The organism is Halobacillus dabanensis (genome assembly GCF_900114165.1).
Taxonomy (GTDB): domain Bacteria; phylum Bacillota; class Bacilli; order Bacillales; family Halobacillaceae; genus Halobacillus; species Halobacillus dabanensis.
This window is the reverse complement of the sequence record NZ_FOSB01000003.1, coordinates 1-230,686: the sequence shown is the minus strand read 5'-3', so window position 1 is coordinate 230,686 and position 230,686 is coordinate 1. Positions and strand designations below refer to the sequence as shown.

The 230,686-nt window shown below is 40.9% G+C and carries 231 protein-coding genes, 18 tRNA genes, 2 rRNA genes, 1 pseudogene, 3 riboswitches and 1 other annotated feature (1 of these 256 cut by a window edge); of the genes and pseudogenes, 82 read left to right on the top strand and 170 right to left on the bottom strand.

From position 1 onward, the window contains the following. Window positions 1-115 carry the 5' end (the start) of a CoA-acylating methylmalonate-semialdehyde dehydrogenase gene (locus BMZ58_RS07135; protein ID WP_075036004.1) on the bottom strand. The gene continues 1,358 nt to the left of window position 1, outside the view, so 115 of the gene's 1,473 nt are visible here — the first part of the coding sequence; its start codon is at window positions 113-115; the stop codon falls past the left edge of the window. Window positions 116-345: 230 nt separating this feature from the next. On the opposite strand from BMZ58_RS07135, the gene BMZ58_RS07130 reads away from it, so the two are divergent. The 3 genes from BMZ58_RS07130 (at window position 346) to BMZ58_RS07120 (ending at window position 2,716) form a co-directional block, all read left to right on the top strand. Then, window positions 346-1,209, top strand: a complete 864-nt coding sequence (locus tag BMZ58_RS07130; RefSeq protein WP_075035858.1) for an SDR family oxidoreductase — start codon at window positions 346-348, stop codon at window positions 1,207-1,209. 135 nt (window positions 1,210-1,344) lie between these two features. Further along, the gene (locus tag BMZ58_RS07125; RefSeq protein WP_075035857.1) at window positions 1,345-1,833 is read left to right on the top strand and encodes a hypothetical protein; all 489 of its coding nucleotides are present in this window, start codon (window positions 1,345-1,347) and stop codon (window positions 1,831-1,833) included. Between the two features lie 217 nt (window positions 1,834-2,050). Then, on the top strand, window positions 2,051-2,716 hold the full coding sequence (locus tag BMZ58_RS07120; RefSeq protein ID WP_075035856.1) for a DUF3889 domain-containing protein: 666 nt from the start codon (window positions 2,051-2,053) through the stop codon (window positions 2,714-2,716). Between the two features lie 292 nt (window positions 2,717-3,008). Here BMZ58_RS07120 and BMZ58_RS07115 read toward each other — a convergent pair whose 3' ends face one another. From BMZ58_RS07115 to BMZ58_RS07105, 3 genes are all read right to left on the bottom strand, one after another. Beyond that, the gene (locus tag BMZ58_RS07115) at window positions 3,009-4,574 is read right to left on the bottom strand and encodes a BCCT family transporter (RefSeq protein WP_075035855.1); all 1,566 of its coding nucleotides are present in this window, start codon (window positions 4,572-4,574) and stop codon (window positions 3,009-3,011) included. 637 nt (window positions 4,575-5,211) lie between these two features. Further along, a tRNA-Val gene (locus BMZ58_RS07110) sits at window positions 5,212-5,284 on the bottom strand. Between the two features lie 392 nt (window positions 5,285-5,676). Next, window positions 5,677-5,749 (bottom strand) — tRNA-Val (locus BMZ58_RS07105). A 219-nt stretch (window positions 5,750-5,968) separates the two neighbouring features. On the opposite strand from BMZ58_RS07105, the gene BMZ58_RS07100 reads away from it, so the two are divergent. From BMZ58_RS07100 to BMZ58_RS07085, 4 genes are all read left to right on the top strand, one after another. Beyond that, entirely contained in the window at window positions 5,969-6,697 is a 729-nt protein-coding gene (locus BMZ58_RS07100) for an alpha/beta hydrolase (RefSeq protein WP_075035854.1), read from the top strand. A 34-nt stretch (window positions 6,698-6,731) separates the two neighbouring features. After that, window positions 6,732-7,247 carry a YjcG family protein gene (locus BMZ58_RS07095; protein ID WP_075035853.1) on the top strand — a complete coding sequence of 172 codons (516 nt, stop codon included), beginning with the start codon at window positions 6,732-6,734 and terminating at the stop codon, window positions 7,245-7,247. Window positions 7,248-7,253: 6 nt separating this feature from the next. Further along, entirely contained in the window at window positions 7,254-7,679 is a 426-nt protein-coding gene (locus BMZ58_RS07090; RefSeq protein ID WP_075035852.1) for a GNAT family N-acetyltransferase, read from the top strand. 141 nt (window positions 7,680-7,820) lie between these two features. Further along, window positions 7,821-8,498: a DUF421 domain-containing protein gene (locus BMZ58_RS07085; RefSeq protein ID WP_075035851.1), complete on the top strand. Its 678-nt coding sequence runs from the start codon at window positions 7,821-7,823 to the stop codon at window positions 8,496-8,498. On the opposite strand, the gene BMZ58_RS07080 is transcribed toward BMZ58_RS07085, so the two are convergent. The 5 genes from BMZ58_RS07080 to BMZ58_RS07060 form a co-directional block, all read right to left on the bottom strand. Next, window positions 8,485-9,384 (bottom strand): MBL fold metallo-hydrolase, encoded by a 900-nt coding sequence (locus BMZ58_RS07080; RefSeq protein WP_075035850.1) that lies wholly within the window; start codon window positions 9,382-9,384, stop codon window positions 8,485-8,487. The genes BMZ58_RS07085 and BMZ58_RS07080 overlap by 14 nt on opposite strands. Before the next feature lie 22 nt (window positions 9,385-9,406). After that, window positions 9,407-9,706, bottom strand: a complete 300-nt coding sequence (locus BMZ58_RS07075; RefSeq protein ID WP_075035849.1) for a hypothetical protein — start codon at window positions 9,704-9,706, stop codon at window positions 9,407-9,409. A gap of 36 nt (window positions 9,707-9,742) precedes the next feature. After that, entirely contained in the window at window positions 9,743-9,958 is a 216-nt protein-coding gene (locus BMZ58_RS07070) for a hypothetical protein (protein WP_075035848.1), read from the bottom strand. Then, window positions 9,955-10,281 carry a DUF1360 domain-containing protein gene (locus BMZ58_RS07065; RefSeq protein WP_075035847.1) on the bottom strand — a complete coding sequence of 109 codons (327 nt, stop codon included), beginning with the start codon at window positions 10,279-10,281 and terminating at the stop codon, window positions 9,955-9,957. Before BMZ58_RS07065 ends, BMZ58_RS07070 begins: the two co-directional genes overlap by 4 nt. Window positions 10,282-10,347: 66 nt before the next feature. Next, window positions 10,348-10,569, bottom strand: a complete 222-nt coding sequence (locus BMZ58_RS07060; RefSeq protein WP_075035846.1) for a hypothetical protein — start codon at window positions 10,567-10,569, stop codon at window positions 10,348-10,350. Window positions 10,570-10,760: 191 nt separating this feature from the next. On the opposite strand from BMZ58_RS07060, the gene BMZ58_RS07055 reads away from it, so the two are divergent. Then, window positions 10,761-11,258, top strand: coding sequence for a CotY/CotZ family spore coat protein (locus tag BMZ58_RS07055; protein WP_075035845.1), 498 nt, complete (start codon window positions 10,761-10,763; stop codon window positions 11,256-11,258). A 53-nt stretch (window positions 11,259-11,311) separates the two neighbouring features. Here the strand turns inward: BMZ58_RS07055 and BMZ58_RS07050 are convergent, their stop codons facing one another. Further along, complete coding sequence (locus BMZ58_RS07050; protein WP_075035844.1) at window positions 11,312-11,866, bottom strand: CotO family spore coat protein; 555 nt, start codon at window positions 11,864-11,866, stop codon at window positions 11,312-11,314. 287 nt (window positions 11,867-12,153) lie between these two features. After that, window positions 12,154-12,933, bottom strand: coding sequence for an enoyl-ACP reductase FabI (gene fabI / locus BMZ58_RS07045; protein ID WP_075035843.1), 780 nt, complete (start codon window positions 12,931-12,933; stop codon window positions 12,154-12,156). A 439-nt stretch (window positions 12,934-13,372) separates the two neighbouring features. On the opposite strand from fabI, the gene BMZ58_RS20780 reads away from it, so the two are divergent. Continuing rightward, window positions 13,373-13,615 carry a hypothetical protein gene (locus tag BMZ58_RS20780; RefSeq protein ID WP_139207306.1) on the top strand — a complete coding sequence of 81 codons (243 nt, stop codon included), beginning with the start codon at window positions 13,373-13,375 and terminating at the stop codon, window positions 13,613-13,615. A 451-nt stretch (window positions 13,616-14,066) separates the two neighbouring features. Here BMZ58_RS20780 and BMZ58_RS07040 read toward each other — a convergent pair whose 3' ends face one another. Together BMZ58_RS07040 and mgtE are read right to left on the bottom strand one after the other, a co-directional pair. After that, complete coding sequence (locus BMZ58_RS07040; RefSeq protein WP_075035842.1) at window positions 14,067-15,929, bottom strand: monovalent cation:proton antiporter family protein; 1,863 nt, start codon at window positions 15,927-15,929, stop codon at window positions 14,067-14,069. Window positions 15,930-15,945: 16 nt separating this feature from the next. Continuing rightward, a complete protein-coding gene (mgtE, locus tag BMZ58_RS07035; protein WP_075035841.1) occupies window positions 15,946-17,310 on the bottom strand; it encodes a magnesium transporter in 1,365 nt (454 codons plus the stop codon). Between the two features lie 355 nt (window positions 17,311-17,665). Here mgtE and prpE point away from each other — a divergent pair, with 355 nt between their 5' ends. After that, window positions 17,666-18,397 carry a bis(5'-nucleosyl)-tetraphosphatase PrpE gene (prpE, locus tag BMZ58_RS07030; protein ID WP_075035840.1) on the top strand — a complete coding sequence of 244 codons (732 nt, stop codon included), beginning with the start codon at window positions 17,666-17,668 and terminating at the stop codon, window positions 18,395-18,397. A gap of 241 nt (window positions 18,398-18,638) precedes the next feature. Here prpE and BMZ58_RS07025 read toward each other — a convergent pair whose 3' ends face one another. The 3 genes from BMZ58_RS07025 to yjbM are packed head-to-tail and all read right to left on the bottom strand — an operon-like array spanning window position 18,639 to window position 20,969. Then, window positions 18,639-19,526, bottom strand: a complete 888-nt coding sequence (locus tag BMZ58_RS07025; protein WP_075036003.1) for an RluA family pseudouridine synthase — start codon at window positions 19,524-19,526, stop codon at window positions 18,639-18,641. Next, window positions 19,510-20,316: an NAD kinase gene (locus BMZ58_RS07020; protein ID WP_075035839.1), complete on the bottom strand. Its 807-nt coding sequence runs from the start codon at window positions 20,314-20,316 to the stop codon at window positions 19,510-19,512. The genes BMZ58_RS07025 and BMZ58_RS07020 overlap by 17 nt, the downstream gene beginning before the upstream one ends. Window positions 20,317-20,330: 14 nt before the next feature. Then, the gene (gene yjbM, locus BMZ58_RS07015) at window positions 20,331-20,969 is read right to left on the bottom strand and encodes a GTP diphosphokinase (RefSeq protein WP_075035838.1); all 639 of its coding nucleotides are present in this window, start codon (window positions 20,967-20,969) and stop codon (window positions 20,331-20,333) included. 132 nt (window positions 20,970-21,101) lie between these two features. On the opposite strand from yjbM, the gene BMZ58_RS07010 reads away from it, so the two are divergent. The 4 genes from BMZ58_RS07010 to BMZ58_RS06990 all read left to right on the top strand — a co-directional run bounded on the left by BMZ58_RS07010 (window position 21,102) and on the right by BMZ58_RS06990 (window position 24,097). After that, a complete protein-coding gene (locus BMZ58_RS07010; RefSeq protein ID WP_075035837.1) occupies window positions 21,102-21,683 on the top strand; it encodes a CYTH domain-containing protein in 582 nt (193 codons plus the stop codon). A 54-nt stretch (window positions 21,684-21,737) separates the two neighbouring features. After that, a complete protein-coding gene (locus BMZ58_RS07005; RefSeq protein ID WP_075035836.1) occupies window positions 21,738-22,133 on the top strand; it encodes a globin domain-containing protein in 396 nt (131 codons plus the stop codon). Next, on the top strand, window positions 22,130-23,017 hold the full coding sequence (locus BMZ58_RS07000; protein ID WP_075035835.1) for a ClpXP adapter SpxH family protein: 888 nt from the start codon (window positions 22,130-22,132) through the stop codon (window positions 23,015-23,017). Before BMZ58_RS07005 ends, BMZ58_RS07000 begins: the two co-directional genes overlap by 4 nt. 69 nt (window positions 23,018-23,086) lie before the next feature. Continuing rightward, a complete protein-coding gene (locus BMZ58_RS06990) occupies window positions 23,087-24,097 on the top strand; it encodes an IS3 family transposase (RefSeq protein WP_139207305.1) in 1,011 nt (336 codons plus the stop codon). Window positions 24,098-24,549: 452 nt separating this feature from the next. Here the strand turns inward: BMZ58_RS06990 and pepF are convergent, their stop codons facing one another. The 3 genes from pepF to mecA form a co-directional block, all read right to left on the bottom strand. Beyond that, window positions 24,550-26,358, bottom strand: coding sequence for an oligoendopeptidase F (gene pepF / locus BMZ58_RS06985; RefSeq protein ID WP_075035834.1), 1,809 nt, complete (start codon window positions 26,356-26,358; stop codon window positions 24,550-24,552). Window positions 26,359-26,423: 65 nt separating this feature from the next. After that, window positions 26,424-27,578 (bottom strand): competence protein CoiA, encoded by a 1,155-nt coding sequence (locus BMZ58_RS06980; RefSeq protein WP_075035833.1) that lies wholly within the window; start codon window positions 27,576-27,578, stop codon window positions 26,424-26,426. Between the two features lie 94 nt (window positions 27,579-27,672). Beyond that, entirely contained in the window at window positions 27,673-28,368 is a 696-nt protein-coding gene (mecA, locus tag BMZ58_RS06975) for an adaptor protein MecA (RefSeq protein ID WP_075035832.1), read from the bottom strand. Between the two features lie 295 nt (window positions 28,369-28,663). Between mecA and BMZ58_RS06970 the strand changes: the two genes are divergently transcribed. Next, window positions 28,664-29,329 carry a TerC family protein gene (locus BMZ58_RS06970; protein ID WP_075035831.1) on the top strand — a complete coding sequence of 222 codons (666 nt, stop codon included), beginning with the start codon at window positions 28,664-28,666 and terminating at the stop codon, window positions 29,327-29,329. Window positions 29,330-29,483: 154 nt separating this feature from the next. On the opposite strand, the gene spxA is transcribed toward BMZ58_RS06970, so the two are convergent. From spxA to BMZ58_RS06930, 8 genes are all read right to left on the bottom strand, one after another. Then, window positions 29,484-29,879, bottom strand: a complete 396-nt coding sequence (spxA, locus tag BMZ58_RS06965; RefSeq protein WP_075035830.1) for a transcriptional regulator SpxA — start codon at window positions 29,877-29,879, stop codon at window positions 29,484-29,486. A 285-nt stretch (window positions 29,880-30,164) separates the two neighbouring features. Beyond that, window positions 30,165-30,755, bottom strand: a complete 591-nt coding sequence (locus tag BMZ58_RS06960; protein ID WP_075035829.1) for a GNAT family N-acetyltransferase — start codon at window positions 30,753-30,755, stop codon at window positions 30,165-30,167. A 173-nt stretch (window positions 30,756-30,928) separates the two neighbouring features. Then, on the bottom strand, window positions 30,929-32,149 hold the full coding sequence (locus BMZ58_RS06955; protein ID WP_075035828.1) for a putative glycoside hydrolase: 1,221 nt from the start codon (window positions 32,147-32,149) through the stop codon (window positions 30,929-30,931). Window positions 32,150-32,552: 403 nt separating this feature from the next. Continuing rightward, window positions 32,553-33,491 carry an ABC transporter ATP-binding protein gene (locus BMZ58_RS06950; RefSeq protein ID WP_075035827.1) on the bottom strand — a complete coding sequence of 313 codons (939 nt, stop codon included), beginning with the start codon at window positions 33,489-33,491 and terminating at the stop codon, window positions 32,553-32,555. Next, window positions 33,488-34,546 (bottom strand): ABC transporter ATP-binding protein, encoded by a 1,059-nt coding sequence (locus BMZ58_RS06945; RefSeq protein ID WP_075035826.1) that lies wholly within the window; start codon window positions 34,544-34,546, stop codon window positions 33,488-33,490. The genes BMZ58_RS06950 and BMZ58_RS06945 overlap by 4 nt, the downstream gene beginning before the upstream one ends. 16 nt (window positions 34,547-34,562) lie before the next feature. Continuing rightward, window positions 34,563-35,693, bottom strand: coding sequence for an oligopeptide ABC transporter permease (opp3C, locus tag BMZ58_RS06940; RefSeq protein ID WP_075035825.1), 1,131 nt, complete (start codon window positions 35,691-35,693; stop codon window positions 34,563-34,565). 6 nt (window positions 35,694-35,699) lie between these two features. Continuing rightward, on the bottom strand, window positions 35,700-36,626 hold the full coding sequence (gene opp3b / locus BMZ58_RS06935; RefSeq protein ID WP_075035824.1) for an oligopeptide ABC transporter permease: 927 nt from the start codon (window positions 36,624-36,626) through the stop codon (window positions 35,700-35,702). A 171-nt stretch (window positions 36,627-36,797) separates the two neighbouring features. After that, window positions 36,798-38,504, bottom strand: a complete 1,707-nt coding sequence (locus BMZ58_RS06930) for a peptide ABC transporter substrate-binding protein (RefSeq protein ID WP_075035823.1) — start codon at window positions 38,502-38,504, stop codon at window positions 36,798-36,800. Between the two features lie 408 nt (window positions 38,505-38,912). Between BMZ58_RS06930 and BMZ58_RS06925 the strand changes: the two genes are divergently transcribed. Next, window positions 38,913-39,284 (top strand): DUF3899 domain-containing protein, encoded by a 372-nt coding sequence (locus BMZ58_RS06925; RefSeq protein WP_075035822.1) that lies wholly within the window; start codon window positions 38,913-38,915, stop codon window positions 39,282-39,284. 52 nt (window positions 39,285-39,336) lie between these two features. Then, window positions 39,337-39,533: a binding site (T-box leader), on the top strand. A gap of 58 nt (window positions 39,534-39,591) precedes the next feature. Beyond that, the gene (gene trpS / locus BMZ58_RS06920) at window positions 39,592-40,590 is read left to right on the top strand and encodes a tryptophan--tRNA ligase (RefSeq protein WP_075035821.1); all 999 of its coding nucleotides are present in this window, start codon (window positions 39,592-39,594) and stop codon (window positions 40,588-40,590) included. A gap of 205 nt (window positions 40,591-40,795) precedes the next feature. Here the strand turns inward: trpS and BMZ58_RS06915 are convergent, their stop codons facing one another. Both BMZ58_RS06915 and BMZ58_RS06910 read right to left on the bottom strand, forming a co-directional pair. Then, a complete protein-coding gene (locus BMZ58_RS06915; RefSeq protein ID WP_075035820.1) occupies window positions 40,796-41,557 on the bottom strand; it encodes a YjbA family protein in 762 nt (253 codons plus the stop codon). Window positions 41,558-41,647: 90 nt separating this feature from the next. After that, window positions 41,648-41,848, bottom strand: coding sequence for a YuzI family membrane protein (locus tag BMZ58_RS06910; protein ID WP_075035819.1), 201 nt, complete (start codon window positions 41,846-41,848; stop codon window positions 41,648-41,650). A gap of 155 nt (window positions 41,849-42,003) precedes the next feature. On the opposite strand from BMZ58_RS06910, the gene BMZ58_RS06905 reads away from it, so the two are divergent. After that, window positions 42,004-42,999, top strand: coding sequence for an LCP family protein (locus BMZ58_RS06905; protein ID WP_075035818.1), 996 nt, complete (start codon window positions 42,004-42,006; stop codon window positions 42,997-42,999). A gap of 47 nt (window positions 43,000-43,046) precedes the next feature. On the opposite strand, the gene fabF is transcribed toward BMZ58_RS06905, so the two are convergent. Continuing rightward, window positions 43,047-44,288, bottom strand: coding sequence for a beta-ketoacyl-ACP synthase II (fabF, locus tag BMZ58_RS06900; RefSeq protein WP_075036001.1), 1,242 nt, complete (start codon window positions 44,286-44,288; stop codon window positions 43,047-43,049). Window positions 44,289-44,306: 18 nt separating this feature from the next. Then, the gene (locus BMZ58_RS06895) at window positions 44,307-45,245 is read right to left on the bottom strand and encodes a beta-ketoacyl-ACP synthase III (protein WP_075035817.1); all 939 of its coding nucleotides are present in this window, start codon (window positions 45,243-45,245) and stop codon (window positions 44,307-44,309) included. A gap of 343 nt (window positions 45,246-45,588) precedes the next feature. On the opposite strand from BMZ58_RS06895, the gene BMZ58_RS06890 reads away from it, so the two are divergent. After that, on the top strand, window positions 45,589-45,774 hold the full coding sequence (locus BMZ58_RS06890) for a hypothetical protein (RefSeq protein WP_075035816.1): 186 nt from the start codon (window positions 45,589-45,591) through the stop codon (window positions 45,772-45,774). A gap of 112 nt (window positions 45,775-45,886) precedes the next feature. On the opposite strand, the gene BMZ58_RS06885 is transcribed toward BMZ58_RS06890, so the two are convergent. Both BMZ58_RS06885 and BMZ58_RS06880 read right to left on the bottom strand, forming a co-directional pair. Further along, window positions 45,887-46,831: a BMP family ABC transporter substrate-binding protein gene (locus BMZ58_RS06885; protein WP_083412592.1), complete on the bottom strand. Its 945-nt coding sequence runs from the start codon at window positions 46,829-46,831 to the stop codon at window positions 45,887-45,889. A gap of 157 nt (window positions 46,832-46,988) precedes the next feature. Next, window positions 46,989-47,444: a hypothetical protein gene (locus BMZ58_RS06880; RefSeq protein WP_075035815.1), complete on the bottom strand. Its 456-nt coding sequence runs from the start codon at window positions 47,442-47,444 to the stop codon at window positions 46,989-46,991. A 137-nt stretch (window positions 47,445-47,581) separates the two neighbouring features. Between BMZ58_RS06880 and BMZ58_RS06875 the strand changes: the two genes are divergently transcribed. Both BMZ58_RS06875 and BMZ58_RS06870 read left to right on the top strand, forming a co-directional pair. Beyond that, complete coding sequence (locus tag BMZ58_RS06875) at window positions 47,582-47,755, top strand: YjzD family protein (RefSeq protein ID WP_075035814.1); 174 nt, start codon at window positions 47,582-47,584, stop codon at window positions 47,753-47,755. 395 nt (window positions 47,756-48,150) lie between these two features. Continuing rightward, entirely contained in the window at window positions 48,151-48,960 is an 810-nt protein-coding gene (locus BMZ58_RS06870; RefSeq protein ID WP_075035813.1) for an undecaprenyl-diphosphate phosphatase, read from the top strand. A 58-nt stretch (window positions 48,961-49,018) separates the two neighbouring features. On the opposite strand, the gene mobB is transcribed toward BMZ58_RS06870, so the two are convergent. The 3 genes from mobB to BMZ58_RS06855 form a co-directional block, all read right to left on the bottom strand. Continuing rightward, on the bottom strand, window positions 49,019-49,537 hold the full coding sequence (mobB, locus tag BMZ58_RS06865) for a molybdopterin-guanine dinucleotide biosynthesis protein B (RefSeq protein ID WP_075035812.1): 519 nt from the start codon (window positions 49,535-49,537) through the stop codon (window positions 49,019-49,021). Between the two features lie 282 nt (window positions 49,538-49,819). Further along, window positions 49,820-50,104: a metal-sulfur cluster assembly factor gene (locus BMZ58_RS06860; protein ID WP_075035999.1), complete on the bottom strand. Its 285-nt coding sequence runs from the start codon at window positions 50,102-50,104 to the stop codon at window positions 49,820-49,822. 104 nt (window positions 50,105-50,208) lie between these two features. Continuing rightward, window positions 50,209-50,973 carry an alpha/beta fold hydrolase gene (locus BMZ58_RS06855; protein ID WP_075035811.1) on the bottom strand — a complete coding sequence of 255 codons (765 nt, stop codon included), beginning with the start codon at window positions 50,971-50,973 and terminating at the stop codon, window positions 50,209-50,211. Window positions 50,974-51,162: 189 nt separating this feature from the next. On the opposite strand from BMZ58_RS06855, the gene BMZ58_RS06850 reads away from it, so the two are divergent. The 4 genes from BMZ58_RS06850 (at window position 51,163) to BMZ58_RS06840 (ending at window position 53,365) form a co-directional block, all read left to right on the top strand. Continuing rightward, entirely contained in the window at window positions 51,163-51,981 is an 819-nt protein-coding gene (locus BMZ58_RS06850) for a Cof-type HAD-IIB family hydrolase (protein WP_075035810.1), read from the top strand. 95 nt (window positions 51,982-52,076) lie between these two features. Continuing rightward, window positions 52,077-52,223, top strand: a complete 147-nt coding sequence (locus BMZ58_RS21025) for a hypothetical protein (protein ID WP_167360041.1) — start codon at window positions 52,077-52,079, stop codon at window positions 52,221-52,223. A 2-nt stretch (window positions 52,224-52,225) separates the two neighbouring features. Then, a complete protein-coding gene (locus tag BMZ58_RS06845; RefSeq protein ID WP_075035809.1) occupies window positions 52,226-52,435 on the top strand; it encodes a DUF3813 domain-containing protein in 210 nt (69 codons plus the stop codon). Between the two features lie 393 nt (window positions 52,436-52,828). Beyond that, the gene (locus BMZ58_RS06840) at window positions 52,829-53,365 is read left to right on the top strand and encodes a DUF6944 family repetitive protein (protein WP_075035808.1); all 537 of its coding nucleotides are present in this window, start codon (window positions 52,829-52,831) and stop codon (window positions 53,363-53,365) included. A 55-nt stretch (window positions 53,366-53,420) separates the two neighbouring features. Here the strand turns inward: BMZ58_RS06840 and BMZ58_RS06835 are convergent, their stop codons facing one another. Continuing rightward, window positions 53,421-53,846 (bottom strand): hypothetical protein, encoded by a 426-nt coding sequence (locus BMZ58_RS06835; protein WP_075035807.1) that lies wholly within the window; start codon window positions 53,844-53,846, stop codon window positions 53,421-53,423. Between the two features lie 20 nt (window positions 53,847-53,866). Then, entirely contained in the window at window positions 53,867-54,694 is an 828-nt protein-coding gene (locus BMZ58_RS06830; protein WP_075035806.1) for a DUF2785 domain-containing protein, read from the bottom strand. Between the two features lie 133 nt (window positions 54,695-54,827). On the opposite strand from BMZ58_RS06830, the gene BMZ58_RS06825 reads away from it, so the two are divergent. Continuing rightward, entirely contained in the window at window positions 54,828-55,091 is a 264-nt protein-coding gene (locus tag BMZ58_RS06825) for a NifU N-terminal domain-containing protein (protein WP_075035805.1), read from the top strand. Window positions 55,092-55,207: 116 nt separating this feature from the next. On the opposite strand, the gene BMZ58_RS06820 is transcribed toward BMZ58_RS06825, so the two are convergent. Beyond that, the gene (locus BMZ58_RS06820; protein ID WP_075035804.1) at window positions 55,208-56,116 is read right to left on the bottom strand and encodes a BsuPI-related putative proteinase inhibitor; all 909 of its coding nucleotides are present in this window, start codon (window positions 56,114-56,116) and stop codon (window positions 55,208-55,210) included. Between the two features lie 62 nt (window positions 56,117-56,178). Further along, entirely contained in the window at window positions 56,179-57,024 is an 846-nt protein-coding gene (locus BMZ58_RS06815; RefSeq protein WP_075035803.1) for a YitT family protein, read from the bottom strand. A 176-nt stretch (window positions 57,025-57,200) separates the two neighbouring features. Between BMZ58_RS06815 and BMZ58_RS06810 the strand changes: the two genes are divergently transcribed. Both BMZ58_RS06810 and BMZ58_RS06805 read left to right on the top strand, forming a co-directional pair. Next, complete coding sequence (locus tag BMZ58_RS06810) at window positions 57,201-58,061, top strand: DegV family protein (protein WP_075035802.1); 861 nt, start codon at window positions 57,201-57,203, stop codon at window positions 58,059-58,061. A 207-nt stretch (window positions 58,062-58,268) separates the two neighbouring features. Continuing rightward, window positions 58,269-59,168, top strand: coding sequence for a DUF4349 domain-containing protein (locus BMZ58_RS06805; protein ID WP_075035801.1), 900 nt, complete (start codon window positions 58,269-58,271; stop codon window positions 59,166-59,168). Between the two features lie 83 nt (window positions 59,169-59,251). Here the strand turns inward: BMZ58_RS06805 and BMZ58_RS06800 are convergent, their stop codons facing one another. From BMZ58_RS06800 to BMZ58_RS06790, 3 genes are all read right to left on the bottom strand, one after another. Beyond that, window positions 59,252-60,664, bottom strand: a complete 1,413-nt coding sequence (locus BMZ58_RS06800; protein ID WP_075035800.1) for an alpha-amylase family glycosyl hydrolase — start codon at window positions 60,662-60,664, stop codon at window positions 59,252-59,254. Window positions 60,665-61,391: 727 nt separating this feature from the next. After that, window positions 61,392-63,233 carry an asparagine synthase (glutamine-hydrolyzing) gene (asnB, locus tag BMZ58_RS06795; RefSeq protein WP_075035799.1) on the bottom strand — a complete coding sequence of 614 codons (1,842 nt, stop codon included), beginning with the start codon at window positions 63,231-63,233 and terminating at the stop codon, window positions 61,392-61,394. A gap of 520 nt (window positions 63,234-63,753) precedes the next feature. Beyond that, complete coding sequence (locus BMZ58_RS06790; RefSeq protein WP_075035798.1) at window positions 63,754-64,113, bottom strand: YisL family protein; 360 nt, start codon at window positions 64,111-64,113, stop codon at window positions 63,754-63,756. A gap of 159 nt (window positions 64,114-64,272) precedes the next feature. On the opposite strand from BMZ58_RS06790, the gene BMZ58_RS06785 reads away from it, so the two are divergent. Then, a complete protein-coding gene (locus BMZ58_RS06785; RefSeq protein WP_075035797.1) occupies window positions 64,273-65,469 on the top strand; it encodes an ornithine--oxo-acid transaminase in 1,197 nt (398 codons plus the stop codon). 43 nt (window positions 65,470-65,512) lie between these two features. On the opposite strand, the gene BMZ58_RS06780 is transcribed toward BMZ58_RS06785, so the two are convergent. The 3 genes from BMZ58_RS06780 to BMZ58_RS06770 are packed head-to-tail and all read right to left on the bottom strand — an operon-like array spanning window position 65,513 to window position 68,421. Further along, window positions 65,513-66,016 carry a GDYXXLXY domain-containing protein gene (locus tag BMZ58_RS06780; protein ID WP_075035796.1) on the bottom strand — a complete coding sequence of 168 codons (504 nt, stop codon included), beginning with the start codon at window positions 66,014-66,016 and terminating at the stop codon, window positions 65,513-65,515. After that, on the bottom strand, window positions 66,013-67,212 hold the full coding sequence (locus tag BMZ58_RS06775; RefSeq protein WP_075035795.1) for a DUF2157 domain-containing protein: 1,200 nt from the start codon (window positions 67,210-67,212) through the stop codon (window positions 66,013-66,015). The genes BMZ58_RS06780 and BMZ58_RS06775 overlap by 4 nt, the downstream gene beginning before the upstream one ends. A gap of 18 nt (window positions 67,213-67,230) precedes the next feature. Continuing rightward, a complete protein-coding gene (locus BMZ58_RS06770; RefSeq protein ID WP_208601405.1) occupies window positions 67,231-68,421 on the bottom strand; it encodes a DUF418 domain-containing protein in 1,191 nt (396 codons plus the stop codon). Between the two features lie 86 nt (window positions 68,422-68,507). Here BMZ58_RS06770 and BMZ58_RS06765 point away from each other — a divergent pair, with 86 nt between their 5' ends. From BMZ58_RS06765 to BMZ58_RS06740, 6 genes are all read left to right on the top strand, one after another. Continuing rightward, on the top strand, window positions 68,508-68,729 hold the full coding sequence (locus tag BMZ58_RS06765) for a spore germination protein (protein WP_075035794.1): 222 nt from the start codon (window positions 68,508-68,510) through the stop codon (window positions 68,727-68,729). Between the two features lie 11 nt (window positions 68,730-68,740). Continuing rightward, a complete protein-coding gene (locus BMZ58_RS06760; protein WP_075035793.1) occupies window positions 68,741-68,968 on the top strand; it encodes a spore germination protein GerPB in 228 nt (75 codons plus the stop codon). Between the two features lie 44 nt (window positions 68,969-69,012). Then, on the top strand, window positions 69,013-69,567 hold the full coding sequence (gene gerPC / locus BMZ58_RS06755; RefSeq protein WP_075035792.1) for a spore germination protein GerPC: 555 nt from the start codon (window positions 69,013-69,015) through the stop codon (window positions 69,565-69,567). Next, window positions 69,564-69,791 carry a spore gernimation protein GerPD gene (locus BMZ58_RS06750; protein WP_075035791.1) on the top strand — a complete coding sequence of 76 codons (228 nt, stop codon included), beginning with the start codon at window positions 69,564-69,566 and terminating at the stop codon, window positions 69,789-69,791. Before gerPC ends, BMZ58_RS06750 begins: the two co-directional genes overlap by 4 nt. Next, entirely contained in the window at window positions 69,784-70,149 is a 366-nt protein-coding gene (locus BMZ58_RS06745) for a spore germination protein GerPE (RefSeq protein WP_075035790.1), read from the top strand. Before BMZ58_RS06750 ends, BMZ58_RS06745 begins: the two co-directional genes overlap by 8 nt. Window positions 70,150-70,211: 62 nt before the next feature. Next, window positions 70,212-70,430, top strand: a complete 219-nt coding sequence (locus tag BMZ58_RS06740) for a spore germination protein (protein WP_035510121.1) — start codon at window positions 70,212-70,214, stop codon at window positions 70,428-70,430. A 237-nt stretch (window positions 70,431-70,667) separates the two neighbouring features. On the opposite strand, the gene BMZ58_RS06735 is transcribed toward BMZ58_RS06740, so the two are convergent. The 5 genes from BMZ58_RS06735 to BMZ58_RS06715 all read right to left on the bottom strand — a co-directional run bounded on the left by BMZ58_RS06735 (window position 70,668) and on the right by BMZ58_RS06715 (window position 79,732). After that, entirely contained in the window at window positions 70,668-70,955 is a 288-nt protein-coding gene (locus BMZ58_RS06735; protein WP_075035789.1) for an HNH endonuclease, read from the bottom strand. Next, entirely contained in the window at window positions 70,939-74,658 is a 3,720-nt protein-coding gene (gene addA / locus BMZ58_RS06730; RefSeq protein WP_075035788.1) for a helicase-exonuclease AddAB subunit AddA, read from the bottom strand. Before addA ends, BMZ58_RS06735 begins: the two co-directional genes overlap by 17 nt. Next, a complete protein-coding gene (gene addB / locus BMZ58_RS06725; protein WP_075035787.1) occupies window positions 74,652-78,158 on the bottom strand; it encodes a helicase-exonuclease AddAB subunit AddB in 3,507 nt (1,168 codons plus the stop codon). The genes addA and addB overlap by 7 nt, the downstream gene beginning before the upstream one ends. Before the next feature lie 335 nt (window positions 78,159-78,493). Further along, entirely contained in the window at window positions 78,494-79,030 is a 537-nt protein-coding gene (gene lepB / locus BMZ58_RS06720) for a signal peptidase I (RefSeq protein ID WP_075035786.1), read from the bottom strand. A gap of 54 nt (window positions 79,031-79,084) precedes the next feature. Continuing rightward, entirely contained in the window at window positions 79,085-79,732 is a 648-nt protein-coding gene (locus BMZ58_RS06715) for a TVP38/TMEM64 family protein (RefSeq protein ID WP_075035785.1), read from the bottom strand. 208 nt (window positions 79,733-79,940) lie between these two features. Here BMZ58_RS06715 and BMZ58_RS06710 point away from each other — a divergent pair, with 208 nt between their 5' ends. Further along, the gene (locus BMZ58_RS06710) at window positions 79,941-80,357 is read left to right on the top strand and encodes a YhjD family protein (protein ID WP_075035784.1); all 417 of its coding nucleotides are present in this window, start codon (window positions 79,941-79,943) and stop codon (window positions 80,355-80,357) included. Here BMZ58_RS06710 and BMZ58_RS06705 read toward each other — a convergent pair. Beyond that, complete coding sequence (locus tag BMZ58_RS06705) at window positions 80,278-80,805, bottom strand: competence protein ComK (RefSeq protein ID WP_083412586.1); 528 nt, start codon at window positions 80,803-80,805, stop codon at window positions 80,278-80,280. The genes BMZ58_RS06710 and BMZ58_RS06705 overlap by 80 nt on opposite strands. A 354-nt stretch (window positions 80,806-81,159) precedes the next feature. Here BMZ58_RS06705 and BMZ58_RS06700 point away from each other — a divergent pair, with 354 nt between their 5' ends. Next, a complete protein-coding gene (locus tag BMZ58_RS06700) occupies window positions 81,160-81,618 on the top strand; it encodes a DUF3939 domain-containing protein (protein ID WP_075035782.1) in 459 nt (152 codons plus the stop codon). A gap of 99 nt (window positions 81,619-81,717) precedes the next feature. On the opposite strand, the gene BMZ58_RS06695 is transcribed toward BMZ58_RS06700, so the two are convergent. The 4 genes from BMZ58_RS06695 to BMZ58_RS06680 all read right to left on the bottom strand — a co-directional run bounded on the left by BMZ58_RS06695 (window position 81,718) and on the right by BMZ58_RS06680 (window position 86,666). Beyond that, entirely contained in the window at window positions 81,718-82,464 is a 747-nt protein-coding gene (locus BMZ58_RS06695) for an SDR family NAD(P)-dependent oxidoreductase (RefSeq protein WP_075035781.1), read from the bottom strand. Between the two features lie 715 nt (window positions 82,465-83,179). Beyond that, a complete protein-coding gene (locus BMZ58_RS06690; RefSeq protein WP_075035780.1) occupies window positions 83,180-84,718 on the bottom strand; it encodes a fatty acid--CoA ligase family protein in 1,539 nt (512 codons plus the stop codon). A gap of 148 nt (window positions 84,719-84,866) precedes the next feature. Continuing rightward, window positions 84,867-85,868 carry a lipoate--protein ligase gene (gene lplA / locus BMZ58_RS06685; protein WP_075035779.1) on the bottom strand — a complete coding sequence of 334 codons (1,002 nt, stop codon included), beginning with the start codon at window positions 85,866-85,868 and terminating at the stop codon, window positions 84,867-84,869. Between the two features lie 66 nt (window positions 85,869-85,934). Next, window positions 85,935-86,666, bottom strand: coding sequence for an MBL fold metallo-hydrolase (locus tag BMZ58_RS06680; RefSeq protein WP_075035778.1), 732 nt, complete (start codon window positions 86,664-86,666; stop codon window positions 85,935-85,937). A 119-nt stretch (window positions 86,667-86,785) separates the two neighbouring features. On the opposite strand from BMZ58_RS06680, the gene yhfH reads away from it, so the two are divergent. Next, window positions 86,786-86,914, top strand: coding sequence for a protein YhfH (gene yhfH, locus BMZ58_RS06675; protein WP_075035777.1), 129 nt, complete (start codon window positions 86,786-86,788; stop codon window positions 86,912-86,914). Window positions 86,915-87,123: 209 nt separating this feature from the next. On the opposite strand, the gene BMZ58_RS06670 is transcribed toward yhfH, so the two are convergent. Then, a complete protein-coding gene (locus BMZ58_RS06670; RefSeq protein WP_075035776.1) occupies window positions 87,124-88,137 on the bottom strand; it encodes a LacI family DNA-binding transcriptional regulator in 1,014 nt (337 codons plus the stop codon). A 190-nt stretch (window positions 88,138-88,327) separates the two neighbouring features. On the opposite strand from BMZ58_RS06670, the gene BMZ58_RS06665 reads away from it, so the two are divergent. Together BMZ58_RS06665 and BMZ58_RS21020 are read left to right on the top strand one after the other, a co-directional pair. Beyond that, a complete protein-coding gene (locus tag BMZ58_RS06665) occupies window positions 88,328-89,050 on the top strand; it encodes a nucleoside hydrolase (RefSeq protein WP_167360040.1) in 723 nt (240 codons plus the stop codon). A gap of 46 nt (window positions 89,051-89,096) precedes the next feature. Further along, window positions 89,097-89,264: a hypothetical protein gene (locus tag BMZ58_RS21020; RefSeq protein WP_167360039.1), complete on the top strand. Its 168-nt coding sequence runs from the start codon at window positions 89,097-89,099 to the stop codon at window positions 89,262-89,264. Between the two features lie 94 nt (window positions 89,265-89,358). On the opposite strand, the gene hemY is transcribed toward BMZ58_RS21020, so the two are convergent. The 4 genes from hemY to BMZ58_RS06645 all read right to left on the bottom strand — a co-directional run bounded on the left by hemY (window position 89,359) and on the right by BMZ58_RS06645 (window position 94,990). Beyond that, the gene (hemY, locus tag BMZ58_RS06660) at window positions 89,359-90,762 is read right to left on the bottom strand and encodes a protoporphyrinogen oxidase (RefSeq protein WP_075035775.1); all 1,404 of its coding nucleotides are present in this window, start codon (window positions 90,760-90,762) and stop codon (window positions 89,359-89,361) included. 7 nt (window positions 90,763-90,769) lie between these two features. Continuing rightward, window positions 90,770-91,699 carry a ferrochelatase gene (gene hemH / locus BMZ58_RS06655; protein ID WP_075035774.1) on the bottom strand — a complete coding sequence of 310 codons (930 nt, stop codon included), beginning with the start codon at window positions 91,697-91,699 and terminating at the stop codon, window positions 90,770-90,772. A 13-nt stretch (window positions 91,700-91,712) separates the two neighbouring features. After that, complete coding sequence (hemE, locus tag BMZ58_RS06650) at window positions 91,713-92,750, bottom strand: uroporphyrinogen decarboxylase (RefSeq protein ID WP_075035773.1); 1,038 nt, start codon at window positions 92,748-92,750, stop codon at window positions 91,713-91,715. A 107-nt stretch (window positions 92,751-92,857) separates the two neighbouring features. Beyond that, window positions 92,858-94,990 carry a transglycosylase domain-containing protein gene (locus BMZ58_RS06645; protein WP_075035997.1) on the bottom strand — a complete coding sequence of 711 codons (2,133 nt, stop codon included), beginning with the start codon at window positions 94,988-94,990 and terminating at the stop codon, window positions 92,858-92,860. 112 nt (window positions 94,991-95,102) lie between these two features. On the opposite strand from BMZ58_RS06645, the gene BMZ58_RS06640 reads away from it, so the two are divergent. Beyond that, entirely contained in the window at window positions 95,103-95,609 is a 507-nt protein-coding gene (locus BMZ58_RS06640; RefSeq protein WP_075035772.1) for an antibiotic biosynthesis monooxygenase family protein, read from the top strand. A gap of 35 nt (window positions 95,610-95,644) precedes the next feature. Here the strand turns inward: BMZ58_RS06640 and BMZ58_RS06635 are convergent, their stop codons facing one another. The 5 genes from BMZ58_RS06635 to liaF all read right to left on the bottom strand — a co-directional run bounded on the left by BMZ58_RS06635 (window position 95,645) and on the right by liaF (window position 99,335). Further along, on the bottom strand, window positions 95,645-96,142 hold the full coding sequence (locus BMZ58_RS06635) for a thioredoxin family protein (RefSeq protein ID WP_075035771.1): 498 nt from the start codon (window positions 96,140-96,142) through the stop codon (window positions 95,645-95,647). Next, entirely contained in the window at window positions 96,139-96,564 is a 426-nt protein-coding gene (locus tag BMZ58_RS06630) for a disulfide oxidoreductase (RefSeq protein WP_075035770.1), read from the bottom strand. Before BMZ58_RS06630 ends, BMZ58_RS06635 begins: the two co-directional genes overlap by 4 nt. A 266-nt stretch (window positions 96,565-96,830) precedes the next feature. Next, window positions 96,831-97,463 (bottom strand): response regulator, encoded by a 633-nt coding sequence (locus BMZ58_RS06625; RefSeq protein ID WP_075035769.1) that lies wholly within the window; start codon window positions 97,461-97,463, stop codon window positions 96,831-96,833. Then, window positions 97,460-98,524: a sensor histidine kinase gene (locus tag BMZ58_RS06620; protein ID WP_075035768.1), complete on the bottom strand. Its 1,065-nt coding sequence runs from the start codon at window positions 98,522-98,524 to the stop codon at window positions 97,460-97,462. The genes BMZ58_RS06625 and BMZ58_RS06620 overlap by 4 nt, the downstream gene beginning before the upstream one ends. A 13-nt stretch (window positions 98,525-98,537) precedes the next feature. Next, window positions 98,538-99,335 (bottom strand): cell wall-active antibiotics response protein LiaF, encoded by a 798-nt coding sequence (gene liaF, locus BMZ58_RS06615; RefSeq protein WP_167360038.1) that lies wholly within the window; start codon window positions 99,333-99,335, stop codon window positions 98,538-98,540. 185 nt (window positions 99,336-99,520) lie between these two features. Between liaF and BMZ58_RS06610 the strand changes: the two genes are divergently transcribed. Together BMZ58_RS06610 and BMZ58_RS06605 are read left to right on the top strand one after the other, a co-directional pair. Continuing rightward, a complete protein-coding gene (locus BMZ58_RS06610) occupies window positions 99,521-99,958 on the top strand; it encodes a ferritin-like domain-containing protein (RefSeq protein WP_075035767.1) in 438 nt (145 codons plus the stop codon). A gap of 178 nt (window positions 99,959-100,136) precedes the next feature. Continuing rightward, window positions 100,137-101,315 carry a M20 metallopeptidase family protein gene (locus BMZ58_RS06605; RefSeq protein WP_075035766.1) on the top strand — a complete coding sequence of 393 codons (1,179 nt, stop codon included), beginning with the start codon at window positions 100,137-100,139 and terminating at the stop codon, window positions 101,313-101,315. Here BMZ58_RS06605 and BMZ58_RS06600 read toward each other — a convergent pair. From BMZ58_RS06600 to BMZ58_RS06590, 3 genes are all read right to left on the bottom strand, one after another. Beyond that, window positions 101,312-102,013, bottom strand: coding sequence for an EcsC family protein (locus tag BMZ58_RS06600; protein WP_075035765.1), 702 nt, complete (start codon window positions 102,011-102,013; stop codon window positions 101,312-101,314). The genes BMZ58_RS06605 and BMZ58_RS06600 overlap by 4 nt on opposite strands. 347 nt (window positions 102,014-102,360) lie before the next feature. After that, complete coding sequence (locus BMZ58_RS06595; RefSeq protein ID WP_075035764.1) at window positions 102,361-103,575, bottom strand: ABC transporter permease; 1,215 nt, start codon at window positions 103,573-103,575, stop codon at window positions 102,361-102,363. Then, complete coding sequence (locus BMZ58_RS06590) at window positions 103,568-104,311, bottom strand: ABC transporter ATP-binding protein (RefSeq protein WP_075035763.1); 744 nt, start codon at window positions 104,309-104,311, stop codon at window positions 103,568-103,570. The genes BMZ58_RS06595 and BMZ58_RS06590 overlap by 8 nt, the downstream gene beginning before the upstream one ends. Window positions 104,312-104,415: 104 nt before the next feature. Between BMZ58_RS06590 and BMZ58_RS06585 the strand changes: the two genes are divergently transcribed. The 3 genes from BMZ58_RS06585 to BMZ58_RS06575 all read left to right on the top strand — a co-directional run bounded on the left by BMZ58_RS06585 (window position 104,416) and on the right by BMZ58_RS06575 (window position 106,118). Beyond that, a complete protein-coding gene (locus BMZ58_RS06585; RefSeq protein WP_341864768.1) occupies window positions 104,416-104,883 on the top strand; it encodes an HIT family protein in 468 nt (155 codons plus the stop codon). A 121-nt stretch (window positions 104,884-105,004) separates the two neighbouring features. Next, window positions 105,005-105,541: a tryptophan transporter gene (locus BMZ58_RS06580; RefSeq protein ID WP_075035761.1), complete on the top strand. Its 537-nt coding sequence runs from the start codon at window positions 105,005-105,007 to the stop codon at window positions 105,539-105,541. A 169-nt stretch (window positions 105,542-105,710) separates the two neighbouring features. Next, entirely contained in the window at window positions 105,711-106,118 is a 408-nt protein-coding gene (locus BMZ58_RS06575) for a YtxH domain-containing protein (protein WP_075035760.1), read from the top strand. A 220-nt stretch (window positions 106,119-106,338) separates the two neighbouring features. On the opposite strand, the gene BMZ58_RS06570 is transcribed toward BMZ58_RS06575, so the two are convergent. From BMZ58_RS06570 to BMZ58_RS06560, 3 genes are all read right to left on the bottom strand, one after another. After that, on the bottom strand, window positions 106,339-107,280 hold the full coding sequence (locus BMZ58_RS06570) for a glycine betaine ABC transporter substrate-binding protein (RefSeq protein ID WP_075035759.1): 942 nt from the start codon (window positions 107,278-107,280) through the stop codon (window positions 106,339-106,341). Window positions 107,281-107,348: 68 nt separating this feature from the next. After that, window positions 107,349-108,197: an ABC transporter permease gene (locus BMZ58_RS06565; protein WP_075035758.1), complete on the bottom strand. Its 849-nt coding sequence runs from the start codon at window positions 108,195-108,197 to the stop codon at window positions 107,349-107,351. Then, window positions 108,181-109,383: a quaternary amine ABC transporter ATP-binding protein gene (locus BMZ58_RS06560; protein ID WP_075035995.1), complete on the bottom strand. Its 1,203-nt coding sequence runs from the start codon at window positions 109,381-109,383 to the stop codon at window positions 108,181-108,183. Before BMZ58_RS06560 ends, BMZ58_RS06565 begins: the two co-directional genes overlap by 17 nt. 285 nt (window positions 109,384-109,668) lie before the next feature. On the opposite strand from BMZ58_RS06560, the gene BMZ58_RS06555 reads away from it, so the two are divergent. Both BMZ58_RS06555 and BMZ58_RS06550 read left to right on the top strand, forming a co-directional pair. After that, entirely contained in the window at window positions 109,669-110,178 is a 510-nt protein-coding gene (locus tag BMZ58_RS06555; protein ID WP_075035757.1) for a GbsR/MarR family transcriptional regulator, read from the top strand. A 278-nt stretch (window positions 110,179-110,456) separates the two neighbouring features. After that, window positions 110,457-111,029 (top strand): HTH-type transcriptional regulator Hpr, encoded by a 573-nt coding sequence (locus BMZ58_RS06550; protein WP_075035756.1) that lies wholly within the window; start codon window positions 110,457-110,459, stop codon window positions 111,027-111,029. A gap of 167 nt (window positions 111,030-111,196) precedes the next feature. Here BMZ58_RS06550 and BMZ58_RS06545 read toward each other — a convergent pair whose 3' ends face one another. Beyond that, window positions 111,197-111,529, bottom strand: coding sequence for a DUF1878 family protein (locus BMZ58_RS06545; RefSeq protein WP_075035755.1), 333 nt, complete (start codon window positions 111,527-111,529; stop codon window positions 111,197-111,199). A 227-nt stretch (window positions 111,530-111,756) separates the two neighbouring features. Between BMZ58_RS06545 and BMZ58_RS06540 the strand changes: the two genes are divergently transcribed. From BMZ58_RS06540 to BMZ58_RS06530, 3 genes are all read left to right on the top strand, one after another. Further along, window positions 111,757-112,308, top strand: coding sequence for a DUF3267 domain-containing protein (locus BMZ58_RS06540; RefSeq protein ID WP_083412578.1), 552 nt, complete (start codon window positions 111,757-111,759; stop codon window positions 112,306-112,308). Between the two features lie 462 nt (window positions 112,309-112,770). Next, a complete protein-coding gene (locus BMZ58_RS06535) occupies window positions 112,771-112,953 on the top strand; it encodes a hypothetical protein (RefSeq protein WP_075035754.1) in 183 nt (60 codons plus the stop codon). Window positions 112,954-113,139: 186 nt separating this feature from the next. Beyond that, window positions 113,140-114,051 carry a peptidylprolyl isomerase gene (locus BMZ58_RS06530; protein WP_075035753.1) on the top strand — a complete coding sequence of 304 codons (912 nt, stop codon included), beginning with the start codon at window positions 113,140-113,142 and terminating at the stop codon, window positions 114,049-114,051. A 45-nt stretch (window positions 114,052-114,096) separates the two neighbouring features. On the opposite strand, the gene BMZ58_RS06525 is transcribed toward BMZ58_RS06530, so the two are convergent. The 6 genes from BMZ58_RS06525 to BMZ58_RS06495 all read right to left on the bottom strand — a co-directional run bounded on the left by BMZ58_RS06525 (window position 114,097) and on the right by BMZ58_RS06495 (window position 121,724). Then, a complete protein-coding gene (locus tag BMZ58_RS06525; RefSeq protein WP_075035752.1) occupies window positions 114,097-114,294 on the bottom strand; it encodes a sporulation YhaL family protein in 198 nt (65 codons plus the stop codon). Window positions 114,295-114,485: 191 nt separating this feature from the next. Further along, window positions 114,486-115,046, bottom strand: coding sequence for a GbsR/MarR family transcriptional regulator (locus BMZ58_RS06515; RefSeq protein WP_075035750.1), 561 nt, complete (start codon window positions 115,044-115,046; stop codon window positions 114,486-114,488). A gap of 88 nt (window positions 115,047-115,134) precedes the next feature. Beyond that, window positions 115,135-118,029, bottom strand: coding sequence for an ATP-binding protein (locus BMZ58_RS06510; protein WP_075035749.1), 2,895 nt, complete (start codon window positions 118,027-118,029; stop codon window positions 115,135-115,137). After that, window positions 118,026-119,282 carry a metallophosphoesterase family protein gene (locus BMZ58_RS06505; RefSeq protein WP_075035748.1) on the bottom strand — a complete coding sequence of 419 codons (1,257 nt, stop codon included), beginning with the start codon at window positions 119,280-119,282 and terminating at the stop codon, window positions 118,026-118,028. Before BMZ58_RS06505 ends, BMZ58_RS06510 begins: the two co-directional genes overlap by 4 nt. 296 nt (window positions 119,283-119,578) lie before the next feature. After that, window positions 119,579-120,832, bottom strand: coding sequence for an ABC transporter permease (locus BMZ58_RS06500; protein ID WP_075035747.1), 1,254 nt, complete (start codon window positions 120,830-120,832; stop codon window positions 119,579-119,581). Further along, window positions 120,825-121,724 carry an ABC transporter ATP-binding protein gene (locus tag BMZ58_RS06495; protein ID WP_075035746.1) on the bottom strand — a complete coding sequence of 300 codons (900 nt, stop codon included), beginning with the start codon at window positions 121,722-121,724 and terminating at the stop codon, window positions 120,825-120,827. The genes BMZ58_RS06500 and BMZ58_RS06495 overlap by 8 nt, the downstream gene beginning before the upstream one ends. 148 nt (window positions 121,725-121,872) lie before the next feature. Here BMZ58_RS06495 and BMZ58_RS06490 point away from each other — a divergent pair, with 148 nt between their 5' ends. Next, window positions 121,873-122,058, top strand: a complete 186-nt coding sequence (locus BMZ58_RS06490) for a YhzD family protein (protein ID WP_075035745.1) — start codon at window positions 121,873-121,875, stop codon at window positions 122,056-122,058. A 69-nt stretch (window positions 122,059-122,127) separates the two neighbouring features. On the opposite strand, the gene BMZ58_RS06485 is transcribed toward BMZ58_RS06490, so the two are convergent. The 4 genes from BMZ58_RS06485 to BMZ58_RS06470 form a co-directional block, all read right to left on the bottom strand. Then, complete coding sequence (locus BMZ58_RS06485) at window positions 122,128-122,898, bottom strand: enoyl-CoA hydratase (RefSeq protein WP_075035744.1); 771 nt, start codon at window positions 122,896-122,898, stop codon at window positions 122,128-122,130. Window positions 122,899-123,176: 278 nt separating this feature from the next. Next, the gene (locus tag BMZ58_RS06480) at window positions 123,177-123,536 is read right to left on the bottom strand and encodes a YlbF/YmcA family competence regulator (RefSeq protein WP_075035743.1); all 360 of its coding nucleotides are present in this window, start codon (window positions 123,534-123,536) and stop codon (window positions 123,177-123,179) included. Between the two features lie 84 nt (window positions 123,537-123,620). Beyond that, the gene (locus BMZ58_RS06475) at window positions 123,621-124,757 is read right to left on the bottom strand and encodes a DUF445 domain-containing protein (protein ID WP_075035742.1); all 1,137 of its coding nucleotides are present in this window, start codon (window positions 124,755-124,757) and stop codon (window positions 123,621-123,623) included. Between the two features lie 263 nt (window positions 124,758-125,020). After that, window positions 125,021-125,431 (bottom strand): ferritin-like domain-containing protein, encoded by a 411-nt coding sequence (locus BMZ58_RS06470; protein WP_075035741.1) that lies wholly within the window; start codon window positions 125,429-125,431, stop codon window positions 125,021-125,023. Window positions 125,432-125,543: 112 nt separating this feature from the next. Between BMZ58_RS06470 and BMZ58_RS21015 the strand changes: the two genes are divergently transcribed. Next, the gene (locus tag BMZ58_RS21015) at window positions 125,544-125,708 is read left to right on the top strand and encodes a hypothetical protein (protein ID WP_167360037.1); all 165 of its coding nucleotides are present in this window, start codon (window positions 125,544-125,546) and stop codon (window positions 125,706-125,708) included. Window positions 125,709-125,777: 69 nt separating this feature from the next. Here BMZ58_RS21015 and BMZ58_RS06465 read toward each other — a convergent pair whose 3' ends face one another. Next, window positions 125,778-126,059 (bottom strand): metal-sensitive transcriptional regulator, encoded by a 282-nt coding sequence (locus tag BMZ58_RS06465; RefSeq protein ID WP_075035740.1) that lies wholly within the window; start codon window positions 126,057-126,059, stop codon window positions 125,778-125,780. A gap of 109 nt (window positions 126,060-126,168) precedes the next feature. Between BMZ58_RS06465 and BMZ58_RS06460 the strand changes: the two genes are divergently transcribed. Together BMZ58_RS06460 and BMZ58_RS06455 are read left to right on the top strand one after the other, a co-directional pair. Further along, entirely contained in the window at window positions 126,169-127,062 is an 894-nt protein-coding gene (locus BMZ58_RS06460; protein ID WP_075035739.1) for a PucR family transcriptional regulator, read from the top strand. Between the two features lie 126 nt (window positions 127,063-127,188). Then, window positions 127,189-128,286, top strand: a complete 1,098-nt coding sequence (locus BMZ58_RS06455) for an ABC transporter ATP-binding protein (protein WP_075035738.1) — start codon at window positions 127,189-127,191, stop codon at window positions 128,284-128,286. A gap of 30 nt (window positions 128,287-128,316) precedes the next feature. Here BMZ58_RS06455 and BMZ58_RS06450 read toward each other — a convergent pair whose 3' ends face one another. The 3 genes from BMZ58_RS06450 to fumC form a co-directional block, all read right to left on the bottom strand. Then, the gene (locus BMZ58_RS06450; protein ID WP_075035737.1) at window positions 128,317-128,553 is read right to left on the bottom strand and encodes a hypothetical protein; all 237 of its coding nucleotides are present in this window, start codon (window positions 128,551-128,553) and stop codon (window positions 128,317-128,319) included. A 114-nt stretch (window positions 128,554-128,667) separates the two neighbouring features. Further along, window positions 128,668-128,871, bottom strand: coding sequence for an alpha/beta-type small acid-soluble spore protein (locus BMZ58_RS06445; protein WP_075035736.1), 204 nt, complete (start codon window positions 128,869-128,871; stop codon window positions 128,668-128,670). 127 nt (window positions 128,872-128,998) lie between these two features. Beyond that, on the bottom strand, window positions 128,999-130,390 hold the full coding sequence (gene fumC / locus BMZ58_RS06440; RefSeq protein ID WP_075035735.1) for a class II fumarate hydratase: 1,392 nt from the start codon (window positions 130,388-130,390) through the stop codon (window positions 128,999-129,001). Window positions 130,391-130,850: 460 nt separating this feature from the next. Here fumC and BMZ58_RS06435 point away from each other — a divergent pair, with 460 nt between their 5' ends. Beyond that, window positions 130,851-131,765, top strand: coding sequence for a zinc dependent phospholipase C family protein (locus BMZ58_RS06435; protein ID WP_075035734.1), 915 nt, complete (start codon window positions 130,851-130,853; stop codon window positions 131,763-131,765). An 18-nt stretch (window positions 131,766-131,783) separates the two neighbouring features. Here BMZ58_RS06435 and BMZ58_RS06430 read toward each other — a convergent pair whose 3' ends face one another. Beyond that, window positions 131,784-133,079, bottom strand: coding sequence for an MFS transporter (locus BMZ58_RS06430; RefSeq protein ID WP_075035733.1), 1,296 nt, complete (start codon window positions 133,077-133,079; stop codon window positions 131,784-131,786). Between the two features lie 103 nt (window positions 133,080-133,182). Here BMZ58_RS06430 and BMZ58_RS06425 point away from each other — a divergent pair, with 103 nt between their 5' ends. Beyond that, a complete protein-coding gene (locus tag BMZ58_RS06425; RefSeq protein WP_075035732.1) occupies window positions 133,183-133,803 on the top strand; it encodes an NAD(P)-dependent oxidoreductase in 621 nt (206 codons plus the stop codon). 42 nt (window positions 133,804-133,845) lie between these two features. Here the strand turns inward: BMZ58_RS06425 and BMZ58_RS06420 are convergent, their stop codons facing one another. From BMZ58_RS06420 to wrbA, 3 genes are all read right to left on the bottom strand, one after another. After that, complete coding sequence (locus tag BMZ58_RS06420; protein WP_075035731.1) at window positions 133,846-134,676, bottom strand: M15 family metallopeptidase; 831 nt, start codon at window positions 134,674-134,676, stop codon at window positions 133,846-133,848. Between the two features lie 121 nt (window positions 134,677-134,797). Continuing rightward, window positions 134,798-135,040: an IDEAL domain-containing protein gene (locus BMZ58_RS06415; protein ID WP_075035730.1), complete on the bottom strand. Its 243-nt coding sequence runs from the start codon at window positions 135,038-135,040 to the stop codon at window positions 134,798-134,800. Between the two features lie 501 nt (window positions 135,041-135,541). After that, the gene (gene wrbA / locus BMZ58_RS06410; RefSeq protein ID WP_075035729.1) at window positions 135,542-136,147 is read right to left on the bottom strand and encodes an NAD(P)H:quinone oxidoreductase; all 606 of its coding nucleotides are present in this window, start codon (window positions 136,145-136,147) and stop codon (window positions 135,542-135,544) included. Window positions 136,148-136,463: 316 nt separating this feature from the next. Here wrbA and BMZ58_RS06405 point away from each other — a divergent pair, with 316 nt between their 5' ends. Further along, window positions 136,464-137,339, top strand: coding sequence for a cation diffusion facilitator family transporter (locus BMZ58_RS06405; RefSeq protein WP_075035728.1), 876 nt, complete (start codon window positions 136,464-136,466; stop codon window positions 137,337-137,339). A gap of 22 nt (window positions 137,340-137,361) precedes the next feature. On the opposite strand, the gene BMZ58_RS06400 is transcribed toward BMZ58_RS06405, so the two are convergent. From BMZ58_RS06400 to BMZ58_RS06385, 4 genes and pseudogenes are all read right to left on the bottom strand, one after another. After that, complete coding sequence (locus BMZ58_RS06400) at window positions 137,362-137,895, bottom strand: GNAT family N-acetyltransferase (RefSeq protein ID WP_075035727.1); 534 nt, start codon at window positions 137,893-137,895, stop codon at window positions 137,362-137,364. Window positions 137,896-137,974: 79 nt separating this feature from the next. Beyond that, complete coding sequence (locus tag BMZ58_RS06395; RefSeq protein WP_075035726.1) at window positions 137,975-138,457, bottom strand: hypothetical protein; 483 nt, start codon at window positions 138,455-138,457, stop codon at window positions 137,975-137,977. A 61-nt stretch (window positions 138,458-138,518) separates the two neighbouring features. After that, complete coding sequence (locus BMZ58_RS06390; protein ID WP_075035725.1) at window positions 138,519-138,812, bottom strand: AzlD domain-containing protein; 294 nt, start codon at window positions 138,810-138,812, stop codon at window positions 138,519-138,521. Beyond that, a pseudogene (locus BMZ58_RS06385) lies at window positions 138,809-139,464 on the bottom strand (AzlC family ABC transporter permease). The gene BMZ58_RS06390 and the pseudogene BMZ58_RS06385 overlap by 4 nt, the downstream one beginning before the upstream one ends. Window positions 139,465-139,943: 479 nt before the next feature. On the opposite strand from BMZ58_RS06385, the gene nhaC reads away from it, so the two are divergent. Beyond that, the gene (gene nhaC, locus BMZ58_RS06380; protein WP_075035724.1) at window positions 139,944-141,353 is read left to right on the top strand and encodes a Na+/H+ antiporter NhaC; all 1,410 of its coding nucleotides are present in this window, start codon (window positions 139,944-139,946) and stop codon (window positions 141,351-141,353) included. Between the two features lie 302 nt (window positions 141,354-141,655). After that, complete coding sequence (locus tag BMZ58_RS06375; RefSeq protein WP_075035723.1) at window positions 141,656-142,483, top strand: MBL fold metallo-hydrolase; 828 nt, start codon at window positions 141,656-141,658, stop codon at window positions 142,481-142,483. Between the two features lie 18 nt (window positions 142,484-142,501). On the opposite strand, the gene BMZ58_RS06370 is transcribed toward BMZ58_RS06375, so the two are convergent. Beyond that, the gene (locus BMZ58_RS06370; protein ID WP_075035722.1) at window positions 142,502-143,284 is read right to left on the bottom strand and encodes a cobalamin-binding protein; all 783 of its coding nucleotides are present in this window, start codon (window positions 143,282-143,284) and stop codon (window positions 142,502-142,504) included. A 95-nt stretch (window positions 143,285-143,379) separates the two neighbouring features. Here BMZ58_RS06370 and BMZ58_RS06365 point away from each other — a divergent pair, with 95 nt between their 5' ends. The 3 genes from BMZ58_RS06365 to BMZ58_RS06355 all read left to right on the top strand — a co-directional run bounded on the left by BMZ58_RS06365 (window position 143,380) and on the right by BMZ58_RS06355 (window position 145,484). Beyond that, window positions 143,380-144,207, top strand: a complete 828-nt coding sequence (locus tag BMZ58_RS06365; RefSeq protein ID WP_075035721.1) for an alpha/beta fold hydrolase — start codon at window positions 143,380-143,382, stop codon at window positions 144,205-144,207. Window positions 144,208-144,228: 21 nt separating this feature from the next. Then, window positions 144,229-145,080, top strand: coding sequence for a DUF2268 domain-containing putative Zn-dependent protease (locus BMZ58_RS06360; protein WP_075035720.1), 852 nt, complete (start codon window positions 144,229-144,231; stop codon window positions 145,078-145,080). A gap of 206 nt (window positions 145,081-145,286) precedes the next feature. Then, window positions 145,287-145,484: a cold-shock protein gene (locus BMZ58_RS06355; RefSeq protein ID WP_035510016.1), complete on the top strand. Its 198-nt coding sequence runs from the start codon at window positions 145,287-145,289 to the stop codon at window positions 145,482-145,484. Window positions 145,485-145,836: 352 nt separating this feature from the next. On the opposite strand, the gene map is transcribed toward BMZ58_RS06355, so the two are convergent. Both map and BMZ58_RS06340 read right to left on the bottom strand, forming a co-directional pair. Beyond that, complete coding sequence (map, locus tag BMZ58_RS06345; RefSeq protein ID WP_075035993.1) at window positions 145,837-146,592, bottom strand: type I methionyl aminopeptidase; 756 nt, start codon at window positions 146,590-146,592, stop codon at window positions 145,837-145,839. A gap of 86 nt (window positions 146,593-146,678) precedes the next feature. Beyond that, window positions 146,679-147,233 (bottom strand): sugar O-acetyltransferase, encoded by a 555-nt coding sequence (locus tag BMZ58_RS06340; protein ID WP_279626121.1) that lies wholly within the window; start codon window positions 147,231-147,233, stop codon window positions 146,679-146,681. A gap of 88 nt (window positions 147,234-147,321) precedes the next feature. On the opposite strand from BMZ58_RS06340, the gene BMZ58_RS06335 reads away from it, so the two are divergent. From BMZ58_RS06335 to BMZ58_RS06325, 3 genes are all read left to right on the top strand, one after another. Further along, a complete protein-coding gene (locus tag BMZ58_RS06335) occupies window positions 147,322-147,828 on the top strand; it encodes a GNAT family N-acetyltransferase (protein ID WP_075035718.1) in 507 nt (168 codons plus the stop codon). A 63-nt stretch (window positions 147,829-147,891) separates the two neighbouring features. Next, on the top strand, window positions 147,892-148,614 hold the full coding sequence (locus BMZ58_RS06330) for an ABC transporter ATP-binding protein (RefSeq protein ID WP_075035717.1): 723 nt from the start codon (window positions 147,892-147,894) through the stop codon (window positions 148,612-148,614). After that, on the top strand, window positions 148,607-150,247 hold the full coding sequence (locus BMZ58_RS06325) for a putative ABC transporter permease subunit (RefSeq protein ID WP_075035716.1): 1,641 nt from the start codon (window positions 148,607-148,609) through the stop codon (window positions 150,245-150,247). The genes BMZ58_RS06330 and BMZ58_RS06325 overlap by 8 nt, the downstream gene beginning before the upstream one ends. 105 nt (window positions 150,248-150,352) lie before the next feature. Here BMZ58_RS06325 and BMZ58_RS06320 read toward each other — a convergent pair whose 3' ends face one another. Continuing rightward, window positions 150,353-150,559, bottom strand: a complete 207-nt coding sequence (locus BMZ58_RS06320) for a zinc ribbon domain-containing protein (protein WP_075035715.1) — start codon at window positions 150,557-150,559, stop codon at window positions 150,353-150,355. A 45-nt stretch (window positions 150,560-150,604) separates the two neighbouring features. Beyond that, a complete protein-coding gene (locus BMZ58_RS06315; RefSeq protein WP_075035714.1) occupies window positions 150,605-151,024 on the bottom strand; it encodes a universal stress protein in 420 nt (139 codons plus the stop codon). Window positions 151,025-151,310: 286 nt separating this feature from the next. On the opposite strand from BMZ58_RS06315, the gene BMZ58_RS06310 reads away from it, so the two are divergent. Beyond that, complete coding sequence (locus BMZ58_RS06310) at window positions 151,311-152,783, top strand: SulP family inorganic anion transporter (protein WP_075035713.1); 1,473 nt, start codon at window positions 151,311-151,313, stop codon at window positions 152,781-152,783. Between the two features lie 559 nt (window positions 152,784-153,342). Continuing rightward, window positions 153,343-154,224, top strand: a complete 882-nt coding sequence (locus tag BMZ58_RS06300) for a DMT family transporter (protein WP_075035711.1) — start codon at window positions 153,343-153,345, stop codon at window positions 154,222-154,224. 69 nt (window positions 154,225-154,293) lie between these two features. Here the strand turns inward: BMZ58_RS06300 and BMZ58_RS20650 are convergent, their stop codons facing one another. Together BMZ58_RS20650 and BMZ58_RS20645 are read right to left on the bottom strand one after the other, a co-directional pair. Further along, a complete protein-coding gene (locus BMZ58_RS20650; protein ID WP_083412574.1) occupies window positions 154,294-155,295 on the bottom strand; it encodes an ATP-binding cassette domain-containing protein in 1,002 nt (333 codons plus the stop codon). Window positions 155,296-155,303: 8 nt separating this feature from the next. Further along, on the bottom strand, window positions 155,304-155,873 hold the full coding sequence (locus BMZ58_RS20645; protein WP_083412573.1) for an ATP-binding cassette domain-containing protein: 570 nt from the start codon (window positions 155,871-155,873) through the stop codon (window positions 155,304-155,306). A gap of 377 nt (window positions 155,874-156,250) precedes the next feature. Here BMZ58_RS20645 and BMZ58_RS06290 point away from each other — a divergent pair, with 377 nt between their 5' ends. Then, window positions 156,251-156,874, top strand: a complete 624-nt coding sequence (locus tag BMZ58_RS06290; protein WP_075035710.1) for a class I SAM-dependent methyltransferase — start codon at window positions 156,251-156,253, stop codon at window positions 156,872-156,874. Window positions 156,875-156,882: 8 nt separating this feature from the next. Here BMZ58_RS06290 and BMZ58_RS06285 read toward each other — a convergent pair whose 3' ends face one another. Together BMZ58_RS06285 and BMZ58_RS06280 are read right to left on the bottom strand one after the other, a co-directional pair. Continuing rightward, a complete protein-coding gene (locus BMZ58_RS06285) occupies window positions 156,883-157,065 on the bottom strand; it encodes a hypothetical protein (RefSeq protein ID WP_075035709.1) in 183 nt (60 codons plus the stop codon). Between the two features lie 187 nt (window positions 157,066-157,252). Further along, entirely contained in the window at window positions 157,253-158,011 is a 759-nt protein-coding gene (locus BMZ58_RS06280) for a (S)-benzoin forming benzil reductase (protein ID WP_075035708.1), read from the bottom strand. 137 nt (window positions 158,012-158,148) lie between these two features. Between BMZ58_RS06280 and BMZ58_RS06275 the strand changes: the two genes are divergently transcribed. Next, entirely contained in the window at window positions 158,149-158,784 is a 636-nt protein-coding gene (locus tag BMZ58_RS06275) for a YczE/YyaS/YitT family protein (protein WP_075035707.1), read from the top strand. 30 nt (window positions 158,785-158,814) lie between these two features. Here BMZ58_RS06275 and BMZ58_RS06270 read toward each other — a convergent pair whose 3' ends face one another. The 5 genes from BMZ58_RS06270 to BMZ58_RS06250 form a co-directional block, all read right to left on the bottom strand. After that, window positions 158,815-159,252 (bottom strand): hypothetical protein, encoded by a 438-nt coding sequence (locus tag BMZ58_RS06270; protein ID WP_075035706.1) that lies wholly within the window; start codon window positions 159,250-159,252, stop codon window positions 158,815-158,817. A gap of 160 nt (window positions 159,253-159,412) precedes the next feature. After that, window positions 159,413-160,303, bottom strand: coding sequence for a D-amino-acid transaminase (gene dat / locus BMZ58_RS06265; RefSeq protein ID WP_075035705.1), 891 nt, complete (start codon window positions 160,301-160,303; stop codon window positions 159,413-159,415). A 348-nt stretch (window positions 160,304-160,651) separates the two neighbouring features. After that, window positions 160,652-161,182, bottom strand: coding sequence for a hypothetical protein (locus BMZ58_RS06260; RefSeq protein ID WP_075035704.1), 531 nt, complete (start codon window positions 161,180-161,182; stop codon window positions 160,652-160,654). 260 nt (window positions 161,183-161,442) lie between these two features. Then, window positions 161,443-162,852 carry a SpoVR family protein gene (locus tag BMZ58_RS06255; protein ID WP_075035703.1) on the bottom strand — a complete coding sequence of 470 codons (1,410 nt, stop codon included), beginning with the start codon at window positions 162,850-162,852 and terminating at the stop codon, window positions 161,443-161,445. A gap of 84 nt (window positions 162,853-162,936) precedes the next feature. Next, window positions 162,937-163,434 carry a GNAT family N-acetyltransferase gene (locus BMZ58_RS06250; RefSeq protein WP_075035702.1) on the bottom strand — a complete coding sequence of 166 codons (498 nt, stop codon included), beginning with the start codon at window positions 163,432-163,434 and terminating at the stop codon, window positions 162,937-162,939. A gap of 276 nt (window positions 163,435-163,710) precedes the next feature. Here BMZ58_RS06250 and BMZ58_RS06245 point away from each other — a divergent pair, with 276 nt between their 5' ends. Further along, a complete protein-coding gene (locus BMZ58_RS06245; RefSeq protein ID WP_075035701.1) occupies window positions 163,711-164,424 on the top strand; it encodes a class I SAM-dependent methyltransferase in 714 nt (237 codons plus the stop codon). Window positions 164,425-164,446: 22 nt separating this feature from the next. Here BMZ58_RS06245 and BMZ58_RS06240 read toward each other — a convergent pair whose 3' ends face one another. Together BMZ58_RS06240 and BMZ58_RS06235 are read right to left on the bottom strand one after the other, a co-directional pair. Continuing rightward, a complete protein-coding gene (locus tag BMZ58_RS06240) occupies window positions 164,447-164,977 on the bottom strand; it encodes a YhcN/YlaJ family sporulation lipoprotein (protein WP_075035700.1) in 531 nt (176 codons plus the stop codon). A 143-nt stretch (window positions 164,978-165,120) separates the two neighbouring features. After that, window positions 165,121-165,585 carry a hypothetical protein gene (locus tag BMZ58_RS06235; RefSeq protein WP_075035699.1) on the bottom strand — a complete coding sequence of 155 codons (465 nt, stop codon included), beginning with the start codon at window positions 165,583-165,585 and terminating at the stop codon, window positions 165,121-165,123. A gap of 182 nt (window positions 165,586-165,767) precedes the next feature. Here BMZ58_RS06235 and BMZ58_RS06230 point away from each other — a divergent pair, with 182 nt between their 5' ends. Next, window positions 165,768-166,004, top strand: a complete 237-nt coding sequence (locus BMZ58_RS06230) for a YhdB family protein (protein WP_075035698.1) — start codon at window positions 165,768-165,770, stop codon at window positions 166,002-166,004. Window positions 166,005-166,057: 53 nt separating this feature from the next. On the opposite strand, the gene BMZ58_RS06225 is transcribed toward BMZ58_RS06230, so the two are convergent. Together BMZ58_RS06225 and BMZ58_RS06220 are read right to left on the bottom strand one after the other, a co-directional pair. After that, window positions 166,058-166,783: an SDR family oxidoreductase gene (locus BMZ58_RS06225; protein ID WP_075035697.1), complete on the bottom strand. Its 726-nt coding sequence runs from the start codon at window positions 166,781-166,783 to the stop codon at window positions 166,058-166,060. Between the two features lie 146 nt (window positions 166,784-166,929). Further along, on the bottom strand, window positions 166,930-167,418 hold the full coding sequence (locus BMZ58_RS06220) for a hypothetical protein (protein ID WP_075035696.1): 489 nt from the start codon (window positions 167,416-167,418) through the stop codon (window positions 166,930-166,932). A 339-nt stretch (window positions 167,419-167,757) separates the two neighbouring features. Here BMZ58_RS06220 and BMZ58_RS06215 point away from each other — a divergent pair, with 339 nt between their 5' ends. Beyond that, window positions 167,758-168,372: a TetR/AcrR family transcriptional regulator gene (locus BMZ58_RS06215; RefSeq protein WP_075035695.1), complete on the top strand. Its 615-nt coding sequence runs from the start codon at window positions 167,758-167,760 to the stop codon at window positions 168,370-168,372. Window positions 168,373-168,597: 225 nt separating this feature from the next. On the opposite strand, the gene BMZ58_RS06210 is transcribed toward BMZ58_RS06215, so the two are convergent. The 8 genes from BMZ58_RS06210 to BMZ58_RS06175 form a co-directional block, all read right to left on the bottom strand. Then, complete coding sequence (locus BMZ58_RS06210) at window positions 168,598-170,022, bottom strand: dihydrolipoyl dehydrogenase family protein (protein ID WP_075035694.1); 1,425 nt, start codon at window positions 170,020-170,022, stop codon at window positions 168,598-168,600. A 2-nt stretch (window positions 170,023-170,024) separates the two neighbouring features. Further along, window positions 170,025-170,414, bottom strand: coding sequence for a DUF1499 domain-containing protein (locus BMZ58_RS06205; protein ID WP_075035693.1), 390 nt, complete (start codon window positions 170,412-170,414; stop codon window positions 170,025-170,027). A gap of 177 nt (window positions 170,415-170,591) precedes the next feature. After that, complete coding sequence (locus tag BMZ58_RS06200; RefSeq protein WP_075035692.1) at window positions 170,592-171,827, bottom strand: anti-sigma factor domain-containing protein; 1,236 nt, start codon at window positions 171,825-171,827, stop codon at window positions 170,592-170,594. Further along, window positions 171,824-172,561 (bottom strand): RNA polymerase sigma factor SigI, encoded by a 738-nt coding sequence (gene sigI, locus BMZ58_RS06195; RefSeq protein ID WP_075035691.1) that lies wholly within the window; start codon window positions 172,559-172,561, stop codon window positions 171,824-171,826. The genes BMZ58_RS06200 and sigI overlap by 4 nt, the downstream gene beginning before the upstream one ends. 391 nt (window positions 172,562-172,952) lie before the next feature. Further along, window positions 172,953-173,786, bottom strand: coding sequence for a S1C family serine protease (locus BMZ58_RS06190; protein ID WP_075035690.1), 834 nt, complete (start codon window positions 173,784-173,786; stop codon window positions 172,953-172,955). Window positions 173,787-173,820: 34 nt separating this feature from the next. Then, window positions 173,821-175,851 carry an ABC transporter ATP-binding protein gene (locus tag BMZ58_RS06185; protein WP_075035689.1) on the bottom strand — a complete coding sequence of 677 codons (2,031 nt, stop codon included), beginning with the start codon at window positions 175,849-175,851 and terminating at the stop codon, window positions 173,821-173,823. Next, window positions 175,848-177,596, bottom strand: a complete 1,749-nt coding sequence (locus tag BMZ58_RS06180) for an ABC transporter ATP-binding protein (protein WP_075035991.1) — start codon at window positions 177,594-177,596, stop codon at window positions 175,848-175,850. Before BMZ58_RS06180 ends, BMZ58_RS06185 begins: the two co-directional genes overlap by 4 nt. A gap of 529 nt (window positions 177,597-178,125) precedes the next feature. Then, window positions 178,126-179,145 carry a TIGR00341 family protein gene (locus tag BMZ58_RS06175; protein ID WP_075035688.1) on the bottom strand — a complete coding sequence of 340 codons (1,020 nt, stop codon included), beginning with the start codon at window positions 179,143-179,145 and terminating at the stop codon, window positions 178,126-178,128. 106 nt (window positions 179,146-179,251) lie between these two features. On the opposite strand from BMZ58_RS06175, the gene BMZ58_RS06170 reads away from it, so the two are divergent. The 3 genes from BMZ58_RS06170 to BMZ58_RS06160 are packed head-to-tail and all read left to right on the top strand — an operon-like array spanning window position 179,252 to window position 182,966. After that, entirely contained in the window at window positions 179,252-180,733 is a 1,482-nt protein-coding gene (locus BMZ58_RS06170) for a spore germination protein (protein ID WP_075035687.1), read from the top strand. Continuing rightward, the gene (locus BMZ58_RS06165) at window positions 180,730-181,836 is read left to right on the top strand and encodes a GerAB/ArcD/ProY family transporter (RefSeq protein WP_075035686.1); all 1,107 of its coding nucleotides are present in this window, start codon (window positions 180,730-180,732) and stop codon (window positions 181,834-181,836) included. The genes BMZ58_RS06170 and BMZ58_RS06165 overlap by 4 nt, the downstream gene beginning before the upstream one ends. Then, window positions 181,833-182,966 carry a Ger(x)C family spore germination protein gene (locus BMZ58_RS06160; RefSeq protein WP_075035685.1) on the top strand — a complete coding sequence of 378 codons (1,134 nt, stop codon included), beginning with the start codon at window positions 181,833-181,835 and terminating at the stop codon, window positions 182,964-182,966. Before BMZ58_RS06165 ends, BMZ58_RS06160 begins: the two co-directional genes overlap by 4 nt. Before the next feature lie 80 nt (window positions 182,967-183,046). Here the strand turns inward: BMZ58_RS06160 and helD are convergent, their stop codons facing one another. From helD to BMZ58_RS06140, 4 genes are all read right to left on the bottom strand, one after another. Then, window positions 183,047-185,299, bottom strand: a complete 2,253-nt coding sequence (gene helD, locus BMZ58_RS06155) for an RNA polymerase recycling motor HelD (RefSeq protein WP_075035684.1) — start codon at window positions 185,297-185,299, stop codon at window positions 183,047-183,049. Between the two features lie 341 nt (window positions 185,300-185,640). Next, window positions 185,641-185,994, bottom strand: coding sequence for a hypothetical protein (locus BMZ58_RS06150; protein WP_075035683.1), 354 nt, complete (start codon window positions 185,992-185,994; stop codon window positions 185,641-185,643). A gap of 5 nt (window positions 185,995-185,999) precedes the next feature. Next, complete coding sequence (locus tag BMZ58_RS06145; RefSeq protein WP_075035682.1) at window positions 186,000-186,425, bottom strand: ATP-binding protein; 426 nt, start codon at window positions 186,423-186,425, stop codon at window positions 186,000-186,002. Between the two features lie 669 nt (window positions 186,426-187,094). Then, complete coding sequence (locus BMZ58_RS06140; RefSeq protein WP_075035681.1) at window positions 187,095-188,171, bottom strand: undecaprenyldiphospho-muramoylpentapeptide beta-N-acetylglucosaminyltransferase; 1,077 nt, start codon at window positions 188,169-188,171, stop codon at window positions 187,095-187,097. 107 nt (window positions 188,172-188,278) lie between these two features. Here BMZ58_RS06140 and BMZ58_RS06135 point away from each other — a divergent pair, with 107 nt between their 5' ends. Then, window positions 188,279-189,631, top strand: a complete 1,353-nt coding sequence (locus BMZ58_RS06135) for an MATE family efflux transporter (protein WP_075035680.1) — start codon at window positions 188,279-188,281, stop codon at window positions 189,629-189,631. Window positions 189,632-189,825: 194 nt separating this feature from the next. Here BMZ58_RS06135 and BMZ58_RS06130 read toward each other — a convergent pair whose 3' ends face one another. From BMZ58_RS06130 to BMZ58_RS06065, 14 genes are all read right to left on the bottom strand, one after another. After that, window positions 189,826-191,013 carry a NupC/NupG family nucleoside CNT transporter gene (locus BMZ58_RS06130; protein ID WP_075035679.1) on the bottom strand — a complete coding sequence of 396 codons (1,188 nt, stop codon included), beginning with the start codon at window positions 191,011-191,013 and terminating at the stop codon, window positions 189,826-189,828. A gap of 301 nt (window positions 191,014-191,314) precedes the next feature. After that, window positions 191,315-191,938, bottom strand: a complete 624-nt coding sequence (gene safA / locus BMZ58_RS06125) for a SafA/ExsA family spore coat assembly protein (RefSeq protein WP_075035678.1) — start codon at window positions 191,936-191,938, stop codon at window positions 191,315-191,317. Between the two features lie 147 nt (window positions 191,939-192,085). Further along, complete coding sequence (locus tag BMZ58_RS06120; RefSeq protein WP_167360034.1) at window positions 192,086-192,556, bottom strand: hypothetical protein; 471 nt, start codon at window positions 192,554-192,556, stop codon at window positions 192,086-192,088. A 316-nt stretch (window positions 192,557-192,872) separates the two neighbouring features. Beyond that, complete coding sequence (locus BMZ58_RS06115) at window positions 192,873-194,168, bottom strand: NCS2 family permease (RefSeq protein ID WP_075035676.1); 1,296 nt, start codon at window positions 194,166-194,168, stop codon at window positions 192,873-192,875. A gap of 204 nt (window positions 194,169-194,372) precedes the next feature. Then, window positions 194,373-195,857 (bottom strand): PH domain-containing protein, encoded by a 1,485-nt coding sequence (locus tag BMZ58_RS06110; RefSeq protein ID WP_075035990.1) that lies wholly within the window; start codon window positions 195,855-195,857, stop codon window positions 194,373-194,375. Next, on the bottom strand, window positions 195,850-196,329 hold the full coding sequence (locus BMZ58_RS06105) for a PH domain-containing protein (protein WP_075035675.1): 480 nt from the start codon (window positions 196,327-196,329) through the stop codon (window positions 195,850-195,852). Before BMZ58_RS06105 ends, BMZ58_RS06110 begins: the two co-directional genes overlap by 8 nt. 651 nt (window positions 196,330-196,980) lie before the next feature. Beyond that, window positions 196,981-197,796 (bottom strand): pyrroline-5-carboxylate reductase, encoded by an 816-nt coding sequence (gene proC / locus BMZ58_RS06100; RefSeq protein WP_075035674.1) that lies wholly within the window; start codon window positions 197,794-197,796, stop codon window positions 196,981-196,983. Between the two features lie 214 nt (window positions 197,797-198,010). Next, window positions 198,011-199,516: a potassium/proton antiporter gene (locus tag BMZ58_RS06095; protein ID WP_075035673.1), complete on the bottom strand. Its 1,506-nt coding sequence runs from the start codon at window positions 199,514-199,516 to the stop codon at window positions 198,011-198,013. A gap of 136 nt (window positions 199,517-199,652) precedes the next feature. Next, window positions 199,653-200,816, bottom strand: coding sequence for a sporulation protein YhbH (yhbH, locus tag BMZ58_RS06090; protein ID WP_075035672.1), 1,164 nt, complete (start codon window positions 200,814-200,816; stop codon window positions 199,653-199,655). Window positions 200,817-201,145: 329 nt separating this feature from the next. Further along, window positions 201,146-202,465 (bottom strand): 2-oxoglutarate dehydrogenase complex dihydrolipoyllysine-residue succinyltransferase, encoded by a 1,320-nt coding sequence (odhB, locus tag BMZ58_RS06085; protein WP_075035671.1) that lies wholly within the window; start codon window positions 202,463-202,465, stop codon window positions 201,146-201,148. Continuing rightward, on the bottom strand, window positions 202,452-205,319 hold the full coding sequence (locus tag BMZ58_RS06080) for a 2-oxoglutarate dehydrogenase E1 component (RefSeq protein WP_075035670.1): 2,868 nt from the start codon (window positions 205,317-205,319) through the stop codon (window positions 202,452-202,454). The genes odhB and BMZ58_RS06080 overlap by 14 nt, the downstream gene beginning before the upstream one ends. A gap of 253 nt (window positions 205,320-205,572) precedes the next feature. After that, the gene (locus BMZ58_RS06075; protein WP_425268648.1) at window positions 205,573-206,022 is read right to left on the bottom strand and encodes a phospholipase D-like domain-containing protein; all 450 of its coding nucleotides are present in this window, start codon (window positions 206,020-206,022) and stop codon (window positions 205,573-205,575) included. Window positions 206,023-206,091: 69 nt separating this feature from the next. Beyond that, window positions 206,092-207,987, bottom strand: coding sequence for a PrkA family serine protein kinase (locus BMZ58_RS06070; RefSeq protein ID WP_075035668.1), 1,896 nt, complete (start codon window positions 207,985-207,987; stop codon window positions 206,092-206,094). Window positions 207,988-208,679: 692 nt separating this feature from the next. Then, entirely contained in the window at window positions 208,680-208,859 is a 180-nt protein-coding gene (locus BMZ58_RS06065) for a hypothetical protein (RefSeq protein WP_075035667.1), read from the bottom strand. 202 nt (window positions 208,860-209,061) lie between these two features. Here BMZ58_RS06065 and BMZ58_RS06060 point away from each other — a divergent pair, with 202 nt between their 5' ends. From BMZ58_RS06060 to metE, 3 genes are all read left to right on the top strand, one after another. Then, complete coding sequence (locus BMZ58_RS06060) at window positions 209,062-209,877, top strand: lipoate--protein ligase family protein (RefSeq protein WP_075035666.1); 816 nt, start codon at window positions 209,062-209,064, stop codon at window positions 209,875-209,877. A 19-nt stretch (window positions 209,878-209,896) separates the two neighbouring features. Next, the gene (gene lipA / locus BMZ58_RS06055) at window positions 209,897-210,841 is read left to right on the top strand and encodes a lipoyl synthase (protein WP_075035665.1); all 945 of its coding nucleotides are present in this window, start codon (window positions 209,897-209,899) and stop codon (window positions 210,839-210,841) included. A 398-nt stretch (window positions 210,842-211,239) separates the two neighbouring features. Further along, a riboswitch (SAM riboswitch) is annotated at window positions 211,240-211,345 on the top strand. A gap of 57 nt (window positions 211,346-211,402) precedes the next feature. Beyond that, window positions 211,403-211,590, top strand: a riboswitch (cobalamin riboswitch). A gap of 139 nt (window positions 211,591-211,729) precedes the next feature. Further along, on the top strand, window positions 211,730-214,042 hold the full coding sequence (metE, locus tag BMZ58_RS06050; protein WP_075035664.1) for a 5-methyltetrahydropteroyltriglutamate--homocysteine S-methyltransferase: 2,313 nt from the start codon (window positions 211,730-211,732) through the stop codon (window positions 214,040-214,042). 122 nt (window positions 214,043-214,164) lie between these two features. Here metE and sspO read toward each other — a convergent pair whose 3' ends face one another. After that, window positions 214,165-214,323, bottom strand: coding sequence for a small acid-soluble spore protein O (sspO, locus tag BMZ58_RS06045; RefSeq protein WP_075035663.1), 159 nt, complete (start codon window positions 214,321-214,323; stop codon window positions 214,165-214,167). A gap of 93 nt (window positions 214,324-214,416) precedes the next feature. Next, on the bottom strand, window positions 214,417-214,593 hold the full coding sequence (locus BMZ58_RS06040) for a small acid-soluble spore protein H (RefSeq protein ID WP_075035662.1): 177 nt from the start codon (window positions 214,591-214,593) through the stop codon (window positions 214,417-214,419). A 289-nt stretch (window positions 214,594-214,882) separates the two neighbouring features. Between BMZ58_RS06040 and BMZ58_RS20775 the strand changes: the two genes are divergently transcribed. Beyond that, entirely contained in the window at window positions 214,883-215,050 is a 168-nt protein-coding gene (locus BMZ58_RS20775; RefSeq protein ID WP_139207300.1) for a YfhE family protein, read from the top strand. A 184-nt stretch (window positions 215,051-215,234) separates the two neighbouring features. On the opposite strand, the gene BMZ58_RS06035 is transcribed toward BMZ58_RS20775, so the two are convergent. From BMZ58_RS06035 to BMZ58_RS05980, 11 genes are all read right to left on the bottom strand, one after another. Continuing rightward, a complete protein-coding gene (locus tag BMZ58_RS06035; protein WP_075035661.1) occupies window positions 215,235-215,489 on the bottom strand; it encodes a hypothetical protein in 255 nt (84 codons plus the stop codon). 416 nt (window positions 215,490-215,905) lie between these two features. Continuing rightward, on the bottom strand, window positions 215,906-216,382 hold the full coding sequence (locus BMZ58_RS06030; protein WP_075035660.1) for a tRNA (cytidine(34)-2'-O)-methyltransferase: 477 nt from the start codon (window positions 216,380-216,382) through the stop codon (window positions 215,906-215,908). A 51-nt stretch (window positions 216,383-216,433) separates the two neighbouring features. Then, a complete protein-coding gene (locus BMZ58_RS06025) occupies window positions 216,434-217,303 on the bottom strand; it encodes an amidase domain-containing protein (protein ID WP_083412568.1) in 870 nt (289 codons plus the stop codon). Window positions 217,304-217,499: 196 nt separating this feature from the next. After that, complete coding sequence (locus tag BMZ58_RS06020; RefSeq protein WP_075035659.1) at window positions 217,500-218,048, bottom strand: methylated-DNA--[protein]-cysteine S-methyltransferase; 549 nt, start codon at window positions 218,046-218,048, stop codon at window positions 217,500-217,502. Between the two features lie 70 nt (window positions 218,049-218,118). Further along, the gene (gene queG / locus BMZ58_RS06015) at window positions 218,119-219,252 is read right to left on the bottom strand and encodes a tRNA epoxyqueuosine(34) reductase QueG (RefSeq protein ID WP_075035658.1); all 1,134 of its coding nucleotides are present in this window, start codon (window positions 219,250-219,252) and stop codon (window positions 218,119-218,121) included. A gap of 16 nt (window positions 219,253-219,268) precedes the next feature. Then, entirely contained in the window at window positions 219,269-220,975 is a 1,707-nt protein-coding gene (locus BMZ58_RS06010) for an ABC-ATPase domain-containing protein (RefSeq protein WP_075035657.1), read from the bottom strand. Between the two features lie 140 nt (window positions 220,976-221,115). Further along, window positions 221,116-221,189: transfer RNA gene (locus BMZ58_RS06005), tRNA-Gly, on the bottom strand. A 768-nt stretch (window positions 221,190-221,957) separates the two neighbouring features. Then, complete coding sequence (locus BMZ58_RS06000; protein WP_075035656.1) at window positions 221,958-222,857, bottom strand: DMT family transporter; 900 nt, start codon at window positions 222,855-222,857, stop codon at window positions 221,958-221,960. An 83-nt stretch (window positions 222,858-222,940) separates the two neighbouring features. Beyond that, window positions 222,941-223,393, bottom strand: coding sequence for a hypothetical protein (locus BMZ58_RS05995; protein ID WP_075035655.1), 453 nt, complete (start codon window positions 223,391-223,393; stop codon window positions 222,941-222,943). Between the two features lie 669 nt (window positions 223,394-224,062). Further along, on the bottom strand, window positions 224,063-224,590 hold the full coding sequence (locus tag BMZ58_RS05985; RefSeq protein WP_139207299.1) for a hypothetical protein: 528 nt from the start codon (window positions 224,588-224,590) through the stop codon (window positions 224,063-224,065). 299 nt (window positions 224,591-224,889) lie between these two features. After that, window positions 224,890-226,062: a TraB/GumN family protein gene (locus BMZ58_RS05980; RefSeq protein ID WP_075035652.1), complete on the bottom strand. Its 1,173-nt coding sequence runs from the start codon at window positions 226,060-226,062 to the stop codon at window positions 224,890-224,892. A gap of 135 nt (window positions 226,063-226,197) precedes the next feature. Next, window positions 226,198-226,299: riboswitch (purine riboswitch) on the top strand. A gap of 59 nt (window positions 226,300-226,358) precedes the next feature. Here BMZ58_RS05980 and ade point away from each other — a divergent pair. After that, window positions 226,359-228,089, top strand: a complete 1,731-nt coding sequence (gene ade / locus BMZ58_RS05975) for an adenine deaminase (protein ID WP_139207298.1) — start codon at window positions 226,359-226,361, stop codon at window positions 228,087-228,089. A 41-nt stretch (window positions 228,090-228,130) separates the two neighbouring features. Here ade and BMZ58_RS05970 read toward each other — a convergent pair whose 3' ends face one another. From BMZ58_RS05970 to BMZ58_RS05885, 18 genes are all read right to left on the bottom strand, one after another. Beyond that, complete coding sequence (locus tag BMZ58_RS05970; protein ID WP_075035650.1) at window positions 228,131-228,568, bottom strand: DUF559 domain-containing protein; 438 nt, start codon at window positions 228,566-228,568, stop codon at window positions 228,131-228,133. Between the two features lie 208 nt (window positions 228,569-228,776). Beyond that, a tRNA-Leu gene (locus BMZ58_RS05965) sits at window positions 228,777-228,858 on the bottom strand. 9 nt (window positions 228,859-228,867) lie between these two features. Next, a tRNA-Cys gene (locus tag BMZ58_RS05960) sits at window positions 228,868-228,941 on the bottom strand. 61 nt (window positions 228,942-229,002) lie between these two features. Further along, window positions 229,003-229,074: transfer RNA gene (locus tag BMZ58_RS05955), tRNA-Gly, on the bottom strand. A gap of 7 nt (window positions 229,075-229,081) precedes the next feature. Continuing rightward, window positions 229,082-229,156: transfer RNA gene (locus BMZ58_RS05950), tRNA-Gln, on the bottom strand. 25 nt (window positions 229,157-229,181) lie between these two features. After that, window positions 229,182-229,257 (bottom strand) — tRNA-His (locus BMZ58_RS05945). Between the two features lie 14 nt (window positions 229,258-229,271). Beyond that, window positions 229,272-229,342 (bottom strand) — tRNA-Trp (locus tag BMZ58_RS05940). An 18-nt stretch (window positions 229,343-229,360) separates the two neighbouring features. Then, window positions 229,361-229,446, bottom strand: a tRNA-Tyr gene (locus tag BMZ58_RS05935). A 17-nt stretch (window positions 229,447-229,463) separates the two neighbouring features. Next, window positions 229,464-229,539 (bottom strand) — tRNA-Thr (locus BMZ58_RS05930). 6 nt (window positions 229,540-229,545) lie between these two features. Beyond that, window positions 229,546-229,621: transfer RNA gene (locus BMZ58_RS05925), tRNA-Phe, on the bottom strand. Window positions 229,622-229,637: 16 nt separating this feature from the next. Further along, window positions 229,638-229,714 (bottom strand) — tRNA-Asp (locus tag BMZ58_RS05920). Window positions 229,715-229,730: 16 nt separating this feature from the next. Further along, window positions 229,731-229,807 (bottom strand) — tRNA-Met (locus BMZ58_RS05915). Between the two features lie 50 nt (window positions 229,808-229,857). Beyond that, window positions 229,858-229,933, bottom strand: a tRNA-Val gene (locus BMZ58_RS05910). Between the two features lie 6 nt (window positions 229,934-229,939). Next, a tRNA-Glu gene (locus BMZ58_RS05905) sits at window positions 229,940-230,014 on the bottom strand. 9 nt (window positions 230,015-230,023) lie between these two features. Continuing rightward, a tRNA-Ser gene (locus tag BMZ58_RS05900) sits at window positions 230,024-230,116 on the bottom strand. A 4-nt stretch (window positions 230,117-230,120) separates the two neighbouring features. After that, window positions 230,121-230,195: transfer RNA gene (locus BMZ58_RS05895), tRNA-Asn, on the bottom strand. An 11-nt stretch (window positions 230,196-230,206) separates the two neighbouring features. Then, window positions 230,207-230,320 (bottom strand): 5S ribosomal RNA (rrf, locus tag BMZ58_RS05890). 161 nt (window positions 230,321-230,481) lie between these two features. After that, a 23S ribosomal RNA gene (locus BMZ58_RS05885) occupies window positions 230,482-230,686 on the bottom strand; the annotation flags it as partial.

Genomic DNA, 230,686 nt, shown 5'->3' with positions numbered 1-230,686 from the left:
CTCCAGTCGCAGGGTTGGGTACTTCCTCCAATTGCCCACCTTCTGATGAAATCCACTCGCCGTGAATGAAATTCTGAATGACCACCTGATTCTTCTTCGAGAAAGTTGTCTCCATTTTTTCACCTCTAAATAGTAGATTCTGTTGCTTTTCACCCTTCAAATATATTATAAATTCAGAAAATTTTTGCATCAATGGACGAAATGTCAAATCAAACTGCCTCCATTTTGACACTATGACATTTCCAACTAGAAAACATTCGCCATTTGGATGAAATTGGATGACCTGGACACCCTAAAAATGGATGACTAGGCCATCCAAAATTTTACATATAAGGAGCGGTTGTAGTGAGTAAAAAACCGAAGGAAATTCAACCGAAACAGCACCAGGAAAGGCAGCCGGGTTTTGAACATGAAATGAAACCACTCCCGGAATACGTAAACAAAAATTATCAGGGAAGTGGGAAATTAAGAGGTAAAGTCGCAATTATCTCTGGGGGCGACAGTGGAATCGGAAGGGCTGTCAGTCTCTATTTTGCTAAAGAAGGGGCAAATGTAGCTATCCTCTACCTGAATGAACAAGAAGACGCTGAAAAAACGAAACAGTTAGTCGAAGCAGAAGGCTGTCAATGCCAGCTTTATAATGGCGATATCGGGGGAGCGGAATTTTGTGATACGACAGTAAATAAGATTATAAAAGACTTTAGTCAGATTGATATCCTTGTCAATAACGCTGCAGTTCAATACCCACAAAAGGACCTTACAGCAATTACTAATGAACAATTAGAAAAAACATTCCGTGTCAATTTTTTCTCTTATGTGTATATGGCTAAAGCAGTCCTCCCCCATCTAAAAAAAGGGAGCAGTATCATTAATACGTCTTCGGTCACTGCTTATCAAGGAAACGAACAGCTTATTGATTATTCTTCCACTAAAGGAGCCATTACAGCATTCACCCGTTCCTTGGCTAAGTCTGTAGTGGATAAAGGAATTCGTGTCAACGGTGTAGCCCCTGGCCCGATATGGACCCCACTGATCCCAGCTAGTTTTGATAAACAAAAAGTTGCTGAATTCGGTTCGACAAATCCTATGGGGAGACCAGGTCAACCTTATGAAGTTGCCAGCGCCTATGTATATTTAGCGAGCGAAGACGCGAGTTACGTAACAGGCCAGATGCTTCACGTAAATGGAGGTATACCGGTAAATGGTTAATAAAAAGAAGCCACCCTCGGCTTCTTTTTTTCGTGGTATGAATTCTCCCTTGCTTTCCCTCTTAATATCCGCATCTCTCAATCACTAAAAAACATGATATAATGAGCCAAAATCTATCAAAAGGTCGGTGCGGTCATGATTAAAAGCTTTTGTCACTGCTTTAGCAATCAAGAAGAAATCGTTCAGGACGCTGCAACAAAACCTACCTATCTTGCTTTTTGTATTGTAGCTGGAGACCATGGGGCTGTAGAATTCAGCTTTCGGACCAGTTATATCGATAATGATTCCGTCTACCCTTATTCCAAGTTTTATAGTGTTGAACAAGAACTTGAAGAAGATAGAAAAACCCCCAAGAGAGTAAGAATACACAGTAAAGAGCCTCTGGCAGATAATAATGAGTCCCCCTCCGAGAAACCTTTCTTGAGGAGTCCGGAAGCCTTTTACTCTTATACCATTGATCTTGATTTACATAAACTCCGTTCCTTTCATAAAAATCAAAGTCACTATTTATGTACCATTCATTCCAAAAGTCTGTATCAAGAATTAAAAGCAGTTTATACCCATATTTTCAAGGCAAACCCCTACCCATTAAAGGAAGATCATTGGTCTGTTCTCATCGATTGAACCTGGATGGTCATCATTAGTTTTCAGCCCAGATTAAAAAATCCTCTTTTCTTTATTCGGAAAACTGAGCGGCAGGTAGGTAGATCTCCATTTATTTTATACACCAAGGAATCCGGCAAAACCTCTCAAAAGAGGCATGGATTCCCCTTGTTTCACAAGATGACCAGTTCCTACATAGGCTATGGAGGATATTGAAGAAAAGACAGGAGGAAAATACATGCACTCCAATTTTTATTCCATGCCGTATGGCTACCCCTATGTACCTCATCCTTATCAAGCGCATTCTTACACACGTTACCCTTACCTTGGTTACTATGAGAACCAATTCCAATTCGGACACTATGGGACCAGGCAGCCCATTCGGGGGCAGGCCAGTTGGACAGATGGAGGTACAGTGACCCAATGTGGGATTCCATGGTCCACAAACCGGTACATGACCGTAGCTGTTGGCCGCAACTCTGGGTATCAGTGCGGGCAAACAATAAAGATCAAGAACTTATCTAATGGTAGAGAGATCATTGTGACCGTTGTCGACCAGGTTCCTAACTACCCTGAAAATAAAGTGAATTTACACAGAAGAGCCTTTGAAACGCTTGGTGCAAATATAGATGCAGGGATAATTAATGTAGAGATCAGCGCCTCCCCTGAGTTGGAGGAAGAAAAATGGGGAAAATATCTTTTAGAGATTGTTCAAGCAGCATATCCTGACTATAAAGCGACGGATTATAGTAAAGTATCCGAAAATCCCCAAAATAACAACCAAATAAAAGAAGTTTATACGTTTGTCATGCAATCCCCTCAAGAAACAATGAATATCCAGGGAACAATCATTTATAACCCGAATACGGACCGAATCCTCTCGATAAACTTTCAAGAAGTATAAATAAGTGCTCCATATTGAAAGGAGGGTTTCTCCTCCCTCCTTTTAATCAACATAAAAACATAAATCCTTGGTATCTCTCAGCCCACTTTTTGCGTAGTTTTTCTTATAAACTACTATTGCTGTAATACAAAAAGAAATGGCGCAACCCCTCCCTTGATGAGAAGCTGCGCCATTTTTATCATTTGAAATAGTTGATAACCGTATATTCTTTTTAAACTTCTTTTTGATGGCCTGGGAAAACATTAAGACTTGTATCGATCAGAATGAGATTAATACAAAGCTTTCTTTTATACTATTGCACCTTTTTTCTTTCCTCTATTGGACTCTCATTGATTCGCTTGTTGGCAATTTTTTTATTATTGCTGAGCTGACCTATTCCCAACTCTTTCGCTTCCTGATTTAAAGATTTAAGAAAACTTATTACCATGAACGCCATTATAACCGAAAATGGCAATGCTGCAATAATCATAGTGTTTTGAAGAGCTTGTAACCCTCCCGAATAAAGTAGAGCTAGAGCAGTGATGGAAAGATAGATCCCCCAAGTCACTTTTATTTGCCTGCTTGGATTTTGAGAACCGTTCGTTGTCATCATACCTAAAACAAATGTGCCAGAATCCGCGGAAGTCACAAAGAATGTAACAATAATCAAAATGGCTAACATAGAAAACACCATGCTAAGTGGGTATGTTTCTAAAACACCAAAAAGTGATTCTCCTGCTGATAAGGAAGAGATGGACACCAGCCCAGACAACTCTGTTGTAATAGCCGCTCCTCCGAAAGTTGTAAACCAAAGGAAACTAATAAGGGAGGGAGCTAGTAGAACATACGTAACAAACTCCCGTATAGTCCTCCCTTTCGATACTCTGGCAATAAATACACCTACAAATGGTGCCCAAGCAATCCACCATGCCCAATAGAAAATTGTCCATCCATTAATCCAACTCCGGGTGTCTTCATTAAGTGGGGCAATTCGGAAACTCATTTGAATTAGATTTTGCATGTAAGCACCCAGGGTATCAATAAATAGATTCAACGTAAAAACTGTCGCACCGAAAGCTAACACGAATAGGAAAAGAAAGAACGAAAGACCCATATTCAGATTACTCAGGATCTTAATTCCTTTGCCTATACCCGTTAAGGCAGACACCATGAAGAGGACGGTTACAACAAGGACGATGATCGTCTGAGTCGTTATGTTACTTGGTGCTCCAAAAAGATACGTTAATCCCCCGTTTATTTGGATAGCGCCAAATCCCAGTGATGTCGCAACACCCATGATAGTAGAAATAACTGCTATGACATCGATTATTTTACCGACTAATCCATCTGCATGTTTGCCAATAAGCGGACGCAATGTTTTACTAATTAAGCTTAGCTCTCCTTTTCTGAAGCTGAAGTAAGCGAGAGCTAAAGCAAGAGATCCATAGACTGCCCATGGATGTATTCCGTAGTGGAAGAATGTATACCTCATAGCATCCTTGATCCCTTGGTCTGTGCCAAGTTCACCTGTAGGAGAACTTATTGCATAGTGACTAAGCGGCTCGAATGTACCATAGAAAATTAATCCAATTCCAATGCCCGCACTAAACAACATGGCTAGCCAGGAAGGACGCGAAAACTCTGGTTTGTCATCTTGTTTCCCGAGTTTAATCTTACCAACAGGGCTTACCAATAAATAAATACAGACGACTACATAAACCGATACGATCCCTAAGTAATACCAACCAAATGAATTGATTATAAAACTTTGGACATTGCTAGTAACACTCTCTAACGTTGAAGGCATCAATACTCCCATAATAACAAGAGCAGACATGATTGCTAATGAAGCATAAAGAACACCTTTTCCTTTATTCATAGTTTACTTCCTATCTCCTTCTTACCTTTTATACATTCCGTATTACTTCGATGATTACCTAACCATTAACTTTGGTATAACTATTTTATATAATGCAACATAATTACAAATCAATTGAACGTTAGGAGAACAACCAAATTCATAATGCTTTATTAATTTAGTAACCTCTGCCTGAGGTACAATAGGTAAAACAAAAATAGAAGTAATAAGTAAATAAGCTACTGGAATAGTATAAAATCACTGAATTTTTTCACGCATTTTTAAATTTTAACAAAGTTAAATGTACAATACACATAGGAAATACAAGCCTGATCCAAGTTTTAAACCGATGTATGGTTCTCAGGTGATTAGATTTCGATAATATTTAAAAATCCTCGGATTTTGTCTGATTTTGCGGAGATTAGAAAGAATTAGGTAATATGGGGGAAGTAAAAAGGCGGTTCTGGACAGCGACATTCTTTACCATCTACTCACGCCGTTTTTAAAAAGGGATCTGTCTTTGAAAGCTTGGCAAGAAGAACTATCACCGCTTTTCCAGGAGCAAATCAAGTGTAAGCACCAGAAACAGGGCCTAAAAAAGAAATGACGCAACCTCTCCCTGGATGAGAAGCTGCGCCATTCCAGCACTTTGTATGGATGATTCCGATTGGGCTCGAACCAACGACCTCCACCCTGTCAAGGTGGCGCTCTCCCAGCTGAGCTACGGAATCGTATGTAGAATAATGTCGACTTGTTTTGTTGACAAGTAATAATATACTACGGAACAAAAATAGTGTCAATAAATTTTAAAGAGATTTTTATTATAATGTAATCAGCATTTAATTGGAAAATAGTTACTTTGTTCAAATAGATAAATAACGCCTTAATATTAGGTTCACTTTCTACGAATTGCCATGGAAAATTTTCACTATTCACAGGTCTAATCACTAAAAACATGCCCTAATGAAATAACTTTTAACTGAAGTGAACATACAATCTTTTTTCCAGGTAAAGCTCCCTAAACCCGAATACCATCTTCATAAGTTTACGGCTTTATATTTCACTCCCCTACAATAAAAATGAAAAAGCACGGTTTCTTAAGAAACCGTGCTTTTTCATAAAGTGATTCCGATTGGGCTCGAACCAACGACCTCCACCCTGTCAAGGTGGCGCTCTCCCAGCTGAGCTACGGAATCATATGATAAAATCTATCAGAATTATGTTACTGACAAGAATTAATATACTATGAATCGACTAAAATGTCAACAGAAGCTTTCCGCCCAACAGGTAAACCCCATTTATATCCATATAATCATCTGTACAACTTTTTAGACAATTATGTGATAAAATAAAATAAGAATGTTTAAATAAGACATAGTTAGAAGTTTTCTGTGCTGTTAGGAGGTGTTTGGAATTTGGGTAGAGATGGGTCGATGAAAGAGTATACAATAAACAGCCAATACTTACAGGAGACCATGACGTTAAGGATATACACTCCCAAGAACTTTTCTCCATTATATAAATATCATTTCTGTATTATGCAGGATGGTAATGATTATTACTCAATGGGGCGAGCAGCCACATTAAGCGACAAACTCCATAAAGAGGGTAATATTGAGAATACCATTTTCATCGGTATTCATTATAATGATAAATACGATAGACAAGATAAATATCATCCTGATGGAGAAAAACAATCAGATTATGTGAATTTTTTGCTCCGTGAAGTAGTTCCATTCCTGGATGATGAGCTCCCTGGATACTGTATGGGAAGCGGACGAACACTTGTCGGGGATTCTTTAGCTGGTACACTTGCGCTAATGACAGCCGTAAAGTTTCCTAATATATTTGGTAATGTCATTATGCAGAGCCCCTATGTGGACGAACACGTCTTAGAAGTAGTGAAGGCGACGAAAGACTTTTCTTCTTTAACCATTTATCATACGATAGGGAATGAAGAAACGGACGTCGAGACTACCGAAGGTGTAAGGAAGGATTTTCTAGCACCTAACCGCAAACTTCGAGAATTTTTGAACCGTCAATCGCTTTCCTATACCTATCATGAACTCGATGGTGATCATACATGGGGGACATGGCAGAAGGATTTTGAACGGGCTTTATTGAAAATGTTTGGTAAGGCATAAATGTTATATAGGAAGAATCAGGAGGGTTAGTCCAATGAGATACGGAATAGCAGTTTTTCCATCAAAAAAAGTACAGGATGTGGCAAATTCTTACCGCAAACGTTATGATCCCCATTATGCGTTGATTCCGCCACATATAACGATGAAAGAAGCTTTTGAAGCTGACGAACAAGAAATTGAAAACAAAATTATTCCTGAGCTGAGTGAGATCGCAAAAAACACCCAGCCTTTTACGTACGGTGTTTATAAAGTGAGTTCCTTCTCCCCTGTGACCAATACGATATACTTGAAAATTGAACCATCTGAAGAGATTTTTGAATTGAATGATAAACTGCACGCAGGAGAACTACCAGATGAAAAGGATTTTGCATTCGTTCCACACATTACCATCGCCCAAAAATTATCAGATGAGGAATTCTCTGATGTATATGGCAGTTTACGCATGCTAAAATTCGACCTGAATGACAAAGTCGATCGCTTCCAGTTATTGTATCAACTTGAAAATGGTGCATGGAGTGTTTATGAAACATTCCGCCTCGGTAAAGGGTGAATAATGGTGGAAATATTCAAAGTTAATAGCAGAAAACAAAAAGACGACGCGTATCTTGTACGACGCGTCGTCTTTGTAGAGGAACAACAAGTACCCATTGAATTAGAACTCGATGAATATGATGAGACTGCCATTCACTTTGTTGGTTATTTAAATGACGAACCTGTTGCAGCTTCTCGTTTACGTTTCGTTCAAGGCTTCGGAAAACTTGAACGGATTTGTGTAAAAAAAGAATATCGCGGCCAATCACTCGGGAAACAGATCATCCATTCCATGGAAGAAGTCATCCGCGATTACGCCTATACTAAAGCTAAGCTGAATGCTCAGACTCATGCAGAAGTTTTTTACGAATCTCTCGGGTATGTAACGGTTTCTGAACCATTCATGGATGCTGGCATCCCTCATGTGACGATGGTTAAATCACTGTCATGATTTCTTTCATAAGTATCTTACAAATATCATAATCACTAAAAAAACTCTGGATCTAATTAGATCCAGAGTTTTTCGTTTATAATAAGGTCCTTTTGTCTAAAATGGAGTTATAGGAAACTGTAAAGGGTCGTGAGAATACTAATGGATTACTTACAAATTACTACAGAAACGCTATTTGGCTTCTTTGCTCTTTTTATTATGACGAAATTGCTCGGCAAATCACAAATCACTCAAATTACTGCCTTTGACTTCATCTCTGCATTAGTACTAGGTGAATTAGTAGGAAATGCATTATACGATCCAGAAGTAGGAATTCTTGATATCGGGTATGCGATCTTATTATGGAGTATCCTGATTTTTGTTACTGAAATAATTACTCAGAAATATAAAAGAACTCGAAAAATCCTTGAAGGAAGCCCTTCTCTTGTCATATACAAAGGAAAAATCGACCGGGAGCAATTGAAAAAAAATAAACTGGATATTAATCAGCTCCTGCATCTTTTACGTGCGAAAGACGTTTTTTCCATTCAGGAAGTGGAGTATGCAGTCTTAGAAACGGATGGAATGATTTCTGTCTTAAAGGCCTCGAATTACCAAAACGTCACTCGGGAGGATATGAAATTAATGCCAGAAAATGTTCCCCTTCCCCGGACGATCATTAGTGATGGAGAAATCATTTGGGATAATTTGAAGGAAGCCGGTTTTGATGAACAATGGTTAAAAAAACAGCTGGATGCCCAGGATTTCAATGGGCCAAAGGAAATATTGTACGCAGAACATAAAGAAGGCGATAAAGACTTATTTCTCATCGGTTTTTAATTTGGAACATCCATTTATGATCTGCAATGCGGTCCTCAACAAGGTCCGCTTTTTTTAATCCAATTAAATAAGCGGTCACAGCTGTCCTATATAATAGCCATTGGGGCAAGTTCCCATGTTGTACATCAAAGTGGTCACACATCGATGACACAATGACTTCATGAGAGACTACTCCATTTTCTCTTATGTATTTATGCAACCACTCTTTTAACTCTTGATGGTATGTAATATTTGCTTTTATGGTTCCCGCGGGATCTTCTTCAAATAACCCGTGACCTGGAACTGCTCCGTCACAGGTCATAGATAACAGCCTCCTCAAACTCTCTATAGTTTTACTGACATCTGTCACATAAGGAATCTTATGCTTGCGAAGAGTTTCGATACCAAAATAACTATCGGCAGCATAAAGAATACCATTCCCCATCACCGCCAATTGGTGATAGCTATGGCCTGGCAGCAAAAAGGTATCCGCTTTTATCGCTCCAAAAAATAACTCTCCTTCATCAACCACTTGGTCAATCCTAACTGGCGGGCCTTGCAGGAACTTGTTTTGTAACTCCGGGAGTGGATCATTTCCCCCAAATAGATAAAGTGGTTCAAGACTTGGGTTTCTCAGAATAGCTTCTTCATAAACAGGGGCAATGGTATGTACCTCATGATTATTCTGGACATATCCTGCACCTCCATAATGATCCGCGTGTGCATGGGTAATAAAAAGGTGCGTCAAAGGAAGTTCTCGTTCTTCCAGTTCTTTGAGCACCTTTTTAACAGAGGTACGGTCAATACCTGAATCAATCAAAACACCATCTGTCCCTTTTGTAACATACCCTATATTTACAGAACTGTGGTAATAATAACATTGCTCATTTAATTGGATGAAAGACATCTACATGACTCCTTTAGCTTTTTTATACAGTTTCGCTAAAGTTCTGTCCTTTTCCTGTCATTTTTGAAAGAATAGCATCACCTTCTTCTGGATGAGGGGGCTGACTGACTCTTGAAACAGCATGTGTCGTCCTCGGTATATGGATGCCATTTAACTTTTGGTATTTGAGACGCTTTTGAGAATAAGGTTCATTTTGTTTCAACTTGTTATCAAGTGTTGCCTTAAAAACTTTCTCAAACGCGAATGGTGAGCGCTCATCCTTGGTTGTTCTGACTTGATAATCCTGGTATTGATAATGATTTATAGGTAGAATATATCCCATATATACTCCTCCTTCGTTTACCTATACCCATTTAACCTATTCAAAGAAACGCTCCATTTTTCCCATTTGTTTGGTCAAAAACTTCTCCATGTCTGTCATCCGCTTAGAAAAACGGCGATCCCAAGCTTGAAAGTCTTTTTCCCACTCATTAAATTTCTTTTCAGGTTGCTTTATGATTCCATTCATTTTCGACGTTTCCACATCTATTTCCTGCAAAACTTCAAACAACGACTTTTCTTTCTTCTTTGTCATAGGCGATCCGTCCAGGAATACAGGATGGACTGTAAACCTGCGATGGCAAACACGAAGACAAGCCACTCTCCATATGGCACAATAATATAGAAGAGAAGCATAATAAATGACGACCATACTCCCACACACCACTGACAACTCAAGCCTTCACCGATAAAACCGTTCGGCTCCACCCATTCCTCTTCTATTCCTTCCTCATTAATTACAACCTCTATATGGATAAAAGGACGACGTAACCATTCCATAATATAATCACGGACGATTAACCGGGTCAGACGGAAACTCGCCAGCGCTATTAAGAAAACTTCCATGATACTAAGCATTCATTCCATCCTTTCTCATGAAGAAAAAGCCACTACAACTTCAAGTAGTGGCTACTCCTTGATTAATTAGAACCAGCGAAATCCTCCACGGCGATCGGAAGATTCATCTTCTCGGTGTTTGGAACTGCTTTCTTCTTCATCTCTACGACGTCTTGGTCCGCCAAAAAATGGATCGATACGGTCATCACGATCATGGTCACGACGATCGTTCCGTTGTGGTTCAATGACAACATTATCTGCTTTAATTACAAGGTCCTTCACATGAATGACCCTCTTTTTCTCAGACATCCCATTCACTCCTTATTCGAATTCACTTCTAATCTATGGCGTTTGCCCCAAATGGGTATAGTCTTGCGCCCATGATAAGCAAAAAAAGTCTCGATTCGGAGAAAAGAGACAAATGCCCACACCGACACAGTTACATTTCATATTCTAGTAAAGACAATACGTCAATACGTATGGAAAGGGGAAAATATAAAATGAGCTGTGGAAAAAATTTCGATTCAGGTTCTTGTGTAATTGATATCCTTAAAGATATCGTCGATGCTCAGAACGATGTCATGCACGATTGTACGACGAGTTGTGAGCAATCGATCGCCGACCTTCTAGGTGATACCAATGGAGGCTCAGGCTTTGACACAGTTCCAGTCATCCTATACTGCAAAGATGGGTGCACACCTTTTAAAGGATTCGGTTCAAAACGAAGTGGTGACGATTGTGAAGTAAAAGGGAGCTTTTTCTTCCGTGTAAAATCCGTTGATAACGATGGATGCGCGATCCTTGAACTCCTTTTTGCTGACCGTTGGTATGGGGAAGATGAGGACGATGTAGAATCTGGACGTCATGGCCGGGGATTCGATCCAAAATCACCAGCTGATCAGAGTTGCAGAAATCTCCGCGCCTCTGGCATTTGCATTACTGTGGACTTGAACTGTTTCTGCCATGTTACATGCCTTCCTGCTGCAGCAACTCTGTAATATCCAGAAAAAACCGCGCATCGATTGCGCGGTTTTTTAAGTTATCATTCATTTTAAAAGCCGAGAAGACGGATATCCTTAATGGAATCAAAAGCAACCTCGCGTTGAAAAGGTCTTTGAAATACCTTCATGTGTACATATCCATCCACATAATCCGTAATATATCCACGATATTGCTCTTCTTCTGTGACCACTTCACATTTCATTTTCGGAACATGAGGAGAGAGATTAAAAAAATAATTCACTTTCTCTTCTAATGACATATCATGGAAACGTTGGCGCCGATCTCTGGGAGTAGTTCTTTTTTTCTGTTTCTCTTCTTTCTCTGTCTCCTGGAGTTCTTCGGACCTATTATCGGCAGATGCGGAAGCTTCCGACTTTAATTTTGCCAATTCTTCCTGATGAGGAGCGTTATTTCTTCGCATCCTCATTTCTTTTTCATCAGCAGTAACTTCTTTCGTTGTTTGTTCACTACCCGAATCTAAATCTGAAGAAGGCGAACGTTGGGACCGGAAGCTTGTTTGCATCGGTACCTCCGCCGGTTTCAAATTCTTCGGCTGTACAATATAAAGCATCGGTTGCTTGGCAAGTCGTTTTTCTTCGGCCATCCTGATCTCTCCTTTTCCATTCGTTCATCATTTTATGTATATGCCCAAGTTAAGATTCATGTTCATCTTCGTATACATCCGTCAAAATATCTGTATTTTCGTCTACATTTTACATGGACGCAGATGCTAATTTATTTGGAGTTCCCAATTTTACTTAATATACAAAAAATCTTACGAGCGCCATGGGCAGGTGCCGTTCCTATTATTATTAAAAAGGCTATAATCTTATTTTATATATCAATATTAGAAAAGCCCCTCTTCCACATTGGAAAAGGGGCTTGCACTATTTAGTAGGCAACCGTATTGAAACCAGAATCGACGTGAATAATTTCACCCGTTACACCACGGGAAAGATCACTCATCAAGTAATACCCTGTATCGCCGACCTCTTCTTGAGTAACCGGACGACGCAATGGGGCACGTTCTTCAATAACTTTAAGAATTTGATTGAAATCACCCACACCTTTAGCGGAAAGAGTGCGGATCGGGCCTGCAGATATCGCATTGACACGAATGTTATGCTTACCTAAATCATTTGCTAAGTATTTAACACTCGCATCAAGACTAGCTTTCGCTACTCCCATAACATTATAGTTTTTCACCACTTGTTCTCCACCTAAGTAAGTGAGTGTCAAAATGCTGCCCCCGTCTGTCATCAAGGGTTGCACTGCACGAGCAACTGCAGTCAACGAATAAGAACTAATGTTATGTGCTGTCAAGAATCCGTCACGACTTGTATTTAAAAACTCGTCCTTCAGTTCTTCCCTATTGGCAAAAGCGATACAATGAGCCAGACCGTGAATCGTACCCACATCATTTCCGATTCTTTCAAATGTTTGAATAATAGCTTCATCATCTGTTACATCGCACTCGTATACAAGGGACTCTTCTCCTCCTTCAAGTGTATCTGCAAGTTCCTGAACAGATTTTTTAAAACGTTCGGATGCTACGGTGAAGATTAAACGGGCTCCTGCCGCATGCAATGAACGGGCGATTCCCCAGGCAATGCTTCGCTTATTCGCGACACCCATCACAACGTATGTGCGTCCTTCTAATGAAAAGTTCATAATCATATCCTCCTTGAGGTAGTGTTTAATTTAGTATTTGTTATTAGTACCTGTTGCTATTTTAAACCATCAGCTTTTGAAAAACAAACCTCACCTTATGCTTACCCTAATATCATAGAGCTAAGCATCTCTTCACTCCTTCTAAACGTTAAAGAAAGTGGCAGTATTCTGGAATACTCGATTTCGAGATAACCGGGCTTCGTTGCCGTATGAATAGTCAGAGTTAAGCAACTTGCTTTCCTGTGGGGCACCTGGCGAGCTTCCTCGGGCGGTCTGCTGCACTACGGGATCTCGCCTACCTCCTTCTCCCACAACCCTTGCCGTATGTGTTGCTTGACATCTACCAACAATACCCTGCCATGAGTAGAGGGAGAATAGTATTTCAAGCCTGGGATTAAAGCACTTTCACCTATATCAAGCTATCTATACTTGAAGGTGGTTGCGAGATACTTATCAAGGGGCGGAGGGAAACGGTGAGACTCTTAATGTGAAAGCGGAAGTGCCTTGGTCAGCGGCGTATGGACTGGACATTCCAATGTGGAGGTGTCTTGGTCAGCCGAAAAGCTTAAGAACAATCATTACAGGGAGTGTTCTTCTTCCTGGAATAATTAGTAAAGAAGTTCGGTTAAATTCGCAACGTCCTGTTGCAACACCGAACGTCTCTACTTCCTGTGAGGCCTAAGACCTCAAGAGGCTAGACACCGGAACTATCCTGGAGTTCGAGGAGATAAAGGAAACACGAAGAGCGTAGCGATTCGTTCGATGTTGACCTATCTTACAAAAGCGAGGGAAGTCTCACTAGCCGCTAGACACTGGAGCTGGATAGCACTCGTACTGTTTAAGATCCCATAAAAAGATTTAACTTCAAATGGTTTAAGAACTGGGATCTGCGGGACAGGTAATACTCCGCAGAGTTTTAGCTCGAGGAGGCTCACCGCCCGCCGCACGGAAAGTGTTCAAATGTGGAATCGCCCTGGGAGACATAAACGGACGAACCTTTTCCCGTAGCCCCTAAACTCCCACTAAAGTCTCCCAACTGAGTCTTCAAGAATTGGGAGCTTTAGTGGGGGATGGAATTAATTAGGATAGCGAAACAAAAAGCTCCTTCTCGTTGAGAGAAGGAGCTTTTAGACTTAACACCATTCACAATATTCAAGTTCCATTTTCAACTCATCCACATACTCATGAGAACCTGTGACGATTAATCGATCACCCATTCTCAATTCCGTGTCCCCATGCGGTACAATGGAGTCTTTACCACGGAATATACGAACCATTATTACATCACCTGTAAACGGAAATTCTCGAAGATGCATACCGTTATAAACGGAATTGTTCATATTGATTTGGTAGAGTGCACTGTCTTGCTTCGTCAATATATCCACGACGTTAGGCGCTTCAATCATCGCTTTCAATAATGCTTTCGATGATAAGAATACAGAGAAAACACTAATGTTAAGATCTTTCATCTCTTGAGTCAGTTCTGGTGATTCTACACGTACAATTATACGCTCTACCCCTTGTTCTTTAGCAAACTTAGCAATTTCAGCATTTCTTTCTTCATCGCCAGTGGATGCTACGACCAAATCAACATCAAAGACTCCGAGTTCTTTCATTTTTTCTACATCGTAACCTTCAACTTCTTTGATATCAAAACAGTTACGACTGATACGCTCATCAATTTTATCCACTTTTGTATGATACAAATGTGTTTCATAAGCATGGATGTCAAGTTCCCTGACAACCGGTAGAGTCATACGGTTTGATCCGATAAAGGATACAACAGTTTTGTGGTCTTCATCTTCAAAGCGCCCATAGATCTTCTTGAATGCCACCGGTGCGACCAAGCAAGTAAGGACAGCTACGAGTATCAATGCCCCTTCCATCTGGTCATCAATCATTCCTTCCCGTTTACCGATGGCAGCGGCTGCAATCACTAGGGATAAAGTGGATGTAAGAATAAAACCAGATCCAAACACGGTCTTTTTGTCATACCATTTGCTCAAGATAAGGGCAGGAACAAGTTTTGAAACAAGTAGGGCTATAAATAACAATGGAATCAATATAAGAACGCGATTATCGGTAAACAATCCCCAAATATCGATTTCCACTCCGACCATGACGAAGAAAATCGGAATTAAGAATCCATAACCGAAACTATCCAGACGCTTCACCATCTCCGGGTTCGGTGACAATAAAGATACAAGCGTTCCGGCTAAGAAGGCTCCTAGAATATTCTCAGCCCCCACCGTTTCAGATAAAGCTACAAGCAAAAGGATGAGTGTGAAAACTGCTCGGGTATCAATCTGAATGGTTCCCTTTGCCATTGTTTCCACAAACGATTGATCTCTGAACCTTTTGCCAATGTAATAGAACAAAACACCAGCAGCAAACAGGACGAGCAATAGCCACGTATTTCCTCCGCTTTCTCCATAAATGGAAACGAAAACAGCAAGGAGGATCATCGTAACCAAGTCAGCGATAACAGCAATCAAAAGGATTGTCTGTCCAATCGTTGTTTTCATCATTTGGGCATCTTTCAATGTCGGAACAACTACACCAAGCGAAATCGTTGAAATTATCAGAGTCATCAAGAATGCATTATCTATAAAACCAGCCCAAACGAACATGTAAGATAAAGCAAGTGAGATGACGAAGATTCCAATAAAGACAATCGTCGCCACCCATACAGGATTCGGAGCCCCTGTCCCTTTATTCTCAGGTTTCGCTTTCTTTTTCTTACTTGCAAAAATGGAAAAGTCGATTTCTAAACCACTTAGGAACATTAAGAAAATGAAACCTAATGTGGATAGTATTTCCAACCAACTTCCATTTTCAACGATATCAAAACCACTCTGCCCTATAATTAAACCTACAATAATTTCTGCTACAACCACCGGAATGAAGTTCAGCTTAAAACGGTGGAGTAAGATGGGAGTTATGAATGCTGCGATAATGACAATAACTAAAGAAGTTACTGAAGCACCATGTTCCATACTCACCCTCCTTCCTTCATATCAATAAATTCATGAATGCTGTCGCCATCCCAAAGTAAATCAAAATAGAAATCAAGTCATTCACTGTTGTAATGAACGGACCTGAAGCGACAGCCGGATCAATATTCAAGCGGTGCATAATAAGAGGAACGAGGGAACCAGCAAGTGTGGCTACAATCAACGTTAAAAGAATGGACAAACCAACTAATAACCCTAAGAAAAAGTTCCCCTGCCATATATAAACGATGAGCATGATAAGGAATCCACAGGATACGCCTGTAATAAGACCTGTACCTGCTTCTCTCATCATCATCTTCCATTTCCCTTGTTTCTCAATTTCCCCTGTGGCGATTCCACGGACAGCAACAGCTAAAGCTTGTGTACCAGTGTTTCCGCCCATACCAGCGATCAGCGGTATGAAAATAGCCAAAATAGCAACCTTATCCAAGGTTTCTTCAAATCGCCCGATTAAGCTCGCCGTTAAACTTCCTAAGAAAAGCAGAATGACTAGCCAGGGCAATCGCTTTTTCGCAGAAGCAAAAGCATTATCGTCAGGGCTGTCAACGTCTGAAATTGCTGCAAGCTTAGAATAATCATCACTTGCTTCTTCTTCCATAACATCCATAATATCATCAACGGTAATGATGCCCAACAGATGGTCTTGAAAATCGAGGACAGGTAAGGCGAGGAAGTCGTAATCACGCACCATACGCGCCACTTCTTCTTGGTCTTCCCCAACTGATACCGATACCACCCGTTCGTTCATAACATCAGATATTAGCCAGCCTTCTTCAGATATAATCAAGTCTCTCAACGAAATAACGCCGACGAGTCGTTTATCTTCGTCTATGACATACGTATAATAAATGGTTTCCGCATCAGGGGCTTCGGTTCGCAAATGGACCATCGCTTCTTTGATTGTCATGCCAGCCTTAACAACAACGAACTCAGTTGTCATAATTGATCCTGCTGTTTTTTCTTCATAATGAAGCAGGTCTTTAATTTCGTCAGCAGCTTCATCATCCATGATTGTCAAAAAGCTCGCCACTTTATCTTTTTCTAACTCATTTAAAATATCGACCGCATCGTCGGTAGACATTTCAGCAAAGACTTGTGCAGCAAAAGTAGGGGCCATCTCTGTGAAAAAAGGTTCGATTTCATCATAATCTATATGTTCCATCACATCTGCTACCTCTTCTGGTGATAAGTACGTATATATTTGCATACGTATATCTCCCTCGAGGTCCTCAAAAATTCTCGCTTGGTCATAAGGATGAAGTTCCAGAAACTCTGCGCGGAATTGATCGATGTGGTCATTCAATAATGCATCTTGAATATTAGCCCATACTTCTTGGCGCTCCTGGTCATCTAAGTGTTCCATAAGCAACCCTCCCCAGCGTCTATTTCGTTTTTGACCGTTTAATCTTAATTGCGATATACACGTTTGTCAATCATATAAATTTCTATTTCATTCAAGAAGATACATGTAGTTTAACAGAACAAGTTCGTTAATTGGAATAAAACATTATTCATGTTTAGTATCTTAAAGTCCGGGAAAAATATCATCCATATAATATGGATTGTGAACATGGCGGGATAATGAATGACTCGGCTTCCGATATGCTATAAGAGTTGGATATAAATAGAATACGGTAGCTTTGTATATACCCAGATACACCTAACGCTGTCCTGAAACAGAGTATTCTGTAGACGTTCAATTTATAAGGAGAATGATCATGACTTATGATATTATCGGCGACATCCATGGATGCATGTATGAATTAGAACAATTATTTGTCGAACTAGGATACGAATGGAAACACGGAATTCCGATTCACCCTGAAAACAGAACCCCAGTATTTGTTGGTGATATCACCGATCGGGGACCGGATTCGATCGCTTGTATCAAACTGGTCTATCGATTAGTAGTAGAAGATGGCGCACTTTATGTCCCAGGAAATCATTGCAACAAACTTTACCGATTTTTCCTAGGTAATCCTGTGCAGGAAAAACACGGACTTGAAACCACAGCAGCTGAATATCGTCAACTTTCTAAAAAAGAGCAAAAAGAAATCAAAAACCAATTTAAACAATTGTATGAAGAATCTCCCCTCCATTTAATTCTAAAAGACGTACAAACAGTAGTTGCCCACGCAGGAATTCGGGAAGAAGACATCGGACATAAGAGTAAAAGTATAGAAACCTTCATCCTCTATGGTGATATTACCGGAGAGAAACTTCCTGATGGTAGACCTGTACGTCGTGATTGGGCCCAGCATTACTATGGAACCCGCTGGATTGTTTATGGGCATACCCCTGTTAGAGAGCCGCGTTTTGTTAATAAAACCGTCAATATCGATACAGGATGTGTGTTCGGAGGGAAACTGACTGCATTCCGTCTTCCAGAGGAAACGGTTGTCAGTGTCCCATCTTCTATGCCATATGTAGATGAGAAATTCAGATATTAATGAACGGCGGAAGCTACTGGTGCTTCCGCTGTCTTTTTTGACTGATGTTGTATGGCACCTTCTAAGAACCTTAGGATCCATTTACAAAACTTAGGCTCCTCCCCAAAGGGCGCCCAAATCAAATTCTATAGCCCCCTAAAACAGGATGGCTCCCGAAAGATAATACGATCTAATAAAGTGGGCTTTTTATCCCAGATTCCCAATTCATCTCACAATGAAAAAGCTTGAACACCAAAAGTGCTCAAGCAAATATATTCCATTCTTTCGGAGGATCAGAAACAAAGGTCATTCTTTTTTTCGTCCATGGATGCCTGAAATGGAGTTGGTCACAATGTAATGCTTGTCCTTTTGTTCCTTCCACTTCTTTCCCTCCATACAATGTATCACCCACAAGTGGGTACCCAAGATAGGACATGTGAACACGGATTTGGTGCGTCCGTCCTGTCAAAAGGCGCACCTTTAAAAATGAATAGTCAGTGCCACACCTATCTAATTGGAACATTGTTTTTGAGGGCTTGCCTGCAGAAGAGACTGTACGTCGGATAATGGACCCTTCTTCTCTTCCAATAGGTTTATCTATTAGTCCTTCTCTTTCCATAAATGATCCATGAACGACTGCCTGATAGCGCCGCTTTACTTGATCCAAGTTTTTTGTTAATAGCATATGACTATAGGCATGCTTAGCTATCAACATTAACCCAGAAGTATCGCGGTCCAATCTAGTGACAATGTGCACGGTACATGGGTATCCTCTTTTATCATACTCATAAAGCAAATGGTTTGCGATGGAGGTCCCTGTAGAGTCTAACGGTGGCACCACAGGTATTCCCGAAGGTTTATCAAGTATTAGGACGTCTTCATCTTCATAAATGATCGAGAGTAAACCTTTATGCGGAACGATGGCCCCTCTTTCCTCTGCAGGGAAAATGACCTTTAGTTCATCTCCTGTAGACAATGGTTGCCATATTTCTCGCTTCAATCCATTTACGAAAAGTTTTCCATTTAGGCGAACCTTTTTTAGAAGCTGCCGGGAAAATTCACCTACACTGCTTAAAAAATCTCTAATTGACACACCATCGAAGGCTTTCGTTACATGCCAAGTCTTAACGACATTAGTCTCCGTAATCATCCGCAACGAAGGAATCATGCACACGTTTCCAGAACGGAAAAGGCCGGAACCTTGCAAAACGGACTTTTTCTTCAGCTACGCGGCACTGTATGGATTTCACATCTTTATAGGTGCGTGTAATATGGTCGATGGTGAACAAAAAGCTTCTATCATGCTTCGGTTTGAACATACATGTATGGTGACTTGGCAAAATAAGTGGTGATCCGATGGTACGGAAAACACGGTTATTGATAGAAGCCATCTCAGCAATTTGGAAAGCTTCCAGGGATGGATGTAAAATAGCCCCCCCTAGAGCCTTGTTGTATGCTGTGCTTCCGGAAGGGGTCGATATACAAAGCCCATCTCCACGGAAAGTTTCAAAATGATCCCCTTTGATCTCAATATCCATTACAACAGAACCTTCGGAAGTTTTAATCGTACATTCATTTAAAGCAAGATACCTGTCTTCTTCACTTCCATCTTTAGGGCGTATCGTAACTTCAAGGAGTGGGTACTCCACAACTTGAAACGGTGTTTTGGCAATTTCGATAATAAGCTTCTCCAACTCTTCCGGCATCCAATCGGCATAGAATCCTAAGTGGCCAGTATGGATGCCGATAAAGGCTGTCTTGTCAAGTCGATGAACATATGTGTGAAAGGCCTCGAGCAGGGTCCCATCTCCACCGACAGAAATAGCTAAATCGGGTTCATCTTCATCATACTCAAGTGTGAATTCCGTTAAATAGTTTTTTATTTTTGAACGGATTTCATTAGATTTTTGATCGCCTTTCGACAATATCGAGAACTTCATAGATCACCACTCCTTTACGTGTTTTTCGGATTTTTCTTCTGTTCCTCTTTCCTTAAAAAAGCGCGCTGTGCTTCCTGAATTTCGTTTTTAATTTTGGACATTTCTTCATCCAGCTGAAATGCTGCTTCGCCAGCACGTTTTAATCGGGATTTAATCTCTGTTGGTATTTTACCCGAATATTTATAGTTTAACGAATGCTCATTTGTGGCCCAGAAATTCATAGCTAAAGTCCGGATTTGAATTTCTGCTAACACTTTTTTCTCTCCGTGGATTGTTTCTACCGGATAACGGATAATAACGTGAAAAGATCTGTATCCACTATCCTTTTTACGGGAAACATAATCTTTCTCCTCCACTATTTCAAAGTCATGTCGATTACGCAGCATATTGACAACGGCATAAATGTCATCGACAAATTGACAGACCACTCTGACCCCAGCAATATCCTGTAACTCTTCTTCAATGTTTTCTGGATTAACCGCTTTACGTCTCGCTTTTTCAATAATACTGGACTTCGGTTTGACCCGGCCAGTCACAAATTCAATAGGAGACTGCTCTTCTTCATGTTCAAATTGACGGCGCATCCCCTTTAATTTAATTTTAAGCTCTTCAACGACTTGTGAATAAGGTGCTATAAATATATCCCAATTCATTTAGCGCCCACCTTTATGTACCCAATCTTAATAGCAAATATGTGCGTTTTTTCTTCCATTCATTGTATCATAAAGTTAGCCTGCGGAATAAGCAGCCTGCCTAACAATAACCTATATCAGGAGGTCATATGTATGGCTCAGGAAATTGAAATTGAATTCAAGAATCTACTGACACAAAAGGAATACCAACAAGTTTATCATTATTTACCATTCAAATCAGTTGAACTTATGGAACAAACCAATTATTATTTTGAAACAGACGACTTGAAGTTGAAGCAAAAAGGGGCCGCGTTACGAATTCGTCATAAAAACGGCAAATGTACCTTAACATTGAAGGAGCCTCATAAAGAAGGATTACTTGAAACACATGATGCATTGACTGAAGAAGAAGCTAACCTTTGGATTCAAAACAAAATGATGGAAAAGCCTCATGTCACAAAGCAACTTCAGGGTCTTGGTATCTCCCTCGAATCACTCCGCTATCTAGGATCTTTGACGACCAGGCGTAAGGAGATCGGATACGAAGGAACAACGGTTGTGCTGGACCACAGTCTATACTACGACCAGGAAGATTATGAGCTTGAAGTCGAAGCTAGCTCCAAAGAAGATGGAAAAAAAGTCATTCAGGAAATTTTAAAAGCATGCAATATTCCAGAACGAGAAACAGATAATAAGATCAAACGCTTCTACAACGCGAAGCTTCAATCAGAATAGTTGCCGTTCCGCAGCCCTCATTGCTAAAATGAAGAACAGACAGGAAGGGATACTATGGAACATGGAACGATATATAATGAAATTGGTAAAGAAAAAATTGATGAGCTTGTAGAGGCATTTTATAAAAGAGTAAGTGAACATCCAGAACTAATTCCGATTTTCCCAGATGACTTCACGGAAACAATACGAAAACAAAAACAATTCTTGACTCAATTTTTCGGCGGTCCTCCTCTCTATGTAGAGGAACATGGACATCCAATGTTGCGGGCAAGACATTTACCTTTTACAATCACGCCAACCAGACGGGACGCCTGGTTGTCTTGCATGTCAGGAGCAATGAATGAAGTGCAAATTGAAGAGCCGTTTAGGTCATTCATGTTTGAACGTTTGACGATGACAGCCAATCATATGATGAATACACCAGAAGATGAGAAAGGAGAATCGATGTGAGTTGGAAAAGTTTAAACAGTGACAGCGAAACAAGCGGGACAACTAGTGGTTTTTTCAATTTACTGAAACGACCGATTGAAATTTATGTCTTCATCGATCCACTCTGTCCGGAATGCTGGTCACTTGAACCCTTTTTAAAAAAGCTCACAATCGAATACGGGCGCTTCTTTAGTATCCGTCCCATCATTAGCGGAGAACTTGCCTCCTTACACCAGAATAAAATTAAAAAACCTAAAAACTTAAAAGAAGCTTGGGACAAAACCGGATCTCGCACAGGAATGTGTTGTGATGGAGATGTCTGGCTGGAAAATCCCATTTCCTCTCCCCTTTCCACAGCATTAGCTGTCAAAGCAGCTGAATTGCAAGGGAAAAAAGCAGGAATGAGGTTTTTACGCAAAGTTCAGGAGTATGTTTTTCTTGAAAAGCAAAACATTTCTAAAGAAAACATTTTAATTGAATGCGCAGAAAAAAGCAGACTGGATGTAGAAGAATTTAAAAAAGATCTGCATGGCGATGCAGCCCGACGCGCTTTACAATGCGACTTAAAACTCGCTCATGAAATGGAAGTCGACTCGACCCCCACCATCGTCATTTTTAACGAATCTGAGGAAGATGCCGGGCTTAAAATCACCGGGCTATATGCTTATGAGGTATATGTGAAAGTGTTGAAAGAAATGCTTCAAAAAGATCCAAAGCCTGGGATAAAACCCGCTTTGGAGGATTTCTTGCAACACTATCGCTTTGTTGCGAACAAAGAAATAGCCGTCGTTTATGATTGGACAGAGCAAGAAGCCAAACGTGAAATGAAAAAACTCGTCCTTAAACAAAAAGTTCGTGAAGTTCCAGTAAAACACGGTGCCTTCTGGCAATATATCGAATCCTAAAAAAGCTCCCTGACACGGTAGTGCACCCCAGGAGTTAGAGAAAAAATCTAACTTCTGGGGTGATTTTTTATGGCAAAGTATAGTGAGAAATTTAAGTGCAAAATTGTAAACGAGTATCTAAGAGGTAATCTAGGATATAAATCATTGTGCTTATTTAAAAAAGTTAGAAGCTTTTCAGAAGAATCCGAATGCCTTCCTCGAAAAGCACAAGCAGCGTTGGTATTCGAACTCAAAAAAGAAGGATTCAAATTAAAAGATGTCTTAAAAAAAGTAGCCATTCCGGAGGCAACGTATCATTACCATATAAAGAAATTCCAGAAAGAAGATCCAGATAAAGAGTGGAAAGAAAAGATTAAGGAACTGTATAAAAAGCACGGCGGTAAATATGGATGTCGTCGCATTTCCCTCAAGTTAAGAGGGAAAGGGAATGTCATCAACCACAAAAAAGTTCAACGAATCATGAGTGAACTGGGGTTAAAATGTGAGAAATTCACACGGAAATCACGTTATAAATCATATAAAGGTAAAGTTGGAAAAGTAGCCAAAAAAAGCTTAAACCGTAGATTCCATACAACGATCCCTCTCCAAAAACTCGTAACTGATGTGACCGAATTTAGATGTGCGGGAGATAAGAAACTGTATTTGAGCCCTATTATGGACTTATTCAATGGAGAAGTTATCTCTTTTGGAATCTCAAATAGCCCCACATTAGACTTCGTTCTAGAGCCATTAGGGGAAGCATTGAAAGTTATAGGAAATGAGGCAAAATACCGCACCACCATTCATTCCGATCAAGGTTGGCACTACCAACATAACAAGTGGGTACAAACATTAAAGAAAAACAAAGTCTTTCAAAGTATGTCTAGAAAAGCAGCCTGTGCAGATAATGCGGCCATGGAGAACTTCTTCGGGATCCTCAAGCAAGAGATGTACTATGGGGAAGAACTTGTGTCTTACGAAGAGTTAAAAAGTGAAACAGAAGAGTACATTTACTACTACAACAATGAACGGATAAAAGAAAAATTGACTGGCTTAAGTCCAGTACAATTCCAGACTCAAACCAGCCAATCAGCTGTGTAAGATAAAAACTCTAACTTTTAGGGGTCACTACCGATAGGCGAGATCCCGCAGGACGCAGTCCGAGGAAGCTCGGCGCTCCCCCACAGGAAAGCGAGTAGCTTCCCAATCACCCCTGACGCCCAACAAGGCAACGAACCCCGGAAACATCTCGAAACTGAGTCTTCAAGAATAGGGAGCTTTAATGGCAGAATAATATTTACACAAGTAATCATAAGATGTTACAGGGAGGCGATATACTTGAGAATATGGAAATTGATTGCGATTGCCTTATTAATACTCACCATTTGTGTATTTCACTTACTTGCTCTCATGCACTTTTATCCTTTATATATAACATCTCCACTTTTATTCATTACCATCTTCGCCGCCATTTCCATAAAATCACACAAAAAAACGTTTCGAGGATTCAAATAAACACGCCCTTGAGGATCTTTCCCTCAAGGGCGTTATACTTATTTCTTCAATAGCTGTTCCATTTCATTTAATTTTTCTTCAAAAACATCAAGTGCGGAGAGGATAGGATCTTTGGATGTCATATCTACTCCCGCTTGCTTCAAAACTTCGATTGGGTAATCGCTGCTACCTGCTTTCAAAAAGCTCTTATAGCGATCGACTGCCGGCTCTCCCTCTTCGAGAATCTGTCCTGCGAGTGCCTGAGCAGCAGCATAACCCGTAGAGTATTGATACACATAATAACCCATATAAAAATGAGGAATACGGGCCCATTCAAGACCAATCTTCTCATCAACAATGATATTTTCACCAAAGTACTTTTTATTGAGCTCATAATAAATGTCCGTTAGTTTCTCGGCAGTCAGTGCTTCACCATTCTGGGCTTGCATATGAATTTCATGCTCAAATTCCGCAAACATCGTTTGACGGAAAACGGTGCCACGAAATCCTTCTAAGAAGTTGTTAAGCAAATATAACTTTTCCTTATCACTATTCGTATTCTTAATCATATAGTCATTCAGCAATGCTTCATTACAAGTGGATGCGACTTCTGCCACAAAGATTGAATAATTGCCATAACGATAAGGTTGGTTTTTATGTGTGTAATAGCTGTGAAGCGAATGGCCAAGTTCATGCGCAAGGGTGAACAGATTATTTACGTTATCCTGCCAATTCATCAAAATATATGGGTTCGTTCCGTAGTGACCCGAAGAATAAGCTCCACTACGCTTACCTTTATTTTCTTCTACATCGATCCACCGATTCTTGAACCCTTCTTTAACGATGTTCACATATTCTTCCCCTAGAGGCTCTAAACCGTTGATTACGAGATCCTGGGCTTGTTCATAAGTAACTTCCATATCAGCATCTTTTACAAGCGGAGTGTAGAGATCGTACATATGAACTTCATCTAGACCAAGAACCTCTTTTCGAAGCTCGACATAACGGTGAAGTAATGGAAGTCGCTCATTTACTGCTTCTACCAGATTGTCATAAACAGATTCCGGGATGTTATTATTATCTAACTTCGCTTGACGAGCACGGTCATATTTACGAACTGTCGCATTATAATTGTTCTTTTTCACATGGCCACCAAGAGTGGAAGCAAATGTATTCTTAAATGAACCGAATGTATCATACATTGCATCAAATGCAGACTTACGTACTTCACGATCATCCGACTTCAGGAAGTTTATATAACGACCATGTGTTAGATCAACCTCTTCCCCTTTTTCATTCTTGATTGTTGGAAAAGTAAGGTCAGCGTTATTTAGTGCTCCAAATGTTTGGGAAGGATTTGCCCCAATTTCAGAAAAACCAGCAAGGAGTTTTTCTTCCTTTTCACTTAAAACATGCGCTCGCTGACGTGTTATTTCATCAAGCGTATGCTCATAAAGTTCAAGAGGTTCATACGATTTAACGAATTCTTTCACTTTACCCTCTGGTAGGGCAAGAATTTCCGGAACGATAAAGCTCATAGCAGATGCAATTTTAGTATATAGATTTTCTGCTTTGGCATTCATCTCCTGATAATGGGAGTTTGTCGTATCTTGGTCGTTTCTCATATGAGCATAAGTATATAGCAATCCTATTTTATGAGAAATTTCATCTTGAAAAGAAAGTAATTCATACAGCTGTTCAGGAGACTCTCCCAGCTTTCCTTGGAATTTCTCAATTTCAGGTAATAACTCTTTAGCTTCTTCTAACTCTTTATACCATTCTTCGTCTGTAGAAAACATGGACTCGAGATCCCATGTCTTTTCAACAGGTATTTCTTCTCTCTTTGGTAGTTCTTTTGCAGACGACATCAAACATCCTCCTTCAAAATAATTCGTCACCCTAAAAATTTCTCGATTTGTAGACGAATCCCTTCTTATTTATTATTTTCTTGTAGTTTTTTTAAACACTCTAAAATTCTGCGGTCATCTTCCAGAGCATCTTCCATCCGTTTATGAAATTTTATCTCTTTGTTCTTGATAAAGATATTCTTCCCTGTTTTTTCTATGATATTTAATTGTGCCAATAGGATCAAATATTGTTGATACAAATCTGGAGTGTAACCGTTTGGTGTTGGTGTAAAAACCTTTTGAGGAAAAGTAATCGGGGAACCAAGAGGTAATGGAATGAAGTAATCGCAAATTAGACGCGTCTGCCATATAAATGGTTTAGTACCTAAATGAATTTGACCCTTAACCGGTAAAAAACAAGCGCTGGGAATAAGAGAAAAATGCTCCCCTTTTAAATATAAGAATTGCCGGTAGTGACGCTCTTCCGAGTTGACTTGTTTTCGATAAATCGTCCGGTTCTGATTCCACTGATTGGCCCAGTGATTAAGGAAAATTTTCGTTGGATTTTGTAAAGATTCCGGGGTGGACAACAAATGGGGAAAGGTGAGTTTTTTTAAAGAGTGGATAGCTATATCAGCAAAAGTATAACGACCTACTCCTGGCCGCATATGAGTGAGATGTATAAAAGATTCATTAAATGGATCGAAGAAAAAAAGATGATAAGAAGAGGACCAATAATAAAGGAAAGTACGAGTAAATTCGTTGAGGAAGATTTGTCCGGGGCCAGCTCTTTGAAAATGTTCATGTCCAAGGATCCAAAATGGGATGATTCCTTCTTTTCTGTAGGAAGCTGTACGTTTAATGATATGTGGAATAGGGATTTTGGCACATTGATATTCAATCGCAATACGTTTGTTGTTGATCTTCAGCCATATATCAGGCCTCTGTTGGATACGATCTAAATAATACTCCAGTTTTACATTGAAACCTTGATTTTGGAGCCATTTATAAATAGTCCACTTACCTCTTTCATGTTTTTCTGACTCTCCACCTTTAGCTAATTCACAACCACTTTTAGGTAAGTGAGCGAAATGTGGGATCATCTTAGTTCCTGCCCTTATTTGCAACGGCGACCGACAAACTGGACAATAAAACCGTTCTTCCCTTGCGGCTTTTATGGCTTTAGGCGACAAATGATAAAGTGACTTCCATTCACTTTCTGAATTGAATGCATATAACATCTTTTGTTACACCTCCAATACTACTTTCGACACCCCACCATATTTTTCCTCTACAAACAAAAAAATAAGCACACGTGTTTGTGTGCTCGTCGAATTACTCAACTGGAAAATAATCTTTTATTGACTCTAGTGCACGTTCATTGAAAATGGTTTTCCCATATTCCTCAAGCCTGTGCACCGTAAGATTTGATTCTTGACCAAATTCCATAAGTTGACTCAGAACATTTTCCTGTTCATCATCACTCATATTTTCATCAATAAACTGAATATATAAATAGTACCGTTCTTCGAAATGGAATAACCTTTGCTCGATAGCCCCACTAGCTGACAAGTAATGACTTAATTGAATGACATCTTCAAATTCATTGAACTTAAGGGTGAAAGTCAACGGTTCATCGGACTCAACCTCATGTTCATTCTCATCCTTTTGCTCAAAGTCAGAAGTGGAATGGTATTTATCATCAAGCAGAGACTCCAGCTTTTCGTCGACTGGAACATCAATTGCCTTACCGTCTTCATTCGGCAGTTCAAGCTTCTGGCCATCTTGAGATACTTGGGCTTTAGTAACAATCACTTCTAGGCCTTTGTCCATAGCTTGGACTTGAATCCACAAAGGACCATCTGCCTGGAAGTTTTCCTGATCATTGACTTCATCCATCATTTCCCAAAAAAGTTGCTCACTACGCTCACGATTATACCAGATCTCTTCCCGATCAAAACCTCTTTGTTCTACATCTTGATATGTGACGTAAAATTTAACAGTGTTTTCATTAATACGTTCTATTTCCATATAATTTCTCTCCCTTCTTGTCATGTTTTAAGGGGGAAGGGAACACTCACCCTTTTGTCGCTTATAAAACTTTACCCGTTAGGCTTAAGCTTCAACCGTCATGATATGGAGATGTAAGGGTTGATGTACTTCTATTGTATGACAGCAGTGGCTGTTTGGAAAACAAATTGCTCGAATTCAGCATATAACCAATTGTGTCAAGAATATCATGAAGGTAGGCCCTATTAGTGGGTGTTGAGTTCTAATTTTAGCTTATTACCCAAAGTTTGTCACTACATAGCAGGAGGATTTTTCAATGAACTGGGACTTGCTCGAACCATTACTTATCATTATTAGTATTGACATTATTCTTGGCGGTGATAACGCCGTTGTCATCGCTCTTGCCAGCCGAAACTTACCACCTGAACAAAGAAAAAAAGCAATTTTACTTGGGACTGGTCTTGCCATTGTCGCAAGAGTACTTTTGACGATGGTTGCTCTTTATCTTCTCCAAATACCCTTCCTTCAATTAATAGGAGGACTGCTTCTCTTTTACATTTCCATTAAATTATTAACAGATACGGAAGAAACGGGAAATATTAATGCAGGTGATAGTTTGATTGCAGCTGTAAAAACAATTGTATTTGCCGATATCGTCATGGGGTTCGATAATGTACTAGCCATTGCGGGTGCCTCACACAATAACATTACCCTCGTCATAATAGGACTGTTAGTATCTGTGCCGATTATAGTTTGGGGCAGTCGCATTATCCTTGTCTTAATGGATAAGTTCCCATTACTCATCTACTTCGGTGCAGGCATTCTCGCCTTTACTGCAGCTGAAATGGTTGTGGAAGATCGTTATGTTTTTCCGTATATCGAAGGGTATCCTTTGCTTCATAACTGGTTTGCTGTAATTATGGTTATCATCGTCATTACTTTAGGATATTTTACAAATAAGAAAAAAGGCACGGCAGTGTGACAAAAAACATCACTTTTTTTCAAAGTATATATTTAATACACTAAATAAGTTAACTGTCTGTTTTTCTTTCCCTCAATAGTGGTTTTCTAATCAATCTTTGTAAAAAAAAGAAAAGCTGCGACTGGCCTATTGCCATCACAGCTTTTCTTCATTATTAATTGACTAATCGTTGAGCTTCTTTAAGTTGGAATGTACGGACACTTCGTGGTAAGAAGCGACGAATTTCATCTTCATTGTATCCGACCTGGAGGCGTTTATCGTCAATAATAATCGGCCGGCGTAACAAGCCTGGATTTTCCTGAATCAAGTCGAAAAGATCTTGCATAGGTAACTGATCAAAATCAACTGAAAGATTTTGGAATACTTTTGACCTTGTGGAGATAATCTCTTCCGTTCCATCCTCCGTCATTCGGAGAATCTCTTTGATCTCATCCAATGTCAAAGGCTCGGAAAAAATATTACGCTCCGTATATGGGATGTTATGCTCTTCCAGCCAAGCCTTCGCTTTTCTACATGATGTACAACTTGGTGAGGTATAAAGTGTGACCATACAGAAACTTCACTCCTCAATATTTTATGGTGAAAAATTTAATTGCTTCATTTAATTATAATCAATATAATTTAACCTTGATTCTACTATAACACACTCGTCAAGTAATTTCTATAAAAATACGAACATATGTTACAAAAAGCAATTATAAATCGTTTCCACAGTCCTATACCACACTTCATTGGTCGTTAAACCTTAAAATGCAGAAAAAAACAAAAAAGCCTATTTTCAACTACTCTCTCTTTATTGAAAATACCCACCTTAATAAAAGTGGGTAAAATAATCTCAACTTTTTGTTTTATCAAGTTCATGCAAAATGTTTTCTATGCCTCGTTCTTCGTCTCGCGTCAACACTTCTTCGACAGGTTGATAGGATTTTCCATAAAATTCTTCATCTTTATACGTGTGGATTTCCGTATACATTTCTTTCATTTGTTCATAAATTTGCTCTTCAGATGCATCATCGGGTGACCAATAAAGGATCTCCATTTGGCTCAGCTCATTTGTAACGACTGACCTTCTAGTATAACCAATTGATTGTGCATGTTTAAAACCTTCGCGTTGATAGAAGCGTAACCTTTTTTCCGTATCAGAATCATCATAATCCACAGGTTCTACTTCAAGGATAATTGGTTTACCTTTCTTCTTCATCTTTTCGATGAGTTTATGACCAAGTCCTTGACCACGTGAAGCAGTGGACACGTATACATAGTCGATAAAAATAAAGCTATCGAATTCTGCATACATTAACACGTGATGTTCGCCTTCATCTTTGTAGTAAACGTCACTTTTTTCCTTCAGAAGAGCTTCCATGTGTTCTCTTGATTTCATTTCTTCTACTGGGAAATACTCGTTCAACTTCTCATACCAATTCATTGATCTACTCCCTTATCATTAGTCATCTCTATTATACCGAAGATTGATTCACATGTTAAATATAATCTGTACATCCAATCATCACCTGTAAACCCATTTGTATATAGAGTGTGAAAAGATCCCTTGACTATACTAATAAAGAGGACCGAATATAAAATTCAGCCCTCTCTATCCTAGTCTAAAGGTGTATAATCTACATTCTTCGTATAGTTGTTCCCTGCATTCCATAATAAAAATTCATTAATTCCATTTTCATTTAATGCGCGGATTTGTTGTTCTACTTCTGCTTTTCCGTACTGTTTCGCAGCCCCAGAATACAACCAGGGTGCTGAGAAATCTTGTAACCAAGGTCTTGATGTAGGCTTATCTTCTAATTCATTTAACACTTCATTCTCAACTTTTGCATATTCATTTACCAAACGATATGGCTCTGTATCCGGTTTAGCAATCCCAAAATACGGTCCCCAGTGACTTGGATAAATCATGGAGGATATGACATCCACATTGGAGGAAATTTTAGAAAAGTTTTGTCCTATGTTAGGAGCTTCTGTAATCGTAGCGGCATAACCAAAAATGTCAACAGACACGTCTACACCATAATACTCTAATTCATTACGTGCATATTCAACAAAGTCTGTGACTGCTTGTACACGTTTTTGAACATTGTCTAAGTCCATATCAGCATATTTACCCTGATCATACTCAAGTATGTCGTCACGGCTCCCAAATCCTTCTGGAAAACGGACATAATCATATTGAATCTCTTCGAATCCCATTTTCGCTGCTTCTTTTGCTAGTTCCACATTGTACTCCCATACTTCTTCCATAAAAGGGTTTACAAATGCTTCCCCTTTTCCATTTTTCCAAACTTGACCATTCTCCGTGAAAGATAACTCTGGGCGCTTTTCCGCCAGCATACTATCTTTAAACACCACAACCCTTGCAATCGGGTAAATGCCTTTCTCCTCCAGTTCTTCCAACATTGCACGAGGATCATCGATGAAAGATTCAGCAACATCCGCATATGGTGAACCTTCTTCAGGTTCGAACGTAATATTTCCGTGATCTTCTTTAATATCGATAACCATTGCATTCAACTCTGTCTCTTCAACGAGTGTCGTAAGCTCTGACATCTTGGCACCACCAGCCGATGGCCCTGTAACATAAATTCCCCGAACAGCGTCAGGGTACTCGAATTCCAATCCTGAATTATATGTAAACCTTGCAGCAGGACTTGGTACTTCTAACTCTTTCAAGCTCATTTGTTTTTTGGACAGCACAGCGAATTCTTTCGTACTTTCTCCCTCTTCAGCCTGAACTTTATGTAGCGCTCCACTCAAACCTAAAAAGAGAACACATGTGAAGATGACCATCCAAAGTTGTCTTTTCCCCATTTACATCCTTCTCCTATCCCAATTTTCTTCTATTTACTATTATAAAAGAGGTTTCCATCTTATAACAGTATTCCTATCCAATTTTTTACGATAATTTGTAGAACATGACAATTGACCTACTCTAAATTTTCCGCAGAATAACATGATAGTCAACCCCACCACTAAAGCTCCTTATTCTGTAAGACTCAGTTTCGAGACTTTTTATGGGTGGATAGGTGCGGCGGCGAATGACTTCCCCACTACCCCTGACTCTTCATACGGCAACGGATCCCGATTATCTCGAAATCGAGTCTTCTAGAATACTGCCATATAACTGAATAAGAGGCATAAGTTCTTCAAGTCTCGTATGTATTAAATATTAAAAAAAGTCCCTGCACTCTACACAGGGACTTTCTGATACCACTTATTTTCCTGTTCCATGTTCACGTTGATATTGTTCGAATTCTTTTGTTGTACAGAGAACATAGTGACCTGGCCGCACTTCACGGAACTCCGGTTCTTCACTAGTATCGTGATTGTTCGGGTCATATGTGAATCGTTCACGGGTACGTTCGTAGTCCGGGTCAGGTAAAGGAATAGCAGATAAAAGAGACTGCGTATACGGATGGATCGGGTGCTTATAAAGTTCATCCGCATCGGCAAGCTCAACCATTTTACCAAAGTACATAACTCCGATTCGATCACTGATATATTTGACCATGGATAAATCGTGAGCGATGAATAGATACGTCAAGTTCTTTTCTTCTTGAAGTTTCTTCAACAAGTTAACGACCTGAGCTTGAATCGATACATCAAGAGCTGAGATCGGTTCGTCGGCAATAATGAAGCTTGGATCTACCGCCAGTGCACGTGCTATCCCGATACGCTGTCTCTGACCACCACTGAATTCGTGTGGATATCTGTTTGCATGCTCCTTATTCAAACCGACAGTTTCTAATAATTCATGAACTCTTGATTCCCGACCTTTCGCATCTTTTTCAAGTCCATGAATATCCATACCTTCTGCAATGATGTCTGCAACTTTCATCCTTGGGTTCAAAGAAGCGTAAGGATCCTGGAAAATCATTTGCATTTCACGATTGAACTTTTTCAGTTGTTCGCGTGATTTTTTACCATGAACATTTTCGCCATCAAAGATTACTTCCCCATCTGTTGCATCATAAAGGCGGATGATTGTTCGTCCTGTGGTAGACTTGCCACAACCCGACTCACCTACAAGTCCGAATGTCTCCCCTTTATATATATTAAAGTTCAAACCATCAACAGCTTTGACGACACTATGTCTTCCAGTTTTGAAGTGTTGCTTTAAATTTTTAATTTCAACTAATTTTTCTTGACTCATATGCGCTCACCTTCCGAACTGCTGGATCCATTCGCATTACCTTCCATACGCTTCTTAACTGCTTCAGGAGGTTCTATCTTTGGTGCATTTTCATGAAGCAACCATGTGGCTGCATAGTGGGTATCACTAACCTTGAACATTGGTGGTTCTTGTTCAAAGTCGATTTTCATTGCATATTCGTTTCGAGCAGCAAATGCATCTCCCTTAGGAGGGTTTAATAAATCCGGTGGAGAACCAGGGATTGCATAAAGTTCTTCATCTTCACTGTCTAAAGAAGGCATAGAACCAAGCAAGCCCCATGTGTATGGGTGTTGAGGATTATAGAAAATGTCATCAACTGTTCCGATCTCAACAATCTTTCCAGCATACATTACTGCTACACGATCAGCTACGTTTGCTACAACCCCAAGGTCATGCGTAATAAAAATCGTTGCAGAATCAGTTTTCTTCTGTATATCTTTCATAAGTTCAAGGATTTGTGCTTGAATCGTCACATCCAGGGCTGTAGTAGGTTCATCAGCAATAAGAAGTTTCGGATTACAAGCCAAAGCGATGGCAACAACAACACGTTGTCTCATTCCCCCAGAGAATTGGTGAGGATATTGATTGATACGGTTTTCCGCGTCAGGGATACCCACAAGTTCTAACAATTCACTCACACGTTTGCGCGCTTGGGCCTTACTCATTTTTTGGTGTTTGATCAAACCTTCCATGATTTGGTTACCGACTTTCATTGTCGGGTTCAAGGATGTCATCGGATCCTGAAAAATCATGGATATTTCTTTACCACGAATCTTTTGCATTTGTTTTTCATTCATTTTAGCCAGGTCACGGCCTTCGAAAAGGATTTCTCCTTCTTTAATACGACCTGGCGGCTGAGGGATCAGTTGCATGAGAGCCTTTGTTGTTACAGATTTACCTGAACCGGACTCTCCAACGATCGCCAACGTCTCCCCTTTGTTCACATCGAAATTGACTCCACGTACTGCTTTGACTTCACCACCGTAGGTGTCAAAGGATACGTGCATGTTTTTGACTTCTAGTAATTTTTCCATTTTGTACACCTACCTCCTATTCGCGCATCTTCGGATCAAATGCATCACGAAGACCATCAGCTAAGACATTAAAGGCAATCATGACTAGGGAGATTATAATTGCCGGGAACAATAAAATGTGTGGGTAAATCTGCAGCGATTTGAAACCAGCGTCAATCAATGTACCAAGGGATGCCATCGGTGTCGGCAGCCCAAGCCCGATAAAGCTTAAGAAAGCTTCAAAGAAGATTGCTGACGGTATCGAAAACATCGTATTGATTATGATCAAACCTAGCACGTTAGGAATTAAGTGTCGCTGTAGTATACGACTGTCCTTTGCACCAAGAGTTCTTGAAGCTAATACGAATTCCTGGTTTTTAAGTTTCAAAATCTGCCCACGTACAATCCTCGCCATTGATATCCAACCGGAAATTGCCAGCGCGATTGTAATGGATAAAATACCTGGGTCCAATATTAGGATCATCAAGATGATGAGTACGAGGTTCGGAATACCGACAAGAATCTCGATAACACGTTGCATATAGTTATCCACGCGTCCGCCGTAATAGGCAGAAATTCCACCATATGCTACACCTATAACCATATCGATAGCAGCTGCCAAGAACGCAATATAAAGGGATACTCGTGTTCCCATCCAAGTACGCGTCCATTGGTCACGTCCTAAACCATCCGTACCGAACCAGAAATTTTCTTCTATATTTCTAGCTGAGTAAACATCTAAAGTCGCTTTCACTTCCACTTGTTCCCCATTGGAACCATCGTTCAGTACTTCTGTTGTAATAAATTCTTCTTGATTATTGAAACGCATCAACGCTTTTTGTTCTGCATCTTCTACCGAATCAGCTTCAATGACGTCAGAAAGCGTACCATCCATACCTAACCAGCCTAATCCATCTACTTTAGGCGGTACTTTTGCTCGGGATAAATCTTGTTCATATTGACCATGGTCATTCATATACGGTCCGAAAATCGCTAAAAGCGCTAAAATGACAAGAACAGCCAGTCCAATCATGGCTCCTACGTTCTTACGCAGGCGAATAAATGAATCTTGCCAGAAAGATAGACTTGGACGTTCTATCTTCTCACTTTGCTCGTCTGTTCGATCTACGGGTACAAATAAATCTTTTGAAGGTTTGTGATTATCCATAACTGATTACTCTCCCTCTGCCAGTCGGATTCTAGGGTCTATGACTCCATAAAGCAAGTCGATGACCAGGATGATAAAGATAAACATGAATGCTAACAAAAGGGTTGTACCCATAATAATTGGATAGTCGTTAACATTAATAGCTTTTACGAACTGTTCACCAATCCCTGGTACAGCAAAAATGTTTTCGATTACTAGTGTCCCTGTCATCAGACCGATTGCTAGTGGTCCCAAAACTGTAATCAATGGAATCAATGCGTTACGCAAGCCGTGCTTGATTATGACGCCGAATTTATTGACACCTTTTGCGCGTGCTGTAACGATATAGTCTGAGCCCATAACTTCAAGCATTTCTGTTCTCATAAACCGGGCAGCAATTGCAATTGGGAAGATGGCCAACGATACGGTTGGTAAGACAGTGTACTCCCAGCCTTCCCACAAGGCAACTGGAAACCAGCCTAATTTAACACCAATATAGAACTGCAATAAACCTGCAAAAACGAATGATGGGATCGATTGTCCTAATACCGCTAAAAATGTCGAAGTATAGTCTAACGGACTATTATGATAAAGAGCAGAAACTAGTCCGAGCAACATTCCTAGTATAGTACCAATGACCATTGCTTGAATTCCTAGTTGCATGGATGGCCCAATGCGATCCATGATAATCGTTGTGACTTCCCTGTTATCGAATTGGAAGGATATCCCCAAGTCTCCTTGAGCTAAGTTGACCATATAATTGTAATATTGAACAGGTATAGGGTCATTCAATCCATACTTTTCTAAAACGACTGCTTGTTGTTCTTCTGATAATTTATCGGCACTAGCTAGGGGAGATCCTGGTAGCAACTTCATCAGGAAGAACGTTAAGGTAGCAATCAAAAACATCGTTATGATCATATATACTAAACGTTGAATAATATAACGAGTCATTTTAACACCTCCGTATGAGTAAAACATTTCATTCACATCTTGTTGTAATTGACAGAATCTTGTCTATAATCCGAATATTTTGTCGGCAGGGAAAAAGAGAGCATACGCCAACTATCTGGCCATATACTCTCTCCCTTATTAGTAGCCTATATATAGTTTGATTGGAAAGACTTACTTACCTTCAATATAAGCGTGCTTGTAATTGTAATCTGGTCCCATTGGGTTTACGACTACACCTTTAACATAAGGCTTCAAAAGTTGAGCTCTTGCTCGTTGGTAAAGTGGAGCAAGTACCGCTTCTTCTTCGATCAAGATTTTCTCTGCTTCAAGGAAAGCATCGAAACGCTCAGCTGGTTCTAGTGCAAGCTCATCCCCAGCTTTTTGAATAAGAGAATCATACTCTTCACTAGAGAAACCAGTCTTGTTGTTTGCTCCATCTGTTACATACATGTTCATGAATGTGTTCGGGTCGATATAGTCAGGGCCCCATCCAGAGTTTTGCAAATCGTAATCCATTGCTGTGTCACGATCAAGACGGACTTGGAATGGTACAGACTCAACATTGACAGTTAGACCTTCAAGCTGCTCAAGTTGGTCCTTAATGAAAGCATCCATGTTTTGAGCTACTTCGCTGTCGCCACCAAGGTAGCCGAGTTCTGCTTCTTCAATGCCTAGCTCTTCTTTAGCAGTTGCCCATAGCTCTTTAGCTTTTTCAACGTCAGTTTGAACTAAGTCACCGTTAAGCTCACGGAAATCTTCCCCAGACTCAGGGTGTTGGACAAAGTTCTTCGGCATATGACCTCCAGAAGGTATAGAACCATTGTTTAAAATTGTGTTCGTTATACCTTGACGGTCAATGACCATTTGGATGGCTTTACGCGCATTTACGTTAGAAAGAATCTCATTCTCCTGGTTCATCTTCACATAGAACAATGTTGGCTCTTCTATTATACGGTATTCATCGGATGTAGAGTATTGATCAACGAACTCTGCAGAAAGATTTACACGGTCAACTTCACCAGTGTCATAAAGGTTAACACCAGTAGCTGTTTCTTTTACTACACGTACGTTGATTTGCTCAAGCTTTACGTTTTCTGCATCCCAATAATCTTCGTTCTTTTCAAGTGTCCAACCTTCCCCATGGTTCCACTCTGTTATGACGAATGGTCCGTTAGAAAGAAGTGTGTCTGCTTCAAGAGCATATTGATCGCCTTGCTCTTCAACAAAAGATTGATTCAACGGTAGGAATGTACCGAAAGTAGTCAATGATTCGAAGTATGGTACTGGCTTTTCAAGCTCAACGACTAGTGTGTAGTCATCTTCTGCTGTTACACCCAGTTCTTCAACTGGTACGTCACCAGCATTAACAGCTTCAGCGTTTTTGATCACGCCGTTCATCATATATGGACCGTACTCAGATCCAGTATCAGGATCTACTGCACGTTGCCAAGCGTAAACGAAGTCATGCGCTGTAACAGGGTCGCCGTTTGACCAAACAGCGTCTTCACGAAGGTTGAATGTCCATGTAAGAGCGTCTTCACTTACTTCGTGGTCTGTTGCGATACCAGGTTCTGTTTCAGCACCTTCACCAAGGCGGTAAAGACCGTCAGTAGTAGAACCTAACCATTGGAATGCAACGGCATCAGTTGCTAGAGATGCATCCATTGTTGGGATCTCTGCAGTGTCTAGTAGATTAAGTACTTGCTCGCTATCACCTGTAGCGGCTTCTTCTTCACTGGAAGAATCTCCAGAATCTGTTTCCTCTGTGTCAGCGTCGTCTGTGGAATTAGACGTATCGTCGGATCCACCAGAACAAGCTGCGAGGAACATGCTCAGTACTAGTGCTAGTACTAGCAATAACCAATTTGTCTTTTTCATGATAGAAAATGACCTCCCCTAATAATTTTCTAAAAGTTTGTTGTGGTATTTTGTCCACATACCGAATTATACAAGTTTTCTAACTATTTTGCATTACCTTTTTTTCTGAATAAAACTAGGATCCCCACTATTATTACGTTTCAGTGACATATTTTGAGACTTTTTACCTAGTTTATTTTACAATATTTCTGCTAAGATTCTTTCATTTATAAGAAATTATGTATAAAAAAAGATATGGGATTTTCAAAGAATGTTATTTATCGCGGTTATCCGTTAAAGGATTTGAATATACCATTCAAGATTCCTTCTAAACTAAATATTCAGTTTTTTTACTGTCTTTACACTCCATCCACAAAGATAAAAACATGCTATAATAGTGAACGAGTTTTCAAGAAAGGTGGCACTGTTGTGAGCATTATAAAAAACAAATGGTTCATGGTAATTATGAACATCACCCTTGTTTCCCTTTTATTTATTGTACTCGCACCTGATTACAATTTGCTTCATTATATAAATCAGCTGTTTTATTTTGCTTATTTCTATATCTTCATAGGAATTATCATGTGGGTGGTTAAGGGCGGTTTTTTTGATGGAATCACCTATGGGTTCCGACGTTTCTCGAACCGAATGTCTAAAAATAAGGATTATTTAGATGATTGGAAGGAGAAGCCTCTTCCCTCTAAAACCATCAACAAATCATTACCAGGTTTCTTTATTTTTCATGGAATTGTGTTAAGCATTGGTTTGATCGTCTTGCTTTTCATTTATTATTCCAGTTAAAACTTGCGCTGAACCACTGATTCCTATATAATATTAACTTAATCTAATAGAACGAAATGCAATGATGAAGAAGTAGTACTGTGGATTGTACCTTTTCAGAGAAGCTGTGGGCGCTGTGAACAGCTAAGGACTTCTATAGGAATTGGGCCTTCGGAGCTGACTAAAGACGTAAATCGGCGTTAACGATAGGAGATGACTTCCCCGATGGGGGAGTAATTAGGGTGGCACCGCGGATCATTCGTCCCTTCCATATAGGAAGAGATGAATGATCCTTTTTTTATACCAAAAATACGATGAGGTGATGTAAATGGCAAAAACAATTTTTTCAGGAATCCAGCCCAGTGGCACCGTCACATTAGGGAATTACATTGGAGCATTGAAACGATTCACAAAGTTACAGGATGATAATCACTGTTACTTCTGTATCGTGGATGAACATGCGATTACCGTTCCTCAAGAACGATTGAAATTGAAGGAAAACATTCGCTCTCTAGCTGCCCTTTATTTGGCTTGTGGCATAGACCCTGACAAATCCACATTATTTATCCAATCAGAAGTACCTGCACATACCCAGTTAGGTTGGATGTTGCAGTGTGTCAGCTATATCGGCGAATTAGAACGGATGACACAATTCAAAGATAAATCAGCAGGCGGAAAAGAAGGAGTTTCCTCCGGTCTTCTCACATACCCACCGTTAATGGCAGCTGATATTCTTCTGTATAAAACCGATATGGTGCCTGTGGGGGAAGATCAAAAGCAACATCTAGAATTAACACGTAACTTAGCCCAGCGATTCAATAATAAATACAATGACATTTTCACTGTGCCGGAAGTAAGCATTCCTAAAGAAGGCGCACGGATAATGTCTCTTCAAGATCCGACTAAAAAAATGAGTAAGTCTGATGAGAACCAGAAAGCATTTATCTCTTTGCTAGATGATGAAAAGAAAATTATGAAGAAAATCAAGAGTGCGGTGACAGATTCTGATGGGGTGGTGAAATTTGATCCAGAAAATAAACCTGGAGTATCGAACCTATTGACGATTGAATCTGCCTGTACAGGAGAAAGCATTCAACAGTTAGAACAAAAGTATGAAGGAAAAGGTTATGGTGACTTCAAGCAAGGGGTAGGAGAAGCTGTTGTTGCTGTCCTAAAACCGATCCAGGAGCGTTATGAAGCACTGATACAATCGGAAGAACTAGATTATATATTAGATGAAGGGGCAGAAAAGGCATCCTACGAAGCAAATAAAATGATCCGAAAAGCTAAAAAAGCTATGGGGCTCGGTCGTGTGAAAAAGAAATAATACGAAGAAAAATTCCTGAAAAACGGAGAGTGCCCTGGTGCCCCTCCCCTCGATACCCTTAAATATGATATTAATGTTTATCATCCAGGATTTACTGAAGGACTGAAGGGGAAACCGGAACCTGAATAATCAGTCAAATACTCCCCCTTCCCTAAAATATAGTTAGTTTCCGGCAAAACAAATAGCCAGAATCGAGATAATCATCTCAATTCTGGCTATTCATATGCTGGGATACTCGTTCATTCTCCCCTTGCCAAATCGTTTCAAAAAATGGCTGACCTTTTACCATTTTCTTACATAGTTCTTCATGCACTTTTGACCAGCCATTGCAGGTTCCTTCATATAAACGTTCCCAGGCTTCCTCATTTGAAAATCTCTTTATGGTAGGATACTGTGCTGGATCCCATTCGGTTAACCAGTAACGTATTTCCTCAGGATGATCCGATTGCTTTAATTGGTCGAGGGCCATCATGAGTAGTTGTTTTAACTGCCTTTCTCTCCGTGTCAGCCCTGACATTTTCCCTGGATCCAGTGATAAAATATGGTGCTCTTTTGTAACACTTTCTTCTATTGAATAGTTTTCAGGTTCTTTCCCCTGGACCATTTCAAACACCAATCGTTCTTGTCTCGGAATCAAGCGGCTCTTTTTTACAGGCAACGTATATCCAATCGTATCGAAAACGATGACATCTTTACCATTTGTTACCACAGCTGCATATTCAACCGTGTGTCTTTCCTGGTTCTTTTTCATATACGTTTTACGATGGATATCCTGAAGTAAAGAGGCAGGAAGATCTTGCAAATCATTTTCAATAAAAGTGAATAATTCATCACTTATAAAAATCAATGGAATCTGATCGATCAGCTCGATCCCGTCCTCTTTCCGCCATTCATGAAAACGACAAACGTTATACCCATTCTCTTCACCTTCAAACCAGTTCACCCACAGATCATGCATGTATAACATATCGGACCCTCACTTTCACTCGGTGATCTCTTTTGGTTACATTATGACCAATGCTGGCTTTTTTATTCTTTCAATCCATATTTTAGAAAATTATTCTTTCATGAGCATCAATGCAGTCGTTATAAGTATTAATCCAATCGGAAATAAGTAACACTCTACTCTTGTCCTTATCCATATGGCGAATTCAATCCAGCTTAATCCAGCTGGGACAAGATTCAAGTAAGTGATTGTCACCGTTCCCCCTGCCACTGCGAATCCAAAACCCGTTAATAGAAGTAACCAATACCACATACACTCACCTCTCCGGCTCGTCCTCCTATTGATATCTTATGAAAAGGAATGCTTGGACATGCGGTTATTTCCCTTTAAATCCTAGTCTTTACTTCTTCGCCAATAACAGGTACATTTATTATCAGACAGGCATTAAATGGAAAGGATGATGGCCTTTGTCTCAATCAAGGTCTCTGCGTAAACGCAATAAACGAAGGCGTAAACGCAAAGCTTTTATAGGTTTGTATGCTCTTATTTTCTTATTAGTTATTGGATACTCAGGTTATGAATACTTAGCAGGCAAACAACAGTCCATGAGTCAACAAGCGTCTGCTGCAGAATCCCTCCCTTCAGAAGAAACGAACGGGAGCCCATATAAAGATGATTTTAAAGGAATAGACAATAATGATGGAAAAATGATGATGCTTTTATTAGGAATCGATCAACGGGGTTCAGAAATTGCTAGGACAGATACCATCATGCTCGCAGAATATGACCCTTCCAATCAAAGTGCTAAACTAGTTTCGTTAATGAGGGATATGTATATCGATATTCCTGGCCATGGATATAATAAACTGAATGCTTCCTTTGCGCTTGGAGGTCCTGAACTCTTAAGGGAAACGATTGAAAAAAACTTCGGCATCGAAGCGGAGTATTATTCTATTGTTGATTTTAATGGCTTCACCCAAATCGTTGACACACTATCTCCTGATGGAATACAAGTAGAAGTTGAGAAAGATATGCATTACGGTTCAGGTGATGGCAGTACGACTATTGATTTGAAAGAAGGAACACAATCTCTTAACGGAGAAGACTTACTTGGTTATGTGAGATATAGGAGCGATGCACGAGGAGACTTTGCCAGAGTGGAGCGGCAACAGAAAGTCATTGATCTGTTAAAAGACGAGCTCCTTTCCTTCCAGGGAGTTTTGAAGGCCCCTCGTCTGATCGGGAACCTGCAACCATATGTTGATACGAACATAGAGGGAGGTAAAGTACTCCAACTCGGAAAAGATTTGTTATTAAACCCCGTAGAAAACGTGGATATGATGAGTGTACCTACGACAGACAATGTCTGGGACGAAAGAAAAGCATATCCTGTCGGTCTTGTGCTCAATCATGATGAAGAGGAAACCAAAAAAACACTACATCAATTCTTCGGACTAGAATAATAAATAAAACCCCGATATCTATAGTGAGATATCGGGGTTCCTTCTGTTTATCCATCATATTTTTGGAAAATTAAGCTGGCATTATGGCCGCCAAAGCCGAGTGAATTACTCATAACGAAGTTGACATCTTGTTTTCTAGCTTCATTAGGAACGTAATCCAAGTCACATTCTGGATCCGGCGTTTCATAATTAATGGTAGGAGGCAATATTCCATCATTGATTGCTTTTAGTGAGATGACTGCTTCTACAGCACCAGCCGCTCCCAGCAAGTGACCTGTCATAGATTTCGTAGAAGAGATCGCAAGCTTATTAGCATGATCTTGGAATACTGTTTTCGCTGCATGTGTTTCAAACTTATCATTCAGCTCTGTGGAAGTACCGTGAGCATTTAAATAATCGATATCCTCAGGATTTATTCCAGCATCATCAATGGCTTGTCTCATGGCACGTGCTGCCCCATCTCCTTCTGGTGCAGGAGAAGTGATATGATAGGCATCTCCCGTAGAGCCGTACCCTTTCAATTCACCATAAATTTTCGCTCCCCGTTTTTTGGCAGACTCGAGCGTCTCCATAATCAGGATTCCAGCCCCTTCTCCCATTACAAAACCATCACGGTTCTTATCAAACGGACGACTTGCAGTTTGTGGATCTTCATTCAGGGATAACGCACGAGCTGAGGCGAAGCCGGCAAAGGACATTTTATTCATCGGGGCTTCTGTACCGCCAGCTATCATAATATCAGCATCCCCACGTTGGATCACTTTAAAGGCATCCCCGATGGAGTTTGCGCCCGAAGAACAAGCAGTTACTGTACAAGAATTAATCCCTTTCGCCCCAAGCGCTATCGAAACTTGACCTGCAGCCATATCCGGAATCATCATCGGGATGAAAAATGGACTGACACGACGGTAACCTTTTTTCTGGAACGTTTCAAATTGGGATTCATACGTTCCCATACCACCGATTCCTGAGCCGATCCATACGCCAGTGCGATGGGCTACATCATCCGTGATGTCAAGATTGGCATCTTCTACCGCCATATGGGCAGCAACCATCGCATATTGTACAAACGGATCCATTCGACGTGCATCTTTACGGTCCACATAATCAGACGGATCGAAATCCTTCAACTCTGCTGCCACGGAAACAGGGTAGTCCTCTTTATTCACTTTTGTAATTTCACCGACGCCAGAAACGCCGTTTTTAATATTTTTCCACATTTCTTCTACAGAATTACCGACAGGAGTCACCGCTCCCAAACCAGTAATAACAACACGATGTTTATCCATCATTCCATTCCTCCTTGATTACTTACCCCATCGAAGGGCAACGGCTCCCCAGGTGAGCCCGCCACCGAATCCGACAAGTACGACGAGATCATTATCTTTAATTTTACCTGCCTTCACATCTTCTGACAAAGCAATCGGAATAGAAGCGGAAGATGTGTTTCCATAACGTTTGATTTGTGTAGACATTTTCTCTTCAGGTATACCTAATCGTTCACGGGCCGCTTCCATTATTCTTATATTCGCCTGGTGTGGCACTAAATAGTCAACATCCTGTTCGCTTAAACCGATTTTTTTAACGACATTGACCGAAGATTCCGGCATTTGTCTGACAGCGAATTTAAAAACTTCACGACCATTCATGAATAACAGATCTTCCCGTGTTTGGTAAAGGTGCGGTCCACCCGTTCCATCTGAACCTAATTCAAACGAAAGGATCCCCTTATCTTCGCTTACGGGGCCTATTACCGCTGCGCCTGCTCCATCACCGAACAAGACACATGTGTTTCGATCAGACCAATCGGTAATCTTCGAAAGCTTTTCGACACCGACCACAAGAACATTCTTGTATGCGTTTGTTTCGATGAACTGTTTAGCTGTAATCACTCCATACATAAACCCTGCACAAGCAGCACTTAAATCCATTGCAGCTACTTTGTTTGCACCAAGTCGGTGTTGCAGCATTGCCGAGACAGACGGGAATGGTGTATCCGGTGTCACTGTAGCAACTAGGATCATATCTAAGTCTTCCGCTTCTAAATCTGCATCTTTCAATGCTTCTTGAGCTGCCCGGAAAGCTAAATCAGATGTATCCATATCATCTGCTGCAATTCTACGCTCTTCAATTCCTGTACGAGTTCGAATCCACTCATCACTTGTATCTACCATTTTTTCTAAATCCTTATTGGTCAGAACTTTTTCCGGCGCATAGTGCCCTACGCCTAAGAATCCTGCTTTCATATATTCATCCCCTTAAAGGTAATCTCTAATATCAATTCTTATGACTTGGTACTAATTTTAATTCATCTGCATCCGTAGTGCAAGTTCTCCCCCTCGAACTAATACCGATTCCCCTGTATCTTTCGCCTATGACACGCTTCTAATAAACCGTTGCTTTATAACCTAGGACCACAAAGAGAGCTACTCTTGAATATAGGACCGATCATATCCACCTAGCGATATAGATAATCTGCATTACCTTTACATTTTTTATACTTTATGATGCTTTGTGTCTTCCACCTTATCCCAGCCCACAAAGGACGATCCATCCTTTCATAAAATTTAGAAGAGGAGGTGTGAATGGATGGCAAAAAGAAAAACGTCCCCTTTCGATGAGTTCTGGGGCTTCAACCAAAATAAAGAACAGGAGGATGATAAAAGAGAGAAATCATCACAACCAAAATTCCCAGAACTGTTTGAAGAAGCCTCAAAAACGTGGAAGTCTGTGTCACCATTGATCAAACCAATGATTGACCGCTTCAAAAAATAGGACAGTAGTGGAAGGTGGTGGCAAATAGATTAATCCGCAAAACAAAACGGATACTTTTTTACTACCAAATAATAAAGAACTCTGGAGCACTAAAAAGCTCCAGAGTTCTTTATTATGGCAATTCATCTGTTTCCATATAATCTTCCACAGAGGATTGTACTTCTTCCTGAACCTCTTCAGGGACAGCTGGACTGTATTCACCCATCTGAATCGCACCTTCCTGAAAGTCAAAGGAGAGTGACGTTCCGGTGTAATCATCTTTCATATAATGTTCCATAGCCAATTTATAAACTTCATCCACTTTTTGAACGGTACTTGTCAACACCGTATTTTCAGCAATATTTGACTGATCCTCTACATATCCAATCGCATAGTTTCCATCTTTTTGAGCCTCTTCAATTACCGGTATGTTGAACATGTCTCCAGCTGGATAAAAAACATCTGCCCCACTATTACTCATATTCTCATAATACATCAAAGCCAACTCTGTATTTTCCCAGCTGTTCGTTAGTGCCATGTCTACGTTAGCTTGAGGGTTTTGATGAATGACCCCTTCATAAAAACCTTCGACCTCTGGTTGCCATTCAAAAGCACCAATTAGTCCTATTTGATCGGTCTCTGTCATTTCCCCTGCTACCATTCCAGCGAAAAAGCCCATCGCCCTTGCTTCAAAATTAAGACTTGTTACATTTTCAGCGGAAAACTGCCCATTAAAGTAGATAAAGTCCATTTCACCATAGACTTGATGCAACTCACGAAAGTGATTTCCGTAGAGGCTGCTGTGACCGAAAATAACATCGACCCCTTTATTCGCCAGATCATCTACCGCTTGAGCCGTTTGGTTATAGGTTCGAACTCCTTCTTTAAAGTAAATATCTACCCCATACTCCTCCTGGATGGCTTGCAATCCTTTATATCCTTGTTGTCCCCAAGCCTGGTCGTGAATGGTGGTTTCCACTAACATCCCGACTTTTATATCTTCTTCATATCCTGGAAGCCCATCGCAACCTACAAGAAAAACAATGAGTGAGAGGATCATGATTGTCTGTATTTTCACATTCAAGCACTCCTAAAATAACCACAACTTATATCCTCTCACTATTCTACCTGTTTTCCGTTAAAAAAGTAAATGGACATTCCCCAAGCCTCAGACTTTCCTAAGTATATCTTCACACCTAACAATAGCTTCTACTCTCTTCTCCATTACCTCTTCCTTATCGTTCCGCTTTTTTTACTACAATGGGATCTTCTTGTAAGAGATCACGATAAAAATCCTCGAAAAAGTCTTCAATATAGATGGCATCATTTATTTCAATCCATTTCATTAATGAATCCCGTCCCTGTAAACCATAGCGATCCAGGTCCATCCATTCCCCGTAGAGTTTCGGCAATTCCAACCATTCTTGTTTTTCCTTAGCTTTTTTGATTAATAAAAAATCTTCTACATACTCCACTGTGATTTCATTTTCCGCTTTTTGTACATAGTTTTCCTTATCGTATTCTTGAAAAAAGTGTTGAAAATTGCTATTACGTCCCACGAACATATATAAGAGGTCACTCTTCTCGTCAATAATCGGGTCAATGCCAATCACTTCCACCCCTTCTTGAAGAAGGCCTCTGGTGATATGATACCCGACCCAATGGAAGCATGGATTGACGGTCACCATCATAGGATAATCCCCCTCTTTTATGACTTCTTACATTTTATTCATTTCATTGTTTAATCATGAAGCGATTTCATATTTCTTTTTCCAAGCGTGTCTGATAATATAAAGATAGATTGTGTTAAAAAATGAGGTGAGTAACAATGCGGATGATTTGGACAATCATTTGGGCTTTTTTACTAAGTTTCATGTCTGCTTATGTAGTCAGTAACATGGCAGGAAGCAGCTTTGCATTCTCGCAAGTAATCATCATGACGATTCTTTTCACCCTCGCCGCTGTGGTACTTGGAGAAGGAATTATCAAAGACGAAGCATAAGCCTATTAAAAAGCATTCTATCTTCGGGTAGCAATGCTTTTTTATTTGGATTCTCTATCACCCATTTTATATATAGGGAGAACTAAGGGTATAACACACGGATAGACAAAACAAGAAATCGTCTTGCAGATAAAAAAGGACTTTCCATTTGCAAGACGATTTCCTTTTGATACGAGTTAGTTACTTAGTACCCGATTCCGGTACCCTATTAGAGAAACTCTTTGACCATTGATTTTCAAACCACCAAAAAATAAAGAAATATTCGTATGGTGTTATAGAATAGGTTGCTTTATAATCGAATAGTGCTTTTAGCAATATCACACAGTTCTAGGACCACCTTAAAAAAATAAAAATAATGGTAAGTATTCGATCACAGGGTCAGGAGGAAGATAGGCATGGAAGAATTATGGATAATTATTAAATATCTATTTTTGGGGATTTTCCAGGGATTCACAGAACCGATTCCGATTTCATCAAGTGGACATCTGGTCATTGCGCAGGAATTATTAGGTTTGAGGTTAAAAGGATTAACCTTTGAGGTTCTAGTCAACTTTGGTTCTCTAGTAGCCGTATTAATTATTTACAGAGAAGATCTTATCCGTCTCATAAAGAACGGGTTTGGCTACATATTTCAGCGGGACTCCAGACAAAAAGATGATTTCGATTTTATCATCTATTTGATTATCGGAACTATCCCTGCTGGTGTATTGGGAATCCTGCTGGGAGATGCTATTGAAGTCTTATCTACGGTACAAACCGTAGGAATTACACTAATCATTACAGGAATAGCCCTTTGGCTCATTCGTAACCTTCGTGGCCGTAAAGGGGACGGGCAATTAACATGGAAAGATGCTGTCATTGTAGGACTAGGACAAGCTGTTGCGTTAATTCCGGGGATCAGCCGGTCCGGAGCTACCATTGTTGCTGCGATGTTCCTTGGTATGAAACAGGAAACTGCTCTGCGCTTTTCATTCTTGTTATTTATCCCTGTGAGTTTAGGGACGATGCTTTTGTCCATTGAGGATGTAATTGTCAATGCGGAGGCCGAGGGCGCATGGTTCGCCTACACACTTGCTTTTGCAGGTTCTGTTGTGGCATCCTACTTTTCCTTGAAATGGTTCATGAATATCATGGCCCGGGGGAACTTGAAATATTTCGCTTTTTACTGCTTTATCGTAGGTGGTCTTGTTGTCCTTTTCTTATAATTTAAAAGACGGACGCTATCTAAGTCCAAAAAAGTCAGCCTTAAAAAGCTGACTTTTTTTATCCTCCACTTTTTGCTAACTTATAAACTTCATGTAAATGTTTTCTCCAATCTTTCAAGGAAATAACAGGGAAAGGGATATCATCAGTCATGCACTCATCCCAACAGATCACCAATTGAATATTCGCCAATTCCTTCAGCAGATGTAACTCTGTGTCCCTTTTTATAATAACCGCTTTTGGGAACTGCTCTTGAGTATATCCCTCAACGACAATTAAATCTGGTGAAAAATGTTGATAAATCGAAACAAGACTTTCCAGTGGAAGGTCGTCTTCATGAGTCAATTCAAGCTGAAAACGTCGGTGGCTATCTACGCCTGTCATAAAAGCCCCCGATTCATGCAAACGGTAGCTATCTGTATCATGGTGGATCACTTTCAAGGGTTCATCATGACTTTGATGTTTGATAGTTGCAACTCTTTCCCCTCGACCTGTTCCATACGCAATCAAGTCGGATAGCAGAGATGTTTTTCCACTGTTCTTAAAGCCAACAACTTGAAAAACCGGCGAAAGGCTCATGTCTCTCCCCTCCTTAAAATAAATTGCAAACAACCCGGGAGGTGTGCCTAGCCCAAGTGAAAATCGTGTGATGGCGGTCGTTACAAATCATAGTGATGATTATACCTCAATCAACTGATGTCAGAGGTTCACCAAAGATCGAGCAACCATTAAAAGCATAAAAACGAGAAACCCGAAGGGGCCGTAATTGGGTCAAATATGAAAATACCCTACTTAAATGAATAAACCCATGTTTATGTAAAAACCCCTACCGTTATTCAAACGGCAGGGGCATACATTCCATCAATCCGGAATACCAAGCGCAATTTTTGCGTAACGGCTCATCCGATCTTTTGTCCAAGGCGGGTTCCAGACAATATTTACAGTTACTTCGTTAAGTTCAGGAAGATCCGCTAAGCAGCGTTTCACGTCCTGTTCAATATGACCCGCAAGTGGGCAACCCATCGCAGTCAATGTCATTGTCACTGTTGTATCGCCATTATCATCTATATCGACGCCGTAAACTAACCCTAAGTTTACGATATCAATGCCGAGTTCAGGGTCAATAACATTTTCAAGGGCACCCATTGCATTTTCTTCAAGTGCAGTTGTACTCACTTTTTTTCCCCCTTCACATTTCTTCACTCTCTATTATAAACAAAATTACATGGAGAATAAAATATTCCTGCTGTTTACAATACTAACTCCAACCAATTAACCATTTCCAGGACGGCGAATCGACTTACTTTATGATCACGTCCGACTTCCCTTAAGAAACGGATATTTTCCGGATTTTTGTACTGCTCAATCGCTTCATTGTAAAAATCATAGGAATGTTCAAAAGGAACAACTGGATCTGCATCACCATGCCAAAAGAAAAGAGGACGACCGTAGAGTTTCTCCATTTGTTTGGAGAGGTCAATTCCTTCAAGAGAACGGTACAGTTCATCAAGCTCTTCTTTTTTGATTGGAAGCACGATTCCTGTCTTCTCCACATCCTGGATAAGTTTTTTCGCAAAGTCGACTGGTTTTGGCGAGCCCATCATCACAGTCGATGCTTGAATCCACGGATACATAGTAAGTGCAGCACTTGTCGTGATTCCACCCATGGAAGTTCCTCCGACACCGATGCGACAATCCTTGACTAAATCCAAGCGATCAAGCTCATCCTTAATATCCTGAAGTTCTTTTAAGTTTTGATACACAATATCCCAAAACTTAAAATTCAATTCTTGTTTAGGCATGTCTTCATCTCGCTCACCGTGATAGATGCTATCCGGTAAAATTACCCTGTAGCCCTTTTGGGCAAGTAAATAGGCTTGAGGGAGATTGTGTTCTTTAGCGGATGTAAACCCGTGAAAATAGATGAAAACAGGCAATGGCTGATCTTGTTTTGTAGAATCCACAACAGTCAATACAGGTACGTTTTTAAATGAATTACGGTATATGCCTATCATTGTTCCTTGTTCCTTTCTGCAAAAACAAAAACTTTACGTTTCGTTTAGATGGTATTCATATCTTCTTTATATAATATTTATCGTAACACTGCCAACATTAATTGGAAAGCGGTAGGTAGACTCTAGGGAAATTCTTTACAATTCACCTACCTACCCGATAAACTATACATACAAATGAGGTGAAGAAAATTGGAACGACATTTAATTGCTTTAGATTTAGACGGTACATTACTTACAGACGGAAAGACAATCAGTAAAAAAACGAAACATACAGTTTTGAGTGCGATGGCGCAAGGGCATATAATTGTCATCGCCACAGGAAGACCTCATCGGGCCAGTATAGATTTTTACCATGAACTCGGACTCGATACACCAATGGTGAACTTTAATGGTGCATTGATCCACCATCCTAAAGACCACCAATGGGATGCCGTTCACTCACCACTAGGAATTCGCACAGCCCATAAAATCATTCATACTTGCCAAGAACTAGGGGTGAAAAACATACTCGCCGAAGTGAAAGATAAAGTATATCTCGATCAATACGATGAGGAAATCATGAGTATTTTCCAAACTGAAAATGATCCAATCACTATCGGACGATTACAATCCAATTTAAAAGATGACCCTACTTCCATTCTGATCCATCCAGAAGAAGAGAAAATCCAACAGTTGCGACAAGAACTTGATGAACATGCATCTTTAATCGATCACCGTAAATGGGGAGCACCGTGGCATGTCATTGAAATTGTTCGTGCTGGAATGAACAAAGCTGTCGGGTTGGATAAAGTCGCCCGGTATTTCCATATCCCACAAGAACGAATTATTGCTTTCGGCGATGAAGATAACGATTTAGAAATGATCGAATATGCAGGTGTCGGCGTTGCAATGGGTAATGCTATAAATGAATTAAAGGATCTTGCCAACCATGTGACAAGGTCCAATGAAGAAAACGGTATAGGTGAATTTCTTGATGATTACCTCAAAATCAATAAGCACGCCATATAAGGTACATTTTTCCTTGCGTAATAAATCCACTCTCCCTCCATACTAAGCTTGAACGTGAAAGCGTTCAGGCTTATTTATGACAGGAGGGTCTTGTCATGGAGCAGCAAAAGAAAACCGATCGTAAAGATAATCGTTGGACCGAGGTTCGAAAATTCGACGAAAGTGAGATGGAGCCCAAACGGCTTACAGAAGCGAATCGTAAAGAAATCGAATCTGACCAGCATACGGTAGGAGGGTTTTAACCATGGAGAAAAACCTTTTTGAAAATGCTCGCGATGCAGTTAACCGTTTCACACAAAGACGTGGAGGCAAACACGATGCAACTTCCCAGCATGATATGGAAGCTGCAAAACAAGCCATTCAATCTGCCTATAGCCAATGTTCACAACAGGAGAAACAACAGCTACAGCAGTTTGAACAAGAAGTAGAATCACATCACAACAATTTGCAATAACACCAAAAGATCAGGCCGGTTATCGGTCTGGTCTTTTTTGTTTCAGTTGAAAATAGGACACTATCCCACTTCTGGTATGCAGTTATATCACCAGAAGTGTATATTGTAAAATTTCACTGATATAAATATGGTAGAAAAAAACTAAATGACAAAAAGGAGTTATATTTTTTAATTATGGGGTATATACTGAGTACCCCCTAATGATTTTCTAAACAGTGAAGCGCCTGATTGAGTGCACGTGCACAATCAGGCGCTTCACTGTTTTATTGCAAATTTTAAGTTATTGAAATGTTTGATAAGGGACCACGGATTGTTTTATTCAAAATACTCTTCATACCAAAAATCACAAATCCCGCTAATTTGAGTAGCATAACTAAAGAGGAGTAATTTACCATGAGCAATGATATTGAAAATCAGATCCTTTTCGGTTATTGGGTGGTTGCGGCTGGGACAATTGCTTCCGCTATTAATGCTTCTTTAGATTTCCGTACAGGTGAAAACGATCAAAGCCTTAATATAATTGGAAATACATTACAAGCGACAGGGAATGGAATCGCTGCTGATAATGCCTCCGCATCTTCCTTTTCAAAGACAGGTAACTTGATTCAGGCAGCCGGGAATTCAACGGTCATCTATAGTTTAATAACGGATTTAGACAGGCAATTTGATCTCAATCTTGTAATAAAAGGGAATTTGCTCCAAGCACTCGGTGGGCTAATTGGTTTTTATGAAACGGTTGGGGACCCACCGTCACTATCAAATGCTTATAAATTAAATGGAGAAACTTTAGAAGTTGTAGGAAATTCCATTCAGGCTGTAGCCGCCGGGAAAGAATTAAAGGGGATGGAAGCGAGTGGATTATCTGCACTAGGAAGTTGGATACAGGCAATCGGGGCAATCATAGTAGCACTTATGCTGACCATATCTTAGCTAATCCCATTAAATGCTGATACATAAAAAGTCGGGAATCATTCCCCGACTTTTTTTAACGAAACCTATCATACGATTTTTTTAATGTTATAGCGTAAAGGACATGCCCCATCAACCAATAGAAGATGGCAACTCCATCCTTGAGTGCTGGCGTTTCTTTAATAGCCAAAATTGTCAAAGGAACATAAGTTATCGCTGCAATACCTGATAATATACTGGCTGATAACCAGCGAGATCTGTTGGTGTTTTTCAGCTGATATGTGAATGCGTAAGCAAATAGAATACCTATGATCCAAGAAATGATCAAATGGAACAACCACTCCATGAAAATTGGCCAATCGATCTCACCTAAGATTGGAATGAAATCTACGTTCATCAGCAATGTGTAAATCCTTTTACCCGTGACTTGCTCGACAAACCACATATAAAGACCAAGCACAAGACCAGATGTCGTTCCGATGAAAAGTCCCCATCGAATCATACGCTTCCTCCGTGTATTAGTTAATAGGCTTCTTGTTTCCTAAGTTCCCTTAACAAATTCTCTAAAACCTGGCGAAGCTCTTTATAATCGCCTTCCAGCATACGAAAATACATCGCTCTCATAAAGTGCTTGCTATTATTAATAATGATATCTTCGTCCGGATTTTGCCAGCCCTCCCGGATATAGAGCAATGTTTCGAGCCACTCCACTCTTTCTTCGTGACTGATTTTGCCAAACATCTTTATAACAGCGGTCACCATCCGCTCTTCTTCATCAAAAAGATAAGGTTGATCGATGAGGAATTGCTCACGGATAACAGGCAACATAGCCAAAATTTCTTCTTTAGTGATCTCATCACAAGCAGCGACACTGTGAATCGCATCCGCAGCATGGGCCATAGCGTGAGCCCAGCCTTTCTCTTTCACATACCCACGGTGATCCTTTTCTTGTTGCATATATTTTTTTAAATGATCCCACACACGATGGATCTCTTCTTCTTTCAGAAAGGGGGATTGTCTGTGCTTATCCATAATCGGCGGAATCAACAGCACGGAAAAGCTCCGTTTAAAGACCGCATCTTCCTCTTTTTTCGAAGTCCCAATCCGATAAAATAAATAGTTCTTGTTCAAAACAGATTGTAAAATATTTTTCAACTGTTCATTCGTATAATGACCACGTTCAATAAATGTGGTAAAAATGGAATGAATCAAATCATCACGTAAAACAGGATGGACAGAACCTATTTTTTGTAGCATCATAGTGGTGAGCTCTTGTAAATTCTGACCTTCAGGCAACGTATAATCATTTTCTTTTATCGGTTGGAGTACGTCAATCAATCTTGATTCCATCGCACACACCTCCTAAAACATGAACTCATTGTATCATAGAAATAGGGCAATCATGTGTAAAAGAGATTGATAGTTTTGAAGGTCAAGATTTTTTGGTAAAATAATTATAGACGTTACAGAGGAGGATACGAATATGGCGATTCAAGTACAAGAAACACCAAACCCTAATGCGCGTAAATTCACAGCAGAATCGATGATTTTCCAAGGCGATGGCAGTGTATCAGTCATGCCTGGGCAAACGAGTGAACATAAAATCATGAATGATTTAATGGAATTGGACGGCGTTGACAATGTCTTCGGTTTTCAAAATTTCATCACAGTCAACAAATTACCTCAAGCTGACTGGGATGAATTGACAGAGAAAGTTACAACTACAATAAAAGAATATGGGTACTGAAAAAGCACAGACTTCTTCTTAAGGCTTTTAAGGAAAAGGCGCTGGAGTTGAAGTCCATTACAACGAAAAATGATTCCCACTAAAAAACCGCCACACACAAGTGTATGGCGGTTTTTTTATTCTTCAGGTTGGAAATTTTCAAGTGGGATATAGTTTACATTTTTAGGACTACCGTCTTTAGCACTTTCCTCGAACAATGTAAGAGTCAACGTACCGAAATTAGGTAGATCTTCTTCTGGAATTTCAATTGTCAATTCAAAAGTCGACCATGAAGGTGCTCCTTCATCCACTTGGAAGGACGTAGGTTCAATTTGGACGTTATGGCCATCCTCCACACTATACATGAAGTTCCCTTCAAAGACACGTGCTTCGCCCTTAATTTCATACTCTCCTTTTTCACCCGTTACGGTAATATCACGGAAGGCTTGACCATCTCCTTCATGCTCAGAGGTAGGTTCTTCCTCAGTCCCTTGATTACCTTCCTGACTTTCCTCTTCTTCAATGGTAAAGGTTTGAGTTACTTGGAAAGGATTCGCCTCAATGGGCTGATCATTGATCGTATTCACAAGAAATGTCATTGTCGCTTCATAATTCCCTGGTTCGTCAATTCCCGTCCAAGATTCTTTCGCTTCAAACACATCTCCTTGACCTAATTCCTCTGTCGTCAATTCTTGTGTAAACATTTTGTCTGCAGAGAACGTGTATACATTCTCTCCTTCTTCATTCGTCACCTGGACTTCATACTTTTGACTGGAATTAAAGCCTAAAATCACTGGATCTTCTCCTGCATTCTCAAGAGAAAAATTGAATGTCGCTGTATCAGCGGTCGTGTCAATGGTGGCATCCATGACTACTTGATCGATTAATGTTTCCATGTCAATCTCTGTTTCCTGATCTTCAGAAGTCTCTTCACTAGTTTGATCCTTCTTCTCCTCCCCGCTCGCTTCGTTTGTTTCTGAATCATTTCCACATGCTGCTAATAAAAGCATCATGCCCCCTAATAAAATGGCAAAATACTTGTTCATCACGCCACTCCTCTTTTTCTATTTATCTAATGAGTCGATATCAACTGGAAAAGGTTACATATTTAATCATCTTTTCGGAAAAAACCGAAGATTCCTGTCGTTTGCACAATATTTGTGAATGCTTGTGGATCGACATCTTGAATAATGTGTTGCAGATCATAGAGTTCGTATCGGGTTATCACCATAACCAACATATTTTTATCTTGTTGGGTAAATGCGCCCCTCGCCGGTAGTGTTGTGATTCCACGCACCATCCGACCGTGGATCGCTTTTTCTAAATCAGCTGCTTTTGAAGTGATGATCATCGCTGTCAACTTCTCATGACGAGTATGGATGGCATCAATGACTCTAGTCGTCACATACAATGTCAACAACGTATACAAAGCGTTTTCTGGCTCATATAAAATCCCGGCAATAGCGATGATTGCACTATTAAGAACAAGGAAATAAATACCAATCGGCCGATCCTTCATCCTGGAAAGAACCATCGCTACGATATCCAAACCTCCTGTGGATGCACCCCACTTCAATGTAATACCTACTCCCAGACCACCGAGCACACCACCGAAAACAGCGTTTAATATGATATCACCGGATAATTGCTGGACAGGGATGAGGGCAAGGAATAAGGTTGTAAACGCAACAGATATCGCACTATAAACCGTAAATCCTCTCCCTACTTTATACCATCCGAGGATGGCGACAGGAATATTAAGTAAGAATAAAAGAATCCCAGTACTTACAGGCAAGCCCACAAAGTCATTAAGTATACTTGTGAGCAACTGGGCAACCCCTGTAAACCCACTAGCATAGACATTTGCTTCAATTAAGAATAAATTCAGTGATATTGCATTCAATACTGCACCGAATAGTACAATCAATATTCGTTTGATTTCTACGGTAAACAAATCCGAACCTCCTTGCTATTTCATCTATTCATTTTTATCACCGCGTGCAAGTAAAATCAAGTTAAAGTTGGTAGAACTTTGTAAAGTTATGTCGAGATATTGCAGGCGGTTTATTTTGACTATCTGGTCGATTGTGCCTAAACTAAAAGTACAATCTAAAAGAGAAGGTGACGCTAATGCATATACAAGTAGTGTGTGATTCGGCAAGTGATCTGAACCATAAGACACGTGAAGAGCTTTCCATTCGTTCCTTGCCTCTCAAAGTAATTACCCAGGAAGCAGAATACGAAGATGGCGAAAATATAACACCAAAAAACGTTTATGACAGAATGCGTGCTGGGGAAGCCCCTAAAACCGCCCAAGTCTCCCCTCAAGCCTTCCGGGATACGTTTACTAGCTACGCAGAAAAAGGTCAACCATTCATTTACTTCGCTTTTTCATCAGAACTTTCCGGCACATATCAGACAGCCAAGATGATTGAACAAGAAGTAAAAGAAGAATATAAAGATGCGCAATTTGATGTCATAGATACGAAAGCTGCTTCTCTCGGCTACGGGCTAGTTGTTTTGAGAGCAGCAGAACTTGCACAAAAAGGAGCGACCTACAAGGAGATCCTAGAAATAGGTCGTTACCACGCACATCATATGGAACACATCTTTACAGTTGATGATTTAGAATACTTACAACGTGGTGGCCGTGTCAGCAAGGCAGCTGCATTCGTTGGTGGGTTACTTAACATCAAACCATTGTTACATATGGAAAATGGACAACTTATCCCACTTGAGAAAATTCGCGGTTCAAAAAAAGTCCTAAAAAGAATGATAGAGGTAATGGATGAAAGAGGATCCAACCTCAAAGACCAACGAATCGCCATCAGTCATGGAGACGATCTGGAACGTGCAGAAAAACTTGCTGAAATGATTCAGAAAGAATTCGGGACTGAACAGATCCATATTGATTTTGTCGGTGCCACTATCGGTGCTCATTCAGGACCCGGGACCATTGCCCTTTTCTTTTTGAATGACACTTATAAATAAACATTCCCAAATAAATGTAACCCTACTCCCGTAATTACGACTAATGGATAAATGTAGAAGAAGGTTAGTAGAGCTTTAATGGTAAATGTCTGCTTAGCTGGACCAGGATTTAAAGCTACTCAGATTTTATTTTGCTAATGCCTATAAATCATAGGATCCTTCCCTTTCTTCTGTCATTAACCAAGTCTTATGATCGGGGGTCTTTTTATGTCCAAAATAAAGGGAAAAATTTTCATTTCCCTCCTTATCCTATTTCTCACAGCATGCAGCTCCAACGAAAATACAGACTCCATCCAGGATGACAACCCGGAAACAACAGAAGAAGCAAGTGATTCTAAATCAACTGCTGAAACATCACAACATGGACTTTCTGAATCACCACAAGCCGATGGAGAGGCGGCAGAAGAAAGTTCTGTTATGGAAGACAGAATGATGATCTATGAAGCACACATTGACCTCGAAACCGAAGATTACGACCAATTTCAAAAAAATCTACAAGAACAAATGAACTCTTTCGAAGCCTATATGGTAGAGACAAACATCAATAAGACAGGCAACGGTACCCGGCAAGGGCACATTCGCATTCGCGTTCCTCAACAAAATTTCCAATCCCTATTGAGCGGTTTCGAAAACATATCCGACAACATAAAATCAAGGAACATCAACAGTCGTGATGTTACAAAAAGCTATGTAGACTTCGAATCACGTTTGAAAGCAAAAGAAGAAATCGAAGCCCGCTTATTAAGTTTTTTAGAAGATGCCAGCGCCACCGAAGACTTAATAAAAATTTCCCAAGACTTAGAACGTGTCCAGGCAGACATAGAATCCATCAAAGGAGAAATGAACTACTTGGAAAATCAAAGTGATTTTTCCACCATTACTCTGTCCATTACAGAAACAAAAGTAGTCATTGATGGTGTAGAACAACAGAATTTAAACACTTGGGAAAAAACAAAGCAAGCATTTTTCAATAGTATTAATGGTATTGTGAGCCTAGTCTCTTGGATTACGATCGTAATTCTCGGCTACTCTCCCTTTCTGATTCCTCTACTAGTAATTGGGCTTTTTATTTGGTGGCAGAAGAAAAAGAAGCAAAAAACTGAATAAGTAAGCTACTTGTATGATAATCAATTCCATATAAAAGAGAAAACCAGGCCCCTTTTTTACACTTGGGCCTGGTTTTTTTCGTTTTAAGATGATTTATCTGCCTTTCGGTTCTTCCAACTGATCAAGATAACAGCGATGACGAATAGTCCGAGCACACCTCCAACAAACCCGATAAACAACCAGTTGTACCCACTGTTAGACTCTACAACGAACACATCCGCAGTCTCCCGCTCCATACCAAGGCGATAGGACCCATCTTTTTGTTGTCGGACTAGTCCATCGTGGAGCAAGCCTCTCAATTGCTGATCATCTTTCATATCTTCAAGTTCCATCGATTGGGTTTCTTCAGCGTTGTTAATAGCAATCACCATCGTATCTCCTTGATAACTGCGCTGAAAAACAGCAAGTCCATCTTGATTATAGAGTTCCTTGTAATCACCTCTAGTCAACGCCGGAAACTGCTCTCTCATAGAAGTCAATTTTTCTATTCTTTTTTTTATTTCTTCATCGCCTGCTTTGAAATTCATCATCGGCAAATTTTGAGAATTCCCTCCATCATCTAAAGGAGTTTCCGTTCCATAATACAATTGGGGAATGCCAGGTGATGTAAACAGGTATGTCAATGCAAGACGCCACCTTGTAACAGGGTTTTGTCCCTCCTCAACAGCAAGGTGAGTGAATCTGGAGACATCATAAAAATCAAGTTGATGTACTTTTTGGTCCTTTTCTTCCACGACGAGGTCACCTAGAGAATGTCCCGCCTGTCGGAAAGCCTCTCTTGCTTCATTACGGAACGGCTTTTCTTTATCTATGTAATCGATATCCAGGACTCTGTTGCCTGTCGAACTCCACTCCTGATCCACTTCCCCACTTGAAATGAGACGGAAACCATCGACCCCAGTCTCATTCTGCCAATAATCCATCGTTTCCTTGAAAAATTGTTGGACATCACTATTGGAAGTATTTATTTCTGGTAAGCCTTCAAACCATGGATGATTACTCGCGATATTATCTCCAGTAAACCAATCATCTTTAGATTCATCCTCCATCCATGGATGATTTTTCCCGACAAAACCAATAGGAAGATCGAAAATGACTTTCATTTCACGTGCATGCGCTTCGTCTACGACGTTCTTCAGATTCTCAAGCGAACCGAAAGACGCTTCGACTTCACGATATTCGTTTACTTGGAAACCATGATAAGCACTTTCTTCATTTTCCATTACGGGAGAAAGCTGTATCGTCGTAAAACCCATTTCTTTTATGTAGTCCAACTGAGACACTATCCCCGCTAAATCCCCACCATGATAAGCGGATGGGTTGTCTAAATCTGTCCCCGTATTATTGTCCATATTCCCATTCATGAAGCGATCGATAACTATATAATAGATGCTCTCATCCTGCCATTGTCGCTCTTCTCTCTCTGCCGCTTCCGTGGAGAGGCTAACAGTAAGAATGAATGGAATGACAAGAAACAACATAGCAACTTTTCTCATCTTCCGTCCTCCTCGTTGATTATCACTCATTCTAGAGTATCCTTTTCGAGTCTCTGCCGTCAATTACTCCTCCATTTCTCCACCAAATCGACACAATCCACTATCCCCCTTCCCACAAAAGCTCCCCATTCTTGAAGACTCAGTTTCGAGATGTTTCCGGGGGTCGTTGCCTTGTTGGGCGTCAGGGGTGATTGGGAAGCTACTCGCTTTCCTGTGGGGGAGCGCCGAGCTTCCTCGGACTGCGTCCTGCGGGATCTCGCCTATCTCCTTCTCCCACGGGAGTCTCCCAGCTTCCCCACCACCCCATCCAATGGAGATGAGAAACGAACCCCTCTACCAAGATGGGACGTCTTCCCCTCACTCATAATAAATATAAAGCGCTCTATTTCAAACTGTGACGCTTGTAAAGACCATTGGGGCGATTTATATTATCCCCTCGGCTTGAGCATACAAGCCGAGTTCCCCAGAAGTGGTTTCGAGACACTGATATGGCAAAGGGGCGGAGGGGAATGGCGAGACGCCTGCGGGAAGAGAGTGCTTGGTGAGACCCCGCAAGGCTTGAGGAGACTCACCGCCCGCCCCACGGAAAGCGAGCCGTTTCCTGGAGCCCCTAGAGCCCCACAATATCTCGAAACCGAGTCTTCAAGAATACTGCCAGTTAGTGGAACAAGAAAGGAGCATGGATGGTATGGTAGCCATCCATGCTCCTTTGTGAGGGTGCATATTACTATAACTTCACTTTATAATGGCGCAGCCAATGGTCCACTTGGCAAAGATGCGCAATTAATTGAGGACCTGTCATCAATTGACCGAACCAAGGAGTATCAATTGACTTACCTTCAGAATCGTTGAGCTTACGGACTTGTTCGCGATCGAAAATATCAAACAAAGGGGAATTTGGATCTGATAATACCTCTTCCATCCACGTATGAACAGCTTTCGTATAATCGGGATGGAACGTCTTTGGATAGGGGTTCTTTTTCCTGAATAACACTTTATCAGGTAAAATACCTCTGAGAGCTTGACGTAATAATCCTTTCTCCTGATTGTCATGGAATTTCATGCTCCATGGAACGTTCCATACATATTCGACTAGACGATGATCACTGAACGGAACACGCACTTCAAGACTTGCCCCCATACTCATTCTGTCTTTTCGCTCAAGCAACGTTTGCATGAACCAATTCATATTCAAATAAGACATTTGTCTGTGTTTCTTACTATCCTCACCTTCCCCCTTAAGAAGAGGTGTTTCATCCATTGTCTCCTGATATCGTTTCAACATATACCGTTCGATATCAATATCGCCTTTTAAATCATTCCGCACGAGGGTAATCCGTTCATTGAGCGAACGAATCCACGGAAAACCTTTACGATCTTTATCTTCCTGCCGGTAAAACCATGGGTACCCTCCGAAGATTTCATCAGCACATTCTCCTGACAAGGCGACAGTCACATGATTTTTAATTTCTTCACAAAACCACAATAAAGAGGAATCGACATCAGCCATCCCTGGCAAATCGCGCAATTCGACTGCACGTTTAAGCCGACTGACGAGGTCTTCAGTTTTCGCTTCCATGACTGAATGCTTTGTATTGTTTTGTTTACTTACAAGGTTAATGAACGCCTCATCACGGTCTGGCTGAAAGGCATTTTTTTTGAAAAACTTCTCCTGGTCTTTATAATCTATGGAGAATGTTTGCAACGCTCCCAGCTTATCCTGCTTATACTTTACCGCAGCGACGGCTGTAATTGCACTAGAATCCACCCCACCGGACAAAAATGTCCCTAGCTTAACATCAGAAACAAGCTGTCTTTGAGAAGCGTCCATGAACAATTCACGGACACGAGCGACCGTTTCATCAAAGGAATGTTCATGTGGTGCACTTACAACATTCCAGTATCTATCCATCGTGAGTTTTCCATTCTCAAAAATAGCACAATGACCTGGACGTATTTCATTAATCTCCTGAAAAATCCCCTCCCCGGGTGTACGGGACGGACCAAGTGAGAGAATTTCATGCAGCCCCTCATTGTCCACAGCAGCCGTTACGTCAGGGTGGGCAAGGATGGCTTTCATTTCAGATGCGAACATAACGCCATTGCTGCGATCGCTATAAAATAGTGGTTTCACTCCCAGACGGTCACGTGCTAAAAACAACCGCTCTCGATGTTTTTCCCAAACACTGAAAGCGAAAATACCGTTCAGAAAATCAACACAATTCTTCCCCCATTCCATATAGCTGACAAGCACCACTTCGGTATCAGAATGGGATTGGAATGTCCAGCCCTTCGCTTTTAACTGGTTTCTGACTTCGTCTGTATTATAAAGCTCGCCATTGTAGCATAAAACATACTCTTCCCCTCGTTTCTTGCGGATCATTGGTTGTTTCCCACCTGCTGGATCCACTACGATCAGGCGTTGATGACCGAAAGCAGCAGGTCCATCGATCCATTTCTGATAATCATCCGGGCCCCGGTGCTGCAACGTACTTGCCATCTGATCTAATATGGAAGATTTTTCATTAGTTTTATGTGTTGCATCAATCCATCCGACAATACCACACATCTAATCTCACCATCCTTTTCATAACAAAGATGCGCAAGCCGGCATGCCAAGCGCTAGAGAGTTTCTTCTTTAACAAACATCATAACTCACTATATGACCGACACGATTTCCTTATGAAAAAGCTCATTTACTTTCCTCCCCATTTACCTCACAAATGCTCCCCAGCGCTCGCTATTCTTGAAGACTTAGTTTCGAGACTTTGGTGTGGTGCGAGGGGGCTTGGAAGCTACTCGCTTTCCTGCAGCCCCTAAAGCACTTTCAATTTCTCGAAATCGAGTCTTCCACTATCCTGCAAATTAGGTGAATAAGATGTTATTGGAGGGTCTCTTTATCTTAAAATTGATTTTTATAGAAAATAAGAATAAGAGGTTGACATATAGAATGAGAATCATTATCATTGTAATTGATAATAGTTATCACCGTTATCCCCCAAGTAACGGACGAACATCAGACACAGAAACACAGCCCCCCCCTTTTAAACATAAAACGCTGCATGCGATCGTCGCATGCAGCGTTACTTTTATGCAGGTAGAACTCCTGCACCTAAAAACCCGAACCCAAGAACGATGGCAATAATCGCAGCGATGAAAAGCTGAGCCCACCATATTCCTGCAGGTTTTTTCTTCTTATATTTCACTGTCACCATTTCCATAGCAGCAACCGTCCATAAACCGACGAGCAGTTTGATGATCACAAGAACGCTATATACCGAGTAACTTGCAAACAAAGAGCCTCCGGAATAAAGAATGAGCAAATAAAAGAGACGGAGAATCATGTGAGAGATCTTTGCCACTTTCTCATTGCCATTACGGGTGAATGTTGTTACAAGCCCAACAAGCACAAAAGCAATAACCCAGGAAGTGATATGTAAGTGCGCCATAAGTTGGTCCTCCTTTTTCAAAAGAATCTACCGATATGATACCATGACTAATCCCTCGATTCCTATTAATATCTCATAAAGACGCTTTTTCAATTGTGAGAAAATATAAATGAAACCTGTTATAATGGTTTAAGACTGAAATGAAATTGGAGGGATTGCATGTCTGTAATCAGCAGTCAGAACATTATCGACCAAACTCAAGAATATGGGGCAAAAAATTATCACCCGCTGCCGATCGTTATCGCAAAAGCTGACGGTGTTTGGGTGGAAGATCCCGAGGGAAATCGTTATATGGATATGTTAAGCGCTTACTCTGCGGTTAACCAGGGCCACCGCCATCCGAAAATCATCCAGGCATTGACGGACCAGGCAAACCGAGTGACTTTGACATCCCGCGCATTCCATAACGACCAACTTGGTCCATGGTACGAGAAGATCTGTAAGCTTACAAATAAAGAGATGGCCCTTCCTATGAACACTGGTGCAGAGGCGGTTGAGACTGCCATCAAGGCTGCACGACGCTGGGCCTATGACGTTAAAAAAGTCAAAGAAGATCAAGCAGAAATCATTGCTTGTACTGGAAACTTCCATGGCCGCACAATGAGCGCAGTCTCTCTTTCTTCTGAACAGGAATATAAGCGCGGCTTCGGTCCAATGCTCCCTGGAATAAAATTAGTCCCCTACGGTGATCTCGATGCGCTGAAAGAAGCGATCACGGAAAATACGGCCGGATTCCTTCTTGAGCCTATTCAAGGGGAAGCTGGAATCGTTATGCCACCAGAAGGGTTCCTGAAAGAAGCTTATGAAGTTTGTAAAAAAGAAAACGTTTTGTTTATTGCCGATGAAATTCAGGCTGGTCTCGGACGCACTGGTAAAATGTTCGCTTGTGACTGGGAAGGAGTAAGCCCGGATATGCTTATCCTGGGTAAAGCTCTTGGCGGCGGCGTATTTCCTATTTCTTGTGTAGTTGCCAACAGAGAAGTTCTCGGAGTCTTCAATCCGGGGTCTCATGGTTCTACATTCGGAGGTAATCCGCTTGCATGTGCTGTTTCCGTCGCCTCTCTTGATGTCATTGAAGAGGAAAAATTAGCTGATCGTTCTCTTGAGCTTGGAAATTACATGATGCAGGAGCTCAAATCTATCAACAATCCGAAAATTAAAGAAGTACGCGGAAAAGGACTTTTTATTGGTGTGGAGATGACAGAACCTGCGCGTAAATATTGCGAGCAATTGAAAGAAAAAGGACTGTTATGTAAAGAAACCCATGAGAACGTCATTCGATTTGCCCCTCCTCTCGTTATTAAGCAGGAGGACCTCGATTGGGCAATTGATCAAATCAAAAAAGTATTAAGCTAACACACGAAGGGCAGCCCTCATTTCCATGAGAGCTGCCTTTTAGTCATTCCAGGGAAGCAATTTTCTTTTGTTTCCATGGTGCAAGTACGATATCTACACTCCTTTCTTCCCTTTGTTCCCAAAATGTGCCGGTATTTTCCTCTATAAAATATCTGCTAAGACCAATATCAACTTGATACATTTTTGAAGAAGGATCGTACCATTGATATTTCGATGTCAATACCACTTGATTCGCTTCTGTTTCCGGCCATAAAGTGGATGCTCTCACAAGGGAGTGGATCCCTTCTTCATCTTCTTCTAACAAAAGAAAAACCTTTTCCCCACGGTCAAGAGACGTCTCCATCTCCCATTGATCTTCAGGAATTTGTTCGATTTCATAATTAAGTGTCACATAGTCCCCATAAAAAGGGTCACGAGGATCGACCGGAGTGGTTTTAAGGGTGATCGTTTCGCCCCATATGTCCATCAAATAATAGGAAGCCGACATAAGGAGAAGAAATGAAATTTGCATTGTGACAAGGCCGTAAAACCAATAGCGTCGTTTCATTTCTCATCGCCCCCTTTATGGATGGTACGGCGTTTTTTCTCAAGGATATAGCTTAGCCCGAACAAAAGGACACCACCAATGAAGAAGAAGACCGAACGCCCCATAAAATCCCAAGCAAGCTGGAAATATGCAATGAACGTTGTTAAAAGAAAAGCGACAGTCCCTTTATTGACCCATCTGGGTACTTCTTGCTGATACCCGGACACAAGCCAAAGTAATGCATACACGAACAGAAGAAACAAAGAGAGGACATCACCGAATTCAAACCGGAAAACGGGGACGAACAATAACAAATCTATCCAATAGTAATTGGTGGAACTCATAGCCGAGCGCACGACGGAGAAAACAAACAGGATAGCCCAGGCAAGAAAGAAATACAATGATGATTCTGTCAGTTCTCCCACATAGTCATTACCTAAGAAAAATATTTGTAAGGTTAACATGATGAACATAGAAAAAATGCTTAAAGTCTTAAATACTCGTAGACTTCCTTTTTCCAATAAGAAATCCTCTATGACATACAAAAGTAAAAAAGATACAATGAGCCAGTAATAAGGATAACCTTCGCTAAAGACAAGGATAACTGCCTGCAGCACATAACCGATTCCGAATGCGATGAACAGAGGCATCAAGCGCGCCTTCAATACAATCCATCCGAGGCCAGTCACAAACAAAAGCCCAAGCCAGATGTGATAATTTTGATAGACAATCCCGCTGTAAAGTTGACCGATGGTTATGATGACTAGTGTTACATAAAAAAACGAGGAATCTTTAAAGATTATAAAAAGCCCAAAACCTACTAAGGACCATAAGAAAAATGGAAAGGCACTGAATGACGTATAGTGATACATTTGACCGACTAGGAAAATACTCGCCCCAAAGATGAGGAGAGCAATTAGGAGCAAACTAACCCCTACACGTTTGGACCGCTTACGATACACCCACTCCCCTGTGAAGTAAAAGGCAGTCAGGAAGAAAATCAGAACACCCATGCGACCGATGTCAGTCAAATAGGACCAATTCGACGCAATGAATGTTAAAAAACCTAATCCGATGAAAATAGCTGCAAAGGTAAATAACAGTGGCTTACTTTGTTTTTTCGGGTAACGTCCGATCAGTTGTTCCCGCTGTGCTTCCGTAATGATCGCTTCTTCTACCCATCTTTTGCTTTCTTTAATGAGATGATCACGATTCAAGGCTTCTGCCCCCTTTGATTATGAAACAGCTTTATTCTTTCTTTTCAGAGGCTGTCTCTTACCATATGTCAGCGTCCGCCATAACCATTCCAACGGACCGAAACGATACTTTTTCAACCAGGCCTTGCTTATTACTATTTGAAGTGTATAAAAGATAATCACAAGAAAAACACTGCCTATCGGGGGAACTTCACCATAAAGGCCTAAACCTACCGAATAAAAAAGCCAAAAGCTGATGATGGATTGCAGGATATAATTGGAAAGCGACATCCTCCCCACCCATGTTAAAGGATGAATGATTCGGGCACCAATTTTGGTTCGGAATAATAGAGTAATAGATAAAACATAAAAAATGGCGGAAGCTGAACCACCGATGCTATCTTGAGCCAGTTGAAACCATTCCGGACTTCCGAATAAATGGGGACCTGCTTTAAACAAAAGAAACAACAGACCTGTCAGAATCCATATTTTCTTCAATGCCATCTGATACTTTTCCGGATAATGCAACAAGCGTTTACGGCAAAAATACATGCCGAATAAAAACATTGGAAGTAAGCTTAACGCAAGAAAAGGAAGGTTCATCCATTGATTGGCATAAATCCAGTCATCTAAATTTTGTGACCAGATATCCATGAGCGATCCATTGCCATAATTCGTCCGTGCTGCTTCTATTGCCGGACGATTCACTATCCCTTGTATTTGATCTCGAACCAGAAACATAGCAAGCGTTAAAGGTAAAACACCGAAAGCGAGCAAGCTGTATGCCCACCATAATAAATTCTTTGATGAAACATGGAAAAAGGCCAGTAACACGAACCCAAGCACTCCATAAGATAAAAGGATATCCCCATGCCAGATGAGGAAAGCATGAATCATTCCAAAGCCTGTAAGCACAACAAGCCTCCTGAAAATAATCGACCTTGCCGGAATTCCCTTTTCATCTAACCGGTCCTTCATCATCTGGATGCCGAAACCGAACATGAACGAAAATAATGTATAGAAACTGGCTTGAAAGAAAATATCGATTATCGCTTGCACTGTATGACTGAGCGGAGTTGACCAATATTCTGCCGCCCCTCCATATAAGAAGTATGGAGCATTGAAGGCAGGGACGTTGACCATGAAGATTCCTAAAATAGCGAATCCTCTGGCAGCGTCTATCCAGTCGAGACGCTCGGATTCACGCAAAGGCGAAGCTGTCATTTTCATATGTATTCCCCCTATGATAGTTATTTTACTTTTATTACGTCATTTAGACAAACAAGTTTCATAACATATAGAAAGGAGTTTTTGTTATGCCAGCAAAAGTGGGAGCCGTTAAAGTCATCTCTCTTTCGTCTTCGAGTATTTTCAATATTGGTGACGTTTACAATATGGCTCCACAAGCGACTGCGAAAACCTTTGCTGGAGGCGGCTCGTTCAACACGGGTGATGGCATACGAATCAGACTGAACCGTGCAGATACGTTCGTCAATGACTCAGAAGTGATCGATCAGCCGATTGTTAATAATGCTTAGGGGGTATTCCTATGAATCTTACAGTACACCAGTCGATTTACATCCATTTCCTGCGCATCGGTACGGTAGCTAATTCCTCCATCGTCCAAATCGGCAGTTCAGGGGTAATCCAGGCAAAAGCAGATTTATTCAATACAGGTGGTTATACGCAGCCTGCTCCTGAAGCTCTACCTCAAGAGGGAGAGGTCCTCATTCCTGAAGCTGGGGGCGGTACGCTTGTTCCACTTTCTATAACATAGACACGCCCTATCTCTCATACTAATAGATGAGGGGGTGAGCGCACTTGAATCATTATCATTCTTGGCAATCGTGGATTCAGCAAATGATGCAGCAAATGGACCAGCAACAAAAAATGATCAATCAATTGCAAAAGAAAATCGACCAACTACAATCCGTGGAACATCCACCAAAAACGGTCATTGAAAAAATTGAATACCACTTTGATCAACTAAAAATCGAGACGCTCGAAGGCACCCTGCAAATCGGGCTAACCCCGACCGGATCAGACTTATCCGATATCGGGGACCTTTATAACAATCAAAATAAACAATTACCTCAGACAGATGATCAGGCTCTTCATTTCCTGCAACAATACATGACTTCTGATATCCCAGGGTGGATGAATCAATATACACGTGATCATGACATACAAGTAAGTGAGGAACATAAAGAGCGAATGATCACAGATATTCGCAAGCAATTGCCTCAGCGTGTGGAATATTACCGCAATCAAAACCCAGAGGCGCCTCCGGAGTCACTCTTCCATCAAATTCAAACAGAGATTCAACACTCCATAGCGCAATACTTTGAAACTTTTGAAGGAGATGATGTGGAATGAACCATATCGTTCATAACTATGGCCTGCATGTCGGAAATATCCGCGTGACGGGCGTTTCAGGTTCTTCCTTGTTTTTGATTGGAGACAATAAGACCGTTCGGCTGCAGTCTTTTTTTGACACCCCTCCTGAATCTTTGATTATTCGCACCCAGGACCAGAATGTAGAAGAAGCTAATGTGGATATGGAGCAAAATGAAGTAATAGGGAATGCCCAGGATGATTAAACGGATGGTCTATGTAGATGAAATCGAGACCCAATCCTTAGCCATCGGCTCCGTTATGGAAATTGGTGATGTTTTTCGGGCAGCCCCCTACTCCAGAATATTAGCCGTCCAAAAAGAAGGGGGCGTTAAATCTGATGTTTACCGGTTTAGGGACTACTCTATTTTTTCTTTAGAAAGCAGCCCTCCCCTTGAACCTGTACAAATACAAACGTTTTCCTATCACCACCGGCCAATCCAGGTTGATAATGTCCGTATCCTTGGTGTGTCGACCGCAGGTGTTTTCCAAGTCGGAGGAATAGAACACATCGATGCTCTCAACTATACAAAGCACTTCCGTGATTTGGCGGATGAACAATGAACACCTTTTACGCATAGGTTGTAATTATAATACCTGAATCGCACCAAAAGGAGGCGATTGCGATGCCGGCTATTGTCGGTCCCATAAGTATCAACAGTGTAGGTGGTGGTGTAGTCAACTTCGGAGATTCCTTTTACCTATCACCTAAGTCCACTTCAAAAACCAATGCCGGATCTGGAGCTTTGAACACAGGAAACTGGATTATCACGAACAACGGACTCAGTTCTACCAACCCATTCGATCCGGATGTTGCCGATCAAAATATCACAGCAAATGCATAATGAATGGAAGAGCCATTTTGAAATTTATTCCATCCTTATAATAAGAGGTCTTTCCGCTTTGTATCGTTCCAACTAAATAACATCCAACGATGAGGCTGGGATAGGCCTTGAGCACGACCCGAAGATTACTGTCGAGCTTTCCATATGAGAATGAAAATAAAAAACGCGAGAGATCAAGATTTCCAAATCTGATTTCTCGCGTTTTAGCGTCAAAAAAATGCTTTTCCTAACATCTTATCATTTTCTCTTCCGTCGGTTCGACTTCCGTGTCGTAATTTTCTTTTCTGGATCCTGCTTTTTGACCCACCGTAAATACTTTTCCATATCCGGATGTTCCTGCAGACGGTCAATGGAATGATAAAACGCTGCTAATTCTTCGTTCCTGAAAAGAGCATGAATCTGCCGGTGACATGCGTTACACAACAAGGCTGTCGGTCCATTCACTCCTCCGAATTGCTTCGGAATCAAGTGATGTTCCGTCGTCTTCACCGGTGAACGATGACACAAATCACATGTCTCCTCGATGGGTATCTACCTCCACCGCGAATGATCCGTCAAAGAAATACAAACAACTCTTCCGGACCGGCTGTTTCCATATTTTTTCAAGTGCCGTTTCATAAAGACTGAGCTGGGTGCGATAACGATCAGCCATTTTCACCTTAGTACCCTCTAATTCTTCAGGGAGGACATCGGACTTGTAATCAAGGATCATCCATCCGTCTTCGTAAGGAATCATCACATCAATGACACCTTGAATGAAAACCTGCTCATCTGTTGCAGTTTCCCAATCAGCATACACTTGATCAGCAGGAAGGGTGAGACTGAAGGGAACTTCTCTTTCGATTCCTTCTACTTCCCGCACGTACTGGCCAATTTCTGTTTTGAAAAAGTTGGCAATGGCTTCAAAATCAATCACATCCGCTTCTTCACGACGGAGAATTTCCTTAAGGACAAGATGCTCAACATACTCTTCGACTTCTAGTGCTGACCATTCTTTTGTCAAAGGAAGATGTTGCATGACCGTATGCATAGCTGTCCCCCGTTCAGCTGCTGTCAATTGTTTTTCTCCTTGCATAAATCGTGGTCGTTTCACAATCGGTGCACGATAAGGAATCAACAGTTGATCACTGGAATATTCATCCTTTGTTTCCCGTTGACGCTTGATTTCTGTAACCGTCTGCTTCGCCCTCGTGTAGGCAGCTTTTTGGTGGGGATAAACAAAGTCCAGCCGCTTCACATATGAATCAGAGACATTTGCTTCCTTTTCGATTGGCTTCCATTCTTGAATGGCTGTCTGCAACTCTTCATCGCGCTTCTCTTTTACTTCATCTAAAACAGAGAACTCACTACCATGGGCAATCTGGACACGCCACTGTGATTCATCATAATGAATCTCCTCCGCAGTCATCACTTCTATATCTCCTCTAAGATTCTCGGTATGCTGATGGCGGATCAAAGCTGGGCCGACCCAATCTAAGTAGGACTTCGCTTCTAACCGGTCATGCGGGGGGAGCACCCAATCTCTAGTCCCGGCAAAGTCCTGCCACTTCTGCTGTTTCTTCTCAAAAGAAGCAACATTGCCAACCATCACCAGTTTTTCTTTCGCCCTCGTCAGCGCGACATAAAGAACACGCATTTCTTCTGCGAGGAGCTCTCGCCTCTTCGCCTCTTTGAGTGCATGATAGGCTAGGGTCGGGTACATCAGCCTCTTTTCCGGATTAATGTATCGGGAACCGAAACCATAGTCTTTGTGCAACAAATACCGATTCTTTAAATCCATCATGTTAAATTGCTTATCCATGGCCCCGAGGATGACCATAGGGAACTCAAGCCCTTTACTCTTATGGATCGTCATAATCCGCACCACATCTTCCTGTTCTCCTAGTGCCCGTGCTGCTCCGAGGTCATCCCCACGCTCTTCAATACGCTCGATGAAGCGGAGGAAACGGAACAACCCGCGGAAAGATGTTGATTCATAGGACCTGGCCCGGTCGTATAAAGCTCTTAAATTGGCCTGACGCTGACGCCCTCCCGGCATACCACCGACAAAATCATAATAGCCGGTTTCACGGAAAATATCCCAGATCAACTCTGACAGAGCTCCTTGTCGTGCCCGTTCGCGGAAGCTTTTCAATAACTCTAGAAAGGCATCCACTTTATCTCCAAGTTCATCTTTAACAACGTACGATTGCATTGCTTTGTAATAGGTTGCCCGTTTTTTTGCAAGACGAATCTGTGCCAGTTCATCTTCATCAAGCCCGACAATCGGTGATTTCAATACGGAAGCAAGTGGGATATCCTGCATCGGATTATCAATGACTTTGAGCAGACTGAGCATCACTTTTATTTCAATCGCTTCAAAATACCCAGTGGAAAGCTCGGCGTAAATCGGAATGCCCTGTTGCTTCAGTTCATCCACAATTGTTGGTGCCCATGTCATCGACCTCATCAAAATGACGATATCGCGATACTGAAGAGACCGCTTCGTTCCCGTTTCTTTACCGACCACTTGTAAGGGCTCCCCACCTTCATAACCAAGCCATTTACGGATCATCTTTCCATAGGCGCGTGCTTCGAGTTGAGCTTTTTCTAAATCTTTATAGCCTTCCTCTTCTTCCGTATCATTTTCTTGTGCTTCTCTGTCAATCAAGAACAGTTCAGCATCTGCATCATCGGCTGTAAGCTCATCATAAATCTTGTTGCTGTAAATGAGTTCTGCATCTTTTTCATACTCCATTTCTCCCACTTCTTCATCTAACACTTGACGGAAGATATAATTCGTTGCATCGAGCACCTGTTTCCGACTGCGGAAATTACGAGCCAAGTCGATGCGCTCTCCACCGTTTTCCTCCGTCCCATATAACTTATATTTATTCAAAAATAAAGATGGTTCCGCATGACGGAAACGATAAATACTCTGTTTTACATCTCCCACCATGAACAAATGTCCGGCCTCTTTCCCTTCCGTTAACAACCTCAATAATGTCTCTTGTACAAGATTGGTGTCCTGATACTCATCGATGAGCACTTCAGAGAATTGCTTCTGGAAACTTTCTGCGACAGCCGAAGGAATAAGTTCTGCTGGTGTTGCCTGGTCATGAAGTAAGATATGCAAACAATAGTGTTCTAAATCGGAAAAGTCGACAATCGCTTTTTCTTTCTTCAACTGTTCATAACGCTCTTTGAAATCCCTCACGATAACCGCAAGCTGCTCCATGACGGGGTACAAATCCTGCATATCCTTTAAATAACTATCGAGCGAGCGGGAAAACCACTCATCTCTCAGTTCATTCCAGCGCTTCTTATATCGATCACGGATTTTTTTCGCTTGTTCCTTTTTATCTGCATCACAATCCATTTTCTTACGAGATAAAGTCGCAAATTTTTGATCGGCAATGAATGATTGCATTTCTGTCCAGGAGTGAGCTATAGCTCCTTTCGCTTGCTGAACCAACTCCAAATCCGCATCTGCCGTTTCTCCATAAGCATATGGACCATCTGGTTCACGAGTCAGTTCAAGTACTTGGTGTACTTCTACTTCCATCGCTTTCAACTGACTCTTCACTTCTTGCTTCAAAAGGTCGAGCCACGGCAAATCCGCTTCGCTTTCCACATGTTCGACATTGTACATTTCCACCATTTGGTCCAACCAGGCATCCGGCCACGGGTTTTGGGTCGCAAATGTATATAGATCGAGCACCAGCTTCTCCACATCCAAATCACTACGGTCACTAGAAAAGCGCTCTACTACATCGAAGAAGCGTTGTTGTTCTTCTCCTTCTTTTCCATACCAATCTTCAAAGAGGTCCTCTAGCACTTCCTGCTGAATTAAATCGGACTCCACTGTGTCAGCAATACGAAACCCTGGGTCAAGATCAAGTAAATATGCATAACGGCGCACGACTTCCATACAAAAGGAATGCAATGTTGAGATTGAAGCATTTTGCAACAAGGAAAGCTGTTTTTTCAAATGGTGGGAGCCTGGATTCTCTTCCAGAGCTTTCGCAAGCGCTTGACCTACCCGGTTACGCATCTCTTGTGCTGCTGCATTCGTAAAAGTAACGACAAGCAATGAATCAATATCAACAGGCTTTTCTTTATGCAACAATTTTTGAATGATTCTTTCCACAAGTACCGCCGTCTTACCAGACCCAGCTGCTGCGGCGACAAGGATATTCGAACCATGCGAATAAATGGCTCGCTCCTGTTCTTCCGTCCAACTCACCATTTCCCATCCCCCTCTCTCTTTATCAATCTCTCTAATACATCTTCATCTTTCATTTCCTGTAACTTGCGATAATTATGATCTTCCAGCGTTGGATCGAATTGACATACAGGACGATAAGAACAGAATTCACAGGCCACCTGCTGCTTTTTCTGAAAAGGATCAAGATCGACCTGACCATCGGTAATCTTTGTCCCAGCCTCTGTCATCAAACTTCGTATATACTGTTTCAACTGTTCAAAACGCTCCGCATCCGCTGTCTTCGAACTCTTATAAAAGCCACCTTTCGCTTTCAATGCGGCAGGAACTATTTGACTATATCCTTTGTCCAACCCTGTATCCATCATTTGAACGACACGTTCATTCTCAAGGAGAAGTCCTTGCATTTTGAACTTCTTGAAGATCTCCTCTTCAATTTGCTCATCTTTCAACAACTGTTTGCCTGTGATCATCGGGTTGTGCACATGGAAATAAAGCACCCCTGCTGGGGAGGCACTTTGTCCAAGCCAATGTTCAGCATTTGTCAGCACAACATCTAAATAAGCAAGCATTTGTAAAGATAATCCATAAAAGACATCTACAAGGCTCAATCCTTTACTGCTCGATTTGTAGTCAATAATCCGTAAATATAAATCTTCTTCAGACAGTGCCTTGTCGACGCGGTCTATTCGCCCTCTCAACATAAGTTCATAACCATTAGGCAAATCGAGGGAAAGCGGCGGCAGTTTGGCATCGCCTCCTGTCCCGAAACCGAGCTCGAGTCCGACCGGGGAAAAGTTACTATTTCTTGCCTGTTCACTAAGTACAAAGGTCGCCCGCGCAATGACTTGCTGTAACTTCTTTTGAATATATTGATAACGGTTCGAGCTTTTCAAAATTTGATTTTGGAGAACTGGTGCTAATTCATTTGTCGCCTTCTCCGCATACAGGTTTGTTTCTCTACGATCTAATTGAGAAAAATCACGACCTTCCACCTGAATCCACTCCGTAATTTGCTTGAGAGCCTCATGAAACAACTGACCGATGTCAGGGGCGTCCAATTTATATGTCCGACGTTCTTCCAACCCAAGGCTGTGTTGTGCGAAATATTGATACGAACAACGGTGGTAGGTCTCCAGACGCGAGACACTTGTCTTTACCGTTGGGTCGAACAACTGACCTGTCGTTTCCTTAGACAAGGATACTGGTTTGTTTTTGTAAAAGAGACTCTGCAGAATACGATTCGTGAGACCATTAGGCTGCTCATGTTCGATGTACCAGTTCAATACTTCCCACCAAACCGGCTGCATGACATACCCTTTCAAATACCGGGCAAACTGGGAGGTGAGTGCCGACCTCGTCTTTTGAGGATTGGTGATAAAGCGGGTGGCATCATGCAAGTCATCGGGATCATGTAACATCACATGCTCTTTGCATACTGGAAACAATTCTTCTATACGTGGAATCAAATTCGCTGGTACTTTTGATTTCCCTTCTTCATTGCTTAAGGGATAGCTGATCCACAGTTTATCTGAAGCCATCGTCAATGCTAAATATACATAAAAACGATCATCTAAAAGCTGACGATTACTTCCATCTGCTAACTGCAAACCATGCTCCGCTAGCAGCGATCGTTCTTGCTCTGAAATCATTCCGTCACTCGGAGGTTTCATCGGCCACATGCCGTCTGTCACCCCGAGTAGAAATGCGGCTTTGATTCCTGTCATGCGCGACCTGTCAACACTTCCGACAATAACATGATCCATGCTTGGTGGAACGTGAGCGAACGTTAATGATTCGATTCCACTGTCTAGTGTGTGGCGGAACACTTGTAGCGACATTTTTTCGTCACCGGCCATTTCAACCATTTCATCTAGTAATTGTAAGAATTCATCCCAAACTTGGGCTTGCTCACGACCACGTTCTATTTCACCTTTTTCATCATAATAATCCCGCCACGTCTCCAGTTGTCCTGGAACTTTCAAACCTTCCAGCCATAAGTAAATCGCTCTCGCCTGTTCCTCGATTGTTTCTGCAGCACGAAGCTCTTCGTCAAAGGATTGCAATGCATCACGTACCTGTTCCCTATAGGCATTGATCCGTTGTTGCTTCGCTTTTTCTTCATCTGTTTGTGAGGAATTCTCGAACCCACGGAAACGTTGGTAAACCCATGGCTCATCAGAGAACCATTGACTCCGTGCTCTGATTCCGTATTCCAATACATAATTCTCAAGCTCATCAATGGCGTCTTCTGTTAACGGATCATTACGGTCCGTAGCTGGAATGAAACCGGTTTTCAACAATCGGAAAACCGCATCATAACGAAAGTTACCTTCTATAACATCTAGCCCGGAACGAACGAGCTCGATCATCGGGTGGTTAAGCATCGTCCTTTTTTCATCGATAAAAACCGGGATATCATAGTCATCAAAAAGCGTTTCAACCAAACTATGGTAGACTTCCGGTTCTCTCATTAAAATAGCAATATCTTTATAACGATAGCCTTCATCCCGAACGAGGCGGAGAATTTCCTGTGCTACTCCTTCTACTTCTGCGCGAGGGTGGACGGCTTCCGCAATCTGTATTGGCGCTTCACCTTCGAACGCTTCCGCTGGCCGCACATCATAGCATTGTTCTAAATGTTGAAAAGCAGGTTGGTGTTTCATCCTTCCCTCTTTATGGTCAAGGATTTCTACATCATCTACCTTGACCCCCGCTTCTTCCACTACATTTTTCAAATCCAAATAGGTTTGTTTCGTTTCGTGAAATAAGTCAAGCTCCGGATTTTCGTCATGCTCTGGCTGCTCGGCTGTCAGGGTAACATTCACTGTCTTCACTTTTTTCAACAGGGCTTCTATGACTCCATATTCCTGCGGAGTGAAACTATGAAATCCATCAATATATACTTCCGCCCCTTCTAGAAAGGCAGCTTCAGGAATTTTGCTTGCGAGCAGCTGCAATTGATCCTCACTGTCTATATATTGATCCTTTAGTGAGTCGACAAGACGATCGTAAATGTATACTAAATCATCCAACTTATCACGCAGTCCTTGCTCCTGATTCGTCGAATGCACAAACTGGTCGAGGGCATCGATTTGAGAGTGCAAGTCGTTGGGAGTAATCCGGTATCGCTTAAATTCCGTAATCATCCCTTCCAGTTGTTCAATAAAACCTTGCTTTTCAATCGCTTTTTGGAAAACCCGCCAATCGGATGTACGCTCTTCGACGATTTTGCGCAACATCATCTGTACCCCAGTCGATGTGATGAACTTCCTCGTCCCTCCGCCTGTTTCCTGAAGAACACGCCACGCAAGCCTTGAAAAACTGAATACTTGTGCGCGGATCGATCCTTCGACCCCGTCCCGTTTCAGAAGTCCGTATTCCTGCTGAAACGTCATTTGGTCAGGAACGATATAAATAACTGTTGCCCCTCTTGGGTCATCTTTTAACTTTTTCTCGATTTCATCCAAGCAGCGTGTACTCTTTCCAGCTCCTGAACGTCCGAGCAAAAAACGCATACCCATTTCGTCCGCTCCCTTCACTCTCATTCTGTTTATATTTTATCATTTTTGTTCCATTTATGATGGAAGGACACTTTCTGGTCGCGCCGAACGGCGATGGATTCCACATACTCAAAGATTCCCCTTTGCTTTTTGAAACGTTCCCTCTAAAAAATAATTCTGCAAACGGAAACTTCAACGTTCAAAAACAACCACCTGTACTAGCTATTAATAAACACAGGCTATTCTATAGCCCCTATGTACTCAAGCCTCCGTTACCTTTTTATCATATAGAGGCGGACTCTCCACATTCTTAATTTTCCACACAAAAAAACCGCCCTGGGGTGGACGGCTTCAAATTAGAACTGAACTCCTAATTGATTAACAGGCCAGTAGCGAACATCGACCTTCCCTACGACCGATTCAATCGGCACAAAACCGAAATAACGGCTGTCCAAACTATCACGGCGATTGTCCCCCATGACAAACAAGTGACCTTCTGGAACTCTCTTATGGCCCGTCAATTCCTCTAAAGTAAAATCTTCCGTAAAAGGGTGTCCATCCTCAGGACGCAATGGATCTAAATATCTCTCATCAACAAGTTTCCCATTAATATATAGTTGATCATTTTTCACAAAAACCTCATCCCCGCTGATTCCAATGACGCGTTTCACATAATCTTCTTCTTCATTCGCATGAAAAACGATGACCTCCTGTCTGTCGATCTCCTGCCAATCATAAACAGCTTTATTGACCATCAGCAGGTTTCCGTCATCCAGTGTCGGTTGCATTGATTCTCCATCGACAATGTAACTGGCAAACAGATAGGAACGAAAGACGAAAGCCAATATTAAAGCGAGCAGTACCGTGCGAATTACCCTACGATATTTTTTCATGGTTAGCTCCTCCAGAGGTTATTCTATCAACATTCTACCCTTCCTGAAGGTGAGCTAATCCTCACTATAGACTTTGCGCTCCGCCTTTTTCTGAATCCATGTCTCCATATACTTTCCAAGAACCCAAAAAAGGAGAATACAAATCCCTACAACGACTGACTTAACAGGGTTTTGTGCGAAGGAAGCGATACTTGAACCAACATAAGCAATGGTGAAAATCATGACCGACTTCCCTAGTAAAACAGCAAGTATGAATTGCTGGCGGCTTACATTTGATAACCCTGCTACAATATTGATGATAGCAGAAGGGGAAAACGGAAAGCACATGAGTAGAAAGAGCGGGCCGAAACCGTGTTCCTCTACCCACCGCATCACTTTTTTCACTTGCTTTTGCTTGGTTATCTTTTTGAAAAAGCGTTTGTTCCCTAATTTGCGAATGACAAAGAAAACACCAAGCGCTCCAATCACTGCTCCGATCCAAGAATAAAGAAAACCTTTGAACAGTCCATATACAACCGCGTTTGCCATCACAAACGCCACTAGCGGTAAAATTGGCAAAAATGCCTCGATTAAAGGTAAGAGAATTCCCGGAAGTGGCCCGAACCGTTCTAGTTCCTCTAATTGCCTGATTGCATATTCAAATAACTCATCGTTTTCTGCTAACCGACGCCATTGCTCGATTTTTCCCATCACTGACTCCATGGTGCGTCTCCTTATGTACACTAATATTCAGTGTATCTTTTTCCTTTATTCTACCGAAAAGCTAGTCAAATGCCTACCAGGGAATAGTCATATCCAGATTTCTCCCCTTTTCCATTTTCCACCTTTCCGTAAAACCTCTTGCATAATTCGAATCATTCCGTGGTATAATAGAACAAGAACATTTGTTCGCGTTTTGGAGGGGAATGATATGAGGTATTTAAAACAAAAAGAATTGGATCTCGCTTCCCGCTATTTGTTTTTATCTATGGCGATCACCGTCATCAGGCAAGACAGGAAACATATGGAACAGGGGAAATTCAAGATTAAAGAACCGTACATGGAGCTTCTGGGAAAGATGGAGCTTGAAGCGCGCAATGAAAGGAAAAAGCTGAGAAAGCAAATGGATCAATGGAAATTACAGGTAGTGGAGTCGGGAAGAAACGATTCGTTCACATCATTCTTATTCTTGGCTCACGGCTATGAAGAAAAGCGGAATTATTTCAATCCCGCCATCAGAAAGAAAGTCGAAAACATCTTGTTTGAGCTCATGAAAAGGTCTCAGCAATCCACTCCGCACGATTATCAGAAGACACAGACGCCGGTTGGTAACGATCTTCAAGGATAACCCGCAAATGCGCCGTACGCTGCACTTGATTTGCAAACATGCCGTCAGAAACGGGGAGGTTGACAGACATACCATTGACAAAATTTACAGTGGTCGTTTTGTTGGGTTCACCTTTGTAGGAACGGATATATTTGTGGGCGATCCAGGAGCAGTCTTTGCGTTTCGGGGAAATGATTGGGAAGAAATAAATGCCCATCGCTTCTGATATGACAATTGGAGGCTTATGGGTGTAGCTCGTCAATTGTTTTGTTCCAGCAATGCGGCCCTCTAAACTACTTGCAAAATAACGGCATGAATTATCAATCACTTCACTTGGACACCTTGGAACTTCTAAGTGTTCGCCACGTTCAATCACTTCTGTGTAAATTTGTCCCCCTTCCCCTTGTTTTGCGAGCAATGCCATCGTTTGAGGATTAATTTCATATTCCTTACTCGGAACATATGTCACACACATCAACATCCTTTCCATTCAAGTAGCGGTAGTTTCTTTGGATCAGGTCGAATTTACCGCTTATCTTCTTTAATTTACCAAAAGATTCTTGAAAAGTCTAAACATTAATAAAAAATGTTCTATTTCGTTAATTTTGCTATACTAAAAGTACCGCAACTTTTCCTGAGGAATTAAGCGTCCATTGATGTTAAGAGATGTAACCAATGATTAGACAGTGCTAAAATAACGCTTTTTTCATTTCCTGAAACACGTCTGTCCCTGTAATAGTGCAGGATCCCCAGCCTTTATATCGAACAGGATTGAAGTTACCTGGAAATCATAACAATCATTTATTTTATAGGAGGAATGAATGTGTGGAACCGTAAAAAAAAGAATTCAAACAATCAGTCCCCCCTCGAGAAAAAAGATTTATCGATTCATGATATCCGTAAAGCGGTCCATGCTTATGCGGATGACAAACCAAAAGAAGTACCCCTCAGCGTCTTGATCAAAGAAGATTTAACCCTCGACTATGAACTTTTAGCTCCCTATTTAAAAGCCATCCCTACTCATACCTTCTACATGTCTCGTGAAACTTATGAATTGTTCGAGGAGCAGGATAAAGGGTTGGCGATAGATCTTGATCTTGTCCAACGCGCTGTCGATCAGTATATGAAACAAACTCAAGAACTCCCTATTATTGATAATGATCCTTACAAACGTATCAATTACTTCAAATTGGAGCGTCTTCACCTGCTGGAAAGACGCCCCGATCGTGAGTTTTACCTAACAAATGAAGAATTCATGATTACTTACAAAAAGCCAAAATAAACGAATAAGCAGTTATAATAAAAAAGGTTGCACCAAAAATTCAACCTTATACAAACAAAAAATCGAGCACCATTGCGCTCGATTTTCTAAAAAACCCTATTATTGATCAGCCGTTCCTAATGTCATTCCACCATCTACAACAATCTCTGTACCAGTACAATAAGAACTATCTTCGGAAGCAAGAAAGGCGACCGCTTTGGCAATTTCAGCTGGCTGACCAATGCGACCAAGCGGAATGGAGTCATAAAAGGAAGGAACCGCTTCCCCTTTTGTCGCCATCTCCGTCTCCACACCTCCGGGATGAATCATATTGACACGAATCCCCTCAGGTCCTAGTTCAATAGCTGCCGATTTCGACATAGCGACAACGGAAGCCTTTGTGGCTGCATAAGCAGAAGAATGACTGATTGGAGCAAAAGATGAAATCGATAGGTTATTAACGATCGATCCCTTTTTCTGCTTGGACATATGAGGGATAACAGCTTGCATGCCCAAGAACACCCCGAGCTGATTGACATCAATTAACTGCTGATATTCGTCCAAGGTCATTTCCACAAAGGGCTTTCTCTTCAGAATCCCTGCATTATTCACAAGAACATCTATACGCCCGAACCTTTCTACAACTAGATCTACCGCTGATTTCCATTCCTCTTCTTTTGTGACATCTAACTGAACGGCGAGTGCACGTGAAGAATCAAGGTTACTTACCACATCTTGAGCATGGCTTTGATGACGAGCTCCAAAAACCACAATCGCTCCTATAGACAATAAATATTCTGCAATTGCTCGCCCTTGACCACGGTTCGCTCCAGTCACAAGAACCACTTGATTTTCCAATCGACTCATACACATTCTCCTCTGACGCTGTCATAGATATTATTATTACATCTAAAAAAGTTTCCCATACTTAGGCAACATATGCAAAGAGACATAGTCATCCTTAAGATTGCCTTCTAGTCCTTTATTGTAAAATAACACAAAAAAAATACCCATGCTCCAAATGAGCATGGGCCAAAAGAGACGACTGGTTAAACTTTTGAGTGAGGGAATAAACTGTTGGAAAAGTTCTTTTGAGAGGAAAGAGCTTTTCCGTGACACTCATCAGTAAATGAAATTACTGACCTATTTATGACAACCAAATCATAAATAGTATGAGATAAATAAGCATCACCGCTTATCTGTCTTTATTGTAATATATCTCCGGCCAACCTTCACCGAAAAAAAGTTGCGGAGAACCGCAAAGACGTGCGAATTTTCTAGTAAATGACATACGACATCTACTTTGGATACGGTTCACGGCAGACTAATATTCTCATCTATTTCTTCATGGAGTTCTGCATCCTCTATCTTCAATCGCTTTTGTAGAGATCCATTAAGCCCTCGTGTGTCTTCTATCCTTTTTTCTTCATAAGAAGTTTACATGCGCTGTTGCAGAAACCATTCCATCCATCAAAAAGATAATCCGCAACGGATGAACTTCTATGATACGAATGCCCACGTCATCATGTTCCCCCAAGGTGAAAAAGGCGCCCCGTGTATAAAACGGAACGCCTTTTCGATATTATGATTTAGTTAATTGTTCTCGTAAGTTCTTTCGCAGTATCTTTCCTGTTGTGTTTTTCGGTAATTCGGACATGAACTTAATATGGGACGGTAGTTTGTATTTAGCCAGATGGTTACGACAATAGTCAATCAAATCTGTTTCATTTAGGGAAGGGTTTGTTGTGACAATGAAGCTCGTCACCGTTTCTCCAAGCTCGGGATCTGGTGAACCTACTACAGCTACTTCTGTAACATCTTCATGTTTGTACAACACTTCTTCCACTTCCCGGGGATACACATTATAGCCTCCAACAAGGATCATATCCTTTTTCCGATCGACGATATAAAAATATCCTTCCTCGTCCACTTTAGCCATATCACCTGTATAGAGCCAACCATCACGAATTGTAACAGCGGTTTCTTCTGGGAGTTTGTAATACCCTTTCATAACGTTTGGACCACGTACGATCAATTCACCTACTTCTCCTACCGGCACTTCCTCTCCCAACTCGTCCACAACTTTGTTTTCCACATTTTTGATATTCTGTCCGATTGAACCCGCTTTCCTTGGACGATCGAGTGGATTAAACGCCGTTACAGGGGAAGCTTCGGATAGTCCGTAGCCTTCAGAAACACGAACATCGAACTGCTTTTCAAATGATTCGAGTAGGGCTACAGGAAGAGATGACCCCCCTGAAATACATAAGCGCATATGACGGAACGTCTGAGCTTGGTCCTTCCCTGTCTGTAGAAGATAATTATACATCGTTGGCACACCTGCAAAAACGGTCGCTTTATGCTCATCTGCTATTGCAAAAACTTCTTGAGGAGAGAATTTAGGCACAATGAGAACCGTTCCAGCGTTCATGACTGGTGCATTTAAACAAACGGTCAAACAGAAAACATGGAACATCGGTAAAGTAGCAATCACACGGTCGTCTGAAGATACCTCCAAGTATTCTGCAACATCAATAGCGTTAGAGTACAGATTTTTGTGAGTGAGCATGGCACCTTTAGGCTTACCAGTAGTCCCGGAAGTGTATAAAATGACACCGACCTCTTCTTCATCCAAATCTGGCGCATCAAACTGTATACTTCCTTCGGTCACCATTGTTGTAAACGATTTCATTTTTGCTGATACCGAAGGTGAGTCAAGCTCCACACCAATACCTGTGTCAGCAACAAAATAATGATTCACTTCTAGTGAGGCATCCATTTGCTCAAATTTCTCTACCAATACATCCATCGTCATCACGGCTTTTACGTCCCCGTTTTTCAAAATGTAAGTCATTTCATCAGATGTGTACGTTGGGTTAATCGGAATCACGGTGGTACCTGCACGTAAAGCTCCGTATAAGCCAATCATGAACAAAGGGCTATTCCCACTGACAAGCGCAATATGATCCCCTTTGCCATACCCTAGTTCTGACAACCTAGAAGCGAATTTGGTAACTGACGCATCAAACTCCCTGTAACTCACCCGATCGCCTTGAAATATGTAGGCATCTTTGTCAGGGTGACTTTGGGCCGTAAGCGCCAGCTGTTCGCTTAAATTCATGTGTGTTCCCCCTCAACTATGAATGAATGATCATTCATTATTGTAATTTTCTATTTAATTATAAAATACTGAAAATTATTTAGCAAACTTTAAGTGATTATGTCATAAAAGAATGATCCGACCCTGCCGCACAGGATCGGATCATTCTTTAATAAATCATATCAAGAAAGTCTTCTTTACTGATTTTACCCAGATAATGAGACACGTCTGTATCCCCAATCGCTTCAGAGATCGCCTGACGCTCATATTTTGTTCCAATTAGGATTTCTTCGATTTCATTAATATCCCCGACGCCAAAGAAATCGCCGAAAATTTTCGCGTTTTGAATATATCCTTTTATAACATCTAAACGGATATCGTAACTCCCGGCACCTTCTACTCGCTTCGTCTGCTGAATGTTGAATTTCGGAGATTTCCCATAATTCCAATCCCAGTTTTTGTACCGCTCATCCGCTAATTTGTGAATGTTATCCCAGTCTTCCTTGGTGAGTTTATATTGAGGCACATCTTTTACATCTTCCACATCGAAAATATAGCGGAGAATCATATTTTTAAACTCTTCCATAGAAATCTTTTCATCAAGGAAGTCAGAAATATTCGCTACACGGCTGCGAATCGACTTAATTCCTTTGGACTTGATTTTCTCTGTCTTAACGTTCAGTGCTGAAACGACGTTTTCGATTTCTGAGTCAAACATCAATGTACCATGACTGAACATCCGGCCTTTAGTAGAAAACTGAGCGTTTCCTGAAATTTTACGACCATCTTCAGCCACGATGTCATTACGTCCAGACAACTCCGCATTGACCCCTAATGTTTTCAGTGCTTCTGTGACGGGTTCTGTGAATTTAGCAAAATCGTGGAAGCTGTCTCCATCATCTTTCGTAATGAAGCTAAAGTTCAAATTACCAAGATCATGATATACAGCTCCCCCACCAGAAAGCCGGCGTACTACGTGGATACCGTTTTCCTCTACATAATTCGTATTGATTTCTTCCACAGTATTCTGGTTCTTACCAATAATAATGGATGGTTCATTGATATAGAACAGCAAGTAGGTGTCGTTGATATCAAGGTTTTTCAATGCATATTCTTCAATAGCTAAATTGATCCGGGGATCATTGATACCCTCATGATCGATAAAAAGCATTTTTAACATCCTTTCTAGTCCTGATCTCCATGTACTATTGTAATCGTTTCGACACCCTGAGACAATTTATTTACTCCATGTCAAACCTTCCTCAGCCAGCTGTATAGTTCCGTGAAAGGTATCTTCCGCCTCTTGTCGTAATTTTGTCAACTGGCCGAAATGCGGCAGATGACTAAGCCACAATGTTTCCACATTGGCTTCCGATGCAATTGTTGCCGCTTCTATACTTGTCATATGTCCAGCTTTCTTTCCGTCCATACCTTTATAAAAATTCGTATCGGTTATCAAAAGGTCTGCTCCACGGGCAAAATCTGTCCACCCTTCGAAGTAACTAGTGTCCGATGTATACACCGCCGTGTCATTACCATCTGATATGCGCATACCATAACAGGGTACAGGGTGGCTGGTTTTCAGAAATTCTATGGAGAACGGTCCCACTTCCAGTGTCTGGTTAGGATCATAAACCACACCTTCTGTATATTGGTGTGTCAATGAATCAAACTTCTCCTTATCTTCTTTGTGTCCATAGATCGGGAGTTTTTCATTTGTTTCTTCAAGTGTATTCTGTACCAGGTATGCATACTGTAAAGGTCCGATGTCCGCAATATGGTCGTGATGATAATGCGATAAAACAACAGCATCAAGGTCAGTCACTTTCTTAAACTGTTGTAGACGCGACAACACACCACTGCCGCAGTCCACCAACAAGACAAAACCATCTTCCTCGAATAAATAGCCTGATGTGGCGCTCCCTGCTGCTGGGTAAGCCCCCCAATAACCAATAACAGTAACCTTCATTACCATTCCCTCCTTAAAACTTTTTGCCTATTTTTACATTGTTTTATAACAGATTATTGATTTCTGAATATTGTTATAATACAATGAATTTACATTAAAAATATTTGGAGGCGATAAAGATGATGAATGTTCTTGAGTTCTTCCGTAACCTTCCGAAAAAACACTGCTCCAACTGTGGAAATGTCATCAAGGAAAAAGCAGATTGCTACGGTAACATTTGTGACGAATGTGATCATCCTGCCCGCTAATTCTAGTATTCCACAAAAAACATAAGAATGAACATTCGATTTGGAGCAGCTGTAATAAGCTGCTTTTTTTTGCTCTAAAAATAGAACCCACTCATATGTATAGTTTCCCTCTCTATGTATATATTGCTTTTCCCAGGCTGTTAATTAATCTGCCCTTTTGAATCACGGAATGCCAAGAAATCATAAAAATATCCATCCGGTAGGTTATTCTACTGGATGGACATTTTTTTTCGTTTTGTTGAGTTTCTTATGAGTAATTGATGAGGATAAATATACCGCTTTGGTGCAAGAGCACCGGGATGGAGCAACTGTTGTATTAATACATCAACTGTTTTATCTGCCATCTGCTTTACAGGTTGTTCAATTGTCGTAACGGACGGAACCATTAATAATGAGAGCATCTGGTTATCAAATCCGACGACCGCTAAATCTTCCGGGATATTCCAATCCGAGGAAGAAGCTTCATATATCAATCCTGCAGCAACTTCATCAGATCCCGTGAACACACCATCTACATGGGGAAGCTCGTTTTTTAACAATCGGAATACTTTTTGGCCATCATTCACATCCATCGCCCAGTCGATTGCTAATTCTTCCTGAAAGGATAACCCATGCTGCTCGATAGCTTCTATGAACCCTTCTTTTCTTTTTCTTGATAAATGACTTTCTGGGCCACCACTTACATAAGCGATCTGGCGACACCCCTCGTTAAGTAAATGGCTGGTAGCTTCATAAGCTGCTTGTTTGTGATCCATATGAATCATTGGTATACAAGACTCGTCCATATATTCATTACAGAAAACAATCGGTCCTGATTCTAAATTGGGTTCGACATCTTTCCATTCATTAACCAGTGATGCCATAATCATACCATCGACTTGCTTTGTCTTTAATAGTTGAAGATAATCCATTTCTTTTTTCTTGGAATCATGGGTCTGGCAAACAATCACTTGATATCCCCATTCCGATGCTTTTTCTTCAATAGCCTCAATCAAGTTCCCGAAAAATGGATTAGTCAATCGTGGCAAAAGAACAGCAATCGTTTCCGTACGTTGACTGCGAAGACGACGAGCAGAAGAATTGGGGACATACCCTAAGTCGTTCATGGCTTGAATGATCCGTTGTCGCTTCTCATCTGTCACGTAAGGTTGATTATTGATGACCCGGGAGACCGTTGTCCTCGATAAACCAGCCAGTTTCGCTACATCTTCAATCGTAGCCATCCTTACTCCCCCTTGATGCTTTTTGAAAACGTTTCCAAATCAATCATACTAATCATCCACCTTTCTTGCAAGCCCTTTCATATCTTGTGGAAAATTTCGTGAATTCATAAGAGGATAGGGGTTAAATAATTCATAAATTTATATTTTCAAAAATAAAATGAAGAAAAGGAAAAATAAGGGAGTTGGCACAGTGGAAAAAGTACTGATTATTGCCGATCCGGGAGTGGATGATGCGTTCGCCATCATGTATGCTCTACTTCAACCAAAGATAGAAATCGTAGGAATCGTTACGGAATATGGAAACGTAAGCCAAGAAGTTGCCTTAAAGAATACAGCTTACCTTTTACAATTGGCTGGCAGACAAGATATCCCCTTGATTTTTGGTGCTAAAAAGCCGCTTACTGGAGCCCCTCCCGAATTCTTTTACAATATTCACGGGGCTCATGGCCTGGGTGAAATCATTCCCCTTATCAAAAAGCCAGACCAAGTTTATCCTTTTCAGAAGGTTTATCAGTTGATTGATACATATGGAAAAGAATTAACCATCATCAACCTCTCTCGCCTAACATCCCTGGCCCTCACCTATATTCAATCACATAGCAATATACAAAAAGCTGGTAGAGTAATTGTGATGGGGGGTGCCTTCTTTGTCCCTGGCAACAGTACTCCTGTTGCCGAAGCCAATATTTATGGGGATCCTCAGGCAGCCAAAATCGTCGCTTCTCATGGAGAGGCTATTACATTTGCCCCTTTGAACATTAGTAACCGTGCCAACATTCCTCTAGATACCATCCAAGAAATCGCTGAACAAAATGACACGCCTTACTCCAGCATTATTCTCCCGATCATGAATTACTATAGTAATCAGTTACGAATCGATGCTTCCGGGAATCAATGGTGCCCCGCTTCATGATGTAACTCTTTTTTCTTACTTAGTAAACCCCGAGGATTTTACAGTGGTGGAACGCCAAGTCAGTATTACAGATACTGGTCTATCAATGGGGCTTACCTATGCAGACTTCCGCCCAGTTCCTCAATATATTAAAGGTTATCCAATGCATAAAATCATCATCGATTTTAATAGAGATGCATTCATTAAAGATTTTATCCAAGTCATGACTAAATGAGTTAAACCAGTAGTGAACAAGCTTTGCCTTTATTGTAAATATAGAAGGAACAAATAAAAGGAAGCACCCCTTCATTTCGAGTGCTCCCTCTTTATCAGCTAAGATATTCGATTACCTTTCGTACAGCTGCTTCTCCCTGATCGATACAATCAGGCAACCCGATCCCTCTAAAGGAGCCTCCTGCGGGATAAACACCTGGCAATTCAGCTTCCATCCTATTTGTAATCTCACTCAATTGTTCTTTATGTCCAACTTTATATTGTGGCATCGCATCATACCAGCGGGTCACAACTGCAAAATCAGGTTTTGCTGTAATGTTCATCGTTTTGTTTAAATCGTTCAAAACAATCTCTTGAATTTCTTCATCGGTTTTTCCCACTACTTCCTGATCGGAAGGCTTACCGACATAGCAACGAAGCAACACTTTTCCTTGTGGGGTGGAATGAGGCCACTTTTTATGTGTCCATGTACAAGCCGTAATACGAAAATCGCTGTTGCGAGAAACAACAAAGCCAGTGCCATCAATATCCTGTTTAATAGCAGAAGCATCAAACGCCATCGCGACGTTAGCGACAGAAGTAGCATTTGTCTCCTTGAACGGATCAAGGAAGTCGTATTGAGAAAGCATCCGTTGTACAGCAAAATGAGGCGTGGCTAATATGATCGCATCTGCTTCTTTGACCGTGCCGTCACTCAATAATAAGTGATAAGCATCATCTTTTTTCTCAATATGATCCACCTGAATACCTGTATGGACAGAACCAGGCTCCAGCTTGTCTTCAATCGCTTCAACTAGAGAACCAAGACCATTCCGCAATGTCCGGAACATGCTCGGTTTCTTGTCCCCTTTTTTTGTTTTTTTCATAGGATAGGTCTTCCGTAACCCCTTGATCAGACTGCCATACTCCTGTTCAAGATCGTAAAAATTCGGAAATGTTGACTGTAGGCTTAACCGGTCGATATCTCCAGCATAAATACCCGACAACAGAGGTTCAATCAAGTTCTCGACTACTTGATTGCCAAGACGCCTCCGGAAGAACAATCCTAAGGACTGATCGCCTTCTACTGTTTTTTTTGATTTTACTAGATCCAGAGCGGCCCTTGCTTTTCCCGCAGGAGTGAACAATCCTGAAAAAAGAAAAGGACGAATCCTAGTCGGAATCCCCATAAAAGAACCACTCGGCATCTTATGCAGTTTTCCCTTAACTAAAATATAAGACTGCCCGGTCCCATTTGGGACAAGCTCTTCACTGAGACCTACTTCTCCCGCTAAACGTCCGGCACTTTCCTTACGTGCGAGAAAAGAATCAGGCCCTCGTTCAATTGTGAATCCGTCCCTTTGAATCGTGCTGATCTTCCCACCTAAACGTTCACTGGACTCCAGCAATTGAACATGGATGTCCAAATCTTTTTCGCGTGCTTCCTTTTGCAGGTAATAAGCTGATGTCAATCCTGTTATGCCTCCACCTACTACAATGACTTTTTTCTTCTCTGTCATAGTACATCTACTCTTTCACTTTATCCATGACGACATCAGCGAGTGTATGGATGAATTTCGGATGGGTGTTCGGCATTTCTGGACGGTAGTAGTTTGCTCCTACTTCGTCGCATACAACTTTACATTCATAGTCGTTATCGTAAAGAACTTCGAGGTGATCAGATACGAACCCTACAGGCGCATAAACAAAGCTACGGTATCCCTTCTCATTGTAAAGATCGCTCGTTAAATCCTGGACATCTGGACCAATCCAAGGATCCGGCGTATTGCCTTCACTTTGCCACCCGATTTCATATTGTGTGATCCCTGTAGCGTCAGAAATAAGTTCAGCCGTTTTCTTCAACTGATCCGAATAAGGGTCTCCACCTTCTAAAATTTTCATTGGAAGACTGTGGGCAGAAACAATGAGACAAGCTTTTTCTTTTTCTTCTTCATCCATTTTGTTATATTCCGCTTCAATGACGTCTTTCCAATAATCAATAAATCCTGGGGCATCATACCAGCTTTCAACCGAACTTATGGATATCCCATGTTTATCTGCTTCTTCTTTCGCCCGTCCATTATACGATTTCACACTATAAGTGGAATAATGAGGAGCAAGGACGATAGAAACAGCTTCCTCCATACCGTCTTCTGCCATCTGAGCAACTGCATCTTCTACAAATGGCTCAATATGTTTTAGCCCAAGGTAAACTTTGAATTCTATCTCCTCTTGTTTTTCATTCAATGCATCCTTCAATGCTTCTGCTTGATCCTTTGTGATGGTAGCCAGAGGAGAAATACCCCCGATTGCATCGTAACGATCCCGTAAATCCTGAAGCATCTCATCTGATGGCTTGCGACCTCTGCGAATATGGGTATAGTACCTTTCAAGGTCCTCTTCTTTATATGGTGTACCATAGGCCATTACTAATAGGCCCATTTGCTTTTTCGCCATGTTCATTCACCTCTTAGCCCTTTTTTGAATAATCATGAATTAGATTGGTCAGGCGTTTTAATGTCTCTGGTTTAATATCAGGAGTCACTCCGTGTCCAAGGTTAAAAATGTGGGCAGGATGTTCTCGGCCTTCATCAATAATCCGTTTCGCCCGTTCTTCAATGACCTCCCAGTCAGAAAGTAATGTAGAAGGATCGAGGTTGCCCTGGAGCGGCTTCGTAATCCCTTCATTTCTTGCTTCTGTAATCGACATACGCCAATCCAGACCAATGACATCGACAGGCAGGTCATCCCATTCATGAATTAAGTGTCTTGCACCAACACCGAAAGTAATGAGAGGGACCCCTTCTTCTTTCAGCTCGGAAAAAATCCGTTGCATAACCGGTTTAATAAACAAACGGTAATCTTCGACATTCAAGGAGCCGACCCAGGAGTCGAAAATTTGGATAGCACTTGCACCTGCCGCAACTTGTGCTTTCACATAAGTGATCACCATATCTGCCAATTTATCCATGAGAGCGAACCATGTCATCGGCTCACTGTACATTAATGACTTTGTCTTATTGTAATTCTTAGAAGGTCCACCTTCAATCATATAGCTCGCAAGGGTGAATGGTGCCCCACTGAAACCGATCAATGGTACCGTCAATTGTTCTTTCGATAGCAAACGGATGGTATCGAGAACGTAAGGGACATCTTCCTCAGGATCAATCGTCCCTAACTTTTCGATGTCTGCTTTCGTACGAGTTGGATTATGGATGACAGGACCGATCCCTTTTTGAATTTCAACGTCCACACCGATCGCCGGCAATGGAGACATAATATCTTTGTAAAGGATGGCTGCATCTACTCCGTATTGTTCTACTGGTAGACGAGTAACATAGGCACACAATTCAGGTTCATGGGTAATTTCAAATAACGAATACTTCTCTTTCAGCTTGCGATATTCAGGCTGAGATCGCCCCGCTTGCCGCATGAACCAAACTGGCGTATGATCTGTCTTCTCTCCCCGAAAGGCTTTCAGTATCGTATCATTTTCAATTTTGTTCATAATAAAGACTCCTTTTCACGTTCTTCACTTATCCGCTTACAACTATAACGATTTAATATTCTCCTGTATAGAAAAATGAATCATTTGTCACGATTTTGTGCGTTTTTTCACAGCTCCCAATTTAAGGTGACGGAATTGGACGGCCGGCCTTCTTTTCCGGTTAACGGGTCTATAGGAACAACGTAATAACTTGTCTGATCAAAAATACCAAACGCACTCACTTTGAATTCCCCTTTCCCGGTCACTTCTCCGACTTTAACATCCTCTCCCTCTTCTTCCCTAAAAATACGGTAGACGACACGGTCATCCCCGGGGGTAGACCATCGGAGTGTTCCACGCAACAAAGCTAATCCTGTCAAGTTAAGGCTCCCCCTCGCATCCGTAATCACTGGAAGCTCGATCGGAGCAGGTAAACTTTCGACTCCTTCAGGTTTTTCGAAAGAGGATGCAAGATTTTTTTGTTGGTCAATAGTTGTTAAAATTTCTTTCATTAAACGTGTCGGGTAAACACTACTGCCAGCAATTTCACCAGATTGATCATACCCCATCCATAACACACCGGCATATTCAGGGGTATATCCCGCAAACCATACATGTTCATCCTGATGTGTTCCTGTTTTACCTGCTAAAGCTTTATTATAACTGCCAGCACTTGCCGTGCCTTCCGTGACAGTCGTCTGTAATATTTCAGTCAAATACCACGAGGTTTGTGTATCGAACACTTCTACTGTTTCTGGAGAATGTTCATGAATGACATCATCCTTACGATCCAGGATTTTGCGGATGGTATAACTGTTTTTCCTTGTACCTCCTTGAGGTAAAGAACCATAAGCTTCGGTAAGTTGTAAAGGAGTGTATCCATCAGAAAGACCTCCAAGAGCAATAGCTAAACCGTTATCTTTCGTCGGTAACCCAGCCTTTTCCAAGTATCCCTTGGCATAAGAGATGCCGATATGATCAAGGAGCCATACAGCAGAAACATTTTTAGATTCCATCAAAGCTTGGTATAAAGAGACCTCTCCATCATAATGGTCATCATGATTTCTAGGAGAATAACCCTCTTCACCAAATGCCTGTCTCTCATCAGATAGTAATGTAAAAGGGTCATAGCTTCCCGTCATCATTGCAGGGCCGTAGACGGCAAATGGTTTGGTGATCGATGCAGGAGCTTGTCTCGAGTTCACTCTATTGATGTCACCGTGTTGAAAATTACGCCCACCTATGACAGCTACCAGAGCCCCTGTATGATGATCCATCAAGGTAAATGCACCTTCTACTGGACCGGAAGCGCCAGGAACGAATTCCCCGTTTTTCATTTTTTCTGCAGCAATACGCTGAATATCAGGATCCATTTCTACAATTATCCGATATCCTCCCCGCTTTAATTCATCTCGAGAAATATGATATTTCTGGGCCGCTTCATCAATGACGAGATCGACATAGCTATTCGACCACGTTTCACTAGAACCTTCTGAACGCTCGACTGCAAGTGTCGATCCTTGCATCTGTTTCATAACCCCTGCTTCAATGCTGCCAGTATCATACATACGTGATAACACTACATTTCTACGTTGCTTGGCTTTCTCCGGGTGATCGAAAGGCGAGTAGCTATTCGGAGCTTTCGGTAACCCTGCGAGTAATGCTCCCTGGGCGATGGTGAGTTCTGAGGTTGAGGTCTGAAAATAATGCTGGGAAGCTGCTTCAATACCATAAGTCCCTTCCCCGAAATATATTCGATTTAAATATAACTCCAGTATTTCGTCCTTTGTATAATTCCTCTCTAAATAAAGAGCAGCCATAACTTCTTTCGTTTTCCTCATCCATGTTTTATCATTTGTAAGAAACATGTTTTTGGCAAGTTGCTGAGTAATTGTACTAGCACCTTCCACCTTCTTCATGGCAATGATATCTTTATAGATCGCTCGAAGAATCCCTTTGAGGTCCACTCCAGAATGCTCACGAAAACGACTGTCCTCAATACTTATAAAAGCTTCCTGAACATGAATGGGAATTTCGTCAATGGATATTATTTCCCTATTCTTCGTGTAAATTCTTTCAATAATTGTTCCATCTTCCGTCTCGACTGTCGTCATTTCATCGAGTATCAATTCCTCTTCACTGACGACAAACCGACCGCCAAACAAGATTACTATAAAGGCTATGATAGCAAATAAAATAACACTTGCCATGATCAGGCCTGGCCATTTAAGACGTTTTGTCCACGGCGGTAATCGCTTCATGTGTTCTTTGATGTTCAAATGACGTGCATCCTTTCTATATATACCTTCAAACTTGCCACCATTGAATTTATCTTGATAAACTGAATATAACGTAGGAAAGGAGATATCCGCTATGAAAGTATCGATGACCAATGGTACATTGAATTACTTATCCAAACTGAAGCAGCAGCACCCTGAAGCTACCCTGTACTTCATGCAAGACCAAGACAAGACCGTTGCCTACACAGAAGGAGACAACACCTCTATTTTTGAAGAAGGCCGTGAGTATGAAACGGTTGATCATGTGGGGACGATGAAAAGCACAGGCTATGTCGTAATGAACAACATCCCGGTCAGTGACGAGGGTCGCCCCGTTTTTGAGGACCGCTTCAAAAAAAGAGCGGGGAATGTAGAAGGCCGTGAAGGGTTCCAGGCTATCCGTATTCTCAGACCGTTGAGAGGCAATACATATGTAGTCCTTACTCAATGGCGCACGGCACAGGACTTTGAAGATTGGAAGAATTCCAAGTCTTTTGAGGATGCCCATAAAAAATCCGGGCCTGAGCATCAGAAGAAGCCATCTTTTATTGATGGTGATGCCTACATTACTAAATACCAAATGATTCAATTAGATGACTAGCATAGCAAAAGTGAGCGGATTCCCCGCTCACTTTTTTATTCCTCTTCTTGGTCAGGTGCCTCGTCCATCACTTCTTGCACAAAGAAATCATCTAAAGCCCGAACAGATTGTTCCCCAGACAATCGTGCCTGCTCTTCTCCATTTTCAAAATGGATCAAAGTTGGAGTTCCTTGCACATCATACTTGCTCATTTGACCTTCAAACTCCAATACATTCATCTTTTTAACATCAATGTCATACTCGTTGACAATAGGCATCATACGAGGTGTCGTACGCTGGCAATGCACACATTTCGGATCGTAAAAATATACCGTCGTAGGCTCGCCAGACTCTACTTGTTCTTCCAATTCATCTGGAAGAATCTGATTTTGATAATTAGGATCATCCAACTGATCGATCGTTTCCTGTTCAAGATCATTCTTCTCATAAGGGTTGTCCGCTGTCTTTTGTGTGTTTTGGTAATTCACAACATAGATAAGCACAACAACAAGCACAACGAGGGCACTAGCAAATATGATCATACCTTTTTTCATATGCCTTTACTTCCTTTCTTTCCAATCAACATTACGTGAATGATAAAAATGATAATGAAAGCTGTTCCTGCTAGAAATGGAATCGTTACAAACCCGAATATATTGATATACTGAGCATTACAAGGAACCAGCCCACACGTATCTCCTGTTGATAACGCTGGTATCTTTTGTAACGAATAATGGTAAATAGAAATCAACATACCAATCCCGCTCATAATCAATCCAGGAATTGCCATGTCCATTTTCTTTTTCCATAAAGCTGCACCATAAATAATCACTAACGGGTACATGAGTATTCTTTGATACCAGCACAGCTCGCATGGTTCATAGCCGAGAACTTCAGAGAAAAACAAGCTACCAACCGTTGCAACAAGGGATGTCGCCCATAACAAAAATAGCCATGTTTCAAAGTTTTTCTTCATTTATTTTTTCCTTTCTACCTCTCTCTCATGCCATTATACTAGGTATGCTTTCGAAAACAAAGTAGTTTAAAAGTATTAAATCGACACTCTTCTTTCACTTAAGCCACCTCTATCTAATAGCATCGAGACTGCTATTTGGAAGAGAATGGATTCTGGATAACCACTCGCTTTTCCTCCCCCAAGAACCACTACCAATATATATGACTCTAATCTTCTAGTATATTGCTACGAACCTAAAGAAAACCGCCTTGGGGAGGCGGTTTTCTTTAGGTTTTTTCCTTCAGCAAGCCGTTACGATGTGCATAAACCGCTGCTTGGGTTCGATCCTGGACACCGAGCTTACTTAAAACATTACTGACATGTGTCTTAACTGTCTTAACCCCAATGTAAAGAGAATCACTGATTTCCTGGTTCGTCATCCCTTCTCCTACACATTTCAAAACCTCGAGCTCCCGCCTGGTTAAATCCTCATGAGGTTTCTTTTCCTGACGAAACCTAGTCATCATTTTTGTAGCGACTTTTGGTTCAATGACGTTCTCCCCTTTAGCTGCTTTTCGTATAGCATCAGCGATTTCGTCTGCAGAAGAAGTTTTCAACATATAACTGAACGCCCCTGCTTCGAGGGCTGGGAACACTTTTTCATCATCATAGAAACTTGTTAGAATGATAATCTTACATTGTTCTGTTTTCATTATTATTTCTGTCGCTTCGATTCCTGTTCCATTCTCCATGATCAAATCCATTAGAACCACATCTGGTTTTTTCTTCTTCACCAGTTCTGCACCTTCGAACCCACTGGATGCTTCTCCTACAATGTCAAGGTCCTCTTCCGTACTTAAATAGGCAATGACTCCTTTACGCACGACATCATGATCATCAATCACCACTACACGTATCATCCCTCTGCCTCCTTTTCCCCTACATTTATCGGGATACACAAATCAATATGTGTCCCTTCCCCTTTTCTAGAGCGTAAGGAATAAGTTCCACCAATTTCCTCGCATCGTTCTCGCATCGTTTTAAGCCCGTATGATGCTTTGTTGGTCTTTTTTTCTTCTGTATCAAAACCTATCCCATTATCGGCAATATGTAAAAAAATCTCTTCACCGTCATGGGTGATTTCCACCTTCACCTCTGATGCATTTGCGTGTCTAAGTATATTAGAAAAAGCTTCCTGCACAACCCGAAACAATTGCTCTTCTACAGTTGTCGGCAGTTGCTCCACCTCATCCACTTGAAGATCAAAATCGATCATACACTTCTGTTTTAATTCTTCAATCAAAGAAGCAATTCCTTCTGTCAATGGTTCTCCTGATAGATGTACAGGTCGTAAGTGAAGCAATAAAGCCCTCATCTCTGTTTGGGCTTGTAAAGCCATCTGTGTGATTTCTTCCAATTGCTCCCGTGCCTTATCTGGATCACGATCAAATATCTTCATCGCAGCTTGGGCCATCATCGTCAAAGCAAATAGCTGCTGACTGACAGCATCATGCAAATCCCGTGCTAACCTTTGTCTCTCCTCAATTGTCGCTGCTTTATGAGCAGATCTAGCCAATTCACTTTTTTCATCCGCCAACTTCATTAATGACTCTTTTTGTTGCTCCAATTTTTCACCAAGGACATTCAATTCATCCCCTACCGCAGCTATTTCATCACTTTCGTGGAAATAAATTCTAGAGCTGAGTTTCCCTCTGGATAGTTGGGTGATCATTGTCGAAATATAATCCAGGCGCTGCTTCAAATCACCACTAGACCGAAAGCCCGCATAAAGTGCCATAAAAAAACCTACACCTAAGTAAAGAAAAGTAAATAATAATATCGCACCAGCGCTTAACCATTCTGGCTGAAACCATACGTAGATAGATAACAGGATACTTAGAAGAATAAAAGTATTCAAAACTAACCCATATAAATGGGAACGGATATACATGTACCGTATACTATTCAATTGTTTCCACATGTGCTTCCACCCCTCACACCTGCTCAACCCTGATAGATCCAACACCTAGATCAATATTGATCGTCAACCTTCTGGTAGCAGATGAATAATCTTCCGTTTCAAATTGAAAGCTCCTATTCATGCCATCTGCTTTATGACCCGCTACCCGAATATCCCCTGTCTTCACTTTGGCATCGACACGAAATGGGACGTGCTTCGGAACCAGCATTTTCACATCTCCTACCCATCCACGTACGATAATCGGTGTATCCAGATCGGGAATAAAAGCGCGTGTGAAATCGAATTTATAATCACCGACCCCATTCCAAAGATTCATAGGTTCTACTTTCCAATTCTCTTCATTAAAAGAGTGATCACCTATCATCATATGTTTCGATTTTGGTCGGTTAGAAGGACTGCTTTTCGAATCATTTTCAAATTTATATTTTGACCTGCTTTTTCTAAACAAAATACCGAAGCCAATATAAATGAATAGAAGCGGCCATAATTGCCAGACATCACTGAACGTAAAAGGGATAATCCCGAAACGATCTAGGATGAGCAAACCACTGAAGATAGTTAAAAATGACCCAGCAATCCAATTCCCCCCCCTTTCAACAAGTGCATTCAGCCATAATTTCAAACCAACAAACAATAAAAGGAATGGATATATATTGCCCCAGGACCAATCCATTTCCAGGGAAATAATGTTTAAATTCGACAAAAGTAAAATGCCCCCGATGATAACAAGTAGGGATGCCCATAATATATGAAAGAATTGTCTATGCATGACTACCACCCTTTTCTCCCTTTCAAAAGTTACATTCGACACAAGTCCCAAAATCCCTTTGTCGGTCATGTACACCTTTATTTTACTGGATCCATCCCCCCATTGGAACAAACCCTGGTTGGTAGTTGACTCAGCCTCTGGACGGAGAGTAGATGTTTAAAGGAGGGAACTAAGGGAATATTCAATAATGAGACTAAGATAAATGTATTAAGAAAGGATGTTGTTGTATGGATGAAAAATTGAAGGCACTAATTGATGGTCTTAATGAGGATTTAGCAAATGAATATGCAGCTTCAATTATGTATACTTACAATGCAGCTGTCGTGACTGGCTTATACCGTTCTGTATTGAAGCCGTTTTTTGAAAGTGAAGTAGCAGACGAGCAAGGACACGCTTTGTATTTAGCAGAGAAAATCAGCACACTTGGTGGCACACCGACGACAACACCTGCTGAAGTCAAGCAACTGAAAGAAGTTAGACCTATGCTTGAAGAAGCTCATGAAGCAGAGCGTCAAACAATAAAACGCTATGAAGAACGTAAGTCGCAGGCTGAAGAACTTGGTTTAACAGAGTTATCTGTTAAACTCGATGATATGATTGCGGATGAAACAGGTCATATGGAGGAAATCGGTCGTTTACTACAAGATTCACGGTTACAAAACTAAAAATAGCATGGATCCCCTGACTTACTCAGGGGATTTTTTTCTGACTTTACATTCGACCATAAAACCAATTTTCATCTTTCCACATATATCTACCATTTCCCCGCAAAACTGTTCATTTGAGAATATTCAGAATATGTATTACACTTTACCCATATAAAGCTTGAGGAGGATGAAGCAAATGTGGTCACACATATACCAAGCCATAGATGAACAATACGAAAAAATGGTGGAGACTCGCCGATATTTACATCAATATCCTGAAGTTTCTTTTCATGAAGAAGAAACAGCACGCTATATTGCAGATACATATGAACGTTTAGGGATCCCTTTTGAAAAACATGTAGGAGGGAATGGCGTTATCGCTACTCTTAAAGGAGGAAAACCAGGGAAGACAGTCGCTTTAAGAGCAGATTTTGATGCTCTCCCCATCCAAGAAGAAAATGATGCTCCCTACCGCTCTAAAAATGATGGCGCCATGCATGCCTGTGGTCACGATGGGCATACTGCTTCCCTTCTAGGGCTGGCAGAAGCCCTCGTCCCTTATCAGGAAGAGCTACCTGGCACTTTGGTTTTCTTACATCAACATGCGGAAGAATATGCTCCCGGAGGTGCTAAGCCGATCGTTGAATCAGGTGCTTTGGAAGAAGTAGATGCTGTCTTTGGAACACACCTATGGGTAAACACCCCGACAGGAGTCATACAAACAGCTAGAGGACCTTTCATGGCAGGAGCGGACCGTTTTGAAATCAAAATTCAAGGCAAAGGGGGGCACGGCGCACAGCCCCATCAGACAAAAGATGCCATAGTCATCGCTTCCCAGTTAGTCACCTCTTTACAGCAAGTTGTCAGCCGTCGGGTGGATCCTTTGAAAACAGCTGTTCTTACTGTCGGAACATTTGAAGCCGGTCAAACTTTCAACATTATTGCTGACTCTGCTAAATTGACTGGAACTGTCCGTACATTCGACCCTGACGTGCAAAACTTAATCATTCAAGAAATGGAAAAGATTATTAAAGGCACCTGTACAGGGTATGATGCGGAATATGAGTTCCTATATGAAAAAGGGTACCCACCAGTGGTCAATCATCCCGAAGAGGCGGACTTAGTATTACAAAACGCACCAAACGCTGATGCCAATCTAAAAACAGAAGAAATTGAACCAGTCATGGCAGGGGAAGATTTCGCCTACTATTTATTAGAAAAGCCAGGGGCATTTTATTTCACTGGCGCTCAAATCCCTGACCATTATTATCCGCACCATCATCCAAAATTCGATTTTGATGAAAAAGCATTACCTCATGCGGCTAAAACACTATTTCAAGCTTTTATTAGTTACCAGGATCGCTTAGAAAATTAAAGGAAACGGAGACGGCTGCACTGCATAGTCGTCTCTCCTAAATGTTCAAGCAACCTCCCATTTGCTACATAACCAACAATCGCTCCGAAACCAGGTAGTAGTTGAAATAACTTCACTAAATCGATTGTGTCTCTATACTCCATTTGCAATGTCTTCCAGTCTACATTTTTCTCTTCTACAGGTAGGGCGTCCCAGTTCAAGACTTTCCTTTTCACTTCTCCACGTGCCTCATCACCGGAAAAAGCGAGCATAAATACATGTAACAAATAAACACGCTCCTGATAAGAATGGACATTAAGGCCATAGATTTGTGCAGCATCAAACAAGAACTTCATCTTAATACTGAGTAACAAAGGGAAATCAGCCATCCCTAACCAAAAGCCACCAACCCCTGTTCCTGCTCCTTCGACAGACGCCGCCCTTTTATACTGTTTTATTACTTCTCTCACTTGCTCTTCTTTCTCTTGGAAAGTCCAATTAGGATCGACATCAACCGGGCGTATGTACTCAGAAGTAGTCAGTGAAAGTTCAATCATAGACCGGATTCCATCCGTTACAATGCTATGCATACGCTCAGGTATTTTCTCATTGATGGTTGTTTGTATCCGCTTAGAGCCCCTCTGAAAAATCGACGACCTTTTTTCCAGGGATTTACTCCAACGAATCGCCTCTTTTTTCGCGTTGTCTTCATAACTCACAACAATCCCTCCGATAAGATAGTGTCCTAATAATCTTTAGTAATGGTATAGAAAACCATCCACTTTACATATACAAAATCCCGGAATCCTGCTTTGATATTTTACAGAAGTTTCTACTCTTTTCCTCTATGAAGTAACTTCATCTATCTGTTCACTCAATATACAGTCAAGTAAAGGAGGATATCCTTTTACTTACCACCGAAACCTTAAGTTGGATTCCAGAGGAAATTATTCTCGAAAAGAGCTTGGCATAAGATCGTTGGTGCAGACGCTGGTGATGGAACGGTAATGAACGAGTATGCAGTCTATTTTTAAAAAAAGAAGACTGTATTCCAGTCTCCCCTTTTTCATGTTAATTTTTGTTTTACATAGCTATGAACGAATATATAACTGAATGCACTTCCACCAATCCATACGAGCACAAGCCCCATCAAGTTCCATTGAAACAGGAATAATAGCCCGAATAAAAATGCCTGAAACAACATGATTTGTTGTAACCATTGCAGCATCGCTTGTTCTTTCCACTTTTTGTTCACAGGGTAAAGATCAAGCCATGTAATCGTTCGGTGATGGTTCCATAAAGTCATCATTTGAAATGCGCTTAAATACAAGAATAAGATGGCAAAGGCAATCTTCACCCAAACATTAGGCACAAACCATATTGCTAATCCGCCGATGATGACTAACCTGGTATACATCCCGAGATAATCACTGCTTCTAATAAACGTAATCCTATACAAGTAAGTGAAAGTATTGTTCTGTTTGTACGTGATAGCCTGGGTAAATAAACGGACGAGAGTGTGTCTTTTTTTCACTGTATTCTTTAGGTGTGGCACATCTGTGAACATATTAGCAATCCGATAAAATGTTCGCATCCGCTGCTGATCTTTTTCGACAAGCAAATCCCATGCTAGTCCGGCTTTTTTTCTGGAAAGGGCATACGTATACAGGACCACCCCCGCAAGAAGAATCGTAGCAATACTTGCATAAATCCATTCACCTTGAGCAAGGAAAAAAAAGATTGTTACATTAATAAGCATTTTCACAAGTTGATCCATCAGTCGGGAGCGAGGATTTCTTTCTTTTAACATCCACCAATTGGACATCATGTTCCAGACTTTGATGACTAGGACAACTCCAATCATCATTAAATAATATTGCGTACCAAGTTCAGGATATGATGCAAAATATAGCGGACCTAAAGCTGCCGAAATCAAGAAAAGCACGTATAGTTGCACAATGAAACTGTAGTAGAGACAGCGCCGGAAATAGTCACCCAGCTGATATTCTGCAGGAAGTAAGAAAACTAAGTCGGGCTCCTGTAGTAGAGTTCGGACAGGGCTGTAACTGGCCATAAAACCAAAAGCGAAGGCGATCACCCAGGCTGTAGGGAAAGCCTCGGGCAAGTCTTGCAGCCACTGTTGGTAATAATAGGCGAGTGCAGAAATAAAAAATAACATCGCAACAGCAATGTGCCCATTAAAAATATATTTCAAATACCTGCTAGTTTCCTTCATATGCTCCGAAAAACGTTTAGTCCAGAACCCTTTGGCATCAATCATTTTGTTCTTCCTTCGTCAATTGGACATAAATGTCATCAAGTGAAGCTCCAGGTCTACCGAAAGAGTTCCTTAATTCGGAAAGAGTGCCGATCGCCCTGATCTTACCGTCATGAAGAATCACGAAACGATCACAATATTTCTCAGCTGTTGCAAGTATATGTGTGGACATTAATATACCTGCTCCCTTCTCTTTCATATCCTCCATCAACTGTAAATAGGATTGTATTCCCAATGGATCAAGCCCCACAAAGGGTTCATCCACAATATAAAGCTCCGGTTCAATAAGAAAAGCGCACATGATCATTACTTTTTGACGCATACCTTTGGAAAAATGCACAGGGAACCATTTTAATTTCTTTTCCATACGGAACTCTTTAAGAAGCGGGTCGAGCCTTTGCTTAAAAGCATCTTCTGGGACATTGTACGCCATCGCTGTCAGATGAAGATGTTCATATAAAGTAAGCTCGTCGTAAAGTATTGGCATTTCCGGAATATACCCCAATTGCTGTCGATATTCTTCCGGATTCTCTTCAAATAATGTACCATTAATTGCAACTTTCCCTTTTTTCGCCTGCATCATCCCAATGATGTGTTTGATTGTGGTACTTTTACCGGCGCCATTCAAACCAATCAACCCGACGATTTCATTCGGATTTACATCGAAGGAAATCCCGTGTAGGACATTTTTATGTGTATAACCTCCATGGAGGTCTTCAATATGTAATAACGATTGCATAATTATCCCTCTTTTCATTGATCATCCACTCTCCCAAATTTTATCATAATTTAAAGACGGATACACTTCTTACTGCCCTCTGTGTCGAGTTTTCCAATGACTTTATGATACAATGCAATCAATATAGAAAGGAGTGTTTGAATATGGCTGAGGAATGTATATTCTGTAAGATTATCGACGGGGAAATCCCCTCAGCGAAGGTCTACGAAGATGATGAGGTGTACGCTTTCTTAGACATTAGTCAAGTTACGAAAGGCCATACACTTGTCATTCCGAAAGAGCATTGCAAAGATATTTATTCTACGAATCCAGAAACGGCAGAGAAACTGTTTGCACGAGTTCCGAAGATTGCTAATGCACTTAAACAGACATACGCCCCCTCCGGATTGAATGTGTTGAATAACAATGAAGAACTAGCAGGACAATCAGTCTTCCATCTACATATTCACCTCATACCACGGTACGGAGAAGGAGATGGCTTTAGTGCAAAATGGGAAGTTCATTCCGATGACTATTCCCCGGAAGATTTACAGGCAATTGCCGGAGAGATCAACCAGAACATCCCAGAGTAAGTCCATTGATTTTCGATTAGTAATACTGCTATAATGCTAATATACATTCGCAATCGGTCACAAGGACACGGTTGGAATGTAAAACGGAGAATAGATTAGAATAGTTGAGGAGAGATGCAAAATGAATATTCGAGTTTTAGTCATGTTATCATTGTTAGTCGGGATTGGTGCTGTTCTTCATGCTGTCGCCCCGCCGTTTTTCTTCGGTATGCGACCGGACATGATGTTAGCTATGATGTTTCTGGGAATCTTATTATTTCCTAAGGCGTCCTATGTTCTACTACTCTCACTGGCAACAGGTTTCATTTCAGCATTGACCACCACCGTTCCTGGCGGGCAATTAGCCAACATCATAGACAAGCCATTAACAGCTTTCGCTTTCTTCGGGCTTGTACTTTTGACTAAGAAAATTTCACACCATAAAATCACTCAGCCAGCTTTAGCAGCTGTCGGTACGATGATCAGCGGCTCCATTTTCTTAAGTGTGGTGTTGTATATCATCGGTTTGATGGAAGCAAGCTTTGGTATAATGTTTGTAACGGTAGTTTTACCTGCTGCAGCATTCAACGTCCTTTTCGTGTCCATCATATATCCGATTGCACAGAAAATCATGAAGAGAACATCTCTTTCTAAAGCGGCTCAACAACCAGCATCTTGAAATGATGTGATAAAATGTACTTGAACAGACACCAAAGGCACTACAACTCGATGTAGTGCCTTTTTATACCTTTATTTAAAAAAATAATTTTTATGTTTTTAAGGTTTCATTCATACATATTAAGAGAAAATAGAAATTAGAGAGTGATTCGAAAGGAGACTGACTGAAAATGCCAAACGGAAAATCATTAGCATTAGGAATCTTAGTCGGAGGAGTTGTAGGTGCAGCTTATACGTTATTAAACACCCCTTCATCAGGGCGGGACTTCAGAGAAAATGCTAAGTTTAAAAGTGAAAATTTAAAAAATACTGTCCTGAGTTTAAAAGAGGACGGAATGCAACTGAAAGATCAAATTGCCCAAACATCAAAAGAAGGGGCAGAACTGATCAAAGAACTTTCAGAAGATGTAAAAACGTCGATTGAAAGTTGGAAGCGAACGGTAGAACCTCATCAAAAGAACATTCAAAAGTACTTGGAACAAATTGAAGAAAGTTTGAAAGAGTTAGAAGAAAAAGCTAAAGCTGATCAGCCCGATCATACAACACAACCTAGTCATGAAGTCATCAATCATCAGTAATTAAAATGCTTCTGCTCCCCCGCTTAGTGCGGGGGTTTTTTGCTCGTCCTATATTATTTATACGTCCCTCCCCCCTTCCTTATTCTCCAAAATGAGAGTAAAAGGATTCAATTCGTTCCACATGCTCTTCCACCTCAATATCTTGAATCAAGCCTTCAACAATCATTGCTTATAGCACAAAAAACGCGGGGAGGAAAAAGTCCTCGCCCGCTGGAAATCATTATTCCGCTGCTTCTAAATCTTCAATTGAGTCAACTTCCATGTATTCAGGAACAACCAGGCCGATTTTCGCGCCTTCAAGGTTTGCACCTAAATCTACTAGATTGTCCTTGTGTTGTTCATAAAGATCACCATGTGTACCTGGCAACCATGCTGCAACCATTCCAGTTACTTCTCCTGCAGCTACAGATTCCCACATTGGACCATTATCCAAAGGAGTGATCGTTACATCAAAACCTTGCTCTTTCATCACTTCAGCAATGACATTCGTAGAAGCAATTTCAGAATCCCAGTTTACATACACAAGCTCAACTTCTGTGCCGTCTACTTTTTCTGTACCTTCTGTCCAACTACCCACTTTGTCCTGATTTTCTTCAATCCAGTTTTGAGCCGCTTCTGCTACATCTGTACCATTGGATATTTCAAGCATTATAGATTCCATATCAGCAGCTTCCCAGCTAAATTGATCTAAGATTTTATATGCATTTGGTTTCTCTTCTTCAAGACCTTCACGGACCATTGTCTTGATTTGTTCTTCTCCACCAAAGACTTCTTTTGGATCTTCAAGGTATTTCAAATCATATTTGGCAAACTTCCAGTGTGGAGTCCAGCCAGTAACAACGATTGGTTCTTCATTTTCAATCGCTTCACCTAGAGCTGTTGCCATTGCACCAGAAGATGATGTGGAAACTTCCCATCCATTCAAGTTTTCGTATTCTTCTACAGCTGATTCTGCTGCTCCGACAACTCCAGCACCAGCTTCGATGCCAGTGATTTCATAACCCATTTCTTCTCCATAGTTCACCTCAGAAGCGGATTCTCCGCCATCACTGTCTCCATTGGTTTCAGAACCTTCTTCATCCGAAGATCCACATCCTGCAGCCACGAGTGTTAATGATAGTCCGGCAACCATGCCGAAACGTTTCCAATTCCAGTTAAACATTTAATCCTCTCCCCATTAAAATTGTTTTTATAATAGAAGGGCCAAAATTGACCCTTTATTATCGATGATTACTGTTCCCCACGTTGCGTGTTCAGATTTTGCGTAAAGCGATCAATAATAATCGCAAGAATAACAATTCCCAAGCCTGCTACGAATCCAGTACCTACTTCGGCACGCTGAAGACCCGTGATAACGGTCTGTCCGAGTCCTTTAGCCCCGATCATTGAAGCAATAACAACCATAGATAACGCAAGCATAACGGTTTGGTTTATCCCAGCCATGATCGTCTTCTTTGCCATCGGCAACTGAACTTTAAACAATTTCTGTGTCCCGGTAGTACCGAAAGAATCAGATGCTTCAATCAATTCATGGGACACTTGACGAATTCCAAGGTTAGTAAAACGAACCGTCGGAGGTGTAGCAAAAATGACGGATGCGAATACGCCGGGAACCATTCCAATACTGAAGAAAGCAACAGCAGGTATTAAATAAACAAACGCCGGCATGGTTTGCATGAAATCTAAAATAGGTGTAAGTATTTTTTCTACTACCTTACTTTTCGCCATCCAAATACCGAATGGAACGCCAATTATGACTGAAATCAAACTGGCAAAAATAACGAGTGTAAATGTGTTCATCAACTCTTCCCATAGCTCCTGGTTAGCGATAAACCAAAGTCCGATGACCGAGAAAGCTGTGAGGCCCAGTTTCTTCCCTGAGACGAAAAACGCGAGAACCCCTACTACAATGATGAACAACCAGATTGGAATTCCCATCAACCAATCTTCGGCAACAATTTCAATAAAGTCACCAAAGTCATTTTTTATAAAATCAAATAAGAATTCAAAAGTTTCCGTTGTCCAATCTGTTGCAGCATCAATCCAATCTGCTACGGGTAATTTAGGAATCAATTCCATTTAGGTTCACCTCACTTCCAGCTAGTGCCGCAATGACGGCTCCTCTTACAATAATGCCCTTCAATTTCCCATCTTCAACAACCGCCACCGGGACAGGTGCATCATGAATTAAATCAAATATTTCCTGCATAGGGGTTTGAGTATTGACTTTAGGGACATCGGTTTTTAAGATCTCTTTCAAGTCTTTCTTCTCTTGTTTTGCTGCATCTGATACATCTTCTGCCACCACATATCCATGCAAGTTCCTTTTCGTATCCGTAACATAGATGCTTGAAAGCCCTTCTTTTCGCATCCGTTCTAATGCAGCTCTTGGGCCGTGTTTTTCAATATTAACGGTTTCTGGCCGCTTCATAATATGTTCAGCGTTCAACACTTTGGAACGATCGACATCCTCGACGAATTTCTCCACATAATCATTTGCGGGGTTAACGAGGATTTCTTCTGGGGTACCGATCTGTACGATCCGACCATCCTTCATTAGTGCGATTCGATCACCGATTCTCAAGGCTTCATCAAGGTCATGCGTGATGAATAAGATTGTCTTTTTCATTGACTCTTGAAGTTCCAATAATTCATCCTGCATTTCTTTTCGGATAAGAGGGTCTAGTGCCGAGAATGCTTCGTCCATTAGCAGTACTTCAGGATCGTTAGCTAGGGCACGAGCTAATCCCACTCGTTGCTGCATACCTCCCGACAATTGACCTGGAAATTGGTGGATGTAACCTCCTAACCCGACCATTTCCAATGATTTCTTGGCTTTTTCTTGACGTTCGTTTTTATCAATTCCTTGAACTTCAAGTCCAAACTCTGCATTTTCCAGTACGGTACGGTGTGGGAAGAGACCGAAACGTTGGAACACCATGCTCAATTTTTCACGACGTACGTTACGCAAATTTTTACCGTCCATTTGTGCTAAATCTTCCCCATCGATATAAACACTACCTTCCGTAGGGTCAATCAATCGATTTATCAATCGGACGAGTGTGGATTTACCACTCCCTGATAAGCCCATAATGACAAATATTTCTCCTGCTTCAACATCAAAGGACGCACGGTTAACACCGACTGTGTTTCCGGTTTTTTCAAGAATTTCCTCTTTAGATAATCCCTCATCTAGATATTTCGTTGCCTTTTTGGCATTCTTTCCGAATATTTTAGACAAGTTCTCTACTTGTATGATCGGCACATCTGTCACCTCTTCTTTTCTCATTATTATGGTACGTTTTATTGTTTTTATTTCCGTACTCAATCAACTACCTCATATACTGTAACCTATTTGTAACAGAAAGTTCAAACGATAAATTCTTTCAAACAAGAACAAATATTACGTACAGTTCAAACTGTACAAAGAAAAGAGACTTGATCTCCCATTTTTCCTCTAAATAACTCCAATTTTCTATCCTTTTCGACATTTTAAAAAAATTACCAACTATAGTAATGTGTTCTTAGAAAACTTTTGAAGGAGGATCATATGGTAACAAATGACCCCCACATCCTTGAAACTATCCATACAAAAGTCACGCATGAATTTTCAAAGACTTTAGAAATGTTTGGTCTATCTCCACAAGATGCACGCCTGTTCGTTACACTCTATTTACATCAAACTCCCATGACATTAGATGAAATGAGCGAGGCACTAGGGAAAAGTAAAACAGCCATGAGCAATGGGGTAAGGGCACTATTGGACCAGGGTCTCGTAGAACGAGTATGGAAAAAAGGCTTCCGTAAAGACCTCTATCAGGCAAATGAAAATCTTTACAGGAACTTCATGTCCTCCTATATAAAGAAATGGCAGGAAGCAGCAATTGAGCAGAAGAATTCATTGAATGTTATGGAGGAGGAACTGAAAAGCCGGATTCAAGATTACTCTGACCAGGAAAAAATGCAACTTGCTGATGACTTATATCATCGGATCGAGGATATGATCAGTTTTCACGAATGGATTGCTCAAGCCTTCGATGGTATAGATCCTGAGCGTTGAGGAGTACACGAATGAACTATCCTTTCCATTTCACCATTAATGAAACCCCTTTCAAAACTTCCTATTAACAGAACCTGTATAAATGAGAAGCGTCTGAATGAGACGCTTCTCGTTTATATATTTTTTCGGCAAATTATATCTTGATAATTCCTAAAAATTTTATATCATTAGAAATATGAGAAATTTATATATGAACTTCAACACATTATTCCTTTCTTATTGTAGATAAACCTGTCACAATAGAATATAAGAAATACCTTAAGAGGGTGTGAGATGAAATGAAGGATAAGATCTCAAAACGAGAAGCCATCTTTTATAGTCATAAAATGGCTCAACTATCCAAAGCACTTTGGAAAGCCATTGAAAAGGATTGGCAAGATTGGATCAAACCTTTTCAATTAAACATCAATGAACATCATATTTTGTGGATTGCGTATCACCTGAAAGGGGCGAGCATTTCAGAAATCTCAAAATATGGGGTTATGCATGTCTCCACTGCCTTCAATTTTTCCAAAAAAATGGAGAAACGCGGTCTGCTTCAGTTTTCGAAACGAGAGAATGATAAAAGGAACACCTATGTAGAATTGACAGCAGAGGGAGACGACCTTTTAGAAGCGACATTGAACGAATATAGCCCCGAAGATAACTCTGTGCTTCGAGGTGTTATGCCGATGACGGAGATGTACGGAAAACTTCCGGAATTTTTGGATTTATCTGCACTTATAAAAGAAATTTATGGCGATGAATACATGGAAATTTTAGAACGTTCTTTAGAGAATATCGAAGAAGAGCCGGCCATACAACAACCGACAGATATTGAAGATTATAAAAAGAAATCCAGATCATCCTAATTTCAAAATTTTCGCTTTGTGTAAGCGCTTGAAACAAATGGAGTGGGCTGTCCTTCCAAAGTTTAGTCACTTCTTACCATTTGATTTGTTTCAGAGCAATGTTGAAAATCATTATTCTTAAAACGTAAAAAAACCTTTCCACCATCAAACCTAGGGGGAAAGGTTTTTTATTTTTGTAAAATATTTATCAATTTCTGAGTCAATGCCGGATAAAGACCTTCTTTATCCAAGGCATACAAGGTCTCTTCGACTGGAAGTTTGTAGCAAAGCATCCCTGCATAATGAAGTAACAGAGCGGAATGATCGATCAATCCACTTTCTGCGTCCCTCTCGTATGTATGTGTTAACGTTTGTAAAAGATTCAATGTCTCTTCATACTCTTGTTCTGTTAATTCCTTTTCAATGACTAACTTTTTAAAAGGATACTTCTGTATTTCGTCGATCTCCAGTAATAATTTCAGTTGGAATGAAAATGTACGACATCGATTTTCTTTCTCCAAGCTGCTCCCTCCACTATTTCCTATAACTACTGTCATACCAATGTTTTAAAGTCACTATTATTATCGAAAAAAAAGCATATAATTTTTTATTGAAAACCTATTGCTTTTTCTCTGTAAACATACTATTATTCGTCTTGTGCCAAACAAATAAATCATGACTAATAATACTATCATATCGATAATCATAATAAATTCACAGTATTTTTTGTTGTAAGGGAGGGATTCTTATGATGAACTGCTGGAAATCAGTGAACATCAATAAAGAATTCGGGCATAATCGTGTTTATCTCCTGTCATTTCTTACAGGATTGCTATCGTTTTTGATTTTGTACCTGCCATTCTCTATGATTCACGGTACACATGAGATGAATGATCACGGATTCTTGCCATTATTGATTATATTATTCTTTTTGCCTTCCATGCATAGACTTATGCATATGCTGCCATTGATGCTGAGCTATAAGCGGCTCCGTGTGAAATTCAAATTCAAAAAACGTTATGTTCCGACATTCACATATCAATGCAAATCAAAATTATCCAAAAAGACATCGATTCTGATGGCTTTAGCACCAACGTTTTTGATTACGATGCCAGCGCTCATCATGGGATATGTCTTCCCTAATTATTTCGCATATCTTGTCCTTTTTGCTTCGGTAAATATCGGGCTTTCGTTTTCAGACTTTCTATACCTGAACTATTTTGCTAAAGCACCGAAGAAATGCTTGATTGAAAATGCTAAAGAAGGCTACGATATTTTAGTGCAACAACCAAAAGCTTAAAAGAAGCAACGTTCAAACTAATGAACGTTGCTTTTCTCTTTCTCCGATCTTTATCATAATTAATACATCAGGATGAATGAAACAAGCTAGCTATCATTGGAGTGGGAAAAAATTTTCAAACATTGTTTTAGATACTTTTCAAAGTTCTCATTTTTTAGTTTTGTTAAATGGGAACCCCCGAAACATGGGAAAAAAGTTCCAGTGTGTACTAATAGAGATACTCAAGGAACTGGAGTAAGCTTGACCGTACCTCCGCGAAAACGAGAACATTTCTTCACTGAACCTCCCTTTGAAGTTTATATATACCGGATTCAAGTTCTCGTAAAGGAAGAGTTTGTTTAAATATGTTTGAAGGGAGATGTAAACTTTTTCTCCGCTTTAGGCAATTCCCATCCGTTTTTTCTGTTCAATCCTTCCAAACTTTGATAGAGTAGTTTCATAGGGAATAAAGGAGGTTTCAACATGGCAATCGGATTCAGCTTGTACGCGCTCGTCATTTTATTCGTGTTTAACTCACTCACACATTCCTTATGTACAAAAACGAAGATGTCGAACGAAAAGCAAACCCGTGTTTTCCGCACAATAAATGTACTGATTACAATTTTACTGATATCTTCTTACGTGGAAGTCCTAAATACACTTTAATCGAGCAGGCCGGTAACTGTGATTCCGGCCTGTTTTTTTTATACTTGTTTCCTATATATCCGTTCATTTCTATATTTTCACAGCCCAGTATAGAACATTGAGGATATATTGTGTTATATTTACTCATAGGCTGTGGCAAACCTCTACGTCAAAAAAACCATAATAAGTTTTAGGAGTGTCAAGAATATGAAAAAAGTAGCCATCACTGCTGCATTGGCAGCGAGCGTATTCACCTTATCAGCATGTTCATCAAATGCAGATGAATCAGAGGCAGTTGTAGAAACAAACGGTGGGGAAGTCACCAAAGAGGAATTCTATGAAGAACTAAAAAACCAATATGGGGAACAAGTACTACAATCCCTTGTCATGAAAGAGGTTCTTAACAACAACTATGAAGTATCTGAAGAAGCAGTAAATCAAGAATTCGAAACCATAAAAGAACAATACGGTGAGAACTTCGAATCTCTCCTTCAACAAAACGGTTTTAGTGATGAAGAAGAATTCAAAGAAACCGTCCGAATGAGCCTTCTTCAAGAGAAAGCAGCTTCTGATGGAATTGAAATTACAGAAGAAGAAATGCAAAATTACTATGAACGAATGAAGACAGAAATTCAAGCGAGCCATATACTTGTTGAAGACGAAGAAACAGCTAAGGAAGTAAAACAAAAACTTGAGGACGGCGAGGACTTCGGCGCACTTGCAAGTGAATATTCCTCTGACGGCTCCGCTGAACAGGGTGGTAAACTTGGCTGGTTCGGTCCGGGAGAAATGGTAGCAGAATTTGAGGACAAAGCCTATGAACTGGAACCGGGTGAAGTGAGTGAACCTGTACAATCTCAATTCGGGTATCACATCATTAAGGTTACGGACAAGCGTGAGAAAGAAGACGTGGAATCTTTTGAAGACATGAAAGACGAAATTAAACGTACCTTAACTAGCCAAAAAGTCGATCAGGCAGAGCTGCAAAGCAAAATGGACCAATTGATAGATGAAGCAGAAGTCGATGTGAAAATTGATGAATTCGAAGGTCTCTTCGATAAGCAATCTGCTCCAACTGAAGAAGGAACGGACACAGAAGAAGAAAACGCTGAAAAATAATATAATACCATGCCCAAAAAGCCAGGTGAGCCACTCACCTGGCTTTTATTCTGATGTCATAGTACTCCTTTTTCCACGACGTTCTTTCTCTTGTTCCATTCTTTTCAAGTACACTTGTCCCTCACGCTCAATATGCTCCTGTTCTAGATTATGTTCCGCTCTCATGGCCCGGACCGCCATATACCCGCTGATAAATATAAAAACAATACAAAGAAATACCCAAATCGGAAGACCAAATAACATGGTTACATCCTCCCTGCTTCTTTTGTATCTATTCTATGATGCAGGAAAGATAAATATGAACAAGCTCCTAAGAAGGATAAAGATATCACCTGGTTTTGATGAGAAGGGAATCTTCATACGAAATTACATAAAAAAAGCCCCTCTCCCTATGTTTCATCATTGGATAAAATACAGGTGATGGGGGCAGCCCATTATTTTTTGCCGCTTTGATCAATTTTAGGTACGTACTTGAATATCTCTCCAGATTCTATAACGTGAATAAACTTCATTAACCAGCGGTAGTAATTTTGAGCATACTCTAAGCGATCGATATCCTCTGTAATCTTACCTTTGAGGGCTTCGTCTTCCGTATTTTCCTGGATTTCTCTAAGCTCTTGAATGGCTTCATCAGCTTCCTCGATATTTGTCTCTGTATGATGTCTCCATCGACTGCCGAATAAGGAAGTAAAAGACTTGTACCAGTCTTCTTCAGACTTATACAGGTCTTTTCGGATACCTTTCTTGAATGAAGGTTCTACCATTTTCATGTCAGATAAGGCTCTTACTCCTGTAGACATGCTTGTCTTGCTCATTTCTAATGCACTTCTCATGTCATCCAATGTCATTGGTTCTTGTGAAAAATAGAGAACACCGTACAAGCGCCCGATCGACGGAGTAACTCCGTACAAGCTCATATTCTTCGCAATCACTTGGATGAATTGTTCAATCGTTTCTTCATATTTGTTCCATTCTTTATTGTTTGTCTCTGGCAATGGAAACCCTCCATTTGCTTATTCCTCAAGTAATCTTAAAACATTTTATCATTAAAGTGTCGATATTGCGAACTTATACACCATTTTGTTATAAATGTAGCACATCTGGCGATTGAAACCATACATCTAATTCCCCCTTCCACGTAAAAAGGACTACTTGATGCCTTGATGCCAATTCTTCAATAATTTCTGTCATTATGCGTAGGCGAGTAGAGTCGAAATGGACGAAAGCATCGTCAATTAAAAAAGGCATCGAGCTTTTATCTGCCATCGTCTCACCTAAAGCAAAGCGAAATGCTACATAGAGTTGATCACGTGTCCCTCTTGATAATTCTTCCGGTAGATAAATGATACCCTCTCTATCGGTTATTCTAACCTTTTCATCTTCAGCATGGATATAAATATCCACATATTTTCCTTCTGTTAGTTTAATAATGTAATTGATGGCTTTGTTGATGACTTGGGGCAAGTATTTGTCTTTATAGGTTTGTTTTGTCTTCTCTAGCGACTTCAAGGCTAATTGGTAAATGGTCCATTCTCGTGCCTTTCTTTGGAGCTTCTCTTTTTCTGCTTGCAGTCTGTGAGTGATTGAGGAACGCTCGTCAGAATTTTCCAACCTGCTAATTTCACTTTTTGTGTCCGCTAAAGATTGTTGGGTTTGTTTACGCTCTTCTTCCAACCCCTCTTTTCTGAGCTTGACTGTATTTAAGCGGGAGAGGAGTTCAGACTCTTCCGGAACGGCTTCCCAAACTTGAAAATCTCTCTGTTCTTTTTCTGAGAGCATTCCCTTCAATTGACCTTCCAAATCCAGGATTTTCGCTTGTCTTTCTTGCTGAACCTCCTTTTGTTTCGCTCTATCATAGAACGCTTCTTCTGAATTTACCTCTGCCTCTTTAAACAAGCTCTCTTTTTCATCATAATAAGCATATAACCTCGTCGTATTCTCTTTTAATTGATGTTGAACGGTACGGATCTTCTTTTCCAACTCGTTTATTCTGACGTCTACTCGCTCTTGTTCATAAACCCAGTCCTGTAGATGTTGCCAGTTGGCTTTCATGTTATCCTCATTAAATTCCCATTTCCTATCACTAAAGAAAGTTCTCAGATCATCCTCTATTTGCTTCATTGTTTTCTTAAACGACTGACTTTCCTTTTCCATCCTGAGCAACTCAAGCTTTTTATCTTTTGCATGCACCAAAAGATGATAAAGCTTCTCCCAATGTTGCACTTTAAGAGAGGTCAGAAAGGGGTAAAGGTTTTTTTGTTCACGCATTGCAGCTTCCAACCTTGTTTGACGTTGAAATAAAAGACGCTTCTTTTCTTGTAAGCGGATTTCTTCCTGGTTCAGCTGCTTCCATTGTTCATGTAAGTGATTCCATTCCGTCATTTGCTTGTCATCTTGCTGAAGTTGCCAGCGGGCCTCCTCCATTTCATGAGAAGGTATTGCGAGCTGGTCAGCAGCTAAAGGATAACTCTCTATTTTCTTATGGATATTGTAACTATAAAAAACAAAAAACAAGCCAATAATGAGCATGACTATAAATACTTCTAGGCTAGAGGTGATTGTCTGAAATAAACTCCCTACTACAAATGTACCGATCGCAGCACTGATAGCATATAAACGGCGTTTTTTTAACCTGGATGTGTTTCCTTCATCAGCGGTGACGGCTGATTCGTAAGTATTCTGAAGTTTTTCTTCTAATTCTCTCCTCTGGTTCTCACTGATTCTCTTTTCCTCAATGGTATGTTTTCTTTTCTCTATCTTATTAAACTCCCGTTCAATATCTGTTTCCTGCTCTTTATAAAATGTCTGTTCACGATCAAGTTCCTCTTTTTCATTTTTCAAATCACGCCAAGTCTCCTCAATATAAAAAGGGAGGGGATATTCTTCTAGTTCATGCTCTTCTAACGGGGCATCGATATAAGTCAACTCTTGTTTCAATTGTTCCTTTATTTTTTCAAATTGCTGTTGAAGACGATCGTATTCAAATGACGCTTTTTCATATTCGTTCCGCTGTACATCATGCAACCATTTCCCTTCATTCAATACCTCCTGATTCTTTACTTCCTTCAGTTCATCGGCTGCCTGATAAAGTTCCTTTAAATTAGATTGAAGCAACTGTTCTTCTGATTGTAACGGTAACATCTTCTCTTTTAACTGGTAGTACCGTTCAACACCTGCTTCGGGGAACTTGACCATCTGTTGTTCTTTCTCTTTCCCTATCATTTGGTAATATTCTACGAGGAGGGGGCGGGTTTTCAGAAGTTGTTCTATCGCATAAATTTCATTCGTTTTAGCTGTCCAGGCTTTTTCGAGCTCTTCTATTTGCTCTACTTTTGTCTGTTTATCTTCTTGAAGGCGAAAATATTCACCTTCTTCACTTTCGAGCTTCTTCTTCTTCTGTTCTAATTGTTCCACAATCTCCATCTGTGCATTTATCTCTGGTTTCTTTCCTTTAGGCTTGAATTTACTATCCAATTGTTTCTGCAACCATTTCTCTGCTTGATAAATTTGATCAGACCCTGTTAACCCAATATTGAGTAGCACTTCTCCCAATTCATTTCCAGACAAATGCTGGAGACGCAATAAATCATCAGCATTAAACCCATACGTAGTTTCATAACCTTTCCTTTCCATACCGTCAAGCAACTGTTGCAACCACTCTTCCCCAAACTCATGACCAGACTCAAGACGACAAAGAGCTCTGCCATTATCTCGATCATGGATGCGTTCTATTATGACTCGTCCGTAGTCATGGGTCTCGAGGCAAAGCTGACCACCGAGTGGACCACCATTCTTCGGAAGATAAAATTCCCGCTGTTTAGGTGGTAAACCGAAAAGCATAAATAATATAAAGTGATATAATGTTGATTTCCCTGCTTCATTTTTTCCTGTCACTAGACTCAGTTGGTCTCCTGACAGAGATGCCGAGAAATCCTTCCATTTACCGAACCCGTAGATTTTAAATTCTTTTATTTTCATGACCCTTGCCTCTTTTCACCACTCATAAAGTGTTCCACCATCATCCTCTTTGCTTCTTCCAATGCATCCTCTTTCTCCACATCCGTCAACGATTGAACATATTTGTACATTTTCCTATGTGTAAATAATGGATCGAGCCAATCCTCCATTTCCTTCTTCCCTAAACTTTGGATACTTCGTAATAATTCACCAGTGAAATGATGTCCCTTCAATAACTCCGTTTCATTCCACTGTGGCCGATCGATAATTTTCACATCGTCAATCCAAATCCATTCATTACTACCTGTATCTTCCGTAGCGTTCACAATTTCCACCCATTCATCTATGTATCCAGTTAATTTCCATTCCCTCAAATTAGAGTGATCCGTCCTTAATGTGATGGTAAGCATTGTGGAAGTGTAATTTGCTTCCACTCTTTTTTTTGCTTCTTCAAGCGCTTTTTCAAGTTGGTCCGGGGAGTTTAGGTGACCACATTCAACTATTGCTGTTTCATAAGTAAAACTATGTAGCGGAAGGAATGTATGGTTCCACGTTCCCTGGGCATTTTCTACAAGGTAACATCCTTTTTCTCCTGCCTCTTTCCGCGATCTTCCCTGAATATTACCTGGATAAATGATAGGAGGGTCTTCCGATAAAACCTCTCTTTTGTGAATATGTCCGAGTGCCCAATAATCCATCCCTTGATTCTTTAACTCTTCTATTGAAAATGGTGCATATACATCATGCTCCGTATTGGTTTCAACACTGCCATGTAACATCCCGATATGATAGGCAGCTTCTCCAACTCGTTTGTAGGAAGCCACTTTCCGTTCCTTCACCTCTCTTGTCTCATAACTGAAGCCATAAATATGAGCGACTACAATACCGTTTTTTTTGAAAGGAAAATAACTGACATGTTCGCTTGTAAATATATGAACATTATTCGGTAATTCGATCGGATGCTTGCTTCCTTTTACAAAATCGTGATTTCCATAGCTAATATAAACGGAAATACCATTTTTTTGTAACCGCTCAAAACCACGACGAAGGTGAACTTGTGCCTTCAAACTACGAATTTCTTCATTATATAAGTCACCAGTAATTATCAAAAAGTCGACTTGATGCTGGATACAAGCATCGATTAAACGATCAAACGCTTCAAAGGTGCTCGCTCTTAGTTGTTCTAACAACTCCTGGGGTAAATGTCCTTTCGTCTTAAAAAGACTGTCAATATGTAAATCGGCACTATGGATAAACCGGATGGAATCTCTCAATTATGTCGACCTCCTTCCACTTCATTTTAACAGAGCTTAAAACCGAATGCACGTTCTCATCCCACCACTCCCCCCTTCCTAATCTCCACAATAGCTCCCTATTCAGTAACACTCAGTTTCCAGATGTTCCCGGGGTTCATTGCCTTGTTGGGCGTCAGGGGTGGTTGGAAAGCGAACTCCCCCCACCGACCCTTATTCGCAATAAAAGCCTCGGAATCGTGTCTTCCAGAATACTGCAATTTACTTGAAATCTGGTAAAGGAAAAGCCCGGAGTTTTGGATACCCCGGGCTTTTGGTTACTTTTCTTTTTTGGAAAGTTGTAAAGCTGTTTTAAAATCTTTAAGTGAAGAGGACTTACCATACATGAGAACTCCTCCTCGATAAACACGTGCACCGATCCAACCAAGCAAAGCGATACACCCTATAAGGATAGAAAGAGATAAGATGACCTCCCAAACAGGAATATCGAGCATGCCAACACGTAAAAACATAATCAGAGGTGTAAAGAATGGGAAATAGGAACTAACAGTTATAAACGTTGCTTCTGGGGCTCCTAATCCGAACATTGCAATAAGAAATGCTGCGACGATCAGTAATATCATCGGTGTTAATAATTGTTGGGCATCCTCTAATCTACTTACTAAAGATCCTAGAGTAGCGGCAAGCGTTGCGTACAATAAATAGCCGAGTAAGAAGAAAACGACAGCGTATACCACAGTAGCAGGTTCTACATCCGTTAATCCAAACATCTCAAGAAGTGATCCGTCACTAGTTGCCTGACTTTGTTGTATTCCCAAATAACCCACTCCAATAAAAATGGAAAATTGAGTCAAACCTAATAGAGCAATTCCTAAGATTTTTGCAAACATTTGAGAAACTGGTGACACGCTGGAGATGAGGATTTCCATGACTCTGCTCGACTTTTCAGTGGCTACTTCCGTTGAGATCATTTGTCCATACATAATTACTGAAAAATACATGAAGAAAAGCATAACATATACTAAACCTCTAGTTTGATTCAGTTCTTCAGCTGACTTCGCACTCTCTTCAAGAGCCACCAGATCGAACGATACAGGAGCGGAAATCTGCTCGATAATAACTGGATCGACATTAGCTCGCTCTGTCACTTGTTGTACTTTCAACTGTTGGACGGCTTGCCTGACGGGTTCGCTATTTCCGGTGTTAGCTATTTGGTTCGCATAGTACGTCGCTTCAGGCAATTCCTCCGCATTTTGTTCTATCTGAACGACAGATTGGTACTCTCCTTCCTCTACCTCCGCCTTGGCATCATCCAGTGTTCCATCATAGGGATGAAGAGAAAGGTTTTCATTGGTTGACAAGGATTGCTCAATGGATTGATACCATCCTTCATTCTCGGTGATGATAGCTACTTTTTTTTCTTCGTCTGCGTCACTGAATGCCTCAAGGATTGTTTGGAAATTGGATAAAGCAAATATAATTGCGACTGTAATGATCGTAGTAATCAAAAAGGACTTAGATTTCACCCGGTTTTTGTATGTGTGTCCCATCATTATGAAAAATTTATTCATAAGAAGCCCCCACCTTTTCAATGAAAATATCGTTGAGGGTCGGCTCTTCAAGATCGAAAGTCCGGACAAAGCCTTTTCCGTGTAGTTCACCAAAAATATCTTGGGCGATATCCTCACTTTCTATTTGAAGCTCACAGCCTTCGCTCAGTGCTTTATATTTGATAACTCCTCGACTGTTTTTCAAAAACTCGGTGTCAAAGTCCGCATGGATTCTAATATTTTTCCTCCCGAATGTTTTCTTTATTTCTTTCAACTTTCCGTGAACGACTGGAGTTCCGTGGTGAAGAATACACAAACTTTCACATAGTTCCTCGACATGCTCCATTCTATGAGAGGAAAATACAATAGAAGTCCCCGCTTCTTTCAAGTCAATGACAGCCGCCTTCAGCATTTCCACGTTGACGGGGTCAAGACCAGAAAAGGGCTCGTCAAGAATCAACAGTTTTGGTTTATGTAACACAGCAGAAATGAATTGAATCTTTTGCTGATTCCCTTTTGATAATTCTTCCACTTTCTTTTGCTTATACTCTGGAACTTTGAAACGTTCAAGCCAAATATCAATTTCTTTTATTGCCTCTGATTTGTTCATCCCTCTTAGCTTAGCTAAATAAATAAGCTGATCTTGTACTTTCAACTTTGGATAGAGACCTCTTTCCTCAGGCAAGTAACCGATCAAATGGCTCTCTCCATAACCTATTTCTCCATTATTCCAGGAGATGTCTCCTTCGGTTTGATCCAGTAATCCAAGAACCATTCGAAACGTTGTCGTTTTTCCTGCTCCGTTTGCACCAAGGAAACCGAATATTTGCTTCTCCGGTATTTCAAGCGATAATTGGTCAACAGCGGTAAATGATCCGAATTTTTTTGTAACTTTTTGTAAACGTAGGGTCATGCCCTCTCCCCCTTCTATTCTTCTTATACGTGGTAAAATCATTTATCGTTTCACTTTCTTTTAAAAAATATCATTACATTTGCAGGAATTTCTCCACTACGTAACAAAAGTAGTAAATGAACGCCTATTCATTCAAGGAGGATCAACGATGAAAACATACTATTTAACTGTATTCGAGAAAGATGGAACTAATGTACTTGATGAGACCTTTCAAGCCGAGAATGATGACAAAGCGAAAAAGATCGGATCTGATAAATTAGAAGAACATGGGTTCAGTGAGCACACCCACCGCTGCGTGGCCCCTGAAGGACATTTAGTTCTCTTCCATAGGTAGAAACTTAATAGCTTAGCTCACACATATTTTCCCATTGAAAAGTCGCGCTCACAAAAGCGCGACTTTTTCTTATTTCCCCCGAAACTCCGGTTTTCGTTTTTCCAAAAATGCTTGCACACCTTCCAAGTGGTCTTCTGTCTGCCGCAACTGCCATTGAGTTTGACGTTCGTTTTGCAAGTATTTCTTCAGTTGATCCAGCCCATAACGATGATAAATCTCTTTTGTTGCAATCATTGCCTTTAATGGGCGTGTACTCCATTCTTGGGCAATACGATCAGCTTCTTCAAACACAGATCCATTCACGACAATGTCTACCAGTTTGTTATCGTATGCCTCTTTTGCCCGCATCCTTTGTCCTTCCCAGGCGAAGTGCTTCGCTTGATGTGTACCAAGACGTTCCTGCAACCAAAAATGCCCACCGCCATCAGGTGCAAGGCCAATGCCAATAAAGTTCATCGACAACTCAGCATCAGGTTCAGCTACGACATAATCTGCTGATAAAGCAATACTTAACCCAAGTCCCACGACAGGACCGTGAAGTGCTGATATGACTATTTTTGGCATCGTATATATTGTTTTTACAATTGTTTCGATGTTCTCCATCACACTTTCATACTTTTCCTGGTCTGCAACTTCTTTCATCATGCGAAGATCTCCACCAGCGCAAAAACCGTCCCCCTTGCCAGACAGCACAAGGATTTGTGAGTCCGATGCGTTGGCTTGACTTAAAGCTTCAACGAATTCAGCCAATAGTTCTCCATTTAGAGCATTATACTTCTCTCCACGGGCAATTCTTAAATGAACGACATTATCTTTTTCCTCAATAATAAAATGCTTCATGTTCATCCTCCCTGCATTTGGAAATCCGGTTCTTTATTTAATTTTTCGTCAATTGCAAACCATTTTCCTGCATAGGTCGACACCGAATTCAAGATTTTGCAATTATACTCACTCTCGCTCTATCTACTGAAAGTCTCTGGTTTACTAATTGTTCCAATCCGCTTTCTCTTGTTTAGATAGGTGCAATTAGGAACGAGCCATTTTCCAGCCGCCTTCTCTCGAAATTTAAAGAAACAAAAAAGAGCAGGGAATACCTGCTCTTTTTTGTATGTCTCACATTATTGTTGTGGTTCTTCCGGATTGCCGTAAAGCTCTTCCAGTGGTTTTGTGATGATGCGACTTACGTCGTTGATCACAGTGTTCAAACGCTGTTCTTCTTCCATAAGCTTGGAGATTTGTGGGTGCTGTTGAACAAGCTCTACTACTTTACGTGCTTCTTCCACTTCTTCCTCAGAAATCTCTTCCCCTTGCATTTGCTTTTGTTGAAGCGTGATTTGTGTCTGACGGAAATCGTCAAACATTTTTTTCGCAGCTTCATCACTCATTACTGCTTCATATGCCTCTTTCAATCCGTTGAATTCTTCACTGTTGCGGATTGCTTTTTCTAGATCATATGCGTAATCATAAAGATTTGCCATAAATAAAAGAACCTCCTAAGATTTCGTTCTTACATTCCTACCCCACTATAACAAACTCATTTCCGTCTGTATAGGAATAGGCTATTATCCGAAAAATAACACAATAATCCCTTGTAATAAACCGATGATTCCACCAAGTAATGCTCCCAAATATGTGATCATCTTGAATTCCCGCTTTGATATCCCTAATACCATTTCTTCCAGACGTTCAACTTGGAAGGCTTCTACTTCTTCCTGAACGATTTCTGAGAGATGCATGGTCGCCATCATGTTCTCTATTTTGGAAGATAATAACCCACTGGTTTTATTGACAATCATGGGAACAAACTGATCTACTATCTTCTCTTCATAAGGGGAGGTCCACTCAGCCACTGTCCTTGTCATCCACTTTTCTACCGGCACCATGTTCGCCACGGTTTCCCCAAGATTACGAGCTATCACATCTTGCCCCAGATAACTTTCCGCCCATGATACTTGCTGTTTCAAAAGTTTGTCCTTCTCTGAGTGCAACATGGTTTGTAGCCAATCATTCATTTCTCTATCAGATACATATTTAAGGATTACTGGATAAACCCGTTCTGTCACTCCGTCAGGTCCCATAAACGATGAAATCATATTTCCAAAGAACCCCTGGTTATCCAAGTAATTGTCTATTAAAGCAGAAACTTTCTCTCGCCCTTCAGAACTTCGGAAATAATTCTCCACACTCTTCTGGATATGGTCTGCTGCTGTATCTATGCTTCGGTCAATCTTCAGACGAAAGTCGGGAGATAGCAGTTTTCCAATTTCCTTCTCACGGTATTGATCCATTTCCTTGTGGTAACGTTTCTCCACCCATTCAGCAATGTTTTTTTTCACAGTCTGGGACGTGATGTCCACTTGAAATTCATTTAAGATATGGTCTATCGTACGTTCGCTTTGCAGCATATGGCGGACCTCATCTTTAGCCCACTTAGTCACCTGCTCTTGAAATTTTGGATGAGCAAGTTTGCGACGTATTCCTTCTGGTGTAAGAAGATGATTAACGACCATTTTCCCTAATTGTTGTGCCAGTTCTTTTTGTCGTTTAGGTATCAATCCAGGAGTGAATGGGAGACGAAACTTCCCGATATACAAAGCCCTATATGGACGGAATAACATTTTGATTGCTAATGAGTTGGTTACCCCACCAATCATGGCTCCAATTCCGACCATAAGCAAAATAAGTAAGATTGGATTCATGGTACAACCTCTTTCTGATCATAGTGTACCAAGTATAATTGAAAAATTTATGTAGTGCCAATAGGAAAGAAAAGAGTAAAGGCACAAGCACTCTTTTATTACACGAAGCGTCTAGCAAAATGGCCTGTAGAAAGGGAACACATCTCCCCTTCTACAGGCCGGTTTGCTTATACACGTCTGCTGGGTATTGAATGAATAGTATACCCTTTATCAATCATTAATTATTAAATTCATTATTTTATAAGTTTCTAAATGGAAAACAATTATTTTAATCGTCCATAAATGGTACCAAAACGGGTAGCATGCTCCATTTCATCTGTCAAAGCTACGAAAAGCGCTTGATAGGCAATAGGCGTGGGAATCATGAAAAGCATATGCCGATACATTTCTGCAGCATCGAATTCATCTATTTGCGCCTGGATGATTCCATTTTCAAAAGATCGATAACTGACTTGTTTTGGCTCAAACTCATGATATCGTCCTGTAAGTTGAAGGTGAAGGTGCTGGAACATTTGATAGTGCTTCCATTCATCTTCTTCTGCATGTTTAATATAATGTCGAAATAACCGGTTGCTTGTATCTCCACCTAGCCGCTTATAAAAATCCACTGCATTCCACTCATTCTCAATAGCCTGTCTTAACAAATGAATAAATGATTGATTCTGAATTTGCATCCCTTCCCCTCCCCTACTTATATAGATATGAAATTCGGTAATCGATATGACAAGCAACTAGTTCATCGAAATTGCTTATAAGGGCAAGAATATCAAGTAGGGAGGTGAAGATATGAGATCGAAGAAACATGAAGCACCGGAAGGTAAAGGAAAATTAGAATTAGACGTAGACCGAATGATCAGCGAGGGAATGGCAGGGGGCACGATTAAGCCAGTTCAAGGACATGAACAAATTGGCGAAACACACGAAATCCCAAAACAAAAAACGAAACGATAAGAATGCCATGAAAAAAGCTGTTTCCTTTCATGCCTTTTTAAGACATGTTGGAGACAGCTCTGTTTTCATCTATCTGCTTTTCACGATCATTTGTACCGCTTCATTAATCAACTCTTCTGCTGATTCACCTTCCTCGTGAGCCTCACGGATACAGCCTTCGAGGTTCTTTGCTACTATATACCCGATGGCGCGGTCCATCGCAGAACGAGCAGCAGATAATTGGGTAATGACGTCTTTGCAGTCTTTATCTTCATCCATCATCTTCAATACCCCTCGAACTTGGCCTTCAATACGTTTCAACCGGTTTTTTGTTTCGGGTCCATATATATTTTGATCTTTCACCTGATCCATTGCTTTCTACCCCCTTCACTCCCGTACACTTTTATACTTATAACACTTTGCGGATTTTCACCATTGTATTACTATGATAGTAGAAATCCTATCAAAAAGGAAGAGATTCATGTCTGTCATAGAGCAATTGAAGCGCATTTACCCATCATTAATTACTAATAAGCAAGAGAACATGGAAAATAAGAATTACCACTGGTTTGAAACAGAAGACTCGGAAATCATCGGCATCCTTGATCATGAGCTGGATGGTCATTCTTCTGATTTACTTTCTGTTTTTCTAACGCCAATCACTTCCGATGAGTCTGTTTTAAGTGCAAGGGAGAAAGGCTGGTCTAAACTTCTTCATAAAAATAAGAAAAAAGATGACTTTCAATGGCCTTCTTCTTATCGTTTTGTTCTTTTTTCCATAGAGGATTCTTCCACTGACAAGTCCATTATTCACGAAGCTTTTCAATCCTTGTTCCCTCAGGAAATGCCTATACTATGGACATCCGATCGTGACGGTTTCATTGTAGAAGAGGTATTTTCCAATCAACAGGAAATCCTCTCTTTCGAAGGAATTCCAGACGTATTGATGAGTGATTTCTATACAAAAATCCATTTCTTCCTCAGTGAATTTTCAGAGCAATTGAACGAAGCGAACACCATACTCGAATGGTCTGTAAAAGGAGCAAAAATCGCAAAAGAACACCAATTAGGGGCCGTAATCACTTATAAAGACATCATTCCTTATCTATATTTAGAAGCCTTACCATCTTCGGAATGGAACCATATAAGGCGGGCGATTTTCAGTGAAATTGAAGAAGATACAGAGTTACTCCAAACGATTCGTATCTTCTTAGAAGCAGGATCAAATGCCTCCCTGGCCGCCAAGCGTCTCTACATGCATCGAAACAGTCTACAATACCGTGTCGATAAATTCATTGAAAAAACAGGTTTGGATATTAAGCAATTCAAAGGAGCTGTCATTACCTACCTCGCCTTATTGCAAATGGATTACTGAGGTCGACAAAGTGCACAAATGCTCACTCAAAGGTTTGTGCACTTTGTCCATTTACCGTTTTTGGAATCTTCGATACACTATAACCAATCAAGAAAGCGATTTCAAAAACATTAGGGGGATATCCAAATGGCAGAATTGAAACTGAATAATATCGAAAAAGTTTATGATAAAAATGTACGTGCAGTAGATGATTTCAACTTACACATAGACGATAAAGAATTCATTGTATTCGTCGGGCCATCCGGGTGTGGGAAATCCACTACACTTCGTATGATCGCAGGCCTTGAAGAAATTACTGGCGGAGATTTCATGATTGATGAGAAACGCATGAACGACGTAGCACCTAAGGACCGCGACATTGCAATGGTCTTCCAGAACTATGCTTTGTATCCCCACATGAATGTTTACGATAATATGGCTTTCGGATTGAAGTTGCGTAAAATGGACAAAAGCGAGATCGAAAAACGTGTGAATAATGCAGCACAAATCCTCGGATTAGAGGCTTTACTTGACCGTAAACCGAAAGCGCTATCAGGAGGTCAAAGACAGCGTGTGGCATTAGGACGTGCCATTGTCCGTGATGCAAAGGTCTTCTTGATGGACGAACCTCTATCCAACCTTGATGCAAAGCTACGTGTCCAAATGCGCGCGGAAATCCAAAAGCTCCACCAGCGTCTACAAACGACAACGATTTATGTAACCCACGACCAGACAGAAGCAATGACAATGGCGACTCGTCTTGTTGTTATGAAAGATGGAATTATTCAGCAAGTCGGCGCACCTAAAGAAGTATATGACAAGCCTGAGAATGTTTTTGTCGGCGGCTTTATCGGCTCACCTGCCATGAACTTCTTGAATGGTACACTTGCTGATGGGTACATTGAACTTGGAGAAATTAAGATCGCTGTTCCTGAAGGTAAAATGAAACCACTCCGTGAGCAAAACTACATCGGTAAAGATATCATTTTGGGTGTTAGACCGGAAGACATGCACGATGAGCCTGTGTTCATCGATGCTAACCAGGATAAACAGATTACAGCTGACATCGAAGTAGCAGAACTCATGGGATCGGAGTCGTACTTATATTCTAAGCTCAATGATCAAGAATTTATCGCTCGTGTCGATTCCCGCTCCGATATCAATGGTGGTGACCAAATCACTTTGGCTATTGATATGAACAAAGTACACTTTTTCGATAAAGAGACAGAACTTCGCATACGATAGACAAAACGCAGCCTTTAGAGGCTGCGTTTTTTATGTGGTCTGTATATCATTCAATCCACAATCTTCGCATACGAACAAATGAACACATTCGTCAGTAGCAGTAGAATCATTGTCTCCATCTACCAGGTTTGTATATTTTTGATCAAGGTAAGGGCTGTAATCGTCCAAAAAATCGGTCACACGCCCTTGATTCCTCATTGTTCCTTCACACTTTGGGCAAGGACGTTCAGATGCAGCCCAGCCATTGCATAGCCCACATTCGTTCATAATGAACACTTCTTTCAAAAGTTACATTATTTCGTTTTACTCGTTGAAAAGGTGGAAAAAGTAAGGAGGAAGGGCGCACCCTTCCTCCTTCGTCACAAATATTTATTTTTGTCCTTAACGTTGTTGTCCACCGAACTGTTGTTCAGCCATTTGTACAAGACGCTTAGTGATCTCACCACCTACAGAGCCGTTAGCACGAGATGTAGAGTCAGCACCAAGTTGTACGCCAAATTCTTGTGCGATTTCGTATTTCATTTGGTCTAGAGCTTGTTGTACTCCAGGTACAACCAACTCGTTTGAACTGTTGTTGTTAGCCATGTGTCTCACCTCCTGTCTTGTGTAATCGTAGTATGAGTAGGTCCTTTTGTTTTTATGTCAAAAAAAAGGTGGTAATTAATGGAGATATTATATTAGGCTAACAATCATGACTAACAACAGGTTCTAATCACTTAGCATTTGGCTTTGTCATTGCTTTCGGATCCACATATTCTTCAAATTGCTCATCAGTCAGGATACCCAATTCAACAGCTGTTTCTTTCAAAGTTTGGTTTCTTTCAAAAGCTGTTTTAGCAATTTTGGCTGCATTTTCATAACCGATATGAGGGTTTAATGCTGTTACTAGCATTAATGAATCACGCAAATATTTTTCAATTTGTTCATGGTTAGGTTCTAAACCACTTACGCAGCGCTCATCAAACGAGATAATGCTATCAGCAAGAAGTTGAGCAGACTGGAGGAAATTAAAAGCAATCACAGGTTTGAATACATTCAGTTCAAAATTCCCCTGACTTGCAGCAAAGCCGATAGTTGCGTCATTCCCCATAACTTGCGCAGCTACCATCGTGACAGCTTCGCTTTGTGTAGGATTGACCTTACCTGGCATGATGGAACTGCCTGGCTCATTCGCTGGAATCGTAATTTCACCAATTCCACAACGTGGTCCACTCGCTAACCAGCGGACATCATTGGCAATCTTCATAATATCTGCAGCCAAAGCCTTTAAAGCACCATGAGTATGGACGAGTTCGTCATGGGACGTTAATGCGTGGAATTTATTCGGTGCAGACACAAACCCTTTACCTGTCGCTTCATTGATTTGAGCAACCACGTTTTCTGAAAAGTCTTCATGAGCATTCAATCCAGTTCCGACAGCAGTACCACCAATTGCAAGCTCTTTCACGTATTCCGTGCTCTCAATCAACATTTTTTCTGTTTTTTCAATCATACGGTGCCAGCCACTAATCTCCTGGCCAAGTGTCAAAGGTGTAGCATCCTGCAAATGTGTCCGGCCAATTTTAACAATATCGTTAAACGCTTCCATTTTTTCTTTCAATGTATGTTTGAATTGAATCAAGGCCGGTAATACGACGTCCTCGATTTTCCGGACAGATGCGATATGCATAGCAGTCGGATAAGTATCATTGGAACTTTGCGATTTATTGACATCATCATTTGGATGTAATCGTGTCTCGCTTCCTTGTTCCTGGAGCCATTGTGAACCGACATGGGCAATCACCTCATTGACGTTCATATTTGACTGTGTACCACTCCCTGTCTGCCATACGACAAGAGGAAAGTGCTCATCAAGCTCTCCAGCAATAATTTGATCTGCAGCATGAGCAATCGCTTGGGCTTTTTCTTCCTCTAATAAACCAAGTTCAGCATTTGCCTTTGCTGCGCTCTTTTTCAGGATAGCAAAACCTTCAACGACTTCTTTTGGCATCTTTTCATCACCGATCGGGAAGTTTTGTTTACTTCTTTGAGTTTGTGCTCCCCAATATTTTTCGCTTGGTACCTTGATTTCTCCAATTGTATCTTTCTCTATACGATAGTCCATATGAATCCTCCCTTTTATCTTTTCATTATCTGCTTTTTCATTGTATCAAGAATCTTTTGAACAATCATCAGAAGACCACTTTTTTAGACGTTTTTCCACCCTCAAAATTTCTGATTATTTACATTTTTCTAATTTGTGTGTATAATTGAGTTATCAAGCAATGTACATATCGTCCGTATTTGCTTGACCTCTCAAGTGGGTAAAAAAGTGGTAAAAAAGAGCCTTGGAAGAGGCTCTTTTTTTTGACTATATGATTCCACCCACCTCCCACAAAAGCTCCCTTATCTTGAATACTCAGTTTCGAGACGTTTGGTTGTGAGTATGGTGGTTGGGAAAGCGACCTATTCCCCGCAGCCCCATTCACTAACACAAAAGTCTCGAATTCAAGTCTTACAATATCCTTCCATTATCTGTAACAAATATTTGAAACATAAAAAATTTTGAAAGCGGAGGTTTGAAAATGCCAAATATATGGACACATATTCTGTTTGTGGACCAGCTGTGTAAAAATCTTAACCGAGATGATTTATTGCAGACATCATCGCCTACACTACATATGGGTGCACAGGGTCCGGATCCTTTTTTCTATCATAACTTCCTCCCGTTCCTTCCCGACAAAAAAGTGGCGGATATCGGGATGAGCCTCCACACAGAAAACTGCGGACCTTTTTTATTAGCAATGGTTGAACAAGGTAAGAATGAAAAAAATATGCTTCAATCATATATCCTGGGGTTTGTCAGTCACCACGTCCTAGACAGACACACCCACCCTTATATTCATTACCATGCTGGTTACACCGGTAATAAGCATCAGGAATTAGAAGTACTCATTGATACGTTGATGTTGAAAAGGGATCGGAGCAAGAAGAGTTGGAAAAACCCTGTTCACAAGGAAATGAAAGTCGGTACACATGTACGTCCAATTGGAGATCTCTTGCATGGGTTGATGATAAAGCACTACCCATCAGTTGTTGATCGTTACAACAAAAAAGTGATACAACAATCACTTTTGCATATACAAGCAGCTCAACGAGTGCTTTATGATCCCTGGAAGTGGAAGAATAAGTGGTTCGGTACCCTCGTTTCCTCCTTTTCCCATCAACCAATTCTTGAGAACCGTGACTATTTGAATGAAGAGCGGACAGAATGGCGGCATCCTGCTACATATGAAAAACGCAATGAATCATTTTTAGATTTATATGAAAAAGCTTTAAATGAAGGGCATAAATTATTTCAATATATATTAGAGTATTGGGAACACGGTTCTCCCGAAACTTTTGAAATTATCGGGAATATCATCGGCAATGTCTCTTACGATACGGGAGAATCCCTTGAATATACATATACCAACCTTTATAGTCGTCCAATCGTATAAGAAATAAACAGTTAGTAATCAAACGCGAAGCACAGGCTTCTCATCAGGGTTCGTGCGCTGCTTCGCCTGCTCTACTCCTTTATCAATATCCAGGATGAAAAGAAGAATAATTCCAACAGCGAAAAAGAATATAAGAGATAGAATGCCCAGGCGGCTGGAACCTGTCAATTGACCAACAAGTGCGAATGCGAACGGACCGAAAATGGCTGCGAACTTAGAAGAGATTCCGTAAAAACCAAAAAATTCAGCATGTCGATCCCCTGGAACCATTCTACCAAAAATGGACCGGCTAAGAGCCTGTGCACCACCCTGTACGAAGCCCACACAAATAGCCAAAATATAGAAATGAAGGGCAGAGGTCATAAAATATCCTAGCCCCACGATCGCCAAATAAATAAACAAGGATATGATTAACGCTCGTTTTGGCTTAATTTTCCCTGCCATCCAACCAAAGAAAAAGGTACAAGGAATTCCTACAAATTGAGTTATGAGCAATGCTGTAATTAAGGAGTTACTGTCAATCCCGATATCCCTTCCATAGATGGTCGCCATTTTTATAATGGTCGATATTCCATCATTGTATAGCCAGAAAGCAAGCAGAAATATTAATAACTGTTTAAAATGCTTTAGTTCTTTCCACGTGCGGCCTAGCCTTTGAAAACCTATCGAAACATAAGACTGTGTCCTTTTTGGCTGGACTTTCTTTTCTTCCACCACATTTTTAAAAAGTGGAATAGAAAAAATAAACCACCAGACCCCAACAGACACAAATGCCAATTGTGTCCCTACAAGTCCGTTAGACAAACCAAACCATTGATATTTCATTATCATAAGTAAATTGACTGCCAATAAAACGCCCCCGCCGACATAACCTAAAGTGAATCCTGTGGCAGAAACACGGTCGATGTCCTGCCCTTCAGCAACTTCAGGCAAAAAAGCATCGTAGAAAACATTCGCTCCTGAAAATCCGATCGTTCCGATTATTAGTAAGACAGAGGCGAATATATAGTCCCCTTCCCCGACAAAGGCCAACAACACGGAAGCCAGCATCCCCATATAAGCAAAAAACCTTAGAAACCGTTTCTTTGCTGCTGAATAATCACTGATAGCACCTAAAACGGGAGCCAAAATAGCAACGATTAAAACAGCGATGGATTGGGAATACCCCCAATAACTAGCTGCTAAAGATTCTTGCACACCCTTAGCTGCTACATCATAATAGAAAACAGGTAAAATAGCAGCCATAATTGTAGTAGCAAAGGCTGAATTCCCAAAATCATAGAGCATCCAGCTCCATACAGGTCTTTTTTTCATTCTAAAGCTCCCTCTCTATCTTCTTGATTTTAAGAAAACTCGTATCAGTACATAAATAATATGTGAACCAAAATAAAATTCCCTAAAAATTTGAGGTGATTATATGAAATTAGCTATATTCGGTGGGACAGGTCGTATCGGCTCAGAGGTTGCTCGATTAGCTTTAAAAGAAAATATAGAAGTAAGGGCATTAGTGAGAGATGAAAAGCGGGCTTCTAATATCATCCCTGGAGCAGAACTTATCGTCGGTGATGCAAAAGTGGAAAACCATATTAAAGAAACAATCCGTGGGTGTGATACTGTATTCAGTGGCTTGAATACTGATAAAACAGATACTCTCTCGCAAGCCATACCATTGATCATTAATACTATGAGAGATACAGGCATAAAACGGATTATTACTATAGGTACGGCTGGTATTTTAAATAGCAGAAATGAGAAAGGGAAATATCGTTTCCAAACAAACGAATCAAAGCGTAAGAAAACATTTGCCGCCAAAGAGCATGTAAAAGTATATGAAGCTTTGCAGGCCAGCAGTTTGGAATGGACCATCATATGCCCTACGTATTTGCCAGATGGAAAGCGCCAAGGTTGCATTCGCTTCGAATTAGACCAGTTACCTGAGAACGGCAAGAAAATTTCAGTCGATGACACAGCGCAGTTTGCATTTGATGAACTACACAAGGATAGATTCGTTTATCACCGTGTAGGTGTTTGTTACTAAAAAAGCCATTTCTCTATCTATGGAGAAATGGCTTTTAGTCATTCATTCATTTGATGGATGAAGACCGAAAAATTCTTCTAAGGTCACTTCCTGGTTGTGGATGGTGCTGGATATGTCTTTACCGACATACCGAAGGTGCCACGGTTCATACGTGTATCCTGTAATTTCTTGAGCCCCTTCTAAATAACGAATGATGAATCCATATTCATGGGCATGTTCTGCTAGCCATTCCCCTTCTGACGTGTTTCCAAAAGATTCTTCGAGTTGAAAGGCTACCTGGGCAGAAGTAACATCCATAGCTAAGCCTGTCTGGTGCTCACTAGTACCAGGTTGAGCGGAGAATTTGTCTGTTTCTTCTTTTCCATATTCAGCGACATATCCGTCATATATATTCTTTTGGCGATCGAAAGAGCGATAACCGGAAGCAGCCACCAAGTCCAGACCATCTTTTTCTGCAGCTGCGAAAAGTTTTTCTAAGGCATCAGCTGCCACCGCTCTCATTTGTTTCTTCGGATGGTCTTCTGTGAAGTAAAAAGGGACATCAGGTACAATCAAATCTTCCGGAATGTAATCTGCAGGTAGTTTTCGTTCTTTATTTACGACGACTTGAATACTGGCAGGTTCCCCGACTTCCACTGTCCCATCATCTAATACCTTGTCCTTACTGTCAGAATTAGAGTTCTCCTCCCCTTTTATTTCTTCTTGTTCCGTATCCTCATTTTCCTCTTCCTTATCCACTTCCACCGAATCTTCTTGCGTCTCTTTTTCTTCTACTGTATTGGACGCTGGTACATCTTCTGCCGTTTCTTCTGTATCCGATGAACAAGCGACCAAAGTGATACTCATCATTGTACACAACATAACTTTTTTCAATTTTTATTACCTTCCTAGTCCTTGGTGTTGTTTTTACTATAACATTCTAAGAAAGAAGCTGTATATCCCAACATATTCTATAAAATAAATAAAAAGCCACTGCATTAGCAGCGGCTCTATCTTATTCCCATGTAAAGGGTTGATATTCTAAACTTAAGCGTTGAAACTCTTCGCGATCATCGTTATCAATAGCATGGTTGATCTTTTTATCCAAGCGTTCTTTATTAAATTGATAACTCAATTGATCTAGTAGCAAACGTGAGGCTAACTGTATTCCAAAGGACAATTCTCTCTTTGCCGTAATCTCTTTCCCTTTGTATTCGGGGTGGCGACGGATAACATAATCGATCTTTTGCTTTCTCATGAGAATACCCCCTTCAGGCTTTTTTTCATTATGCAGGATTTAATAGGATTTCGCAACAAGTTTTCTGAATATTTAGTTATATGATACCCCATTTTTGAAAATATAAACCTCTCATCCCTATTATCTAAGGTTTTTACGTTCTCCGGATTTTATAAAATGGTTCCTAACTCCTATCTATCCTTTTCCTAATAGGAGACTCATCTCGAAAAAAATAGAACTTTACAATGCGTCCTTGTCATAATAAAAAGAAAGATCAATTCTATTGCGGATTTCTATTTTCATACTCCAATCAATGGATTTCTCCTCGTTAGGCTGCTAAGTATCTGAAAGTGGATGAAAAAGGCAAAATCAAGGATGACTCACCATTGATTCACAGTACGATAAGCATCACAACAACACATATATAGCCATTAGATTTTCTAAATAAAAAAACCGGGGATAAAATCATAGTGATTTTATCCCCGGTTTTTATGCTGTAACTTAGAAAGCAGGTTCTGATGCTTATTCGACAAATTTGCTTGCTACATCTATTGTCCGCTTTGCTTGATGACGAACGCCGGCTTCTACATCTTCTTTCATGTTTCCTTCCCCATCAACACTTACACTGGTACCATATGGGTTACCTCCGGAAGCGAAGGTCGCGTCGTCTGTGTAACCAGGAGCCGCTATAATGGATCCCCAGTGGAACATTGTCGTGTAAAAGTTCAATAAGGTGGATTCTTGTCCACCATGAGGATTTTGAGCGGAAGTCATAGCACTTACCACTTTATTGACAAGTTTACCTTGGAACCACAATCCGCCAGCCTGATCCATGAATTGCTTCACTTGACCAGGAACGTTACCGAAACGTGTAGGAACACTAAAGATGATTGCATCTGCCCAGTCCAAGTCATCTACTGTTGCTTCTGGAACTACATCTTTCGTTGCTAAGTAATGCTCTTTCCATGCCGGGTTTTGTTCAATCGCTTCCATTGGAGCTAATTCTGGCACACGTACCAATTTCACTTCTGCGCCTTCCTGTTTAGCTGCATCCTCTGCCCATTGAGCCATTTTGTAGTTGGTGCCAGTGGAACTGTAATAAATGATCGCTAATTTTACATTTGCCATAGAAAATCTCTCCTTTACACTCTTTTGGAATCCACACTGCTTTATTATCTTTACCTAAGGATTCATTCCGGATTCACACACAGTATATACCCGCATTTAATAAAACTCAAACACGAGATTATTTAATTCGAGATAATTTATAAAACATTTACTTTGACTACATAATACTTCAAATGATGAAAATTTGAACAAGGGCAATTTTAGTTACCCTGCCCAAGCAATATGAACGTGGAAAGCTTTTTTTCTCTAGACTCACTGAGAATCTATTTGATAAGCTAAATCATGCTTTTATATGATCTGTTCGGAGGTACTAGGAATGAGTGAATATTCGAATCTAAAAAAAGGAGAACGCGGGGCGTGGGTCAGTATAATCGCCTATTTAGTACTAGCGACCATAAAGCTCTCCATCGCCTCCATCGGCAATTCGGAAGCCCTGAGAGCGGATGGTCTGAATAATACGACTGATGTGATCGCCTCTATTGCAGTCCTTATCGGTTTGAAAATTTCAAGAAAACCACCGGATGAAGACCATCATTACGGTCACTTTCGGGCGGAAACCATCGCTTCTTTGATTGCCGCCTTTATCATGATGACAGTGGGTATTGAAGTCATTATTGGTACTGTTCAGGATATCATCAGTCAAAAAGCAAGTGAACCATCCATGTTGACAGCTTGGACAGCGTTAGCAGCCGCATTCATCATGTATGGGGTGTACCGTTATAATTTAAATTTATCGAAGAAAATAGATAGCCATGCCTTATATGCAGCAGCACAAGATAACAGATCAGATGCTCTTGTAAGTATAGGTGCAAGTATCGGTATTTTCGGGTCACAGTTTGGACTATTTTGGCTCGATCCTTTAGCAGGGTTGCTCGTCGGTATAATTATCTGCAAAACATCCTGGGGAATTTTTGTGGATGCCACCCATAGTTTGACGGATGGTTATGATGAGGATGAAATGGAACACATTCGTGAAGCCATATCCGATCATCCGGATGTTTGGGCTGTCAAAGATGTAAAAGCAAGGTTACAAGGGAATAAAACGCTTGTAGAAGCAACCATCCATGTAGACCCCCACATCACAGTACAGGAAGGACACGAGATTACAGATGCCGTCGAAGAACGCCTCGAAAAAGAAAAAAACATCGGTTATGCCCACATACACATTGAACCATATGAAGAATCAGAATAAGCCTGCCCATCTTGGCAGGCTTTTAGGCTAACTGATCTGCAAGTTCATCCAACCTCCCCCATCCGTATGCCGTTTCTTCATACGTACCTTGGCCAATCGTCACTTTTTCAGCTTCTATAGGATCCGCTCCATGATTTATGTAAAATTGGCGTGAAGGATTATGAGTCAGCACCCATACAAGCAATGAATGATACCCCGCCGCTAACATTGCTCTAGAAAACACTTTGAGCATTTCCGTTCCATATCCTTTTCCCTGGTAATCATCCAATAAATAGATCGCATAGATTTCACCATCAAAACCATAATTTTTGGTCCGCTCTTTCCCCCCAGAAACAAAACCGACCACTTCGCCCTGGTGATTTTCAATGACATATGCGATTTGACCATTGACTGGAGTTTTTAAAACTGTTTCCCAAAGAGCGATTCGATGTTCCACCGTCGTATTGCTTAAGTCTTTTTCATCTATCAGTTCTTTATATGTCGATTTCCAGCTTTTCACGTGGATTTCTGCGATTGTTGCAGCATCTTCAAAACGAGCTTCTCTTACGTGCGGCATGATCATCTCCCCTTCCGATTTCGATTATATTATACCAAAAAAGATGGTGCTGAAAACGGCACCATCTTTTATTTTTATCCTATCTACATTGGAAACTAGCGATCCTATTAGCATCAAACCCTGTGTAAATCCATTGACGCCTGCGACGTTGCCAACGGTACCCCGCCACAGAAGTACGCCCGATAAATGTTGGATAAAACCAGAAAGCACGCCCATTTTCCATACGGATCCAAGTGTAACGGTATAGGCAACCATATAATGATCCTGGGTCAACAGCGAACAATGTGGCATTTTGAGTACTTGGTGGAGTCTCTGGAGGTGGTGGTAATTGTCCTCCTTGACCTCCACCCCCGAAAGGTGGCCCTTGTGGAGGCTGACCTGGTCCACCCCCGAATGGCGGCCCTTGTGGTGGTTGGCCAGGCCCACCTCCAAACGGTGGCTGTCCAGGACTACCTCCAAACGGCGGTCCTTGCGGTGGCTGGCTCGGGCCGTATGGTCCACCAGGCATTTGCCCAGGGCCTCCAAAAATCTGCCCGAAAGGAAAACCAAACTGACGATGCATAACGATCAATTCCTTTCTCGGAAGTATCCCTATACGATATGCACCACTTGGGCAGGTGTGATTATAATGTAAGTAAAAAGACAGACCCTATACAGCCTAAAACCACAAGAATGATATGAACATTCATCCATGCCAATAAGACTCCGACTAAGCCAGCGATGACACCGATTTGGGGAGCGTCAGGCTTCACAGTCATAATCCCGGGAAAGATGAGAGCTCCCAATGCAGCATAAGGAATGGCGTTCAACCACCGATCTACCCACTTAGGGAATGTGATAAAATCTACAATTAATGCAGGTAAGAAGCGCGGAATCGCTGTAACAACAGCCATGCCTATCACCATCCAAATAATCATCCATCCCCCTCCTCTTCATCACTTAACACCCAAATACCTCCGAATCCTCCAAGGACCGTTCCAACAACAATCGCCCATCCTTGTGTCATTCCCCAGTACTGACAGAGAAAGTTAATGACCATTGCTAACACACTTATGATGGCAATTTTCCCTTCTTTTTTTACGGAAGGAACGAGAAGACCGATAAACATTGCATATAGAGCAACCCCCATGCTATCGCTCAACCTTGCTGGTATGACGTCACCTAGCACACCACCAAGATAGGAACCCCCTACCCATGAAATGTAGGCGGTCAATATCAATGACGCATAAAATAAACTTCCATTCCTTTCTTTTGCTTCCTCTCGATATAAAGCCGACATCGTAAAAGTTTCATCAGTTAGACCGAGTGTAAGAGGAATCTTAGCTCTTAAAGCAATTTTTTCAAACGATTAACAAAGGAAAGACTCATAACAAAATGCCGGAAATTAAGAACGAAAGTAGCAATGATAATTTCTATGATTCCGGTACCTGTCGCGACCATCCCGACAGCTAAAAATTGAGCAGCTCCCGCAAAGACGAGAACACTCATTAAAGTGAGTTCCAAATTCGACATCCCTGTTCTGCTCGCTAACACTCCATAAGTCAAAGCAATGGGCAGATACCCTAGCATAATAGGGAACCCTGCAAACATCCCCTTCTTCATCATATGCAGGCGTGAAGAAGAAACTGAATGCTCTATCGCTTGCGTTTCCATTCCTCTCCCTCCCCTTCTTATAAAATTTCCCATTATTATACACAACTCTTACTAATATTTGAAGCTAAAAATTACACTTGCCCACCGTTGACAATTCTTGAATATTCTTTTATGATATAACAAAATTACTTCATTACGGAAAAGCGTTCAAGCAAAAAAGAATATATTGTATCATGATTCCCGAAGTAGATGTTGCGCAGGCAGGAAACAGAGATCGAGTGGTTGGTGGAAACTCGAGCCTTCCTTCATTGAATTACAGGTTTCTTCACAAGTGATACACCAATCGAGTGGGTGAAACATTTCACCAACAAGGGTGGTACCGCGGAGTGATCGCTTCGTCCCTATTTGCTGGGGCGAAGCTTTTTTGTATTCATGAAGGAATAAGGAGGAAAAAAATGCTTCATTTGCAACCGAATAAGTTACCAAATGTAGTTGAATCTGCGCTTTTGCTACTTTTGCCGATTGGAATAATAAGTTATTTTATTATTGAACTTCAAACCGTCCCACACATCCCTATCCTAATTGGAATATTGGTGATGCTCACATATGGACTAATAAAGAAAATGAGCTTCAAGAATCTCCAATACGGGATGACACAAGGTGCTCAAACCGGAATGGGAGCCGTCCTCCTCTTTTTCGTTATTGGTATTCTAATAGCAAGTTGGATGGCGAGTGGCACGATTCCAGTGCTTATGAATGCGGGGTTTCATTTGTCTGGAGGTCCATGGTTCTTAGCCATAATTTTTGCTGTAACAGCCATTGTCGGTGTCGCACTGGGCAGCTCATTCACTACTGCGGCTACCGTCGGGGTGGCATTTATCGGTGTTTCTCAATCGATGGATGTATCTCTTGCTATGACAGCAGGAGCTATTGTATCCGGTGCGTTTTTCGGAGACAAAATGTCCCCATTATCTGATACTACTAACCTGGCCTCCACCGTCGTAAAAGTTGACCTGTTCGACCATATCAGGAATATGTCCTGGACTACCATTCCTGCTTTTATCATCACTTTCCTAACATTCATTATATTATCTCCCGGGGGGAATACGAACGCTGAACAATTGGGGATTTTCCAGGCTAATCTTGCAGATGCAGGCCTTATGCACTGGACATCATGGATTCCTTTAATTGCCCTTGTAGCCATGACAGTCACTAAGCGCCCTGCATTCCTTTCACTGGCTCTAAGTAGTATCATAGCTACCATCATTGCAGGCTTTCGAGGTGTTCTTGAATGGGGGGCTTTATGGGGGACATGGTTTAACGGTTTCCAAGGTGAGACAGGCAATGAAGTTGTCAATGAACTTCTTACCCGCGGAGGCATGAACAATATGCTTTTCACCGTATCTCTTGTCATCCTTGCATTAGCTCTTGGTGGACTGTTTTTTGTCACAGGCGTTATTCCTTCAATTTTAGCCCGTATTCAAGAATCCTTGAACTCAGCAAGGTCTGCAACATTGTCTACAGCCTTTACTGCGATTGGAATCAACATAGCGATAGGAGAGCAATACTTGTCGATCTTACTGACGGGGGAAGCATATCAGGATGTTTATGAAAAAGCTGGGCTTGCACGAAAGAATTTATCTCGCACCTTAGAAGATGCAGGTACTGTAATCAATCCGCTGGTTCCATGGAGTGTTTGCGGCGTGTTTCTTTCAGGGGTGCTAGGCGTCCCCGTCCTTGATTACTTGCCTTTCGCATTCTTCTGTTTATTGAGTCCTCTCCTGACGATCCTATACGGCATTACCGGGAAGACGTTGACCCCTAAAACAGATGCAGACGAACAGTCTCTTGAAAAAGCGAATTGAATAACAAGAGGCTGGGGCAATGCCATTAAAAAAAATAAATAAAACGCATGAAATCCGATTCGAAAATCATAATTTCATGCGTTATTTTTTTCATGATTTGAACTTCTAACTGGTTGTTTTTTACTTATGTACCAGCCTCTCTTTTCATTATAAAATGGCAGCATTTCCAGCTAAAAACCCGAATGACAGTCCTTTTGATTTGATTCATTGTGAGTTCTCGACACCTTATATTACATAGGTGAATAATTCCCCTCCTATAACTCAAACTAAAAGTACATACTTTGGCTAAAGAGGTGGAAGGGATGGATCAATTCGAACATAACGAAACGTCCAATGAAGAATATCACATGGGGCATGCAGAATCAGAACAAGTGTTGGATGATATCGCCTTTTACCGTGCATTAATCGTCAATGTCATTTTTCTTGGAAAAGAAGGAACCGATGAGTGGGTCCTCGTTGATTGCGGGATTGGCCACTATAGTAAGCGAATTATTAAGGCAGCTGAAAAAAGATATGGAACTACGAAACCGAAAGCTATAATATTAACGCATGGACATTTTGACCATGTAGGATCAGCCAAACAACTGGCAGACTATTGGGAAGTTCCTATCTACATTCACCCATTGGAATTAGACTATGTAACCGGTAAACGGGATTATCCAGTCGGAGATGCAACTGTGGGAGGTGGGCTGATATCTTTGATGTCCCCTTTCTTCCCTACCCATCAAGCAGACTTGAGTAAGTATATTCATCCTTTACCAAACGACGGTTCTGTACCTTTTCTAAAAGGGTGGCGTGTCATTCATACTCCCGGACACACTCCGGGCCATATTGCTCTTTTCCGGGACAGTGATGGTGCACTAATTTCTGGAGATGCTTTCATTACTGTAAAGCAAGAGTCGAGTATGGCCGTTTTCATTCAACATCAACATGTGCACGGCCCACCAGCTTATTATACCCATAATTGGGAAGAAGCTGAGAAATCTGTCAAAGAACTCGCCTCCCTTCACCCGCAAGTGGCCATAACAGGCCATGGGTTACCTATGGAAGGGGAGTTATTAACAGAACAACTTCACGATCTTGCGGCAAATTTCAAAGAATTAGCTGTTCCAAAACATAAGAACAACTAACAGGAAACGGCAAGCGCTTCAACGCTTGCCGTTTTCTTTTCGCAACAATTCTTCCATTTTCCTTAAGCCTTCGAGCAAGCGTGGACTAGGTCGGCAAAATAATGATTCTTCTAACACATGGATATGGTCATTTTTCACTGCATCTAATTGCGACCAACCAGGTCTGTTCTTAACAAGGTCAGGATTCATTTTTTCTTCCTTCACTCCAACCCATACCATGCATATATGATCTGGGTTACGCTTTTTGACTTCCTCCCAATCTGTTTGAAAACTTGCCACTTTTTGATCAACGAAAACATTTTCCCCTCCAGAAAGTTCACTAATCTCTGTCAGCCAATTCAAACCACCGGGTGTAAAAATAGGTTTCGGCCACCATTCCCAATATAATGTAGGCTTATTTTCTATCTTTTCAGCTTTTCGCCTGTACATCTCTATCTCTTCAAGAAATTGATCCGCTTTACGATCTGCTAACTTTTCTACGCCTAATTCCTTACCAACACGACGAATATCTTCAGAAATCTCATATAAATTATTCGGGTTCAATATAATATAGGGCAAGCCGTATTCCTGAAGCTTCTCGATATTCTTCTCCATACCAGGGACCGACAATGAAGCAAGCACAAGATCGGGGGCTAAGTCAGCGACTTTTTCCATATCAATGGATAGATCGGGCCCCAATTTCGGAAGCCCTTCTACTTGGACAGGATAATCAGAATAATTATCGACACCAACCAACAGGTGTGTCAGGTCTAAATAGGCGACAATCTCAGTATTACTCGGGCAAATCGACACGATTCTCACATACCCACCCCTTTTTTCAGAATCGTCTGATGTTTCATTTTCTTTCATTATAGCTTATATTTAAGTTATGGAAAAAGAAAGAAAGGGATGAGCCCATGACGACGACACTCCTCGATACAACCAAAGGAATAGTAGAGTTTACATATAAGGGTTCTGGCCCAACTGTTTTATTATTGAAGGGCGGGCATTCAACTAGAGAAACAGATTTATCCCATTCCAGTCTCATTTACGAAGGATTCTCATTACTCACCATTTCACGGCCAGGTTACGATTACACAGAACAATCAACGGGAAAAACCCCTGCTGAATTCGCGGATACGATTATTGAAGTGCTTGATCATCTTTCTATAGATAAAGTGAAAGTAATCAGTATTTCTGCTGCAGGTCCAACAGGGATTGCACTAGCTACTGATCACCCGGAACGCGTGGAAAGACTACTCATGGAAGCAGCTCTTACCACCCCATGGGAAAAGCAGACAAAAAGACGAGCGACATTATTATTCGGTCCAGCAGAAAAAATCGTATGGAGCAGCCTGAAGACAATGCTGAGATTTTGTCCAGATCTTGTGTTAAAGCAATTAATTGCAGATTTAACGACCCAAGAAGTGGATGATTATTTAGAAAACCTTACACCCAACGATCGACGTTTCATCATTGATATGTTGGCAACTTCTCAATCTGGAAAAGGATTCGTAACAGACCTTGATCACGATGTATCAGATATGCGACTCATCCAGGCCCCAGTGCTGGGAATGTACTCTCAAAAAGACCGTAGTGTTCCTTACACTAATGCTTTGATATTAAAATCCTCAGCACCAGATTGTGAAATTTATGAAGTGGATGCAGATAGTCATTTGATTTGGATTGGCAGAGATGCTCAAGAAGTCTGGAGGAAACGGTTGGAATTTTTAAATCAATCCTAAATCATACGGAGGGGAATCATCATGGATGATGTAAAGTGCACACAACTGTTGGATCGTTTTTTAACGTTTTATGACCAAGCCTCTCAAACACCTTTTCATAAGCGCTTTGAATTGTGGGAGGATCAATACGCCTTCCCTTACAACCCACCTGGTTATCAACAAGGCCAATTAGCAAAAGAGATGATTGAATATGCATGGAACAAATATGATCAAGTCTATGAAAAAATCCAGTATTTTGATGTTGGACCTTTAGAAGTAAACGGTTACGTGGATTCCATTAAACAAATTCTTCACTGCACTACATCTGTCCGGCTCACTGTCCTATTTTTTGTCGGAACGTTTGAGACGGACCCATTCATCGTGGAGGAGAATCAACACTATACTCTTTGCTTCCCTGTAGAGCTGTCTTCAACCCGTACGAGATTAATTCACGAGTTGACTCGTGTAGTCCATTGTTGCCAATCCGGCTTAGCTGCCAGTCACACGCGCACTTTGGGGCAGCTGATTTTTCAGGAAGGGATGGCGTGTCATACCACTCATGAAGTATTAGAGGAAAATGGGATGATTGACCCTCCCCATTGCTGGAATGAAGAGAAATGCAGTGCTGAACCAAACAGAGTCATGATGAACATCCTTCCCCACTTACATCGGACAGATTATGAGGCCCTCTACTCCTTTACAAAAGGTACCGGTGCATCCGGATTTGAAAAAGAAGCGAATTATACCGGATGGCTCGTAGTAGAACACTTACTAGAACAAGGGCGCCCCCTCTATGATCTGGCTCAAATCCAGATGGACGAGGTTGATGAAGTAGTAGAAAAAACATTATTATCCCTGATGAATCAAGCCTACTTAACACAGCCACAAGAATAAAAGTAGGGATGCCTAACTAGGTTAAATAACTTTTTCGTTATAGGGCTTTCATTCCTTTGGGACATCTGTTATACTATGGTTAATTATTCGTTGTTCGATCAGATTCATGCAAGAGAAGATGTTACGAAAGATGTCGTCTTGATGGAACTTGAAAAGAGCAAGAATAGTAATACAATGTGGATTTTCCACGCAGGAGGTTTTTGTACATGGTTGAAGGTACAGTAAAATGGTTTAACGCAGAAAAAGGTTTTGGATTCATCGAGGTAGAAGGTCAAGACGACGTCTTCGTACACTTCTCTGCAATTCAAGAAGAAGGTTTCAAGTCCCTTGAAGAAGGTCAAGTTGTAACTTTCGAAATTGAAGAAGGTCAGCGTGGACCACAAGCAGCTAACGTTCAAAAATAAGAACGTAAAAAAACTCCCCTCTCGCAGGGGAGTTTTTTTATGCCCAATTCCTCAACTAATGCTCCCTATTCTTGTATTCTCCCCTACTCATGGGAGGGGTATGGTTAGGCGATTTCGAGCAACTCATACGGCAAGGTTCTTGGGGGAAGGGGGGAATCCCGCGGGAGAAGGAGCGAGGCGAGCCCCCGGAAGACAGAGCCTGACGAGGCTTGCCAGTTCCCTCGCAGGAAAGCGAGCACCTCCCCCAAAACCTAATGCCCACAAACATTTTGAAATCGAGTCTTCAACAATACTGCAGTATTGTTGAAGACTTATAAAAAAGAAGCAGGCTTAGGAGCCTGCTTCTTTTTGGTTAATTTTCGTCTTGCTCTGTAAGAATGACTGGCCCTTCTTTAGTAATCGCGACTGTATGCTCGTATTGAGCAGAAAGTGTTCCATCCACTGTACGTGCAGTCCAATTGTTATCATCCATCTGACTTGCCCAGCCACCAATATTTATCATAGGCTCAATCGTAATCACCATGCCTTCTTTCAAGCGAGCACCTTTACCAGCTGCTCCGAAGTGTGGAATATATGGATCTTCATGAATGGAGTCACCGATTCCATGACCAGTAAAGTCGCGGACAACAGAATAACCTTCCCCTTCAGCATATGCTTGTATAGCATGGCCAATATCACCAATACGGTTGCCGGGAATCGCTTGTTCAATCCCTTTATATAAGGATGTTTTCGTTACATCCATCAGTTTTTGTGCTTCTTCACTAACTTCCCCAACCGCATGTGTCCAAGCGGAATCTGCAAGAAATCCATTCAAGTTGACAACCATGTCAATCGTAACAATATCGCCATTCTCTAATTTTTCTTTACGTGGAAACCCGTGGCAAATCTCATCATTGATGGAAGCGCAGGTTGTATACTCATACCCCTGATACCCTTTTTGTTCCCCCGTTGCTCCACGTTCCGCTAAATATTTTTCTACAAAGTTCTCGATTTCCATCGTGCTCACACCTGGTTTGATAAAGGTGCGTAATTGCTTATGAACACTGGCGAGTAATTTGCCCGCTTCATGCATTTTCTCAATCTCTCTTTGGCTCTTACGTTTAATCATATGCTCAATCCTTCCTTCTTCAATTACGTATGCATGTATCCTATAGTATGATAACGAAAATTCGATGGAACGACCACCCATAACCCTCAGTCCACATTACGAATTATTTTGGCAGGATTTCCGCCTATGAATACGTTGGAAGGTACATCTTTAGTTACGACAGCTCCTGCACCGATGACGACGTTATCTCCCACCGACACTCCTGGATTGATCACTGCACTCCCCCCAATCCAAACATCATCCCCAATCTTGATAGGTTTCCCAGACTCCAAACCGCTTGCCCGTGTTTCTCTATCCATCGGATGTGTGGCTGTATAAAGTTGAACGTTCGGTCCAATGAGCACTCTTCTTCCGATTCGAATCTCACAGACATCAAGAAAAATACAATTATGATTGGCGAAGAACCCGTCCCCTATATGAATATTGTAACCATAATCACAATAAAATGGTGGTTCAAGTACCATTTCCCCTTCTATTGTCCCAAATAAGTCTTGAATTAATTGTTTCCGATAGTGATCCTCCGTCTCTTTGGTTTGATTCAAAGAATTCACCAATTGTTTTGCCCTGGATCTTTCTACGATTAATTCATCATCCCATGACTTGTATAGTTCTCCAGCCAACATTTTTTCTTTCTCTGTCAAAAGACTCACCTCAACGATAGGATATGTTCTTCCTTTACTTTACCACAGTTTTTCGCTAGGCTAGGAACAACCAAAGGAGGTTTTCCAAATGCAGGTACGTGAATTGAACCGTTCGGATGCGGAACAATATTATGAACTCCGTTTAGAAGCTCTACTTACTAATCCTGACGCTTTCATCACTACATATGAGCAAGAAAAGCAAAGACCAGACCCGATCACTACTACAGGGGAAAGATTGGAAAGTGAAACATCGCGCACATTTGGTTTATTTGTTGCTGAAAAATTAGCCGGGGTGGCTACGCTGATGAAAGAGACACACCCTAAATTCGCACACAAAGCGAATATTGTTGCAATGTACATTTCCCCTGAACATAGAAGAAAAGGTGGGGCAGAGCAATTGTTCAAAGAACTGATACAATTTGCAAAGGCTATTGAACTAGAAGTTCTTCATATAAGCGTGGTTACAAGCAACCATCCCGCTAAGCGTTTGTATGAAAAACTCGGCTTCCAAACCTACGGGACCGAAAGAAAGGCCATTAAGCTTTCTGACAGGTATCTGGATGAAGCACATATGGAGCTCTTTTTGGAAAAATGAAACACTTCTCCTTCCCTAACCGTATAAAAAGCAGCAAGCATTTTAAGGTAAAGGGTGAAAATGATGATTGAAATCAACCAAATATCTAAAAGTTTCGCAGGCAAACAAGCTGTTAAGAATTTAGAATTATCGATCCCTGACGGAAAAATTTTTGGTTTCCTCGGTCCGAATGGGGCTGGGAAATCCACTACCATCAAAATGATGACAGGTATTTTGCCGATTGATGAGGGTTCGATTTCGATGAATGGTGTCGATATCAGCAAAGAACCGATGAAGGCGAAACATCTTTTCGGTTATGTGCCTGACCGGTCTGATATATTCCTCCGTTTAAAGGGCATAGAATATTTGAACTTTATTGCTGATGTATTTGAAGTGCCTAAAGAAATAAGAAAAGAGAAAATAGAATATTTAACGAAAAGTTTCGGAATTTATGAAGCCTTGGATGATCATATCCAAACGTATTCTCATGGAATGAAGCAAAAAATCGTAGTCAGTGGTGTATTGCTTCACGATCCGGATGTATGGATTTTAGATGAACCCTTAACTGGTCTCGATCCCAAATCCGCATATACACTAAAAGAAATGATGAGAGAACATGCTTCTAGAGGTAAGATCGTCTTTTTTTCTACTCACGTACTCGAAGTCGTCGAGCAACTGTGTGATGAAGTTGCAATCATCAATAATGGCCACGTACAGTTCAAAGGGAACATGATTGAGATGAGACAGCAATTCAAAGAAGACGATAATCTTGAACGTCTCTTCTTGGAGTTGACTCAAAATGAGTAAAGCTTGGAAATTAATGAAAATAATGGTGAAGATGCAGCTGTCTATGTCTAGTAAAAGCGCCATGGAAAAGGCTGGGTATTTCTTCATAGCATTAATGATGATCCCTTTTGGTCTGCTGATTTTGTTTTTCATCCAGGGAATCATCGGCAATTTGTATGCAACTCTTGAACCGCTAGGGAACGAAAGTGTCATCCTTGGTCTACTATTTATGATGATGGCATTTATCTTTTCTTTTATCAGTATTGGAACGGTTCTCAGTTCCTTCTATTTCGCTGAGGATGTGGAATCTTTCATCCCCCTTCCTTTTCAGCCCTATCAAATACTTTTCGGGAAATCGGCAGTTCCCTTTCTATCGTTGTATGGTTTGAATACGGTATTGCTTTTACCCTCTCTCATTTTCTATGGATTACATAGTGGAGCTGGGATTCTTTACTATGTATTTGCTATCATCATTTGGGCCGTTACTCCGATTATCCCATTTGTGCTAACTTCGATTATTCTAATGTTCATAATGCGGTTCGCCAACATTTCTAAAAATAAGGATCGAACGAAAGTTCTTGTGGGACTTTTAGGGTTCGTTTTTGTCATTGGAATAAATGTTTTGGTCCGCATAGACACTGGAGGAGAAAATGAAGATCTCGCAAGGTTGATTACAGAACAAAACGGGTTGTTAGAATTTGTGACCAAGTTTTTCCCTCCAGCCTACTTTAGCAGTATCACCTTAACTGAATTAGGCACATTCACAGGGTTACTATACTTCATTTTAATCATCACCTTATCTGCCTTAGCCATCTTTCTTTTCCTTACCATTGGACAAAAACTTTACTTTAAAGGCGTTTTAGGTCTTTCTGGCGGAAAACGAAATAATTTCAAAGAAGAGAATGTACAGAAACAGGTGAAACAACAGCCTGTATTATTCAGTTTGTGGAAAAAAGAAATAAGGATCATTTTAAGAACTCCCACATTTTTCACCCAAATTGTTGTTCAAAGTCTTTTCTTCCCTATTTTCTTAATTGTACTTATCATCATTGATCCCAATAGTCCACTAACCGGTTGGGGATCCGATTTAAACCAGATGGAAGGAAAGAAAGTGATCCTCGCAATGTTTGGAATGACAGTTGTTGCTCTAGGGATTAATCCAGCCTCTTTTTCCTCCATTTCAAGAGATGGGAAAAGTTGGTTCAACCATTTGTATTTGCCTATTCCACCCTCGAAGGTAATATTGAGCAAGCTCTTGGTCTCTTTTTTCCTGAACTTTCTATCTTTAATGCTAATCACTATTGCTGCTCTTTTCATTTTGGAAATGCCGTTAACAATCTGGCTGCTTTGGTTTGTCCTCTCACTTGTAACAAGTTGGATTGCAAGTATCGCAGGCCTCATGATTGACCTATATAGTCCGAAATTGACCTGGACGGATGAAAGAGAAGTTTTCAAAGGGAGGTTTATCGGGATTGTCCCTCTCGCTTTAGAAGCGACTATTTTCGGAGTGATCATCCTTGTTCTATGGAATAGTGGGTTAGAAGGAATTTGGTCAGTGACTGCAGTATTACTGACTATTTTGGTCCTCGTCAGTGTATGTGCTCAATATTTCTTGAACCGCTTAGTCGATCGCAATTACTACAAGCTGTTATAAAAGATTTTCATAACCATCTAAAATACGAACCCCTAACAAAGGCTTATGGGGAAATTAATGAAGGAACTAAAAAGGTGCATAGCTATTAGATATGCACCTTTTTTATTATCCTCCAAAGAAAAAGTCAAAGATATTACCTGCTTTGGAAGCTTTTTGGTTATAAAATTCAGAGTACCCACAGTTATTACAATAAACGACTGTAAACTTATTGTTCTGGACATCCAGCATTTTTGCCAGACCCGCCCCAGTCATTGCTACTTCTTTTTTTCCCGCATCTGTACTTCCACACTTGATACATCCCTTTTCACTCATATTCAACCCCCTCTATCTTAGTATGTATTCCTATTATTATGGGCCTTACTTCACAATCATGACAGGGCACTTTGCTCTCTTTGCCACTTTATGACTGACACTTCCCAATACCATTTCCTGCAGTGTATTCAAACCTCTGCTACCAATGATCACAATATCAAACGATTGTTCATTTGCATACTTCACTATTGTCGGACCAGGGTCCCCGTGACGAATATCGACCTGATAGGGAACATTTTTATCGGTAAGGATTTCCTCTATCGGTTTTAATCGTTGTTGGCGACGGTGCTCAATCATGCCATGATCACCCTCTGATAGTACATCGGACTTCGACTGATCTCCATCAACAACATAAACAATGGTTATTTCTCCATTTCCTTGAAGAAGTGCGAGTTCAGCTGCTCGCTCTGCTGTACGAATCGAGTGTTCAGATCCATCGGCAGCTAATAAGATTTTTTGGTACACCCTGACTCCCCCCCTTGCCCAAGTTAGATGTTTGGTCTATTTTACCATGTTATATCTTTCAATTGATAAGGAAATATTCTCTTTATTATTAGTAAAAAATATATTTTCATAAAACAAAGGTTTATATGATCGATAATGGGAGAAAAAGAGCGGAAAATAGTTATTTATGCGCTTACATAAGGTTATGTAATAACAGAGATAGATGATATAATCTTTTCGTTCTTGCCGGATTTCCGTATTGTTTTGGACAATACAAAACACAAATAAAATAGAAAGAGGTGCGCAATTGAACACTGAAACAATTAAACAACAATGGTTTGGAAACGTAAAAAACGATGTGCTTTCAGGCATGGTCGTCGCTATGGCGCTCATCCCTGAAGCAATCGCTTTCTCTATCATCGCCGGAGTCGACCCCATGGTAGGTTTGTACGCTTCCTTCTGTATCGCTGTCGTCATTGCTTTTATGGGCGGTCGTCCTGGAATGATATCCGCTGCGACCGGGGCTATGGCTCTCCTAATGATTACATTAGTCAGAGATCATGGTTTGGAGTACTTGCTTGCCGCAACGATCTTGACCGGAATATTGCAATTTGTTTTAGGCGCCTTGAAAATAGGCCAATTTATGAAATTCATTCCAAGATCGGTTATGGTCGGTTTCGTCAATGCCTTAGGTATTCTTATCTTCACATCACAGCTCACTCACTTTGAGGGAGCTGGAATGGCCATGTATATTATGGTTGCAGGCTCACTTGCTATTATTTATATTTTACCGAGATTCACAAAAGCTGTACCGGCTCCACTAGTCGCTATCGTACTGATGACAATCATTGCTATCATGACTGGTGCTGGGCTAAAAACAGTTGGAGATATGGGGGAACTTTCTAGTACTCTACCAATCTTCTTACTTCCGGATATACCATTGACATTTGAAACATTACAAATCATTTTTCCAATTTCCCTGGCGCTTGCCTTCGTAGGTTTACTTGAGTCTCTATTGACCGCACAAATCGTCGACGATATGACGGATACGGTCAGTGATAAAAACAAAGAAGCACGTGGTCAAGGGGTAGCGAACATCGTTTCAGGCTTCTTCGGAGGAATGGCAGGTTGTGCAATGATTGGCCAGTCTGTCATCAATGTCTCTTCTGGTGGCCGAGGACGTTTATCTACTCTAGTGGCAGGAATCTTTATGATGCTCCTTATCATTGTATTCAACGATCTTCTCGTCCAAATTCCAATGGGTGTATTAGTCGGAGTGATGATTATGGTTTCCATTGGAACATTTGACTGGAGTTCCTTAACAAAATTCCATAAAGTACCAATTTCAGACAGTGTCGTCATGGTTGTAACCGTTGCGACAGTTGTAAAAACACACGACTTGTCTAAAGGCGTACTGACCGGCGTCATTCTAAGTGCCATCTTCTTTGTGGCTAAGATTTCTAAAGTAAAAGTGGAAAAAGTATATGAAGAGAGTACAAAGAAAATGGTTTATCACGTCAGCGGCCAAGTTTTCTTCGCTTCTACAGACAACTTGATGAAACACTTTGATTACAATGTGGCTGCGGATAAAGTGGAAATAAACTTCTCCGATTCCCATGTTTGGGACGATTCTGCTGTAGCAGCAATCGATAAACTGGTATTGAAATACCGTGAAAATGGAAAGGTCGTAGAAATAGTCGGCCTCAATAAGGACAGCTCTCAACTTGTACAAAAACTAGCCGTTCACAATAAAGAGAATGCTACCTTATCCAATCATTAAAAAACTTTTCTATTATTGAATAACAAAGCGCAGGGCTCATGCCTTGCGCTTTTTTGTACATTCTTTTTTCAGCATAGTTTAAAACCAAGAATGCTGATTCTCCTCAACCACCGAACTAAATATTTGATAAACGTGTTCTCAGCTCCTCCATCCACTCCTTCGGTTCTTCTTTTACCATAAAAGCTCGTACACCTCGGCTTGTGTGCAAATAAAGGAAACCATAGGATTCAGAGAAACTTTTATAGGACACATCCCTTACATCCAAAAGAAGAAATGTTTCATTAGGGGCAACTATTTCCTCTTCAAATAGCTTTAACTTTCTTTCATGCTCTAGGTAATGTTGTTGATTGTTTTCAATGATCCGTGTTTTTTCAAATATAGGATGAGAACAGATCAAACGATCCTTCCTTTCTTGTGATACTACCATCAGTATATCGCATTCCACTACGCTTTGCTTACCGCCACAAAAGGAGGCTTCCTGCTTTCCTTCCAGTTAGTTTTATATTAGGATGGTAAAGGTGTTTTTTTTGCACAAGCTAAGATAAACGGAGGAACCATCATGAGCAATCGCAATAAAGGAATTATACTATTACTTATCTCTGCTTTCGGGTTCTCTATGATGGCAGCTCTCGTCAAGCTATCTGGAGATGTCCCGACTGTCCAAAAGACCCTTTTCCGTAACCTCGTTTCCGCGATCATTGCATTCGGATTCGTACTATATCACAAGGAGCGTCTATTTGGAAAAAAAGAAAACCAGAAGCTGTTACTTTCAAGGTCAGCTCTCGGAACAATCGGAATGGTCTTGTTTTTCTATGCTATCGATAATCTTGTATTATCCGATGCCGACATGCTGAATAAATTGAGTCCATTCCTGCTAATTATCTTTTCTGCCATCTTTTTGAAAGAAAAAGCACAATTATACCAGATTATCGCGATTATCATTGCGTTCATTGGAACATTATTCATCATCAAACCAGCTTTCACCCTGGAGTTCATTCCATATCTTGCGGGGATTTTTTCAGCAGTCTTCGCAGCAGGAGCTTATACGTTGCTCCGTGTTTTAGGAAATAGGGAAAAGTTTTATACGGTTGTTTTTTATTTTTCTTTTTTTACGACCGTCACACTTTTGCCGTTTACCATTGCTTTTTATGAACCAATGACGTTGAAACAATGGGCTTACCTTCTTTCTGCAGGTGTATTTGCGACTGTAGGTCAATTCGGATTAACCATCGCCTACAAATTTGCCCCTGCAAGAGAAATATCGATATTTTTCTACTCTACCGTCGTTTATTCCGCCTTGATTAGTATCCTTTTGTTTAACCAAATACCTGATATACTGAGTGTTTTAGGATACTTTACCATCTTTGGCGCATCTTTTTATATGTTTTTGAAAAATAACAAGGAGGCAAAGAAGGTAGAAGCGTCCAGAACGACTAGTTGAAAAAGAATAGTGGTCCACCATTTTCTATCCAAACCCAAAACAGCGACCTGAGCCAGGTCGCTGTTTTTCCTATCTTTCTTTCACAGCTTTCAACTTCTTCAAAGTATCCTGATATTCCTGCTCCAAGCTCTCCATATCCTCCTCCGGTCCGGGCAGACTTAATCGACTGACTAACTCGGTCAACCTCGTCTCAAGAGCCATTTGGTCATATACTTCGTCGGAAGCTGGTACTGCATTTTCAGAGTGCTCCTTCCATTCTTCCCATGTTCCATCAAACCTTTTCAACTCTTTCCCTTCAACCATCCAGAGGTGGTCAGCTGTTCTCTCCATGAATGTTCGGTCATGGGTCACAAATAGAATCGTGCCAGGATAATCGATGATCAGATGTTCCAACGCCTGAATTGCTTCAAGGTCCAAATGGTTTGTCGGCTCATCAAGTATTAAAACCGAGGCCCCGCTAGCCATCAGTCTCGCTAGAGAGAGCTTCACTTGCTCGCCGCCACTTAATTGACCCAGAGTTTTATTCATATCATCCGCAAAAAATTTCAACCGTGCTAATATAATGCGAATGGTCGATTCAGTAAGCAAACTTCCCTCCCTGGCATATTGATAAACTGTTTTCTCTAAAGGTAAGTCTTCAAGTGCCTGATGGAAATAACCGATTTCAGCCCCAGGAGTCAACCAGTCTTTCTGTTGTAAAAGATGTTGAATAAAAGTCGATTTTCCCGTCCCATTTTTTCCGATCAAAGCGGTTTTGGAACCATTTTTCATGAGGAGCACCGGCGTTTTGAACAATAGACTTTCTCCTATACTTACACTCGTTTTATCAATGGTCCCTATCGTCTTTTGGTGATGAGAATGCAGCTTGCCGAATTCCATTTTGACTTGGTCCCAATCGAATGGTTTATCCACTTTTTCCAAACGGTCCAATCGACGCTCCAGCGTTTTACTAACCCGCTCAACTTTCTTCTGGTGGGCAGCCGCTTTATTTTTCCCAAGCTGCCATTCTGAATTTCCCATCCGTTTGGGCGGCTTCCTCATCCCCTTCGATTGGGTCTGTTTCTGACGCACCCTATCTTCTATCCTCTTCTTCTCTTTGATATATTGTTCGTGTTTATCATATTCCTGTTTCCGCTCCAAATTTTTTGTTTTTCATAAAAATCGTAGTCCCCACTATATTCTTTAATCTTTCCCTGTTCTAGCTCCCATATCTTGTTACACGAGCGGTTCAACAGAGTACGATCATGAGAAACAATCAAATAAGCCCCCTCGAATTGTATCAGTCTTTCTTCTAATGATTCGATGTGAGACCAATCCAGGTTGTTCGTCGGCTCATCGAGAAAGAGAAGCGAATGCCCTTGACTAAACACACTCTCTAATTTCGATAATGTCTTTTCCCCTCCACTCAACCTATGCGAACCTGAATCTTCTTCATTCGTCTGTTTCATCCATCCATAAGTGGCATGCCACTCTACCTGGGGATCTTTATCCAGACAGCCGAACAAATAGTGAAGAAGGAGAGTCTTTCCTTGTCCATTCTTGCCGACAAGTCCGATACGCTCCCCTTCATGGATTCTCAGCTCATCAATATCTAATAGTGTTCGGGTACCAATTTCATACCTGATATTCATCGCTCTCATTTTTAACATAAAAAACCTCCTTGAACCGTTCCAAAGAGGAGTTGCGTCCGAACTATCACTTGGTAATACACCAGGACAAACGTCTAGGGGCAGCTCAAAGCAATAGTAATCCCGTTATTTAAAAAAGGGCAGACTAATCCAGTATCTGGAACGAGTGTTTTTGCGTATTTACATACTCGTTAGGTAACAGAATTAGTACTTCATTGCTTTAAACTTCAGTCCCTTCTCTTATGGTTACGTTTATTATATGATGAAATTGGTTGGGAATACAATAATTTTCAGAAAAATAAAATCGGAGTTACGAATACACGACGAAGATCCTTCTCTCAAAAATCATTCCTATGATGATGGAATTCTGATGCTCCATACCAATGAGGTGGTAAAAGATGATTTCACAAGAACTGAAACAAAAGTTATCGGAAGCTTACGATCAAGAGTCTATTAATCGCAATAAAGGTGAAACACAGAAATGGAAGGTTATTGAACGTCAGTCCTTTTTACAAACTCTCGCCCAGGAGCAAAAAAACTCCTTACTGGAAATTGGGGCAGGACCAGGTAAAGACAGTCTTTTTTTCGCACGACAGGGAATGAATGTCCAGGCAACAGATTTGTCTGAAGAAATGGTTAAAAGGTGTCAGGAGAAAGGCTTGAAAGCCCACGTGATGAGCTTCGATGATTTAATGTTTCCAGCGGAAAGTTTCCATGCCATCTGGGCACTCAACTGCCTTCTTCATGTACCAAAAAAAGACCTTCCCCACATATTAACGGAAATCAAAAGAACTCTTAAACCAGACGGGCTCTTTTATATGGGAGTTTATGGTGGAATCGATCAAGAGGGGGTTTGGGAAGAAGACTTCCATGAACCGAAACGATTCTTCTCTTTCTTTAAAGATGCAGACTTAGAAAAATTATTGCAGAATTACTTTAGAGTGGAAAGGTTTAATAAAATACCAATGCCCCGTAACGACAGTGGGCCAATACATTTCCAGGGGGTTATATTGCGGAATTAGGAGGGAAATCATTCCCCTCCTCCATCACTGCCACCATCTGATTGGTCAAAATGATGATAACCAGGCTGCCATGCTGATTTGTCTTCTTTATTAGATGCAATCGTCCGACTGCTTGCCGATTGTCCTACGAAGCGAAAGAACAATACCAGAAATACAAGAACAAAGAAGACCCCTAAAATTGTCGCAACCATTTTTCCACCCCTTTACTATTCATACGATGGTACTTAAAATAGTTTCAATTATTTTCCATTCAACTACTTGCAAGTAAAAAGAGCTACCATTAAATTATTTACGCATTAATCAAAAGTGTATGCAACATTAAAACTTGTTCTCAGTAAAAACCGGAGTGCAGGATCGTTTCCCCACACTCCGGTTTCGTTAATCTTCCACTAAGTCATACAACTTATAAACCTTCCCGTTCTCAATCTTTTTCGGTTCTCTTAAAAGATTCATCAGCACACTGGCAACTTCATCGGGGCTTCTTAATTCCCCTTCTTCTTTCAGTTTCCTGAACTTATCAACATTAGCAAACGAATCTTCCGACGATGAGCGAATTTCTCCTTGCATGTCTGTGTCCATTACACCAGGACTATAGGCGAAGATAGTGTGACCTTTTTCTTCCTGCTCCAAGGCTAGCGTTTCTGTAAAACGGTTAATGGCTGCTTTAGAGCTACTATATGTACTCCAGCCATGGATTGTTTTTTCTGCTGCCCCAGACGTAATATTAATGATACCGAGATCGATATCACGGTCGTTCGCTTCTTTAATACAACGGTTGATCATGAGGATTGGTGCTGTCACATTCACTTGCATATGCTTCTGAACAGTTTCCGGTTCTAAATCGCCAACCGTATCAATGGGTTCGATGACTCCAGCATTATTGACCAGATATACATAATGGGTGTCCTCATGGAAGGCAATCTCAGAAATTCGATGTAAGCCTTCATTAAGGTCATCCATGTCACTTAGATCACAGCTGATGTGATGAAACTCCCTTCCTTGTTCCTTAGCTAATGATTCTAGTTTCTGATTTCCACGACGTGAAACAGCAATAACGTTTATATTCTGCAAAATGTATTGGCGGGCAATCGCTTCACCTAAGCCTCTGGAAGCTCCTGTTACAATTGCATACTGCATAATTACCTTCCTCCTTAATCCATTCAGTTTTAGTTAATTCCCCCACAACCATAAATTAAAACTCCCCTAACTTTACATCGTTATACCCAAACGATATGATTAACAAAGCACATGTACATGTCTAAAGGAGTCTACTTATGAAGTATTTGTTTCTATTCCTCATCTATATAACTGGACTCGTGGTCTCTAGTCTGGGGCTTGCGTTAATCATTAAATCTGGTTTGGGAGTCGGTCCAGGCGATAGCATAGCTGTCGGTCTCTCCATGCATTTTCCTGTGACGGTCGGGAGTGTAATGATCGTTGCTTTTATCATTCTTCTTCTCGTCAATGCTAAACTTGAAAGCAAACGTCCACAGTTTGAGTCGTTGATTCCAATCCTCATCCGCGGTCGTACTTTAGATATTTTTCTATATGGCATGCTTGAAAATATGAATTATGAAGCTTGGTGGGCCCAATGGGGGATTTTTACCCTTGGCTTATTCGCCACAGCTGTCGGAATCTCCATATACTTGCGCACACCATTCCCTCGTATACCACTAGACCATTTCATGATGATTATGAACGAAAAAACGAATCAATCCAAAAGTAGGGTTCGGATTTTTTCGGAATCCGGAATGGCTCTCATTGGCTTTTTATTAGGGGCACCAGTTGGGTTTGGTACATTGATTGTAGCAATATTACTGGGACCACTGATTCAATGGTCTTTCCAATGGGCACGACCGATCGCCAGAATGTGGTCCGAACCTAAAGAGAATACGAGACAAAAAGCGTGATCACTAAGATCACGCTTTTCTCATGCTTTTCTAATCATTGAATGAAAGTCTAGTTACGCCACCCTCTTCGAGTTTACGTCCTATTTCCTCTTCTATACTCAACCGTCTCTCCATTTGCTCTTCGGTCATTTGTCCTTCGATCGGTCCATACAGTTCTGTCATTTCTTTTTCTGTTAGCTTCTCCACAAGCTTATCCCAAAAACTGAACTCATCATATTCCTCCACATATGTGTCAAGTAATTGCGATTCATAATCCACATCGAGATCGTGAACATCAATTTGTTCCTGGTAGGAAATCCGATCTTGGAGGCCTGCTTCTTTATATTTAGATAAAACAAGTTCTCGTACATCTTCAACCTTTTCGTCTAATTCCATTTTTGTGGAGTTAACCATCCACGATCCAAGGAAGACCATTTCTATGAGAGTCTGGTATTGTTCCTTCGTCATCTCAATCTTAACATTAGACAAGATCACCGCCTCCTTTCTTTTCCCTTGCATTATAGCATAACAACTCATCACCTAATTATCCTGTTGTTCCAATCACCAAATTTTGGTGTACCAGGTCATACAAATAATTCCATTTTATAACCATTTAAAAACCGGTAGATTTATATCCACCGGTTATTGTTCACTCTGCTGCTGCTTGACTGGAAAAAATAGATTCTTCAACCGATATGTTCGCATCTTCTTCATAACATTTCTGTATTTTTCTTGTTAATGGTCCTGGCTTTCCGTCCCCTATAACCTGACCATCCACTTTTAATATCGGCATGACTTCTGAAGTACTACTGGATAAGAAAAGTTCATCAGCAGACGAAAGATCTTCTACCCGGAAAGGATCCTCTATAAATTCAATATTTTCTTTGTCGCAGAATGCTTCCACACGCATACGGACACATCCATGTAAAATATTCTTTTTAGCTGGGTGTGTGTAAACCTTTCCGTTGCGTACATAATAAACATTCGAAGAGCTACATTCCGTTACTTCTCCATTCTTATGAAGGATCGCTTCATAACTTCCTTTTTCTTTAGCTTCTTGTTTAGCAAGCACATTAGGTAACAAGTTCAAGCTTTTGATGTAGCACCAATCCCAGCGAACATCGTCATGGGTAATAGCTGTCACCCCGTCACGCATGAAGCTGGTCGGCCTAGGCAGATCTTTCACATACGCATAAAGGTTCGCTTTTGTCTCATTAGGAAATGCATGATCCCTTGGAGCAGACCCTCTTGTGATCTGTAAGTACACTTTTGCATCTTCATCCACCGCATTTTTCTTTAAAAGTTCTTCTAGACGCTCATAAATGACTTCTTTTTTGTATGGAACATTAATTTTTATAGCAGCTGCTGATCGATATAGTCGTTCCACGTGTTCATCAATCAAATAGTACTTTCCTTTATATACGCGAATGACTTCATATATGCCATCTCCAAATTGGAGTCCGCGCTCTTCAAAAGGATATTTCAGTGAATCCTGGTCTACAAAACCATCCTCTGTCAAAATATGGTTGTGAATCGTCATCATTATGCCTCCTCAGATCAACTTCAGGTTTTAACGATTAGTTTACCAGAAAAAAGCTCTCCTATGGTGCCTCAACTGAAAAACTTTAAATTTTATACCCTTTTACCTAATAACAATCCTAACATTCTTAACCCTTTAATAACGAGTAGGAAGGATTGGAGCTTCAAAGAGTCGGATGTGTTTTCACAGAATGTTCATTTTGACCTCACAATATTATCATTTTCTAAACAGAAAAAAAGCCTAGACAACAGTCTACGCTTTCCATACAGAAAACGCAGCTCTTCAGCTTCCTCATTGAGCGGCGCTCCTTTCTTCAATATTGATATTATTCGTCCATTAGAGTTTTTTTCATTCCACATCGACCGTTGTTTCTATCCACGCATGATTATGAGGGGTTTCTTCGCCCTCTACAATTGGATAAAACGATAATTCGATAGATTCCAAATCTTGGTCATAGTGAAAATCATCGAACTGTATATAACGAAAAGTGGTGAATGTCCCTTCGACAGTCCCCTTTGTATGACCATTATAAGTAGTTCCGTTTGAATCAACAGCTTTCACTAAAAACTCGATATGGCCATCCTCCTGTTTCCAGTTTCCATCTTTGTTTTTCATAGTCTTGTTCCTATCCCCATACCACATTCCGAAAAAGAGCCCTTTGGCATTATTCTTACTATAAAGTTTCGTCAAATGGATACCCGAATCATCAATTGGTTGTGAAGAGCCGGTCAACTCTTGAGGGTGTTGTTTCGGTTCTTCTATCAACGGATAAGCCTGGTGATTCTTCAAAGCATTCACTTGCCGGTTATCCAAATAAAAAAACACCACAGCAATCAGAACAGCAATTAAACCAACAATAGCTATACGCACCTTTTTCACTATCTCACCTCATTCTAAAAAAAGAAATATTACCATTATTATATCAATTTCATATGTATGACTTTGTCATAATTCGGTATACTTTTTGTCGATTGTTCAGAACTAAAAGTTTTTTTATGCAGGTACTCTAATAACCGCATTCTTATATATCACTGCCTGAACCTAAAATTTCTCTGTCGAATTCTCTATTAACCGGACTTTATATTTAAATTTCATCAGACAATAAAAAAACTGCCTTATTAAAAAAGGCAGTTTTGGAATCATAAATACTTCTTCTGTACTTTCTTCCCACCATAACTGAAAACCACATCACGACCTTCCACCTTTGTTTCCAAGTGTACATTTCGCCCCCAAAGCTGGTAAATATATGGCAATGTCTTTTCCAGATATCCGACATCCAACTCAACATCTTCATAATGATGTTTCAAATATAGCTCTCCGCTCCTGACATAGTCGCCATCTTGAACAGTAATATATGGAAACCCACCATTCACACGCATTGTCACAAGCTGATCGCGAACCGCTTCATGATCTTTATCTGTTATTTTGTATTTTTGCCCTTGCTTCTGGAAAAGGTATAAATCTTCTCGACGAGCCAATTCCTTTGTCAAATAGTTGCGAATAAAACTTTGGTCTGATTCGATTTCACGAACCTCAAACATTTTCTCACGTCCTGACCCAGGCTCAATCCCATGCTTGATCATCTCCTCGGTTGGATGATCATACCTTTCTTCTATATCTTCAAATATTTTCACCCCTAAATAATATGGGTTTAATTGCGTTTTACTTGGTTGCACGACACTTGCATTCAATTTTGCAAACTCGATGGATTCATCACTAGTTAAATCCATCTCTCTTAGTATACGGGCATGCCAGTAGGAAGCCCATCCTTCATTCATGATTTTCGTTTCAAGCTGAGGCCAGAAGTAAAGCATCTCTTCACGCATCATTGTCAATATATCGCGTTGCCAGTCATCCAGTTCGCTACTATATTGCTCAATAAAGAGCATCAAATCTTTTTCTGGTCTAGGAGGGAACTTTTTCCGCTTCCTGAACACCGGGCGTTCTTCTGATGATGATTCGTCCATTTTCCAAAGGTCATCATATTCCGTGTGTTTCCGCTTATCTTCGCTCTCTTCTTCATCCAGTGACCAGGCAAGCTTTGGCCTGACAAGGGAAGGATCGATGTGTTCCTGAATAGCCAGCACAGCATCAAGTAAGGACTCCACCTCTTGTTTTCCATAAATCTTTTCGTAAGCAGCAACACGTTCTGCCGTCGCAGCCATACTTTCTACCATGTCCCGCTTCGTGTTCTGAAACCGGGCATTATTTTTGAAAAAGTCACAGTGTGCTAATACATGAGCAACAATCAGCTTGTTCTGAATCAAACTATTCGAGTTAAGTAAAAAGGCGTAACAAGGGTTAGAATTGATAACAAGTTCATAAATTTTGCTCAAACCAAGATCGTATTGCAACTTCATCTTGTAGTATTGCTTACCGAAACTCCAGTGTGAAAAGCGTGTCGGCATCCCGTACGCTCCGAATGTATAGATAATATCGTCAGGACAGACTTCATAACGCATCGGGTAAAAATCAAGCCCGAAACCTTTAGCGATTTCTGTGATTTCTCTGATCGCATATTCAAGCTTCTTTTGGTCATCTGGTCTCAAAGATGCCCCCTCCTTCGATTTCGCTTATCTTACTATATGAGCGTAACCCAGTGAACATGAAGATTCGGGACATCTTCTCACCGTCTATACTAGAATTTTTGCCATCATATACTCATCAACAGGCGTCCCGCGGACAACCAGGGAGTTTCGTTTTACTCCTTCTTTCTCAAATCCCATCCGCTCGTAAAATCGAATGGCGCGTTCATTGTGGACCATAACTGTAAGTTCAAGCCTTGTGATTCCAACTTCCAAAGCCCATTTGAAAAGATGATTGAACAGCTTTGTGGCCATCCCTGTCCCCTTTTTCTTCTGAAGGACGCCAGTAATAACATTACCTACATGACCATTACGAGGCGCGCCCCCTCCCAATACCGTAACGTGACCAAGTATCTCTTCCTCTTCTTCTGATAGGAAAATAATAGACGTCTCCGCTTGCTCCAACTTTTCTAGCAATTCTTCTACTTGCTCCACAGACCACTTTCTTTCTCCTTTACCGAATAATAAGTAATCGGTTTCCGCCTCCAACGACTGTATAAGCGTGCGGTAGGCAGGTGCATCATTTACATTTGCTGCTCTGATCATTTCCTCTCCCCCTTCCCATTAATATTAGCAAAGTTTTAAAAGATAAAATTCACGCGCAAGGATATTTTTGTTCCGAAAATTAATTTTTTGCAGTGGGAAATAAATATAGAAGCTACCATTGAGATTGTAATTGTTAAAGCGGGATTTCCTCAACATGAATTCTTGAACAAGGAAATTTCCACAAGGATAAGGAAACAGTTTTCTGTAAAAGCATTTATTAGAGGAGGATTTAAATATAAAATAAATATTGATCTCACTATAAGAAGGGGAATGTATATGATAGAAGAAGTAAAGCAAGCATACAATCGTCTGTCTACCCACTATGAATTTGAAGTTGATACTAAGCCTTATAATGCATATTTAGAAAGACCAGCAATGATTGAACAACTTCCATCGTTGAAAGGAAAGAAGGTCCTTGATGCGGGATGTGCCGCCGGATGGTATTCCGCCTACATAGCGGGAGAAGGCGCAGAAGTTACTGCAGTGGACTTGAGTGAAGCAATGATCAAAGCAACCATTAGACGGACCAAAAATTTCAATGTGAAAGCTTTTGCACATGATCTCACCTCACCGTTACCTTTCGAAAATGAATCCTTCGATTTGATTGTGAGTTCCTTAACGCTTCATTATATAAAGGATTGGTCTAAAGTTTTCGATGAATTTGCACGGGTATTAAAACCAGAGGGTTCACTCCTTTTTTCCACCCATCACCCATTCATGGACTACATAAATTTTCCTGACAACAATTATTATGAAAAACAAAAACTTTATGACGAATGGGATGTGAATGGTGAGAAAGTACCAATGAGCTTCTACCGACGTCCTTTAGGAGAAATTATTGAAACTGTTACCGATCGCTTCAGACTTATTCAACTAATCGAACCAACGCCTACAGAGGATTTCAAACGTGTCCACCCTAAAGGTTATGAGAAAGTAGCAGTAAAGCCAAATTTCCTGGTTATTAAATCAAAGAAACCAGGCACCTTATAATCGGAGCCTGGTTTCTTATACTTTATGAGCGTTGATCAGGAAAAATTCTGTCGACCATTTCTCCGAACTCACGGAAAAACCCTTCAACAGGTTCCCCATTTCTTGAATTCTCGACATAATTATTCGTCAGATCAACGAAATCAGGGTTTGTGGAAATGTAAACATTGTTGATATCCTGGTCAGATGCTTTGACTGCTTTCTTGATCTGTTGTTCCATTTCATCGGAAACTTCGTTCTTATCGCCTTGTGGATTATCGAGTTCTGCTGCAACATAAGCGTTATCTCGAGTTTTCAAGACATAGACATTATCGACGCCTTCCACATTCTTTTCGATACGGTTAGCTGCATCTTTAGCAACGTGGTAATTGGTATTGTGTACCATACCTCGGTCATTGTCGTAATTATTAGCATTTTGGCCTTCGTCAGCTGTACGCTGGAAATTTGTATTTTCTACGCCATTGTAATTGCCATCGTCTCCCGCTTCTTGTTCCGCCTGACATGCAACTAGAGAACTGGCTGCTAAAAGACCGATCGCGAATGCTTTAATCTTCATGATATTCACCCTCCTTCCATGCTTAGTTGTAGTATGTGTGGAAGAAGAGCAAATATGCGATTGTAAAAACAGGTAAAGAATCTTAGCAGATAAGCCTTCACCCATAAAAAACCTCAAGCCATAAAAGCCTGAGGTTGAAACAATTATATAAATGGTATACTCCACCATATATGTATAAAGATTAAATAAACGAAAAAAATACCGTTGATGAATAAAAGGAAAACAGGGAGTAATTTAAAATAGCCCTCTATTCTCCTATAACTGATCCTCAAGAAAATAAAACCTGTAATTAATAATAAATAAAGACCGATAAACCAAATCCATGAATAATTGGTTGTTTCATCAAAACCTAATTCAAATCCAATTGCATATAATATCCAAGGAACCAAGAAGCACAAATTGGCAATAGGTAAATAACGTTGAGTACTTTTTATGTAAAAAAGAGAAACAATCGCACTAATCAGTGTTATGCTTCCGACAATTTCACTGATGAGAATCATCACATCCTGGGTTGCATCTGCTTCCGCTGTCACAAAGCTTAAAAACAGAAACAAACCAAATGTGATAACCATCCCCATGTTCCCATATATGAGTTGTCTTTCTGTCATCACGGAATCTCCCTTCATTTGAAGCAAAACTTTTCCATACTATCATAACAAATTTCCAAATGTTTGCGGAAGAAATAAGCAAAAATGTGTCGAACCTGCCAGAACTGTGACGAACTCTCTGATTGAGTTATCGTTCCACCGGAGATAATAAGACCACTCCTTTTATAAAGGAAGTGTCAGTAATGAATCACTATGATTATGATAAAGCCCTGCATTTCATGATATGGGGGCAGTGGGATGATTTACTCGTCCTTATGGTACGCACAAGAGACGAATTTTTATCGAAAAAAATCGAGACATTTCTCCACTCTTGTTACTATCCAAGTAAGCAAAGTGAAATGCTGGAATCCCATGAAGCTCTTTTGAGCTATATTGATCATGCACAGGCTACTACTGTAGAACCCAGTTTTTCCATATAAAAAACCACCCCAGTTTCTCCTCATGAGGATAGCTGGGGTGGTTTTAATTTTTGTTACATTCTTGGGTAGTCTTGAATTAGAGGATGCATATGCATCTCATCAATCACCATGTGTTTGGGCGCTAATGCCATATATACGACCGCCTCAGCGATATCATGTACTTTCAACCAATCCTTCTTTTCAGGGTCTCCTTGAGTTCCGTTTGCGAAATAAGTATCCACCATTCCAGGATTAACAGTTCCCGCACGAATTCCATCTTTCCTAACTTCCTGAGCAAGCGACCCCATGAATCCTTGAACCGCATATTTTGTCGATGTATAGAGGGCACCCCCCTCTGGGATCGTATAACGGGAAACATCCGAAGCAACAGTGATGATAGTACCGAATTTTTGGCTTTTCATTATTGGAAGAACGGCTTTTGTTGCCAGGAAGACACCCTGGACATTAACATCATATGTCCGACGCCATTCCTCAACGGTTACATCTTCAATTGATTTGAATGCACCTATCCCCGCATTGTTAACTAAGATATCCACTTTTCCATAAGCAGTTTTTGTCGCTTCTACAACATGGTCCATCTCATTCTCATCACTTACATCTGCCGTAAAGGAGAGAACCTGGTCAAACCCTTGATCTTGGAGATCTTCTTTCGTGTTATGGATGTCTTCGGAACTCCCGATTATGGAAAGATGGGCTCCCTTTTCTGCTAATTGTAATGCAATTTCTTTCCCGATTCCACGGGAAGCACCTGTAATGATTGCTACCTGACCTTTTAGCAAAACAAACACCTCTTATATCATTATTTCTTTTACTGGACTTAAATTGCGTTGGAGTTGGATAAATCCAATTCTTTCAAGTATTCCCATTTCATCCTACTATATTACAGGATGATCGGTTATTTATCATCTTTCTAAACGATCATTTTTCACTCAAGGTTGTTCTTTTCAATATCGTGGATGACTCTCAAAATATAGTTCGAAAAATCATCATCATACCAAGTAGCCGAATCCTTGAACATTTCTCTCGCTAAAGAACATCCTGTAAAGAAATGATAAATGAAATCACTCCACGCCTTCCAGTCATTTTTGTCATTTTTATTTTTATAGATCTGTTTATGGTAAAAGTCAAAGATGATGTCAAAAAAGTTTATGTAATAATAAATGAAAGCTTCTTTCTTCCCTTTTTTTAAAGGGGTTTTCTCAATGTGTTTAGCAATAGGGTGGTCATCATAAATACTCCATAAATCAGGATCTTCTATATACATGTGGTCGATTTCCAACAAGAGTTTATTATGCTCCAGCCTTGCTGCATTACGGATAGTAATTCTGTTATACCGATAAGTAATGACAGCAACCATCCCTGAAATAAGTAAAGAGGTAATAGATAAAATCAATGTAATCGTACTTGTAGCCAAATTTCCATCTCCTTGAATTTTATTAATGACGCCCCTTTTCATAATAAACACTTTAATAAAAAACTATCTTCGAGAAGTGCCTGTTGGTATTTCGGCTAAGAAAGAAGTCCCGCTAAACCTCCTTAATCTAATTACTATCTCGGAATGGAATCTAAAGGAGACCTGTTCATTAAGAGATGCACTATATTCCATAATCCATTTAAAATAGCCAAGTAAATAATAAACCTTAGTTCCACTCAACTGTCATTATATCGTTCATGTTTCGAATAATGAAATGAAATCTATGAATTGAATCGTTTCATAATCCTGTGTATGATAAGTTTAGAAGAGGTGTAGCTTATGAATGGTTTTGAAAGACGAAAAGAGCGAAAAAAGCAAAATATCCTGAACGCCTCATTACAACTATTCTCTCAATACGGAGTGCAAAAGGTTAGCATTCAGGAAATAGCCCAAAAAGCCCAAGTTTCTCAAGTTACCATCTACAATTACTTTGGTGGTAAAGATGAACTCTTATTTGAAACGGTGAAAAGGTTCATTTATGAAAGACTAGAGCGTTTTCAAGGTATTGTTCATGATGAGGAAATGGATTTTAAAGATAAAATCACTTCTGTCATCAAAGATAAAAAGGAGAGCCTTCTACACTTGGACCCAGGCTTCCTGCAAACAGTCATGGCCGACCAGCCTGACCTTCGTAATCTAATTCAATCGTTTACAGAACAAGATGCCGTTCCTCTCCTTATAGAGTTGGTTGAACAAGGGAAGCAACAAGGTTATGTGCATCCTGATATCTCTTTCCGGTCAATAATGTTTTATATCGAAATGTTTTACCATGCCATGAGTTCCAAGCCCAACTTCTTTGAGGACTCTATTGCGGAGCTGAGTGAAGAGATTACGCACATGTTCTTCTATGGACTAATGGGAAATAAAGAAGAACGTCTTCATAAGAAAGAATGAAGAGGATCAGAGTCGCACACGGAAATTGGCCATTCACGCAATGCCCCTGCAGACAGGACTAACAGGGCGGAACATTAAATAGGAGGTTTTACATCCATTGATGTTCTGTTTCTCAAGTATGAACCTGAGCGAAGGAGCAGGAAAACCCGTTTCCCTGGGCTCTTAAGCCATTATTGTCTCTGATTAGAGTTTGAAAAAATTGCTCCTTCATTGAATATCAAAGGTTCAGCGCCATTTTCTGACGTACCAACGAATAACTTCATTCCACTTACTGCCAAAAAGCTTCTCCCTCCAATATAGATCAGCAGTCTGGGAGACGACGTTGTTCTTAGCAGGATAAGGGTGAATCACGCTTGAAATAGAGGGAAACTTTTTATTCAGAGCCTGAACAGTTCCTATCTCTTGCATCCATTCCCCAGCTCCATCACCAATAGCATGGGCACCCACTATTTTCCCTCGCCTTGTTGTAAGTACTTTGACCAGGCCTTCTTTCTTCCGCTCAGCCATAAAACGATCATTATCCTTTAACAGTGTTTTAAATGTCATCAAATACTCTCCATATTTTTTTCGGGCTTCTTTTTCAGTCAAGCCTAAATGGTAAATCTCTGGGTCTGTATAGACGATCCAAGGTATCTTTTTATAGGAAACTTTTCTTGCTAGACCTAGGACTGCATTAGATACAGCAATTTTCCCTTCCATACCCGCAACATGAGTAAAAGGCATCGATCCATTACAATCCCCGACCGCGTAAATATGTTTGCGGCTAGTCCTAAGGGATTCATCAACCTTAATGAATCCTTCATCATCTGTCTTCACCCCAATTTTATCTAATTCAAGATTTTCTATATTCGGTTTTCTTCCTGTCGCAACTAGAAGTTGATCCGTATGGATTTCGTTTTGGACGCCGTCTTTTGTATAAAGGATATGTATTCCTTTCCCATCACGACGAACACGTTCCGCCTTGGCGTTGGTTAAAATATGCAGTTGCTCTGATAATGAACGTTCTGCGATTTGAACAATTTCATCATCCTCCTTCGACAAAATATGTTCATTTCCCTCAATCATAGTAACATCCACACCCAGTCGACTCATCGCTTGTGATAACTCTACACCGATGACACCGCCACCAATAACTGCGAGCGATTCAGGTTTATTATGCAAGGCAAAAATGGACTCATTTGTTAAATAACCTACATTGTCCATCCCATCTATGTGCGGAACAAAGGGAGAAGAGCCTGTTGCAATAACGAAACGCTTAGCTGTAATCGTTTCAGCCCCCACACGAATCGTGTGTTCATCCTCAAAAACTGCCTCTGCTTCATATAGGTCAATCCCAAGGTTTATGAATCGGTCTTTAGAATCATGGTCCTGGACCTCTTGCACAGCTTCCTTGACTCGCGTCATAGCGCCTTCAAATAACGCGTTATACTCTACCTTCTTGATATCCATGTACTTTGAAGCTTCTTGGACTTCTTTTGCTGCTTGTATCAATGCTTTAGAAGGCATACATCCATAGTGGAGACAGTCTCCCCCAAGTTGTTTTTTTCTTTCTACAAGAGCGACCTTTGCACCGAAGCTTGCCGCTCCGGCTGCAACAGTCAGACCGCCTGACCCGCCCCCAATGACGACTAATTGATAATCGAATCCCAAGGTTAGTCCCCCTTCATTGATTCGTAATGTTCTGTAAATTCTTTCATCCGCTTTTTATTCACCCCAAAATCTGAGTAGCCTACCCTCGATGCGGACCGAAAATGAACTGTTCTTGTGTCCTCATCAAAATAAAACTCCACATCGTCCTTGAATTTTATCCATTTCGTTCGGACGATACAATGAAGGTAATTCTCTGACTCAGTTACTACTGTTGTACGCTCCATCTGATTAAGCACTTCTTTGACCAGTTGCTTTGTCGTTTCTAAATCCTTTGCAAAGTCTAAGGGGCTCATTTTTTTGTCCGTTTGATTTGTTTGAGTGCTAACACAATTGGGAGTTTGTGGACAACCTGACAGTCTTCCGTTTTTCACTCCTAGATATGATCGGTTCATCGTTTTATCCTCCTTTTCTACACATTACCTCTATATTCCCTTTAAATACAAGTACAAAGGCGTAAGTGACCTATACATGCACAACTCAGGGAAGATGAATTTTTTACTTCCCCTTTCCAGTCATTTGTTCTTAAGTAATGACTTTCATATTTCCCATGTACAACAAAAAAACACTCCTTATTCTTTGGAGTGTTTTCCACGTGGAGGATCTTCTTTTTTGTCAGGTGGGTTTCCTTTACCAGGATTACTTTTTTTATGTTTAGTTTTATCCCCATGCTTAGGTTCTTTTTCAGAGCCTTTATCCTTACTCTTCCCCTTTGAAGAACCTTTATTTGAAGGTTTTTTATGTTCATCTTTCTTTTTAGCTTTATCTTTCGTTTTAGCTTTATCTTTCGTTTTAGCTTTATCTTTCGTTTTATGATGCTCATTTTCAACGTCATCTTTTTTGGGACGATTATGCTCTTTCTTTTGTTGTTGGCCTTTCTCTTTCCCAGTGGTGTCTTTCTCTTTTTTCTTCTGTATACCTGGTGCCTTATCTTTTCCATGGGTAGATTCATGAACCTTTGCTGGTACATGGTATTTCAAATGATTATCTTCCTTCAGGCCTGGGGACGCTGGGACAGCTGGTTCTTTAATGGATATATCAGGTGATTCCTGTTCTTTTTCCGTTGAATCTTCTTTATAAAATGATTGAATGATTTCTTTATCCTCATCTTCTACGGTGACAGGTACCTCTGGTTCTTTCTTAGTGTCCGCATCTTCCCCAATTCGATCAGCTACCATTTGATTAACAGAAACTTTTTGTTCATGGGCTTGTTTCCGTAATTCGGCTGGGACTAAAAATGTAGCAATAGAAATATCCGTTGAGTTTTCATTCAAAAAGCTCTCAAACTCCCTAGTATAGTTTTGATTGAAATCATCTTTTAAATAGCTGATGCCAATCAAAACTTGATGACTTGCATTCACGAACCCTTCTTCTTCGCTAATCTCAATTAAATCGAACGTAACCTCAGAAGCATCTTTTCTCTTCCAATGTTTTAAAGAGGCTACTATTTCTTCTGCTTCCCTATTCTGTGGGATTATATCTATCACTTGCATTTTTTCATTGAGTTCAAGCTCCACACTAGGATTAATATCAATATTCATGTATGCATACGCCTGGTTGTTACCAATCCAGGAAAAAACAGGAAAGGTCATCATTAGAAATGCAATGGCAACTATAGCGACTTTAGTATGATTATTACGCAACCCTCGGGTCCAAAGATGCAGGACTTTATTCTCTTCAGCTGTTTTAAAATGAACTTCCATTCCTATTTCAGCTTGTTCCATTTTTTCAGCACGATGGAATTTCCCGTCACTCGTCATGACGACCATATATTCCTTCTGCTGTTCCATGACAATACCTTTTTTCACATACCCACCCCTTTCAGATAATCCTTAAGATATACGTAATCCCCGTTCAGGATGAGAACTAATGCAATGATGAATTTCCGGTTTCTTTCCAATGTTTTCTTACTAACATCAACGTGATCGATCAAATCCTTAATCGGTAAACGGCCTTTTTCAATTACTTGGTCGCGAAGAGTCTCATCTTTATAAACAAGTCTCGCCACCTCAACAGCCGATTCACGCGCATCCCGGTGTTTAGGGGAGGCTTCGATCAGTTCATCGAAAGAAAGCTTATATTTCTTTAGCTGGGCTTGGAATTCCATGATTTCTTCCTTCCGATGCCAAGCTTCGGTTTCCAGTTGGTACCGCTCCTTGGCAGCAGAGACTTCTAATGGATTTTCCATCTGCTCTTCATCATGGAAGTCTTCATCAAGCGAATTGACCTGCACACGTTTTTGTTCATTTCGGATGTGATCAATCACTTTCCGTTTGATGACAAGCCTTGCAAACGAAAGAAACGAGCTCCCTTTGTCACAGGAATAAGATTGGATCGCTTCATTGAAAGCTAATAAGCCGATACTGAATTCATCATCTTTTATAGGGTCAATATATCTTTTACATACTTCAGAAACACTTTTGGCGATGAAAGGTTGATACTGTTTAAGCATTTCGTTTCTTGCTTCCTCATCTCCTTGCTTGGCTGAAGCTACTTGCTCATCCAAGGAGATGTCAGCTTTTTGAAAAAGACGTTTGATCAACCTTTATCACCTCCAGCCTATTATTGTCTTCGTTAATGGCATATTTTTTTTGGGTGTCTTTTTAAGAATTATTTCATTTATGTTACAAGATTGTATCAACCAATATTTCTGAAGTAATTAACTTTTGGGTCAGGTAAAAAGGTATTGCACGTAACCATGACCATTTTACTGAACATAACCTTGTGGGTCTACGACATCGGGGTTACATTTTATTAAGTAATCATTTCAAAAAATAAGCACTAAGACCCTTCCGTCCTCAACATATTTCCACAGGTTTCGTCAGACACCCCTGAATAAGCATAAATACCTACCAAGGGAGTTATATGGAAAATAGAATAAAAAGGAGAGGAGTATGAAAATCATACTCCTCTCTCTTTGAGTGGAAATTTTATTAATCGGAGCTTTCGAGATTCTTCTGCTGGTAGTAATAATCGATGGGAACAGCGAGCCCTACGCGGCCTTCCGTGTCATCATGCATCGTTGCAAAGACGACACCGATAACCTCTCCCTCATCATTTATAACCGGGCTACCTGAATTTCCTCGATAGATCGGCGCATCTAACATCATTACAGGTTGCTCCCAATCAGATAATTGTTTATATCCAATAACATTTCCCTGGTTTGCAATCCCTGTAAAACGTAAAGGGTTACCAATGAAATAAACATGATCCCCTTTCTCAAATGCCGTCTGATCGGATAGATTTAAATGGGGTAGATCCTTTCCATCTACATCAAGAATCGCCAAGTCGACATTCGGATAGGATGCAACGACTTCCGCGTTGAAAAGTCCATCTTCCGGAAAGCCGACAGAGATTCGTTTTTCTCCTTCAATGACATGGTGGTTGGTTAATATCTGTCCATCTTCCGTAAAGGCAAAACCCGTCCCTTTACTTGCTCCTGCTTCAACAACCACTACTGATTGCTTATAGGTGCTAACCTGCTCATCTGTAGAGAGTTTTGCGGAAGTCATTAGGAAGTCGATGGCCGGGATTGAGAATGTATTCGGTAGAACAGCAACAATGTTTGTTACCATCATAATGGCAATTAGCCAAAACAACCACTTTGGGAAAGGACGCTTAGTCTTCTCTTCCTCCTCCTCTACCTTTTGCCGCGCATATGCTTTTCGCTTTTCTTCTTGTACTAGTTCATACAGTTCTTCCTCATCAATTTCTTCATACAGATCATCATCTATTATATCGTTTTTTTCGTTGTTGCGATCATTCATGGAACCTGCCTCCATTACGAGCAGTTTAGGAACCTTATACGGCTTTGATACTTGCCGCCCCTTGTTGCATCTGATACATGCGATAATACTCTCCCTTTTGATCTATCAGCTTTTGGTGCGTCCCTTGTTCCATTATTGTACCATGATTCAATACAAAAATTTGATCAGCTTTCTGAATGGTAGATAGACGATGGGCTATAACCAAGGTCGTTCTCCCTTCTTTTAATACGTCAAGTGCTTCCTGGATGAGTTCCTCTGTTTCTGTATCGATATTGGCTGTTGCTTCATCAAGTATTAAAACTGCAGGGTCAAAAGCCAGTGCTCTCGCAAAGGAAATAAGCTGTCTTTCTCCCATAGATAAAGAGTCCCCTTTTTCCTTGACTGGTTCCTCATATTTCTTCGGCAACTTTTCAATAAAACGATCTGCCCCCACAGCTTTTAATGCGTTTATCGCCATTTCCCGGGAAATATTTTCATCATTCATGGTTACATTCGACAAAATAGTTCCTGTAAACATGAATGGACCTTGCAATACGATTCCCATATGACTACGTAACTGCTGCCTTGACCATTCTTTTGTGGACGTTTCATTTATAAAAATTTTGCCCTTCTGCGGGTCGTAAAAACGGAACAGCAGATTCATAATTGAACTCTTGCCTGAACCCGTATGGCCCACAAATGCTGCTGTTTCTCCTGCTTTCACTTCAAAAGTAATATCTTTCAAAATGTCATTTCCTTCTTCATAAGCAAAACTGACATGATCGAATTTTATATTCCCTTCATACCGATCTATTTGAGTATCCTCCATGTGTTCTTCTTGTTCATCTAGTATTTCAAAAACCCGACTGGATGCAACCCGAGCCTCCTCTAGTTGTGGAAGTTGATTAACAAGATCTGTAACAGGCTGAAAGAGTCTGTTTAAATAATCGACAAACGCATACAAAACACCGACTGTTACGATGCTTCCCGGTCCTATTGAGCCTGCACCGAAATACCAAATAAAAGCAACAAAGGCTATATTTCTTAACACATTGACCAGGTTAAAAGAAGTTAAAGCACTTAGTCGAACGAGCTTCTTTTGATAAGTGAAGTGCTTGTCATTCAATTTCTCAAAGCCTGCTGAAGTTTCCTTTTGTTGACGGAACGCCTGGATAATCGACATTCCCTGAATAGCTTCATTTATATTGCCATTCAAATCACTCACGGCTGTTCTTACGACTTTGTTATATTTACCAGCAAATTTCTTATAAAGACTCATCCAAATCAGGATGATAGGGACCAACCCTAAACTCATTAAAGCAAGCTTTACGTCTAGAAGAAATAAAGCTATATAAATACCGGTCATATAAAAGAAGCTTGTAACGAACGTCGCTAATACTTTTACATAAAGTTCCCGGATCGCTTCTGTATCATTGGTAACTCGAGCGACCACTTTGCCTGCTGGCTGATTGACGAAAAATTGGATAGGTAACTTTTGTAGATGTGCGAAAAGGTCATCTCTCATTTTCCTAATGATTCTATTTGAAGACTGTTGCAATAAAAATGTATGAGCGAACTGGAAACCAGCTGCAATAAGCAAAAGGAATACATAGAGAGTTAACAACCGATATATACCAGTTACCTCAGGTCTGAAAAAATGATATAAGTGAGGAATGGTCATCTGATCTGCTACAACACTATATGTTTTTTCAGGAGTTTCTAAGATCAGAGCCCCCTCTTCCAGCTTCCGTGACCCTGTAAGGGGGATTTCTTCATCAATAAAATAGTAACTGCGTTCTATTTGCAAAATGGTTGCAGTAGAAACGATTTCATCGGTTTCTTCTATCCTGTCTGACCGTTTGTATAGTTTACCCTCATAGGAAACTGTTTGATCATCATTGTTCTCTTGCACTTGGTACCATTGGTTTTCGATTCCGATAATGTGCTGATCAATCAACCTTTTAGCAATGAATGGTCCGGTCAATTCAAGAGCAACTGCGATTACTAAGCAAACAAGTCCTATAAAAATTTGTTTACGAAATATCCATGCATACTGAAACAGCTTCTGTTCCGTTGATGTTTTCATCGTCCCAACTCCCCACTTTCTAGTTGCTGACGTTGATACTGTTGTTGATACCATCCACCACTATGAACTAGTTCATCATGCGTCCCCTCTTCCATAATCTTGCCATCCTCCAGCACGAGAATATGGTCAGCATGAGTAACCGCGGAAAGACGGTGTGCGGTGATGAACGTCGTCTTCCCTCTTCTTTCTTTTCTTAAGTGTTTAAGAATTTGCGCTTCCGTCCTCCCATCTACCGCAGACATTGCATCATCTAATAGCAAAATCTCGGGATTCATAATAAATGCACGAGCGATGGAAACTCTCTGCTTTTGTCCCCCGGAAAGGGAAACACCGCTTTCCCCAACCATAGTATCCAATCCTTTCGGCAGGTTCTTGATATCTTCCGTGAAATGAGCAAGCTCTAATACTCGGAAAATTTCTTCATCGGTTGCCCCTGGTTTACCGAACTGAATGTTTTCTCTTACAGTCTTAGAGAAAAGGACCTGTGTTTGAGGAACATATCCAATCCACGACCTAGTCTGGTCCAGATGGAGTTGTTCCAAAGGTATTCCATTGATTTCAATACTCCCTTTATGCTTCGGATATTCCCGGAGTAATTGACGAAAAATAGTTGTCTTACCAGCTCCTGTTTTCCCGACAATCCCAATGGTCTGCCCCCGCACCACTTTCAATCGAAGTTCTGACAAGCTACATGTTTCAGATCCGGGATATTGAAAGGTCACATTATCAAAAACAATCATATCTGGTTTAGTAAGGCTCTGCGGTGCAGACGGGCTCTTTATATCAGGGGCATAATCTAAAGTATTGTTAACCCTGTCTAAAGAGGCGTTCCCCCTCTGTAGAACATTGATCAATTCGCCTACAGCAAACATCGGCCAAATCAACATCCCAAGGTAAACATTGAACGAAACCATTTCTCCCAGTGTAATGCTATTTTGGAACACAAGATTCGCTCCATAACCTATTCCGATGGTATAAGATAGACCAACTAATATTTTTATCGTAGGTTCAAATAAAGCGTCAATTTTAGCTACTTGAATATTTTTATCATAAACGTCTTCTGTCATTTTTCGGAATAACTTCTCATCATTCTTTTCTTGAACGAATGCTCGTATAACTCGTACCCCCCGAACAGATTCCAACACTTGGTTGTTCATCTCACCAAAAACTTCCTGGGCTTCTGTGAAACGTTCGTGGATGACTTTACCATACCGATTCATGACGATAGCCATAATTGGTAACGGAATGAGAGCGGCGATCGTCAATGGCCAACTGATCGAATAGCCCATGACAACGATAATGAGCATCATGAAAACCGTCGAGTCTACAAGGGTCAGGATGCCGAACCCAGCCGTCATCGTCAAAGCTTTCAAATCATTTGTCGCTCTAGCCATTAAATCACCCGTACGGTTTTTTCCGAAAAAAGTAGGGGTCATGCGTAAAAAGTGGTTCATGAGACGAGATCTCATCGTCTTTTCCATCATCATTGCGCCACTGAATAAAGTGTAATCCCACAAATAAGAAATGGAATAACTTGCAATAATAATCCCGACGTAAATCAATAAAAGTTCTGTAAGCCTATCGACCGTCAATGTATTGAATTGAATCTCATCAATTGCCATCCCTACAAGTTTTGGAGGAATCAAATCAATCATACTGACGATTATCAAGGCGATAATTGCAAAAGAATACCGCTTCCAGTATTTTTTAAAAAACCAACGAAGTTTAAATAAAACACTAAACATCACCGACCACCCTCTCCTCTATTTCTCTTTGCTAACCACTTTCTTTCCAATCATCGTCCCACGTTTTGCTCTTCACCAATTTCATCATCCTAATTTCCTCCTTTATTAATTTTCCTTCGGATTTGCTTACTCCGGTAGTTTCAAACCTCTCTCCCTCCATTAACAAACCCATTTATAAAAAACGGAGCTAAAGTCCGATTCTCATCATAATAAGAATAACCCCCCCCGCAGAATTCCTCGCGCCCGGGTTATAACAGAGACTCGCCAGAATGTTTACCCAAACAAAAAAAGCATACGTCCTTTGACGTATACTTTCATACATAAAAAAAGGCACGTAGATACGTGACCTCTTTTGTCCCTATTCTGTTATCCCTATTTTCAGACAGACAAAAGGCTCCAAGTCACGACCGTATGAAATTGTCCTTATCCTGCACCCATTGTTTTTTCATCGTCGTGACCTCCTTTGATTCAATGATTATATATTATATAGTTTTCTGAAATTTTAATCAACTACTTTTTTCCATATATCTCAAATTACATTCTGCCCTTCCAAAATAACTAAAGCTAATATAAGCACAATGATAATGACAAAAACTATAGCAAGAGGGCGGGATACATTAGCCCGTTTCACCGCTTCCCATCGTACTGGTCGGATCCCGCTTATAGAAAATATGGTAACTGCCGCGAGCAGGATTGACATGATATTGACTGTCACCAACAAGAAAGCCCCATATGCTGCCCCCATCGATCCATCTCCAATTGACATGCCCATTGCAACGGAGGGCGGTAATAAGGCAACAGCTACCATAACTCCTACTAAATTTCCTGATAAGCGATTCAAGAAAGCAAGAGCACCTGCAGCACCGGAAGCTACTCCGAGAGGAATATCGATGAGTGTTACCTTCGTACGATCTAAATATTGATCATTAGTCATTCCCAACTCTGTGAAATAACCGAAAGCGATGGATATGACAAGGACAATAGCAACGCCATAAAAGGAAGTACATACAGATTTCCCTAACAATTTATAATCTCCTAGTATGGCAGAAAAAGCAATTGCGATCACCGGCCCAATCATCGGTGCAATGACCATCGCTCCAATTACGACAGCCTCACTGTCTTTAATAATACCTACTGTAGCGACAATCGCTGATAATAAAATGAGTAAGGAATAATTCAATGTAATCACACTGTTTTTTTCTACAGCATTTATTAGTTCATGGCGGCTTGCTCTTAACAGCTTAGCCTTTTCTTCATCCTTCTCCTCCTGTTTTTCTTCCGCTTTCGTCTCTTCATGGATGGTGTTTTTAGCAAGGTAGGTTTGCACAGGAATGAGCAGTGTTTCAAACCCCTCTACGACATTTGATACTTCTTCTAAATAATTCAATATTTCTTCAACTTCACTTGTGTTTACAAGAATACGAACGAGCATTCTCTCTTCTGATTCATTGGAAACCCAATAAGATTGATAATCGCATTGTTTTAGTTTTCCATCGATCGATTCAAAGTGCTTGTCAGGAATGTACACCTCAATCAATTGCAGAGTCAAACCCATTCCCTCCTTCCTACAAAATTCACATCCTCCAACTGCTCTCATAATGTCCCCACTTTTCCACATACTAATTCCATCTAAGTCTGTGAGAGGAGGGAACCTTATGGTGACTCGATTTCCTATGAGCGCTGAAGAGTTTATGAACATCGTGAAGGAGGAGTTGAATGACAGTCCAGACTTGATTCAAAAAGTTTTTCAGATTAAAGGGCAGTCCATTATTGTCCAATACATTGCCTATCAAATAAAAAAAGACCGCTTAGAACGAGACTTATTGGAAGTGATCACAAGTTCCAATAACCGTTGGACTAATGAGGATTTAATCAATAAAATCCCCATTTCTTCCACTGTTCAGGAAGAAAAAATGGACAAAATCATTCAACAAATGATTCATGGAAGTGTCAGTATTTATATTGAGGGTGAAAAAAATGTTGTTTTATTTGCCTTACAAAACCAAAATCACCGAAGCCTGAATAGAGCAGAAACCGAATCACTGGTTTTCGGGCCACAAGTATCTTTCACCGAATCGTTGATCACTAACTTGAACGTTGTGCGCTGGCGCCTGGATACCGAAGATCTTGTCGTTGAGAAATTGATCGTTGGAGAACGGATTCAATCGGAAGTCAGAATTGTCTATTTGAAATCTTTAGCGAACAATGAAAATGTGGAGACAATGAGACAGCGTATAAAAGATTTGAAGGTTGCTGAAGTGGAAGATACGAGTGTACTTGGACAGTTGATCGAAGATTCTTCTAGTACTGTATTTCCTCAACTGATCTTTACAGAATTACCGGATCGTTTCTGTACGTCTATTTCCAGAGGACGAATTGGTGTCATGGTGGATAAAAGTCCGACGATGCTAATCGGACCGATGAACTTATTCAGTTTTTTCGAATCAACAGAAGACTTGTATATGCGCTGGAATATGGGGACTTTCATACGTTCTCTGCGTTTTATTGCTATGGCGCTGTCCATTATCCTGACGCCTATGTATGTGGCTGCCTTGACCTTTCATTATGAAATTATTCCAAGTACTTTACTCGTCTCTTTAGGACAATCGAGGGCTACTGTACCATTTCCCCCCGTACTAGAGGCACTTTTGTTAGAAATGTTAATTGAGTTATTAAGAGAAGCCGGCGCACGCCTCCCGACAAAAGTGGGACAAACGATGGGTATTGTTGGAGGGATCGTCCTTGGGCAAGCAGCAGTAGAAGCGGGGTTTACGAGTAACATCCTTATCATCATCATCGCACTCAGCGCTCTATCTTCCTTTACGGCTCCAAGTTATCTAATGGGAACGGCCATTCGTCTCATCCGCTTTCCTATGATCCTCTTAGCTGGGGCATGGGGAATTATCGGCATAGTCTTCGCTCTGTCTTTTCTTGTCATTCATTTACTCAAACAAAAATCTCTCGGCCGCCCTTACTTATCTCCCATCTATCCTTTTCAATGGAACGATTTTAATGACTCTTTTTTTCGCGTTCCTTTCCCAAAAAATACGGGTAGGTCAAAGTACCTTATGACTAAGGATCAGGATCGGTATAGTAAGGCAAAAGCAAGTGAACGGAAAGACGTGGATCCAACGTGAAAACAAATATTCGTTTGAATCCAGATAAGAGTGTCCAAGCATTCTATCTCTTTTTCATCATCCACACCTCTCAAATCGGTGCAGGACTGATGGGGGTCCCGAGAATCTTGGCCTTAGAAGCAGGTGTCGATGCCTGGATCTCCGTTTTAATTGCCGGCGTGTATCTCCATTTTATAGCTTATGTGATGCTCTCTATACTCAAGTCTTATGACAATGCTGACATCCTTGGAATCCAATGTGACTTATTCGGCAAATGGGTAGGAAAAACTCTCGGTCTTGTGTACGTACTTTACATTTTCCAACTATTGTTGACCGTTTTAAAAAATTACATTGAGGTTGTTCAAGTATTTGTTTTTCCCGAAATGCCCATATGGTTAATGGCACTCTTTTTAATCTCCTTAATGGTTTATAGTATCGTAGGTGGTTTTCGAGTCGTTGTAGGGACGAGTGTAATTTTTTTCTTTTTGACGATTTGGCTCGCTTTCACAATATATAAACCGATTACTTATATGGACCTAGAACACTTTCTGCCTGTTATGCAAACCTCTCCATGGGATGTACTTAAGGGAGCACAACAAGTGACTTTTTCTGTTTTAGGATTGGAAATCTTATTATTTGTGTATCCATATATTCAAAATAAAAAAGAAGCCGCACTACCCGTCCATTTAGGGGTCTTTTTCACCACCTTTCTGATTATGCTTGTCACCGTAGTGTCCATCGGGTATTTCAGCCCCGACCAACTCAAGCAAACGGTATGGGCAACCTTATCTCTCTTCAAAATCATCAGTTTCTCTGTCCTGGAACGATTTGACTTCATTGCAGTCGCTCTTTGGATGATGGTCATCATCCCTAACCTCGTTCTATTCGGTTGGATGATCGTCCATTCACTGAAGCGTTTGTTCAACTTTTCAGAGAAACCAAGTTTATATACATTAGCTGTGTTGTTATTTATTATCTCTGTGATAATCGAAGAAAGAATTGGTCTCAATGAGTTAACGAACTGGACAGGGAGAATCGGGTTTTGGATTGTATTTATCTATCCACTGTTCATATATATGGTGATCATTTTGAAAAAACTTTTGAAAAAGGGGCAAACCTCATGAAAAAGTGGACGATCCTCATAATTATCATCACTTTTCTTTCTGGTTGCATCCCAAAATCTTATATTGAAACGTTAGGAATTATTACAGCTGTCGGGTACGATTTGACAGAAGAAGACCGTATACGAGGAACACTTGTTATGTTCCAATTCGATCCAGCTGCCTCTGGCACATCCCAGGTTGTTACTGGTGAAGCAGATACATCTAAAGGAATTCGGTTTTCCACAGGCCGATTAACGAGTCACGAACTAGTGTCTGGACAAGTCCGTTTAGAGATCTTTGAAAATAAACTGGCTGAGAGAGGCATGATGAAATATATGGATACATTGCAGAGAGATGCAAAAGTCTCAGACATGGGTTACTTAGCCACAAGCGAAGTTCCTACAGAAGAGTTGCTGAAGTCTGAGAATGATGAAGATCGACCTAACACAGGAAGCTACATTCAAAAATTAATCGAAAAAAGTATTAAAAACGAGTCGATTCCAAACGCCGTATTATCTACATTTATTCACGACTATTATGATGAAGGGCGAGATCCTACCCTCCCATCTCTTACCCTTGACGAAGATAAAGCGGTTATAAACGGTATCAGCTTGTTCCAGAATGATCGACTGGTGAATACAATTTCACAAGAAAGAATGTTTTTCGTCATGTTGATGATGCATGAGTTTAAACATGGGCAATTTCAACTCCAACTACCAAACGATGCTCTAACCATGTATCACAAAAAAGAGAGTATGGAATCACCTGGAAAAGGGCCATTACATGTTTCCCTCCATGAGATTAAGACAAAGAGAAAAATCACGCCAACTAAGGGGACTCCAACAAAACAAACATTGAAACTCGAAATGGAAGGACGGTTACTTGAAATCACTCAAGATACTGATTTAAAAAATAATAAGGCGATTGAAGCTTTAGAGAAAGAAATAGAAAAAAAGGTAGAGAATCAATTAGAAGAAACCTTACAAGTCTTAAAAGATAATCAAGTAGACCCTGTTGGTTTTGGCGCAAAGTATAATGCTTTTAACCGTTCAAATAGAGTCACAAATGAAAACTGGCGTGAGCAGATACCTGATCTTCAAGTAGAATTCCAAGTGAACTTCAAGCTTTTACGTTATGGTATAACGGAATAAACAAGCACTGGCTACGGGCCAGTGCTTTTATTACATATTATAATCGAATTCATCTGGCTATTCCCGGTCCATTCTCAAATTCAAATCTCATAATAACGACCTTGATCGGACTCTCCCAATAAAAAGTCCTCCGGTTGTCGACCGATCAAATACAATCGATGGAGCGGTCTAGTCATAGCAACATATAACATTTTAGTATCCAGTTCACTGTTTTGATATGGGTGGGAATCATTATATAAAAAGACCACATCGAACTCTAAACCTTTGGCAAGGTAGGCAGGCAGGATCATCCGCTCCCCCATGCTTCCCTGTTCTTCTTCCAACGTAGCAAATCCAAGTTTCAGAGACGAAAGTTCTTCAGCAACTTGAAGAGCATCGTGTTTCGACTTCGTAACAATAGCAAAACTCTTCATTCCATTACAAAACAATTCTTCGATTATCTTGTATATAGTCTGTGGCCAATTATTATTTTTCCGAATGAATGCTGGTAAATCCCCATGACGGACGACCGGTTCAGCTTTCGGCAGCTTTTCTGTCATTCGATCAAGTAATGCATTCGCCAAATTCATAATCTTGATTGTCGTACGATAGGTTTTTTGTAAAGTGAGGTAATTAGCTGAAGGGAATATTTCATCCTGAAGCCTCTCCCAACTCTTCAACCCTCGATAATGATAAATACCCTGGGCTAAGTCTCCAACAATAGTGAACAAATCCGTGTGGAACGCTTTTCTCAAACTATATATTTCCATAAAACTATAATCCTGGGCTTCATCAATGACTACTTTTTTTGCGCGATCATCCGGATGGATTCCTGATATAAATGTCTTTAAATATAGAAGCCCAGCTAAATCTTCCGCATGCAGTTGACCTTTCTGATGAATTTTCCTCGTTACTTCTTTCACCTTCGACCACGCTTCGTTATTTTCCAATGAAGGCAACGAATTCTCATAGAAAAGATTTTGGTATAAAGATAAAAGATCCGCTATCGGGTAGTTCTTCATATACTTGGATACGGCAGTTCGTGCTGCCTTTTTGACTTCCTCCAATCTTTCTTCTTTTCTTGTGATGAGGAAGCTGACCCGTATTTTACGCTTTTCTGGATCCCTTATGCCGTACAACGCTTCGTCCAGGGCCTTATCATATTGATAAGTCATTTTTTCTAAGATTTGTTTCTTTTTCCTCTTCAATTCGCTTTGCAATACAGCTTTAATCTTCTGGACACGGACAGCATACGGAAAATAGCTGTACTCCTCATAAAACAGCCGGTTGATTCTCTTGGCACTCTTAATACGAAAACCACTCAAAGTGAAGTCTTCTTGCACTTTATATGTTTTTTTTAGTTGTTGAAGATATTGATCGAGTACTCGTTTGAAATTTTTGGATCCTTTGAACTGGGCAATGGATAAATAATCTTCTGCTTCTTTACCTTCTAGCTTTTTCATCAAAACTTCTTGTTGAGTGATGACAGGTAAACGGATTGCTGTCACTTCCTGGACAAACTCATTGTATGTCGTCTGCCTCGCACGTTCTACACCAAGTTCTGGTAACACTTCAGATATGTATTGGATAAACAATTGGTTCGGGGCAAGGATCAACATCTCTTCAGGCCGAAAGATGTCTTTCATCGTGTACAGAAAGTAGGAAATACGGTGAAGAGCTATCGTCGTCTTCCCACTCCCTGCGGCCCCTTGAACAATAATAGGTTTTTTCAAGTCAGCACGGATGATTTGGTTTTGTTCTTCTTGAATGGTCGATACAATTTCCGTCAACCGACTTTCAGCATTTTGAGAAAGCGAATCTTGAAGTAACTCATCTTTCGTTGTAAGGTCTATGTCACGAAAATTGTAAAGTTCTCCTTTTTCTATTTGATACTGACGCTTTAACGAAACCTCCCCCTCATATCGTTCTCCAAGTGATTCATAACTCACCTCACCAAGACGACCTTCATAATAAACATTCGCTAACGGAGAGCGCCAATCTAATATAATCGGTAACTGAGTTTTGCGGTCAAACAATGATGTTTTTCCGATATAAAAAATTTCACGTTCTGGTTTTTCTTTCCGATGAAAATCAATGCGGGCAAAATAGGGTTTGTTACGCAGGTGTTTGAGGCTTTCTAACTGTTCTCGAGACATTTTCATAAAATTGGCATGGGATAACATTTCTTGATAGCGTAAGCTACTATCTTTAAAGCTGAGGTTTTCAAGGGTATCTTCCTGTCTTTTCTTCAGCACTTCCTGTCCGGTTTCCTGTGATGCGATGAGTCGGTCCATATACGCCTTTGTAAAAGCTAACCGATCTTTCTCTAATTCAAATTCTTTTGAATCCGTCATAGGCCATTCTCCCTTCGAAGTTTTGGAATGACTTTAACATACATTTGTTCAATCTTTGTACCAAACAAACAATATACCACAACCGTTTTGGAAGCGCAATCATTCCATACTCAGACAAATCCTTCTGTCTTAGTTACCAGTCCTTTTATGGAAAAATAATACCCCAGCACCCTGTGCTCCCTCCATACATAAGGGAAAGAACCGAATTGATATTTTTTTGTTAAAACGAGGATTGAATTAAAAACCCCCAGGAAGTATTACAATCCAATTAGTAGGAGTTAATAAACATAGGTACAATGAAATAGCGACACTCCTCATGAAAAGAAATGCCGCTGAAACCTTTAAGATCTCCGCTTGTTTTCCACATATTTTGGAAGTTTGATTTCAAATAAGAAATAGGAAAGAGCACGTAAAAGAACAGGGTATAAAGCTAATAAACCAATTACATCCCCAATCCCACCTAGTAAGTCGGTGGTCAACAATACGACCGCCAACACAACCATCAGTGCCACGGTAATAAGTCCAACTCTTCCATTGACCGGTGACCATGACCCTGCAATCGTTCGTGTATCTTGTTCCACCAACTCAAAACAACGATAATGAAAAGGACGAATTCTGAACCAGTTCGAAGCCGTAACCAGCTCATCGCGATCCTGTATTTCTTTGTAACAATAGCGACAAATGTTTTTGTTCACGAAACCTACTCCTGATAGAGATATTTTTTCATTAGCAAGCATTCATTGCCCTTTTCATTATAACGCAAAATATCCATCACTCTAAGCATTAAAATAATTCCTCGCCCACTTTCCTCTAAATCTTCCACACTAGGAAACCATTGTTTCACATCACTCGATAATGGAAAAGGTTTCCATTCAAATCCTTCTCCCTGATCGTAGATTCTTACGATTAATCGTGTATTTAAAAAGTGGACTTTCAAAAGAATCGGGTAGTCACTTTTTTCATTGTGCCCGTGCTTCCAAGCGTTCCATACAGCTTCTGAGATGGCAGCATCTACGAGAAGTTGATCATTCCCGAAGTATTTGGCCAAGTATGGATAATATTGCTTACGGATGTTTCTCAATTCTCTTGGGTGCTTGATGTGGGCTGCTAAAGGTGTCTTCATCATTCAACCTCTCCTCTTTTGAGTGGATGAAATATATTCATCGTTCTGTTGGAATGGTTTGTTTCATTCTTCCATTCCCTATATTGAGCTATTTTAAAAGGGAAGCATTGTTTTTTTGTTAAATAATAAAAAGGTCATCCAAAAAGCAACCTCCCCACACCCTTCCACCACAAAAGCTCCCTATTCTGTAAGACTCAGTTTCAAGACATCCGGGAAAGTACGAATGGGGGATGGGAAGCTACTCGCTTTCCGCGGGGAAGACGGCAAGCCTCCTCGGGCTGTGCGCCCTGTGGGGTCTTGCCAGTCTATCCTTTCCCGCAGGAGTCTCGCAGCTTCCCATCCCCCATTACCTTAATGAGTATCTCGAAACTTCTGGATAGACAGGATAGGGAGCTATTGATGGAAAGGCTCTACAACAGGTATTTTCGTATGCAACGGTGGATACCATGCAGAATGATTTCGAGTCACATTATACGGCTGAGGGGCGGAGGGAAACGGTGAGACTCCTGTGGGATCTGCGGGACAGGTGAGACCCCGCAGAGCTTTAGCTCGAGGAGGCTCACCGCCCGCCCCACGGAAAGCGAACCTTTTCCCGTAGCCCCTAACCTCCCACTAAAGTCTCGAAACCGAGTCTTCCGGAATACTGCCATTTTGTTTAATAGTGCTTACACGTTATTTATCTCGTTCATGACTCTGAATGATATCTATTACTTTTTCTTTCGTCCGTTCGCTCTGATAAGTTTCCATGTGTTTTAAGATGGAAGCTTTCTCACTCATCAACTTACGAAGGTCATTCAAAAACCTTTCATCTGTCAGTTCTTCTTCTTCTAACTTGATTGCATATCCTTGTTTCACGAAGGAATCGGCATTCAGGATTTGGTCTCCTCTGCTTGCCTTTCTTGATAAAGGTATAAGGAGCATGGGTTTCTTGAGAGCTAAAAATTCAAAGATTGCATTAGATCCTGCCCTTGAGACAATATAATCGCTCATAGCAAATAAATCTTTCAATTCATCATTCACATATTCAAATTGAGCATATCCTTGCCTGTTTATAGTTGTGTCCCTATTATTGTGACCGCAAATATGAACAATCTGGACTTCTTTCAAAAGCTCATCCAGGTTATCACGAATGGTATCGTTAATTTTCTTAGATCCTGTACTTCCACCCATTACCATAACAACCGGTTTTTGTTTATGAAAGCTGCATAAAGCCAACCCTTTCGAACGTGTTCCCTCAAACAGCTCTTCGCGCACCACAGCTCCGATATACTCCCCCTTGCCCTCTGGTAAATGCTTCGTCGTCTCAGGGAATGTGGAAAGGATTTTTTTTGCAAAAGGAAAAGATAATTTATTTGCAAGACCTGGTGTATAGTCCGATTCATGAATGATCGTCGGCACGTTTCTCAATTTCGCTGCCATGACAACAGGAACGGAAACGAAGCCTCCTTTTGAAAAAATGACTTGAGGCTTTCGTTTTTGGATAATACGTAAAGACTGTGCCAGCCCTTTTAAAACTTTAAATGGGTCTTTGAAGTTTTCTTTCGACATATACCTTCTTAATTTCCCTGTGGATATCCCATGATAGGTCACCCCTTGCAATGATTCGATCAATTGTTTCTCTATGCCATCATACGATCCGATATAGTCGACTTCGTATCCTTGTTTTTGAAATTCAGGAATTAGGGCAAGATTGACGATCACGTGTCCTGCTGTCCCTCCACCTGTGAATAAAATCCGTTTCTGACTCATCTTCAATCAACGTCCTTTCCGAGGGTTTCTGTGTAGATTTCTAAATGTTGTATGCTATAATCCTCGTATTCCTCTAAAGAGAATTGTACCAGAAAAGGAAGATCCTTATGTATGAAACTAAAACATTACTTGAAAAAACTAAGTTGTTCGTTGTGATAATGCTTCCTATTTTAATAACACAAATAGGAATGTATGCAATGAACTTTTTCGATACGATTATGTCGGGAAAGTCTGGGCCTGATGAGCTGGCAGGTGTTGCCATCGGGTCAAACATCTGGCTTCCTGTATTTACAGGATTAAATGGGATTTTAATGGCTATCTCCCCTATAGTTGCCCAATTGAAAGGAGCAAAAAAAGACGACGAGATTTCCTATTCCGTTAAACAAGGGATATTCTTAGCAATATCTTTAGCTGTGATTATCGGAGGTGTCGGCTACCTGCTTCTAGGTCCCATCCTTTCCCTATTAGATATCACACCAGAGGTTTCTCATGTCGCAAAATATTATTTAATCACTTTAGGAATCGGGATTGTCCCTCTTTTCATATTCAACATTTTGCGATCTTTCGTCGATGCACTTGGTCAAACAAAATTATCCATGGTTGTAATCTTAATGACGTTACCAATCAATATATTATTTAACTATATGTTCATTTTTGGCCGGTGGGGCGCCCCTGAACTTGGTGGGATCGGGGCAGGTCTTGCTTCGGCATTGACCTATTGGGTCTCCCTAATCATCATTATCATTGTCGTTTATAAACTACGTCCATTAAGAAATTATAAAATATTTCATTCATGGATGAGCCCCGATTTGAAGGAATGGTGGGCTCAATTGAAAATTGGCATCCCTATCGGATTTGCCATTTTCTTTGAAACAAGCATTTTTGCTGCCGTCACATTTTTCATGACAGCTTATGATACAAATACGATTGCTGCGCACCAGGCAGCGATAAACTTTGCTTCTTTCCTTTATATGGTACCCTTAAGCATTGCCTTCACCCTGACGATTGCCGTTGGATTTGAAATTGGAGGCAAAAGGTATAAAGAAGCGAAAACATATTCTTATCTGGGAATCACGCTTGCCGTCACGATGAGTATTGGCGCTGGTCTAATTTTATTTATTTTTGATGATGCGATTGCAAGGTTGTACAGTACAGACGAACAAGTGATTGAGTTAACAAAGAACTTCATTATCTATGCGATTTTCTTTCAACTTTCTGATGGGTTCGGTGCCCCTCTTCAAGGAATCCTCCGCGGTTATAAAGATGTAAATATTACTTTTGTTATGGCATTTGTTTCTTATTGGGGGATTGGCTTACCCAGCGGTTATCTGCTAGCTAACTTCACGGACCTTGGACCTTATGGGTATTGGTTGAGTTTAACGATCGGATTGACAGCCGGAGCCATAACCCTGTTTTTCCGTATGTTCTATCTACAGAAAAAGAACATCGGTACAATATAAAAAGGGTCCGTCATTCCTTTACACCCCTTCCACAAAAGCCCCGGATTGGGGAAGACTCAATTTCGAGACATCTAGTGTAGTACGAATAAGAGCTTCAGCTTTTTTATCTTTATCAAGCTTGTTGTAGTAGAACATCTACAAATAAATAAAAAAGTCTGAATGGAAGAGACCCTCCATTCAGACTTTTCGTCTTTTTACAGGAATAACCCTGCAATTGTAGCAGAAAGCATAGAGCCTAGTGTAGCACCAATAAGAAGTTTCATACCGAAACCAGATACTCGTCCACCTTTTTCAGCATCAATTCCTTGAACTGTACCTGCAATGATTCCGATAGATGAGAAGTTCGCGAAGCTTGTAAGGAAGACTGTTACAATACCTGTCGTTTTCTCAGATACACCATCAAGCATGTTAGAGAATTCAAGCATGGCAACGAATTCGTTCGTTACAATTTTCGTACCCATAATTGCACCTGCATCAATTACTTCAGCAGCTGGAATCCCCATTAGCAAACCGATAGGCGCAATGATGTAACCTAGAAGCTGTTGTAGAGTGAATCCGTTGAAAATGGCTCCGAAAACAGCGTTTACAAGCTCTAGAGAAGCAATAAAGGCAATAAGCATGGATGCAACAATCAAAGCAATTTTACCACCATCAAGGGCTCCGTTTCCCATGGCTTCAAAAAAGCTTTTCGCATTCGACACATCTTGAATATCGACCTTATCTTCCTCTTTAGAAACTTTAACCGGTGCAATCATAGATGCAACAATTAATGCACTAAACATGTTTAACGGTAATGCCACAAGGATATATTGACTTGGGAGCATCCCCAGGTAAGCCCCTACGATAGAAGCAGATACTGAACCCATTGCAGACGCACTAACAATATATAAACGGTTATCATTCAAATTGTGGAACTGTGATTTGATAGCAATCAAAGCTTCCGATTGTCCAAAAAAGATACTGTTTACAGCGTTGAATGATTCAACTTTAGGTAGTCCTGTAATCTTAGATAGACCCCATCCGAGATATTTGATAATAAATGGCAATATTTTCAAATACGTCAGAACCGATAGAATCGTTGCGAAGAAAATGATAATCAATAGAACATTGAAAAAGAACACACCGCCTTCTCCAACTTCTACTCCACCTAATACGAAATCAACCCCGATGGTCCCGAATTCAATAAGCTTTTCGAAAGCCCATGATATTCCATTAATGATAATACGACCTATTTCTGTATTGAACATAAACCATGTAATGAATAGTTGAACAAGCAACATGACGCCAATGCCTTTAAAATTGATGTTCTTGCGATCGTTGGACATTAAATAAGCGATCCCAAGAATGACGGCAACGGCTAAAATTCCTAAAAGAATGCTCACGATTTATTCTCCCCCTAAAGATTTGTTAAAAAAGAAATAATGAAAATGCTTACATAAAGTAATGCCACTTTGGATTTTATCAGGTTGTCAGACGTCATGCAAGGTTTATTTGCATATATTAATAAAACATACCAGGACATCTTCCTCAAATATACTTTACCCTTCAAAGGTAATCCCAATCATTATAAGAAAACATTCCTATATTTCTTTTCTTTAAGTAAGCGGAAAGTCTCCTATGACCACTTTACTAAATAATCAATACGAAGAAACGGCCGCTTGACCTGTGCAAGCGGCCGTTCTTTTATTGAGTGATAAACATCTGTGTCCAGTAAACGCCATAGCTACCGCCTTCAGCATAGCCTACACCAATCTGGTTTAAATTAGGATCAAGAATATTTTTTCTATGACCGGGGCTGTTCATCCAACCGTCCACCACTTCTTCTGGTGTTCGCTGTCCTGCTGCGATATTTTCGGCTGCTCTTCTATATGAGACATTAAAATCTCTCATCATGTCAAAAGGCGAGCCATATGTTGGAGATTGATGGGAAAAATAATTATTATTAGCCATATCTCGAGACTTATACCGTGCAACACGTGAAAGCTGCCAATTCGCCTTTAAAGCTGGCAGTCCGTTTTTCGCTCTTTCTTGATTGGTCAAATCTATAACTTGTCTCTCTACCGACTTGATATCAGATTTTAGTGGAATCGTCACTTTGTCACCCGGATAGATTAAGTCAGGGTTACTGAATTGTCCATTAGCATTAATTATTTCGCTTAGTCCAATTTTATATCTTTTAGAAATCTTCCATAACGTATCCCCGCTTTTAACTGTGTACGTATCTGTTGCCGCATGGGAAAGTTGGGGAGCTTGCACAAACAATATTCCAGCAACCACAAGACTCCCTAACCACATCCATATTTTCATACTGTTTCCCTCCTTTTATTTGTCGGAAGTAGTTTGGCTCTAAGTTCTGTAAATTATGTATAAAAAAGGAATAGTACAGACAATAAAATGCCCCCACCGATGGTCAGTCGGTAGGGGCTATACCATAGGGGAGGTATAATTAATTTATTAATGAAAGGAGCGAGCCACTTCAACCAACTGTTGTTGTGTCACTCTCTGTTCATTTGTGTTGTCAGACGCCACACTGGCGCGATAGGTCATAACATACGTAATTCCGTCTTTTTCCCATTGCAATTTCTTCGAAAAACGGTTGTCTTCATATGTGCCTTGAAGATTAGCCTCAATCTTTATTTTTTCAGGTTCAACCCACGAAGTACCTGCTCCCCCGGAAGTGATTTGTATGGTAAATAAATCATTCTCCCTGGAATAAAAATTTAAATCCAACATTTCGCTCTGCTCTACTTGATAAATATCAGACACCATACTAACCATAGGAAGGGGAATAAAACCAGGAACATCAGTATCAAACTTCACTTTCTCAACAACTGAAGAAACCTTCTCTTCATCATAGGAGTAAAACCCAGTAGTTACAGCATGAGGAGTCGGACTGCAGCCACATAAAAACATTAAAAATAACATACAAATGAAAAACTTTTTCCACACATCTCTTTCCCCGCAATACCTTTCTATGTTTCTAATATACAGACGAGATGGTTTCCCAAAAGGTTTCACCATTCTATAATTTTTCCCTCATAATTCCTCCTCTTTTTCTGTTGACTTGAGTATTTTTAACTCTCAAGCACGTTAATCTATCCCGATTTCTTTTTCCTCTCTGAGGAGACACATATCCATGTTATCTCAGAAAAAATAAGTAACCATGATCAATTGATAGATATCGTATATACAATAAAACCCTACGGTATTAGGGACCGTAGGGTATATCACTTACATTTTATTAATGACCTGGGAAGAATACCAGTTGCAATATGAATATCACTGCGAACATATAGAGCATCCAGTGTACTTCTTTTCCTTTTCCCATCACAAGCTTCAAGAGTGGATAAGTGATGAAACCAAAAGAAATGCCTGTGGCAATACTTGAGGTCAATGGCATCGAAAGGATAATAATGAAGGCTGGAAATGCATCATCAAACGATTCCCACTTCACTTTTGCTAATCCTCCCATCATAAAACACCCCACAATAATAAGCACAGGGGAAGTAATAGCTGGAAGCCCTGACACAGCCCCCACTACAGGAGCAAAAAACATCGATAAGATGAATAATATAGCGACGACCGTAGTCGTTAGACCGGTTCGACCTCCTGCAGCTACACCAGAGGACGATTCAATATAAGCGGAGGAAGGACTTGTCCCGAACATCGCTCCTACAGTTGTAGCTGAGGCATCAGCCATCAAAGCTGCTCTTGCTCTAGGAAGACTACCATCTTTTCTTATAAATCCTGCTTGTTCGGCTACACCGATCATCGTCCCTGTCGTATCAAAAATCGTTACAAGAAGGAAAGCAAAAATAACAGTATAAAGACCATTACTGAATACAGCTCCAATGTCCATGTCCCAGAAGACTGGAGACGGTGGCATATCCATAATACCTTCCATTTGTAATTGCCCAGTGAAAAAGCCGATAATAGCTGTGATAAACATCCCGATAAACAAACCACCCGTAATGTTCCGTGCAATCAGAATCAAAGTAACAAAGAGACCAAAAACTGTTAATAAAGGACCAGGAGCTGTCAGATCTCCAAGCGTCACGAGTGTAGAGTCACTCGCAACGATAATTCCAGACATCCTCAAACCAAGAAAGGCGATAAATAATCCAATTCCTGAAGTGATTCCATATTTTAAGGAGGCAGGGATGGCGGTGATTAACGTTTTTCGTAAACTAGTTAAACTTAAAATGACAAATAAAATACCTGAAATAAATACAGTTCCTAAGATTACGGAATAACTAACATCCTGTTGAACAACCTCTGTGACAAAATAAGCATTCAACCCCATACCAGGAGCAATCGCGATCGGATAATTAGCAGCAAACGCCATAATCAACGTACCAACAATTGCTGCAATGATTGTGGCCATGAACACTTGATCAAATGGTACACCAGCATTAGAAAGAATTGCTGGGTTGACGACTACAATATACACCATCGTCAAAAATGTGGTGATTCCTGCCAGGATTTCCGTTTTAACATCTGTATGGTTTTGATTCAGTCGAAAAATTTTGCTTAACATTGCTGACACCAAACTTTCAATTATAATTACAACGTTTATTATAGTACTCTTTTTACGAACAAAAATCAACAATAAATAATTAACGTTCGTATTATGTGCGTGATTTTCTCTCTTTTACATATAAATATGTTTTTTCTTCCATTATAGCTTCTGTTTAGCTTAAACTTGAAAAAACCTGGTCAATAATAAAACCAGCAGAGATTATTAATTCTCTGCTGGTTTCTTCACCTTATTCAATGTACGATACCAATCAAGCACTTGATTGGTATCATCCTCTTCTAAGTAGTAACAATGAGCCACTGCTCCTCCTGATCCGGATTTCAGTGTCATGCGTACACTCGAGAGGGATGCCCTTCTCTGGAAGAAACTTTGTGTTCCGGAAGCTGCCTGTATTCTGTATTTCTTCATCACATATGTTTGTTTAATGATTGTCCTTGAACGTAAAGTCAGTTGATGATCGTTAATTTTCCATCCAGCATCATGATAAGCTAACCATCCCAGAACTAGCAGGAAAAGCCCTGCAATAATCGATAACATCCCGTATGGAAAAAAGAAAATGCTAAGTGGTATTGCAGCTAAAAATCCGAACCATGCATGACGAATTAAATAACGGTAAAGAGATCGTTTTGGAGGTTGTTTAAAATCGCTTCCAATTTGATAATCGGAAAGAATTTTTTGGATCACCCCTTCGATTTCTCTCTTTTTAATCATAGGTAACAATTTTAATTGGTGTTCATCACCTTTCAATACAGAGCCCCCTGCACTGATTAGTGTGACAGAAGCATAACCCAATGGTTGACGAATCAAATTCTCATCAATTCTTATCCCTTGAATGCGGTTCAAAGGTATCGTCATCTGCTTTTTTTCTAACCAACCTCTTGTTATGATAAGGTCATCAGCATCAAGATACACAGAAAAATAAGCATATCTGAAAATCGTCATGATAATGGAAATGCCATAAGCGATCAACAAAATAAGAAATACACTAAAAGCGACAACAAGAAATCCAATTTGAATCCAATCTAACACTTCTCTATAAATACTGCCAAGCGGGATAAGATCCATGAACTGGGAGAAGAAAACAGCGACTCCTGAAATAACCACCCCTGCTCCCCCTGATGTTACGGCCATCCAAACTATGTCCTTCATAGTCATACCGTAAACCTTTTCACGAGTTGGAGGGGTTATTTCCTCTTCATCTTCAACAACTTCCTGTCCTTCCTCGTTCGTCTTATGTTTCTCTTGAAAAATCAATGTTTCCAACTCATCAGCTTCTTTACGGTGGATAGCTGTTAGCTCAGCTTCAGCCCCCTGGGTACCCGTTGACCCTGCAGTTTCCACAGATACTTTCACCAAGTTCAATGGACGATGGAAAATACCCTCAGAAAAATCTAGACTTTGAATCCGATCGATAGGTATATACCTTTTCTTTCTGAAGATCAATCCATGCTCGATACGTAATTCTCCCTCTTCCATTCGGTAAGTAAAACGGAGCCAACGGATAATTCCAGAACCTAACACGAGAATGAGAACACCTGCCCATATAAGTAAAGGGATTAATTCGACGTCCCCACTGAGAATATTACCATTAAGTACAAAGACGATAATGAGAGGCAAAGCGGCATCTTTTAGCGTTTTAACGAAATTGATGACAGCAGATATCGGGTGTAACCTACGTGGCTCAAACATCATCTTCCGCCACCCTTGCTAAAGAAGAAATCGATTGCCTTAAACGCTCCGCTTCATTTTCATCCAATGCAGGAATCTTATGTATTGTCGCTGCTGTCGAAATGCTAATCGTTGATAAACGAAATTTTCTCAATAAAGGTCCTTGTTCTGTATCTACATGCTGTACCCGAACCATTGGAACAAGCGTCCTCGTAACGATAAAAATTCCATATTGCAAATCAATGTCTTGTTCACTGACCTCATATCGCCAACGTTTCCACCTTAAAGTCGGAATCAGCCAGATTGTAACAATCAATTCAATAAGTATTATTCCTAAGGCAATCAGTAAAAGCCACCACGGCCAATTCCATAAAAATACAGCGACCGTCAATCCAATCGTCAATAGTACAACAATCATCACTTGAATAACTCCATAGATTCTCCACAAAGTTAACGCTCGTTTGGAGATCTGTTGGGCTGGTTGATTCTCCATAATTCCACCTCCTGTTCTTGCATACGGATGAAGCTCAAGGTTTGTTTCATTTCTTGCCTATATAAAACTTTCTGCCTTCTTTTTTCCTTCTATAACATTCCACAAACGCTCCCTATTCTTGAAGACTCAGTTTCGAGACTTTTGCATACAGGGACGGTGTCAGGGAAAACGGCTCGCTTTCCGTGGGCATGTGGTGAGCTTCCTCAGACTTCGTCTTCCGGGATCTCACCTATCATGTGCATCCCACAGGAGTCTCCCCGTTTTCCCTGACACCATATGATAGAATGATACTCGAAACCCACTTCAAGTAAGGGGGGAAGGATGTAGATGGGAATGCTGTAAGATTGGGCCTGAACTGCTATTCTCCATCTACTCATGACTGGGTTTGTTAGGCGATTTAGAGCAATTCTTACGGCAATGGGAGGTGGGGGATGAGGAGACTCCTGCGGTAAAGGATAGACTGGCGAGACCCCACAGGTCATGAAGTGACCGAGGAGACTTGCCGTCTTCCCCGCGGAAAGCGACTTATCCCCCACCGACCTTTATTCACATCAAAAGCCTCGAAATCGAACCTTCAAGAATACTGCCATATAGAGGAATAGGAACAAAGTGTAAAGAAATGAGCCGGACATGGCGGCCCGGCTCTTGTGATCACTTCTTTCCTTGAGAAAGTTCTTTCGACCTATCCGTACAAGCAGTCATCCCTTGAATAATCGCATTTCGAAACCCTACCTCTTCAAGCTTCGTCACACCTGAGATTGTCGTACCTCCAGGTGTACACACCGCGTCTTTCAATTCTCCAGGATGTTTTCCTGTTTCTTTTACCATTTTGGCAGCTCCTTCGACAGCTTGAGAAACAATTTTATATGCTTTTTCACGAGGAAACCCCTGTTGCACCGCGGTATCAGCCATCGCTTCTATCAGCATATAAATAAACGCAGGAGAAGAACCACTCACGGACGGAACGGCGTCCATCAACTTCTCTTCTACAACCTCTGCTTCTCCAAAACTTTCGAACACTTCCATCACTTCTGCTAGTTCTTGATTTGCAACGAAGTCATTCGGACAAAGGACGCTCATTCCAGCCCCGACAAGGGATGGAGTGTTTGGCATGGAACGAATGACTTTCACATTTCTTCCAAAGGCTTCTTTCATAGCATCCAACGTAATTCCAGCCGCTATTGTAACAACAACAGTATCATCCCGCACTTCATCTTTGATTTCCTGGATGACCCCCTGGTATACATATGGCTTGATGGCTAGAAATAGCAAGTCACTTTCCCTGGCCAAGCGTTTATTATCATTGGAAATTTGAATCCCATATTCATCTGTCACAAAATCTATCGTTTCATCAGATAATGCGGTAGCAGCGATATCCTCTGCTTTAACAAGGCCAGCATCAATCATGCCTTGAATCATAGCTCTTCCCATTTGGCCACAGCCAATGAAACCAATACGTTTATTCACCGTACATCCCTCCTTGGTGTCTCTTATTGTATAGGAAGATTGTCGAAGGCACAATTCATTATTGTCGTTCTCGCAGATCTCTAGTTAATATTGCATGTTTTTTCTAGAAAAGGTTTACAAACGCCGATGCATTGCCTATAATAATAACTGTATTCTTCATATCATAAAGAAACGCCCAAAATATCATAGCTGCTACGAGAAAAGCCGAGCTGCCTTAAGCTCGGCTTTTTTCGTGTTCAACTTCCTCTTCCTTAATCGCTTCTAACAGCTTCTTCACTTCCTTCTTATTTTTCCTTGCAACGAGGATATATAATGTATCTCCTGCTTTGATTTCTGTTTGTCCGTAAGGCGTGATTACATCACCATCTCTAATAATCGCATTAATCAAAGCCCGGTCAGGGAGTTCCATATTTTCAAGCGTTTGTCCTACTACTACATTTTTTTCTGTTACATCAAACTCAATCATTTCTACATTCGCTTTACCAATAGAAATGAGTTCTAGAGAATGAATCGGATTACCGAGCTTATCTGAAACAAGTCGGAATCGTTCTGCTACCCAAGTAATCGATGATCCTTGCACAAGTGCAGAAGTCAACACAGTAAAGAAGACGACATTAAAGATCAGTTGACTATTTTCAATTCCTGCAAGCATCGGAAAGATGGCGAGTACAATCGGTACCGCTCCTCGCAAACCAGCCCAGGACAGAAACAGCTTCTCTTTCCATTCGAATGAGAACCCCGCCAAACTTATTATGATGGCGACCGGTCTCGCTATAAATATAAGCACAATTGCAATCAGGAGACCATCCAACATGATCGACCAGGTAAATACTTCTTGTGGAGAAACAAACAACCCAAGAATAATAAACATTAAAATTTGCGCCATCCAGCCGAAACCTTCATGAAAACGCAAGATGGAATAGCGGTAAGCAAGTTCAGCGTTTCCTATGAATACAGCCGTCACATAAACAGCTAACAATCCACTAGCTTGTAAAAGAGAACTGGAACTGTAGGAAAGAAACGCAAACCCTAAAGCATAGAGTGGATAGAGACCACTCGAGTCTAAATTGATACGGTTCAAGGAAAGGCTCGCTAAGTATCCAATGACTGCTCCTACAGCAAATCCAGCTCCCATCTGCCAGAAGAATGATCCAACCATCCCCCACACATTCATTTGATCGAGTGTGAGGAGCTGAATGAACGTAATTGTCAAAAACACGGCCATCGGATCATTCGTACCAGATTCCGCTTCTAGGGTGGCTTCTAGTTTCCCACGGACATTTTTACCTTTCAATACAGCGAAAACGGCTGCCGCATCAGTGGAACCGACAATCGAACCAACTAAAAATGCTTCAATCCAACCAATATGTAAAATAAATTTAGCAGCGACGGCTACGAGAAGTGTTGTCAAGACCACTCCAACTGTAGCAAGTGTGATCGAAGGGGCAACCACTGGACGAATATCTTTCCACTTAGTTAACATTCCGCCTTCAAACAGTATTATAATTAAAGCGATGACACCAACAAGCTGCGCAATTTCCGGGTTGTCGAAGTAAATAAACCCTAATCCATCATTTCCGACCAGCATGCCTACTGCAATAAATAAAACAAGGGATGGGACCCCTAATCTTGATGAAAATTTTGTAACGATGATACTAACAATGAGCAATAAAGCCATCAGCATGATAAACTGATTGGACTCTAATATTTCTTGAATCATAGAATGGACTCCTTTTACCTTCTTGATCCTATTATTATAACAAGGGAAAGGGATAGTTTTGTATTCAAATTACTTGTCCATTCTTAAAGACCACAAAAAAAGCCAAGCAACAAGATGTCACTTGGCTCTGGTAACATCAGCTTAGCATCTCTTCCACCTGTTCACTAAAGAACTGTTTCATTGCATGGAACACATCCGCTTTTCTTCGTAAAATATAGTAGCGAAATTTCGGATGTTCAATGGATTTATAAGCTTGCATCAAACTGGAAGAACGATTATATTGATTAACCTCTCCGTAACCGAACATTTGTGACACTTCAATGAGTTGTTCAATTAATCCGAGGCATCTTTTGTTATCAGATGTTAAATTATCGCCATCTGAGAAATGGAATGGGTAGATGTTGTAACGTTCCGGTGAATACTTCGTTTCAATCAATTCCAAAGCCTTCCTGTAAGCGGATGAGCAAATGGTACCCCCACTTTCCCCTTTAGAAAAGAAATCATCCTCACTTACCACTTTCGCTTGGGTATGGTGGGCTACGAATTCAATTTCCACTGTTTCATAATTTCTATTTAAGAATCTTGTCATCCAAAAGAAGAAACTTCTTGCCATATATTTTTCCCATTGGCCCATGGACCCACTCGTATCCATCATGGCTATGACAACGGCCTTCGACTCAGGTTTCGTCTTTTCGTTCCACGTTTTAAAGCGGATGTCTTCTGGATAGATAGGAGCAAAAGAAGCTTCTCCTCCTAATGCATTCCTTTTATAGGCTTCCAGCATCGTTCGTTTTTTGTCGATGTTACCTGTCAAACCAGTTTTTCTAATATCACTAAATTCAATATCTGTGTGGATAATATTATCCTTTTCCTTTTCATCTAAATTCGGTAACGTCAATTCTTTGAACAAAGCTTCCTCCAACTCTGCTAAAGAAATTTCTGCTTCATAATAATCTTCGCCTGCTTGATCGCCAGCACCATCTCCATCGCCTGGCTTCCCTTTAGAGGGTTGCGGCGCTTGCGCAACTACGTCACCGACCTCACTGTCTCCTTCTCCTTGTCCTGCATGTTTATTCTTCTCATGATTATAACGGATTTTATATTCATCAAGTGAACGTATAGGAATCTTAACGACACGCTTTCCATTCGACATCACAATATTTTCTTCGGTAATGAGGTCAGGCAATTGTTTACTCATTGCGTCTTTCACTTTTTCTTGATGTCGCCGCTGATCGTCGTAGCCTTTCCGATGGAGGGACCAGTCGTCTTCGGCGATTACAAAACTCATCTCTTCATCCATGTAATTCCCTCCTAATCGAGTATTACTCTATCGTATGCAGGTCCAATGAAATGGATGAAAGATATTGAGATATGTATGGATTATTTGTGTATTTCGCCTAGCTTTGTCTACCTTTTCACAAATTAATTAATAGTAAATGTAACCCCCATGACACTCCCTTATCTTTAACTTTCAGCTTCGATACACCGTGGTGACGGGAGGGGAAGACACTAGTCAAGGTCCGTTGCCGAAACACCTTAACTCACACAATATCCAGATAGTATGTAATCAGGATAAGTAACATAAAAAACCCCTCTTCCACTCATTTTAGTGGAAGAAGGGCTTCGGAATTAACCTTCGAGCAATAAATCGTATGGATCCTCAATCATCTCTTTGATTCTGCGTAAAAATTGCACCGCTTCTTTTCCATCGACAATCCGGTGATCATAAGAAAGAGCTATATACATCATCGGGCGCGCCTGGATAGAATCATCCGGCATTACTTTCGGGCGTTTTTCGATATTATGAAGCCCCAGGATACCGACTTGTGGGGAATTTAGAATCGGTGTAGAAAGCATGGATCCGAAAATCCCACCATTAGTAATAGTGAAGGAACCACCTTGAAGGTCATCTAACTGTAGCTCTTTATTTCGGGCTTTTGTCGCCAAATCAGCAATCCCTTTTTCAATACCCGCAAAGTCCAAACGGTCTGCATCACGCACAACCGGCACCACTAGCCCCTCATCCGTGGAAACAGCCATCCCGATATCATAAAATTTCTTCTGAATGATTTCGTTACCTTGGATTTCTGCGTTGATTAATGGGAATTCTTTCAGTGCACCAACGGCTGCTTTTGTGAAAAAGGACATAAAACCAAGTTTGATATCATGTTTTTTCTGGAAGGATTCTTTACGCTCACTACGAAGCTTCATAACATTTGTCATATCTACTTCGTTGAATGTCGTCAACATAGCTGATTCTTGCTGTGCTTCCACAAGACGCTTCGCAATCGTCTGACGACGGCGTGACATTTTGATACGCTCGACTGGCTTATCAAATTCTGTCTTTTTAGGCTCTTCCTTTTTCTTCTCTTGTTTCTTCGATTTGTCATCAGAAGAAGAAGATTTTGAAGAGGGTTTTGATTGTTCTTTCTGATTACCTTTTGCAGCTGCATCAACATCTTCCGGACGGATACGACCAAGTGGATCGCGTGCGGAAATTTCACTCAAATCAATTCCGAGTTCCCGCGCCCGCTTACGTGCTGCAGGTGTCGCCACCACATCTTTAGTATCTTTTTTAGAAGGTTCTTGTGACTGAGCATCGGAAGAATCTTGTTTTTGTTCTGGTTTAGATTCTTCTTTTTCTTTATTAGAATCATCTTCTTTTGACTCTTCCTCGCCTGAAGTGTCGTCCCCATCAGAGCCAGATGCTTCCCCGTTTTCATCGACTTTAGCGATTACGTCACCTACTTCTACGTCATCCCCTTCGTCTTTCAATAGTTCAGCAATGATACCACTAGCATCAGCATTCACTTCTACGTTTACTTTGTCCGTCTCAAGTTCAAGAATGGGATCGCCTTTCTCGACTTGATCTCCCTTATTGACCAGCCACTCTGCGATTGTACCTTCTGTAATGGATTCAGCTAATTCAGGAACCTTAATTTCCTTCATTTGTTTCTCCTCCTTTAGACATCTGTAGCGCTTCATGAATGATTCGATTCTGCTCTGTTTTATGAATGTTTGGTTCTCCGACAGAAGGGGATGCACGATGCGGACGGCCTACATAGCGGTGGATCTGACCTTCTTTCAACAGCTTGTGCAAAATTCCTTCTACGAAATACCAGCTTCCCATGTTTTGTGGTTCTTCCTGTACCCAGACTAACTCTTCTAAATTAGGGTAAGTTTCTAATATTTCAGCTAATTGTTTTTCTGGGAATGGATAGATTTGTTCAATCCTGACAGCATCAATGGACTCGAAAGACTTGTCCGAACCATCAATGGTATCTTCAATGTCCACCATAATTTTACCGCTTCCCAAAAGCAAGGATTTCACTTTTTCTTTGTCCTTGTCTTCCGAAAGGATCGGTTGCTTCATAACCGGCTGGAAACGTCCTTCACTGAACTGCTCACCAGGAACAGCTACTCGTTGATTTCGTAGTAGACTCTTAGGTGTCATTAAGACGAGCGGGCGAGCTTCCTCTTGATTACTGATAGCTGCTTGTCTTCTCAATAAATGGAAGTACTGTGCGGAAGAAGTCACATTTGCAACCGTCCAGTTATTTTCTGCTGCCAATTGCAAAAATCTTTCTAGACGGGCACTGGAGTGCTCTGGTCCTTGCCCTTCATATCCGTGAGGCAACAAGAACACCATGTTTGATTTTTCTCCCCATTTTGCACGCCCAGCAGAAACGAATTGGTCGAAAATGACTTGACCAGCATTGGCGAAATCGCCGAATTGAGCCTCCCAAATGACTAGGCCTTCCGGAGCTTGGACACTGTATCCATATTCAAACCCGATTACTCCAGCCTCTGATAATGGACTGTTATGGATATCGAATGAAGCATCGGCTTGTTCTAATCCATGTAACGGACAGTAGGTCTCTCCTGTTTCTACATCATGAAGAACTAGATGACGGTGAGCAAAGGTTCCACGTTCTGTGTCTTGCCCAGTAATACGGATTGGTTTTCCATCTTCAAGAATGGAAGCAAAAGCCAGAGCCTCAGCTGTTGCCCAATCGACCTTTTGCCCCTCTTCCAGCATTTTACCGCGACGCTGAAGAATCTTCTCAAGCTTCTTAAAACCATTAAATCCTTCCGGTCGCTTCAACATGCCTTCATTCAAACCTCTGAGACGGTCTAACTCGATCGCTGTATCGATTTCATCCAAATCCCGTTCGACTCCACTAGGGCGATCTTTGACATCCGGTGATGCAGATGTATGCTCGTTCATGTTCGTATAGATGTCTTTAAGTTTCTTTTCAATTTCTTCTTTTATGTCCTCAAGAGCTCCTTCTCCAACTATAGAAGTCTGCTGTAGTTGTTTCTCAAAAACAGCTGCCACTGTCAGATGCTCATCGATTTCTTTATATAATTTTGGTTGTGTAGCTCTCGGTTCATCCATTTCGTTGTGACCGAAACGACGATAACCCACTAAATCAACCAGAAAGTCTTTATGGAATTTCTGACGGTATTCATATGCTAGAGACATAGCAGAAAGACATGCAATCGGATCATCTGCATTCACATGTAATACGGGAATCTCAAAGCCTTTAGCAAGATCGCTAGCATATCTTGTTGAACGACCATCTTTACGATTCGTCGTGAATCCGACCAGGTTATTGGCAATGATGTGCACTGTTCCACCTGTTCGATAACCAGGCAGGTCACTCATATTAAGCGTTTCAGCTACCACACCTTCCCCAATAAAAGCTGCATCCCCGTGAATCAAAAGCCCGAAAGCTTCATCTTCATCCATTTTTGCATAACCCGGCTCTGTACGATCATCCTGGGCTGCACGGGTGAAACCTTCCACTACTGGATTTACATATTCCAAGTGAGATGGGTTGTGACTCAGTGTCACGCGAGTAGCTTTTTGTTCTCCATTTTCAATTTCCCTTCTAGCTCCAAAGTGATATTTCACATCACCAGTCCAGCCATAATTAATGCCCATTGAGCCTTCGGAAGGTACAAGTTCCTTATCAGGTGAATGATGGAACTCTGAAAAAATACGATCATATGGTTTACCCAGAATATGGGCCAGTACGTTCAAACGCCCACGGTGGGCCATGCCCATCATGATATGTTTAATTCTGTCTCCTGATGCTGCCTGAATAATATGATCAAGCATCGGCACCATGACATCCAGGCCTTCTATTGAAAACCGCTTCTGTGCTACGAAAGTCTTTGCCAAGAAGTTCTCAAAGCCTTCCACTTCCGCTAGGCGATAAAGCAATTGTTTCTTTTCTTGATCAGTCAGAGACACTTGATAAGATCCTGTGTCCACTTTTTCTTGCAACCATTTCCTTTCATCTTCGTTGTTGACATGACCAAATTCAAAAGAAATGGTACCTGCATACCTTTCTTTTAATGTTTCGACTACTTGCAAGGCATTATCCAGTTTCACAGGAGCATCTGGCCACACCCATTCAGCTGGAATCCCTTTCAAATCACTTTCTTTTAGTCCGTAAGTTTCTAAGTCAAGCAAATTGGTCGTAGGTCGCTCTTCGCTTCCAACAGCATAAATATTCGCTTGTAGGTGACCATGACGACGAATAGCCTCAACAAGTTTCAACGCTGAGGTGATTTTAGCAATGTCTCCTTCGGAAGGTGCAGCTTGGCCATTCGATTGTTCGGCCGATCCGCTTCCCATCCAATCAGGAGCCCCGTGCTCATCGAATATTTCCTTCAGTGAAGGATCGACAGCACTAGGATCGTTTTCATATTGTTCAAATTGTTCTTCAATGTACCCCATGTTGGGGCCATGGAAATTTTCCCAAAAGTTTTGAGTGGAGCCTTGTTTAGACACGTAGAATACCCCCAAGTAGTTGTTGGCTAATGTTACCTCGAAAACGTTTCCAAGTCCATGTACTATTATAGAATTGAAACGCTTCCGTATTCAACAAATTTCGCTTTTTTTTTCAATGAAGTACCAAATTCATTATAACAAGAAAGACGCACCATTGGGTACGTCTTTTTCACTTTTTACCACTAAAGTGATATTTCTTTGTTATTCATCATCCTCTAAAGCACGGTAAGCCATCTCATAAAGTTTCATTTGACTATTGATCGGTTGGGGTTTTCCGTGCGCTTGACATATTCATATGACCCGTCATTTTTTTGTTCTCCCGCTTTGACGCTGCCGGGAATAAAAGCTCTACACGCTTGACCATGTTTCTTGTCATCAATTCAGCAGAAGACAAAAAGACGCGATCATCTCCGTTATGGTGGAAATAATAAATTCTGCTGTGCTCCAGGAAGCGACCGACAATACTAATCACACCAATATTATCACTGAATCCTTGGATACCCGGACGAAGGCAACAGATTCCCCTTGCAATCAAGTCAACTTGCACGCCTGCTTGAGAAGCTTCGTAAAAATTCATAATAATATTTTTATCCGTAAGGGAATTCATCTTTGCAACGATGCAGCCATTTCCATGTTGTTTTTGAAAACGAATCTCATTATTTATATAACGGATAAAGTCATTCCTTATATCAATCGAGGCCATTGAAAGGTGATGAAACACCACAACAACAAAACCGCCCTCTTAATTAAGAAGGCGGTTTATCGTGGCTCTTTACCTATTCAATAGGCTTCCCACATATTTAAGTAATTCATTGGCAGAACTAGAATTATAGCCATGTTCATCAATAAGGGTAGCAACCACTTCATTGATTTTTTTCAATTGTTGTTCATCAGGTGTTTTCGTTGAGGTTGTGATTTTCACGACGTCTTTAAGGTCTGCGAAAAGTTTCTTCTGAATTGCTTCTCGCAATCGCTCGTGAGATTGATAATCGAACTTCTTACCTTTACGGGCATAAGCAGAAATTCTAATTAAAATTTCTTCCCGGAAAGCTTTTTTCGCGTTCTCAGAAACACCGATTTGTTCTTCTATGGAACGCATGAGACGTTCATCAGGGTTCAATTCTTCTCCAGTTAATGGATCTCTTAGTTTCGCTTTATTACAATAAGCTTCAACGTTATCTAAATAGTTATCCATCAGTGTGACAGCAGACTCTTCATAGGAATAAACGAAGGCCTTCTGCACTTCTTTCTTAGCTATTTCATCGTACTCTTTTCTCGCTAAAGAAATAAAATCAAGATAGCGATCTTTATCTTCACTGGAAATGGACGCATGGCTTCCTAGGCCGTCCTTAAGGGAACGTAACACATCAAGAGCATTGATAGATGTTAATTCTTTTTTGATGATGGTTGAGGAGATACGATTGATCACATAGCGGGGATCGATGCCACTCATCCCTTCATCTGAATGCTCTTTCTTCAACTCCTCCACATCGACATCACTGAAACCTTCTAAAATTTCACCATCATACAGACGCATTTTCTTAAGTACATCGACAGACGCTTTCTTCGAATCTTTCAAACGTGTCAAAATAGTAAACATTGCCGCAACCCTAAGTGTATGTGGTGCAATATGCACATCACGAATATCACTCTCACGGATCATTTTTTCATAGATTCGCTCTTCCTGACTAACCTTCAAGTTATAAGGAACAGGCATGACAATCATACGCGAGTGCAAAGCCTCATTTTTCTTGTTGGCAATGAAAGAACGATACTCCGCTTCGTTCGTATGAGCGATTATCAGTTCGTCTGCTGATATGAGAGCGAATCGACCTGCCTTGAAGTTCCCTTCCTGCGTCAAACTGAGCAAGTGCCAGAGAAACTTCTCATCACATTTCAGCATTTCCTGAAACTCCATGATCCCACGGTTCGCTTTATTCAATTCCCCATCAAAACGATAGGCACGCGGATCAGATTCCGAACCATATTGAGCAATCGTCGAGAAATCAATAGAACCTGTTAAATCAGCTATATCTTGGGATTTCGGGTCTGACGGACTGAAGGTACCAATGCCTGTACGCTTATCCTCTGAGAAAAATACCCGTTCAACCAAAACATCTTCAATCCTGCCACCATACTCTGTTTCCACCCTCATCGTATTCAATGGGGAAAGACTACCTTCAATACGGATTCCATAGTCCTCCTGGAAATCTTTACGCAAGTGATTAGGGACGAGATGTAAAGGATCCTCGTGCATCGGACAACCTTTAATAGCAAAAACCGCTCCCTCATCCGTATGTGTGTACTTTTCCATCCCTCGTTTAAGCATGTTTACAAGTGTTGACTTACCACCACTTACCGGTCCCATTAATAAAAGGATACGTTTTCTGACATCCAACCTTCTAGCAGCAGGGTGGAAATACTCTTCCACAAGCTTCTCCATCGCCTCATCAAGCCCATAAATATCCTCATCAAAAAACTTATACCGCTTATGATCGTGCTCCTCTACAACCCCCGCACTCTTAATCATATTATAAACGCGGGAATGGGCGGATTGAGCTAAATACGGACGCTCTTTCAATAGATCCAGGTATTCTGCGAACGTACCTTCCCACTTAAGTTCTTCTTCATGTTCCCGGTGGTCTTGTATTTTCTTTAAAATGTCCACTTCGCGACCTCCCCCGTCGTAAGAGACGAATTTTAATACATCCTATGCCTGGCTAATGTAAAACATGTGTAAATTAGAAATGTGGAAGCGGCCTGGTAGACACGACAAGCATAAGACAAACGGCGCAGTGGTGTGCTTTTCCACCACGGAGGCGGTTGACTTATGATCTCGAGTGTCTGGCCGCTGCAACTGGACTATGAAGCGAAATGCGGAGACACCTTGGGAGATGCGACAAGCATAAGACAAGGTACGTAGTGAAGTGTTCTTCTTCACGCAGCACATTGGCTTATGTCTCGAGCATCTAGGTGTCGGAGCTGGACACAACTACAGAAATGTGGAAGCGGCCTGGTAGACACGACAAGCATAAGACAAACGGCTCAGTGGTGCGATCTTACACCACAGAGACGGTTGACTTATGATCTCGAGTGTCTGGCCGCTGCAACTGGACTATGAAGCGAAATGCGGAGACACCTGGGGTGATGCGACAAGCATAAGACAAGGTGCGTAGTGAAGTGTTCTTCTTCACGCAGCACATTATGTCTCGAGCATCCAGGTGTCGGAGCTGGACAAAACGGCTTGTTATCACGTCTTAGTTTCAGGAGGGGATAAATACACCCTCTGTACAACCCTATGCCCTTTTTTGCTGTTCATGCCATAAATGTGCTTCCAAAAAAAGAGGACAGCTTTCCAGCTCAGTCCTCTTCATAGTCCTTTTCTTGTATATACCTGCGCCTTTTTGACAATCCCATCACTAGAAAAGCAACAAATAGAAATAAGTTCAGCCAACGAAAGTCATCATAAAAGATAGCAAGCAGAGCCCAGATGGCTGCACTGACCAAGAAAAGGATACTGGAAATTAATGTTTGATTCATGATGATCCCCCTTTTCTTTATTATAAAGCAAAAAACACCTGATGTATGTCTAAGCCTCGCTATGAGCAAGTAGTCCTAATTAAGCAAAAAATGTCTTATTTTACTTTGCTAGTAAATTTTGACACGATCATAGACCCTTGTTAGAATTGTTTTGAATATTTTAATTGGGTAAAGTGCTCCACAAAAGAAAGAAGGACTGCATATGGAAAAATGGTACTTTGTCGATTCAGGTCACTGCACCCCTGCCATTAATATGGCATTGGACGAGGCCTTGATGAAATGGCACCGCCAGGGCGACATCCCTCCCGTACTTCGTTTTTACGGATGGCAGCCTGCGGGTCTCTCGGTAGGATATTTTCAGAAGGTAAAAGGGAAAATTGATTTGGAAGGTGTCCAAAAACATGGATATGAACTTGTTCGGCGTCAGACAGGAGGACGGGCTGTCCTACATGACAACGAACTCACATATAGTGTTATTATCTCAGAAGATCATCCGGACATGCCCGCTTCGGTAAAAGAAGCCTATCTCGTTATCTCCAAAGGATTACTAGAAGGTTTTACGAATCTGGGCATACACGCAGAATTTGCTGTTCCAGAAGGTAAATTAGACGTGGAAGGCTCTGCGGTCTGTTTTGAAGAACCCTCATGGTATGAACTCATTGTCGAAGGAAAAAAGGCAGCGGGAAGTGCTCAAACGAGGAAGAAGGGGATCATTTTACAACATGGTTCCATTCCCATTGATGTCGATGATGTAAAACTTTTCGATATGTTCATCTATAAAAATGAACGAATTAAAGAACGTGCACGGAAAGCTTTCAGTAACAAAGCTGTTGCAATCAACCAAATTGCTGAGTCCCCTATCACTTTTGATGAAACGAAGGATGCATTTAAAAAGGGATTCGAGAAAGGTCTGAACATCGAATTAGAACCATTCGAACTCTCCCAAGAACAATGGTCGGAAGTAGAACGAATAGCTGCAGAACGTTATCAAAATGATGAATGGAACTACTCTCGATAATTAATAAGGAGTGAAAAAATTGGCCAAAAACCAAGATTACATAAGAAAGCCGGAATGGTTAAAAATTAAAATCAACACAAACAAATCCTATACAGGCTTGAAAAAACTGATGCGCGATAAAAAACTCAACACGGTTTGTGAAGAGGCACGCTGCCCGAACATCCATGAATGTTGGAGTGAACGTAAAACCGCTACGTTTATGATCCTTGGTGATACGTGTACACGTGGTTGCCGCTTCTGTGCAGTGAAAACCGGTTTACCTAATGAACTTGACTGGGGAGAGCCAGAACGTGTCGCAGAATCTGTAGAAATCATGGGACTGAAACACGTTGTCGTTACAGCAGTTGCTCGTGATGACTTGAATGATGGTGGGGCAGCTGTGTTTGCTGAAACAGTTAAAGCCATTCGCCGTCGTGTACCTGGATGTACAGTAGAGATCCTTCCATCTGATATGAAAGGTGACTACGAAAGTCTGCATACACTCATGGAGGGAGAACCAGATATTTTCAACCACAACATTGAAACTGTACGTCGTTTGACCAAAAAGGTTCGAGCCCGAGCTATGTATGACCGTTCTCTGGAATTATTACGCCGTGTTAAAGAAATCCGCCCGAACACACCAACAAAATCAAGCATTATGGTCGGCCTTGGTGAAACGAAAGAAGAAATCGTCCAGGCAATGGATGACCTTCTTGCTCATAACGTCGATATCATGACGATCGGTCAATATCTTCAACCTACGAAAAAGCATTTGAATGTAGAACGCTATTACCACCCGGACGAATTTGAAGAACTGAAACAAATTGCCCTTGAAAAAGGGTTCAGGCATTGCGAAGCAGGGCCTATGGTACGTTCTTCATATCACGCGGATGAGCAAGTGAACACTACCTCCGCTCAACGTCGAATCAAATATATGCAAGGATACGAGTCACAAGGAAAAGAACTCGATAAAACAAATTTCTAACTTTTTTCTATTAAAGAAAATGCATACCATCTCCAGCAAGCACCCTGTAGGGTAGACAATAAATAAGTCTGCCCTACAGGGTGCTTTTCTGTACGAGTACAAATTCAAATGGTGTCTAGCTGAAACCTCATGTATTGGAAAAATCTTTAGATTTAGGCCATTGTCCTATAGGTGAATTCCCCATTTTCAAAAGAAATAGTATGGAATAAAAATTTTTAAAACGCTTATGAAATCCTTAAAACTTTTTGGGACCATACACTCTCCCTGCAACATATCAGTAAAAATTGCAAAAATCACCTCACTCCAAATACACCTAATCAGCTCCCCAAAAAATCAATTCCCTATTTGACACCTTCCACCTCCCATGCTAGTATGCGTTTAATCAATCCAATAACAATCTCTTATTCAGAGTGGTGGAGGGACTGGCCCGATGAAACCCGGCAACCGATCAATGTTTGATTGTGGTGCTAATTCCAGCAAAGCAGCAGCTTTGAAAAATAAGAGGGGTATTCTCGAACCGAAACCTCTCTTACAGGAGAGGTTTTTTTATTGAAAAAAACGGAATATCGTAGTTTCACAGGTGTTGAACCTATTCAGGTTCCACTTAAAAGGGAAGCCCGGTGAAAATCCGGCACGGTCCCGCCACTGTAATCGGGAGCAACCTGCAAAGATGTCACTATTTTCGGATGGGAAGACGCAGAGTTGTGAAGATCGAGAGTCAGGAGACCTGCCTATGAAACGCACACATTATCCTACGAGGAATAGGAACGTGTTGGCATGATACAGGGATCGTCTGTTTTTTTGCCCCCCATGTCCACCTCGTCATCTCTCTTGTAGGAAAAGAGAGATTTTTTATTGGATTGAAATATGAGCTTGGAGGAATGGGAAATGAAAAGGAAAAAGACAATCAGTTCAAACATCGGTTATCCGAGGATTGGAGAAAAGCGTGAATGGAAAAAGGCGTTAGAAAGCTTTTGGAAAGAAGAGATAACAGAAAATGCGTTAATTGAAGAATTAGAAACTCTCCGCTTGAAAGATCTTCAAAAACAAAAAAATTTGGGCATTGACCTCATCCCTGTCGGAGACTTCAGCTATTACGACCATGTGTTGGATACTGCTGTCATGTTCGGTTTCATCCCCCGCCGTTTCCTTACTTCGGAGAAAAAGAGTCACCTTCAGACCTACTTTGATATCGCTCGCGGAAATAAAGATGCCATAGCTTCAGAAATGACTAAATGGTTTAACACCAATTACCATTACATCGTACCTGAAATCGAAGAAGATACAGAACCACAGCTGACAGAAAACCGTCCGCTTCACTACTATCTTGAAGCAAAAGAAAAGCTCGGTATTAACGCTAAACCCGTCTTGCTTGGTCCATTTACCTTTTTAAAGCTTGCTAAAGGGTATGAACAAGAAGAATTCAAAAGTTTGCTGGATACACTTGTCCCCTTATACATACAAGTGCTGCAGGAACTGGATAATGCGGGGGCAGAATGGATTCAGATCGACGAGCCGATTCTTAGTACTAATTTAACCGAGACAGACCTCAAGCAACTAAAAGAAGTATATCAACAGGTAAACAATGGTTGTCCTGAAGCTAAAATTCTTTTACAAACGTACTTTGAAGCGGTTGATCACTTTGAAGATATCACCTCTCTTCCTGTCCAGGGGATCGGGCTTGATTTCATTCATGATGACGGCGTTAACCTTGCTTCATTGAAGAAATTCGGATTCCCAAAGAATAAAATACTCGCAGCCGGCCTTATCAATGGGCGGAACGTATGGCGAAGCGACTTAAAAGCGACGTGGAATCAGCTAGAAACCATCCGCTCAAAAGTTTCTGACGACCAGCTGATCATCCAACCCTCTTGCAGCCTTTTACATGTGCCTGTGACGACTTCCTCTGAAGAAGAAGTAGAAGCTCCATTAAAAGGAGTCCTGGCATTTGCCGATCAAAAATTAGAGGAAATTTCACTTTTAACCAATGGGGTCAATAACGGAAGGAAATACATCGATGCAGATGTAGAAAAGCAGACAAAGAATCTAGAAAGTTTTTGGGAATTAAGCCACCGAAGAAATACAGAAGTGCAAGCTGAAGTAGAAACATGGCATGATAAAGAACCCACACGTAATCTTCCTTTTGCAGAACGCCAAAAAGTCCAGCAAGACTATTTCAACCTTCCGCTACTGCCGACAACAACGATTGGAAGCTTGCCACAAACGAACGAGATTCGCCAAGCTCGTTCACGGTACCGTAAAGGATTACAGTCACCGGAGACTTACGAAGATTTCATAAAGGCAAAAACATCCGAATGGATCGATCGCCAAGAAGAAATAGGTCTCGATGTATTAGTGCACGGAGAATTTGAGCGGAACGATATGGTCGAGTACTTCGGTGAAAAACTAGATGGTTTTGCATTCTTAAACTATGCATGGGTCCAATCCTATGGTTCCCGCTGTGTTAAGCCACCGATTATATACGGTGATGTGCATCTTCCGGAACCGATGACGGTTAACGAAATAATCTATGCCCAGTCGCTTACAGATAAACCAGTGAAAGGCATGCTTACAGGACCGATTACGATTTTCAACTGGTCGTTCGTCCGTGAAGATATTAGTCCATTTGAAGTAACCAAACAGATTGCCTTAGCTCTGAATAAAGAAGTTCAACATTTGGAGAAAAACGGAATCCACATGATTCAGGTGGATGAACCAGCATTAAGAGAAGGTTTGCCACTTAAAAAAAATAAACAAACCCAGTATCTGGACGAAGCTGTTTATGCCTTCAAACTATCTACATCAGCTGTGAAAAATGAAACACAAGTCCACACCCATATGTGTTATTCCGAATTCGGGGATATCATCCATACCATAAGCCGATTGGATGCCGATGTTATATCCATAGAAGCAGCACGTAGTCACGGAGAATTGATTGCTGACTTCGAAATATTTTCTTATGACAAAGGGATCGGTCTTGGGGTCTATGATATCCATAGTCCACGTATCCCGAATGTAGAGGAGATGGAAAAAAGCATCACCAGGGCATTGCGAGTCCTTGACCCTCACCAATTCTGGGTTAATCCAGACTGTGGTTTAAAGACACGGGGAATTGAAGAAACAACAGCGTCATTGAAGAACATGGTGGAAGCCGCTCGTCTAGTGAGAGAAAAACAAGTTTCCCTCATAAATGGAGACTAAAATTGGTTCAATAATCCAGCGCTTCTTTTAAAAAAAGACTGTCCCACTAGTCTTTCTGCAGACTATGGGACAGTCCTTTAATACAATGGACCCTCCATCAACTTAAGAGTTAAATCAAACATTTACTGCCGTTTTTTTGTTTTTTTATTGTTATGCTTCTCATTTGCCGTTAATGGTTCATTCGCAAATTCATGATCATATTGTCTTGATAAATTTCCCCTTAGCGCTTGTTCATCACTCACTCCACCATTCAACCTCTTCTTTTTCCTGTCTTTCCCCATCTAAACACCTCCTGTTCAATCGTTCCATGAAGCAAGAACACCTCATTCTTTCTTCCACCCCATATAAGTGCTCAATGGGTGCTGCAACAACAACTATTCCAGGAGATCGTTCACGGAAACACTTTGTTTGTTTTCTGGATTATCAAGAGGGTGCACGGTAGCTTGACCAGTTTGTTGATCTACATGTTCAATATAAACCTTCCCACCGTTAAGAGTGACATTAGACATTGTGGGAGAAGAAGCGATTTCCTGTGCTCGTTTTGCATCCATACTTCATGACCTCCTTTATCCGCTATTTTCCGTTTAAAAATGACAATTATACAAATTTGTAATCAAAATCAGATGGCAGAACCTATGTAAATCAACAATGCAGTGCTATCAAATGAAGGATAGAGGAATTTCTTTCATTTTTTCTAAAGTTGAGGAGATTGGTGAACCAAAAGCCTGAAGAAACGAATTGGATTTTCACAGGAGTACTTCCTAAGAGCACGTGTTTATCAACCCTTTATAGAGGGTAAGTATTGCATATAACCCAATTCCAATAGAAAGGATGAACTCTATGTCCAAAAAAACTCAGTATCAACCTATAGGAGGAAATGGGGAGGAACCATCCGACGCTCAGGAAGTTATTTATCCAAAAGAATTTAAACAAGCAGATATTGCTGGCGGATATCGACAATCTGAAGTAAAAGAAGCCAAAAAGGAAAATCCTAATTTAAAAAGATAGGACATCTTAAAGCAGCTTTTCTTAAAGCTGCTTTTTTTGCGAGTTGGCTTCCTCCTTCACCGAAGCTAACTCGCTACTCGCTAAACTATACATACAAAAATAATAAATAAGAAAACCCCGAATAAGAGCCCTTTTTACAGTAGCCATTATTCGAGGAGCATGCACCATAAGGGACTTTTATTTTTTACCAGGGACCTCCTCCATAATAAGGAGGACGGCCGTAATATCCACCATAGTAAGGCGGTCTACCATAATACGGAGGCGGATATCCTCCTCCATATCCTCCTCCGTACCCTCCATAAAAACCAGGGGCAAGGGCACCGCCTATAAAACCACCTAGTAATCCGCCAGCAAAAGGCCCCAAGAAAAAGAAGCGTTCTTCCTCATCTCGCAAGTCATCTTCCACTGGGTACGGATAGTAATATTGGTATTGATTCATTCATACTCCTCCAATCCAACCTTGGTTATTCACCTACCCTTCACTCTATGTAAATGCCCGCTGCTACGTATAGGCACTTGTCATCCCTAAAGGATAATTTTAACTGGACAAATAATTCACATTCACTTATAAATAGGGTATAATACTAATTAACAATGCTTGTCTGGTTACATAAAGGAGGATCTTTCATGAATTTAACATTGATCATTCTTGTCTGTGTCGCATTTCTTACAGCGATTTTTGCTGCTGGATATGATACGAAGGCAGGTACACCAAGAAAGTAAACTTTTCTAAAACGCATCCATTTTTGGATGCGTTTTTTATGTACCCTTACAAAGAGCGAAGCTGCATTATGTCCGAGTTCTATTTTCATCCCTATTGAAAAAAGCGGCCATTATGGGCCGCTTTTTGATTTGTCACTTAATTAAATTTGGAAAACCTTGCTGCTTCAATGCATTGAACAAAATTATCGAAGCCGTATTCGAAAGGTTCAACGACCTCACTTGGTCAGTCATCGGGATCCTGAGACAACGATCTTCTAAGCCTGTCAACAGTTCTTTCGGTATCCCGTCACTTTCTCGGCCAAAGACGAACAACAAATCTTTTTCTATATCACTGAAATCAAAATCAGCGTAAGATTTCGTGCCGAAGTTTTCAATATAATAAAATTCACCTTCCGGAAAGACAGCATAGATTTCGTCAATCGAATCATAATAGTGTACGTTTACTTGGTGCCAGTAATCCAGCCCTGCACGTTTTAACATTTTATCATCTGTCGAAAAACCAAGTGGACGGACGAGATGGAGTTCTGAATTTGTAGCAAGGCAAGTACGAGCGATATTTCCGGTATTGGCTGGTATTTCCGGCTGGAAGAGTACAATATGGTTAGCCATAGATGTCACCTCAGTTTAATCTTAGTCAACTAGATTATTATACCATACTCTTCAACCATCAATTTTATAAAATTTGTATTGGATTTCGGGAGTATATGCAGTCGAATCTTCATAAGCCCAGTAGCGATGACGACTATTGTATGTGTGAGCATTTACAAGAGGCATACCATTTGCGTCTTTCTTTACTACGAAAGTATTGTGGTCGAATCTCCCGTTCCCCTGAAAGTCGTAACAAATGACATCACCAGGCGAAAGTTGATCAGCAGAAGATACCTCCGTAGCAGTCAGTCCTTGTCTTGCTCCACCTAAATACCAACGGAGCGCATGGGCAACAGACCAACTGTAACTCCAGGTCCCTCTTCCGTACCACCAACCTTTTGTCCTATTTGGAGCCCCCCACGTAGGTGCGCCTCCTGCTCGCAAACATTGGGATACATAATTCGTACAGTCCACATCGAAATGTCTGTAGGCCGGGTTATAACTGTCCCACCAGCGATCCGCGTACCGAACAGCTTCTCTTCTATTATAAGTAAAACGGTGTGCTTTCTGTTCCCGCTTCTCTATAAGATCTGCTGGAAGTGGCTTAGAGGAGCTTTCTCCACCTTGCTTCTCTGTTGTAATCCAGTGGTTTAACCATCTGTCCCCTACAAAATGTGCCTCCCCCCTGTAGTGTCCCTCTTCTAAAAAATCGTACCTCCCTGCTTTCACTAATAATGAAACACTCAAGAGATAACGGATATACGTGTGATTTTCATAAGCACGTCGATGATAAGGATGGATATGAAAAGTAATCCGCTGAAGGTTTTGCCCTCTCTCTTCTATGCCCTGAACTTTTTTCTTTAACCATTTTTCGTCTTCTTGTTCAAACAGACGATCGATCACCTTTTCCCAATATAATTGTATTTGGTATGTATGAGACATGTCTCTCCCCTCCTTTTACATCTTATGATAGATAGAAGAAGACATGTATACCAAAAGCGAAAGCGCCTTGATCATCGCTGAAGGTGAACTCGCCTGGACGTTCTTTTCTCAAAGAAGATTGATTTAAAACCTCGAATGATAGGCGCACGAAGCTACATATAACAAAAAGCAGCTTATCCGGTTAGGAGAAGCTGCTTTATTGTTTCTGTATAATGGTATGGTGTTGCTTTTCAAATTCTAATAGTTGTTGTTTCTTTTCTAAACCCCCGGCGTAACCGACTAGTTTACCGTTACTTCCGATTACCCGGTGGCAAGGAACAACGATAGAAAAGGGGTTTTGGTTAACCGCTCCTCCAACTGCCCTGATTGCTTTCGGGGCATGCATGGAAGCAGCGATGTCTTTATAGGAACGTGTTTCACCAAACGGCACATGATAGAGAAGAGTTCTCCATACTTGCCGTTGGAAATCTGTTCCATAACAATTGAGTGGAACTTGGAACTCTGTTCGGTCTCCAGAAAAGTATTGGAAGATTTCTTTCTTTATTTGTGCTACATATTGATGGTCGGGGTCGTATACCAACTCCCCTTTGAGGAAATGTTTCTTTTTCCAAGATTGATAGGTAGCGAGATGACATTCGTGATGTCCATAGTCAATTCGGCACACTCCCTCATCATTCGCTAGTACAGTGATTGGGCCCAAAGGAGTTTCGAAAGAGTCATAGTACAAAAAAGAATGATGGTTCATATATAAACCCCTTCTTTAACAGTTTTTTCTATTATACAAGAGCTTTACTACATTGAAAAGGTACATTTGTTTATTGTTGTTGAAATCGAACGCCCTTTTCCATTTCAAAAAGCACCTGTTCATCTTGTTCATGCTCCCTTGCTTCTTCAATCGCCTGGAAGCATTCAGGTTTGCCGATTTTTCCTAATCCCCATGCAGCTGTACCACGGATGACCGGACGAGGGTCGTCTTTCATCAAACGAATGAGTTCACCCACAGCAGTTTCATCACGATAATGAGCCAAAGCCAAAATAGCATTCCGCTGAATCGGTTTTTTTCCACGCCAGGAGCCAGAGATAAAACCGAACTTTTCTTTGAACTGTCGGTTAGATATGGAAAGCAGTGGAGTCAACTTTGGTTTAACGACTTCAGGATCCGGTTCAAATTCTTCATGATGGTGAAAATCTATCTTACGGTTTTTCGGACAAACCGTCTGGCAAGTGTCACACCCATAAAGACGGTTGCCGATTTTCGTGCGAAATTCATCTGGCAGGAAATCTTTCGTTTGAGTCAAAAAAGCGATACACCGCTGAGCGTTCAACTGTCCACCCTGAATAAGTGCACCTGTCGGGCAGGCGTCGACACATATGTTACAGTCCCCACAACTGTCATCTACAGGCTCATCAGGTACAAAAGGAATATTCGTAACAAGTTCCCCAAGATATACATATGAACCGAATTCTGGAGTGATCACGGCACAATTTTTCCCACTGAAGCCAATCCCAGCACGTTCAGCTACTGCGCGATCCGAAAGTTCCCCAGTATCCACCATAGATTTCAACTCGACCTCAGGAAACTTTTCTTGTAAAAATGCACCCAGACGTTGGAGACGATCCCGGAGGACATCATGATAATCTTGACCCCAGGAAGCCCTGCAAAATATTCCCCGCCGGTCTCCCTTCTTACTTTTCGGCGCATTGTGCATTTTGGAAGGATAAGCCAGGGCGATGGAAATAATGGACTGGGCACCCGGAAGTAAGCGAACAGGTTCCGTTCGTTCCTCTACACTGCCTTTTTCGAAACCGGATTGATATTGTAATTCTTCTTGTCGCTTCAAACGGGACTTCAGTTCACCAAAAACATCTGCAGATGCAAAACCTATCTTATCGATGCCGATTTCTTTACTGTAAGCGATGACTTCTTCTTTAAACTGATGAAAATCCACCCTGACCACCTCCTTTCTATCGTAAGTCTTTTACTTTAGCAGTCCGAATTCTGTTGAGCGTCGCCGCTATCTCAAACCTTCTAGGTCTTGCAAGTTCACCAGGGTGCTGGTCTTTGAAAGGTGCGAAAAAAGCTAAACCTTCTTGATCCAACTGTCGATCAATGTAATCTAACAGTTCATTTAGAGAATGACCGTGCTTCAATATCTCTTTTTTATCTAAATGTAACAAAAGGTCAGCAATCAAGCGCGTTTGAGAAGAATCGACCAACTGTTCGACGTTATCAAGCGCAATATCCTCTTGACCCATCAGTATCTTCTTAAGGCCTTTCGCTTGAACCTTTTCTTTTTTCCCTTTCCGTGTCTGTAGGCTTGATGGTAAAAAGGTGCGGTTCGGTACTTGACCGAATCTCGTTTCATCAGATTCCATGCGACTATTTGGATATTTGCCGGCAATCTGTTTTGCTTTTTCGGTGACATTATGAGGGATATATTGATCCATCATGATAACATCATCTGCAACATTAAAATAATCTCCCGATCCTCCCATGACGAGAATCGTAGAAACGCCTAAATCATCACGCATCTGCTTGATTTTATTTATAAATGGTGTGATCGGTTCTTTTTCCTTCACAACAAGTTCTTGCATACGTTCATCTCGAATCATGAAGTTGGTGGCACTTGTATCTTCATCAATCAATAAACTGGAAGCACCCGCTTCTAATGCCTCTACTACATTTGCAGCTTGCGAGGTACTCCCACTTGCATTTTCTGTAGAAAATGTAGTGGTATCTGTACCGTGAGGCAAATTCTTAATAAATGGAGAGATATCTACAGTGCTCACCTGACGCCCATCCTCAGCTCGAACTTTTACAGCAGATGGATCCGTCAAAACATATTCGCGACCGTCCCCTGCTATATGAGGATACACGCCTCTTTCCATCGCATTCAAGAGGGTACTTTTACCATGGTAACCCCCACCAACAATCAAAACAATGCCTCGCTTCAAAGCCATTCCAGTCAGTGGCTCCTCCCTGTGAGGGATATCGAACGAGACTCGATTCTCTTCAGGGCTCTCGAATGGTACAGCCTTCTTCATCGGGCGTTGGCTAATTCCGCTTTCCCTAGGAAGGATAGCTCCATCGGCGACAAAAGAAATCCAATCATTTTCCTTCATCTTATTCAAGATTGCTTCATGCTGATCAGCTAATTGGCACACGGATTCAATCTCATCGCTTTTGATTGAAAAAATAGATTGTTTCATAATTTCCGGGATAATGGAAAAGAACAGCTTCTCTGCCTGTTTTCCATTTATTCGTCTTCCGTTAGCAGGAAGGCCAACGGTTAGACAGACTGTCGTGTCCCCTTTATTCAAGGATACAGAAGTCCGCTCGAGGATTTCCTGACCAGGTTGATCGATAGCGACCATTCCACTCTTCCCAGACCCTTTGACACTCGTTTGCGTCTTATTGATTGTTTTGGCTATCTTCCTTGTGATTAAATCTTCCGCATAATATTTCCTTCGGCCCTTCTTCCACTCCTCCGATATTTTGAAGTCGCGGTCGTTAATTCTTAAACGAATTTTCGAAGGGGCTGCAAAAGGATCTCCCTGTACATAATCAATCAAAAGGTCGAAGTTTCTAAATGAATATTTCCCCTGAATTTGTTTATATGCTTTATAGCTTTTTCCATCTATTTGCGTTAATTGCTGTTGTAGTTGCTTCACAGTGGATTCCTCCTAAGAAATAAAGATCTACTATAGGTTTTATCCAATTTCCATCATTAAAAAACGCAATGCTTCGTTACCCATTTAACGAAACACTGCGTTGGTTCACATAAGTATAATAAATGCATCACAATAGTGATTGGAGCGGGTGAAGGGAATCGAACCCTCATCATCAGCTTGGAAGGCTGAGGTTTTACCACTAAACTACACCCGCATAATAATAAATTCATTAGCTTTGTTTGTGTATGTCCAAACCATGCCCCTTCCTCTTCAAGAAGTTTCGAGGAAGTAAATCGGGCGGTGCAACTCGTTGCTTACTCGGCAGAAGCATTGCTCGTGGCTGAGGTTTTACCACTAAACTACACCCGCATTAACTTTGTTTGAGAAGTTGTTCGGACAACTTTTATCGATTACAATTGTAATCATAACATTCGAAATCTAGTGACGCAACATGAATTTTACGTTTTTTTGTCGAAAATTACTAGAAAACTAATTATTTTTAATATTAATATCCATTATATCAGCAGATTGTTCATTTAAACATTTTCATAGCTGATTTTCTTTTCCCCCTATGCATTCCCCCTTATCGTGATCATTCCGATCCGGTCTTTTAGGTTGGAGAATGGGGTGTGGAAACTCCCGCCAAAAGAGGATAGGCGACTTATTTCCACTGCCCCTTATTCTCACAAGAGTGATACTATTCCCAGGAAGCATTAACTTTTTTTAGATTGGTGAATATAAATCATGGAAAAAGTAAGAAAAGCTAAAAGGTGGATCGAGTCGATAAAAAGTTTGAAAAGGTCGATTAACACGGGGGCATCCATAACGCCTCACCTCCATAAACAAAATCGTGGCCCATTTATTTCCGGGATGATTCATGAATAGGAGCTCGATGAAGAGGATATCAAGTGTATGAGAGAATTGGAGTTTAGTTGTTTTCCTTAATCTGCTTCTCTTGCACACTATTTATTCAACTTTTTCCTTAAGTCCCCCCCAATTCTTTATGAATTCTTTTGGAACGTGTAGTCAATACCACTCCTGCCATTACTCCTACCGCTCCGATCACCTGCATGTGTGAAATCGTTTCTTCTAGCCAAAGGGAAGCTCCTATCATCGTCACCACAGGAAGAAAATTGAGAAACACGGACGCTTTTGAGGCACCTAAACGGTCAACCGCTACATTATAAAATAGCAGCGCGAGTAGGGATGGAAATATTCCTAAATATAGAAAACCTCCTACGTAGTCCACTTGCATTAAGTTGGGTATTCCAAAGATAAACCATTCTATAGCTAAAAATGGCAATAAGGTTAATAAAGCAATCCCTGTCATTACGAACACTGCTGCAATGGGATGAAAATTACGCATGACTTGTTTGACTGCAATGGAATAGATCGCCCAACACGCAATGGCACCGACCATAATCCCATCGCCGATATTCCAGTCAATTGTGGCTAATTGTACAACCTGACCATCAATGACCACCCATAAAGCACCAATAAAAGATAAAGCTACCCCTCCTTTTTGTAATGGGTGTAAACGCTCTTTTAAGACAAAACTACTTAAGATTACAGTCAACACTGGGATGATCGTTTCTAATACAGATACATTTGTAGCGGAAGTGAATTGTAAAGAAGCATATATAAACGTATTAAAAAAAGCCACCCCTGTAAGGGTCATGACCATAAATGGCTTCCTATGTTTTAAAAAAAGTGGGCGATCCTGCAACGCACGCTTATAAGCTATCGGAAAGAGAATAATAAAAGCAACAAACAACCGAAAAAAAGCAATGGTGAACGGAGGGAGATCATTGATCGCCTTCCCCGTCAATATGTTACCAGCATAAAAAATCACGACAAAAAACATCAATATGTATGGATACATCGAACTCCCCCTTTTTCTATTATTAAATGTAACATAATTTTCCCTGCATACTAAAAGCCACCTAGAAGGCGGCTTTGGCTTTACTATAAAATCAATGTATTTTTCAATGCAGCGATTAGATTTTCAAAATCTTCGTTGACTTGACTAGCTATGTCCTGCCGCTCATAATCTTTGTTCTCTGCTCGTGAAGATCCAGGTTCAATCAACAACGTCCTTCCTCCCATGAATACTACTTCAATCTTACGAGGAGGGGTATTCTCCGATAAGCTATAGTCCTCGAAATACTCTTTCATTGATATGATTTTCTCTGTAAATAAGGTCTCTTTCTTCACTGACATATCCTGAGCTAAGCTTAAAACTGTTAACGTACGGTCATTTCGATTTACGATAAACAATTGATGTTGGTCTGAATCAATAATCTCCAAAGCACGATATTGGTCAGATTCGAACAGATCTTCCGTAAATTCCAATACAGCAACAGTTCTCAGTTTGCTCAACTCTTCCGTATCTAGCCTACTCTTAAGAGCGTTGGACATTAATGAAAACCTCCTAAAATAATAGTCAGTTTTCTAGTCCCCGCAAATAAAGATATGCAAACAGGATACTAAAAAAATAAACATATTTTACCATAAAGTGAACCATCGGAATTTTATTTTCTCCGTATTTACGACAGGATTCTCTTTTACTTTTCCTAAAGTGACATTCCTGCTAAAAAAATTAATGAAAGGAAGTACAACAAGGTGGTTATGGAAATAGGATTAAGTTTAAATCGAAACAACTCTATACTATAAATTTCTTTTCCGTCTCCAAAAACCTGATTATCCACATTAGCATAACGTTACCAATTAATTCATTGAATTGCATAAACCATATAAGAATGAATACCAAAAAACCAATGTTAAACTGAGCGTCCGTCCATGTCCAACCAAGACTCTGGGCTATTAGAAAGGTCAGAATCCCTTCTATAGCAAAAATTGAACCGATTATTCCACTTATGAGCATCCCTTAGGCATATGAACAAAAAATCTTTTTTCTAAATAATCGACAATATGAGCTCCTATTATAAATTAGAAAGATTAGTGATATGGTAAATAAACTTGCAACCCAAATATTTTGAAAGGTTTCCTCCCCTTTCGCCTCATTTTGTTGATGGAAGCTGTAGTATTTTGAAAGAATCCTATAAGATTATTCTCTACATGGCTTTTCTACAATTGCTCCGAAAGAAATTCGAATGGCCTAACAGCCTGCTTGTAAAAATCAAAACTGTGATCTGTTATCGTCTTTTCTAACTTTTTCTGAGCTGTAGAAGCCAGTTTCTTCAATTCCTCATCATCCGTAAGCGCTAACAACTCCTGGATCATTTCCTGCTTCTTTTCGCTATCCTGTTCCAACTCCTTCCACTCTTTATCTGTATTGACATCATGCTTTTTCAGGTCTTCCCTCACGCCTCTTCCAAGTCCAATGATCAGTTGTTTCGCTTCTTCGTTATTTTCAATACTAGTTTGAATAGATCTCACCGTACGGGTATCAACCATTTCTTTATTAGAAACGTCTACTTCCATCTGGTCTTCTTTTTCTATATAAACCGTTTCATACGTCTCTTCCTTCTCCATCACATTTGGAATTGCATTTACTTCTGAATTTTCATTTTGATCCATTTCTGTTAACTGCCAAATACCGAAACTTAATAGCATTACCCCAAGTATGGAGGTCCCTTTTACAAATTTACTCATCATCCATCCCTTTCCCTGTTCATCCCCTACGGCCCTATGTGTTTCACTTTTCTGAAATATTTGTAACATGATTGTAACATTACAAAAAATTACTGTAAATAAGTGGAGGTCAAACAAAGGTGTAGAATGCTCTTGAGGATACGTAATAAAATATTGAAAAGAAGTATTTCTTCTCTTCTTAATGTTTTACGTAAGATATCAGGTGGGGATCCGGATGTGACTGTTCAGGACATTCATCCATTCATTTAATATTTTTTCACCAATAAAAAAAGAGAAGCTCAAATGGCTTCTCTCACTTCTTATAAGTTTTCAAAGAATAGGCGAATCACATCGGCTCCACCTATAAATGTTCCTAAAGAACTTCCGATATTAGCGAGAACGACAACAAGTAAAATCCTGGTCACTTTGTTATTCCAAAAACCTTTAACACTTGTTACATCATCAGACAATGTTTCGAAATCAGAGACATTTGGTCGCCGGAAGTAGGCCTGTACAATTCCGGCGAACCAGCCTGCTGCAATCAAGGGGTTCAAGGAAGTTATCGGTGCCATGATGAATGCCGATAAAACCGCTATGGGGTGAGCGAGAGCTACCGCCGCGCCAATGGCAGAAAATGATCCATTCCACAGCACCCAACTAATCGTCTGCTGCGTTCCTGCGGCAGGATTGGCCCAGAAAGTATAAAGTATGATAGATAATATAAGCAATGGAATTGTCCAACCGATGATTTTAGGAACCTTTGATTTTTTAGGGCGTCTTCTCAGCTGATTTAAATCATGTTCCTTAAAAATCTCTTTCTTTATACCAGGGACATGAGCAGCCCCTAGAACTGCAACTACTTTCTGTCCTGGAGCATCTTTGATCTTTTGAGCAAGATACTGATCCCTTTCATCAATTAATGGCTTCTTCAAGGTTGGAAAGTTATCCGTCAAATCCTGGAGCATTCCATCAAGCATATCTTGTGATTTCATTTTCTCTAACTCTTCTTCAGAAATTTTGTCGTTACTGAAGATCCCATAAAAAATGGACAATAATAGCTTCATTTTTCCACCGAAGCCTATATTCCCCCATATTCTCGAAAAAGTAATTTGAATATTTCGATCAGCTAATACAAGTTCTGCTCCCACTTCTTCCGCCGATTCAATCCCCTGAATCATTTCTTGGCCAGCTTGAATACCAAACTGCTTAGCCATTTTCCTTTGAAAAGAAGAAATGGCTAAGTTCACAAGAAGAAGTGTAGCTTTTTTATTTTTAATTACTTCAAAGATATCTGTGTTCTTCCAACGATCCCCGTCTTGAATAGACTGAAACCTTTGTTCATCCAGTTCGACACATACCGAATCAGGTTGTTCTTCTTCGATTACTGTTTTAACTTGTTCAGCACTCGCCTTGGATACGTGAGCCGTACCAATAAGGATATATTCTTTATCATCTATAAGAATTCTCGTAATGTTATCTTCCAATGCAGACATTTGAACCTTCCTTTTATGCGTACCGATTATTTTTACTCTCCCCTCTAATATTAAACTAGATGAAGACAAATGAGAATCCTTTCCCCTAAAAACATTGTATTGACAATCATCTATTTGAAAGATAGAATCTCCTTTAATTAAAATACTTTTGCCTTACGTATAAATTTGGAAATAAGGTCCAAATGTCTCTACCAATCCACCGTAAATGGTTTGACTACGAGAGGGATTTTCTGCTTACAGATCATTCTTCTCTTGCTTTCTCTGTACGGTAAGAGCATGAAGAGGAGATGTTTAATATGAATATAGATACCATAACGAAACAAATAAAAGTAGCAAGTAAAAAGATGCCTGCAGATATAGTGATCAAGAACGCCAAAATCATTGATGTATTCAATGGTGGGATTTTTCAGATGGATGCGGCGATTACTGATGGATATTTTGCTGGTTTTGGCGAGTTTGAGGGAAGAGAAGTTATCGATGCCGAAGGGCAATACATGGCTCCTTCCTTCATTGATTCACATGTACACATCGAATCTTCCATGGTTCCACCTTCAGAATTTGCTAAAGTAGTTATCCCTCATGGTGTGACCACGGTTATCACTGATCCGCACGAGATAGCAAACGTATCAGGCTCAGAGGGTATCCAGTTTATGTTGGATGACGCCAAAGAAACGCCGTTGGACTTTCATTTTATGCTTCCATCAAGTGTCCCCGCCACGCCCTTTGAAACATCCGGAGCAGAATTACAGGCATCCGACCTGCAACCTCTCCTCAAAGACCCACAAGTACTTGGGCTCGGCGAAGTAATGGACTATGCTTCACTCAGAGATGCTGCCCCTGATTTATTGGAAAAAATCGTTCAAACGATCAAAAGAGGAGGTTCAATCGACGGCCATTTGGCAGGATTAGATGAAGAGGCAGTTGACTTATATTCCAGTGCAGGAGTTCAGACAGATCATGAATGTACCACACCACAAGAAGCATTCACACGTCTTCAACGGGGAATGTATGTAAGTTTCCGAGAAGGATCAGCTGCTAAGAACCTTCTAGCACTCCTGCCTGCAGTCACCGAAAAGAACGCCAGACGCTGCCTTTTCTGCACAGATGATAAACATGTCGATGACCTTATTAATGAAGGTAGCATTGATCATCACATTCGCTTAGCCATAACCAGTGGTTTAGACCCGTTAACAGCTATTCAAATGGCAACACTGAATGCCGCCGAATGCTACGGACTTAAGCATAAGGGAGCAATCGCACCAGGATATATCGCAGACTTCTTACTCTTTGAAGACTTGTATGATCTGAAAGTTACACAAGTTTTTAAAGAAGGGAAAAAGGTAGCCTCACATGGAACCTTTCACAAAGAAATACAACACATAGCAAAAACAAAAAAGATTACGAACAGTGTCCATATTCCAGAATTATCAAAAGAACAATTGCGTATTCCTATGAATACCTCACAAAAAGGAAACGTTATAAAAATCAATAAAAACCAACTTATAACGGATCACCTTATTGAAAAAGTTGAGGTGGAATCAGGTTATTTCCAATCATCTGTGCAAAATGACCAATTAAAATTAGTCGTCGTCGAGAGACATTCCAGGACAGGGAACATCGGGCTTGGCATAGTAAAAGGAATGGGAATGAAAAAAGGAGCGATGGCTACAACCATTGCCCATGATTCTCACAACATCATCGCTGTGGGTACAAACGATGAAGACCTTATTAAAGCCATTAAACATATAAGGGACATTGGCGGAGGTATGACTTTATTCAATGAAGGAAAGCACCTTACATCCTTACCCCTTTCGATAGCAGGACTTATGTCAGACCAGGGATACAAAAAAGTGGCCCAGCAATTGACAGAAATCCATAAAGCCCTTGCCCATCTTGGTTTTAAAAAGGACTTCAACCCATTTCATACCCTATCATTTCTAGCTTTACCTGTCATTCCAAGCCTGAAACTTACAGATAAAGGTCTTTATAGTACAAAGGAAGCGAAACACATTCCTGTATCTCTCTAAACAAAAAGAAGCCAGGCAAACGCCTGGCCTCTTTCTTATTCCTAACTGGAGTTGGACTTACTTGTCATCTCTCTGCTCACTTTTTCAACAATTCTAGAAAGGTCCTCGTCAATTCTTGCACCACTAAATCTCATAACTGTCCACCCATGGTTCTTAAGATAAGATTCTTTTTCCCATTCCCGCTCCCATACGTCGGAAGAAATAAGAAAATCATGTTCTACAGCTTCCACAGCAATCTTCAACTCAGGAAAAGCCACATCAATCGTGTACTGATCGCACCGATACTGAAGAGTCGGTTGCAATCCATGGGATAGAAAACCTTCATAAAGCTTACGGACCAAAGTAGAACTGAACACCTCTGACTCACTTAATGTCGTATCTTCATTCTTATCTTTCACACGCAGTGTCAACAATATTGCAAGAACCATGAGCGACATAAAAGCTGCATACTCGATAAACATGGTTAGATTCATATTCATCACCCACTACTATTCTATCCAACAACCACCCCTTCTTATTCATTGAATAATAAATCGGAATGGACAAACTGATTACTTTTCTCTGTCTCAAACAAAAAAAGCTACAATTCTACAGAAGAAAATTTTATCTAAAATTTATATTTTTATAATTTGATAGACCATAAAAAAGCCAGGGCTTTGATTTCTCAAAGCCCTGGCTTTTTGTTAGTACCGGTGGCCGGGGTCGAACCGGCACTCCGTGAGGAACACGATTTTGAGTCGTGCGCGTCTGCCAATTCCGCCACACCGGCATGTGACTATGGAGGCGGCAACCGGAATCGAACCGGTGATAAAGGAGTTGCAGTCCTCTGCCTTACCGCTTGGCTATGCCGCCATATCACGTTCAATTACGATTGTATCATATTCATGTAAGAATGAATATGTGAATTTTAAAGAGCGGGAGACGGGATTCGAACCCGCGACCCCCACCTTGGCAAGGTGGTGTTCTACCACTGAACTACTCCCGCAATATAGTGGCTGGGCCAGCTGGATTCGAACCAGCGCATGACGGTACCAAAAACCGTTGCCTTACCGCTTGGCTATGGCCCAAAAAGTAGTTTCTTTATTTTATTAATGGGGCGGTTGATGGGAATCGAACCCACGAATGCCGGAACCACAATCCGGTGCGTTAACCACTTCGCCACAACCGCCATGATTTAAAAAGCAGGGGTAGTAGGAATCGAACCCACATTGACGGTTTTGGAGACCGTAGTTTTACCATTAAACTATACCCCTATTTAATTTAAAATAAAATGGTGGAGGGAGTAGGACTCGAACCTACGAACCCGATGGGAGCGGATTTACAGTCCGCCGCGTTTGGCCAACTTCGCTATCCCTCCACGCTGAAAAATTCAGATGGTGCCGGCCAGAGGACTTGAACCCCCAACCTACTGATTACAAATCAGTTGCTCTGCCAGTTGAGCTAGGCCGGCTTTTAGTGGTGGCTCGGGACGGAATCGAACCGCCGACACACGGATTTTCAGTCCGTTGCTCTACCGACTGAGCTACCGAGCCAAACTATGTATTAAAGTGGCGGTCCGGACGGGACTCGAACCCGCGACCTCCTGCGTGACAGGCAGGCATTCTAACCAACTGAACTACCGGACCAGGAAAATGAATAATTTGGTTGCGGGGACAGGATTTGAACCTGTGACCTCCGGGTTATGAGCCCGACGAGCTACCAGACTGCTCTACCCCGCGATAATGTAGGAAATTTTATATGATTCCCATTATAAGATCAATCGTTTGAATGGTGGAGGATGCAGGGTTCGAACCTGCGACCCCTTGCTTGTAAGGCAAGTGCTCTCCCAGCTGAGCTAATCCTCCTATAAGTGGTGACCCGTACGGGATTCGAACCCGTGTTACCGCCGTGAAAGGGCGGTGTCTTAACCACTTGACCAACGGGCCTAAGCTTGATGGCGGAGAGTGAGGGATTCGAACCCTCGAAACCGTGGTAACGGTTTACACGAATTCCAATCGTGCTCCTTCGGCCAACTCGGACAACTCTCCATAATGGCTCCAACGGTAGGATTCGAACCTACGACCGATCGGTTAACAGCCGATTGCTCTACCACTGAGCTACGTTGGAATATTTTCGAAACCTGGCGACGTCCTACTCTCACGGGGGTAAACCCGACTACCATCGGCGCTGAAGAGCTTAACTGCTGTGTTCGGCATGGGAACAGGTGTGACCTCTTCGCCCTCATCACCAGATCTCTTTTAGTCTCTGTTTTTTAGGGACAAGATATATTATATTGCCCTTCAGAGTAAAAATCAAGGGGAAATTTCAAGTTTTTTTGAAAACCCTCAAAACTGGATAAGGAAACATTCTATGATGAAAAAGTAACTATCTTTTCACGAAAGCTATCTATAGGATAGATAAGTCATCGATCCATTAGTATCCGTCAGCTCCACGTGTCACCACGCTTCCACCTCGGACCTATCAACCTCATCGTCTCTGAGGGATCTTATTTGCTTAAAGCAAAGGGAAATCTCATCTCAAGGGGGGCTTCATGCTTAGATGCTTTCAGCACTTATCCCGACCACACGTAGCTACCCAGCGATGCTCCTGGCGGAACA

Coding starts and splice junctions, on each gene's coding strand:
- BMZ58_RS07125 (WP_075035857.1), top strand. CDS start 1,345: ATGATTAAAAGCTTTTGTCACTGCTTTAGCAATCAAGAAGAAATCGTT.
- BMZ58_RS07120 (WP_075035856.1), top strand. CDS start 2,051: ATGCACTCCAATTTTTATTCCATGCCGTATGGCTACCCCTATGTACCT.
- BMZ58_RS07115 (WP_075035855.1), bottom strand. CDS start 4,574: ATGAATAAAGGAAAAGGTGTTCTTTATGCTTCATTAGCAATCATGTCT.
- BMZ58_RS07095 (WP_075035853.1), top strand. CDS start 6,732: ATGAGATACGGAATAGCAGTTTTTCCATCAAAAAAAGTACAGGATGTG.
- BMZ58_RS07085 (WP_075035851.1), top strand. CDS start 7,821: ATGGATTACTTACAAATTACTACAGAAACGCTATTTGGCTTCTTTGCT.
- BMZ58_RS07080 (WP_075035850.1), bottom strand. CDS start 9,384: ATGTCTTTCATCCAATTAAATGAGCAATGTTATTATTACCACAGTTCT.
- BMZ58_RS07075 (WP_075035849.1), bottom strand. CDS start 9,706: ATGGGATATATTCTACCTATAAATCATTATCAATACCAGGATTATCAA.
- BMZ58_RS07070 (WP_075035848.1), bottom strand. CDS start 9,958: ATGACAAAGAAGAAAGAAAAGTCGTTGTTTGAAGTTTTGCAGGAAATA.
- BMZ58_RS07065 (WP_075035847.1), bottom strand. CDS start 10,281: ATGCTTAGTATCATGGAAGTTTTCTTAATAGCGCTGGCGAGTTTCCGT.
- BMZ58_RS07060 (WP_075035846.1), bottom strand. CDS start 10,569: ATGTCTGAGAAAAAGAGGGTCATTCATGTGAAGGACCTTGTAATTAAA.
- BMZ58_RS07055 (WP_075035845.1), top strand. CDS start 10,761: ATGAGCTGTGGAAAAAATTTCGATTCAGGTTCTTGTGTAATTGATATC.
- BMZ58_RS07050 (WP_075035844.1), bottom strand. CDS start 11,866: ATGGCCGAAGAAAAACGACTTGCCAAGCAACCGATGCTTTATATTGTA.
- fabI (WP_075035843.1), bottom strand. CDS start 12,933: ATGAACTTTTCATTAGAAGGACGCACATACGTTGTGATGGGTGTCGCG.
- BMZ58_RS07040 (WP_075035842.1), bottom strand. CDS start 15,929: ATGGAACATGGTGCTTCAGTAACTTCTTTAGTTATTGTCATTATCGCA.
- mgtE (WP_075035841.1), bottom strand. CDS start 17,310: ATGGAACACTTAGATGACCAGGAGCGCCAAGAAGTATGGGCTAATATT.
- prpE (WP_075035840.1), top strand. CDS start 17,666: ATGACTTATGATATTATCGGCGACATCCATGGATGCATGTATGAATTA.
- BMZ58_RS07025 (WP_075036003.1), bottom strand. CDS start 19,526: ATGATTACGGAGACTAATGTCGTTAAGACTTGGCATGTAACGAAAGCC.
- BMZ58_RS07020 (WP_075035839.1), bottom strand. CDS start 20,316: ATGAAGTTCTCGATATTGTCGAAAGGCGATCAAAAATCTAATGAAATC.
- yjbM (WP_075035838.1), bottom strand. CDS start 20,969: ATGAATTGGGATATATTTATAGCACCTTATTCACAAGTCGTTGAAGAG.
- BMZ58_RS07010 (WP_075035837.1), top strand. CDS start 21,102: ATGGCTCAGGAAATTGAAATTGAATTCAAGAATCTACTGACACAAAAG.
- BMZ58_RS07005 (WP_075035836.1), top strand. CDS start 21,738: ATGGAACATGGAACGATATATAATGAAATTGGTAAAGAAAAAATTGAT.
- BMZ58_RS06990 (WP_139207305.1), top strand. CDS start 23,087: ATGGCAAAGTATAGTGAGAAATTTAAGTGCAAAATTGTAAACGAGTAT.
- pepF (WP_075035834.1), bottom strand. CDS start 26,358: ATGTCGTCTGCAAAAGAACTACCAAAGAGAGAAGAAATACCTGTTGAA.
- BMZ58_RS06980 (WP_075035833.1), bottom strand. CDS start 27,578: ATGTTATATGCATTCAATTCAGAAAGTGAATGGAAGTCACTTTATCAT.
- mecA (WP_075035832.1), bottom strand. CDS start 28,368: ATGGAAATAGAACGTATTAATGAAAACACTGTTAAATTTTACGTCACA.
- BMZ58_RS06970 (WP_075035831.1), top strand. CDS start 28,664: ATGAACTGGGACTTGCTCGAACCATTACTTATCATTATTAGTATTGAC.
- spxA (WP_075035830.1), bottom strand. CDS start 29,879: ATGGTCACACTTTATACCTCACCAAGTTGTACATCATGTAGAAAAGCG.
- BMZ58_RS06960 (WP_075035829.1), bottom strand. CDS start 30,755: ATGAATTGGTATGAGAAGTTGAACGAGTATTTCCCAGTAGAAGAAATG.
- BMZ58_RS06955 (WP_075035828.1), bottom strand. CDS start 32,149: ATGGGGAAAAGACAACTTTGGATGGTCATCTTCACATGTGTTCTCTTT.
- BMZ58_RS06950 (WP_075035827.1), bottom strand. CDS start 33,491: ATGAGTCAAGAAAAATTAGTTGAAATTAAAAATTTAAAGCAACACTTC.
- BMZ58_RS06945 (WP_075035826.1), bottom strand. CDS start 34,546: ATGGAAAAATTACTAGAAGTCAAAAACATGCACGTATCCTTTGACACC.
- opp3C (WP_075035825.1), bottom strand. CDS start 35,693: ATGGATAATCACAAACCTTCAAAAGATTTATTTGTACCCGTAGATCGA.
- opp3b (WP_075035824.1), bottom strand. CDS start 36,626: ATGACTCGTTATATTATTCAACGTTTAGTATATATGATCATAACGATG.
- BMZ58_RS06930 (WP_075035823.1), bottom strand. CDS start 38,504: ATGAAAAAGACAAATTGGTTATTGCTAGTACTAGCACTAGTACTGAGC.
- trpS (WP_075035821.1), top strand. CDS start 39,592: ATGGCAAAAACAATTTTTTCAGGAATCCAGCCCAGTGGCACCGTCACA.
- BMZ58_RS06915 (WP_075035820.1), bottom strand. CDS start 41,557: ATGTTATACATGCATGATCTGTGGGTGAACTGGTTTGAAGGTGAAGAG.
- BMZ58_RS06910 (WP_075035819.1), bottom strand. CDS start 41,848: ATGTGGTATTGGTTACTTCTATTAACGGGTTTTGGATTCGCAGTGGCA.
- fabF (WP_075036001.1), bottom strand. CDS start 44,288: ATGGATAAACATCGTGTTGTTATTACTGGTTTGGGAGCGGTGACTCCT.
- BMZ58_RS06895 (WP_075035817.1), bottom strand. CDS start 45,245: ATGAAAGCAGGATTCTTAGGCGTAGGGCACTATGCGCCGGAAAAAGTT.
- BMZ58_RS06890 (WP_075035816.1), top strand. CDS start 45,589: ATGGCAAAAAGAAAAACGTCCCCTTTCGATGAGTTCTGGGGCTTCAAC.
- BMZ58_RS06880 (WP_075035815.1), bottom strand. CDS start 47,444: ATGATGGTGACCGTCAATCCATGCTTCCATTGGGTCGGGTATCATATC.
- BMZ58_RS06875 (WP_075035814.1), top strand. CDS start 47,582: ATGCGGATGATTTGGACAATCATTTGGGCTTTTTTACTAAGTTTCATG.
- BMZ58_RS06870 (WP_075035813.1), top strand. CDS start 48,151: ATGGAAGAATTATGGATAATTATTAAATATCTATTTTTGGGGATTTTC.
- mobB (WP_075035812.1), bottom strand. CDS start 49,537: ATGAGCCTTTCGCCGGTTTTTCAAGTTGTTGGCTTTAAGAACAGTGGA.
- BMZ58_RS06860 (WP_075035999.1), bottom strand. CDS start 50,104: ATGGGTGCCCTTGAAAATGTTATTGACCCTGAACTCGGCATTGATATC.
- BMZ58_RS06855 (WP_075035811.1), bottom strand. CDS start 50,973: ATGATAGGCATATACCGTAATTCATTTAAAAACGTACCTGTATTGACT.
- BMZ58_RS21025 (WP_167360041.1), top strand. CDS start 52,077: ATGGAGCAGCAAAAGAAAACCGATCGTAAAGATAATCGTTGGACCGAG.
- BMZ58_RS06845 (WP_075035809.1), top strand. CDS start 52,226: ATGGAGAAAAACCTTTTTGAAAATGCTCGCGATGCAGTTAACCGTTTC.
- BMZ58_RS06840 (WP_075035808.1), top strand. CDS start 52,829: ATGAGCAATGATATTGAAAATCAGATCCTTTTCGGTTATTGGGTGGTT.
- BMZ58_RS06835 (WP_075035807.1), bottom strand. CDS start 53,846: ATGATTCGATGGGGACTTTTCATCGGAACGACATCTGGTCTTGTGCTT.
- BMZ58_RS06830 (WP_075035806.1), bottom strand. CDS start 54,694: ATGGAATCAAGATTGATTGACGTACTCCAACCGATAAAAGAAAATGAT.
- BMZ58_RS06825 (WP_075035805.1), top strand. CDS start 54,828: ATGGCGATTCAAGTACAAGAAACACCAAACCCTAATGCGCGTAAATTC.
- BMZ58_RS06820 (WP_075035804.1), bottom strand. CDS start 56,116: ATGAACAAGTATTTTGCCATTTTATTAGGGGGCATGATGCTTTTATTA.
- BMZ58_RS06810 (WP_075035802.1), top strand. CDS start 57,201: ATGCATATACAAGTAGTGTGTGATTCGGCAAGTGATCTGAACCATAAG.
- BMZ58_RS06805 (WP_075035801.1), top strand. CDS start 58,269: ATGTCCAAAATAAAGGGAAAAATTTTCATTTCCCTCCTTATCCTATTT.
- BMZ58_RS06800 (WP_075035800.1), bottom strand. CDS start 60,664: ATGAGAAAAGTTGCTATGTTGTTTCTTGTCATTCCATTCATTCTTACT.
- asnB (WP_075035799.1), bottom strand. CDS start 63,233: ATGTGTGGTATTGTCGGATGGATTGATGCAACACATAAAACTAATGAA.
- BMZ58_RS06790 (WP_075035798.1), bottom strand. CDS start 64,113: ATGGCGCACTTACATATCACTTCCTGGGTTATTGCTTTTGTGCTTGTT.
- BMZ58_RS06785 (WP_075035797.1), top strand. CDS start 64,273: ATGTCTGTAATCAGCAGTCAGAACATTATCGACCAAACTCAAGAATAT.
- BMZ58_RS06780 (WP_075035796.1), bottom strand. CDS start 66,016: ATGAAACGACGCTATTGGTTTTACGGCCTTGTCACAATGCAAATTTCA.
- BMZ58_RS06770 (WP_208601405.1), bottom strand. CDS start 68,421: ATGAAAATGACAGCTTCGCCTTTGCGTGAATCCGAGCGTCTCGACTGG.
- BMZ58_RS06765 (WP_075035794.1), top strand. CDS start 68,508: ATGCCAGCAAAAGTGGGAGCCGTTAAAGTCATCTCTCTTTCGTCTTCG.
- BMZ58_RS06760 (WP_075035793.1), top strand. CDS start 68,741: ATGAATCTTACAGTACACCAGTCGATTTACATCCATTTCCTGCGCATC.
- BMZ58_RS06750 (WP_075035791.1), top strand. CDS start 69,564: ATGAACCATATCGTTCATAACTATGGCCTGCATGTCGGAAATATCCGC.
- BMZ58_RS06745 (WP_075035790.1), top strand. CDS start 69,784: ATGATTAAACGGATGGTCTATGTAGATGAAATCGAGACCCAATCCTTA.
- BMZ58_RS06740 (WP_035510121.1), top strand. CDS start 70,212: ATGCCGGCTATTGTCGGTCCCATAAGTATCAACAGTGTAGGTGGTGGT.
- addA (WP_075035788.1), bottom strand. CDS start 74,658: ATGGTGAGTTGGACGGAAGAACAGGAGCGAGCCATTTATTCGCATGGT.
- addB (WP_075035787.1), bottom strand. CDS start 78,158: ATGGGTATGCGTTTTTTGCTCGGACGTTCAGGAGCTGGAAAGAGTACA.
- lepB (WP_075035786.1), bottom strand. CDS start 79,030: ATGAAAAAATATCGTAGGGTAATTCGCACGGTACTGCTCGCTTTAATA.
- BMZ58_RS06715 (WP_075035785.1), bottom strand. CDS start 79,732: ATGGAGTCAGTGATGGGAAAAATCGAGCAATGGCGTCGGTTAGCAGAA.
- BMZ58_RS06710 (WP_075035784.1), top strand. CDS start 79,941: ATGAGGTATTTAAAACAAAAAGAATTGGATCTCGCTTCCCGCTATTTG.
- BMZ58_RS06695 (WP_075035781.1), bottom strand. CDS start 82,464: ATGAGTCGATTGGAAAATCAAGTGGTTCTTGTGACTGGAGCGAACCGT.
- BMZ58_RS06690 (WP_075035780.1), bottom strand. CDS start 84,718: ATGAATTTAAGCGAACAGCTGGCGCTTACGGCCCAAAGTCACCCTGAC.
- lplA (WP_075035779.1), bottom strand. CDS start 85,868: ATGCTTTTTATCGATCATGAGGGTATCAATGATCCCCGGATCAATTTA.
- BMZ58_RS06680 (WP_075035778.1), bottom strand. CDS start 86,666: ATGAAGGTTACTGTTATTGGTTATTGGGGGGCTTACCCAGCAGCAGGG.
- yhfH (WP_075035777.1), top strand. CDS start 86,786: ATGATGAATGTTCTTGAGTTCTTCCGTAACCTTCCGAAAAAACACTGC.
- BMZ58_RS06670 (WP_075035776.1), bottom strand. CDS start 88,137: ATGGCTACGATTGAAGATGTAGCGAAACTGGCTGGTTTATCGAGGACA.
- hemY (WP_075035775.1), bottom strand. CDS start 90,762: ATGACAGAGAAGAAAAAAGTCATTGTAGTAGGTGGAGGCATAACAGGA.
- hemH (WP_075035774.1), bottom strand. CDS start 91,699: ATGGCGAAAAAGCAAATGGGCCTATTAGTAATGGCCTATGGTACACCA.
- hemE (WP_075035773.1), bottom strand. CDS start 92,750: ATGAACAAAATTGAAAATGATACGATACTGAAAGCCTTTCGGGGAGAG.
- BMZ58_RS06645 (WP_075035997.1), bottom strand. CDS start 94,990: ATGAAGCGATTACCGCCGTGGACAAAACGTCTTAAATGGCCAGGCCTG.
- BMZ58_RS06640 (WP_075035772.1), top strand. CDS start 95,103: ATGAAAGTATCGATGACCAATGGTACATTGAATTACTTATCCAAACTG.
- BMZ58_RS06635 (WP_075035771.1), bottom strand. CDS start 96,142: ATGAAAAAAGGTATGATCATATTTGCTAGTGCCCTCGTTGTGCTTGTT.
- BMZ58_RS06630 (WP_075035770.1), bottom strand. CDS start 96,564: ATGAAGAAAAACTTTGAAACATGGCTATTTTTGTTATGGGCGACATCC.
- BMZ58_RS06625 (WP_075035769.1), bottom strand. CDS start 97,463: ATGATACGTGTAGTGGTGATTGATGATCATGATGTCGTGCGTAAAGGA.
- BMZ58_RS06620 (WP_075035768.1), bottom strand. CDS start 98,524: ATGTGGAAACAATTGAATAGTATACGGTACATGTATATCCGTTCCCAT.
- BMZ58_RS06610 (WP_075035767.1), top strand. CDS start 99,521: ATGGATGAAAAATTGAAGGCACTAATTGATGGTCTTAATGAGGATTTA.
- BMZ58_RS06605 (WP_075035766.1), top strand. CDS start 100,137: ATGTGGTCACACATATACCAAGCCATAGATGAACAATACGAAAAAATG.
- BMZ58_RS06595 (WP_075035764.1), bottom strand. CDS start 103,575: ATGATTGATGCCAAAGGGTTCTGGACTAAACGTTTTTCGGAGCATATG.
- BMZ58_RS06590 (WP_075035763.1), bottom strand. CDS start 104,311: ATGCAATCGTTATTACATATTGAAGACCTCCATGGAGGTTATACACAT.
- BMZ58_RS06585 (WP_341864768.1), top strand. CDS start 104,416: ATGATACAATGCAATCAATATAGAAAGGAGTGTTTGAATATGGCTGAG.
- BMZ58_RS06580 (WP_075035761.1), top strand. CDS start 105,005: ATGAATATTCGAGTTTTAGTCATGTTATCATTGTTAGTCGGGATTGGT.
- BMZ58_RS06575 (WP_075035760.1), top strand. CDS start 105,711: ATGCCAAACGGAAAATCATTAGCATTAGGAATCTTAGTCGGAGGAGTT.
- BMZ58_RS06570 (WP_075035759.1), bottom strand. CDS start 107,280: ATGTTTAACTGGAATTGGAAACGTTTCGGCATGGTTGCCGGACTATCA.
- BMZ58_RS06565 (WP_075035758.1), bottom strand. CDS start 108,197: ATGGAATTGATTCCTAAATTACCCGTAGCAGATTGGATTGATGCTGCA.
- BMZ58_RS06555 (WP_075035757.1), top strand. CDS start 109,669: ATGGTAACAAATGACCCCCACATCCTTGAAACTATCCATACAAAAGTC.
- BMZ58_RS06550 (WP_075035756.1), top strand. CDS start 110,457: ATGAAGGATAAGATCTCAAAACGAGAAGCCATCTTTTATAGTCATAAA.
- BMZ58_RS06540 (WP_083412578.1), top strand. CDS start 111,757: ATGATGAACTGCTGGAAATCAGTGAACATCAATAAAGAATTCGGGCAT.
- BMZ58_RS06535 (WP_075035754.1), top strand. CDS start 112,771: ATGGCAATCGGATTCAGCTTGTACGCGCTCGTCATTTTATTCGTGTTT.
- BMZ58_RS06530 (WP_075035753.1), top strand. CDS start 113,140: ATGAAAAAAGTAGCCATCACTGCTGCATTGGCAGCGAGCGTATTCACC.
- BMZ58_RS06525 (WP_075035752.1), bottom strand. CDS start 114,294: ATGTTATTTGGTCTTCCGATTTGGGTATTTCTTTGTATTGTTTTTATA.
- BMZ58_RS06510 (WP_075035749.1), bottom strand. CDS start 118,029: ATGAAAATAAAAGAATTTAAAATCTACGGGTTCGGTAAATGGAAGGAT.
- BMZ58_RS06500 (WP_075035747.1), bottom strand. CDS start 120,832: ATGAATAAATTTTTCATAATGATGGGACACACATACAAAAACCGGGTG.
- BMZ58_RS06495 (WP_075035746.1), bottom strand. CDS start 121,724: ATGACCCTACGTTTACAAAAAGTTACAAAAAAATTCGGATCATTTACC.
- BMZ58_RS06490 (WP_075035745.1), top strand. CDS start 121,873: ATGAAAACATACTATTTAACTGTATTCGAGAAAGATGGAACTAATGTA.
- BMZ58_RS06485 (WP_075035744.1), bottom strand. CDS start 122,898: ATGAAGCATTTTATTATTGAGGAAAAAGATAATGTCGTTCATTTAAGA.
- BMZ58_RS06480 (WP_075035743.1), bottom strand. CDS start 123,536: ATGGCAAATCTTTATGATTACGCATATGATCTAGAAAAAGCAATCCGC.
- BMZ58_RS06475 (WP_075035742.1), bottom strand. CDS start 124,757: ATGAATCCAATCTTACTTATTTTGCTTATGGTCGGAATTGGAGCCATG.
- BMZ58_RS06470 (WP_075035741.1), bottom strand. CDS start 125,431: ATGCAAATTCAGAATCAATCATTTATTCATTTGTTAAGACAGGCTATT.
- BMZ58_RS21015 (WP_167360037.1), top strand. CDS start 125,544: ATGAGATCGAAGAAACATGAAGCACCGGAAGGTAAAGGAAAATTAGAA.
- BMZ58_RS06465 (WP_075035740.1), bottom strand. CDS start 126,059: ATGGATCAGGTGAAAGATCAAAATATATATGGACCCGAAACAAAAAAC.
- BMZ58_RS06460 (WP_075035739.1), top strand. CDS start 126,169: ATGTCTGTCATAGAGCAATTGAAGCGCATTTACCCATCATTAATTACT.
- BMZ58_RS06455 (WP_075035738.1), top strand. CDS start 127,189: ATGGCAGAATTGAAACTGAATAATATCGAAAAAGTTTATGATAAAAAT.
- BMZ58_RS06450 (WP_075035737.1), bottom strand. CDS start 128,553: ATGAACGAATGTGGGCTATGCAATGGCTGGGCTGCATCTGAACGTCCT.
- BMZ58_RS06445 (WP_075035736.1), bottom strand. CDS start 128,871: ATGGCTAACAACAACAGTTCAAACGAGTTGGTTGTACCTGGAGTACAA.
- fumC (WP_075035735.1), bottom strand. CDS start 130,390: ATGGACTATCGTATAGAGAAAGATACAATTGGAGAAATCAAGGTACCA.
- BMZ58_RS06435 (WP_075035734.1), top strand. CDS start 130,851: ATGCCAAATATATGGACACATATTCTGTTTGTGGACCAGCTGTGTAAA.
- BMZ58_RS06430 (WP_075035733.1), bottom strand. CDS start 133,079: ATGAAAAAAAGACCTGTATGGAGCTGGATGCTCTATGATTTTGGGAAT.
- BMZ58_RS06425 (WP_075035732.1), top strand. CDS start 133,183: ATGAAATTAGCTATATTCGGTGGGACAGGTCGTATCGGCTCAGAGGTT.
- BMZ58_RS06415 (WP_075035730.1), bottom strand. CDS start 135,040: ATGAGAAAGCAAAAGATCGATTATGTTATCCGTCGCCACCCCGAATAC.
- wrbA (WP_075035729.1), bottom strand. CDS start 136,147: ATGGCAAATGTAAAATTAGCGATCATTTATTACAGTTCCACTGGCACC.
- BMZ58_RS06405 (WP_075035728.1), top strand. CDS start 136,464: ATGAGTGAATATTCGAATCTAAAAAAAGGAGAACGCGGGGCGTGGGTC.
- BMZ58_RS06400 (WP_075035727.1), bottom strand. CDS start 137,895: ATGCCGCACGTAAGAGAAGCTCGTTTTGAAGATGCTGCAACAATCGCA.
- BMZ58_RS06395 (WP_075035726.1), bottom strand. CDS start 138,457: ATGCATCGTCAGTTTGGTTTTCCTTTCGGGCAGATTTTTGGAGGCCCT.
- BMZ58_RS06390 (WP_075035725.1), bottom strand. CDS start 138,812: ATGATTATTTGGATGGTGATAGGCATGGCTGTTGTTACAGCGATTCCG.
- nhaC (WP_075035724.1), top strand. CDS start 139,944: ATGCTTCATTTGCAACCGAATAAGTTACCAAATGTAGTTGAATCTGCG.
- BMZ58_RS06375 (WP_075035723.1), top strand. CDS start 141,656: ATGGATCAATTCGAACATAACGAAACGTCCAATGAAGAATATCACATG.
- BMZ58_RS06365 (WP_075035721.1), top strand. CDS start 143,380: ATGACGACGACACTCCTCGATACAACCAAAGGAATAGTAGAGTTTACA.
- BMZ58_RS06360 (WP_075035720.1), top strand. CDS start 144,229: ATGGATGATGTAAAGTGCACACAACTGTTGGATCGTTTTTTAACGTTT.
- BMZ58_RS06355 (WP_035510016.1), top strand. CDS start 145,287: ATGGTTGAAGGTACAGTAAAATGGTTTAACGCAGAAAAAGGTTTTGGA.
- map (WP_075035993.1), bottom strand. CDS start 146,592: ATGATTAAACGTAAGAGCCAAAGAGAGATTGAGAAAATGCATGAAGCG.
- BMZ58_RS06335 (WP_075035718.1), top strand. CDS start 147,322: ATGCAGGTACGTGAATTGAACCGTTCGGATGCGGAACAATATTATGAA.
- BMZ58_RS06330 (WP_075035717.1), top strand. CDS start 147,892: ATGATTGAAATCAACCAAATATCTAAAAGTTTCGCAGGCAAACAAGCT.
- BMZ58_RS06325 (WP_075035716.1), top strand. CDS start 148,607: ATGAGTAAAGCTTGGAAATTAATGAAAATAATGGTGAAGATGCAGCTG.
- BMZ58_RS06320 (WP_075035715.1), bottom strand. CDS start 150,559: ATGAGTGAAAAGGGATGTATCAAGTGTGGAAGTACAGATGCGGGAAAA.
- BMZ58_RS06300 (WP_075035711.1), top strand. CDS start 153,343: ATGAGCAATCGCAATAAAGGAATTATACTATTACTTATCTCTGCTTTC.
- BMZ58_RS20645 (WP_083412573.1), bottom strand. CDS start 155,873: ATGTTAAAAATGAGAGCGATGAATATCAGGTATGAAATTGGTACCCGA.
- BMZ58_RS06290 (WP_075035710.1), top strand. CDS start 156,251: ATGATTTCACAAGAACTGAAACAAAAGTTATCGGAAGCTTACGATCAA.
- BMZ58_RS06285 (WP_075035709.1), bottom strand. CDS start 157,065: ATGGTTGCGACAATTTTAGGGGTCTTCTTTGTTCTTGTATTTCTGGTA.
- BMZ58_RS06280 (WP_075035708.1), bottom strand. CDS start 158,011: ATGCAGTATGCAATTGTAACAGGAGCTTCCAGAGGCTTAGGTGAAGCG.
- BMZ58_RS06275 (WP_075035707.1), top strand. CDS start 158,149: ATGAAGTATTTGTTTCTATTCCTCATCTATATAACTGGACTCGTGGTC.
- dat (WP_075035705.1), bottom strand. CDS start 160,303: ATGACGATTCACAACCATATTTTGACAGAGGATGGTTTTGTAGACCAG.
- BMZ58_RS06250 (WP_075035702.1), bottom strand. CDS start 163,434: ATGATCAGAGCAGCAAATGTAAATGATGCACCTGCCTACCGCACGCTT.
- BMZ58_RS06245 (WP_075035701.1), top strand. CDS start 163,711: ATGATAGAAGAAGTAAAGCAAGCATACAATCGTCTGTCTACCCACTAT.
- BMZ58_RS06240 (WP_075035700.1), bottom strand. CDS start 164,977: ATGAAGATTAAAGCATTCGCGATCGGTCTTTTAGCAGCCAGTTCTCTA.
- BMZ58_RS06235 (WP_075035699.1), bottom strand. CDS start 165,585: ATGACAGAAAGACAACTCATATATGGGAACATGGGGATGGTTATCACA.
- BMZ58_RS06230 (WP_075035698.1), top strand. CDS start 165,768: ATGAATCACTATGATTATGATAAAGCCCTGCATTTCATGATATGGGGG.
- BMZ58_RS06215 (WP_075035695.1), top strand. CDS start 167,758: ATGAATGGTTTTGAAAGACGAAAAGAGCGAAAAAAGCAAAATATCCTG.
- BMZ58_RS06205 (WP_075035693.1), bottom strand. CDS start 170,414: ATGAACCGATCATATCTAGGAGTGAAAAACGGAAGACTGTCAGGTTGT.
- BMZ58_RS06190 (WP_075035690.1), bottom strand. CDS start 173,786: ATGAATGATCGCAACAACGAAAAAAACGATATAATAGATGATGATCTG.
- BMZ58_RS06185 (WP_075035689.1), bottom strand. CDS start 175,851: ATGAAAACATCAACGGAACAGAAGCTGTTTCAGTATGCATGGATATTT.
- BMZ58_RS06180 (WP_075035991.1), bottom strand. CDS start 177,596: ATGTTTAGTGTTTTATTTAAACTTCGTTGGTTTTTTAAAAAATACTGG.
- BMZ58_RS06170 (WP_075035687.1), top strand. CDS start 179,252: ATGGTGACTCGATTTCCTATGAGCGCTGAAGAGTTTATGAACATCGTG.
- BMZ58_RS06160 (WP_075035685.1), top strand. CDS start 181,833: ATGAAAAAGTGGACGATCCTCATAATTATCATCACTTTTCTTTCTGGT.
- helD (WP_075035684.1), bottom strand. CDS start 185,299: ATGACGGATTCAAAAGAATTTGAATTAGAGAAAGATCGGTTAGCTTTT.
- BMZ58_RS06145 (WP_075035682.1), bottom strand. CDS start 186,425: ATGATGAAGACACCTTTAGCAGCCCACATCAAGCACCCAAGAGAATTG.
- BMZ58_RS06140 (WP_075035681.1), bottom strand. CDS start 188,171: ATGAGTCAGAAACGGATTTTATTCACAGGTGGAGGGACAGCAGGACAC.
- BMZ58_RS06135 (WP_075035680.1), top strand. CDS start 188,279: ATGTATGAAACTAAAACATTACTTGAAAAAACTAAGTTGTTCGTTGTG.
- safA (WP_075035678.1), bottom strand. CDS start 191,938: ATGAAAATATGGATGTGGTTAGGGAGTCTTGTGGTTGCTGGAATATTG.
- BMZ58_RS06120 (WP_167360034.1), bottom strand. CDS start 192,556: ATGTTATTTTTAATGTTTTTATGTGGCTGCAGTCCGACTCCTCATGCT.
- BMZ58_RS06115 (WP_075035676.1), bottom strand. CDS start 194,168: ATGTTAAGCAAAATTTTTCGACTGAATCAAAACCATACAGATGTTAAA.
- BMZ58_RS06110 (WP_075035990.1), bottom strand. CDS start 195,857: ATGTTTGAGCCACGTAGGTTACACCCGATATCTGCTGTCATCAATTTC.
- BMZ58_RS06105 (WP_075035675.1), bottom strand. CDS start 196,329: ATGGAGAATCAACCAGCCCAACAGATCTCCAAACGAGCGTTAACTTTG.
- BMZ58_RS06095 (WP_075035673.1), bottom strand. CDS start 199,516: ATGATTCAAGAAATATTAGAGTCCAATCAGTTTATCATGCTGATGGCT.
- yhbH (WP_075035672.1), bottom strand. CDS start 200,816: ATGGATGAAGAGATGAGTTTTGTAATCGCCGAAGACGACTGGTCCCTC.
- odhB (WP_075035671.1), bottom strand. CDS start 202,465: ATGAAGGAAATTAAGGTTCCTGAATTAGCTGAATCCATTACAGAAGGT.
- BMZ58_RS06075 (WP_425268648.1), bottom strand. CDS start 206,022: ATGGCCTCGATTGATATAAGGAATGACTTTATCCGTTATATAAATAAT.
- BMZ58_RS06065 (WP_075035667.1), bottom strand. CDS start 208,859: ATGAATCAAACATTAATTTCCAGTATCCTTTTCTTGGTCAGTGCAGCC.
- BMZ58_RS06060 (WP_075035666.1), top strand. CDS start 209,062: ATGGAAAAATGGTACTTTGTCGATTCAGGTCACTGCACCCCTGCCATT.
- metE (WP_075035664.1), top strand. CDS start 211,730: ATGAAAAGGAAAAAGACAATCAGTTCAAACATCGGTTATCCGAGGATT.
- sspO (WP_075035663.1), bottom strand. CDS start 214,323: ATGGGGAAAGACAGGAAAAAGAAGAGGTTGAATGGTGGAGTGAGTGAT.
- BMZ58_RS06040 (WP_075035662.1), bottom strand. CDS start 214,593: ATGGATGCAAAACGAGCACAGGAAATCGCTTCTTCTCCCACAATGTCT.
- BMZ58_RS20775 (WP_139207300.1), top strand. CDS start 214,883: ATGTCCAAAAAAACTCAGTATCAACCTATAGGAGGAAATGGGGAGGAA.
- BMZ58_RS06035 (WP_075035661.1), bottom strand. CDS start 215,489: ATGAATCAATACCAATATTACTATCCGTACCCAGTGGAAGATGACTTG.
- BMZ58_RS06030 (WP_075035660.1), bottom strand. CDS start 216,382: ATGGCTAACCATATTGTACTCTTCCAGCCGGAAATACCAGCCAATACC.
- BMZ58_RS06025 (WP_083412568.1), bottom strand. CDS start 217,303: ATGTCTCATACATACCAAATACAATTATATTGGGAAAAGGTGATCGAT.
- BMZ58_RS06020 (WP_075035659.1), bottom strand. CDS start 218,048: ATGAACCATCATTCTTTTTTGTACTATGACTCTTTCGAAACTCCTTTG.
- BMZ58_RS06000 (WP_075035656.1), bottom strand. CDS start 222,857: ATGTATCCATACATATTGATGTTTTTTGTCGTGATTTTTTATGCTGGT.
- BMZ58_RS05995 (WP_075035655.1), bottom strand. CDS start 223,393: ATGTCCAACGCTCTTAAGAGTAGGCTAGATACGGAAGAGTTGAGCAAA.
- BMZ58_RS05985 (WP_139207299.1), bottom strand. CDS start 224,590: ATGAGTAAATTTGTAAAAGGGACCTCCATACTTGGGGTAATGCTATTA.
- BMZ58_RS05980 (WP_075035652.1), bottom strand. CDS start 226,062: ATGTCTGCATTGGAAGATAACATTACGAGAATTCTTATAGATGATAAA.
- ade (WP_139207298.1), top strand. CDS start 226,359: ATGAATATAGATACCATAACGAAACAAATAAAAGTAGCAAGTAAAAAG.
- BMZ58_RS05970 (WP_075035650.1), bottom strand. CDS start 228,568: ATGAATATGAATCTAACCATGTTTATCGAGTATGCAGCTTTTATGTCG.